The sequence below is a fragment of the Nannocystis sp. RBIL2 genome, from assembly GCF_026626745.1.
In the GTDB taxonomy this organism is placed as follows: Bacteria; Myxococcota_A; Polyangia; order Nannocystales; family Nannocystaceae; genus Nannocystis.
Window position 1 is genome coordinate 979,487 of sequence record NZ_JAPNJW010000002.1, and the last position, 230,686, is coordinate 1,210,172.

A 230,686-nucleotide genomic window follows, 5' to 3' on the forward strand; every position below is an offset into this window, starting at 1 on the left:
CGGCCCGGCGCACGCGGCTGCCGCCACAACGATCACGAGCCCGACGCCGAGCAGCGCCGGCGCGCCCGCGAGGGCGGCACCCAGCCCCGGAAGCTCGCCGAACCCGGAGCCCGGCGCCAGCTCGCGGCCCGTCCACAGGAACTGGCGCGCCCACGTCCCGACCAGCACGAACACCAGGCCCGCCACCGCGCCTGCCACCGCCGCGATCCGCCGCGCCCCGAGCCTCGCCGGCGGCGCGTCACCGCCCGCGTGGTCCGCAGGAGCGCCCGCGCGCGCGGGGCCACGCGCGACCGTCATCACCAGGCCGGCCGCGCCCACCGCCGCGATCGTGACCAGCGCCAGGCCGGTCGCCTCGTACAGCAGCATCACCCCGGCGAGCGCCAGCGCCAGCACCACCGGCGCCCACGTCGGCGCGCGCCACACCGCGGCCGCACCGGCCGCCAGCGCGACCGCGGCGAACGCGGCGAACAGCGCGACCGTCATCATCCCCGCTTGTAGCTCGGATCGATCTTCATGCACACGGCGCGGTCGCCGAGCACGAAGTTGGGGTCACGGCGGATCTGCGGGTCGATCTCCTCGACCGAGGCCGTCGTCGCGCCGAGCTTGCCGGCGAAGAAGTCGGTCGCGTCGGTGGTGACGAGGTAGACCTGCTGGACCCCGAGCATGCGCGCGCGCCGGAGGATCCCGTCGGCCAGCATCCAGCCGAGGCCCTCGCCGCGGCGCTCGCGGTCGATCGCCAGGTTGAACAGCAGCGCCTGCGGACCGACCATGCGCAGCGACACGCAGCCGACCACCGCGCCCTCGGGCTCGCGGATGATCAGCGTCTCGGTGGTGTCGCCGGGGATCGTCGGCGCCAGCCCGTACGAGGCGCACAGCGCGTGCACCGACGGCAGGTCCTCCGGGGTCGCGAACATCACCGCGTCGCCGAGCGCCTTGAGGATCTTGTCGCCGAGCCCGCCGAACGAGCCCGACGAGAGCAGCAAAATCGTGTCGCCCGGCGCGGCCTCGGCGAGCACCGACTGCGCGAGGTCGTCGACGTCGGCGTGGGCCAGCGCCTCGATGCCGTGGGCGCTTATCGCCTTGGCCAGCGCCTGCGGGTCGAGGCGCAGGTCCGGCGGGATCTTCTCCGGACGGAACAGCGGGCCGACGTGCACGCGCGAGGCCGCGGCGAAGCTCTCGGCGTAGCCCTCGGAGAACACCGCCCGCCGCGACGACGCCGAGCGCGGCTCGAAGCACACGAACAGGCGGCCGTTGGGGAAGCGGCGACGGATCGCGGTGGTGGTGAGGCGCACCGCCGTCGGGTGGTGGGCGAAGTCGGTGACGACGCGGATCCCGCTGGCGATGCCGAGCAGCTCCTGGCGCCGCTTGACACCGAGGAACCGGCGCACCGCGTCGTGCAGCGCCGGCACCGACGCGCCCTCCTGGCGAGCCACTGCCAGCGCCGCGAGCACGTTGCCGAGGTTGTAGGTGCCGACCAGAGTGGTCTGGAATTCGCCGAGGCTGGTGCCGCGCTCGAACACCTCGAACACCATCATGCCGCGGCCGCGCTTGGCCTCGACGCGGCAGGTGTAGTCGGCGGAGCGCGGGTCGTCGCCCTCTGAGCCGGTGGAGTCGAGCACGCGGTAGGTCGTGACCTTGCAGCGGGCCGCGCGCGACACCTCCATCGCCCCGGCATCGTCGGCGCAGACCACCAAGTCGCCCTCGGGCGGGATGAGCTCGACGAAGCGGACGAACGCCGCCTTGACCGCGTCGAGGTCGGCGAAGATGTCGGCGTGGTCGAACTCGACGCTCGTGACGATCGCGCGGAACGGGCGGTAGTGGAAGAACTTCGAGCCCTTGTCGAAGAAGGCGGTGTCGTACTCGTCGCCCTCGAGCACGATCGCGGGCCCGCGGCCGAACAGATAGCCGCGCCCGAGGTTGATCGGCACGCCGCCGACCAGCGCGCTCGGCTGCTGCCCGGCGACCTGCAGCATCCACGTCAGCAGCGACGACGTGGTCGTCTTGCCGTGCGTGCCGGCCACCACCAGCGCGCGGCGCTCGGGCAGCACCACCTTCTCGAGCAGCGACGGGAAGCTCTCGAGCGCGAGCCCGCGCGCCTGGGCGCCGACGACCTCGACGTGTTCGCGGCCGCACACGTTGCCGACGACCACGAAGTCCGGCTCCCAGTCGAGGTTCTCGGGCGCGAACCCTTCGAAAACGGGGATCTTGGCCGCCTCGAGCTGGGTCGACATCGGCGGGAACAACTGGGTGTCGGACCCGCGGACGTCGTGGCCGGCTTCCTGTAGAAGCCCTGCGAACGCGCCCATACCGGTGCCGCCGATGCCGATGAGGTGGACCTTCAAAGCGGCGGCAAGGATGGACCGCTCCCGCGCGGACGGTCAAGCCGGCCCACGGGTGCGACCGGACACACGCGCGGCGACTCGGTCTCTGGCGCGCCCCGCGAATTGATGCACAAGAAGAAGTGGCGTCGGTCGTCGGCGCAGTTGGTTCGCCGGGGTGAGGGCCATGGGAGATCTGACCGTTCGTCACGAGCGCCGTGCCTTCCCGCGCGTGCGTGTCCGCATCGACTCTCTGGTCCACACGCCCGAAGGCCAGGTGCGCGGGCAAACCCTGGACCTCTCCGCCGGCGGCGCCTTCGTCACCACGGCGCGCTCCGTCGCCGTCGGCACCTCGGTGCGCCTGACCATGCACCGCGGCGACGCCAAGAACCCGCTCGTGCTCGACGCCGAGGTCGTGCGCCTCGGCGGCACCCGCGAGGGCCGCTTCCCCGGCCTCGGCCTGCGCTTCGTCGGGCTCACCGAGCTCGAAGCCACCTTGCTGCAGGCGATGCTCAGCAGCGCCGCCTGAGCTATAGATCGCCGCGCATGCTCGACCTCAAGGCCAAGCTCGCCGCCGCCGGCCTCGTCACCCCGGAGCAACTCGCCGCCGCCGAGCGCAAGAAGGCCGGCAAGCCGGCCGGCAAACCCGCCGCCAAGCCCGCCCCCGCCGCGCCGGCCAAGCCCAAGTCGGGCCTCGACGTCGCCGCCCTGCGCAAGGCCGGCAAGAGCGAGATCTACGACACCTGCCGCCGCGTCGTGGAGCGCACGCGCCTCGACCCGGTCGGTGGCCTGCCGAGCGAGCGCGCCGAGGCGTTCCACTTCCCCACCGACAAGGGCTCCCTCGGCCGCCTCACCCTCGAGCCCGAGCTACACGCCGAGATCGCCGCGGGCCGGGCCGCCATCGTCGCGTACATGAGCCACCACGGCCTGGCCCACTGCGTCGTCCCGCGCGCCGTCGCCGAGGACCTGGCCGAGGTCGTGCCGCTGTGGCTCCGCGTCTGCAAGGACCACCCCGCCGCCGGCCAGCTCGCGCCGCCCCCTCCCCCCCGCGAGGACCGCGGCGCAAAACCGACGCAATCGGGCTAGCCAACCCCACCGGCCTGTGTTACACACCGCCTCCCCGGTCGCCCGGGGCACCACGTCAGCAATACGGCGATTATAGCTCAGCCGGTTAGAGCGCTCGGTTGTGGTCCGAGAGGTCATGGGTTCGAATCCCATTAATCGCCCTCCAAAAAGCAAGTTCAGCGCCCCACAGCCTCCGGCTCGTGGGGCGCCCTAGCTTTCGGGCCCGCGTTCGCCCGGCACCAGCCCGGAGCTCCCTGCGACCTCCGGCGCGCCGACCACCGCGCCGGCGCTGCCGCCTCGAGCGCGGCGCGGTCCGTCCGCTTCCCGGGTGCAGCTCCCGCCGAGCCCGGCGCGTCCGGCCGGGTCCGGCGTGCGTGCTCGCTCGCTCCCGCGGATCGTCGCCGCAGTCCGTGCGGGCCGTCCGGCGTGCTACCCTGCACGGGTTCCACGCACGGCAATTCGCCGCGCGTCTCGCCCCCATGACGCCGCACAGAGTCGCGTGACAGGTCGCACGCCAAAGACTCACGCCCTCGCTGCGGCTGCAGCCTTTGCCGGCATCCTTCAGCTCGTCGCCACGCTCGAGCTGTCGCTGTCCAGCGATGCCGCGGTCATGCGCGCCGCTCGCGAGGGCCCGACGATCTATCTGCTCGTCGCCGCCGCGCTGGCGATCGGCGCCGGCTTGGTGGTGTGGCAGCGTCACCGGCCGCTGCACGTATGCGTCGCCATGGGCCTGCCCGCGGTGGTGGTCGCGGCGCTGCTGGTGGGCCTGCGCGGCTCGCTCCTCGGCCTCGCCTACCACGGCGAGCTCCTGCTGCATCACTTCCTCGCCGTCCTGTGCGCCGCGGCCTGCGTCGCGGTGGCGATCGGCTGGGCCGCCGATCCGAAGCTCGGGCGCACGCGCCTGATCCCCGCGATCCCGGCGTTCGCCGGCGCGGCGCTGCTGCTGGCCGAGCACCTGTCACGCGCCCCCGACGCGCCCATCGGTCTCTTGGGACAGGTCGGAACGGCCAGCCTGCTGCTGTCCGCCCCGCTCGCGCTCGCGGCCCTGTGGTCGCAGCTCCAGCCGCTCGCGCTGCGCTGGGGCGCAGTCGCCCTGCTGATGCCGCTCGCGGTCCGCTGCGCGCTCGGGGGCAAGTCTGTCCTTTCGGGCATGCCCCTCGGGACAGAGGGCGCCGCGCCGATCCTCGTCAGCGTCGGCGTGGCTGCCCTGCTCGGCGTCGCGGTGATGCGCCCCCGGGCCGAGCGCGGCCTCCACGGCGCCGCGCTCGGCCTGTCGGCGGTCGCCTGCTTCACCCTGCACCGCGGCTACACCCTGCGCTTCGGCGAGCTCGAGGCCGCCGTCGGCCAGCTCGCGCGCTCACTGCTCGGCTTCGAGCTGCCCTACCCCGGCTATCTCCCGGGCTGGCGGATCGTCGGCGGCATGCTGGCGCTGTTCGTCGTGTTCGCGCTAACCACCACCTCGCTGCTGTCGCGCCGCGATCACGTGCGCGGCCTCTGCCTGGTGATCCTCCTGTGCGCCGGCCTCGGCCTGTCGACGCCCCAGCTCGTGCTGATGACCGGCGCCGGCCTGCTGCTCGCGCTCGACACCGTCGTCGGCGCGCCGGCCCCCGCCCCGCGGACGCAGGCCCCGACGCGCCCGCTCGAGGCGATCGTCACCGAGGCCGCGGCCCTGCTCGAGCTGCCGGCGCCGACCGTGCTCGAGCAGCAGCGCGGGGCCGTGATCGCCCTGCGCGGCGAGGTCGCGCGCGTCGCCGTCGACCTGCGCGCCCGCCAGGACCGCGGCGTCTGGCACGTCGTCCTGCAAGCGGGCGTGCTCGGCCGCGGCGCGCCCGACGTCGAGCTCGTCCCGGGCCGCCCGGGCGACGAGCCGCACCCGCTCGTCGCCGGCCACCGCGCCCGCGGCGACGCCCGCCGGCTCGAGCGCCTGCCCGAGTCGTTCCTCGTGGCCCTCGCGCCGTTCCCCGAGCACCGCACCCGCGTGTGGCCGGGCGGCTGCCAGGTCGAGCTCGGCGGTCACCTCGAGGCGCTCGACGCCGCCGCGCTCGCGGCTGTCCTCCGGGGCATGTCCGAAGCGACCTAGCACCGCGGACATGTCCATCCGGACATGCCCTCTCGGACCGCTCAGAACCGCAGCCGGACCTCGAACTGGGCCCCGATCGGCTGCTGGAACTGGGTCTGCACGCCGAAGTTGCCCTGGGCCGGCAGGACCGTGCGCTGGAAGAAGGCCGTCGGCGCGTTGGCGGTCTGGACCTTGGCGTGCTTGAGGTCGTCGAAGTCGCCGCCGGCGATCGCCCGGCTCTGCGAGAACGAGTAGGTCTCGTCGACCCGCAGCACCGCCTTCGAGTTGGTCAGGTTGACCAGGCGCGCGACCACCTCGAGCTCGAGCTCGCCCGGCAGCGGGTAGGCGTAGGAGATGCCGAGGTTGGCGAAGTAGTTGGGCTCGAGCCGGCCGCCGGCCCCGCGCGGCAGCACGTACACCAGCGACAGCCCCGAGTAGCGGTTGTTGTCGGCGTAGACGCTGATCGGCGAGCCCGACTGGTAGCGGAGGTTGAGCCCGAGAGTGAGCCGGCCGCCGCGGCGGAGGTCGAAGGTGTAGTAGCCGTCGAGCTTGAGCTGGTGGGGCCGGTTGTCCCACAGCGGCCCGTAGCTGTTGCGCACCAGCTCGGGGATGTCGTACGTCGTGCTCGCGCCGATGTTGATCGCGCCGGTGTTGCGGTCGACGAACCCGTCGTAGTTGCCGATCAGGCGGCTGTAGACGTAGCTGCCCTGGAACACCCAGTTCTTGGCGAAGCGCTTGGTGAGCTGGAACACCCACGCGTCGTAGTTGCGGATCGGGCGCGAGAACAGGCCGCCGATCGAGCTGAACGAAGACGCCAAAAAGTCGCAGCGGCTGAGCTCGCGGATCACGTTCTGCCGCTGCGGGTCGTCGGCGGCGGTGGCGTCGGCGGTGGCCTGCAGCGCGGCGCAGCGCTCCTCCTGGCGGGCGATGTCGGCTCGCGACACCGACTCGCCCGGGTTGGCCAGCAGGAAGTTGAGGCCGCCGTTGGGCGACACGTCCTCGATCGCCCGCCCGAGCCCGTCGTGCAGCCAGCGCACCCCGACCAGCAGGTCCTCGACCACCTCGTGCTCGTAGCCGGCGTTGAAGCGCTGCACGTACATGCCCTTGAGGTCAGGTACGACCGCGCCGAAGGTCAGGCCGCTGGTGTTCGTGTTGCCGTCGGTGCAGTACTCGGTCGGCGCGCCGTTATCGAGCCGGTCGTGCGTCACCCCGCCGATCGTCACCGGCGTCTCGCAGTCGGAGTTGCGGTACGAGCGGGTGACGTTGACCAGGCCGCCGAAGATCCGGTTGCCCAGGATCGCCGGGATCTGGGCGTAGAACCACCCGTAGCTGACGTACAGCCGGCTCTTGCCCTCGTCGGTCCAGTCGTACACCAGGCTCGCGCGCGGGGCGACGTTGTCGGCGATGAGCAGGCCGCGCCGGCCGAACACGTCGCGCAGCTCCTGCATCTCCCAGCGCACGCCGCCGGAGACGTAGAGGTTCGACAGGATCGACCACTTGTCCTGGACGAAGAACGCGTAGTTCTGGCTCGACAGCGACGAGGCGTAGGCCGGCACTCGCACTCCCGCGCCCACCGGCGTGGCGATCGCCCGCAGGTCGTCCTGCTCGTAGCGCACGCGGCCGAAGCCGAGCGTCTGCCGCTGATCCGGGTTGTCCGACTGGACCAGGATCACGCGGTTGTTGTTGACCCGGGTGGCGGTGCTGATGTCGTACTGGCCGCTCGCCGAGTCGAAGCAGTACTCGCCGCCGCCGACCTGGCCCTGGGGACAGTTGGCGTAGAAGTCCGGGTCGTTGCCGCCCGAGTAGGCCGAGCGCTGGCGGATCTGCGAGCCGTCGATCTCGATCCCGTACTTGAACTGGTGGGCCCCGGCGCGCTTGCCCGAGAAGAAGTGCGTCAGCGCGAACCCGCCGCCGATCCGGTCCTGCTGCGTGGCCGAGTGCGAGCCGATGCCGCCCGACAGCCATACCCGCGTCGGGCACGTCAGGCCCGGCAGGTTGGAGTCGTTGCACGCGTCGCCGACGCCCTGCACCAGCCGCACCGCGTCGTCGCGGTCGAGCAGGTCGTACAGGTTGCGGCCCTGGGTGTCGCGCTCCTGCGTCAGCGGGATCTGGCGCATCCGCTCGTGGTCGAGCTTCCACGCCTGCTGGCTGCGCAGGCGCGTGTAGTAGAGGTAGCCGTCGATCTCGAGCTTGTCGTTCAGCGCCCGCCCCTCGTACTCGAGCCCGACGCCGGTGCCGTTGCCGTAGTCGACGCCGAAGCTGTCGTTGACCACGCCCGAGGCGACCCGCGAGGCGCCACCGAGCGTCGCGTTCGGGTTGGTGCCGAACGCGTTGGGCTCGGACCCCGGCGGCTGACGGAAGCTGCGCCGGCGGAAGTTCGGCCCGCCACCGCCGGACAGCCGCAGGCGGTGGCGCGGGCTTATCTGCCAGTCGAGGCTGGCCGTCCAGCCGAGGTCGAAGCGGCCGGTGCGGAACTTCTGCTCGGCGAACTTGACGGTGTCGATGTAGTTGCCGTTGGCCGCGCAGTCGTTGACGCCGTTGGCGTAGGGGCAGGTCTCGTAGCCGCCCGAGAGATCCTTGTCGCGCCGGCGGTAGAACGACTGCACCAGCGAGTTGTTGCTGCCGCCCGGGGCCACGCCGACGGCGAAGAACAGCTTGTCGCGCACGATCGGGCCCGACAGCGTGACCACGCCCTGCATCTCGTAGTTGTAGATCTCGGCCACGCGCAGCGACTCGTCGGTGGCGTCGATGAAGCGCGGCTGGGCGATCCGCGGCGTGAAGCGGAACAGCGCCACCCCGCGCAACTTGTTGGTGCCGCCGATCCTGCGCGCGCGCACCAGGCCGCCGCTGGCCCCGCCGTTCTCCGCGTCGAACACCCCCTCGACCACCTCGACCTCGTCGACGAACTCCTGGACGATGCTCGCGCCCACGGTGCCGAACGCCGGGCTGGTCGAGTTCTGGCTGTCGACGACGTACTTGTTCTCGGCACTGGTGGCGCTGGCGATCCGGACCCCGCCGGCGTCCTTGCCCGCGAGCGGGGCGATGTCGACTACGGCGGTGTAGTCGCGGCTGGTGCCGCCGATCGGGACCTTGCGCATCCGCTCGACGTCGACCTTGGTGACGCTGGCGCCGTCGGTCCGGATCGGCGCCGCGTCGACCACGATCGTCTCGACCCACCGCTGATCGGGCGCGAGCTGAAAGTCGATCCGCACCTTCGCCCCCGGGATGAGCTCGACGATCCGGTTGAGGTCGTTCTCGCGGTACAGCACCTGCACGGTGTAGATGCCGGGCGGCAGGTCGCGGAAGGCATAGATGCCGTCGGCGTTGGTCTGCGTCTCGCGCGTCCCCTGCAGGCAGTTGCACTGCGCGATCACGAGGACGCCAGCGAGCGCCTCGCCGGTCTGCTTGTCCTTCACCGCCCCGTTCAGGCCCGCGTTCTCGAGCGCCCGCGCCGTCTGCGGCGCCGCGAAGGCCAGCACCGGCGCGCCGACGAGCACCGCCGTCGCCAGCGCGGCGCAGCGAGGTCGGTGACGGACGCGGCTCGGCATGGTCGTCTCGACAGTAGGCGAAGTCGCGGCCGCACGGTTCGCTCCCCGATCGGACCGCGCTGCAGCGAACAGGACGCCCTCCGCAGACGCCCCCACCCGGGCCCGTGGTTTCAGCCGCGCGACGTGAGGAAGCGAGCCGCCGCGGCGCCCCGCCGACCTGCCCCGAAGACCAGAGCGCTCGCGTGGCTTCTCGGCGCCGAGCGACCCCGGGGTCGAACGCTCTGCCCCGAAGACCAGAGCGCTCGCACAGCGAGCCGGTACGCGGCCCACCGCCCTGTCTCCGAAGCTCAGGGCGCTCGCGCAGTCTCGAAGCCGAGAGACCCCGGCGCCGAGCACCTGTCCTGAAGCCCGGCCTGAATCTACATGGCCCTAAAGCCAGGTCTCCGTCGCTTCGCCGGCTCGGCCTTCGAACGGACCGCGCAGGCGGTGGGCGATGATGCGGACCGGTGTGCGCCGACGACCTGTCTCCAAAACCAGGTCGCCGCCGCGCGCCGGCTCGTCCCTCGAACGGCCGCGCAGGCGGTGAGCGAAGATCGGCGTGCGCCGATGACCTGGCCCGAAAGCCAGGTCGTCGCCGCGTCCTCGGCTCAGCCCTCGAACGGGCCGCGCAGGCGGTGGGCGATGAAGCGGGCCAGGTGTTCGCCGGCGATCGGCTCGGCGTCGGCGGCCTCGGCGAGCAGCAGCGCCTCGGTGAGGTAGCCGGTGGTCAAGGCGATCTTGCGGGCGCCGGCCTGCATGGCAGCCTCGCCGCGGGACATGTTCGCCTTGACCTGGCCGATGAGGCTACGGACCCCGGCGCGCAGCGTCGCCAGATCGCCGGCGGCGACGTTGGCGTACGAGCGCTCGGCGCGGGCGGCCAGATCCTGGACCAGGGCCGTGAACGCCCCCTCGCGGGCCTCCGCGCGCAGCACGTCGAGCGACAGCACGTTGGTCGTGCCCTCCCAGATCGTCAGCACTTGCGCGTCACGGAGCAGCCGCGGCACGCCCGTGTCCTCGACGTAGCCGGCGCCGCCGAAGCACTCGAGCGCCTCGGACGCGATCGACACCGCCTGCTTCGCGGTCGTCAGCTTGGCGATCGGGATCAGCGCGCGCAGGCGCCGGCGCTCGGCCTCGGTGGCGGTGCCGGCCTCGCTGCGCCCGAGCAGCGCGGCGCCCTCGAGCACCAGCGCGAGCACTGCCGCCGCTTCGGCGTCCATGTCGTCGAGCGTGGTCTGGTGCAGCGGCAGGTCGATGAGCCGGGCCCCGAACGCCGAGCGGCGCGTCGCGTAGTCGCGGGCCAGGGCGCAGGCGCGACGGATCCCCGACGCCGACGCGATCGCGTTGTAGAGCCGCGTCACGTTGAGCATCCCGGAGATGTTGGCCACCCCGCGGCCGGGCTCGCCGATCAGCGTCGCCTCGACCCCGTCGAGCGTCAGCTCGGCCGTCGGCAGCGCCTTGGTGCCGAGCTTGTCCTTGAGCCGGTTGACCTGGATGCCCGTCCAGCCGCGGCCCGGCTCGCGCCCGATCTCGACGCAGAACAGCGACAGGCCGCGCGAGCCCGGCGTCGTGCCGCCGTCGTCGATGCGCGCCAGGGTCAGCGCCATCTCCGAAGTCGTCGCCGACGTGAACCACTTGACCCCGTGCAGCGTGTAGCGCCGCTCGTCGCCGACCACCCGCGACGGCCGCGCGATCGTCTCGCTGTTGCCGACGTCCGAGCCACCTGTCCTCTCGGTCATCCACTGGCCCGAGGTGATGAACTTGTCGGGGTCGCGCGCGGTCAGGCCTGCCACCAATCGATCGCGCAGGCCGCCTGGCGCCTGGTCGAGCAGCACCCGCGTCGCCGCGTCGGTCATTGCCAGCGGGCACGAGTACGTCGCGGATGTCCCCGAGAACAGGTACAAAAGGACAGCCTGCGCCACGCGCCGGTGCTCGCCGAGGCGGTCGTCGTAGCCGGTGGCGACGAGGCCGTGGCGGGCCGAGAACTTGCGCAGCTCCTCCCACGCGGGCGAGGTCCGGATCTCGTCGATCCGCCGGCCCCACGGGTCGTACGCCACGTGGACCGGCGGCTCGGCCTCGGCGCGGATCATCCAGTCCCACAGCTCGCCCGTGGTCGCGCGCCCGATCGCCTCGTACTGCGGCCGGATCTCCTGCAGCACCTCCGGCGGCAGGCGCTGGCGCAGCAGCGCGTGCAAGGGTTCGTCGCTGGCGAACAGATCGGGACGGCCTGGCGCTTCCTGGAAGAACATGCGCGATCCGTAGCACGATTCGCCGCCCGTTCGTCGCGGCCTCCATCAGCCGCCGCTCGGCACAGCTTCTACTCGCCGGCGCGGCTGCATGCGGCGACCCCCGACGCACCCGACGTCGCGTCTCCGCCGCCTCGCGCGCTTCGACACCGGCCCCAGGCGGCCGCTCGATCGGGCACGAGCTCAGCGGTCCGCGACGACCCGCCGCAGCGCCAGGCTGCTCACCACCACCGTCACGCTCGACAGCGCCATCGCTCCGGCTGCGAGCGCCGGATCGAGCGCGCGCAACCATCCCGGCAGGCTGCTCAGCGGGTACAGCGCGCCGGCCGCGATCGGGATCAGCACGAGGTTGTAGGCCGAGGCCCAGAACAGGTTGCGGCGGATCGTGCGGACCGTCGCCCTGCCGATGGCGAGCGCGTCGAGCAGCCCGCGCAGGTCGCTGCGCAGCAGCGTCACGTCGGCGGCGTCGACCGCGACGTCGGTCCCGCTGCCGATCGCCACGCCGACGTCCGCCTGCACCAGCGCCGGTGCGTCGTTGACCCCGTCTCCGACCATCGCCACCGAGCCCGCGCGCTGCAGCGCGGCCACGGTCGCCGCCTTGTCGGCCGGCAGCACCTCCGCGTACACGTCCGCCGCCTCGATCCCGACCATCGACGCGATCGCCAGCCCGGTCGCCCGGCGGTCGCCCGTCAGCAGCGCGACCCGCAGCCCCTGCCCGCGCAGCGCCGCCACCACCTCGCGCGCCTCGAGCCGCGGCGCGTCGGCCAGCGCGATCGATCCTAAAAATTGCCCGTCGCGCGCCACGTACACGCGCGTGCGGCCCGGCGGATCGCCTGCCCCATCGAGCATGTCCCGAGCGCCATGCGATCGCGTCGAATCGGCGACCGAACCTTCGGACATGTTCTCGAGGGCAGCAACACCATCGGCCGAGCCGCGCGCGCCTGGAGTCACACCTGCGCTTTCGGACATGTCCTGAGAGACGGCGTCGGCCGGGGCGTGGAGTCCTGCGCCAGACTCTGCATCGACTCTTTTGGACATGTCCTGAGAGACATTCGAGCGCTCTTCCGCGCCCTCGCCCGGTCGCTCCGTCCGCACACCCGTCACGCCTTGCGAAGCGAGCCAGGCTTGCGTCCCGATCCACACCTCCGCCCCGTCGACCAGCGCTCGCAGGCCTCGCCCGCCGATCGCTCGCACCCCGGTCGGCGTCGGCAGCTGCGCCCCGCGGGCCCGCGCGGCAGCCACGATCGCGCGGCCGAGCGGGTGCTCGCTGCCCTGCTCCGCCGCCGCCGCCAGGGCCAGCAGCTCGTCCTCGGACACGCCCGGCGCCGGCGTGATCGCCTGCAGCTCGGGGCGGCCGAGAGTCAGCGTCCCCGTCTTGTCGAACACCACCACGCGGACCGCCCGCATCGCCTCGAGCGCCGCGCTGTTCTTGAACAGCAGACCGCGGCGCGCCGCCGCTCCGGTGGCGACCACGATGGCAGTCGGCGTCGCCAGCCCGAGCGCGCACGGACACGCGATCACCAGCACCGCGACCGCCCGCATCAGCGCGTGCGCGGCCCCGTGCGACGACAGCAAGAGCCATGTCCCGAAGGTCAGGAGCGCCAGGCCGACCACCACCGGCACGAACACCCCCGCGATCCGATCGACCAGCGCCTGCACCGGCGCCTTGCTGGCCTGGGCCGCGCGCACCAGGCGGACGATCTGCGACAGCGCCGTGGCCGCGCCGACCCGCGTCGCGGTCACGCGCAGCAGCCCCGGCCCGTTGATCGTCCCGCCGGCCACCGCGTCGCCGACGCCCTTGGCCACCGGCAGGCTCTCGCCGGTCAGCACGCTCTCGTCGACCGCCGACTCGCCCACGATCACGCGACCGTCGACCGGGATGGCCTCGCCCGGGCGGACCACCACCACGTCGCGGACCTTGACCGCCTCGGCGGGCAGCTCGACCTCGACCTCGTCGCGGACGACCCGGGCCTTGCGCGGTCGCAGCTCGAGCAGCGAGCGCAGCGCCTCGCCGGCGCGGCCGCGGGCGCGCGCCTCGAGCAGCCGGCCGAGCGCGACCAGGGTGACGATCGCCGCGGCTGTCTCGAAGTACAGGTGATGCCCGACCGCCGGCGCGAGCACCACCGGCACGCTGGCGGCGAACGCCACCCCGGCCCCGAGCGCCACCAGCACGTCCATGTTGGCCCGGCCGGCCCCCAGCGCCCGCGCGGCCCCGCGGAAGTGCGGCCCGCCGGTGTACGCCAGCACCGGCAGCGTCAGCGTCAGCATCAGCCACGGCAGCCACGGCCGGTCGTCCAGCGCCCCGAAGTCGCGCGCCATGCTGACCGCCATGAGCGGGGCGGTACACGCCGCGCCGACCACGAAGCGGCGCCAGCTGGCCCGAAGTTCGGCCGCGCGCGCGGCTGTCTCGACGGACAGGTCGGTCGCGTCGGCGCCGACGATCACCCCGAAGCCCGCGCCCTCGACCGCCGCCACCAGCGCCCCGCGGGTCGCCGGGGCCGTCGCGGCGAGCGCGACGGAGGCGGTCTCGCTGGCGAAGTTGACCTGCGCCGCCGCGACCCCGGGCACCCGCGACAACGCGCGCTCGATCGTCTGCGCGCAGTTGGCACAGCGCATCCCGGTCAGCGCGAGGTCGACCGATTCGGCCGCGGAGGCGGAGGCGTTCACGCGGACCCGAGCATAGCCGAGCGCCGCGGCGCGAGCCGGTGACCTGACCTTTGGGTCATGTCAGCCGGCTCACCTCCGGCGGCTTGACTCACCAGCAGTAGCTGCCGTCGCCGTTGGGCAGGCCGACCAGCTCGCACGACATCCCGGTCGGGCAGTCGGCGTCGGTCACGCACTCGAGGAAGCACGCCTTCTGCATCGCGTCGATGGCGAGGCAGCGCGTGATCGCCGGGCTGTTGGGCTTCGGCGCGCACTGGGCCTCGGTCTGGCACAGGACCGTGCAGAAGCCGTCGAACGCGACCATGTCGGCGTCCTGCAGGCTGAGGCAGCCGCCGCCGTTGAGCCCGGGGCACATGTCGCTCGGGAAGCAGTTCGAGTAGAGGCCGGTGGCCGGCTGCGGATCTTTGGCCGGCGGCGGGTCGGTCGTCATCATCATCGTCGTGCTCGAGCTCGACGACGAGCTGGTGTCGTCGGTGGTCGAGCTCGACGTCGAGCCGGTGGTCGTGCTCGTGCTCGACGACGAGCTCGAGCTCGACGTCGTCTCGTCGGTCGTGTTCGGCTCCGAGGTCGTCTCCGGCGGGTCGGAGGTCGCCGGCGTGCTGGTCGCGGTCGGATTGTCGTTGGTCGTGTCGACCGGCGTGGTGCTCGTCCCGGGGTCGCCCGACGTGTCGTTGGTGGTGTCGCTGGTCCCCGGCGTGGTGCCGGGCGTGGTGCCGGGCGTGGTGTTCGGGTTCGTCGCGCTGGTCGGCTGGTTGGTCGCAAACCCGGAGAACCCGCTGGTCTGGTTGTCGTCGTCGCCGCAACCGGCGGGCGCAACGAGAAGCCCGCCGAACAGCACCACTCGCAAGCCACGAAGGATAAGCATCGCCGTCGTACCTCCGCGCGCGACGCCTGTCGCCCGCCACAGCAGCAATCCCAAACCGCGCCAGGAGCGTCAAGCACGATCGCCCCGGCGATCGCGGCCCAGTTTATGGTCCTGCTGGCCACACAGGCCGCGTCATGCCCCAGCCCGCATCCGCGAGCGCACCCGCCTCGACAGCGGCAGCAGGAGCCACGCCAGCGCCGCGCCCTCGGCGATGCTGCGGACCACCACGAACAGCACGCTGACCGTCGCGCTCCAGCGAGGCATGAGCGGCGGACCGGGCTCGCCGAGACCGAGGCCCGGCAAGAGCCACACCTCCGGCGCCCGACACAGCACCAGCGCCGCGGCCAGCAGCCCGAGCGCCGGCGCCAGCTGGGCCCGCGGCGCCTGCCCGGCGAGCCCGAGCCCCAGCGCCAGCACGGCCGCGGGGACGCACGCGAACCACAGCTGCTGGCCACGCGGCGCGAACACCGGGGGGTCCGAGAGCGACGGCCAGCCGTGCATCACCGCGATCCCCACGAGCGCCAGCAGCAGCGCCCACGGCACGCGCCGCCACCACGCGGACGACCTGTCCGATCGCACACCCCAGGCCAGGCCGAGCGCCGCCAGCAGACCCGCGACGGCGACACGCAGAGGTCCCGGCCGCGGCAGGGTCACGCCGGAGGCCGGGTCGGCGAGCGCGTCGGACCACGGACGCCCGCGTGCGTCGCTGGGGAGCTCGGCCCCCAACGCGTCCGCGAGAGCCCGCGCGAGGTCGACGAGGTGGATCGACGCGATCGTCGGCGACGGCGCGATCCCTGGTCCCGCGACGCAGCCGCGGACGATCCGGATCTCCGGCTCCTCGCCGCCGTGCCCGCCCGCGGGGCGATGCCCGTGATCCGCGAGGACGATCCACAGCGCGTCGGCCGGCCCCGCGGCGCGCAGGCGACCCAGCAATTCGTCGGCGCCGCGGACCGCCTCGGCGTAGGCACTCGAGGCCGCGCCCGCCGCGTGGCCGGCCTCGTCGACGCGCAGCACGTGCACATGCACGAGTCGCGACTGTGACGCGACCGCCGCGACCGCGTGCTCGGGGAACTCTGCGCGCCACGCCTCCGGGTCCTCGGGGTCGCGCGACGGATCGGGCCGCGTGGTCGCGAAGCCGAACGAGCGCACGATCTCGGGGTGAGACTCGGCGAGGGCCACGCTGTCCGCGACCTGGGCCGGGCTCGCGCCGGCCGGCGGCGCCTCGAGCTGCGTCGCGCGGTACTGCAGGCCCGACTGCTGCTGCGTCCGCCCGGTCCACAGCGCCGCCTGCACCGGCAGCGAGACCGTCGGGAAGCCGACGTCGATCCGCAGCTCCTGCCCGGCCGCGCACACTGCCGACAGCGCCGGCAGCGAGCGCGCCGCCGCGGCCCCGAGGCCGTCGAGCAGCACCACCCGCACGCGCGCCGTGGGGCCCAGGCCCGGGCCCGAGGATGTCCCGAGGAACATGTCCATCGGGACCTGTCCGTCGCGCCCGACGAGCGCGCGCACGAACGCCTTGCGGGCCGGGTTGGCGCCGAGGGCCAGGGTCGCCAGCACGGCCGCGCCGAGCAGCCAGCGCGCCGCGGGGTTGGTGCGGAGGGCAGTCACCCGCCGGGCACGCTAGACCGGCGTCTCGCGCGTGTCGAGGCCGGGCATGACGCCACGAGCAACGCGCCCCGGGCTCACCACTCATAGCGAGCTCGGGGCCGACGCCGCGAGGGCACGCGGAGTGATTTGGGGGCGGCGGTCAGCCGCGCCGCTCTCGCAGCGACTCGCTCACGGCGACAGGCGGGCCAGCAGCGCCACCACCGCCGTCTCGACCCGCAAGATCCGCGGCCCGAGGTCGATCGCCTGGGCCACCTGCGCCAGCGCGGCCGCCTCGGCCGGGATGAACCCGCCTTCGGGCCCCACGATCAGCGTCACCGGACCTATCGGCGTGCGCGGGCACGGCGTCGACGCGCCCGGGTGGGCCACCAGCGACGTGCGGCCCTCGCTCAGCGCAGGCAGGCGTTCGCGGACGAACCGGCCGAAGTGTTCCGGGTGGATCTCGACTGTCGGCACGATCGTGTCGCGGGCCTGCTCGAGCCCGAGGCGGAGGTCGTCCGCGATCGCCTCGGCGTGCAGGCCGTGGCTCGAGAAGTAGCTGCGTTCGACCCGCTCGGCCCGGAACAGCGCGAAGCGCTTGACCCCGAGCGCGGTCGCCTGCTGCAGCACCTTGCGCAGCGTCGGCGGCCGCGGGAGCGCCAGCGCCAGAGTGACGTCGAGGGCCGGCGGCGGCGGGTCCGACAGGCGCACCAGCAACTCGGCCGCGTGGCCGTCGAGGGCGACGATCGTGGCCCGACCGATCGCCCCGCCTTCGACCCCGACGCCGACCTCGTCGCCGGCGCGCGCGCGCAGGACCTCGCGCAGGTGCTGCAGTCGTCTGTCCGAAAGGACAGCCCGGTACGAGCCCGCCTCGGCCGGCGCGAGCTCGTCCGGGCGCAGCAGGATCAGGTTCACTGCCCGAGCTGCTGCTGGCGGGACAGGTACGCGAAGGTGCTGGCGATCTGGAACCCGAGCAGGCGGCCGATCCACGGCAGCGCCTCGGGCTCGGTGGCCAGGCGAATCTCCGCCGCCAGCACGCGGACCTTGGCGGCCTCGACGTCGTTGCCGCCGAGCCACAGCGTGACGGCGCTGTCCTCGAGCAGGTTGGCGACCTGGGCCTTGAGGTCGGCGCGCAGCGTCTCGTCGCCGCGGGCGCCGTCGAGCAGCGCGTCGTAGCGGGCGTCCTCGGGGCTCTGCTCGTTGAGGTCGGGGTGCTTCTCGTTGACGCGGCGCATCATCGGCTCGACGTCGATCACCGGCGGCCACACGTTCACCCGCGCGTTGGCGAGGGTCATGATGACGTTGTCCTTGTCGGGCGTGAAGTCGACCGGGGGCAGCACGCCATCGAGGAAGCTGGTCGGGCGGCTCGTCGGCGCCTCGCCGAGGTGGACCAGCATGTCGTCGAGCTGGCGCGGCACCGCGAAGCCGGACGACAGCGTCTGCTCGCGGGCCCAGCGGATGCGGGCGCGGGCCCAGTCGGCCGGCACGCGGCGGTCGCTGCCGCGGTCCCAGTCGCGGATCATCCGCGAGCGCTGGCCGTCGGTCTGCACGTACGTCGCGAAGTCGACGATCTGGTCGCGGCCGCTGATCGCCGCCACCCACAGGTAGCTGCGCTCTTCCTGCGGCGCGCTGATCATCACCCGCGACAGGCCGGGCGTGCTCTCGGTGTCGACGACCGCGACCGCCGCGAGGTCGCCGCGGAGGTCCTTGAGGTCGCCCGCCGACCAACCGCGCGGGGCCTCGGCCTCGGGGATGGTCACGCCCTTGCTGCGCAGCGTGTGGATCGCCTTGCGCGCGGCCTTGCGGACCTGTTTGTCGTCGTGGTCCTGCAGGGCGACGAGCGCCGCGGCGTCACGAGCGGCGACGAGTTTGGGGATCGACTCGAGGAGAGCGGGGCCGGATGCCATGCGCGGCGATTACTACATCCCGTGGTCGAGCGCAAAGGCCGGCTTGAGGTCCGCGCCGGTGCCCCAGCGGCTCCGCTTCCACCGCCCTTCGGCGGCCGTCTCCCACGCCAGGGCGGTGCGGGTCAGGCGAAGGGCGATCCCGCCGTCGCCCTCGAGGTCGCGGGTCTCCCCGGGATCGGCCGCCAGGTCGTACAGGCGCTGCGCGTCGCGGCCGCTGCCGACGATGAGCTTGTAGTCGCCGAGGACCGCCGCGCGGGCGCCGTCCCCGAGGTAGGCGACCACCAGCCGAGGCGGCGGCTGTGGGTCGTCGATCAGCGGCACCAGGCTGTCGCCCTGCCACTGCGGCGGGAACGGCAGCCCCAGCAGGTCGGCCAGCGTCGGCGCCAGGTCGAGCAGGTCGACCGGCGCAGTCACTCGCCCCGGCGCCAGCAGGGCCGGCGCGCGGATCACCAGCGGCACCCGCAGGCTCTCCTCGTGCAGCGAGAACCCGTGCAGCGCCCCGCCGTGCTCGAAGAACTCCTCGCCGTGCAGCCCGACCAGCACCAGCGCCGCCTCGTCGAGCCCGCCCTGCTCCTCCATCGCCGCCAGCAGGTCGGCCAGCGCCGCGTCGACCACCTGCAGCTCACCGCGGTACAGCCGGCGCACGTAGTCGCGCTGGGCCGGCTCGGCCACCACCCGGCCGGCGCGCACCCGCCCGAGCCACAGGTGCGTCAGGTGCGGCAGCGGCGCGTCGGGCGGCGGCGGCCCGCCGACGTGCTCGCGCGGCGGATCGTAGGGCGCCTGCGGATCGGTCATGTCGGCGTACACGAAGCGCGGCGCCGGCCGGCCCGCGATCGCCTCCAACGCCGCGCGCACCACCGATCGCGCGTCCTTCCCGGAGCCTGTCCCTTGGGTCATGTTACGGACGAAATCGAGGCCCTGGACCAGCCCGCGCTCGGCGTTGAAGTCGGCGTTGGCCGCGACCGCGACCCCGTAATAACCTGCCCGATCGAGCAGCTCCGGCAGCAGCACCTGGCCGTCGGCGACGAACGTCCCGCGCACCGTCGCGTGGCCGGGCGGCGGCACCGACGACAGCAGCGCCGCGTGGGTCGGCACCGCCCACGGCGACACCGCGTAGGCGCGCTCGAACACCAGCGACTCGGCCGCCAGCCGCTCGACCGCCGGGAACCGCGGCCCGCCGAGCAGCACCCCGAGCAGGTCGTCGGCGCGCGCGCCCTCGACCGCCAGCACGATCAGGTCGCGCGGCTTGCGTTCGCGGCGGTCGACCGGCCGCGAGCGGCCCGCGACCAGCTGCAGCACCCGCAGCGTCGCCCCCTCCCCGCCCGCCGGCGTGCGCACCTCGATCCGCAGCGGCTGCCCGCCGTAGCCCGAGAGATCGAGGTCGCGGCCGGCGGGGCCGAGCGCCCCGTCGAGCAGCAGCGCCGGCGGCCGGCCCTCGCGGTGCTCGGCGTCGGTGCTGACCAGCACCGCCACCTCACCGCGGCCCTCGACGCGCAGCCGCCCGCGCCGCGGCGCCAGGGCGTAGAACACCAGAGATGTCCCCTGGGACAGGTCGAGCGAGACCTCGTCGCCCTCGCCCGCGTGCACGCGATAGCCGCCCGCCTGCGCCGCCGGCCCGGCGACGATCGCCGCGCGCGGCCCGACCTCGACGCGCCCGATCGCCGCGCTCGCCTGCCCGCCACGACCGAGGCGCGAGAAGTGCAGCCGCAGCCGGTTCTCGCCCGCGCGCACCAGCGCCGCCGGCAGCGAGAACGTGCGCCGCTCCCACTGCTCGCCGATCGACAGGTGCGCCAGCGGCTGCTCGTTCCACAGCGCCGTGACCGCCTGCCCCGGCACCATCGCCCGCAGCGTCACCGCCATCGCCAGCCCCGGCTGCCCGTCGCTGTCCGGGTGCAGCCTCGGCGCCAGCTCACCGTCAAGCGGCAGCGTCAGCGTCCCGCCGGCGCCGAACACCAGCGCCCCGCGCTCCTCGCCGAACTCCTCGCCCAGCCGGATCGCCGCACCCGTCCCGAGGTCGAGGTTGGCCCGCGCCTGCACCCGCCCGAGCTCGACCACCAGCCGCCCGTCGACCAGCGTCAGCGCGCCCGGCCGCTGCGCGATCAGATCCTGCCACAGGTCGGCCGTGACGATCCGGGCCACCGGCGCCGGCGCGGCCGGCCGCGGCGCTGCAGCCGGCGCGGGCGCACCTTCGGGCTTGCTGCCCTCACAGCCAGGTCCGAAGAGACATGTCAACGAGAACATGCCCGCCAGAGCATGTCCCTTCCACCATGTCCTGAAGGACAGACCTGCAACGGCCCGCCCGGTGCCGCGCTTGCCAGCATCCCCCGTCGAGCAGATCAAGCCTGGCGCCCGCGACCCAGCGTGCCTCGCACGAGCCGCCTCGGCCGCACCTCCGGCCACGACAACCGCACCAGTCGGCCTCGCCTTCGCGTCCGCCCGCTCCTCGTCGGCCAGCTCCCGCGGCTGCGCGGCGGCCTCGCTCTCTCGCTCATCTGGCCCGAAGTCCATGGCCCGAAAGTCCTGCTCCAAACGCCATGCGCGAGCGCGGCGCGCTCACCCGTCCTGCCCCTTGATCTCGCGCGGCTGGCGGGCGGGATCGCGGACCAGCCCGAACACGATCGCCAGCAGATCGTCGTCGCTCACCACCATGGCCGCCGCCTCGCGGCCGGGGGCCGCCGCCAGGCCCACGAGCACCGCATCGAGCACCGCCCCGCGGCGCCCCGGCTCGAGCCCGCCGACGAGCTGCTGCAGCGCCTCCTTGCGGGTCGCCGCGTCGCCCGTGGTCGCCAGCGCCGCGGCCGCCCGCACCCGCGCCGGGCCGCTCAGCCCGCGCAGGGCAGCCAGCCTGGCCGCCTGCATCGCGTCGACGCCGCAGAACGCCTCGGCCTCGACCGGCAGCGCGGCCCCGCCCGTCGCCGAGGGGTTACTCGTCATGTCCTTCACGCCATGTCCCGGAGCACCTGCTCCTTTGACCATGCCCTTGTCGCCAGGTCCTCTGGAACCTGCCCGTTTGGACATGTCCTTTTCGACCGCCAGCCGAGGGTCGCCGAGCGGCGTCAGCGGGGCCAGCTCGGCCGCCAGCTGCGCCGGCGCCAGGGCGGGCGCAGTGACCCCGGGGACGTCGCCACCGAACGCCCGCTCGAGCCGGCGGAACCCGGCCGGGTGCGTGAGCACCACCGAGAGCTCGGGCCACAGCGCCGCGCGCACGAGCGCGGCCGCCTGCTCGTCGGTCCACGCGTACTCGGCCAGCGCCAGCGCCAGCGCCTCGCGGGCATGCCAGCGGCGGGCCGGCGGGACCTCGGCGAGGTAGCTCTCGACCCCGCGGATCAGCGCCTCACGGCCGGCCTCGGCCTGACGCGGCGCCCAGGCGTCGTTCGCGTCCCGCACCGCCCGCACCGTCAACCGCAGCCGCACCTCCTCGGCCTCCGCGCCCTCGACCCCGTGCAGCAGCAACTGGCGCAGCGCCAGCAGCTCGTAGTGGCGCGCGTCGATCCACCCGGCCATCCGCGCCGCTCGCCGCCACACCGCGCGCGGATCGGCCGAGGCCGCCGCCGCCGCCTGGGCCAGCTGATCGGCGTGGTCGCGGCGGCCCAGCACCAGCGCCAGCTCCGCCTGCAGCGCGAGCTGCCCGGCGGCGACCTCCTGCGGCACGTGGGCGAGGTTGTCGGCCAGCGCCTCGGCGGCCACCCGCGTGTCGGCGGCGTACATCAGCGGCACCGCCACCCGCCCGGCGCAGTCGAGCGTCAGATCGGCCTCGATCGCCCCGCGCAGCGCGTCCCCGAGCTCCGGCGCCCCGAGACCCTCGGCGCGGGCCCGCTGGAGCGTCGCCGCCAGCGGACCGCTCGCGCCCGGGGCCAGCGACTCGGCCAACAGCGGACACGCGGCCCCGCGCGGCCCCGCCGGCGCGCGCGCGTGGGCCGACTCGGTCGCGCGTCGCTCCTGCTCCGAAAGCCATGTCTCTCCGAACACCTGCACGACCGCCGCGCGGTCGTCGGCGTCGCCGCAGCGCTCGCCGCAGGCCGCCTGCTCGAGCACGATCGCCGAGCCGGCCGCGCGCACGAGGTCGTCGGTCGGCGCGCTGCGGACCACCGTGGCCAGGGCCAGCGCCGCCCACGGCCGCCCCGCCGCCAGCTCGTGCCGGGCCTCGGCCGCCGCCAGCTCGGCGATCGCCGACAGCCCGCGCGCCTGCCCCTCGGCCAGGCCCCACGCCGCGATCGCCAGCGCCTGGTCGCGCCGCCCCGCGGCCCCGCGCAGGCGCGCCAGCTGCAGCAGCCGCGGCAGCGTCGAGGCGTCGACCGCCGCGCGCGCCGACCACAGCGCCGGCGGCGGCACCAGCCGCTGCGCCGGCCCGCTCGCACCTGATCCAGAAGACATGTCCTTTCGGCCAGTCGCAGTGTCTGTCCCTCCGGACAGCTTCGCAGCGCCCGCGCCTGCCTGAGTCGGGCTGGCTGTGCCTCCGGACAGCTCCGCCGGACCGGCCGAGGCTCCGGCGGTCGTGCCTGTCCCCGCGGACAGCTTCGCATCCGCAGCGGACGCGCCCTTGCCCGACGAACCTGTCCCCATGGACACCTTCTTGCCGCCCGCCGAGCTCCGCTTCGCCTCCGCCTTCTCGCCTCCGCGCTCCCCCGCCGTCTCGCGCGCCAGCTCGTCGGCCACCGCTGCCGCCCGCTCCGGCGCCGCCCGACCGCCGAGGCTGCCCGTCAGCGCCATCTCGGCGCTCGGCAGATCTCCCAGCAGCACGAACACCCGCCAGCTCATCGCCGCCGCTCCGGGGTCGTCGTCTGCCGCGTCGAGCAAGCGGATCACCGTGCTCGCAGTCGATCGCGCCGCGTCGTCCCCCGGCAGCTCGTAGCCCGGCCCCAGCTGCGCCAGCCGCAGCCGCACGTAGTCGCGCGCAAGCTGCGACACCCGGGCGTCCGCCGCCGCGACCACGTCGGCGGCCGCCGACTCGCCGATCCACCCCCGCAGCTCGTCGAGATCGACCAGGTCGAGCCCGAGCTCGCCGCGCAGCTCCGCCGCCAGCAGCTCGGCCACGTCGACCGGCTCGAGCTGCACCGCCAGCTTGGCCGCCGCCTCGCGCAGCGCCGCCGGTCCGGCCGCACGCGCCTGGGCGAGCGCCTGCGTCAGCGCCTGCGTGCGCGCGTCGAGCGACGGCGGCCGGCAGCGCTCGCCCTCGCAGCCGACCAGGGTCCGCTGCGCCCGCGCCTGGATCTTCGCCGCCGCCACCACTTCTTCGTGCAGCGCGCGGTCGGTCCGCCACTGCACCTCGTCGGCGCTCGACTTGCCCTTGGGACAGATCATCGCCACCCGCCGGAGGTCGAGGTCGGCCGCCAGCGCCTCGCCCTCGGCCAGGAACCGCGCCGCCCGGCGGCGGAACAGCCCGCAGACGTCCTGCCGGCCCGCCAGCGGATCGGTCTCGAGGCTGGCCGCGCGGGCGTAGTGCGCCGCCGCCAGCCCGGTCAGGCCGTCGGTCGCCTCGAGGTCGGCGAGCGCCACCAGCGACGGCAGCTCCGCGTGCTTGCGGAAGTCGCGGAGGAGCACCGCTCGCGCCTCGTCCGCGCGCCCGAGCGCCACCAACGAGCGGGCCCACGCCCGCGCCGCCTTGCCACGCGGCAGGATCCGCGCCTGCCCGGCGCGAGCCACCACCTCGTCGTGGCGGCCCTGGTCGGACAGCCGCGGCAGGCGCGAGTGACACGCAACCGTACCTGTCCCGAAGAACATGGCCCAAGCGACCAGCGCTTTCTGCCATGTGCCAAAGGACCGGCGCGCCCGTGCCTCGATCGTCGCTCCTTCGTCCTGCCGCTCGGAGCCTTGCAGCTCGCGTCCGTCAGCCGTCACGCCTCGGGCCTGCGGACCGGACCGGCCCGGCCCGCCCTCGGTCGTCGTCGACCGCACCTGCGGATCGGACCGGCGCGACACGCCTCCCTCGAACGTCGACGCCCGGCCCTGCCGATCGGAGCCATGCCGCTCGCGTCCGCCGGTCCTCATTCCCTCGCCCTGCCGATCGGACCCGCCAGGCCCGCCTCCCTCGGTCGTCCTTGCGTGGCCCTGCCGATCGGACCGGCGAGGGCCTCCGCCGGCGGCGGTCGTCATTCCGCGGCCCCGCCGACGGGAGCCGGACAGGCCAGCGCCGCCGCGCCGCCCGCCTCCTCGATCAGCTTGGCCAGCAGCCGGCGATCGCCCGCGCCGAGCCGATCTTCCATCCCTTTGGCCGCGCACAGCGGCTCCTTCGCCGAGTCCGAATCGCCCAGCGTGATGTAGCCGCTCGCCAGTCGGAGCTGGCCGATCGGCCGCTCGGGGTGGGCCTCGACCTCCTTCTCGAGCAGCTCGATCCCCGTCTCCGAGTCGCCGTGCTTGAGCAGCCGCGACGGCGCCGCCACGTACAGCGACCCGAGCAGATGCGTCGCGGCCCCCTCGCGGAAGTCGGGCTCCTTCTCGCGGGCCTTGCGGGCGTACGCCTCGGCCTCGGTCACCAGCCCGCCCGCCTGCAGCCCGCGATTTTCTGCCAGGCGGCCGGCGATGGCGGCGCGGGCGAACGCGTAGGCGGGCGTGTCCTCTTCCCAGCTCGTGATCAGCGCGTAGGCGTCCTCGCGGTCGGACGGCTTGTCGGCCTGGGCGTCGATCTGGGCCTCGAGCGCCTCGTAGACGGCGATCGGGTCGTGGGCCTCGGCGGCCGCCGCGAACTTCGGGTTCTGCGTGTTGCCGTGCGGGCGGCAACCGGCGAGCGCGACGAGGATGACGGCGAGGAGCGAGCTGCGCATCGCCGGCAGGAATACCACGGCGCTCGCCACGCGGTCACTTGTCGTAGGCCGACATCACGCTGGCGTAGTCCGACGCGCTCGCGCTCTTGAAGGCCGACAGCCCGGCTTCGCGGCAGGTCGCCTTGCCGTCGCCGGCGCAGATCTTCCCGAGGCTGCTCTGGAACGCCTTGCGCTCCGCCGCGGGCGCCGACGGGAACGCGACGACCACCATCGGCGGCAGCTTGTCGGACGCCCAGATCGACTTCACCGCCGCGCCGCCCTCGATTTTGCTGAGCTCGGCCAGCTGCGCGTCGTCGACGAGGGCGCACTCGGCCTCGCCGCTCGTCACCTTCTTCAGCGTCTGCACCGGTCGCTTGGTCTCGACCAGAGTGAAGTCGCCAAGCGTGAACTTGCCGGCGCCGATCACCTTGTCGATGAACTTGCGGTCGTCGGCGTGGTCGCTCGCCAGGGTCTTGCCCTTGCAGCCGGCCAGGTCCGCCTGGGTCTTGCTGATGATGTGGTACTGCCGCCCGCCGGCCTGAGCGACCTCGGCCTGGCCGATGACGTCGAGCTTGTGCTTGGGACCGAGGGCCAGGAACGCGGCCAACGACATGATCCCGTAGTGCGGGTCGACCGAGTGGATCTGCGTCTCGGCGGCTTCGCGGCTCGTGAGATACTTGCCCGCGCTCGCGGTCCAGCCGTTCTGCTTCGCCACCACCGCGATGAGCTTGTCGATCAAGGGTTGGGCCTGCGCCGCGCTGCCGACTCCGTGCTCCTTGATCACCAGCACGTTGACGGTGCCATCACCCGCCTTGGCCGTTTGCGTCGCCGTCCCGACGGCGGCACAGCAAGCGGCGGCGAGGGCGATGGAAGCGAGTCTGCGTGTAACGGGCATGTTGTCTCCTGGCGCGCTTGGACGGGCCTGCCTATGAACTATGCACCGTCTCGCCGCCGCGGCGAAATCTAGCGCGGGCGGCCCGCCCGCCCGCGTTTACGAGCGAATCGCCGAGCTCGCCAGAGGCCTCTCGACCGTCCGCCAACTCACGCCTTGCGGCCTTGCGCATGACCCCGAGATCGGCCTGCCGGTGATCGGCGGCACAATCCGGTCACGCGCGCGAGCTCGGGCGCCGGCACGGCATGAACGCCAGCAGCAGCGCCAGCGCGACCGCAGCGCCCACCGCAGCCAGGCCCCACGTGCTCGGACTCGTCGCCTCGCTCGCCAGCCCGAGCGCCGCTCGGGCCTGCGCCAACACGCTGCCCCGCTCGCTGAGCCCGAACAGCGGCGCCAGCGTGGTGTAAGCGGCGATCGTCGCCAGCGCGTAGAACAGCCCGAGGATCCAGCTGCGGACCCGCGGATCGAGACCGGAGCCGGCGATCTCGACCGAGTGCGTGGCGTTCAGCACGTCCTTGGCGAACATCGGATCGTTGCGCTGGCGCACGCTGTCGAACAGCTCGAGCTCGCGGTCGACGAAGCGGCCGAGCTCGGCGCGGCACTCCGGATCGGACTCGACCAGCGCCCGGAGCTCCGGCGGCAGCCACGTCTGGCCGCGAGGGTCGCGCTTGAGCGTGCTCGACTGCACGTCGAGCTCCTCGAGGAAGCCGCGCAGCCGGACGATCGATGGCGATGCTTCAGGCATCCTCGGCCTCGACCTCGCCCGAACCCCAACCATCGAGGTGCTCGCGCAGCATCCGCTTGGCGCGGTGGAGGTGCGTCTTGACTGTCCCGAGAGGCAGCTCGAGGATCTCCGCGATCTCGGGGTACGACACGTCCTCGAGGTAGTACAGCATCACGACCGCCCGGTAGCGCTCGGGCAGCGCGCCGATCGCCGCGTCGAGGTCCTTGCGCATGTCACAGCGGTTCGCGGACGTCGAAGTCTCGGGGGCCATCGCGCCGGCCTCGAAGTTCTCGGGCAGCGCCGCCAACTCGCGCACGCGGGCGCGGTGGTTCAGATAGACGTTGTAGGCGATCCGGTACAGCCAGGTCGAAAACCGGGCCCGGCCCTCGAAGCCACACAGACCGCGATAGGCGCGGAGGAACACCTCCTGCGCGAGGTCGTCGGCGAGATTGCGGTCGCTCGTGAGGCGCAGGAGCAGGCCGCGGACCTTGCCCTGATGCCGCCGGAGCAGCTCGCCGAACGCCTTTTCACCGTCGGCCCGGCCGGCCGCCTGGACCAGCGCGTCGTCACCGAGATCGGCCAGATTCTGGGTCTTGCGGAGCCCGAACCCGAGCCAGGAGAGCGCTGCTGTGGACACCTTGCTCATGAGTTCCTCTTGCGCGACGCGGCGAACGAAGCGAGATAGCCGAGACCGATAAAGCCGGGGATGAGGCCCGTGGGGCCGAGGCCGGGCATGCTGACCGAAGCGCCGAGCAGACCCAGCCCGGCGAAGATGAGCACGATCCCGCGTCGCAGGTCGCCCTGGGCCGACGACGGGAACAGGTCGTGCGGGGGATCCATGCCCTTTTCGAGGTAGCGTCGCGCCAGCTCGAATCGGCCTTCCTCGCCGCGCTGGCGGATCCTCACCACCGCGATCACCGCGATCACGAGCAGCGCCAGGAACGCCACATCGACGACCACCGACGACGCGCACACGTCCGCGCCGCCGCTCGGTCCGGTCGGGCCGCCCCACCAGAACGAGCCGATGCGGGTAAAACAGCCGCGGGTCGCCATCGCGGCGCCCTCGACCAGGTCATCGATGTGCAGGCCGAACCCGCCGTAGTCCAGAGATGACAAGAAGGTGCGCAGCATCGACCCTCGTACGACCCGACCAGGGTCCCCGCGGTTTCACCCGGAGGCAAGCGACGATGCAGTCAGTTGCTGGCAATACCGCGCCCACAGGGCCTCGAAGGTGAGATGTTGTGGGGGCTCGGCCTCTGCATCTGCAGCCCTCACCCCGCGCAAAACCTGCGCGGCCGCCCGGTAGGCCGCCTCGACCGTCGCCGGCAGCTCGGCCGGATGCGCCGCGCGCGTGGCGTCGACCAGCGCCGCGAACTCGGCCCCCTCGCTCACCCCGTAGAAGACCCCCTGGATCTCGACCTGCTCCTTGAACCACGCGTCGACATCGCCGCCGGCCGGCGCGTAGGCGCAGGACAGCACCGAGCACGCCAGTTCCTCCCACAGCAGCGCCCGCTGCTCCCGAACCCGCAGGTCGAGCGGGATCAGCCCGTAGTCGAAGCCGTGGTCGTCGGCCAGGCGCCCGGCCTGGATGGCGTGGGCGAACTCGTGGACCAGGTTCGGCAGGCCGGCCGCGACCACCACGAACGGCCTGTCCCCCGGGTCGTCCGCGCGGCGAGCCCGGATCAGGTTGTCGTCGCCCGCCGCGATCACCACCTCCGCGCCCATCGCCGCCAGCGCGCGCGCCATGACCGGCAACAGCGGCGCCCCGGCATCCGGGTGACCTGGCTCGACGAACAGGTTCAAGCCCGCCTCAGAACGCCCACTGCAGCCCGAGCACCACCTCGCGCCGGCTGGCCCGCAGATCGGCGCGCAGCCGCTTCTGCTGCAGCTTGCCGACCGTCAGCATGGCGATCCCGCCGGCCAGCAGCAGCACCCCCGGGATGAGCAGCGCGGCCGTGGCGCGATTTCGCGCAGGCTCCAGACAACCGTTGCCGGCGCGGTCCTGGCGCGGATCGCAGGCCTCCTGCTCCGCCAGCGTGTTCACCTTCGCCTGCGACATCGCGATCCCGCCGCCCGTCAGCACCGCGCCGATGCCGAGGAACACCGCTCCGCTGCGCACCCAGCTGCGGGCCCGCTGCGCCTCCGGGCTGTCGACGAGCGGGTCGTAGGGCACCTCGTCCTCGTCCTCTTCATCCTCGGCCGGTCCCTCCGGCTGCACTGGCGGCGTCGTCGTCTCCGGTGTCGAAGCCGACGGCGCCGTCGCGCTCGCCGAGCTCGTGCCCTCGGTCGACACCGGCGCCCCGGTCGGCGCCACCGCGCCCGCAGGCGGCTGGGCGGGCGGCGGCTCCGGCACCGCGGGCGTCGTTTCGGCGCCCGGCGCCTCCGGACCCGAGGACGTCGCCCCGCCGGCGCCCGGCCCCTCGATCACCGCGTCGTCGCCCGTGTACTCGCGCGTGGTGGGCGGGCCGGCGAGGAGCGACCCACTGACCAGGACATGCAAGGCGACGCGCAGCACGGGCGGCGAGACTACCACGGCCCCAGGCGCGCGAAAGGCCGCGGCCGGCCCGAACGGCCTCGCCGCCGGGTTTCCCGCCCCGCCTTGAACAAACCGCGGCGGCGGGTCACAGTCCCCGCGTGCTCCTCACCACCGCGCTCGCCGCCGTGCTCCTCGCTGCACCGGCCACGCGCGCCCAGGACTGCCCGTCGCTCGCCCTGCACGTCGGCCCGGTCGACGCCCCCCTGGCGATCTCCGCCTTCCTCGATCCCTTCGCCTCCACTGCTTTCGGCGTGTGGCTCGACCTGCGGCGCTTCGTCGCCGATCACGAGGGGGCCGTCGGCGTGCGCGTCATCCCCGTCGCCACCAGCATGGTCGAGAGCCTGGGCGACACCCGGATCTTCCGCCTCCTGCTCGGGGCCGGCGCCCGCGGCCGCCAGGAGGCCGCCTTGCGAGTCCTCGATCGCGACGGCCGCGATCGCCTCGCAGTCCGCCTCGCCGATCCCGCCGCCCGCGCCGTCCTCGCCGGCGAACTCGGGCTGCGTCCCGAGGATCTCGCCGCGATCGTCGACGATCGCTGCCTCGACGTCGCCATGCGCGCCGGCAAGGCCGAGCTCCAGCGCCTGCATCAGGCCGCGGGCGGCTACCTCGGTCGCCCGCCGATCTTCCTCGTCGGTCAGGCCGCGGCCTTCGAGGACGGTCCCGGCCTCGAGCGCGTGCGCGGCGAGCTGGCCCGCGAGGCCCAGCGCCTGCGCGCCAATCGACCGCCGGTGCGACCGCTGGTGGCCGCGCGACGCGGTGTCAGCCAGCGGCTCATGCGCCCGCCGGTCCAGGCAGGCATGTTGATCGGTGGGGTCGGCCTCCCCCATCGCCTCGTCGTGTTCGCCGAGCACGACGAGCACCCCAATTTCTCGCTGCTCGCCCCTGTTCTCGAGTTTCGTCGGCAAAACCCCGGCGTCCTGGCCGTGCAGGTCATCGCTCGCGGCACCAACACCGGCGCCCGGCAGCTGCGGGTGCGCACCTGCGTGGCCGAGCGGCTGGGGCTGCAGCTCGAGTACCTGCGGATCCTCGCGCGCGAGGACGAAGGCGCCCGCAGGGAGCCGCGGAGCGCCGCGGCGGCCGAATTCATCGCCCGGCTCGACGAGGCGCCCGAAGCGCAGACCTGCGAGCTGGGCGAACCTGAGCTCGAGCGGGGGCCTGGAGGCATCACCGCGTTGCCGGAGGGCGTATGGCTCGACGGGGCCGCGGTCGGCCAGAGCGATCTCGACGCGCTCGCCGCCAGGCTCGCAGGAGCCGACGCCGCCCAGCGCCCGCTCGATGCCGTATTCTCGGCAGCGGCGCCGGAGCCCTGAGGTCCGGCCGCGATGAGGTCCATGGCGATGGAGATCAAGCACTGGGCAGCGACCGATGTCGGGCGAAAGCGGTCGCACAACGAGGACAATTTCCTCGTCGACAAGAACCTCAACCTCTTCATCGTCGCCGACGGCATGGGCGGCCACGCGTCCGGTGAAGTGGCGAGCGCGCTCGCGGTCCACACGATCCGCGACGTCGTCAGTCGAGAGCGCGACTTGCTGACGCGCATCGGTGACTTCGACGCGACCGCGCAGATGGAGCTCTGCACGCTGCTCGAGTACGCCGTTCACTCGGCCTCGGCGCAGATCTATTACAAGGCCCAGCAGGAGCCCGAGAAGCGCGGCATGGGCACCACAGTGGTCGCGCTGCTCATCATCGGTCAGCGCGGCTTCATCGCCTACGTCGGCGACAGCCGGATCTACCTCAGCCGCAACGGCGTGGTCTATCCGCTCACCGAGGATCACTCGCTGATGAACGAGCTGATCCGCAGCGGCAAGGTCCGCGCCGACGAGTTCGCGGTCAGCCCGTACGCCAACTTCAAGAACGCGATGACGCGGGCCGTCGGCGTCTACGAGCACGTCGAGGTCGACATCCTCGACTTCGAGATCCTGCCGGGCGACGCGTTCCTGCTGTGCTCCGACGGCCTCTACGACTACCTCGACGACGCCGAGATCGCCAGCAACCTCGCGCTCTCCAACATCGAGGACATCCCGGGCCGCTTCATCGACCTCGCCAACAGCCGCGGCGGCAAGGACAACGTCACCGCGCTGGCCGTGCAGGTCCGCGGCGACGCCACACGCGTCGCTCAGCTGCAGTTCACCGTCGAGACCCTGCGCCGCGTCCAGCTGTTCGAGGGCCTCACGTATCAGCAGCTGTGCAAGCTGATGAACATCTCGCGCGTCCAGGCCTGCCACAAGGGCGAGGTGCTCGTGCGCGAGGGCGAGGAGGCGGGCGACCTGTTCGTGGTGCTCGACGGCCGCGCCACCCTCTCGCGCGGCGGCAACCACCTCGTCACCGTCAACGCCGGCCTCCTGCTCGGCGAGACCGACCTCGTCGGCACCGACACCGCGCGCATCACCATCACCGTCGAGGCCAACGGCAAGCTGCTGAAGATCGGCCGCCGCGACCTGCAAGAGCTGATGCGCCGCGACCACGCGCTCGCCTCGAAGCTGCTGTGGAGCCTCGCCACCGAGCTCGGACGCCGCCTCGAGGACTCGCAGTCGCAGCTCGCCCACGCCATGGGCGACAACAGCGAGCGCACCATGGTCGTCGACGTCAGCGAGACCGAGCCCGACACCGACGCCGACGCCGACGTCGGCGTCGACGTCGACACCGACGAGACCGAGTCGTTCGTCGAGACCAACCCGCGCGGCCTCGTGATCCCCAAGCTCACCAAGGCCGAGCCCGAGCTCGTCGAAGAGATCGAAGAGATCGAAGACGTGATGGATGACGGCAACTGATCCACGAGAAGCGGCGCTCGTCGCCGCCGCCTTCGAGGCCCGTGGGCACGCTCGCTGCCCGCACAGCGGCTTCGCCGTCGGCTGCGCCCTGCGCGACGCCGGCGGCACGATCTGGACCGGCGCCAACGTCGAGAACGCCAGCTACACCCTCGGCCTGTGCGCCGAGCGGGTGGCGCTCTTCTACGCGCTGACCCACGGCGCCGCCGCGATCGAGGCCGTCGCAGTCGTCACCGGCGCCGACGTCCCTGCCCCGCCGTGCGGCGCGTGCCGCCAGATCTTGTTCGAGTTCGCCGCCGACGCCGACCTCGTGCTCGTCACCACGAACGGCGCCCAGCTGCGCTCCCGGGTCCGCGATCTATTGCCGCTGGCCTTCGACGCCAGCTTCCTCGCGCCGCGCGTGCCATGAGCTCCGAGCGCACGGACGACACGCTGTCTGCGAGCACAGCGCTGCCGACCCGCGTCGCCACGCCGCCGATCGGCGACGACGTCGTGACCATGCTTCCCTCGGAAGCGCCCGCGCCCGTGGTACCGCGGACGCTCGCGACCAGCCGCCTGCCGCAGATCGATCGCCACGCCTACGTGATCGCCGGCCAGTTCGCGCAGGGCGGGATCGGACGGATCTTGCGCGCGCACGACCCGAGCCTCGATCGCCCGGTCGCGCTCAAGGAGCTGCTGGTGCGCGGCCGCTCCGTCGACGAGGAGCGGTTCGTCCGCGAGGTCCTCCTCACCGCGCGCCTGCAGCACCCGGGCATCGTCCCGGTCTACGCGGCCGGTCGCTGGCCCACGGGCGAGCCGTTCTTCGCCATGAAGCTGGTCTCGGGCCGCTCGTTCGACAAGGTCATCGCCGAGGCCCGAACCCTCGCCGCGCGCCTGGCCCTGCTCCCACACGTGCTGGCGATCGCCGAGACCGTCGCCTACGCGCACAGCCAGCGCATCATCCACCGCGACCTCAAGCCGCACAACGTGCTCGTCGGCGCCTTCGGCGAGACCGTCGTCATCGACTGGGGGCTCGCCAAGGAGCTCGACGTGGCCGACCTCGCCGCCGGCGAACCGACCCCAGTCACTCCGGGCAAGGACCTCACCTTCGTCGGCGCAGTCATCGGTACGCCCGGCTACATGTCACCCGAGCAGGCCGAGGGCGCCGAGGTCGACACCGGCACCGACGTCTACGCCCTCGGCGCGATCCTCTATCACGTCCTCTCCGGGCAGCTGCCGCACGACGCCGGCAACGCCATGGAGATGATCTACAAGACCGTCTACGAAGCACCTGTCCCTTTGCGCAGCCGCGAGCCCGACGCGCCCGACGAGCTGGTGGCGATCGTCGACAAGGCGATGGCGCGCGACCGCGGGGCCCGCTACCCCAGCGCCAAGGAGTTCGCCGACGACCTGCGGCGGTTCCAGACCGGCCAGATCGTCGGCGCGCACCGCTACACCGCCTGGGAGCGCGTGCGTCGGTTCGTCCGCCGCCACCGCGCCCTGCTCGGCCTCGCCGCGGTCAGCGTCGCGCTGATCGTCGGCGTCACCGCCCTGAGCTTCCGCCAGGTCAAGGAGCAGCGCGACCTCGCCGAGAGCGCGCGCGACCTCGCCGAGGACGCCGAGCGGCGGGCCCAGGCCGCCCAGGTCGAGGCCGAGCGGCGCGCTGACAACCTGTCCTTCGAGCAAGCTCGCCTCGTCCTCGACAGCGACCCGATCGAGGCCTTGCGGCTGCTCGACAACCTCTCGCCCGCGGCCGACTGGCGGCGCACCCGGCAGATCGCCGCCGACCTCGAGGCGCGCGGCCTGCCGCGGGTCCTCCGCGGTCACCGGGCGGCCATCAGCCGCGCCGCGTTTTCGCCGACCGGCGACCTCCTGGCCACCACCAGCGACGACTGCACCCTGCGCGTCTGGGACATGTCCTCCGGGACATCTCACGTCTTCCGCGGCCACACCGGCGACGTCTGGCGCGCCGCCTTCTCGCCCGACGGCCGCCGCGTCGCCTCGACCAGCCGCGACCACACCGTGCGCGTGTGGGACCTCGCCGGCGGCGAGCCGCAGGTTCTGCTCGGCCACACCGACGGCGTGCGCAACGTCGTCTTCAGCCCCGACGGCCGCCGCCTCTACACCTCCGACGACGCGCTCGCCCTGCGCCGCTGGGACCTCGACACCGGCGCCAGCGAGGTCATCGACCGCTGCTTCGCCAACTCCGTCCCGTGGACCGCGAAGCACATCGGCTGCATCGACGTCGACACCAACCAGGCCTACCTGCACGACCTCACCACCGGCGCGCGCACGGTCGTGCGCGCCGGCCACGTCGTCATGCAGCAGGCCGGCGGCGTCTCCCTCGACGGGCGATGGTTCGCCAGCACCGTCGCCGACGGCAGCGTGTGGCTGTACGACACCCGGGCCGGCGCCGGACGGCGGCTCGTCTGGCCGCACGCGCCCACCGACGTGTGGCTCGGCTCGTTGCGAGAGATCCGCTTCTCGCCCGCCTCCGATCAGCTGATTGCCCCGGCCTCGACCACCTACCTGCGCCACTACGACCTCGTCCGCGATCGCGGCGACCTGCTGGCCCCGCACAGCGGTTACATCCGCCGCGGCAGCTTCTCGCCCGACGGCACCAAGGTCGCCTCGGTCGGCGGTGACGCGCGCGTCGGGATCTGGGACCTCGCCACCGCCACCCCCTATCTGCTGGCCGTGCCGGCGCACATGATCGACGCCCAGTTCTCGCCCGACGGACGCTGGATCGCCGCCGTCGGCAACGACCCGCGCGTGTTCGTGTGGCCGGCCTCGGCCTTCGCGCGCGAGCAGTACGTCGCGCCCGAGCCGATCTCGCGCAACGCAGTCGCCATGGCGCCGGCCGCCGGTCGCGTGCTGCTCGGCGGCGCCACGTCGATCCACGTCGTCGACACCGCGCGCATGCGATCGCTGGCCACGATCCCGATCGAGCGGCCGATCAAGCGGCTGGCGCTCGCCCACGACGGCCGCCACGGCCTCGCCCTCGACGAAGCCGGCGAGCTGTTCGCCATGTCGCTGCCCGACGGCGCAGTGGCGCTGCGCACCACCATCGGCCCGGGTTGCGACGGCCTGCGCACCGGCGTCGATCCATCACGGCCGCGCTTCGCCGTCGCGTGCGACGACGGTCGGGTCTTGCTCGTCGACCTCGCCGCGCGCGAGCCGGTCCGCGAGCTCGAGCGCGTGGAGGGTTCAGCGCCGACGCTGCTCTTCCCGGGCGAGCCTGCGGTCGTGATCGGCGGCCCGCAAGGTCAGCTGTTCCGCCACGAAGGCGACGCCGGCCTGCGCGAGCTCCTGCGCGTGCGTCACCGGGTCGCAGTGACCGTCGCCATCCCCGGCACGCGCGAGCTTGTGTTCGCGGCCGAGGATCACGTCGAGCACGTCGACCTCGACGGCCGGCGCCTCGGCGAGCTGCGCGGGCATCGCCTGCAGGTCGGCGAGATCGACGTGTCCGGCGACGGCCGTTGGATCGTCACGCTCAGCCGCGACAACATCCTCCGCGTGTTCGACAGCGTCAGCCACGAGCTGCGCATCGAGCTCGCCCCGCCCGACCTCGTCGAGCTCCAGGTCGCCGTCTCGCGCGACGGTAGCCGGATCGCAGTCGCAGTCACCGGCGGCGACGTCCTGCTGTGGGACATCGGCGACGAGCCCGACCCGCTGGCCCCGCGCCGCGACTTCCGCCGCCTCCGCGGACTCAAGCAGGTCTTCGCCCTCGCCATCGAGGACGACGGCCGCAGCGTCGTCGCCGTCGACCTCGACGGCCGCGTGCTCCGCTGGCGCGACGCCCTCCCCACCGACTCCGAGGGTCTCCGCGCCTTCATCTCCGCCCGCGCCGACAGCGACGATCCACCGCGCGCCGAGGTCGGCTGCGCACCGCCCGAGTGACGGTCGAAGTGATCATGGACATGTCGCTTCGAGCATGTCGTTTAAAACATTCTCTTACCGACATGTCCCCACGGACATGCCCCCAAGGGCATGTCTAAGAACCCACGATCACCCCGGGCAGACCGGCGAGGGCTCGTCGACGCAATCGACCCACCAGCCGTAGCCGAACGCGCAGCTCTCGCCCAGCCCCTCCGGTCCGGCGTCGATGCAGGTCTGGAAGAACACGGCCTCGGCCAGGGTGCAGCGCTGCACCGTCTCGCCGCCGGCGCTCGTGACTACCAGCACCGAGCGGTCTGGGTCACCGAGCGGGATCAGGCTGGTCGGATTGTCGCCCCCGAAGGTCAGGTCGACCCGCGACGGGGCGGCGTCGCGCAGCCGCGTCCACGCGCACAGCAGGCCGTCGTACACCTCTTCCTCCGAGTCCGTGAAGTCGGGGCCCAGCTCCTGCTCGCAAGGCGGGTCGAACACGCAGGTCTCCAGCAGCGAGGTCCCGCCCGTCGTGCCCGTCGGCACGTCCGCGGTATCGCCGGTGTCGGGCTCCCCTGTCGCGCTGGTGCCGGTCGCGCCGGTATCGGGCTCGCCCGTGGCTCCTGTCTCGCCCGTGGCTCCTGTCTCACCCGTCTCGCTGGTACTGGTCGCGTCGTCGGTCTCGCCGCCCTTGCCGCTCCCGCAGGCCGCCGACGCTGCCACCACTATCGATATCACTAGGCTTAAACGAATCATGTCGACAGGCTAGCAGCCTGTCGACATGACCGCACGCAGCTCACCCGCCGAGCCGCGTCAGCGTCGCCTGCAAGCGCTCGAGATCGTCGCGCAGCTCGACCAGCCGCGCCTCGCCCTTGGCGATCACGTCCGCCGGAGCCTTGCCGCGGAAGCCCGGGTTCTGCAGCTTTGCAGTCAGGCCGTCGGCCTCCTTGCGCGCCTTCTCCAGGTCCTTCGACAGGCGCGTGCGCTCGGCCGCGAAGTCGACCAGGCCGGCGAGCGACAGGATCACCTCCGCGCCGCGCACCACCTCGGTCGCCGCCTCCTTGGGCGCCACCTCGTGCGGCTCCATCAGACGCAGCTGCTGCAGCTTCGCCAGGTGGACCACCAGCGGGTGCAGCCGCGCGACGCGGGCCCGCACCTCCGGATCCTCGCTGCGCACCAGCACCTCGACGCGCTTCGCGGGCGGCAGCTTGAACTCGGCCTTGAGGCTGCGCGCCGCAGTGGTCAGCTCGACCAGCGCAGTCATGTCCTCGCGGGCGCGAAGCGTGCCCTCCTCGGCCAAGATCGCCCCCACGCGCTGCACCGGCCCGTCGAGCTCCAGCACCTTCTCGCCGTCGCGCGTGCGCGGTCGGGGGAACCCCGCCAGCATCAGGCTCGCCGGCGCGTCCTCAGGACGCGGCAGGCGCTGCCAGATCTCCTCGGTGATGAACGGGATGATCGGGTGCAGCACCCGCATCATCAGGTCGAACACCGTCGCCAGAGTGCCCTGCGTCGCGCGACGATCGGCCGGCGGCGCGCCCTCGCGGAGGTTGCTCTTGGCCAGCTCGAGGTACCAGTCGCACAGCTCGTACCACACGAACTGGTAGACGGTGTGGGCCGCGAGGTCGAGGCGGTACTGCGAGAACAGGTCGTCGACTGCGATCGCGGTCTCGAGCGCGCGCGCGAGGATCCAGCGGTCGGCGATCGCCAGCGGGCCGACGTCGGCCTTCTCGATCACCTGCGCGCGGTAGGCCGCGAGCTCCTCGGGGCCGAAGTCCTCGAGGTTCATCAGCGCGAAGCGGGCCGCGTTCCACAGCTTGTTGCAGAAGTTGCGGTAGCCCTCGACGCGCGCGCGGCTGAAGACGATGCCCTGGTCCTGCCCGGCCATCGTCGACAGGTAGAAGCGCAGGCTGTCGGCGCCGTACTTCTCGATGAGCTCCATCGGGTCGACGACGTTGCCGCGCATCTTCGACATCTTCCGCCCGTCCTCGCCCAGCACCATGCTGTGGAGGAACACGGTCCGGAACGGCACGTCGCCGCCGAAGTACATGCCGAACATCATCATGCGGGCGACCCAGAAGAACAGGATGTCCCAGCCCGTCTCCATCAGCCCGGTCGGGTAGAACCGCTGCATGTCGGCGGTCTGGTCGGGCCAGCCGAGGCAGGTCAGCGGCCACAGGCCCGACGAGAACCACGTGTCGAGCACGTCGTGGTCCTGCTCGATCGAGGTCGAGCCGCAGTGGGCGCACGCGGTCGGGTCCTCGCGGCCGACGGTGATCTTGCTGCACGCGGCGCAGTGCCACGCGGGGATCCGGTGGCCCCACCACAGCTGCCGCGAGATGCACCAGTCGTGGATGTTCTCCATCCAGCGGAAGTAGTCGCCCTCGCGGTGCTCCGGCAGGATCTTGGTGCGGCCGCTGCGGACCGCGTCGATCGTCGGCTGCGCCAGCGGCTTGGTGCGCACGAACCACTGGTCGGACGGCAGCGGCTCGCACACCACGCCGGTGCGCTGCGAGTAGCCGAGGTTCAGCTTGTGCGGCTCGACCTTGACCAGCACGCCGGCCTCGGCGAGCGCGGCCACCACCGCCTCGCGCGCCTCGGCCACGGACAGCCCGCGGAACCGCTCGGGCGCGTTCTCGTTGAGCTTGCCGCGCTTGTCGATGACGACCACGAGATCGAGGTCGTGGCGCTTGCCGACCTCGAAGTCGTTGAAGTCGTGGGCCGGCGTGACCTTGACGGCGCCTGTCCCGAAGTTCATGTCGACGAGGATCGGGTCGCCGACGATCGGCACCTTGCGCCCCGTCAGCGGCAAGATCACCCGCCGCCCGATGAGGTGGCGGTAGCGCGGGTCGTCGGGGTGGACCGCCACCGCGGTGTCGCCGAGCATCGTCTCGGGCCGGGTGGTAGCGACCACGAGGACGTCGTCCGAGCCCTCGACCGGATACGCGAGGTGCCACAGAGAGCCGTCGGACTCGCGATGCTCGACCTCGAGATCGCTGAGCGCGGTCTGGCTGGCCCAGTCCCAGTTGATCAGGCGGAAGGCGCGGTAGACGAGGCCGTCCTCGTAGAGGCGGACGAACGCCTCTCGCACCGCGCGCGACGACACCGGGTCGAGGGTGAAGCGGTAGCGCGACCAGTCGAGCGAGGCGCCGAGGGCCTCGTGCTGACGATCGATGATGCCGCCGTGCTCGCGGGTCCACTCCCACGCGCGGCGCATGAACTCGTCGCGCCCGACCTGCTCGCGGCTGGTGCCCTCCTTGACGAGCTGGCGCTCGACCATCACCTGCGTCGAGATCCCGGCGTGATCGGTGCCGGGCAGCCACAGCGCCGCCTCACCGCACATCCGGCGCCAGCGGACCAGCGTGTCCTCGATGGTGGCCGTGAGCGCGTGGCCCATGTGCAGCCGGCCGGTGACGTTCGGCGGCGGCAACACGACCGTGAAGGTCGGCTGCTCGCCCGGCGCCGGCTGGAAGTACCCGGCGTCGCGCCACCACGAGTAGAGCCGCGACTCGACGGCCTGCGGCTCGTAAACACTGTTGAGCTTCTCCATGCTCCCTCCGGCCCTCATCGGGGCGGCATCTTCTTCAGTCACACTCGTCGGCCCATTCGCGCCGAGACTCTGTCACGACTCGGCGACTGCGCACCTTCGCCGCGGCGTGGACCTGCACCGCGAACACGGCAAAGCCGCCACGCATCGATCTGGGAGCGATCCAGATCGCGCGAGGCGGCCATCGAACTTGAAATCCGGGGACCCCCCCGGGACGGCGCTCAGTGCCGGGCCTGCTGCCCGCGCGCGAGGATCTGCTCGGCCATGTCCGGGACGACCTCCCAGACTACCTGCTCGATCACGTCACGGCTGAGCGACAGGAGCGCCTGCACCGCTTTGGGGTCGAGACCAGTGCCGGCCCCGCCGGCCGCCTGAAGGCGCTTGAGCATGCCGGCGGTCGGCGCATCGGCGGGAGCGAACGGGATGGGGGTCGCGATCGGGATCTTGCTGGCCATATCCTCTCCTGAGGCGAAAGCTGCCGGGAAATTCTTGTTGCCGCTGCTGGCGGGAGTCGCCGCGGGCCGCGCAGCAGCCGCGGGGGTCGCCGCCGGCGTGGGCTTGGGCGCCGCGGCCGGAGGCGTCGAGGGAGCCTGGACCGGACGGGCGGCCGGCGTCGGGGCGGCGGCCACGGGCGACGGCGCGGCGGCCGGAGCCGGACGAACCGGAGCGGCGGCCTGCGGCGCGGGCGCGGCCTTCGGGACCGTCTTGCCGCTCGTGATCGACTTGCCCTGCGCGAGGGCGGTCACCTTCTCGAGCATCTCCTGGGTGTCGAAGGGCTTGGTCATCGCCCCGTTGGCGCCGCAGGCCTGGACCTGGGCCTCGTCGATGCCGACCTGGTTCGAAACCAGGAGGAGCACCGGGATGTGCGCCGTGTCGGGGTCGGCGCGCACCGCCTTGACCACTTCGTACCCCGAGGGCTCGCCGGCGGCGAGCGCGGCGTCGACGATAAGCACGTCCGCTGGCATCTGCTTGGCGCGGGCGACCGCCTCGGAGCCCTTGCTCACCGCGACCACATCATAGTCTTCGGCCGCGAAGGTGATCTTGATGGCGAGGCGCATGGTCTTGCTGTCGTCGATCGCGAGGATCTTGGTCGGCATCGAGGCTCCTTCGAGGGTCCAAGGGGTACCATGGAGCCTGTGAGCGGGTCAACGAATCCACGGTCGTCGGGCGCAAAGGGCCGCCAGGGCGCGGCCGCACCGCCTCCGCTGTCCAGCGAACAGACCTGGTGGGGCGCTCCCGTGCCAGCGATGACGGAGCCGGTCTCCGGGGCCAGTGAGCTCGCCCAGGCCCTCGCGGGCGAGGCCGTGCTCCGCCACGTGGCCGGCCGCCGCGTCCTCGATCTCGGTCACGGGGCGCCGGAGATCACCCAATGGGTCCGCCGCGCCGCCAGCACCGTCTCGGTCGCGCCGCTCGCCGAGCTCGACCAACACGGTGACACGCTGCAGATTCCGGCCGCCGACGCGACCTACGACGCCGTGTATTGCCTGCGGACGCTGCCGCACCTCGGCCGCGACGAGGAGAGCTCGCTGGCGCTGGTGCGCTCCCTGCTGCAAGAGGCCGTCCGCGTGACCGCGCCGGGCGGCCTCCTGTTGCTCGAGATCAACAACCCTCGCAGCCTCCGCGGCCTGGCCCACGGGATCCGCCACCCCATCACGATCGTCGCCGCCGGCGGCGTGCTCGTCGAGGGCGACCACCACGTCACCCGCTACGACTCGCTCGGCCGCCTGCTCAAGCTCGCCCCCCGCGAACTGGAGCTCGTGCGCGTGTACGGCATCCGGGTGCTCGTGCCGATCTCCCGGATCCTCTCGTTGCCGCTGCTCGGCAGAGTCCTGGCGGCCGGTGAGTGGTGGGCCCGCGACAGTTTTCTGCGCCAGTTCGGCGCGCACTTGCTCGCCGTCCTGCGCAAGCCCGACCCAAACGCGGGCCGGATCGCGCATCCTTGAGGTTACCGGACAGGAGCGCGCGAGATACCCCAATATATCTGTGCGAATCTGGATCCTTGCATCGGAGCCGAGTGTGATCGAATTTTGAATAGAGTTTACCTAGGAAGTGCAGCGGCCAGCCCAGGTGAGCCGCGTGTCACGCCGACAGACCCAGCAGCCCTCCCCCTCCGGCTGGCCTTCGGCCGACCCCTCGACGTGAACATGTCCCCCCACGCCCATCGCCCGCCTCCCCCACCACGCTCCGGTCGCGCGCGCCGGGGTCTGTCGTCTCTCGACTCGCTGCTCGTGGTCGCGATCGCGGCGATCCTCGCGACCCTGGCGGTGCGCGAGCATGCGGCGATCAAGCGACACGAGCGTCACACGGAGGCCGTGACGGTCATGGGCGAGCTGTTCAACGCGACCGCGGCCTACTACCACGAGCGCCGGCCGAGCTTCACCGACGACGGCGCCGAGGCCCCGCACCGCTGCCCGCACCCGCCGGGCGCACCCGGGGGCGGTGAAACAGGTTTCACTCCGAACCTCGACATCGTCTGCAGCGACGCCGCCGGCGGCGCCTGCACACCTGGCGCGACGGACATCCCTGGCGCCTACCCGCTGACGGCATGGACCGCACACCCGATGTGGATCGCCCTCGGGTTCGTGCAGACCACGCCGCACGCGCACCATTACAACCTGATCACGCACAACAACAACCCGGACGACCACGGCGTGTGCCGCTTCACAGTGGTCGTCCGCGGCGACGACGACGACGACCCCTGCAACGAGTTCCGCCGCGACGGCGTCGCCACCGCCGAGGGCGTGATCGCAGGCCCGCTCCAGGCCTGCCCCGAGGCGCTGTCCCGCTGACGTCTGCGCATGCCCCCGGGGACATGCCCCGAAGGCACTGGCCCCCAGGCCATGTCCGATAGACCAGAGTCCTTCAGGCCCACCCCCAGAGGTCTGCCGCGGACTGCGAAGCGCGGACGCTCGTCCGCGACGGGCCGAGCCGCGACCTGTCCGAAGCGCCAGGTCTCGCGCGTCCTCGCCCCGCCGCCGGCGGCGACACCCGGATTGAGCGCGCCCCCAGGTGCTCGCTTCGACCGCGACCGCCCTCGACCAAGGCTCCGCCGCACCCCGAGATCGAGGCGCGCCTCTACTTGCCCGGCTGCGCGACACGACAATGCGCGTACCCTCGCGGCATCGCTACGCGATGAAGTTCGTCCCCACGGCGAAGTTCGACTGCCGCCCCGAAAGACGGTTGATCGCCCGCACCGGCGCCGACCCGCGCCCCCCTGTCGATACGGCCCGCAGCACGACGGCCAAACCGTGCTTCTGCCTGACCTCGGCTGCCCTCGCCGCTTCGCCGCCTCGCTCGCGAGCGCCCGGGACTCGCTCGCGGCCGAAGTGAGCGACGAACCGACGAGCGACAGCGTCTCGCGCACCTCGAAGGCGTGGCAGCGATGGCTGAGCTGCGCTCCCGAAAGCACAGGACCCGAAGGCCATGGCCTTCGGGTCCTGTCCGTTGCAGCATGTCCGCGAGGACCTGCCCGTTCGGGCAGGCTCGCCGCTCAGGGTGTGCCCTTGATGACCTGCGCGCCGTCGGTGGCGGTGATCTTGCGGGTCTCGGTCTTGCCGTCGGGGTACTTCCACTTGATGGTGTGCGACCCGGGGGCGACCATGACGACGACCGGCGTCGGCTTGGCCTGCTTCTGGTTGTCGACCCACACGGTGGCCGGCGGGCGGCCGGGCGCGCTGCCGATCTTGAGCTCGGCGGTCTTGGCCTTCTGCTTCGGCTTGTCGGCCGGCGGCTTCGGCTTGTCGACCGGCGGCTTCGGCGTCGCAGTGTTGTTGTTCGGCGGCGGCGTGACCGTGCCGTTGTCGGGCGGCGGCGTCGGGCCCTTGGCCTTGACCAGGACGACCTCGGAGCTGTCCGACGCCTCGCCGCTGAAGCTCAGCGGCACCTCGCTCGGATCGAACCCCGGCGCCTCGACCAGGACCTTGTAGGACGCGCCGGGCTTGCGCGACAGCTTGAAGCTCTCGCCGCCCTTGCCGACCGGCAGCGGCGCCGCGCCGGTCTCGAGCAGCTTGACCGTCGCCTCCGGCGGCTTGGTGTTGATCGTCAGGGTGACGTCGCGGACCTGCAGCTTGACCGGCAAGGTGAGCTGCTGGCCGGCCGAGATCGGGACATCCTGCTCGAACGGCAAGAAGCCCGCGTCCTGCGCGACCACCAGCTTGTGCGTGCCAGGGCCGAGGTTGGAGATCAGGCGCGGCGTGTTGCCCGGGTACTCGACGCCGTTGACGGTGACGCGGGCGTCGGCCGGCTTCACGTCGAGCTGGATCGTGCCAACCGTCGCCGTCGGCTGCGGCGGCGCGGCGGTGTCGGCGGCCGCGACCGGATCGGTGGGCGCCGGCGTGGTGGCCGGGTCGCCGCCGGAGACGAACATGACGACGACCACGAGCAGCAGCAGCGCGCCGACGCCGGCCGCCGCGTAGAGGGCGATCGGCGGGGGACGCTTGCCGGTCTCGGTGTCCTCGACCTCGACCTCGGCCGTGACCGCGTGGGTCTGCGCCTGCGCAACCGGACGCGGGCCGGTGACCGACGGTGCCATCGGCGCCGGCGCGCGGGCCATGCTCGACGAGGCCGTCGGGCTGAGCGTCGCGCCCGGAGGCGGCGCCGGCATCGCTTGCGACGGCCCCTGGGCCACCGAGGCGGCCAGGATCACGGCCGCGGCGCTGGGCGGGATCTGGACCGTCGGCGAGCCCTCGTCGGCGTCGGACTCGATCTGGCCGGCCTGCGGCGGGGGCTCGGGCCGCATGGGCCCCTCGCCCTCCGGCCGCTTCACCTTCGGCGCCCCGACCGGGTCGTCGAACAACTTGGTCTCGAGCTCGTCGTCGTCCCAGTCGAGGTCGGAGGCCGGCGCGGGCGGAGCTTTGACGGCCGCGGGCGCCGCTGCGGCCGCGCGCGCCTGGGCGGCGCCGGCCTTCGCGGGCTGCGGCGGGGCCCCGCCGGGCACGATCGTCGACTTGAGCGGATCCTTCGGGCCGCCCATCCCCGGGGGCAACGTCGGCACGCTGCCGGTCGCCGGCGTGCCGGGCTTGAGCGTCGACGGCCGGCTCGACGGCGACATCAACATCGTCTTCGACCGCTTGCGCGCGGCGGCCAGTTGGTCCTCGCTCGGCTGCAGCGCGTCGCTCTCTCTGGACTCCGCGCGCGGCGGGGCGGCGGAGCGGCCCGCGGACGTCGGGATCGGGGCCGGCCTCGCGGCGGCCTGCGGCGGCACCGTCTTGTTGCCCGGGGGGCGCGGCGGCGGGGCCTTGCGCGGCGCGGCTCCGGGCGGCGCGGGCCGCTGCCCGGGCGCCGGCGGGGCCTTGCCGGAGCCCTTCTCGAGCTCGATCTCTCGCGCGTACTGCTTGCGCATCCACGTCGCAAGGTCCTTGCGGCTGTAGAACATGCCGTGCGCGAACATGAAGGCCTGGAGGTCGTCGTGGAGCTCCATGGCCGTCTGATAGCGGGTCTCGGGCTCGCCCGAGAGCGCCTTCATGATGATGTTCTCGAGGTCCTTCGGGATCTCCGGGTTCTTCGAGCTCGGCGACGGGACGTCGACGGTGCGCACCATCTCGAGGGTGGCGAAGTCGGTCTCGCCCTGGAACAGGCGGTTGCCGACCAGCACCTCGTGGAGCACCACGCCGAGCGAGAACACGTCGCTGCGGCGGTCGAGCGGCATGCCGCGGACCTGCTCCGGGGACATGTAGCCGAACTTGCCCTTGAGGATGCCGGCCTGCGTGCGCGAGACCCGGCCGGCCGCCTTGGCCACGCCGAAGTCGATGAGCTTCACCTCGCCCTCGTACGACACGAGGATGTTCGGCGGGCTCACGTCGCGGTGGACGATGTTGAGGTGCCGGCCGTGCTTGTCGCGCTTGTTGTGGGCGTAGTCGAGGCCCTCGCAGATTTTCATCACCACGAAGCAGGCCTGCGCGAGCGGCATCGGCTTGCCCTGCTGCTGGCAGCGCGTGAAGATGTTGCGGAGGTCCTTGCCGGCGACGTACTCGAGCGCGATGTAGAAGCTGTCGCCCTGCTGGCCGAGGTTGTAGATCTGCGCGATGTTCCCGTGCTGGAGCTGGCCGGCGATCTTGGCCTCGTCCTTGAACATCGTGATGAATTCGTCATCCTCGGCGATGTGCGGCAGGATCCGCTTCACGGCGACGATCCGCTCGAAGCCCTCGACGCCCTGCTCGACGGCCTTGTACACCTCCGCCATGCCGCCCACGCTGATGCGCTCCATCAGCTTGTAGGGGCCAAATTGGGTGATCTGATTCAACGCGAACTCCGGCCCGTGCACGCGAGGAAGCAGGGCCCCGCCATGTGACCCCGGGCGCGAGCGAAAGTCAATCGGCCGCCACGGGCGGCCCCCCGCGCGCCTTGGCGGCGGCAAACGTGGCGGTCCGGGCCAGCGCTGGAGAGCCACCTCCGGGGCGCAGCGCGAGGGCTCGCCGCGGCGAGCCCTCGCCACCTCACGGGCGACTCGCAGGTCGCGCGCCGTCCTCGCCGGGCGAAGGTGAGCCGCGCGCCCCTGACAGTGCACGCCGGACCTGTTACTTTCGCGGGTGACACCGATGCGGCCCATCGCCGACGACCCCACGACGGTCGCGGGCATCGCCCGCGCCGAAGGCCCGCAGTCCGTCAGCCCGGCCGCGGCCGAAGCGGAGGCTGTCGCGGCGACCGCGTCGGCGACGGGCGTGTCGCCTGGCGAGGCGCTCGCGGCGGCCGTCGCCGCCGGCACCATCGACCCGGCGGTCGCGGCGGAGCGACTCGTCGCGGCGACCGTCGCGGCCCAGCGCCCGGCCCGCATCTCCCCGGAGGTGTGGTCCGCAGTGGAACGTGAGGTCTCGGCGCTGCTCGCCGACGACCCGGCGCTGGCCGATCTCTTGGCGCCCATTTAGTGCCCGCCACAGGGGTTTTGCCGCCTCTGCGAGCGTCCGCGTGCGCGCCGGTGGTTTTACGAACGTGTCCTTCGGGACAGGCCTCGCGTCGACCTGTCCCCGAGGACACATTCGTCGCTACCGCGAGCCCCGCTCACGGCTCGAGCAGCGCGCGGACCTGCGGTGACACGAAGTGGGCCTCGGTGTCGAAGCCCTTCAGCGAGTTGGCGAGCACCTCGAGGCGCTCGGCCGGCTTGAGCCGCTTGTCCATGATGACCCGCCACTCGCCGCGGACCTTGCACAGGCCGCCGCTGCCCTGCGACAGGCCGGTCATCGCCTCGTAACAGACCCGCACCCCGAGGTTGCTCGCCAGCTGCTCGAGCTCGCCGAGCTGCTTTTGCACGTCGCCCGCCACCGGCCGTCACCTTAGCCCCGGACGCCGGCGCTTGAGAAGACCCCGGCGACGCCAGGAGCGGGCTACTTGGCGGGGAACGGCGCCAGCGGATAGTGCGTGCAGACCGCCGATTGCAGCGCGCCCGACACCGCGGCGCCGAAGCCCAGCGCGCCCGACGCGACCTCGTCGATGTCGAACACCGCCCCGCCGGTCGCCGCCGGGATCGCCTGTTGCCCGCGGTACGGCGCGAACAGCCCGGCGCGGACGTCGAGGCACTCGCACTGCCCGCCCACCTTGGCCGCGAAGCTGAACACCCGCACCTCGGCCGCGCGCAGAGCCGCCACGGTGTCGCGGTAGCCGTGCTGCACACGCTGGCCGCTCTGCATCGCGGGCGCCTCGCCGAAGTCGTCGTCGGTGGCGTGGACCACCGCGCGCAGCGTGGTCGCGCGGTCGCGCCAGGCGAACTGGGTCGCGGCCGCGTGCAGCGCGTCGAGCGTGTTCTCCGGCCAGTCGAGGTTGGCCTCGCCCGCCACGATCTCGCGGTTGCCGGCGGTGAACTGCTGCCACTTCGCCAGCTCCTGCTGCAGCGCGGCCAGGTCGGCGAACGCCTGGCCGCCGTTCGTGACCATCACGTCGTCGACGAACACGACCAGGCCGTAGCGGGCGTCGAGGTTGTGGGCCCGCACGGTCGCGTCGACCGCGGCGATCTCGCGGCCGATCTTGCCGAGCATGAAGTTCATCGTCGTCGAGACATCGACCGCGAACACCACGTCGATCTGCTGCTTGCGCACGACCGCCGGGTCGGCGCACGAGGCCTGGGCCACCGCGGCCGCCAGACCGTCGCGCTCGCCCCGGGTCGCGGTCGCCCCGCCGGACGCGTGCGAGTTCGGGCCGACTGTCAAAACTTCTCTCGGGGGCATGTTCGGAGGGACATGTCCTTCGGGACCTGGCGCTTCGGGCATGCTGCCGTGGAGCACCACGCCGCCGGCCACCCCGTTGACCACCCCGCCTTCGACGCCGCCGACCACCCCGCCTTCGACGCCGACCACCCCGCCGGGCACTCCGCCCTCGACGCCGCCTTCGATCACGTCGACGACACCGCCCGCGACCCCGTGGACCTCGCCGATGCCGACAGCCACCCCCTCGCCGAAGCCTCCGCCGCCCTCGCCGCGCAGCCCGAGCAGGCCGCCGTAGGCGCTGTCGTCCTCTGCCACCAAGGCGCTGAGGACGCTGGTCTCGTGGCTCAGCACGGCGACCATCTCCAACTCGGCCCCGTCGAAGGCGTCCGGCCTGCGCTTGCTACGGCGCGACTTCTTGCCCGGCCGCGGCGCCTCGACCGGCGCCTCCTCGGCGAGGTCCGGCGTGACCGGCTCCGCCGCGAGCATGCCCCCCTGCGCCAGCGGGATCGCCATCGGGCCGGAGGTCGCCAGGTCCAGGCCGGGCTCGACGGGGGCCGGAGCCGGCGGCGGTGGCGGTGGCGGCAGGTGCGCGGCGTACAGCTCGCGGGCCCGGATGACCTCGATGGGCTCGGCCGTGGGCGCGTAGATCACCCGCATCAGCGGTGAATCGTCCTCGGCCGTGGGCTCGCCGCGCAGCTTGAGCACGTTCTCGACCTTCTCGATCCGCCACAGCAGCGCCACCATGGCGACCAGGGCCGCGCCGGTGACGAGCTGCCGGGCCAGGTCGCGGGCGTGAAAGCGGGCCGACCACGGCAGGTGCTCGCGCGTGACCCGCTGGACCTCGAGGGTGATGTCCGGGTGGGCCACGACGCGAAGGGACGCCCGGTCGCCCGGCGACAGGGTCACCCTGCCCTCCGCGGGCTGCGTGCGCTCACCGACGTGGACTTCGCCGACGAGGCCGGCGGGGACGACGAGGGTCGCGCCGTCGGTCAGCAGCGCGTGCTCGCCGACCCCGGGGAGCACGAGATCGCAGTCCTTGCGCTCGCCCAGGGCGACGGGGTCCGCGTCGTCGGCCGCGATCTGGGCCACCGTACGTCCCTGGAAGAAGAGGCGGATCCCCCAACCACAGGGCTCCCCGGGCGCGGCGCTGGCCTTCGGCATGGCCCCCGAAACGTAGCCTTCCGGCGCGAGATTCACCAGCGCCGGGCCGGGGACGGGCGTCGGGGCCGGTCCGGGCTTGTGAGCTGACCCGCGCGTGCGCGCGGGTCGGCGCACCGGGGGGGGCCGTGGTAGAAAGCGCGGACTGTGTTTGAGACGATCTCGAAGGGTTTTCGCGCGGCACGGGAGCGCCTGACCGGCAAGGGCGAGCTGACGGACGACGTCGTGGCGGCGGCGCTCAAGGACGTCCGCCTGAGCCTCTTGGAGGCCGACGTCGAGTTCAACGTCGTCAAGCGCTTCCTGCAGTCGGTCAAAGAGAAGGCGCTCGGCGAGAAGGTCACCCTGGTGGCCAAGAAACAGGGCGAGACGATGCGGGTCAAGCCGGAGGACCACTTCGTCAAGATCTGCCACGACGAGCTCATCGCCCTGATGGGCCCCGTCGACACCTCGCTGAACCGGGCGCGCAAGGGCTGCACCGGCATCATGATGGTCGGCCTGCAGGGCTCGGGTAAGACCACGACCGCCGGCAAGCTCGCGCGCAAGCTGCAGAAGGCCGGCTACAAGGTCATGATGGTCGCGGCCGACGTCTACCGGCCCGCGGCTGTCCACCAGCTCAAGGTGCTCGGGCAGAAGATCGGCGTGCCGGTGTTCTCGATCGACGGCGCCAACCCGGTCGACATCTGCGCCGACGCCACCGACCACGCGGCGGCCGAGGGCCTCGACTTCGTCATCTACGACACCGCGGGCCGCCTGACGATCGACGAGCCGCTGATGAAGGAGCTCGACGACATCAAGTCGCGGGTCCAGCCGGCCAACATCTTCCTGGTCATCGACGCGATGATCGGCCAGGACGCGGTCACCACCGCCAAGACCTTCGACGAGCGGCTCGAGGTCACCGGCGTGATCCTCACCAAGCTCGACGGCGACGCCCGCGGCGGCGCGGCCCTGTCGGTCAAGGCGGTCACCGGCAAGCCGATCAAGTTCCTCGGCATCGGCGAGTCGCTCGACAAGCTCGACGAGTTCCGCCCCGAGGGCCTCGCCAGCCGGATCCTCGGCATGGGCGACATCGTCGGCCTGATGAACGACTTCACCGAGGTCGTCGACGAGGAGCAGGCGATGAAGGACGCCGAGAAGATGCTCTCGGGATCCTTCACGATGGATGACTTCCTCAGCCAGATCAAGACGATCCAGTCGATGGGCAGCATGAAGGACATCCTCGAGAAGATGCCGCTCGGGCAGATGTTCGGGGCCAACATCCCGCCCGAGGCGCTCGAGAAGGCCGCCGACGACAAGGAGCTCGTGCGCGTCGAGGCGATGATCCGCTCGATGACCAAGGAGGAGCGGAAGAACCCCGAGGTGTTCCTCGACGACGAGGGCAACAGCGGCCGCGGCAGCCGGCGGCAGAAGCGGTCGATCCACAAGGGCGCCAAGGAGAAGGACCCCAACGACCTGCGCCCCGAGGACTTCGTCGCCGCCCGCGTCACCCGCGTGGCTCGCGGCTCCGGCCGCACCGAGGACGACGTCCGCGGCCTCGTCAGCCGCTTCATGACCATGCGCGGCATGTTCGGCATGCTCGGCGACATGTTCGGCGGCATGATCCCCGGCATGCCCGCCAAGCCGCAGGGCATGATGGACAAGGTCCCGGGCATGAAGATGCTCAAGCAGATGAACGCGATGCGGAAGATGCTGTCCGACCCCAACGCGCTCGGCTCGCTGATGAACAGCATGGGCGGCGGCGGCGGCGGCCTGCCCGGCATGGGCGGCCTGCCCGGCATGGGCGGCTTCCCCGGCATGGGCGGCTTCCCCGGCCTCGGCGGGCCGCAGCAGAGCGGCGGCGGCAGCCCGGCCGCGCGCTCGCCGTCGAAGGTCGATTACAAGAACCTCGCCGACAAGCGCCGCGCCGAGAAGCTGGCCCGCCGCAAGAACCGCGACAAGAAGTGAGCTGCCCGAACGGGCAGCTCGTTTCGGACATGGCGCCAGGGACATGGCGCCATGTTCATGTCCGGAGTGACATGTCGCTCCGGTCCAGTACCAGCCAGGCGAGCTCGCCGAGTCGAGGCTGACGCTCGACGGCTCGGCAAGCACGACGGCGCTGGCCGCTCAGTTCGCGCCGCGCTCCTCGTCGTCGACACAGATCGGCCGTGGCGCCTCGCCGGGTCGAAACTGGATCCTCGGCCGCTCGGTGGGTACGCCCCGGCCGCTCAGTTCGCGCCGCGCCCTCTCGTCGTCAGCCGTGGCGCCTCGTCGGGCTCCAAGTCGAACCACCGACCGCTCGGCGGACACCGCCGGCGGCAGCTCAGTTCTCGCCGCGGACGCCCGGCTCCTCGTCGTCGGCGGAGATCGGCCGGGAGATCCGGTACGCCTCGCCGAGCCAGTTGCCGAGGTCGATCGTCTTGCAGCGCTGCGAGCAGAACGGCCGGTACGCGAAGTCGTCGGGTACCTCCTGCTCTTTATGACAGATCGGGCAGAGGATCTTCATCTCTGCCGACGCTAGCACGCTCGCAAGCCGACGCCACCAGCGCCGGACCTCGCGCACGCGAGCCGGCCCGCGCGCGCCTCGCCCCTCCTCGGCGTCGACCGCGAAGCCGCATCGCTCTCGGCACAGGGCGGCCGCACCGCCCTGCCCGCTTCGTCGCCCGCGAGGCCAGCCGTACTGCAACGGCCAGGACCTCGCGGGCGAGGCGGCCATCACCCGCACCGTCGCCCATACTGCCGCGGGCATGACCCTGGGATCGGTCTTGCTCGGCCTGTCGTTCGTCGGCTCGCCCATGATGTCGTCGCGGCCAGTCGAACGCGTCGCGCTGGCCTCGTGCACGCCACCGCCGGCGGTGTCCTCGACGAAGTCGACGCCACGCGCGAGCGACCGCACGCGGACGGCACGACCGCCTGCGGACCCCACGTCCGCGAGGAAGTCGCTCGAGAATCTCTCCGCCGCGCCGCTGCCTCCCCGCGCCCGTGTCCGCCGCAGCGCCGCACTCCTGGCGCTGTCTCTGCCGCTCCTCGCCACCGGTACGGCGCTGGTGGTGCTGCGCACGCGCAGCTTCGATCGCCAGGTCGGCAGCTGCGCGATCGGGCCGGCACAGCCGCTGTGCAGCGAGCCCGCGATCGTCGCGCACGCTCATTACGCGGCCGCGGGCGCGGGGCTCGTCGGCGCCGGCCTGGGCCTGGTCACCGCCGGCGTCACCGCGGCCGTGCCGGTGACGCGCCGGGTGTGGCTCGCGGAGGCGATCGTCGGCGGAGCCACGCTCACGCTCGGCGCAGTGTGGTTGGCCGCCGAGAGCGCCGCCTACCCGCGCGGCCTCGGCGACGACTACGTGGCCCGCGTCGGGCCGTGGTTCGATCGACGCGCCGTCGCGGCCTCGCTGCTCGGAGCCGGGCTCGGCCTGACGCTCGGCGCCGGCGTGGGCCTGCTGCCGCCGTCGCGTGCGGCGCGGCGCTCGGCCTGGAGGCCGACGTTGATCCCGCTCGGCCTCGGCGTGGTCGGCCGCTTCTGAAGGCATGACAGCGTCGGGCGACTCGACGCGCTCGTCGATCGACCCAAATACGAGAGGAGGCCGGAGCCTCCTCTTGCACTTCGGACAGGTCCCGAAGGACCTGCTCTCACGGACAGCTCAGCGAGCCGGGCGGTCGGCGCCGGCGTAGTCGGTTTCGCCGTCGGTGGCCGGGCGCGGGTCGCCGTTGAAGTCGGTCGCGGGGTCGCCGTCCTTCCACACGGCGAGGGTCGCGATCGGCGTGTCGAGCTTGGCCTTGTACACGCCGCCGACCTGTCCCTCGAACCACGTCATCGCGTCGGCCATGGTGGCGGCGAGGTTGGTGTCACCGTCGGTCTTGCCCTCGTCGATCGCGGAGTTCTCGAACGTCGCGGTGGCGCAGTCGATCGACGGCGCGACGAACGCGATGATCACCGAGTTGCGGACTGTGGTCGTGCCGGCGTCGGGCATGCACAGCAGCGAGCGGGCGCCGACCTCGGACAGGTTGTTGACGACCGTCGAGTAGACCAGGCTGAGCTCGTGGCCCTGGCCGGTGAGCAGGCCGCCGTAGTTCGACTCGGCGTTCGAGCCGTTGTTCGAGATGTAGCTGTTGACGATCGCCGTCGCGCCGGCGCCGAACGCCGACAGGCCGCCCGAGGTGTTCTTGTAGAACACGCTGCGGTTGAAGTGCGCGGTGCAGTCGGTGCCGACGTAGCCCTGGCGGTTGAGGCTGAAGGTCAGGTCGGTGCCCTGGAGCTGCGAGCCCGTGCAGGTCAGGCCGGTGTCGTCGGCGTTGCTGGCGAGGTTGAGCTTGCCGAGCAGGACCTTCGACGACGGGTTGATCTGCAGCGTCGGCCCGGCGTTCGAGCGGATCTTGGCGATGCCGCCGTCGCCGACGATCGCCAGGTTGCTCGCCTCGGGCACGACCAGCGACGGCTGGATGTAGTTGCCGGTCTTGACCTTGATGGTCCAGCCGAGCGACGGGTCGTTCATCGCCACGTGGTCGAGCGCGTGGGTGATCTGGCAGAACGGCGCGGCCATGGTGCCGTCGCCGATGTCGCACTGGGCGACCCCGTCGACGTAGACCACGTACTCGAGCGCGAAGCAGGCCCCCGTCTCGCCGTTGCACGCGCTGTCCGGGCAGTCGTCGTGCTCGACGCAGCCGACGCACTCGTTGGTGGCCGCGTCGCACACCGGCGTCGCGTCGGCGCAGAGGCCCTTGTTCTCCGGCGTGCACACCACGCAGGCGCCCGAGTCCGGGTTGCACACCGGCGTGTCGGCGTCGACCTCGGCGCAGGTCGCGTCCGGGTCCGGCGTGCCGCCGCAGCCGACGCAGGCCTGGTCGACGCAGAACGGCTTCGCGGGGTCGGAGCAGTCGCCGTCGCCGGCGCAGCCCATGTTGCCGGTGGTCGGCCCGGTGGTCGACGTGCTCGTGGTGGTCGTCGACGTGTCGGTGTCCGTCGTCGGCGTGACCGTGGTCGTCGACGTCGTCGTCACGTCCGGGGTGGTCGTGTTCGACGTTTCGCTCGTCTCGCTGTCGGTCTCGGTCCCGCTCTCGGTCTCCCCGGGGGTGTAGGTCGGCGGACAGCCGGCGACCAGCGGCGCGCAGGCCAAGATTGCGACGGTCCAGTACTGTCGGGTCATCGGTAACTCCTAGTGCACAAAGGGGATCGCGGCCAGGATGCACCGGGCCACGCGAGTTGTCCACAAAGCCATCCCCCGGACCGGAAAACTCGCCACCGGCCCGGCGACCGCGGCGATTTCGGCCGCGGTGGCACAATTCACGCTCACGGCGGGGGCTGATCCGCCCCGGGGAAGCTGGGTGCGTCGGTCGGCCGCGGGTCGCCCTCGAAGTCGACGTCAGGGTCTCCCCCTTCGAACATCGCCACGCCGTCGAGCTTGCTGCCCGGCGTCGGCCGGTAGACACCCGGGATCGCCATGTCGGCGGTCACGAGCATCGGCACCTCGGCCGTCGCCACCCCGAGGTTGTCGTCGTTGGGCTCGTCGGTCGCAGCCGAGTACGCCGAGTGCGACACGACCTCGACGCCCTCGCAGTTGAAGGTGCTGTAGCCGACGGCGTTGAAGGCGATCGAGTTGCGCAGGCTGACCGCCTCGACGCCCGCGTCGGGCTCGCACTCCACCGACAGCCCGCCGCCGGTGTACGCGTTGTTGCCGACCAGCGTGACGTAGACCAGCGTGGCCGCGGCGCCGCCGGCCAGCGCGACGCCGCCGCGCGGGTTGTCGGCGTTGGCCTTGTCGCCGTTCTCGGTGATGAAGCTGTTCTCGAGCTTCACCGAGCCGCCCGACGCGAACACGCCCTCGCCGAGGTTCTTGTACAACACGCTCGCGCGCACCCGGACGTCGCAGTCGACCGCCGAGACGCCGCTGACGTGGTGCTGGCGGATCCACGAGCGATCGATCCACAGCTCGCCCGCGTCGCAGGCGACGCCGCTGCCGAGCTCGTTGTCGCGGATCTCGAGGCCGTCGAGGTAGACGCGGGCCTGGCTGCCGAGCCCGAGCGTCGCGTCGGCGCTGCCGGTGATCTCGACGGCGCCGTCGCCCGCGCGGACGATGGCGACCACGCTCATGGCCGGCACCGCGAGCGGCTCGTCGTAGACGGCGGGGCGCACCAGGACGGCCTGGGGCTCGACCGCGATCCGCGTCAGCGCCTCGGAGATCGTGCACAGCGGCTCGGCCTCGCTGCCGCTCCCGGCGTCGTCGCAGTCGCCGGCGCCGTCGACCCACAGCGCGCTGCCGGCCGGGAAGCACGCGCCCGTGGCGATGTCGCAGGCGCCGCTCGTGCACTCGTCGTGCTGCGTGCACGCGTGGCAGGTCTGCGTCTCGGGGTCGCACACCGGGGTCGCGCCGGTGCAGCCGGACGCGTCGCTCTCGGTGCAGGCGACGCACAGGCCGCTGGTCTCGTCGCAGGCCGGCGTGGCCAGATCGATCGCCGCGCAGCTGGCGATCCCGGAGCACGGCACACAGGCGCCCAGCGTGCTGCAGTAGGGCTCTTCGGGCCCGCAGGCCGCGTTGGGCTGGCCGTTCGCCGGCTCGCACTCACCGACCGAAGTGTCGGTCCCGGCGGTGGGTTGGTCGGTGTCCGTGTTCGTCTCGGTGACGCCGGTGCTGGTGTCGTCGAGGGGCACGCAGATCTTCGAGGCGCACACGAGGTTGCCGTCGCAGGTGCCGCCCGGGGTGCACTGACAGCCGACGCTGCCGACCGAGCAGTCCATGTTCCCGGTGGTCGTGTCGGCGCCCTCCGTGGTCGTCGAAGTCGGGTTCGTGCATGCGACGCCGAGGAAGACGCCGAATCCGAGCCACGAGGCCCAATGCGCTGGCGAGAGCCGCATCATTCGCTCGAGTATTCCCGTTCGCCGGCCCGGTCGCAACCTGTCCCCGAAGACATCTCATGAACGCGCGCAGGCGCGCGCCCGCGCGCTGCGATCGAGCGCGAGCCGTCACGCGCGACGAGGACGGCGCAGGAGCGCCGCGCTCGTCACACGCGACGTCGACGACGTCGATCACGGCAAGCGATCGGCGCCGGCCCAGTCGGGCGCGAGGTCGACGTCGGGCCGCGGGTCGCCGTCGTAGTCGACCGCGGGATCGCCGGTGCGCCAGAGCCCCCGATCCGCGAACGGCGCTCCGGCCTTGACGTGGAAGTCACCGCTCGCGGCGTCCTTGAACCACGCCGACAGGGCCGAGACCTCGACCGTCACGTTGCGACCGGCGAGCAGGTTGCTGTCGACGATGCTGTCGCTGGCGGTAGCGCCGTCGCAGGTGACCGAGGTCCCCTGCGACTGGCCGAACAGCACGACGTTGCGCAGGGCGACGGACCCGGGGTCGTCGCAGTGGAGCGAGTCGGCGGTCCCGTCGCTGTTGTTGCCGATGATGGTCGCGTAGACGACGTCGAGCTCGCCGCTGACGACGTGGACGCCGGCGTACTGCGAGAAGTTGCCGCCGTTCGAGGTGACGAAGGTGTTCTCGATCCGGGTCGTCCCCTTCTCGACCTTGATCCCGCCGCCCGGGTTCGCGTAGAGGCGCGAGCGCCGGATCTGCAGGGTGCAGCCGATCGCGTCGATCGCCACCGACTCACGCGACGAGAACTCGACCGAGTCGGTCCACACCTCGGCGTTGAGGCACACCAGGCCGTTGCCGGCCGACATCGAGCTGCCGACGAAGCGCAGGTCCTTGAGGTAGACGCGGGCGTCGTCGTTGACGAGCAGCGCGTCGACGTCGACGTCGATCGCGGGCGCCCCGCCCTCGCCGACGATCGCCACGATGCGGTTGCTGCCGACGTCGATCTTGGTCTTGTACGCCGACGGCCCCGGCCGCACGCGCACGAGCGTCGGCGTGTCGGTGCCGATGGTGGCGATGGCGTCCTGGATCTCGCAGAACGGGTTCTCTTCGCTGCCGTCGCCGCCGCAGGTCGCCTGGCGGTCGACCCACAGTGAGTCCTCGAAGCAGGCGCCGGTGGCGATGTTGCAGGCGCCGCTGGGGCACTGCTCGTGGGCGACGCAGCTGGAGCAGGCGTTGGCATCGAGGTCGCACACCGGCGTGTTGCCGCCGCAGACGGAGGCGTCGGCCTCGGTACACTCGACGCACAGGCCCGAGGCGGCGTCGCACGCCGGCTTGGCGGCGTCGACGTCGGCGCAGCTGGTGAGGCCCGAACAGTCGGCGCACACGCCCTCGGCGAGGCAGTACGGCGCGGTCTCGGGGCACTGCTGCGAGACGCCCGGGCCGTCGTCGCACTGCGGGGTCTCGGTGGTCATCGAGGCGCCCGTGGGATCGGTCGTGCCGGTCTCGGTCTCGCTCGCCGTGGTCGGCGTCGTCGGGCCCGTCGTGAGCGTGACCTCGGAGGTCACGTTGCTGTCCTCGACGCAGTAACCCGACGCACACACGAGCCCGGGGTCGCAGCCGTTGGCCTCGCACACGCAGTTGAGCGAGCCGGGCTGACAGCCTTCGCTGTCGCTCTCGGACGACGTTTCGGTCTGCGGGCCGCCCGGCGTACAGGCCGCCGCGAGAAAGCCGAGGCCGAGGCCGAACCAGAGGCCCCGACAAGACAAGGAGATACGCATGGTCCCGGCAGTATCCCCAAGGGTCTCACGGGCCGCAATCCGAGCCGTTCGCGCGCCCACGCGCAAGCCCGTGCGCACCCGCGCGCGACCGCGCACGCGGGTTCACGGACCCATGACGTCGGCGCCGACGTAGTCGGGCTGCGTGTCCTTGGCCTTCCGCGCCTGGCCGTCGAAGTCGACCTGCGGATCGCCCTTCTCCCACGACGCGAACTCGAGATCCTTCGCCTGGCCGACCGGCGGCTCCGGATTGATCGGGCGCGCACCCGACAACGAGTTGGTCAGGAAGTACCCGAGAACGTCCTCACCGGCCTTCTTGCTGTTTCCGGTCTTGAACTCGTCGCTGTCGAGCAGCGTGGTCTGGATGCTCAGCTTCATGGAGCACTTGATCGACATCGCGTTGCCCATCGGCTTGCGGCCGATGACCGAGTTGCGGATCTGGCCGTCCACGGTCTCGCCGACGCAGTGGATCGAGTCGCCGCGGGCTAACACGTCGTTCGGGTCGATCTCGGCGTTGTTGCCGAGGATCCCGCTGAAGTTGATGTCGAGGGTGGCGTTCTCGGCGAAGATGCCGCCGCCGCCGTCGCTCTGCACGTGCTGGTTGTCGGAGATGTAGCTGTTGATCATGTGGAGCTCGCAGTGCTGCTCGGCGCAGTTGAGCTCCACGCCCTCGGTCCGGCTGTTGTACACGCTCGACCGCCGCAGATACACGTCGCACCCGATCGAGCGGATGCCGGAGCCGCGGGTGTCGCGGATGTAGCTGTCGTCGAGGAACACGCTCGAGTTCTGCAAGCAGCCGACGCCGACGGCGTTGTCGTCCTGGTTGCTGATGCTGTAGATGCTGAAGTTGTTGACGTAGGCGACGACGTTGGCGCCGACGGTGATGACCGGCCCGTTCGACTCCAGCCGCGTGTGCTGCTTCTGGCCCAGGTCCTGCTGCGGGAAGCTGCCCACGTGGACGAACGCGTAGCTGATCGGCTCCTGGACGTCGACCGACGGGATGTGGATGTCGCCGTGGAACGTGGCGGCGTCGGTCTCGAGGAATTTGAAGGTCCAGCCGCTGGTCGGCCCCTCCGACTGCGCGTGGTCGATCGCCAGGTTGGCGTTGCAGTACGGCGCATCTTCGTAGCCGCCCTGGCCCACCTTGTTGGTGCACTTCTTGTCGATCTCGAGGCCGTGGCGGATGTAGAGCACCTTGTCGGTCGGGAAGCACTCGCGCTTCAGGATGTCGCAGGCGGTGTCGGGGCAGTGGCTGTGCTCGAAGCAGCCCTCGCAGGTGTTGTTGGCGGGGTTGCACGCCGGCGTCGCCCCCGTGCAGAGCGACGGGTCGTCGAGCGTGCAGGCGACGCACTGGCCGTCGTCGGGGTTGCAGATCGGCTTGTCCGGATCGACGAGCGAGCAGCCGTCGGGCGGGAGCACGGTGCAGCCGCCGCACACCCCGGCGTCGGAGCAGAACGGCTGCTGGGCGTCGATGTCCATGCACTCGACGTTCGGCTGGCCGTCGGTCGGGTTGCACGGGGTCGCCGGCCCGGTCGTGGAGACGTCGCTGTCCGTCGTGACGGGCTCAGCCGTGGTGCTCTCCGTGGTCTCGTCGGGGCCGCTCTGGCTGGTCGTGGTGTCCTCGGCGGGCACGCACTTCTGCTCGGGGGAGCAGCTGAGGCCATCGTTGCAGGCGCCGCCCTGCGTGCACGCGCACCCGAGGTCACCGATGGGGCACTCGTCGCCGGTGCTGCCCATCGTCTGAGTCTGAGCGCCCGTCGTCGGGTCGGAGTCCGTGTCCGTTCCAGTGGCGGACGGCGTCGGCGGACAGGCGCCGAGGACGACGGTAGAGGCGAGGAACGTCACATAAGACCAGGCACGGGGTGAACGCATGGCAAGTTCGATTATCGCTCACCATCCGGGGCCCGACAACCGGAGACCCGAAGGGCGGCGACCGAACCACGTATCCACGGCACACCCCTGAACGAACAATCAGGCGGCTACGCGGGCTCCGGCCGCCGCTCTGGCCGGAAAACCCTGCGCGCCGCCGCACCCACATCTAGAGCGGCTGCCTGGCTCCGGCGAAGCTGGGCTCGTCGGTGGGGATCGCCGCGTCGCCGGTGAAGTCGGACAGCGGATCGCCTTCGGCCCAGGTCGCCATGTCCTCGAGCGGGTCCACGTCCATGCCGTTCTTCGGCGTGTAGACGTCCTGGATCGGCGCGTTGAACCACTGCCCCATCACGCTGGTGACCGCGGCCGTGTCGCCGACCTCTTCGATGCGCCCGTTCTCGAACGCGAGCCGCGGGTCCATGTCGTTGCAGTTGGTGATCTTGGCGACGCCCACCACCGCCGAGTTGCGGACCACGATGTCCTGACCGTTGCCCACGCAGTTGAAGGTCGACACCGAGTTGACCACCTGGTTGCGGGCGATGGTCGAGTACGTGATGTGGGCCTTGGCGTTCGTCAGGAAGTTGAACGCCGGGTGCTGGGCCGTGAGCGCGCCGCTGTCGACGATGAAGCTGTTCTCGATCCGCAGCTCGCTGTTGGCGAGCTGCATCGCCGCGCCGCAGCGGATGATCCGCGAGCGGTGGACGAACACCTTGCAGGCCGAGGCGTCGATGGCCCGCGCCGCGTTGATGCTGTTGCCGTCCCAGAACGAGTCGTGGGCCCACAGCGAACCGCCGGCGCACTTGACGATCGAGCCCTGACCGAAGCGCAGCTTGATCCCCGACAGGTACAGCCTGGCGTTGGCGTTGACCGAGACCGGCGTGCCGATGATGTCCTGGCCGTTGATCTCGGGCATGGTCGCGGTGTGCTTGATGATCGCCACCACCTTGTCCTGCGGCACGGCCAGGCCGCCGGGCGCGGTGCCGCTGGCCATCAGGCGGATGGTGATCTTGGCCGCACCCTCGAGCGGGACGTCGGTCAGCTTGCAGAACGGGCTGTCGGCGGTCAGGCCGGTCTTGGCCTGGCAGTCGGTCTTGCTGCCCTGGACGAAGAACACCGTGCCCTCGGTGTCGGGGAAGCAGCTGCCCTCGAAGATGTCGCAGGCCCCGGTGCCGCACTGCGCGTGCTCGGTGCACGGGACGCAGGTGTGGCTCTGCTCGTCGCACACGGGCGTGGCGCCGCTGCACTGCTGCGCCTCGTCCGGCGTGCACTCGACGCACTTGCCCGAGGCCTCGTCGCACGCCGGAGTGGCGGGGTCGACGTCGGTGCAGGTCTTGCCCTCCGGCAGCGAGGTGCACCAGCCGCACTGATTTTCGGCGACGCAGTACTGCTCGCCGCACATCGGGTCGTTGAGGTTCGTCGGATCGCACATCGTCTGGATGGTCGTCTCCGGCACCTCGGTGGTGCTGGTGTCGGTCGTCGTCTCGGTCGTCGTCTCGGTCGTCGACGTCGGCCCCATGGTCGTGACGCCGACCGTCGTGCCGTCGGTCATCGTCTCGGTCGTCTCGGTGCTCGTCGGCAACGTGGTGGGGTCGCCGGTCGGACCGACCGTGCCGGGCTCGGTGGTCGGCTCCGTGGTGCCGCCGCTCTCGCGACACTGCGGGTCGATCGAGTCGGCCTCGCTCTCGGGCACGCAGCCGTTGTTTTCGGCGACGCACACGTTGCACACGAAGCCCGCGGGACACGGGTTTTCGGCCCCGTTCTCATGGTAGCCGCAGTGGGCGGTGTTGGTGATGAAGCAGCCGCCCGCGAAGCCGATCAGCGCGCCGCCTCCGAGCAGCAACGTCAGCGTTCGCACCCCGAGTCCACGCAACCCAAGCTCCGACATAAGTACCTCTAACCTCGACCCCGAAGGGTATCAGAAGCGGCCGGACCACTGCAGCCCGACCACGCCCGCGCCGAAGCTGGGTACGAGCGCGGTCTGCGAGGCCCGGGACTTGCGGTGGCCGACGACGAACAACGCCACGCCGGCGAGCGCGGCCGCGCCGCCGATTCCGAGCGTCACGTAACCCGGAAGCGTAGTGCTGCGAAACTCGTAGCCGATGTTCGGATCGAGCTGGCGATCGGGCAGCACCGCGAGGCCGACGCCCACGCCGATGCCGACCACGCCGGCGGCCATGAGGCCGATGCCGGCCTTGCACAGCGGGTGCATCGGCGATGCGTCGGTGCCCGGACCTCCGACTGCCGCGGGACCGCCCGGCGTCGCGGCGGTGTCGCTGGTCGTCGGCGTCGCGGCGGCCTCGGCCTGCTTGTTGTCGGCGTCGACCTTGGCGTTGTACTCGTCGATGTAGACGCGCAGCTGCTGCAACGCGAGGCGAGCGTCGGTGCCGACCTTCTCGACCAGCTCCTTCTCGATGCAGTCGACACACTCGCCGCGCAAGCTGCCGCCCGAGATGGCCTGGTCGCTGCCGTGGCGCACGTCGATCGTGTAGCTCCACCCGATCGCGTCGCCTCCGAGCTCGCTGACCTTGATGGCGACCTTCGGCAGGCCGGCGTCCTTGCCCTCGGTGATGTTGAACGCCTTCATGGCGTCGACCACCCGGGCCTGGATCCGCGGGGTCATCAGCTGGCCTTCCTCGCCGGCGGCCGCGGTGTCGATGGCGACCAAGGCCGACGCGGCCAGCCGTTCGCGCTTGGCCGGCGGCGGCTTGGGCATTCCACGCGAGGCCGGCGGCAACAGGACGCGTTCGGCTTGCGCCGGCTGCGACGGCGCGCTACGGCAGACCCCAGGCGCAGGCGAGAGGACGAGCGAGAGGGCGACCAGGATCGAGGCGTACATGAGCGCGGGGGGACCCAAAGGGCCAGGAGCGGCGGGCTAAGGTGACACCACCTGCCCCACTCTGACAAGGGTGGCGCCAATTATGGCCCCACACCTCCCCGCGCGTCCACTTCTCAGAGGCTTCGGGCGGCGCGCGTTCGCGCCTTGATCCCGGCGCGATCACGCAGGCCCGAACCTGCGCGCTACCCGGCCTCGCGGCGCTCGCAGAACTTGACCCACCTGACCACGTCGGCGTCGGTCTGTCCGCGACCCGCGCGGGCGCACTCTTTCCACTTTTCGAGCTCTTTGTACGCGTAGGTCCTGAGCTTGGCCGACTCGGCCTTGCTCTTCCAACAACCCGGCTCCGCGTTCAAAAAGCGCAGCATCTCGGCCGGCTTGCCGCCGGCGCGCGCCGACTTGACCTTGTCCACGGTCTGCTTGCAGAACTCGCTGTTGGGGTCGCGGGCCGGCTTCGGGTCGTTGTTCTTCTTGCCGGGCTCCTTGTCGCCCTTCTCGTCCTTGGTTTCGCCGTCGGTGTCGCCGGCCTTGGGGTCGGTCTGCTTGGTCTCGGGCGGGTTCAGGAGCTTGGGGTCGACGACCACCGCGCCCCACTGCGGGTTGCTCTTCTTGGTCGGCGGGTCGTTCGTCGGCAGCGGCTTGTTCACCGGCTCGCCCGTCGTCTTGACCGCGACCTCGCCGCCCTCGTCGCCGGCGCTCTCTTCGTTGCTCGGCCCCCAGCGCAGCGCGATCCACAGCAGCGACGCGGCGAACACCACGATCGCGGCCATGCTGAGCTGGCGCTGGCGCTCGTAGGTCATGCCGCTCGGCGGCGGCGGCGTCGGCATCGGCACCGTGGCCGCGACCTTGTCTGGCTCTTTGGCCATGGCCACAGGGCCAGGTACGGACAGCAGCTTCTCGCGGCGCACCGGCGCGACCACCAGCGAGGCGCCGGGGTCGTCGGCGTCGAGGTCGTGCTCGTCGGGCGGCAGGAGGCGGATGACCTCCTCGAGGCGGGTCAGGAACTCGCGCGCCGACTGCGGGCGCATGCCCGGATCGATCTCGAGGCAGTCGTCGACCAGCTTGATCAGCTGCCGCGGCAGGTCGGGCCGCCGGTCGCCCAGCGACGGCGCTCGCTCGGTGGCCTTGCGCGCCATGATCTCGACCATGTTGTTCGACACGAACGGCGGCTCGCCGACGAGGCACTCGAACAGCATCACGCCGAGCGCGTAGATGTCGAAGAACTCGGTCGCGTCCTTGCCCTTGGCCTGCTCGGGCGCCATGTACTCGGGCGTGCCGAGGGCGTGGCCGGGGATGGTGAGCCGCGCCTCGCCCTCGACCCGCTCGGCGCCGGCGGAGATGCCGAAGTCGAGGACCTTGACGTACTCGCCCTCGCCCTCCGGCATGGGCACGAACATCACGTTGTCGGGCTTGAGGTCGCGGTGGATGATGCCGACGTCGTGGGCCGCCCGGATCGCGCGAGAGATGTCGCGGATGATGCGGACGGCGCGGCCGACCGGCAGCGAGCCGAGCTCTTGAATCTCGTCGTAGAGATTGCGCCCGGTGAGGTACTCCATCACCAGGTAGAGGCGGCCGTCGGGCAGCTGGCCGGCGTCGAACACCTCGATGATGTTGTGGTGACCGGCGGCGCTGGCGGCTCGCGCCTCGGCCCGGAACCGCTTGGCGACCAGCTCGTTGCGGCTCCACTGGTGCGTGAGGACCTTGATGGCGACGCGGCGGCCGACGGTCGTGTGCTCGCCGAGGTACACCGTGCCCATGCCGCCGCGGCCGATGCGGCTGACCACGCAGTAGCGGTCGGCGATGATCGTGCCGGGCTGGATGTACTCGATGTCGTTGACCGGGTCGTCGTCCTTGTTCTTCTCGCGCGGACGCCGGTTGGCGGCCGCAGCGGCGACGGCGGCGGGCGGCGGCTGGGCGCGATCGGGCGGCAGCGGGATGATCTTCTTGCCGCCCATGCTGACATCGGCGCCCTCGTCGAAGTTGTCGAGCGCCAGCTCGAACTCCTCTTCGTCGACGAGGGTGTCCTTGTTGTCGTCGCGGCTGCTCACGCCCTGCGTGGTGCCGGCCAGCTCCATCAGCAGGTACTCGCGGTTCTCGGCCTCACGGGCGGCGGCGTCGCCGAACAGCATGCCCATGAAGTCTGCCGCGGCCTCTTGCCCGGTAAAGCCGGGGTAGTTGCGCTGCAGCCAACCGCCCAGCGCCTCCATGAACTCGTGCGCCGACAGGTAGCGGTCCTCGCGGTCGCGGGCGAGGGCCTTCATGACCACCGCGTCGAGCTCGGGGTCGACGCGGCTCGAGTACGTCGAGGGCGGCGGCGCTGTGAAGTGCGACACGTCTTCGGTGTCGACGCCGTCCCCTCCGCGCAGCGGCCGCCCCGTCAACAGCTCCCACAGCACCGCGCCGCAGGCGTAGACGTCCGCGCGGCCGTCGAGGGTCTCGTGACGCGCCTGCTCGGGCGACATGTACCCGACCTTGCCGAACACCACCCCGGGCACGGTGAGGCTGCCCTTCAGCGTCGACGTCGCCAGGCCGAAGTCGGCCAAGAGCACGCTCCCGGTCCAGTCGATCAGGATGTTCGACGGCGAGACGTCGCGATGGACGAGCCCGAGGCCGGGGAACGTGTGCGCGTAGTGCAAACCACGCAGGATTTCGCGGATGATGTGGACCGCGATCGGGACAGGAAACGCCTTCCCGACCGCTGCGCAGCGGTCCCAGATGTCCGCGAGATCGCGCCCCTCGACCAGGCTCATGACGATGAAGAGCTGCTGCTCGAACTCGCCGGCCTCGCGGACCTCGACGATGTTCGGGTGGTGCAGCCGCAGCACCAGCTTGGCCTCGTCGAGGAAGCGCGTGCGGTAGTCGTGGTCGGGCAGACCGGGTCGCAAGAGCTTGACGGCGACGAGACGGGCCGACGCCCCGAGGCCGAGCGACGCGAGATAAACGGTCGCCATCCCGCCCTCGCCCAGCGCAGCAAGCAGGGTCACGTTGCCCAGCTGGCGGGGGGGGTTCAGTCGCTCAATCTCGCCCATGACCATGTGTGTGCCAAACGCTACCACGACTCGGCACTTTCCGAGTATCCTTTGCCGCATCCATGCCAGCCCCGTCCGGCCCGTCCCAGCCCGGGATTCTGTACTACGACCCGAATACGACCACGGCCAAGCTGGCGACGGCGGGCCTGCGGCTGGCCGGCTACCAGGTGTTCAACGCGCACACGCAGCAGGACGCGGTCGAACTGTGCAAGCGGCACGGTCCGGCCGGAGATCGGGCGATCATGGCCCTCCTGCTCGACGCCGCCGCCGACCCCGCCGCCTCCGCCGGCGTGCTGCGGGCGCTGGTCCAGATCCCCGGCGGTGCGCAGCTCCCGGGGATCCTGCTCGTCAGCCGCTCCAACCCCAACCCGATCCCCGGCGCCGAGGACTTGCCGGCCCTCCGCCGGCCGTTCAGCACCCCGGCGCTGATCAAGATCGTCGAGGAGGCGCTCGAGGGCCACGTCCCGGCGTCCAAGGCGCCGGCCCAGACCCCGCTCGACCCGGCCGTGACCCGGCTCAAGCACCTGCTGGGCGACCACTTTCCTGGCCAGGAGTTCAGTGACGCGGACGTCGATCACTTCGTCAAGGCGCTGCGCAGCGACGAAGAATTCGCGGTCCAGGCCGACAAGCCGGCGATCCGCGGCTCGCTCGGCGGGGTCCGCCTCGAGGCCGTGCTCGAGATGCTCGGCAACTCCGGCGTGCGCGGGGTGCTGAAGGTCGAGCAGGGCTCGTCGTGGGGCAAGCTGCACCTCGACGCCGGCCGGATCCGCCTGGCCGAGGTCAAGGGCACCGAGGAAGACCTCAAGCTCGGCCGCTTCGTCGTCGAGGGCGGTTTCATGCGCGACGAGCAGCTCGAGGCGTTCATCGTCGGCAAGGACCCGGAGCAGCGGCCGCTCGGCTCGCGCCTGGTCGAGGGCGGCTTCCTCAGCCCCGCCGAGCTGGCGCAGATCCTCGTCGACCAGGCCCGCGCGCTGATCTCCCACCTGCTGGCGTGGAAGCAAGGCACCTTCACGTTCACGCCGACCGTCGAGCTCGACCCGATGGCGACCGCCGCGGCGGCCCAGGGCCGCGCCGAGCTGACCATCGCCGACGCCCTGCTCGACGGCCTGCGCCTGCTCGACGAGCAGGCGCTCATGGGCCCGCACATCCCCGACGTCGACGACGTGTACCTGCGCATCGACGAGCAGGTGGCCAAGCTGAGCCGCGAGGCGCTGCCGCGCGACGAGCTCGCGGTGCTGGAGCTGGTGAACGGCCGCAACAGCGTCAAAGAGATCGCGCGCAAGACTCGCACGGGCACCTTCGCCGTCGCCCGCGTGCTGTACCGCCACGCCAAGGCCAACCTCGTGCGCAAGCGGGTCATGCCGGTGACGGTGTGAGGCCAGCATGAGCGAGCCGCGCCACGTCGTCGTCGCCGACCCCGACCCGCGCGAGCGGGCGCGCGTGCAGGAGCTGCTGCGCGTCCCCGCCGAGGAGCTGAAGCTGTCGCTCGAGGTCCACGCGGCCAGCGACGGTCAGGTGGCCCTGGCGCTGATCGAGCAGCGCAAGCCGGCGCTGGTGCTGAGCGAGGTGCTGCTCGAGGGCCTGAGCGGCCTGTCGATCCTCCGCCGCCTGCGGGCCACCTTGCCTCCAGGCCAGGTGCCGCCGTTCGTGTTCGTCACCACCATGGCCCGCGAGAGCGACCGCTACTGGGGCCTGCGCAACGGCGCCCACGGCTACGTGATGAAGCCGTACGAAGACGACCTGCTGCAGGCGCGCATCCGCGACGTCCTGCGCGAAGTCCAGCCCGAGAAGTTCGGCATCCTGTGATCCGCGTCGGCCGCGTCGGCCCGAGGCGCCGCGCTCCGCAGCTCGCGCAGGCGAAGCTGCGAGACCCGTCTGGAGCGAAGCGACATGTCCGAAGTGACATGCGCTCGCGGACCCGAGCCATGGAGCGAAGGGACGTGTCCGAAGTGACACGTGCTGTCGTCACGCTCGCGGGTCGGTAACCCGCGCTCGGACGTGTCCGAGCGACATGCGCTCCCGGACACTGCCGCGCTCGCGAGCGAAGCCTTATGTCCCATAAGAGACATGCTCTATCGGACAGGCTCGTGCACGCGGCGACACGCGCCGGAGCGAAACAACATGTCCCAAACGCCATGCGCGATCGGACATGTCGCATCGGACACCTTACGCAGCCACCGTCCAGCGCCGCGAGGCTCCCCTGCCCCGCTAGCAGCCCTGCGGCGGCGCGTCGATCGCCGGCGTCCCGTCGGTCGCCAGCACTGCGGACTGCGACACCGACGCGCCGCATTGCCAGCCGACCACCGCCGCCTTGCACTGCGAGCAGGTGACATTGTCGAGGCGGAGCTCGACCGGCGCCTCGACCCACACGCCCGGCTCGGCGCCGGTCTGCGACAGCAGCACGTGCTGCAGCGTGCTGGCCAGCGACTTGCCGTGCAGCTTGATGCCCTTCCACACCCCGGCGGTCGCGCGGAACTCGATCGGCGCGTCCGCGGTGCCCTGGGCCAGCAGGGCCGCCGGCGCGTCGACGCCGACGATGAGCGCCGCCTCCGGTCCGGCGAGCACGCGCAGACCTGACTCGAGGGTCAGCTCGGCGGCGACCAGGACCTCGCCCGTCAGCTCGAGCGGCGCGCCGTGAGCCGCCCACGTCGCCTTGGCGGCGACCGGACCGGGCGTGACGAGAATTCGACCGTCGCTGTCGAACGCGTTGCCCTCTCCGAGCGCGCCGACCAGGTTCGCCGGCAGCTCGACCGCCCGCCGCGTCGCCGCGAAGCGGTTGTCGGCGAACGCCCGCAGCGTCGCCGCGCCGCGCACCAGCACGCCGGCCTTGTTGCTGCGGAAGGTCGTCTCGCGCAGCGACAGCGCCCCGTCCTCGATCACCAGCGCCGCGTTGCCCTCGTCGCCGCCGCCGCCGAACTCGAAGGCGGTGTGCTCGAGCTCGGCCTCGCCGCGGGCCCAGATCTGCAGCCCGCCCCACCCGCCGGCCTGACGCCGATCGCCGGCAGTGAAAGTGATCGGCGCGTCGGCGCTGCCGCGAGCCACCAAGCCGCCGTCGCCGCTGCCGCCGATCGACAGCCGGCCCTCCGGCCCGAAGCACAGCTCTGTCCCCGGGGACAGGTTAAGCATCGCCCGCTCCGGACCTGCGCCGCCCACCCTGACCTCCTCGTTCAGCCGCAGCGGCACGCCCGGGTTGGGCCACGTCGTCGGCTGGGCCACGTCGCCGCCCAGCACCTGCACCACCGCCTCGCCGTCGTAACGGTTGCCGCCGGCGATCCCGACCAGCCCGGCCGGCGGAGTCACGATCGCCGCCTTCGAGCCGAGCTTGCGCAGCGTGTTGCCGGTGAACGCCGCCAGGCTGCCGGTGCCCTCGATGCGGATCGCCGGCCCACGGGCCTCGCGGATCGTCGAGCCCTCGAGCGCCACCTCGGCCGCGGCGACCAGCAGCGCGCGCTCCTCCGTGCCTGCGAACTCGATCACCGCGCCCTTGATCTGCGAGCGCGCCGCCTTGTCCCACAGCTCGACGCCGCGCCACGCGCCCGCCGCCTTGTCGCTCGCCGACGTCAGCGTCACCGGCTCCTCGGGCGTGCCGGCGACCAGCAGCTTGGCCGGCTCGGACGCGCCGACGATCAGCGCCGCGCCGTCCTTGAACTGCAGCGTCGCGCCCGCCTCGAGCGTGAGCGAGCCGTTGTCGACGCGGTAGTCCTCGACCACGGTGACCGGCCCGCAGTCCTTCGAGATCACCCGATCGATCTGCGCCTCCGCCCCGCCGAGCGTGCGCGGGCACTCGGTCACGCGCGTGGCTCCGGGGGTGATGCCGCCGGCCGCGCTGCGTGGCGCGGCCGCCTCCGCAGGCGCGGTCTCGGGCTTGGCGTCCTGGGCCGGCGAGGCCTCCGGCTTGGTGCAGGCGGTGACGGACAGCGCGAGCGCGGCGAGCGGGGCGAGCCTCATGGCCGGCGGTTTTAACCCGGCCGCGCGCGGCCCAGCAAGGTCGCCTGCACTCGCGCGTCCGCGGCCCGCGGCCCGGGCGCCCGGACGCGCGGCCACGTCCCCGGTTGTCCTTTCGGACATAGCGCATGGGACCTGTCCTTTCAGCCAGACGATGCTCGAGCTCGCGTGCGCCCGCGACGAAGGCTTCGCGGACCCCGCACTGGCTCACGTGCGCGCCCGCACACGGCCTCACACCCGCCCGCACGGCGACGCCCGCCGCCCCCGGCGCCACGCACACCAGGGTTGTGGTCTATCCTGATGGCGCACGCGCCTCCGGCGCAGACGGACGAAGCCGAGAATGGATACGCACGATCCGAGCCGCGCAGAGTCTGCTTCCCCCGCACGGGCGCCCGACGCGAGCGCCGAGACCCGCCCCGAAGGCGGCCGCCTGCGCGACTTCCCGCTGCCCGAGCTGCTGTGGCAGTTCCACACCGACGCCCGCAGCGGCTGCCTGCGCCTGCGCAAGGGCGCGCTCGAGAAGACCTTGTGGCTGGTCGCCGGCGTGCCGGTGTTCGCCCGCAGCAACGAGGCCGGCGACCGCCTCACCGACCGCCTGCTGGCCCGTGGATTGTTGACGCGCGCGCAGTACGACCAGGCCCAGGATCTGCTGGCGCGCTCGACCGGCAAGCGGATCGGCGAGGTCCTGCTCGAGAACGGCCTCATCCACGAGCGCGAGCTCAACGAGGCGCTCGGCGAGCAGATTCTGCGCATGATCGAGTCGATGTTCTCGTGGAACGAGGGCAGCTGGCAGTTCGAGCCCGGGTCCTCCGCCGACCGCATCACCCTCGACCGCTCGACCGCCGCGATCATCATGAGCGCAGCCCGCCACCGGATCCCGCTGCGCCGCCTGTGGGACGCGATCGGCGACCATCACCAGTTGCCGCGCCTCGCCTACGAGCACCGCACCGACGACGGGCGCGCCGAGCTGACCGCCACGCTCATGCTCGAGCCGAGCGAGTCGGCCTGGCTGGGGCGGCTCGACGGCTCGCGTCCCCTCGCCGAGCTGCTCGACGACTTCGACGTCGACGAGCACGAGCTGCTGGCCCTGCTCTACATCCTGCGCCTGCTCGGCCACCTGCAGCTCGAGCTCGGCGGCGTGCCGGCGCTGGCGTTCCAGCGGTAGACGCCGGCGCCCTGCCCCTGGCTCCTGGACATGTCGCATCGGGCATGTTCCCACGGGAATGCCCGATTGAACATGTTCGAACAGACATGTCCCTCCGGGCACCGCGGCGAACGGGACGCTGACGGCCCAGCCGCTCGCTGAGCCGCACCGGCGCGGCCCTCCCTCGCTACCCCTCGTCTTCGCGCCACTCGACCGCGCCGGTGAGCGCCGCGAACCGCTCGGCGTGCTCGTCGAGCCTGGCCTGCAGCCCGTCGGGCACGCGCCCCTTCAGCGCCGCCGCGACCGAGCGGAAGTACCACAGCTGCTTCGGCGCCGGCGCGTTGAAGCGCGTCAGCGTCGCCAGCCCGTGCAGCTCGAGATCGACGAGCAGCGTCGAGGTGTTGTGCAGCTTGTCGCAGGCGATCACCAGGGCGCTGCGCGGCGCGACCGTCCGCAGCCGCTCGAGGTACGCGCGCTTGCGGACCAGCCACGGCCGTTTGTTGCCCGGCGTGTCGTCGGCGTAGGTGTCGGTGCAGTCGGCGACGATGCCGCCGACCCCCGGGCCGAACGCGGCGAAGACCTCGTCGAGGTTCACCGGCGTGTCCTCGACGACGTCGTGCAGCAGCGCCGCCGCGGCTTGCTCGAGGTCGCCGCCCCATTCCAGGACGAGCCCGCTGACCTGCAAGAGATGGCTGACATACGGGATCGTCGTGCCCTTGCGCGTCTGGTCGCCGTGAGCGACCGCCGCGAACTCGAGGGCCCGCGCCAGCATGGGACGATCGGCTGCCATGGTCGTCACTTTAGCGCACACCTCCGCTATGCTGCCGCCCATGCTCCGCTCGCTCGCGCTCCTCGCCCTGGTCGCCGTCGCCTGCGACTCGTCCTCCTCCACCCCCGCGAAGCCCGCCCAGGCCGAGCCCGCCAAGGCCGCCCCGGCGGAGAACAAGCCGAGCCCGGTCGCCGCCGCCGACAGCCCCGTCATCGACCACACCGTCGAGACGCTCGAAGGCGGCCAGCAGAAGCTCGCCGATCTCCGCGGCAAGGCGGTCCTGGTCGTCAACACCGCCTCGGAGTGCGGCTTCACGCCGCAGTACGCCAAGCTGCAGGAACTGTACGGCCGCTACAAGGACCGCGGCCTGGTGATCCTCGGCTTCCCCTCGAATGACTTCGGCGGCCAGGAGCCGGGCGACGCGACCCAGATCAAAGACTTCGTCGCCAGCAAGTTCGCGGTCGACTTCCCGATGATGAACAAGGTCCACGCGAAGGGCCCCGAGATCGCGCCGATCTACAAGACCCTGACCGAAGAGACACCCGAGGGGATCCGCGGCGAGGTGAAGTGGAACTTCACCAAGTTCCTCATCGACCCGAAGGGCCACGTGGTGGCCCGCTTCGAGTCCCCGGTCGACCCGCTGGCGCCCGAAGTGACGACGGCGATCGAGAAGGTCCTGCCGGCGGCCGGCTGATCACCGCGGCGACGTGCCGCCGAGGCTGCTCTTTCGGGCAGGTCCATCTGCCCCTTCGGACATGTCGCCCCGCCCCTGCGGCGGGCGGCATAAACGCCGCGCTCAGTCGTCGTCGCCGTCGGGCGGCGGCGGATCGAGGCGGGTGTGCTCGCGCGGCACCAGGTAAGGCGGCAGCTCGGCGACCATGAACTCCTCGAGGTCGTCGAGGGCGGTCGAGCCGGTCGCGCGGTAGCGCAGGTGGACAAACGGGTTGCCGTCGACGTCGTAGTCGACCTCGGCCTCGGCCTCGGTGATCCGCCGGTGCTTGCGCATGGCGGCCTCGATGCTGCGCAAGCTGGCGCGGCGACCCTCGAGGTTGACGAGGCTGTCCGTTCGGCCAGGTACTTCGCCGAGCGAGCAGGCGGCGTTGAAGTGGCCGGCGTAGCCGGTGTGGATCCACGCGGTCTCGCCGGCGACCGGGCCGCCGGGCTCGCCGGCCGCCAGCAGCGGGCGCGTGCGGACCGGGTGAGGCGAGCGCGCCAGCACCTCGTGACCGCCGTCGCTGGCCTTGCCGGGGCGCAGCTCGACCCCCGGCGACGGCTCGAAGCGCTCGTTGCGGGCCATGATGCGGCTGCCGAGGATCCCGATCTCTTCGAGGCACAGCAGCTGCACGGGCGGCGCGCCGAACACCTGCTTGAGCAGCTTGCCGTGCGACGTCGCGATCGTGGCCTGCGGGATCACTGCCAGCAGCTCGCGCTCGGCCCCCGCGGCCTTGAGCGCGCGCGCGGTGCGTTGCAGCGAGTACAGCAGGTCGACCACGACCAGGCGATCGTAAGTGCCCTGCGGCGGCAGCACCGACTCGAGCGTCGGGTTGTCGGCCATCGCCAGGCGCGCCTCGGAGGCCAGCCAGCCGAGCACGACGGCGTCGAAGAAGCGCGGGCTGGTGAACGCCTGCGAGCACGCCAGGTGCGTGCCGGCGCCGAGCCCCAGCCGCGCCGCCGCGGTCTCGCCGATCCAGCGCAGGTGCGCGCCGCTGCGGAAGATGTCGTGGACCGCTCCGTTGGGGCTCACCGCCTCGAGGATGAACTCGGTGTCCCCCGGCACCGCCGCGCGCAGCTCGCCCGGCGAATCGAGCACGTCGACCTCGAGCAACGAGCCGCTGAGCTTGCGGCGCGAGTGCAGCGTGTAGCCCTCGGGGTACTCGAGCGGCGAGTTCTCCAGCCCGCGCGGGCGCCGGAGCACGGCGCGGATCGGGATCCGGCGCGCCGCCGCCAGCAGGCTGCGGTCGCCGTTGGCCGGATCGACCGGCATCGCGATCGCGCCGAGCTTGCTGACCGCGAGCAGCAGGATCACGAACTCGGCCACGTTGCCCATGCTGAGCGCGACCACGTCGCCGGCCCCGACCTTGAGGCCGGCCAGCTCGCGGGCCCGCTTGTCGGCGCGGATGATGAGCCCGCGGCGGCTGAGCGTCGTGTCCTGACTGTCGAGCGAGCGCTGACTGCCCGCTCGCGGCACGGCCTCTTCGAGCCAGCGGTAGAACTGTCCGGCGTCGGAGGCGGTCATGCGTGCCGCCTCCAGGCGCCACGCCGTCGCGGTGTGTACACCATGTTCGACCTAGAATCGGAACGAGTAACCCGAGTCGACGAGGACGAGCCACCTGGCTCTCGGGACATCGAGCTGAGAGAACGACGGCTCGCAGCCGGCGGCCGCCGTGCCCTGTCCGAAGCCGAGGATTGCGGTGGAGAGTCGCACGCCGATCTCGTGGTTTTTGCGCGCTCCAAGTAGCACGTGGAGACCGACCCGTCCACCCGCGCCCGCCCCGCCCCGTTGACTGACGAGCGCACTGCTGGAATGCGCCGCACAGACCGGCCGTTGTGCCTCCGCGCGGATCCGCAGAGTCTCGCGCGCGCCGACGAGGAAGCCGCCGCCGACGATCTCGACTCGCCTCGCGCGACCGACCGGATGCGCGTACTCGAGGTCGAACAGCACCGCTTGCATCTGCAGGGCGAGCTTGTCGTTCGCGGTCACGCCGGCGCCCGCGAGCAGCCCGGCGCCGCCGATGTAGACCCGACGGCGCGCGCCGACGAAGCCGCCGAGCCGCCCCATCGCGAAGCCCTGCACCGCGCCGTCGAGCCGCGCCGTGCCGACTTGCGGCTGCCCGTTAAGTCCGAAGGTCACACCCACGCGACCGCGGAACAACGGCGTTACCTCGGCCGGTCGTGACTGCGGCGACGTCGAGTCGCGCGCGTCCGCACCGGGCGGGGCCACCGGTGCCGGATCGGGGACAGGCACGGGCGGCGGCGCAGGGACAGGTGCGGGTGACGTCGCCGCATCTTCGCGTCCGACAGGTGTCCCGTCGGCGCGCGGGAATGGGATCGCTTTGAGCTGAAATTGCGGCGTCCCGCCGAGATCGCGGATCGTCGCCTCCACCTCGACGCGATCCTCCGCCTCGGGCAGCTCGCGGAGGTACGCCTTGTAGGCCTCGACCGCCGCGGCCGCGTGCAGCGACTCCGCCTCGACGTCGCCGCGCTCGCGGGCGGCGAGCATCAGCTGCTGCCGACACACGCCGATGTTGTAGTGGATCTTCGGCGACGGCCGCAGCGCCATCGCCCGCTCGAACTGCGCCAGCGCCTTGTCGTAGTCGCCGGCGGCGTACGCCTTGGCGCCGGCCTCGAAGGCCGCGCGCGCCTCGGTCGGCTGGGCGGCCGGGGCCGCGATCGCCGGCTGTCCCGAGAGGCAGATCGCCAGACCTAGCCCGAGAGACATGGCCCATCGGACATGGCCCGAGAGACACGTGCGAGGGGCGCGGAGGACGGCTACGTCGCTGGCTCGCACGGCGTCATCTTTCCGTGCGGCGGGGCCGGGCGCAAGCCCGTACGGCCTCGCGCGGCCGGACGTCGCTCGGCGCTCGCTAGTGGGAGGCCCCTTCGGCCTCGTCACCGGCGCGCACGGCCTCGCGCGCTCAGACGCCGCTCGGCGCCTTGCCGCTCGCCGCCTGCGGCCTTGCCACAGGACCGGGCACCGGCGGCAGCGCGTCCGGGTCGGGGCGCGCGGCCGGGGCCTTGCGCGCGGCCACGGCCTCGGGCGGCGCGGGCTTGCTCGGGCTGGCGGTCGGCGCCGACTTCTTGCCCTCGACCGGCAGCTCGACGCCCTTCTTCGTCAGCTTGGCGACGCGGTGGTCGGCGATCGAGTCGCGCCGCTGCATGTAGATCTGGACCAACCGGCGAGCCGCGTAGTGGGCCTTGATCTGCCACTTCGGCTCGTTGGCCAGGAGCACCGCGAACGCGATCTCCGGGCGCTCGGCTGGCGCGTAGCCGACGAACCAGTTGTAGTTGAGGCCCGGGGCGCGCTTGCCGGTGAGGCTGCCGGTCTTGCCGGCGACCTGCGTCTCGGCGATGTACGAGTTGCCCTGGCGGTCGACGAAGCTCGCGCGCGCGGTGCCCTCGGTGGTCGTGCGCACCATCATCGCGCCGACCGCCTCGGCGACGTCCTTCGACAGCACGCGCTCGGTCTTCGGCAGCGACGGCGTGCGGTCGGTGCCGTCGGGCCCGAGCACCTGGGAGATCACGTGCGGCGCCTGGTACACGCCGTCGCGGGCGAACACGCTGGCGAGCAGCGCCCCGTGCAGCGGGCTCATGTCGACGTGCCAGAACCCGGCCGCGACCTTGGCCCGCTCCTTCGCATCGGCCGGGATCAGCGCGGGCGAGCGCTCGACCGGGAATTCGAACGGGATGTCGCTGTCGAACTTGAACGAGCGCACGGTCGCCTGCAGCGAGTCCGCGCTGAGGTGCTTGAGCGCGAGCTTGGCGATCACCACGTTGTGGCTGTGGGCGACGGCGCCGCCGAGGTCGTCACAGCGCTCGTCGCGGCGCGGGTCGTCGAGCAGCAGGTCGTCGGTGATGCCGTGGAGGCCGCCGCTGAAGCACACCCGCGTCTTGGTGTTGACGTGCTTGTTGGCCAGCAGCGAGGCCGCGGTCACCAGCTTGAAGGTCGACGCGGCCGGCGCCCACGCCGTCGTCACGATCTCGAGCGGATCGACCTCGGGGTCCATGCTCGAGTGGCCGGCCAGCGCGAGCACCGCGTTGTCGCGCACGTCGAGCATGACCGCGGCCGCGTACGGCACCTCACGGTTGCGGAAGATCTGCAGCGCCGCGTCCTGCAGCACCGGGTCGAGCGTGTAGAGGATCCGGTGGCCGTCGCTCAGCTCCTGCACCAGGCGCGTGCGCGCCAGGTCGGTGGCGAGCGACGGGAAGTCGGGATCTGCGGACTTCGTCACCTTGGCCGGGGTCGGCGCGTCGGCGCCGAGCGGGGCCGGCGTCGCGGCCGCGAGGTCGAGTCGGTCCTGCCACGGCAGCGCGGCGACCGGCGCTTCCTCCGGCGCCGCCTGCGTCCCCGTCGCCGCGGTGCGCACCACGTCGTGCGTCTCCGGGACCTCCTGGCGCTGCACGTAGAATGCGATGGCGCCGAGAGTTCCGACGAAGAAGAGCGCGCCGAGTCCGCTGAGTCGGGTGTTGGGGGCCGACATGTCGGAGGGTCATAGCAGCGCCCCTGCGGGCTCGGCAAAATTTCGCGAGATCGCTGTCGCGTCGAAGCTCGCGCGCGAGCCGCGACGATGGCAAAAAAATATAACATCTCGGGCACTTACAAAGCGTGACCTGAGACGGGGGGTGTTGGCCCGCACGCGCCATAACGAGCCTACATCGCCGGACTGCGTCGCACCAGAATCACCCCTCGCGCTCCGCGTCGTTCCCCGGCTCTGGTAATTTGACCGGCGCAGAGGGGGCGCCCCTCGAGGACTGCCGCGGGCTTATGCGGGACGAGACGATCGTTACAGTCATCAACAAGAGCGACGAGGGTGGCGGCAAGGGCCCCAAGAAGGAGGCCTGTCTCGTCGTCATCTACGGCGCCGAGCTCGGCCGCAAGTACCACATCGACGGGCGCGAGATGACGATTGGTCGCGGCACCCTCAACGACATCTGCGTCAGCCAGGACAGCGTCTCGCGCACGCACGCGACCCTGCGGGTCGAAGATCACGGGGTCAAGCTCCGCGACAACGAGTCGACCAACGGCACCTACGTCAACGACCACAAGATCCACGAGGCCTGGCTCAAGGACGGCGACCTCATCAAGATCGGTCGCGCCATCTTCAAGTTCCTCAGCGGCGACAACGTCGAGAGCCTCTACCACGAGGAGATTTACCGCCTCTCCACGGTCGACGGCCTGACGCAGATCTTCAACAAGCGCTACTTCCTCGAGACGCTCGAGCGCGAGCTGTCGCGGGCCCGCAGGTACGACCGCCCGCTCGCGCTGGTGATGTTCGACATCGACTTCTTCAAGGCCTGCAACGACACCTTCGGCCACCGCGCCGGCGACTTCGTCCTGCGCGAGGTGGCCGACGTGGTGCGCGAGCGGGCCCGCAAGGTCGACGTGCTGGCGCGCTACGGCGGCGAGGAGTTCGCGATGATCCTCCCCGAGATCGACATCCGCGGCGCGACCCAGTTCTCCGAGAAGATCCGCACGATGATCGCGGAGTCGAAGTTCATGTTCGAGGGCCGCCACATCCCGGTCACGATCTCGATCGGCGTCGCCGAGCTGACGCAGGACATCGCCACCTACGACGACCTGATCAAGAAGGCCGACGCGCGCCTCTACAAGGCCAAGCAGACCGGCCGCAACCGCGTCGTCGCCGACTGACCCGCTTCGCCGCCGCGCGACCGAGAGCTCTCGGCGGCAGGCGGCGCGGGCCTCTTCCATTAAGAAGGTCCGGCCGCTCGCTCGCTCACGCAGTCGCTGCACATGCACCGACCGAGCGGGCGGGCGGCGCATCGACCTCGCGTCACGACTTGGCGACGAACGTCGCGGCCAGCATCCAGCCGCCGAGGATCACGAACAGCGCCCCGGCGACGCGCTCGATCAGCACCGGCTCGACGCGGGTGCGCAGCCACTCGCCGGCCAGCACCGCGACGAGGCTCGACAGCACCAGCGCGAGCGCCGACGCGGCGAACACCAGCCAGCGGCGGCCGCTCGACGCCGCCATGCTCATCGTGGTGAGCTGGGTCTTGTCGCCGAGTTCGGCGAGGAACACGAGGCCGAAGGTCGTAAAGAACGCGCGGAGGTCCATGGCAAGGCACCGGAGGCAGGTCCGCCACCATAGCGGGCCTGGGCCGCGGCGGGCGCGCTTACGCGCGGGGCCTTGCGCGCCGGCCTCCGGTCGGCCTAACTATCCCGCGTGAATTCGCCCGCGCCTGCCGCCTCCGGTCGGATCGCCGTGCTCGGGGCCCTGGTCATCGACCAGATCGCCGCCGGCGAGGTCGTCGAGCGGCCCGCCTCGGTCATCAAGGAGCTGGTCGACAACAGCCTCGACGCCGGCGCCACCCGCGTCGACGTCGAGCTCGAGGACGGCGGGATGGCTCGGATCTCCGTCCGCGACAACGGCCGCGGGATCCACCCTGACGACCTCTTGCTGGCCGTCACGCGCCACGCCACCAGCAAGCTGCGCCACGCCGCCGACATCGCCGACATCACCACCCTCGGCTTCCGCGGCGAGGCGCTGGCCAGCGTCGCCGCGGTCGCGCGCGTCGACCTGCGCAGCCGCCAGCCCGGCGCCGCCGTCGGCGTCCATTTGCACGGCATCCCTGGCGAGGCCCCCACCCTCACCCCGGCCGGAATGCCGGTCGGGACCCAGATCGACGTCCACGCCCTCTTCGCCAACCTGCCGGCGCGGCGCAAGTTCATGCGCGCCGAGGCGACCGAGGTCGGCCACTGCAGCGACACCCTGCTGCGCCTCGCCATCGTCCACCCGGGCGTGCACTTCACCCTGCGTCACGGCAAGCGCGAGCTGCTCAACTTGCCGCGCACCACTCCCGAGGGCCGCGTCGCCCAGGTGCTCGAGCGCCGCGTCGCCGGCCCGTTCTTCGCCTTCCGCGGCGAGGACGACGGCATCCGCGTCGAAGCCTTCCTGCCCCACCCGACCGCCGCCGCGCGCGGTCGCGGCAGCCCTTACCTCATCACTCGCCAGCGCGTCGTGCGGGAGCGCAGCCTCGCGCAGATCCTCACCCAGGCCTACGGCCTCGGCGGCGAGGCCCCCTCGGCCTGCCTGTTCGTCGAGCCGCCCGCCGGCGCGGTCGACGTCAACGTCCACCCGCAGAAGGCCGAGGTCCGCTTCAGCGAGCCGCAGCAGATCTACGCGGCGGTGCGCCGGGTCCTCGCCGCCGCCGTCGCCGCCGCCCCGTGGGCCGGCGATCTCGCCAGTCTCTCGGGACAGGTTGTGACGAACATGTCCGATGCGCCAGCTGCCGACGAGGCCCCGCGCGGCGCTCCGGCGGGGGTGCCTCCTGGCCGCGTCGGCGCGATCCCGATCGGCTTCGCGCCGGTCCGCGTCGGCGACGCGCCCCGCACCGGCCGCGACGACGAGGACTCGGCGGACGCGCGGCAAGCTCCCGCGAGCGCCCGGCGTCGCGCGGCCCGCGAGGACGAGGACGAGGACGCGGACGAGACCGAGACCGGCGACACAGAGGCGCAGCGCTCGGGCGCTCGGCGGTCCGCGGCGCTGCGCCGGCCTGACGGCGAGACCGAGGACCACGGTCCTCCGCGCCGCGCCGCCTCCGCCGACGATCTCTCTCCCGAAGATGATGAAGATGATGCGCCCGGTCCCGCCGTGCGCCGCGCCCAGCAGGCTGCCGCTGCCGCTGCCGCGGGCCGTCGGGCCGAGGCCGAGGCCTGGCTGAGCCGCGCCGAGGCCTCGATCGACGCCCCCCGTCGCCCGCTCGAGACCGACCTCCCCTCCGCGCCAGCGTCGCGCCCTGGGTCCGGGCCGCGCCCCGCGCGCTCCAAGTCTGGGCCGCTCCCCGCGGCGCCGCCGGGCGCCGCCGGCTGGGACCTCGATCTGGCGTCTACACCGGCTGCCTCTGGGGACATGTCCTCACGAGCAGGCGGAGCGGCCGCCTCTGCAGATGTCTCTTCGGACATGTCCTTCCGTGCGTCCGGGACGAGCGACCGCCGCGACGGGGCCGACAGTTCGCTCGCGGCTCCATCGGACATGTCGCTCGACGCAGCCGCCAGGCGTCGCGCTCACGACATGCCCTCCGGGTCCAGCTCGGTCGCGCTGGAGCGCCCCTCGGCTGCCCGCTCCGATGAACCTGTCCTTTCGGACACCTCTCAGCGCACTTCAGCCGCCCGTCCTGGCAAAACCGGCGTTTCGGGCCCCTCCTCGGGCAGCGCGGAACCTGACCTTTCGGACACCTCCACGCGCTCCTCGGCCTGGCCCGACGAACCTGGCGCTTCGGACATGTCCCTCCGCACACCAGCCGATTCGGCCGATCAGGACTCTGCGGACCCGCTCGGTCCTGCTCCCCGAGACGGCAGCACCGCTCCCGGTCGACCTGTCCCCGAGGACATGCCCGACGAGGCCTCGGCCGCCTGGCTGACCCGCGCCGGGGCCACGAGCGAGCACGACCCCGCCCGCGACCGGGCGGCCGCGTGGATCGAGCGGGCCGGCGGCGAGTTCCCGCCCGACCTGGGCGCCGGCACCGACCCGCTGCTGCGCTGGTCGGAGCGCCAGCCCGACCCGCCGCCCACGCCCCCGCCCGCGTCCGAGGAGCGGCGCCCGGGGGCTTACCGCCTGAGCACGCGCGCCCTCGACCACGGCTACGACCGCCACAAGCGCGCGGTCATGGAGGCCGCCGCCGCGCTCCGTCCCGACGGCGCCGCCCCGCGCTCCGCCGAGCCCGAGCGCGACGCCTCGTCGACCGCGCTGCCGCTGGCGCTCGACGTCCCTGGCCCAAGGGACATGCGCGAACAGACCGGTCCCGGCGGACAGACGGGGACGCCCGCGGCCGCGCCGCAGCGGCCCGACATCCCGGCCCTGCTCGCCTGCCTCCCGGGCCCGGTGGCCGTGTTCGCCGACCGCGACGCCCTGCTCGCAGTCGACCTCCGGCGCGTCCGCTCGCACCTGGTCTATCTCCGCCTGCAGCGCGACCTGGTCGGCCGACGCGCCGTGGCCGTGCAGGGCCTGCTGTCGCCCGCGGTGGTCCAGCGCCCGGCCGCCGACGTCGCGCTGATCCAGGCCGCCCGCACCGAGCTGCTCGGCCTCGGCGTCGACCTCGACGTGTTCGGCGACGACGCCGTGGTCGTGCGCGGCGTGCCGGCCCACCTGCGCCACTGTGTCGACGACGCCGACGCGGCCGACCTGGTGGCCCGGATCGTCCCGTGGCTGCGGATCCGCTCCGGCGACGGCGATCGGGCGGCGCGCGAACGCGGCCTGCTCGACGCGATCGCGGCCACCCACGGCGGCGATCCGGCGCCTCGCCTGGCCCGCCGCTGGCTTGCCGAGCTCGTCGATGCCGGCGCCGCGCTCGACTCGGTGCCGGGGATCCGCCGCTGGACCGCGACCGCGTTGCTCGGAGGCGAATGATGACCGCCGACGGCGCGACGGATCGCGCGGACGATCTGCCGCGCCTGCTCGCCGTCGTCGGCCCGACCGCGTCTGGAAAATCACGCCTCGCGGTCGCGCTGGCGGAGCGCCTGCACCTGCCGATCTTCTGCTGCGACTCGGTGCAGATCTATCGCCGCCTCGACATCGGCTCCGCGAAGGTCGACGCCGCCACGCGCGAACGCGTGCCGCATCACCTGCTCGACCTCGTCGAGCCCGACGCCGAGTTCAGCGCGGGGGACTACCAGGAAGCCGCGTGGCAATTGCTCGCGCGAAGCCCGGGCCTGTTCGCCGGCGGCACCGGCTTCTACCTGCGCGCAGTCACGTACACGTACAGCGGCGCCGATCCGCAGGCCGACGCCCCCGCGAGCGATCCGCGACGCGCGAGCTTCACTGCGCGGTGGGAAGCAAGCGAGCGCGAGCACGCGGGCGCCGTACACGCGGAACTGCAGCGCCGCGATCCCCAGGCCGCAGCCGCGATTCACCCGCGCAATGTCGTGCGCGCCCTGCGAGCGCTGTGGCTGTGCGAAGCGCACGAAAGGCCCGTGAGCCTCGTCCGCGCCGAAGATCCGCCGCGTGCGCGAGCTCGCCTCGCCACCGTGGTCCTCGAGCCCGAGTTCGCCGCACTGGACCGCGCGATCGATGACCGCTGCGACGCGATGATCCGCGCCGGCCTCGTCACCGAGGTGTCCAACCTCGTCGCTGCTGGGTATGATTCGCGCCATCGAAGCATGCGAAGCCTCGGCTACCGCCAGATCCTCGATCACCTCGCCGGCCAGAGCCTCGGCGACGCCGTCGCCGCCATCAAGCAGGAGACGCGGCGCTACGCCCGGCGCCAGCGCACCTACTTCCGCAATCAGCTGACGGCGGCGCGCACGATCGCGGTCTCGCAGCCGATCTGGCTCTTGAGCCAGGTCGAGCTCGATCGCCAGGCCGACACCATCGCCGCCGAGGCCGCGGCGTTCCTCGCGGGGGAGCTGACATGAGCGGCAAAGTGTTGGAGTTCGAGCGCCCGATCGTGGAGCTCGAGACGAAGATCCGCGAGCTCAAGGATCTGTCGGGCGCCGGCAGCGAGATGGCCGACGAGATCGCCAGGCTCGAGCAGAAGGCCGCGGAGCTGCAGCGCGAGCGGTTCGCCGCGCTCACCCCGTGGGAGCAGCTGCAGCTCGCCAAGCACCCCGACCGTCCCTACACCCTCGACTACATCGGCGAGGTCCTCACCGACTTCGTCGAGCTCAAGGGCGACCGCGCCTTCGGCGACGACCCGGCGATCGTCGGAGGCATCGCCCGCCTCGACGGCCGCTCGGTCGTGGTGCTCGGCCAACAGAAGGGCCGCAACACCAAGGAGAACCTGCACCGCAACTTCGGGATGGCGCGCCCGGAGGGCTACCGCAAGGCGCAGCGGCTGATGAAGATGGCCGACCAGTTCGGCCTGCCGCTGCTCTGCCTCATCGACACCGCCGGCGCCTACCCGGGCATCGGCGCCGAGGAGCGCGGCCAGGCCGAGGCCATCGCCACCTGCCTCGAGCTGATGGCCGGCCTGCGCGTGCCCTCGATCTCGGTCGTCATCGGCGAGGGCGGCTCGGGCGGCGCGCTGGCGATCGGCGTCACCGACCGGATCCTCATGCTCGAGCACGCGGTCTACTCGGTCATCTCGCCGCGCGGCTGCGCCTCGATCCTGTGGAAGGACGCCGAGGCCGAGCGCACCGCCGCCGAGCAGCTCAAGATGACCGCCCACGACCTCGTCGGCCTCGGGATCTGCGACGAGGTCGTGCCCGAGGCGCTCGGCGGCGCCCACCGCGGGCTCCCCGCCACCGCCGCCGCGCTCCACGACGCCCTCCGCCGCCACTACGGCGAACTCGCCGCGCTCTCGGTCCAGGACCGGCTCGAGCGGCGTTACGCCAAGTTCCGGCGCATGGGTCACGTGGAGATGCAGGCTTAAGGTCGGCGTGGCGCTCTATCAGAACCTCCTGGTCCTCGCGGGGCTGGTCCTCGCGATGGTCCTGCTCCGCACGATCCGGCGGCCCGGCGGGCCGCGGGTCTACGCGGCGGTGCTGGCGCTGCAGCTCGTCCTGACCTTCACCGCGATCGTCAACGAGGACAGGTACCTCGGGACAGTCGCGATCTGCCTGTGCGCCCTGACGGTGATCGCCCCCGCGGCGCTCGAGCGCGGGGCCCGGCAGATGTTCGCGCTCGGCCGCCCGCGCCTGGCCGTGCGCCTGTCTGGCCTTCGGGCCATGTTGATGCCGGGCGCCGGCCTCGGGCGTCAGCAGCAGATCCTCCGCGGCTTCGCCCTCCTCGACCGCGACGGTGCCGACGCCGCCCTCGCCTACTTCCGCGGCCTCGTCGCGGCCGCCGAGGACCCGGCCGAGCTGGCCGTGATCCACGAGCAGATCGTCGCCATGCTGCTGTTCGATCACCGCTGGAGCGAGGCGGTGACGCACTACGAGAGCCACTTCCACCCCAGCTACGCCGCGGTCCGGCCGACGCTCGCGCTCGGGATCTTGCGCGCCTTCGGCGAGCTCGGCCGTCACGACGCCGCGGCGTCGCTGCTGCGGTCGATCGAGGACGGCCCGCTCGGCAGCGAGGCCGGCGCCGCCGAGCTGTTGGCCCAGGCGCGCCTCACCTTCCTCGCCCACGCCGGCGCGTTCGGGGTGGTCGATGACGCGCTGGCGCGTGACCGCGGGCGCAGGCTCGGCCTGTCCCCGGGGACAGCCACGCTCTTCCTCGGCATCGCCGCTGCCCGCGCCGGCGACCCGGTCCGCGCCGACGCTCTGCTGCAGCAGGTCCCCGCGCTCGCGCGGCGCAGCGAGACCCGCCTCGCCGCCGCCGCCCGCACCGCCCGTGCCCACCTCGACGACCCCGCGCCGGTGTTCGGCCACGATCTCCACGAATTCGTCCAGGCCGTCGGCGAACGCTTCCGCGCCGCCATCCGCGAGCGCAGCGGCACCCGCCGGCTGCAGCCGCTGGTCATGACCACCGCGCTGATCGCCGTCTCTGCCGGGTGGTACGCGGTCACTCTCGCGGCCGGGTGGGCCGGCGTCGGCCTCCTGCGCGCCGGCGCCTTGACCGGCGAGCTGTGGCGCGCGGGCAGCTGGGGCCGCCTCTTCACCGCCCCGTTCGTCCACGCCGACCTCGTCGGCCTGCTGCTCGACTGCTACTCCATCTGGCTCGCAGGACATGTCCTCGAGCGCATCCACGGCTGGGCCCGCACCGGCTTGATCGCCATCCTCGGCAGCGCCGCCGGCATGTGGGCCGCCGCCGTCGCTGACCCCGACCCCGCGCAGGTGATCGGCGGCGGCAACGCCCTCGCGGTCTCGGTGCTGGTCGCCACCCTGTGGACGCTGCTGCCCGCGCGCACCCCGGGCCTGTTGTCGACGGTCCGCCGCAGCGTCGTCCTCACCCTGTTGTTCCTGCTCGGCGCCCACGTGTTCGCCTGCATCCCCGGGGTCTACGGCCTGCGCTCGACGCCCCTGTCTCTCGGGACAGCCGCTTTCGTCGCCTCGATCCTCACCCTGCTGCTGCCCCCGACCCTGCCCGGCTGGACCCGCCGCCCGCTCGCGGCCCTGTGCCTGGCCGCGATCGCAGTCGTCGGCCTCGGCGTCGTCCAGGTCACGCGTGAGGACCCGATCGCCTTCGCCGCCGCCCACCGCGACCTCCGCGTCAACGAGAACGGCGTCGCCCTCGCCTTGCCCGCCAGCTTCGAGCGCGTCGAGGCCGACGATCGCCGCCACCCGCTGCTGAAGGTGTTCCCCGGCTGGCTCGACACCCAGGCGCTGCGCGGCGGTTACCTCGTCCAGTTCGTCGTCGTCCCCGACGCCCCGGCCGAGGGCAGCGCCCTGTTCGTCCTCGCCCCGACGCTCGCGCGCGAGCTCGTCATCCGCCCGGAGGACGCGCCCGCCCCGGCCTTCGCCGACTTCGTCAACTACACCCTGCAGCGCAACGGCGAGACGATCGCGCGGGTCGTCGAGCGCCGCCTCGGCGACCACGCAGTGCTCCTGCTGGCTGCCCCCGCGGCCGCCCTCGACCCCGCCCTCGCGCTGTACTCGGCGATCCTCGGCGACGCCGCGCTCGCCGACTGAGCCGGACGATCGCGCGAGTCGTCGTCGGCGGCATCGTCCTCGCCGAGCGAGCGACGGGGTACGCTCGCCCCGTGCACATCGTCATCGATCGCCTGTGGGACGCCAGTGCGTCGGCCCCGTCCGAGCGGATCACCCTCGACCTCCGCGCTCGCGCGCGCGCGCTCGAGATCGCCGTCGACGCCCCGTTCCACGGCGATCCACCGCCGCCTTCCCCGCCCGGCTCGACCCCCGGCCTGTGGAATTTCGAGGTCGTCGAGCTGTTCCTCCACGCGCCCGACGAGCGCTACCTCGAGCTCGAGTTCGGCCCTCACGGCCACTCCCTCGCGCTCCAGCTCCACGGCGTCCGCAACGTCGTCGCCACCGTCGACGTAGCCTTCGACGTCGACCCGCCCGCGGACGGCCGCTGGCGCGGTCGCGCCGTCGTCTCCCCGGACCTTTTGCCTCCCGGCCTCGCCCGCTGGAACGCCCACGCGATCCACGGCCAGGGCGAGGCCCGCCGCTACCTCTCGGCCATCCCCGCCGCCGGCGCGCGCCCGGACTTCCACCGCCCGGACGTCACCGCCCCGCTCGACCCGGCCCTGCTGCGCGAGCTGTCTCTACGGACATGACGCAACGCGCATGCTCTTAAACATGCGCCATCGAGCATGTCCCTCAGTTCAGCCCGCGGCCTTGCGGATCGCCTCGCGGAACACCGCCTCCGGCTGGGCCCCCGAGATCGCAGCGCGGCCGTCGAAGATGAACAGCGGCACTCCGCGGACCCCGCTGCGGGCCGCGTGTTCGGCCTCCTGGCGGGTCTGCGCCAGCTCCTCGGCGTCGCTCGTCAGCCGCGCCACTTCTTCGGCCGAAAACCCGTGCGACCCCGCGATCTCCGCCAGCACCGCCGGATCGGCGATGTTCTTCCCCTCGAGGAAGTACGCCCCGAACAGGGCCCGCGACAGCGCTCGCTGGCTCCCTTTCGCCTCCGCGTGGCGCAGCAGCGTGTGCGCCCGCAGCGTCGGGTAGCCCATCCGCACCTTCGTGAAGTCGAGCGGGATGCCCGTCTCCCTGGCCGCGCGCTCGACGTTGGCGAACGCCGGCGTCGGATCGCCGCCGAACTTCTGCCGCAGGCGCTCGCGCAGGTCCGTCCCGCTGTCCGGCCCGTCGGGGTCGAGCAGGTACGGGTGCAGCGTCACGGTCGCCTCGGCCTTCGTCTCGGCCAGCGCGCGCTCGAGCCGTTCGATGCCGATGAAGCACCACGGGCAGGCGATGTCGGACACGACGTCGATGTGCATGGTTCGGGCTCCCTTCAGCTCGCCGGGCGGACCTTCGCCATGTAGCTGCCCTTGTCGGACAGCAGCTTCATGAACCGCTCCGGGAAGTCCTCGGCCACCGACGACGTCACCGACGCCCGGCTCGCCAGGCGTCGCGCCCACGCCTCCACCTTCGAGCCCGCGGCCCAGAACGCCCAGCCGGTGCGGGCCTCTAGCAGCGCGAAGCGGAACATCGCCGGCGCGCACGCCACCTCGACCAGCTTGAACTCGTCGCCGGCCAGGTCGCCCTTCTTCAGCGCCTCGTCGTAGCGGACCAGAGTCGCAGTCACGGTCTTCGCCGCCGCCTCGAAGTCCGCCTGCGTCGCCGCGGTCATCACGCGGTACTGGCCCATCAGCAGCTCGCTCGCGACGTCGACCCACGCCCGCTGACGCGCCCGCGCGAACGGCTCGGTCGGGATCACCGGCGGCGGGTGGGTCTCGTCGAGGAACTCCACGATCGCCGCCGACTCGAACAGCGGCGTGCCGTCGGCCACCAGCACCGGCACCTTGCCGCGCGGCGACAGGGCCAGAAACCACTCCGGCTTGGCGTCGAGGTCGACGTCGCGGCGGGTGTACTCGACCCCCTTCTCGCGCAGCATGATGCAGGCGCGGTGGACGAACGGGCACAGGGCGTGGCTGATCAGCTCGAGCTGCATCGGGGTCCTCCGGAGCGTTACGACATGTTTGAAAGGACATGCGCCTTCGCGCATGTCCCGAAAACCATCTTCAGGCCGGCGGCGGGCGCAGGCTGGCGAACCCGATCTTGCCGGCCCCGGCCTGCAGGCGGCGGATCAGCTCGGCTTGGCCCTCCGCGTGGTAGCTGCTGCGGACCAGCGGCCCGCTCTCCACGTGGACGATGCCGGCCGCCAGCGCGTGGCGCTTCAGCTCGGCGAACTCGTCGGGGTGGACGTAGCGGTGCACCGGCAGGTGCTTCTTGCTCGGCTGCAGGTACTGCCCGAGCGTCAAGATCGTCAGCCCCAGCTCGCCCAGTTGGTCGACGACCTCGCGGACCTCGGCGAGCTCCTCGCCGAGCCCGAGCATCAGCCCCGTCTTGACCAGCGCCCCGCGCTCGCGGGCCCGCCGGAGCACCGCGAACGAGCGGTCGTAGCGGGCCTGCACCCGGACCTCGCGGGACAGCCGCGGCACCGTCTCGAGGTTGTGGGCGAACACGTCGGGGCCGGCGTCGAGCACCGTGTCGACGTCGGCGAGGGCGCCCTTGAAATCGGGCACCAGCACCTCGATCGTCATGTCAGGCGCCGCCGCGTGGCACGCGTGCAGCGTCTCGGCCCAGATCCCGGCCCCGCCGTCGCGCAGGTCGTCGCGGTCGACCGACGTGATCACCGTGTGGTTCAGCTCGAGCGCCGCCAGCATCGTCGCCACGCGCGCCGGCTCGCCGTGATCGACCGGCAGCGGCCGCCCCGTCGCCACGTCGCAGAAGCGGCACGAGCGGGTGCAGATGTCGCCGAGGATCATGATCGTCAGCGCGCGGTGGTTCCAGCACTCGCCGATGTTGGGGCAGCTCGCGCTCTGACACACCGTGTGCAGCCCGAGCTCCTTGACCATGCTGCGCAGCGCCTGATAGCCGTCGCCCGCCGGCATCGGCACGCGCAGCCAGTCGGGGTGGCGCTTGCGCGGCGCGGGCGCGGGCTCGGCCTCGGTTTGGACGATCGGCAGGCGAACGGTCACGCGCAAGGCATAGCACGCGGCGACCTCTACAGCTCGAGCTCGCCGCGGACGTTCTCGTGCCCTTGCAGGCGCTCCAGCGCCGCAGTCAGCTCGGGGTCGGTCGCGGTGGGGAGGCGCACGTCGAGGGTCACCAGCAGGTCGCCGGCCTCGCCGTTCGGCGGCGCGATGCCCTTCCCCTTGAGCCGCAGCGTCTGCCCGTTCTGGCTCCCCGGCTTGAGCTTGAGCGTCACCGGCCCGGCGGGCGTCGGCACGTCGACCGGCCCGCCGCGCACCGCCTCGAGCGCGGTCACGGGCAGGCTCATCTGCAGGTTGTTGCCGTCGCGCTTGAGGCGCGGGTGCGGCGCGACCTTCACCGTCAAAAGGATGTCGCCCGGTGGGTCGCCCGGGCCGCCCTGACCGCGCAGGCGCAGCTTGCCGCCGTCGCCGATCCCCGGCGGCACCTTGACGTCGAGCGTGCGCGCCCCGCCCTCTTGCGACTCGATGCGCAGCGGGATCACGGCTCCGCGCAGCATCTGCGAGAAGTCGATCGTGATCTCGCCCTCGATGTCGTGGCCGCGCGTGCTGACCGGGCGCCGGCCCGCGCGCGCCGCCGGGTCGACGACGCGACCGCCGCCGAACAGCTGCGACAGCAGGTCGTCGAACGACACTCCGCGCGCGTCGCCGAAGTTCTGGAAGTTGAAGTGACCGTCGGCGTCGAACCCGCCGCCGCCGAACCCCGCCGGACCGGCCGTGCGCCTGCGCCCACCGCCGCCCCGCGTCGCCTGCTGGTACGCCCGCGCGCGCTCGGGATCGAAGCCCTGAGTCAGGCTCATGTCGCCGAACTCGTCGTAGTTCTTGCGCCGCTGAGCGTCGCCCAGCACCTCGTAGGCGCCGGACACCTCTTTGAACTTCTCCTCCGCCTTCTTGTCGCCCGGGTTCTTGTCCGGGTGGAGCTGTTGAGTCAGCTTGCGGAACGCCCGTTTGATCTCTTTCTCGTCGGCAGTGCGCGGCACGCCCAGGACTGAGTACAGGTCCTTCACGGCAGGCATTCTTGGGTCACGGGCGGCCCTCGGCAAGGGGGCGGTGCGCCCGGCGCGGCTGCAGTGGTGCCCGGCCGCCGTTTCGGCTAAAAGGGCGGTTCGTCATGGCCGAACATCCTTACGCCGAATTCCTCGGGCGCGTGGAGAAGCCCGGGCGCTACCTCGGCGGCGAGGAGCAGCAGATCCGCAAGTCGGGCGCCGGTCTCGCGTGTCGCTTCGTCCTCGCCTTCCCCGATCTCTACGAGATCGGCATGAGCCACCTGGGCACGCGGATCCTCTACGACCTCGTCAACCGTCACGCCGACCTCGTGTGCGAGCGCGCGTTCAGCCCGTGGACCGACATGGAGGCCGAGCTGCGTGCGCGGGGTCTCCCGCTCGTCAGCCTCGAGACCGCCACCCCGCTGCGTGAGTTCGACGTCGTCGGCTTCAGCCTGCAGTACGAGCTCAGCTACACCAACGTCCTCCTCAACCTCGACCTCGGCGAGATCCCCTTGCGCGCCGCCGATCGCGGCGACGCCGACCCGATCGTCCTCGCCGGCGGGCCCACGGCCACGCACCCCGAGCCGCTGGCCCCCTTCGTCGACCTCTTCCTCGTCGGCGAGGCCGAGGAGGTCCTGCCCGAGCTCTTGCGCACGATCGGCCGCATGCGCCGCGAGGGTCGGCCGCGGCGCGAGATCCTGGCCGCTGCTGCGCGCTCGCCCGGCATCTACGCCCCCACCTTCTACGCCGTCGAGCGCGACGCGCGGAGCGAGCTGCTCGTCGTCACCGGCCCCACCGAGGAGGGCCGCGCTCTCGGCGTGCCCGAGCGAGTCACGCGCGTCTACGTGCGCGATCTCGATCAGTTCCCGTTCCCCACGCGCTTCCCGATCCCCTACGCCGAGGCGATCTTCGACCGCGCCAGCGTCGAGATCACCCGCGGCTGCACCGAGGGCTGCCGCTTCTGCCAGGCCGGCATCATCTACCGCCCGGTCCGCGAGCGCGACCCCAAGCAGATCGTCAAGGCCGTGCTCGACGGCGTCGAAGCGGCTGGCTTCTCCGAGACCAGCCTGACCGCGCTGAGCACCGCCGACGTCTCGTGCATCGACCCGCTGATCAAGGAGCTGGTGCCCGAGCTCAAGCGCCGCAAGATCAAGCTCGGCATCGCCAGCCTGCGCGCCTACGGCCTCAACGAGGAGCTGCTCGACGAGATCAAGAGCGTCGGCATCAGCGGCCTGACCTTCGCGCCCGAGGCCGGGACCCAGCGGATGCGCGACGTCATCAACAAGAACGTCAGCGACGACGACATCCTGACCTCGGCGCGGCGGATCTTCGAGCGCGGCTACGACCGCATCAAGATGTACTTCATCATGGGCCTGCCGACCGAGACCGAGGAGGACGTGGTCGGCATCGCCGAGACCGGCCGCAAGGTCCGCGACGTCGCGCGCGAGCTCAAGCTCCAGCGCATGCCCACCGTCACCGTCAGCGTCTCCCAGCACGTGCCCAAGCCGCACACCCCGTTCCAGTGGGCGGCCATGGATGGCCTTTCGGACCTGTCCCAAAAGGTCAACCTGCTGCGCGACCTGGCCCGGCGCTACCGCCTCGAGCTCAAGACCCACTCGCAGACCGAGAGCTGGCTCGAGTGCCTGTTCGCCCGCGGCGACCGCGACATGGGGGAGGTCCTCGGCCACGCCTACGCCGCTGGGGCCCGCTTCGACGGCTGGCGCGAGCGCTTCTCGATGGCCCGCTGGACCGCCGCGATCGCGACTGTCGGCGTCGATCCGGCCCGCTACACCCGCACCATCCCGGTCGACGCGCGGCTGCCGTGGGACCACATCGACATCGGCCTCGAGCCCGGCTTCCTCGCCGAGGAGTACCGCAAGGCCCTGCGCGGTCGAGCCTCGCCGCCGTGCGGCAAGCCGTTCGGCGCCAAGGTCCACCCGATCAGCCGTGAGGCCGCCGAGGCCGACGCGCGCCGCCTCGTCTGCTACGACTGCGGGATCGCCTGCGACATGTCCGAGATGCGCAGCGAGCGGATGGTCGCCCTCGACGAGCTCGCCGGCATGAAGGTCGAGCGACACGAGCGCGAGCGCGACGACGAGGTCGTCCGCGAGCGCGAGCGGGCGATCGCCGCCGATTTGGTCCCGATCGAGCGCCTGCGCGGCCGCCTCAACCCGAGCAAGCTGGCCGACGACAGCGCCTTCAAGGCCGCGGCCGAGGCCCCGTTCACCCGCGTGCGGGTGTTCTTCGCCAAGTCGGGGCCGATGCGCTTCATGGGCCACCTCGACCTCACCCGCGTGCTCCCGCGCATGCTGCGGCGCGCCGGGGTCGAGACCGCCTTCTCGCGCGGCTTCAACCCGGTCCCGCGCATGTCCTTCGGGCCAGCCCTCGCTCTCGGCGTCGGCGCCCGCGAGGAGGTCGTCGACCTCGACGTCCTGCTGCCGCGCTCCGACGCCGACATGGCCGGCCTGTGGAGCGACGACGACCGCCTGCGCGAGGCCCTGCTGCTGCGCGAGCGGTTCGCCGCCGCCGCCCCGCCCGGCATCGACATCCTCGACGTCCGCGTCCTCGTCCAGGGCGAGCGCCGCCTCGGCGAGCTGGTCGCCGCCGCCGACTACGCCGTCGACCTCGGCCCCGAGCTCGCCGCCGAGGTCGCCGCCGGGCTGTCCGCGCGCCTCGCCGGCCCGCTGCAGGTCGAGCGCGCCGGCAAGGCCAAGTCGGGCCGCGGCCTCAAGCGCCCCGTGGGCGAGGCGACCGCCGTCGACGTCGGCGCCGCCCTGCTCCACGCCGACGTCGACGTCGCCGCCGGCCTGCTGCGCTTCCGCGTCCGCCTCAGCTCCGACGGCCCCGGCGCCCGCCCCCGCGAGGTCGTCCAGGCCCTCGTCGGCGCCGTCGTCCCCGACCACAAGCTGGTCCGCGAGCGCCTGCTCGCCCGCTCCGGCGACGAGCTCGTCAGCCTGCGCGCGCTCGGCCCGACCTTCGCCCCCAAGAAGCCGCGGCCCGAGGCCGAGCCTGTCGCTTCGGACATGCTCGTCTAGCCATGTCCCGGAGGGCATGTCCTCTTGGACATGCCCTTCCGGACATCCGCCGCGACCCCGACTACTGGTCGTTGATGTCCGACGCCGAGCTGCCCGACACCAGCAGCCCCGCCGCGGCCGCCGCGATCGCGGTCTGCACCTCCGGCGACAGCCCCGGGTCGATCCACACGAACTGCGGGTTGAAGATCTGCACCGCCGCGACCGCCACCCCGCCGGCGTCGCGGATCTCGTAGCCCACCGGCGCCGAGCTGGAGAACGCCGAGCCGGCCAGCTTGTGGACCATAGCGATCGACAGCGTCGTCGTCCCGTCGGTCATCGACCCCGACAGCGTGTTCGGCCCGTACAGCTTGCCCTGGCTCCTGAGCTCGAGCTGCCAGCCGCCGGCGCCCTGCGGCACCATCGTGCACACGAACCCCGCGTCGTTGCTGATCGGGAACAGCACGCCCTGCTGGGCCGTCCCGTACGCGCACGACCCGGCCCAGCTCGCCGGCGTCCCGCCCACCAGCGAGAAGTCGAAGGCCTGCTTCGACTCCTTGCGCTGATACGGCCCGACCGACGTGCTCTTGTTGGTCTGGAAGCCGCCCTTCGTCAGCGTCGCAGTGTAGGCGCCGAACGTCACCGGCTTGCGGAATGCCGCGAACGCGGTGCCGCTGACCGCCTGTTCGGGCGCCTTGGCGGTCAGCGCCGGGTCGAGCTGCATCCGCGCCGCCGAGCACCCGGCCGACAGCAACGAGAGGGCGAACAGCGGCGCGATGGAACGGAGCGAGAGAGCTGGCATGGCGTGTTCGGGCGAGGCCCGCTTGCGTAGCGACGCTCGCTGAAGCCGCCGATTCCTGCACCGACCTCGGCCGTGATCCCCGTCACGGTTTCCTCGCCATCCGCGATCCGCCGCGCCTCGCTCGACCCCGCACGCTCTGCACCGCGGCCGCCCGCCCCCGTCCATGGGCCGCGCGCAGCTTGACGCCTCCATCGCCGCGCGCCACCTCTTCCCCATGCGTCCCCAACCATTGATCGCAGTCGCCGACGTCGAAGCCAGCAGCCGCTGGTATCAGCGCCTCCTCGGCTGCGAGAGCGACCACGGCGGCCCCGAGTACGAGCGCCTGGTGCACGGCGGGGTCCTGATCCTGCAACTGCACCGCTGGGAGGTCGAACACCACCACGGCGCGATCGGCGACCCAACCGCGCGGCCGTACGGCAACGGCGTTCTGCTGTGGTTCGAGACCGACGCCTTCGACGCCGCAGTCGCCCGCGCCGCAGAGCTGCGCGCCGAGGTCGTCCTCGCGCCGCACGTCAACCCCAACGCCGGCCATCGGGAGATCTGGCTGCGCGACCTGGACGGCTACACCGTCGTCCTCGCCAGCCCGGCCGGCGACCTCGGCTGACCGCGCTCTCGTGGATGTCGCATCGGACATGTCTGATACGACATGTCCCCCAAGGACCTGCGCTCCTCCGCCTCGCGCACGCCCGCGCTCGCACCTCGCACTCGCCCCCAGCCTCTCCCCGATGGACGTCCTCCGCCTCCCTGCGATCCTCATCGTCATGGCCGAGCGGGAGTACCCACTGATGGCGCGCTGCGTGGAGCACGGCTGCATCCTCGTCTCTGCCGGTGAAGTCGGCGACGAGCGCTACGCCGAGCTGCTGCGCGAAGCTGAGGACATGCAGGACCGCGGCCTCGCCACCGCCCACTACCTCGCCCGCGGCTTCCGGATCGCCCTCACCGACGCCGGCCGCCGCCTGCGAGCCGGCCGACCGTAGCAGCCGTCACGGCCCTCGCTCACCGCAGCGCGGTCGACTGCTCGCCCCACACCACGGCCTCGCGGCCGTGACGCCTGCTCTGATCACCGCAGCGCGATCGACTTGCTCGCCCGCGCCCCGTTGCGCTCGTAGGTCACGTTGTAGCTGCGCGTGCTCTCGAGCCCCATGTACAGCCCCAGGGCCGCCATGTCGTCGTCGAGGCGCGCCCCGTTGACCGACACGATCAGGTCGCCCGCGCGAAACCCCAGCGCCGCCAAGGTGCTCCCCGGAGCCACGCGGGTCAGCTTGTAGCCGCCGCGCGCCGGTGAGATCGACGCCTGGCGCTCGAGCTTGCCCGGGTCGGCGACCGCCGCGTCGAACACGCTCTTGTCGAGCGTGCAGCTCGACGTCGACGCGCACTGCACCCCCGTCTTGCCGGCAGGCGTCGACGCGCCCGCCGAACCGCTCGCGCCCGTCGACCCAGTCGTGACCCCGGAGCCTCGGCCGTAGCCGCCGCTGCTCTGCTTCCCCCCGCTCGTCGGCCTCGGCCCGGCGGGCACCCCAGGCGAGGCCCCGCCGGCCCCGCCGCTCGGCACCACCGGCGTCCCGCCGGCCTCACCGTCGCGCGGCCCGGCCGGCAGTCCCCCGTCCTCGCCCGCCAACGACCTGTCCCCCGGAGCCTGTGCCAGGGGACCTGTCCCCGCGGGCATGTCCCCTGCGACCTGTCCCGGCGAACCTGTCCGCGAGCGCAGCAGCTCGGACCACGCCAGCCCGCCGGCGATCCGCAGGTCGATCGAGAAGCCGACCCCGTCGCGGCTCACGGTCACCTGCGCCCCGCGCCCTGACCGTCCCAGCAGACCGGCCGCACGGCCCGGGCTGTCGAGCCGGACCTCGCCGATCGCCTCGATCACGTCGCCCGCGCGCAGCCCTACCAGCTGATACACCGAGCCCGGCACCACCTCGCCGAGTCGGTAGCCGACCTGCGCCCCGCGCTCGAACGCCGGCTCGACCCGCACCCCGCCGGTCCCGCTCGCCAATTCTTCGACCGCCAGCGCGGCCACGAACGCGTCGATCTCGTAGCTCGCCTCGTTCTCGCTGCGCCGGCGCACCCCCGCCGCGATGGCGGCCCGCAGCGGCCCGGGCTCCGCGAGCGTGGCCGCGGCCACCGGCGCGGCCGCGGGCGCCGGCCGGCGATCCGTCAGCGCCTCGCATCCCGACAGCAACAGCACGAGCCACGGCGCAGCACGGAGCACGCCTGGACACTACCTGCCCGGGCCCCCACGCACCACGCCCCGCGTCGGGCGCCGCCCTGCTGTCGGCCCACGACGCCTCACGCGGGCCGCCTCGCCACGCCGGCAATTCCTCGCTCGCCTCCGGATTCGCCCCTCCGCCGTCCCGCGCCATCCCCGCACGCGCTCGATCGGGCTTTATCCGGCCCAGAGAATGCGTCTTCGACGCTCTGGACGAGATCGCGCATGGGTCCTAACCTGTCGGCGGAGGGTCCCGCGTGGTTCACCACAAATTGCGTCGTCTCCGCGTCTACGGCGGCTTCCTCGACAAGCTCGACATCCGCTTCGCCGACGGCCTGAACTGCATCATCGGCGGTCGCGGCAGCGGCAAGACCACCGTCCTCGAGTTCATCCGCCACGCCCTCGACCGCGCCCCGCGTTCGGGCACCTCCGCGGCCAAGGCGGCCGAGGATCGGCTCAAGACCTTGCTCGCCGCCAACCTCGGGACCAGCGGCTACGTCGAGCTCGAGTTCGAGAGCCAGGAGGGCCTCGTCTACCAGATCCGCCGCGGGGCCCACGACGCGCCGCAGGTCACCGACGCCGCCGGCAAGCCGGTCCGGCCCGAGGTGCTCGGCTCCTCGGTGCTCGTCGACGCCGCCATCTTCTCGCACAACCAGATCGAGGACATCGCCCAGAGCCCGGTCGCCCAGCGCGAGCTCATCGACCGCCTGTGCGGCCAGCAGAGCCACGCCATCGAGACCCAGCTGGCGCAGAACACCTCGCGCCTGCGCGAGAACGCGCAGCGGATCATCGCCCTCCACACCCGCCTGCAGGCCGCCCAGCGCGACCTCATCGACCTCTCGAGCTGGGAGAGCAAGCTCGCGGCCGCCAACGCGGCGCTCGGCGAGGGCGGCCTGGCCGACGGGCTGCAGGCCGCAGCCGAGCACAAGGCCCTGCGCGAGCAGGAGAAGGCCGCCCTCGACCGCGTCCGCGCCGCCCTGAGCAAGCTGCGCGGCCTCATCGGCGACACCGTCCTGCCGCAGGTCAAGGCGCTCGCGGCCGCCCTGCCGGAGAGCCTCCTCAAGAGTCCCAACGGACATGTCCTCGCGGACCTGTCCCGAGAGATAGGCCGCAAGATCATCGAGATCGACCTCTACGTCTCCTCGCCGCTCGACAAGCTGGCCCTGCTCGAGCGCTCGGTCGACGACGCCACCGCGGCCCTCGCGGCCGTCCACGCCCCGCAGGAGGCCCGCTACGCCGAGCTCGCGGCCGTGGCCGCCAAGAGCGGGGCCCGCCTGGCCGCCCGCGACGAGGCCGCCCGCGAGGTCATGCGCCTGTCGGCCGGCAAGGGCGCGCTGGGCGAGCTGCAGGCCGAGCTCGACCAGGCCCAGCGGGCCCGCGGCGAGCTGCGCGACGAGCTGCAGCGGCTGCGCGGCGATCGTCACGCCCGCCGCAGCGCCGCCGCCGGCAACGTCAGCGCCCACCTCGGCGGCAAGGTCCGCATCATCCTCGCCGCCGCCGCCGACGTCGTCGCCTACCGCGAATTCCTGGTCGCGGTCATGCGCCGCTCAGGCAAGCAGTACAACGCCCCGATCGAGCGGCTCGTCGCCCAGGTCACCCCTGTCCAGCTCGGTCAGTTCGTCGACCGCGACGATCACGCGGCCCTGGCCGCGACCGCCGAGATCAACCCCGAGTTCGCCGACTCCCTGCTCAAGGCCCTGCGCGAGGCCCCGGACAAGCGGTTCGAGCTCGACGTACTCGAGCTCGAGGACGTCCCGCGCATCGAGCTGCAGGTCCAGGGCGACTGGCGCAGCAGCGACAAGCTGTCGACCGGGCAGAAGAGCGCCGCGATCTTGCCGATCCTCCTCATGGACAGCGAGGCCCCGCTGCTCGTCGACCAGCCCGAGGACAACCTCGACAACAGCTTCATCACCGACGCCATCATCCCGCAGCTGGCGGCCAGCCGCGGCCGGCGTCAGCTCGTCTTCATCACCCACAACCCCAACCTCCCCGTCCTCGGCGAGGCCGCCCAGGTCATCGTCCTCGAGGCTGACGGCCGCAACGCCCGACAGGTCGCGCAGGGCCCCGTCGAGGCGGTGAAGCAGCACATCCTGCGCCTGATGGAGGGCGGCCGCGAGGCGTTCCGGCACCGCCAGCAGCGCTACGAAGTCGCCCCGTAGCCGCGCGTGCCGGCGGCCATTTTTCCAGCCGTGTCGCCGCGCATCGCCTCCATTCCCTCACGACGCCCCGGGCCGGACCGGGCTCACACATCGGCCGGCCCTCACCGACACATCCGGTGCCCGGACTCGCGCGCAACCACGTGCACGACTTGGTCGCTCGGGCGCCGGTGATATAGTCCGCCGCGGATGGTCGCATCGCCGCCGAAGCCCGCCGCGTGTCGCACGTGCGGTCAGAGCTTTCGCGACGACCTCCTGGTGTGCCCCGTCGACGGCGCCGCCTTGCCGCTCGAGGGTCGCCTGCTCGACGGCAAGTTCCGCCTCGACCGGCGCCTCGGCCACGGCGGCATGGCCTCCGTGTGGCAGGCGACCAACGTGTTCGTCGAGCGCACCGTCGCCATCAAGTTGATGCACGCCAGCTACGCCGAGGACGCCGACCTGCTGGCCCGCTTCCGCAACGAGGCCACCGCCGCCGGCCGGATCGGCAGCCCGCACATCTGCGACGTCCTCGACTTCGGCCGCAGCACCATCGGCCCCTACATCGTCATGGAGCTGCTGTCGGGCTGCTCCTTCAGCGACCTGATCGACGCCTACCAGCGGCTGCAGCCCGGCCTCGCGGTGTGGATCGTCCGCCAGGCCCTCGACGGCCTGCACGCGGCCCACCAGGCCGGCATCATCCACCGCGACCTCAAGCCCGAGAACATCTACCTGTGCCGCGCGATCCGTGACCAGTGGCTGGTCAAGCTCATGGACTTCGGGATCTCGAAGTTCAACGACTCGATCCGCACCGGCGCCGGCACCATGATGGGCTCGCCCAACTACATGGCGCCCGAGCAGATCCACGGCGCCGGGGCCGTCGACCGCCGCGCCGACGTGTGGTCGATCGGCGCGATCCTCTACGAGGCGCTCGCCGGCCAGCAGGCGTTCGCGCGCGACACCGTCGCCGACTCCCTGGCCGCCGTCCGCAGCTTCGACCCGCCGCCGGTCCACACCGTCGCGCCCGAGGTCCCGCCCGGCCTGTCCGAGATCGTCTCCCGCTGCCTGCGCAAGCAGCCCGAGCAGCGCTGGCCCTCGGCCGCCGCGCTCGCCGAGGCCCTGCTGCCGTTCGAGCGCCCCGGCCCGCGCACCCGCCTGTTGCCGACCACCCCGATCGGCGACGTCCGCCTCGACGACACCCTCCCGCGCACCGGCGCGGCCCCGCGGGCCCTGGCCGACGGCGAGCCCGCACCTGTCCCGAGCGCCAGGCCGCAGCCGGCCCTGCCCGCGCCCGCCAGGACCTCGGGCGCCTTCCCGCCTGTCCCCAAGGCCAGCTCCGCCGGCTCGTCCGGCGCCCACGCGATCGTCGCCAGGACCACCGGCCCCCAGTCACCTGTCCCCAAGGCCAGCCCCGCCGGTCCCTCGGGTCCGCATTCGCCTGTCCCCAAGAACATCTCCGGCGCCCACCCGCCCGTCGCCAAGAACACCTCGGGCGCCTTCCCGCCGATCCCCAAGAACACCTCCGGCGCCTACCCTCCGGTCCCGCGCAACATCTCCGGCGCCCACCCGCCCGTCGGCGAGAGCCCCTCCGCCGCCCGTGCGCCCAGGACGCCCTCCGGCGCCCACCCGCCCGTCGCCAAGATCACCGCCATCCCCGTCCCCGCCGCGGCCGCCTCGTCCCCCGGCCCTTCGACCCGCGGCAGGACCCGCGCCCAGCCCAGCGATCCGCACCCGGTGCTGATCGTCGTCGCCCTCGCGGCGATCGGCGGTCTGGCGGCCACGATCGCCTGGTTCGTCCTCTGACGCGTGAGCCCCCGCGACGCCGGGGATGCGCGCCGAGGACATGTCCGTGCGCACATGTTCTCCAGGACATGCCCCTTCGGGCATGCCCACAAGACCAGCTTCAGCCGCGGCTCAGCGCCCGACCGGCGGCCGGAAGTCGGCCAGCTCGGTCGCCGGGTCGCCGCCGTCGATCGCCACCAGCGCCGACGCGAACTCGAACACGGTGGTATGGCGGCGGCTCGCCTCGCGGGCGACCGCCTTGAGCGCCACCTCGGCTTGCGCCCGCGTCAGCTTGCCCTCGTCGGCGCGGTACGGGCCGGGGGTGCCCGCGCGTTCCACCGCCGGCGGCGCCCCGGTGGCGCGCGGGCGGTGGCCGGTCAGCAGGTGGATCATCAGCACCCCGAGCGAATAGATGTCCGAGCGGACGGTCGGCTGCTCGCCGCCCACCTGTTCGGGCGACATGTACACCGGGAACACCGTCGACGGTTCGAACACCTCGGCGAGCTCGGGCCGCCACTCTGGGAACGCGCGGCGGTACGCGCGGGCCAGGCCGAAGCCCATCACCAGCACCCGCGGGCGATCGTCCGTCTCGTCCTCCATCGGCTCCTCGCAGAAGCAGTTCTCCGGCTTCAGGTCGCCGTGGACGATCAGCTGCGCGTGGGCGTAGGCCAGCCCGCGGCACACATCGAGCAGCACCGACCGCGCCTCCGGCCATGCCATCGGCCCGTGGTCGGCGATCTTGGTGGCGAGGTCGACGCCCTCGCGCGGGCTCATCGCCTGGAGCACGGTCTGTTCGACGCGGAACGGCAGGTAGCACGAGCCGCCGGTGACGAACTTGTGCATCACGCGGTCGGCCTGGAGATCGGCGCGCAACGTCTGCACCGCCGCCTCGTCGCACGTGTACTGGCGGCTGAACACGCGCACGTTCGACGCGCGGAAGCCCCGGAAGAAGCCGCGATAGATCCGGCCGGTCTCGTTGGCGCAGATCAGGCGCGCGAGCTCGAAGTCGCCGTAGAGGCGCGGCAGCGGCTCCTCGGTCACACCTGCACCATACCGCACGGAGGGCCTGCCGCCCCACCTGCGCGGCTCGCGTAGGGCCCGCGCCAGAACGCGCGCAGACCGTGTTCTCCCGCCCCCGCGCCGTGTCATCGCACCCCGCCCCACGCGCGCGCGCGAGCTCTGCTATCTCCGACGCGCCATGGCCCCCACGACTCGACCGATCCGCAAGCTCCTCTGTGCCAACCGCGGCGAGATCGCGATCCGGGTGTTCCGCGCCGCAACCGAGCTGGGGATCCGCACCGTGGCGATCTTCAGCCACGAAGATCGCGTCCACCTCCACCGCTACAAGGCGGACGAGGCCTACCTGGTCGGCAGGGGCAAGACCCCCGTCGGGGCCTACCTCGACATCGACGCCATCGTCGCCCTCGCCGCCGCCCACGACGTCGACGCCATTCACCCCGGCTACGGCTTCTTGTCGGAGAAGAGCGCCCTCGCGCGCGCCTGTGCGGCCGCCGGCATCGCCTTCGTCGGGCCCTCCGCCGAGGCGCTCGACACCTTCGGCGACAAGACCGCCGCGCGCGCCCTCGCCATCGCCAGCGGCGTCCCCGTCGTCCCCGGCAGCGACGGTCCCGTCCCCGATCTCCCCGCCGCGCGCGCGTTCGCGGCCGCCCACGGCTTCCCGCTGATCGTCAAGGCCGCCATGGGCGGGGGCGGGCGCGGCATGCGGGTCGTCCGCAGCGACGACGAGCTCGACGAGGCGTTCACGCGCGCCGCCAGCGAGGCCAAGGCCGCCTTCGGCGACGGCACCGTCTTCCTCGAGAAGTACATCGGCGCCGCCCGCCACGTCGAGGTGCAGATCCTGGGCGATCGCACCGGCGAGGTCGTGCACCTGTTCGAGCGCGACTGCTCGGTCCAGCGCCGCCACCAGAAGGTCGTCGAGATGGCGCCGGCGCTCGGCCTCTCCGACGAGACGCGCGCCGGCCTGCACGGCGACGCGCTCCGGCTGGCGCGCGCGGTCGGCTACGAGAACGCCGGCACCGTCGAGTTCCTGGTCGATGAGACAGGTCGCCACTACTTCATCGAGGTCAACCCGCGGATCCAGGTCGAGCACACCGTCACCGAGGAGATCACCGGCGTCGATCTCGTGCAGGCGCAGATCCGGATCGCCGGCGGCGCCACCCTCCACGACCTCGGCCTCCATCAGGAGGCGATCGTCGCGCGCGGCCACGCCGTCCAGTGCCGGATCACCACCGAAGATCCCCGGGCCCAGTTCCGCCCCGACACCGGCCGCATCGAGGCCTACCGCTCGGCCAGCGGCATGGGCATCCGCCTCGACGGCGGCTCGGGCTACAGCGGCGCCGTCATCACGCCGCACTACGACTCGCTGCTCGTCAAGGTCACCGCGCGCGGCAACACCTTCGAGGTCGCGCGGCACAAGCTGCTGCGCGCCCTCGCCGAGTTCCGGATCCGCGGCGTCAAGACCAACATCCCCTTCCTTCAGAACGTCCTCACCCACCCCAAGTTCGTCGCCGGCGACATCACCACCGGCTTCGTCGACGGCACTTCCGAGCTGTTCGACCTGCCCACCCGACGCAACCGCGCCCAGCGGCTGCTCCGCTTCCTCGCCGAGGTCGCGGTCAACGGCCCCACCACCCCGTGGGCCACCACCAACCCGCCCGCGCGCATCGACCCCGAGATCCCCGACACCCGCGAAGGCGCCCGCCTGTCCGGCTGGCGCGACCTCCTGCGCGAGAAGGGCCCCAAGGCCTTCGCCGCGGCCGTGCGCGCCCACCCCGGCCTGCTCCTCACCGACACCACCTGGCGCGACGCCCATCAATCGCTGCTCGCCACCCGCGTCCGCACCATCGACCTCCTCGCCATCGCCCCGGCGACCGCCCGCGTGCTCGCCCCGGCCTTCAGCCTCGAGATGTGGGGCGGTGCCACCTTCGACGTCGCCCTCCGCTTCCTCCGCGAAGATCCGTGGGACCGCCTCGAGCGCCTGCGCGCGCTCGTCCCCAACATCCCGTTCCAGATGCTGCTGCGCGGCGCCAACGCCGTCGGCTACACCAACTACCCCGACAACGTCGTGCGCCGGTTCGTCCGCCTCTCGGCCGAGCGCGGCGTCGACGTGTTCCGGATCTTCGACTGCCTCAACTACACCGAGAACCTCAAGCTCGGCGTCGACGCCGTCGGCGAGGCCGGCGGCGTGATCGAGGCCGCGCTCTGCTACACCGGCGACGTCGCCGACCCCGGGCGCACCAAGTACTCGCTGCAGTACTACGTCGACCTCGCCGGCAAGCTGGTCGAGATGGGCACCCACGTGCTCGCCATCAAGGACATGGCCGGCCTCCTGCGCCCGCGCGCCGCCATGATGCTGGTCGAGGCCCTGCGCGCCGCCCACCCCGACGTCCCGATCCACGTCCACACCCACGACACCGCCGGAACCGGCGTCGCCTCCATGCTCGCCGCCTCGGCGGCCGGCGCCGACATCGTCGACGCGGCGATCACCGCCATGGCCGGCGTCACCTCGCAGCCGGCCCTCGGGGCCCTCGTCGCCGCGCTCCAAGGCAGCGAGCGCGACACCGGCCTCTCGATCGCCGACCTCCAGCCGCTCGGCAACTACTGGGAGCAGGCGCGCGGCCTCTACGCCCCGTTCGAGGCCGGCAACCTCAGCGGCAGCGCCGACGTGTACCTGCACGAGATGCCCGGCGGCCAGCTCACCAACCTGCAGTTCCAGGCCAACGCCCTCGGCCTCGCCTCGCGCTGGCCCGCGATCAAGCGGGCCTACGCGGCCGCCAACCGCCTGCTCGGCGACGTCATCAAGGTCACCCCGTCCTCCAAGGTCGTCGGCGACCTGGCCCAGTTCATGGTCCAGAACGACCTCGACGAGGCCGCAGTGCAGGCGCAGGCGGACACCCTGTCGTTCCCCAGCTCCGTCGTCGAGTTCTTCCAGGGCCACCTCGGCCAGCCCTACGGCGGCTTCCCCGAGCCGCTGCGCACCAAGGTCTTGCGCGGCCGTCCCAGCTTCGACGGCCGCCCCGGCGCCGCCCTGCCCGACCTCGACTTCGACGCCCTCACCGCCGAGCTACGCAAGCTCACCAGCATGCCGCTGCGCGACGTCGACGTCGTCTCGGCCGCGCTCTACCCGGGCGTGTTCCGCGACTACCTCGCGTTCCGCACCCAGTTCGCCGACGTCTCGCGCCTGCCGACGCGGGCCTTCTTCGCCCCGCTGCCGGTCGGCGAGGAGCTCAGCGTGGAGATCGAGCAAGGCAAGACGCTGATCGTGCGCATGAAGGCGGTCGGCGAGCTCGGCCCCGACGGCCAGCGCGACGTGTTCTTCGAGCTCAACGGCCAGCCGCGCTCGCTGCGGATCCCCGACAAGTCGGCCACCCAGACCGTCAAGCAGCGCGAGCGCGCCGCCCCCGACGACCCGGCCGCCGTCGCCGCGCCCATGCCCGGCGCGGTCACCGAGCTGCGCGCCGCCGTCGGCGACAAGGTGGCCGCCGGTGCCCCCCTGATCGTCCTCTCCGCCATGAAGATGGAGACCGTCGTCGCCGCCCCGCATCCCGGCGTCCTCCGCCGCTTCGCCGTCGCCGTCGGCGACAACCTCGACGCCGGCGACCTCCTGCTGATCCTCGCCCCGGCATGACCTTCAGGACATGCTCTCAGCAGCATGTCCTCTCACCCATGTCTCTCCGGACATGCCCCATCGTCCGGATGCGCCCGGCTGGTCTCAGCAGCCGGCCTTCCGGCTCACCTTTTTGAACACGTTCGGACCGTGGCGCCGCACGATCTCGGCGTCCATCACCTCGTTGTAGCCGCGCGCGTGCTCGGCGATCGCATCGTCGATGACGCAGCCTGCGACCTCGTGCAGCGTCACCTTGTACTGCTCCCGCAAGATCCGGGCGTACTCGTAGCGGCACGCCGCGGGGTAGCCGTACGTCTCGATCCCCAGCTCGTTCCTGGCGATGGCCGCCTGCGCGTGGCGCTTGCCTCGCTCGTACGCGTCGTCCGCCAGCGACTCGACCTGCTTCACCGGCCCGTCCTGCGCCACGTCGCCGGCGACCACCGGGGGTAGCGCGTCCGCGGTCGAGTCGTCCACATCGCCGGTCCCGCCGGTCTCCTGCACCGCGCTCGGCACCTGGCGTCCGCTCGACGGCTCTTGCAACGGCTCGTCCGGCACGCGAATCCGCGGCGGTGGTTCGTGCGCGGTACATGCGAGCGACATCAGGACGACGAGCAGCAGCGAGCTCCGCATGGTCCCAGTGTACGCCCCGCTCCGGCGGGCGATCCGACCGCGCTCCTCCCGCGCTCTGCACGCACGCCCCACCCGCCCACCGGCGACTCGTAGTCGCTCACCCCCGCCGCTGCGCCGCCATCGTCCTCGAACCCGCCGCTCGAGTCACGCTGTTCCATGTCTCTTCAGACATGACTTTTCGAGCATGTCCGAATCGCCATGTCATTCCTGCATCCTGGAGCCGGAGCGCGTCCCTGTCCATCTGCCGCGCGATGGCCCCGACCGCGAGCGAACGCGTGCGTCCACCGGGCCGCATCCGGCGCCCCCGCAACACCGCGCGGACCTGCGCCCCACTTCATCGCCCCCGCTTCGCCTCGCCCCGCGGTATCGTTCCCCGCGGTGGACACCACCGTCACCGCCTGGGGCCTGTGGGACTGCACGCGCTGCGGGCAGAAGGACATCAGCGGCCGGGACAAGCGCTGCCCCTCGTGCGGCGACCCGCGCGAGCAGCACGAGCTCGACGCCATGCGGCCGCCGGACGACGCCGCCTTCGACGGCGCCGCCATCTCCGACCCCGACGACCTCGCGCTCGCCCACGACGGCCCCGACTGGTCCTGCCGTTACTGCGGCTCCAACAACCGCGCCTCCTCGGCGACCTGCGACAGCTGCGGCGGCGGGCGCGAGGGCCAGCCGCCGCCGCCGAAGCCGACCCCGCCGCCTCCGTCCGGCTTCCTGCAGCGCCTGCTCGCCTCGTGGTCCTCGCATCGGCGCCGCTGGATCGTCGGCCTCTGTCTCGTCTTCTTCGCCGGCCTCGTCGCCTGGTGCACCGTCGATCACGAGTACCAGGGCAAGGTCGTCGGCCTCCACTGGACGCACACCACCACCTTGCAGCGCTGGCAGAACGTCAACCGCGGCGACTGGAAGGCCGCCGTCCGGGAGCGCGCCGAGGTCCCGCCGCGAGCCGGCCGCGGCGAGGTCGCCGGCGTCGCAGTCACCGGCTGCCGCGAGAAGCACCACCACGACGAGTCCTACGCCTGCGGCACCGAGAACTACCAGGCCAGCGAGTCCTACTCGTGCGGCTCCACCCAGTCGTGCAGCACCCGCAACAACGGCAACGGCTCGTTCAGCCGCACCTGCACCAGCGTGCCCAAGACCTGCACGCGCTCCGTCACCCGCACGCGAACCAAGTACTGCTCGCGCCCGATCTACGCCACCTGGTGCGACTACGTCACCCAGGCCTGGGTCGACGCGGACCGCACGGTCGTCCGCGGCGACGGCCACGACGGCCTGCGCTTCGCCGAGATCGCCACCAGCGGCGACCGCGAGCGCACCGTCCAGGACGGCAGCTACGCCGTCGTGTTCGCCTACGGCGACGAGGGCGAGATCTACACCCGCGACACCCCGAGGGCCGAGTACGACGGCTGGCAGGCCGGCGAGCCCGTCCTCGTCAGCGTCGACCACCTCCACGGCCCCACCGGCGTCCGCCGCCCGACCGACCCCGAGCCCTGAAGTCATGTCCTCGAGGGCATGTCCGTCAAGACATGCCTCCGAGACCATGCCCTTCTCACCATGTCTCCATGGACATGGCCCTCAGGACACACGAAATTTGGGACCGCTAGCGACGCGGTCAGCGGCCGACAGGCGAATGCCGCTACGGATCGCAGCCGATCCGCTCCCCGGCCAGCGCGACATCATCGAAATACAGCGTCATCATCTGACCGCCGTAGCTCTCCCACCCGAGCTTGAAGTCGACCAGCGACGGCTGCCAGTCGGGCTTGTTCAGCCACTGCTGGTCGACGTCCGGCGTCGGTTCGCCGTCGATCACCAGCCCCGGCACCTCCGTCCCGTCGACCCACGTCGTCAGCGCGGGCGCGGCCGAATCCACTAAAAACTCCACGCACGTCCAGGCGCCAGGTGTCGGCGCCACGCTGAGGGCGATCCCCGCCGGGCTCAACGCCGGCAGCGTCGCGTCGTCCGACTCGCGGTTCCACATCAGGATCGTCGACTGCCCGCCCATGCGCAGGTCCTTGCCCCCGCCGTCGGCGCTGTCGCGCAGCGTCACGAACGTCACGTGGCCTTGCCCGAGCGCGGCCTCGAAGCGGACCCACAGCCGCCCGTACACCTGCGGCCCGATCGCCGCGATCGCCTCCGTGTTGGCGACGAACACGTGATCGCAGTACCCGCCCCCGCCGTCGACGCGCAGCGACTGCCCGCCCGTGTGGGCCACCGCCCCGTCGATCGCCAGCGTCCCGGTCCCGCTGCAATTCGGCGACGTCACCGTCCACAGCGACGGATCCGGCACCCCGCCCGCGGCCACCGATTCGAAATCGTCGCACAGCGGCAGATCGGCGCACCCCTCGACCGGCGCCCCCGTGGTGCTCGCGTCCGTCGTCCCAGTCGTCTCGCTCGTCGTCGCCGCGGCAGTCGTCGCCTCCGACGTCGTCGTCGGCCCCGTCGACGTCGGCGTGCCCGTGCTCGTGCTCGTGCTCGTGCTCGTGTCCGGCTCGGGCGTCGTCGTGCCCGTCGTCGTCCCTGCGCTCATCCCCTCGCTCGCGCTGTCGGCCGGCTCCTGCCCGCAGGCAGTCAGCGCCGGCAGCAGCCATCCCATCGCTCGCGCCGCGCGTCCAAGCCCACGTGCCCGCTCTCGCGCCACCTGCAGTGTCCCGGGTGTCTCCGCCATCCGCCGCATGGTACCTGCCCGGCGCCCATCCACGGACTTCCGCGCACGCAGAGTCGGGCCGCCGGTGTATCGTCGCTCCGTGTCGCCCTCACGCCTCTTCTGCAGCCTCACCGGTCTCGCGCTCCTCCACGCCTGCGGCGACGCTATCAACGCCACCGACGGGCAGACCGGAGGAGCTGTCTCTTCGGACACCTCCACGACCACCGGCGCTGCCCCGAGCACCGGCGCGCCGACGACCACCACCACCTCCACCGGCACCGACGGCGAGACGACGACCACCACCAGCACCACCACGACCAGCGGTCCCATCACCGAGGGCGTCAAGCTCGACGTCGGCTTCGGCACCACCGGCGATCCGCCCCCCGTCGATCGCTGCAAGGTCCAGGGCGAGGACGCCGTCGGCGAGTGCGAGATGGAGGCCCCGCCGGACAGCTTCATGCCCGCCGTCCAGTGGGCCTTCGCCGGCCAGGACGGCGAGGTCCACGCCGTCGCCACCCCGCTCGTCGCCAACATGACCGACGACAACGGCGACGGCGTCATCGACCTGTGCGACGTCCCCGACGTCGTCGTCCCGCTCTACGGCAACGCCCAGTCCGACGGCCACATCTACATCCTCGACGGCCTCACCGGCGCCGTGAACCTCAAGATCCCCGACATCATCGACGGCTACGCCAACCCCGCGATCGGCGACATCGACGGCGACGGCCTGCCCGAGATCGTCACGATCCGCAGCGAGGTCGACAACATCATCAACGGCCACGCGATCGCCTTCGAGCACGACGGCACCTTCAAGTGGGAGAGCCCGGTCGTGTTCGACGCCTGGCAGGTCGCCGTCGCCCTCGCCGACCTCGACGCCGACGGCGACGTCGAGATCATGGCCGGCCGCGCCGTCCTCGATCACCTCGGCGACCAGATCTTCCTCGGCAACAGCAACGGCGCGATCGACATCCCGTTCGCCGCCGACCTCGACGGCGACGGCGACCTCGAGGTCCTGCAGGGCGGCGACGCCTTCCACCACGACGGCAGCGTCCACTACAACACGTCGGTCGCCATCGCCCACCCGCAGGTCGGCAACTTCGACGACGACCCCGAGCCGGAGGTCTTGCTGGCCGGCTTCAGCGGCCTGACGCTGCTCGAGCACGACGGCACCATCGTCTACCAGGACCAGAACCCCAGCGGCGACGCCTCGTGGTGGCGCCCGGCCGCGATCCACGACGTCGACGGCGACGGCGCGGCCGAGATCCTCGTCAGCTCCAACCAGCACTACAACATCTACCGCCCCGACCTCAGCCTGCTGTGGACCGCCTCCGTGCAGGACAACAGCGGCTACGCGGCCGGCACCGCCTTCGACTTCATCGGCGCCGGCTACGCCCAGGCGATGTACGCCGACGAGAACTTCCTGTTCGTCTACGGCGAGGGCGGCGCGGTCCTGCTGTCGAGCCCGCGGTCCTCGTGGACGCAGGCCGAGAACCCCGTCGTCGCCGACGTCGACGACGACGGCTCGGCCGAGATCGTCGTCGTCTCCAACGGCGGCCAGCAGCCCGCCGTCCAGGTCGTCCGCGACGTCGAGGACCGGTGGATCCAGGCCCGCAGGATCTGGAACCAGCACGCCTACCACGTCACCAACGTGCGCGAGGACGGCACCATCCCGCAGCACCAGATCCCGTCCTGGCAGGCCCTCAACACCTTCCGCACCAACGCCCAGATCGAAGGCGGCGCCGTCTGCATGCCCGACCCGCCGGGCTGACGCGTGGCTGTCACGAAAGCCATGTCCTCGAGGACATGCGCATCCGGGCATGTCCGATCGGGCATAGGATCCCGGCCCGCGCCGCGAACCCCCTACCAGCTCACGTGGTACGTGCAGGTCGGCGCGCCCTCGTCCTGGCAGCCGTCGGCGCCGTGCTCGATCAGCGGCTTCACCCCGTAGCGGGCGCAGCAGCCCTCGATGATGCCGATGTTGAACGGGCACAGGCCGCGCTGCGTGCGGACGATCGTCGCGCTGTAGTCGTCCTCGATCGTGCAGAAGATGTCGCCGACGTCGCCGCCGCGGGTGTTGAGCTTGAACGCCGCGCCGAGGCTCATCAGCACCTTCTGCACGCTGTCGATGCCCGGCGGGAACGGGGCCGCCTCGATCATCTTGCGGCCGACGTTGATGACCGCCGCCCGGCCGACCTTCTCGCCGATCCGGTAGTAGATCGCGCTCGCCCACTCGTAGTCGTACCAGCGCTCCGGATCGATCCGGCTCACCCCGGCGTCGTGCAGGATCTTCTGCACCACGCTGTTCGCCTCGCCGAACGCGAGTACGAACGAATTCAAGGCCGCCCCGTAGTACTCCGGCTTCGCCACGCTCATCGGCCGCCAGTATCGACCGACGGTCGGGGCGCTCCAATCAGGGCCCCCGCGCTCTCCATGAGACGAGGGCGGCGCGCGACGCGGCGCGTCCGCGGGCGCCGACCGTCACACCTCGGTGATGCGTCCGTTCACGGCCACGAAGCAGCGCACCTCGAGCGCCGCCGCCTGGGCCTTGCGCTCGGCCGACAGCGGGCCCTCCGAGATCAACCAGACATGTCCTTTCGGCCATGCTGTTTCGGACAGCCTGGCGCGCGCGGTCTTGACGAGCGCCGCCATCCGCGTCGGGTCGAGGTCGGCGTCGCGCCCGGCGCACAGCACCGCCAGCCCTGGCGACGTGCGGTGCAGGCGACGGCTCACGGCCAGCGCGCCGAGGCCGAGGCCGCCGAGCGTGTAGCCGGCCACCGAGCGGACCGCCGGCCCGCCCGCGGCGCTCTCGGCCCTGGCCGGGCGCGGCGCAGTCAGCAGCACCAGCGCCGCCGCCCCCAGACCGAGCGCGCCGGACAGCCCCAAACCACGGGCGGCGCGGCGCGGGATCCGGGCGCACAACTCGTCGACGGACAGCGCGACCTCCTGCGGCTCGTCGTCGAGCGGGACGCGGGCGCACAGCCACGGGATGCAGCGCTCGCGGGTAAAGACCCTCGACATGCCCTCGATCTACCCGATCTGGCCGCCGTCTTCATGGGGATCGTGCCGACGTCGCCGCGCCCGACGGACGCGCGGCCGTCGCCGTCCGCCGACCTCGCTCGACCACCGACGCGAATCACATGTCCTTGAAGACATGCTCGAACATACAGGCAACCTGACGTCCCCCGCGCGCCGGCCGGTCCAGCGCCAGCTCCGGCCCCTCGCCGGGATCACGGCCTTTCGTCCGCCCCGGGCCGTCCCACCGCTTCCGGCGCGCCGCCGTTCGTGCTAGCCGGAAGCGCGCATGTTCCCTCGCCTCCTTGCGCTCGCGTTCGCCAGCGCCGCGTGCGCTCCGTCCGTCTCCAAGCCCATGCCGCCGTCCGCGCCCGCCCCCTCCGCGCCCGCCCCCTCTGCTGCGCACCCCGACATCGTCCAGGCCGGCGACCCGGTGTTGCGCAGCCGCGCTGCCGAGCTTGCGGTCGAGCGGATCCCCACGCCGGAGATCCAGGAGCTCGTCGACCGCATGATCGCGACCATGCGAGCGGCCCCGGGCGTGGGTCTGGCGGCGCCGCAGCTCGGCGTCCCGCTGCGGATCCTCGTGCTCGAGGACCGGGCCGAACTCATGGCTCGCCTCACGCCGGCCGAGCTGCGCGAGCGCGAGCGCGTCGAGCTGCCGGTGCACGTGTTCATCAACCCGGTGCTGCGGCCGATCGGCGACGACAGGCGGACCTTCTTCGAGGGGTGCCTCAGCGTCCACGGCTACACCGCGCTGGTCGAGCGTCACGCCGAGGTCGAGGTCACCGGCCTCGACCGACGCGGCCAGCCGCAGACCCTGCGGGTGCGCGGCTGGCCCGCCCGGATCCTGCAACACGAAGTCGACCACCTCGACGGCACCCTCTACGTCGACCGCATGTTGACGCGCTCCTTCTCCACCGGTGAAACGGCCCGGGCGCGCCACGCCGGCCGGCCGATCGCCGACATCCTCGGCGAATTCTCCCGCTGAGCCGCCTGCACGCGCGAGTTCCGCGGGGCGCGTCGTGCCGATCCATGACAGACCTTCCGCGACGGGTGCTATGCAAGCACCGAGGAGCAATGACATGAGCACCACCGAGATCACCAGCGGCAACTTCCAGAGCATCGTCGAGGGCAACGACACGGTGGTGCTCGACTGCTGGGCCAGCTGGTGCGGCCCCTGCCGCGCCTTCGCCCCCGTCTACGAGGCCGCGTCCGAGCGCCACCAGGGCGTCCTGTGGGGCAAGCTCGACACCGAGGCCCAGCAAGAGCTGGCCGCCGCCTTCGACATCCGCTCGATCCCCACCGTCATGGTGTTCCGCCAGGGCATCCTCCTGTTCCGCCAGGCCGGGATGCTGCCCGCCAAGGCCCTCGACGAGCTCGTGGGCGAGGTCCAGGGCCTCGACATGGACGACGTCCGGCGCCAGATCGAGGAGCACGAGAAGGCCCACGCCGAGGGTCGTTGCGATCACGATCACGATCACGGCCACGGCCACGAGCACTGAGCGCGGCTCCCGTCTGTCCGATCGGACATCCGCCGCGAACGTCGTGTAGTTCGTCGATCGCGGTCGGACGCGCGCCCGCTCGGCGCCTCGACGCGCGCGGGCGCCTCATCTGGGCGCCCACGCGCGCCCAGTGGGCGCCCAGCTGCGAGTTTGCCTGCGAGGCCGGTGATTGAACCGCCGTCGCCGGCGCGTGTACCCTCCGCGCATGTCGCTGCTGCGCCCTGTCCTTTTGTTCACGTTCGCGATCCAAGCGGTCGCATGTACCGAGCCCGAGCCCGAGGCCACCCCCGCGGAGCTCTACCGGGCGGCCGTGGAGGACGCCGCGGTCCCCGAGGCCGACGAGATCGACGACGACCTCGTCGCCATCACCCTCGATAACCCGGACCTCGTGTTCGACGCCGAGGATCGCGTCCTCATGGTCACCTGGACCTCGTACAACGGCTACGACGGCAAGGAGGGCACGACCATGCCGCTCGGCGTCGAGGTGTGGGTCACCCCGATCCCCTCGCTCAAGGACTTCTGCACCGCCACCGGCCTGCAGGGCGCCGACCTGACCTCGCGCCTCGAGCGGCTCATGGGTCTCCCGCCGGACAACGGCAAGGATCGGCTCGTGACCCTGTGGGTGCCGCTGGACGGCATGTTCCGGCCGAGCCCCGACCCCGAGATCGACGACTCGGTGGCCCAGCTCGACTTCCGCGCCGACGTCGATCCCGAGCACAAGATGTGGATCGAGGACCTGCGGGCCGCCTCGTACGGCGACGACCCCGGCTACCCGTGGACGCAGCTCGGCTACACCTACGACTGGGACGCCGACGCCGGCACCGAGGTCGGCCTCAGCGAGTTCGTCATCCGCGCCGGCACCGAGGTCGTGGTCGACGGCGTCGCCCACCAGGACGACTACTGCAAGTAGCATTCACTGGCCTTCGGGACATGTCCGTTTCGACATGTCCCGAAGGACTCAGAACGCCAGCTGGATCTGCAGGCGGAACCGGTCGACGCCGTTGGCCATCGCCTCGCGCACGGTCGGCCCGAGCAGGCCGTCCCACACGCGGAAGTAGTCGAACGAGATCTTGAAGTTGTGCTCGGCGATGTACCAGTTGACGCCGCCGCCGAGCTCGTCGCGGTCGATCATCGAGCTCTTGTCGCCGAAGATGTTGCGGACGAAGCTGTAGCGGGTCACGAACTCGACGTCCGCCGGCGGGATCAGGTAGCCGAACTGGCCGAACCAGCCGACGCCGTCGCGCGCCAGCGCCACTGGCACCGGCATCCCCATCTCGTCGACCGCGCTCCCCGGGTTGCGGCGGCGGGCCTTGCGGTAGTGGAACGCCGACTCGAACGACAGCCCGCGCCACTTGAACATCAGGTCGGCGGTCGCGTGGTGGATGTCGGTCGTGCCGCCGTCGGCCGGGCGCGCCCCGTGCACGCCGCGCTCGCCGGGCGCGTCGTCGTGGTACGCGTAGGCGCCGCCGAGCGACAGGCCGGGCTTCTTCTGCCGCTCGAGGTCGCCCTCCGAGTCGTCCTCGAACTTGCCGAACGGCATCACGGTCACGCGGCCGACGTACAGCGCGCCGGTGTTCGTCAACTCGTAGGCGTTGCGGCCGTCGCCCATGAACACGCCGAGCGCGTACTTGAGGCGGCCGAGCCCGGCGATGTCGTCCGAGCGCAGCACCAGGCCGATGTCGCGGTCGAGGTTGAACTCCTCGTTCACGCTCGAGCGATCGACGAACTGCTGGTTGCCCGACGAGATCACGCGCTGGCGGCTGAACGGCACCTTCATCTGGCCGAGCCAGACCGTCGCGTCGCGCAGGTACGTGAACTCGACGCGGGCGTCGCGGACCGGGTTGTAGCGGATGCCTGGCGAGTTGTCGGGCAGCCCGCCCAGCATGTCGCGCGGCGAGAAGCCGAACTGGATGTAGTAGCGGTTGTGCTTGCCGAACACGTTGCCGGCGAACACCACGCGGGCGCGCCGGATCTGCAGCAGGTGATCGATCGGCTCGCCCGGCATGTTCGGGTGCTCGAGGTCGTAGCGGACCTGCAAGCGCGCCCGGATCGCCAGCACGTAGTTGCCGTCCTTCGTCGCCAGTTCGAAGCCGCGGCCCGGCTTGAACTTGAACTTCTGCACCTTCGCGTCCGCCTTGCGATCGAGCTTCGCCGGCGCGGCCCCCGTCTCCGGCTCGGAGTCGATCGCCGCCGGCCCCTCGCTCGTCTCCGCCACCTCCGAGCCCTCGTTCGCCGGCTCGGCGTCGACCGGCCCCGGCGCCTCGGCGACCGGCGCGACTCCGACCTTCGGGCGCTCCGGCGTCGGCACCGCGTCAGGCGCGTCGGCGAGCAGCCGGGAGGTCGGCGCCGCCTGCATCAGCGGCCAGGAGAGCGCGAGCGCGAGGTGGAGCGGCATACGGAGCGCATCACGGATGCGTGGCGGGATGGTGACGGAAGCGTCACGAAGTGCCTAGTCGCGCGAGCCCCGCCCATGTCTGGAAACCCCCGCAAACGCCTCCTGGCGCGGGCGCGTGGGATTGGTCGCATCGGCGCGGACGGCGGAGATCGCCGCAACCGCCCCGGCGCGGGCTCCGGGCCCGGTCTCCGCAATTCAAGGTCATGTCTCTCCGGACATGTTCGATCGGACCGGTCAGGGGCGCGCGCTCGCGGCCGCCGACGCGCGTGCTAGCGTCGCACGATGCTGCACGTCGGACTCGTCGGCCCCGGATCGATCGCCGATCGCCGCCTCGCGCCGGCGCTGGCGAAGGTCCGCGGGGCCGTGCTGTGGAGCGTGTGCTCGCGGGACCGCGAGCGCGCGCAGGCCTTCGCCGCGCGTCACGGCGCGCGCGGCCCGATCTTCACCGACCTCGCCGACATGCTCGCCGATCCGCGGCTCGACGCGGTCGTCCTCGCCACCCCCGACCGCCTCCACGCCGCCCAGGCGATCGCCGCCGCCCGCGCCGGCAAGCACGTGTTCGTCGAGAAGCCGATGGCCACCGACGTCGCCGACGCCGAGGCCGTCGTGCGCGCCTGTGAGGCCGCCGGGATCCGCCTCGCCGTCGGCTATCACCTGCGCTTCCACCCCGGCCTCCGGGCCCTGCGCGAGCGCGTCGTCGCCGGCGAGCTCGGCCGCGTCCTGCACATGCGCGCCACCTGGACCTTCGTCGAGCGCGACGCGAACAACTGGCGCGCCTCGCCCGAGGTCGGCCGCTGGTGGTCGCTCGCGGCCGTCGGCACCCACTGCCTCGACCTCGTGCGCTGGTACCTCCGCCCTGCTCACGGCGAGATCGAGCGCGCCCACGCGCTCACCACCAGCCCCGTCCACCGCGGCCCCCACGACGAGACCGCCGCGGTCGCCCTGCGCTTCGCCGGCGGCGCCACTGCCGACATCCTCACCTCCGTCGTCTTCCGCGCCCCTCGCTCGATCGAGGTGTTCGGCGACGCCGGCTCGGCCCGCGGCGAAGAGGTCCTCGGCCCGCACGGCGGCGGCCGGATCGTCGTGGGCGACCGCGAGCTGTCCTATGAGCCAGCCGACCCCTACCTCGGCGAGCTCCAGGACTTCGTCGACGCCGTCGCGCACGGCCGCGCACCCGAGGTCGACGCCGTCGAGGGCCTCGCCAACGTCCGCGGCCTGTGCGAGATGACGGAGGCGTGACAGAAGTCCACGAGCTCGGCTACCGCGGCAAGCACTACACCGTCCCCGGCCTCGCCGACGTCGGCGTGCAGATCGAACCTGACCCGAAGGCCATCCTCCCCGCGCTGCCGCAAGGCTCGCCGATCCTGCAGAAGATCGGCACGATCTGGGACCTCGAGAACTTCAAGGTCGCGCGCCGACCGGTCGAGCTCGGCCAGGTCCCCGAGGCCGAGCGGGCCGCCCTGGCGCAGCCCGGCATGCCGCGCACGCTCGACATGCCGATCAAGTTCCCCGGCTCCGACTTCCGCCTGCCCGCCGAGCTCGCGCAGCTGCGCTGGCTCGTCCAGCGCGTCGCCGACCTCGAGCTCGCGGTCAACCCGCGCCACTACGACGAGTTCTACTGCTACCTCACCGTCGATCAGGGCCCCGTCCGCGGCGGCGTGCTGCAGCGCGAGGCGCCCTGCCACGTCGACGGCTTCCAGGGCGCCCGCTGGCAGCCCAAGGTCCGCATCAACCACACGTACACCGTGACCGACTGCCTGCCGACGGCCTACTACGTCCAGCCGTTCGACTTCACCGGCCTCGACGAGGCGCGGCACAACTTCTTCTTCGAGATGAACAACCAGGTCGCCAAGACCCGCAGCGCGCACGCCTGGCACGCCGCGCCGTGGGAGCTGACGCTCATGGACGCGTACACCGTGCACCGCGGCGCCGCGGCCGAGGTCGACACCCACCGCACGTGGATCCGCCTGTCGTTCGAGGTGCGGATCTTCGACCGCCTCGGCAACGCCCACAACCCGATGTTCCGCTACGCCTGGGACATGGTCCCGCGCGACATCGAGGGCCTCGGCCTGGTCGCGTGGGACCCGGACAGCGACCCCTCGCTGCGCGTGTTCCCGTGGCAGGACGAGCGCGGCGAGCCGCACCCCGACCGTCACACCCGCACCCAGCCGCGGCTGAAGCCGTGAGCCGGGCGCGGGCAGCGACCTGTCCCCGCGGACACGTCACATGTCGGCCTTGAGCGCCAGCAGCTCGACCCAGCGACCGTACACCACGTCGAAGCAGTCCTCGAAGTTCGTCTGGACGGTATCGCGGGCGCTCTCGGCGTAGACGTACATGCTCGACGCCGGGAACGTCTCGAGGTTGCCGTCGTACACGGTGATTTGGTCCACGCCGTCGTTGACGTACACCGTGGACCGCTCGGTGGTGCCGCACAGATCGTTGGGGTTCGCCGGGCAGAAGCCCAGGTCGCCGTCGACGAAGTGCATCGGCGCCCAGAACGCCTCGAAGTCGGCGGCGAACACGTCGTAGCCGATCGCGTAGAGCAGCAGCAGGGCGCCGTCGTCGACCGCGTGGACCGCCACGTGAGTGCGCAGGTCGAGCCCGAACTCCTGGGACTCGGCCGCGCGGTAGCTGAGGCGCACGTCGGTCTCGCCGCCCAGCAGCCCCGTGTGCGCCGTCTCCGTCGTCAGCGTCAGCGTCACCGCGTGGATGGCCTCGGCGTCGTCGGTGCACTGCAGCTCGATCGCCCCGCCGACGACGCCCTGCACGCTGCAGCGGACGTCGAACTCGCTCGGGTACGCCTCGGGGTCGATCAGGGTCGGCGCGCTCACCTCGACGGCGACCTCGGTCCCCTCCTCGGGCCCGATGCACCCCGCCCACGGCGTGCCGGTCGTCGTGAACGACTCCGCTCCGTGGCTGGTCAGCGCCTCGGTCGAGGTCGTCTGCTGCGGCGGCTCGCCGGTGGTCGCATCGCCCGACGTGCTCGTCTCGGCGGCTGAGCCGCTGCTCGTGTCGGTCGACTCGGTGCCGGAGTAGGCGCCCAGGTCGGCCTTCTGGAGCGTGCAAGCAGCGCCCGCGGCGAGAAGGAGAGAAAAGGAGAGAAAAGGAGGAATACGAACGGTCTGGAAAGTCATGATTAAGTCCGGCCGTTACAGGCCGCTGTTCATGGTTTCCCGGCCGAATCCGAATCCGTGAGGGGCCCCGAAATTTCTCCGCCCGCGCGGTCCCGCGCGCGGCTCCCCGCTGGCGCGTGCTCCAGGACATGACCTCCCGGACATGTCCTGAAGAACACACGGTCAGCCCGGCGGGTTGGGCATGCACAGCCCGCCGCCCTCGATCTGGGCGTTGGTCCGATAGGTGTTGAAGATCTTCCAGTTGTCGACCGGGGTGGTCGGCAGCGTGCTGTCCTCGCGCACGTTGGTGACGTAGTAGGCGTGCTGGTTCCAGATCCGGCGCGCCTGGATCCACCGGTCCTCGGCGTCGCGCAGCACCTGCAGGGCCGGCTGCCCCGACAGCGAGACCACCAGGATCTCGGCCGAGCCGTCGTTGTCGACGTCGGCCACGATCGGGTACTCGCTCAGCGTGTAGCTGACGCGCGCCTGCGTCAGCACGACCTGACCGGTGACGCCGTCGTAGATGCGGAAATTCTGCTCGTCGGCGTACATCGCCTCGGCCACGCCGTCGCCGAGGAAGTCGAACGCGGTGCCGCCGGCCGCGCCCGAGCTGTCGACGACCTGCGACTGCCACAGCACCGTCGCCGGGTTGCCCTCGTAGACGGCGTAGAAGGCGCTCGACGACGACGCGTACTCCGGCTGACTGTCGCCGTCGAAGTCGTGCACCGTGCCCGGCCGCATCCACGTCAGGTAGCCCGCAGGCTGCACGCCGGTCGGCGTCGCCGGGCCCCACTTCACCGTGCCGTCGTGCTCGAGCATCCATAGCCCCTGGCCCGAGGTGATGAACACCTCCGGGAACGGGTCGTCGTCGAGGTTGGCGATCTGCGGGATCGCCTGCGCAGTCACCTGCGGGTACTTCTCCCAGTACACCGAGCCGTCGTGGCGATACGCCGAGTGGCCGGTCACGACCTCCATCTTGCCGTCGCCGTCGAGGTCGACGCCGACGCTCGCCTCGAGCTCGCCCGGCTGCGGGTTGGTCTGCGCCCACAGCAGCACGCCGTTGTGATCGTAGACCTCGTGGTTGAAGATGATCTCGGCGTCGCCGTCGGCGTCGAGGTCGTGGATCGCCACCGCCCCGGTCTCGCGGTAGAACTGGTCGTACTGGCCGCCGTCGATCGAGTTGGTCCACTTGAGCGTGCCGTCGTGCTCGAACGCCTTGAGGCGGTAGGTCCCGCCGCTGTTCCAGATCGCCACGATCTCCGGCAGGCCGTCGTTGTCGATGTCGGCGAACGCCGGCGTGGCGAAGCACGACAGGCTCTCGCTCGTCGGGATCGCGTAGTGCTGGGTCCCGGTCGCGCCGTCGAGCACGAACAGCTCGCAGATCTGTCCGTAACCGATCGTCGGCCCGGCGACGAACAGCACGTCCGGGACGTCGCACAGATCGATCTCGCCGTCGGCGTTGTCGTCGGTGAAGTTGCCGACCAGCGGCGTCACCATCGACTGCAGGTTGGCGCCGAACGACCACTGCAGCGCCGGCGCGAAGCTGTCGGGCGCCGCCTCCATCTCGCAGTCGCCGATCGCGTCCATGTCGTTCTGCACCTTGCACACGTTGCCGGGCGGCGGCCCGCCGGTCTCGCCGAGGTCGTTGGTGCCGAGGTCGAACTTGATCCCGCCGGTGTTTTCGGTGGTCGTCACCGCCTCCGTCGTCGAGCTGCCGGACTCGCTGCCGCCGGTGGTCGGCGCCTCCGTCCCGCTGCTCGTCGTCATGCTCTCGGTGGTGATGCCCGGCGTCGTCGCAGTCACCGTCGCGCCCGTCATCGTCATCGCCCCCGCGGTCGCGCTGTCGCGTCCGTCGTCGCCGCAGGCGGCCAGCAGCAAGGGAGCAGACACCAGAGAACGACGGAAAAGCGAGGTCATGCCGCAGGGTACCGGGCTTCACCAGCCGGATCCACGAGGCCGCCGCCGACGTGAGCAAGCGCGGGCGAACCCGGACTCGGCCCCTGCCCGCACCCGGGGATCTTCGGCGTCGATCCGGCGCATCCCCGTGCGCGTGCGGGCGCCGGCGCGCCTGCGCGCGCTCGCGTCCGCTGGACCGCACATGTCCTTTCGGCCAGCCTCCCCTCCGCACCTGCGCGCGACCTGACGGCGCTGTCACCTCGCGCGGCGCGCCCCGCCGCCCTCGCCGCGCGGCCGCGGCTTGACGCGCTGTTCCGCCTCGGATCATTGTGAGTGCGCATGCACGTCTGGCCCGCGGCGGCCGGCGCGATCACCCTGGTCGCCGCGGCCGTCCTCGTCTTCGAAGGCGGGGCGCTCACGCGGATGGTCGCGCCTGTCCCTTACGCCATGTCCCTCGAGACCGGCGAGGGCGAGCCGCGGCGCGACGCCTACGTCGAGGTCGTCGTCGTCCCGGACGAGCTGCCGCCGCCGACCGCCGAGGAGCGGCTGCTGGCGCGCCTCGAGGCGGTCAGCCGCGCCGTCGAGCAGGTGCGGGGCGGCGCCGGGGGGCCGCCGATCGCCCTCGACACTGCCGGGCTCGACAGCGCGATCCGCAAGATCGTCGCCCCGCTCGAGCGGCTCGCCTCGGTCAGCGTCCACGTCCGCGACCTCGCCAGCGACACCGTGCTGTTCGACTTCCAGGGCGACGTCCCGCTCAACCCGGCCAGCAACAACAAGCTGCTGACCACCGCCGCCGCGCTCGATCTGCTCGGGGCCGACTACCGGTTCGAGACCCGCGTCCTGCGGCACGGCGAGGACCTCGTGGTCGTCGGCGAGGGCGATCCGAGCTTCGACCACGTGGCTCTGGCCGCGCTCGCCGACGAGATCGCCGCGCGCACCGACCTCGCCTCGCTGACGCGGATCGTCGTCGACGACGCCGCCTTCTCGCCGCGCCGGCTGGCCCCCGGCTTCTCCGACACCGCGATCGGCCTGTCGTACCAGGCCCCGAGCGGCGCGCTCAGCCTCGACTTCAACACCGTCGAGATCACCGTCGCGCCCGCGGCCGAGGGCCCGGTCGTCAAGCTGTTCCCCGACAGCACCCACGTCGTTATCGACAACCGCGCCACCCTCGGCAGCGGCGCGCCGACCGTCCGCACCTACGCGCGCGGCGAGGGCGACGCGCTCGAGACCGTCGTCGAGGTCACCGGCAAGATCCGGCGCCGCGCCAAGCCGGTGCTCGTGCGGCGGCGGATCTCCGACCCCGGCCTCTACACCGGCGGCGCCCTCGCGGTCATGCTCGCCGCGCGCAGCCAGGACGCCCCGTTGCCGGTCGTCCACGGTCGCGCGCCGACCTACGGCCACGGCGCGGAGCCGGTCACTCGCCGCGACTCGGCCCCGCTCGCGGTCATCGCCGCCGACGCCCTCGCCTTCTCCAACAACTTCATGGCCGAGCAGCTGCTGCGCACGGTCGGCTGGCGCGTGACCCAGAGCCCCGGCGACTGGGACAACGGCTCGCAGGTCGTGCTCGGCTACTGGCGGGCGCTCGGCCTCGACCCCAACGCCCTGGTGTTCGAGAACGGGTCTGGCATGTCGGACCTCGGCCGCGTCACCACCAGCGCGCTCGTCGACCTCATCGCGGTCGCCGGCCGCGTACGCGCCGAGGAGGGCGGCCTCCTGTCCGCCCTGCCCGTCGCCGGCGAGCGCGGCACCCTGGTGTCGCGGCTGCGCAAGTCGGGCAAGCGCGTGCGCGCCAAGACCGGCACCCTCGACGGCGTCAGCGGCCTCACCGGGGTCATCACCGCCGAGGACGGCACCCCGCAGGTCGGCTTCTCGATCCTGATCAACGTCGACGACGGCCGCTTCGCAGTGGCCGCCAAGCGCAAGCGCGCCGAGGACAAGATCGTCATGACCGTCCTGCGCCACCTCGACGCCTGGGCCGCCGCCGGCGGGGCCGGCAAGCCGACCGCAGCGGCCGCGGACCCGACCCCCGCGAGCGACGCCCCCGCGAGCGACGTCCCGGCCGACCCGCCCGCCGGCTGAGCCCTGCCCGAACGGACATGTCCCCGAGGACCTGCCCGTTCGGACCTGTCCACGGGGACCTGCCCCGAAGCGCTCACGCGCTGCGGCTCACAGCGCGGTGCAGTCGGTCGGCTCGTGGATCACGCACGGCTCGGCCAGCGGCTCGCCGTCCAGGCGGGCGGTGACCCAATCCAGGATGTACGGCACCGCCTGCAGCACCGAGTCGCCGTGGCCGGCGCCGGCGCAGTCGATGTGCTCGAGCTGGTAGCCCTGATCGCACAGGCGCGGCAGGTCGGCCTTGACCACCGGCGTGTAGACCAGGTCGTCGACCTCGCCCTGCTGGATCAGCGTCGGCGTGATCTTCAGCAGCGGCACCTCGGACTCGCCGAGCGTGGCCTGGCGCAGGAAGCAGCCCCAGTCGCCGAGCGCCTCCCAGTCGCGGTCGACCACCGCGTCGATGAACGACTGCGTGTAGACCTGGTTCGTCCCCGTGATCTCCGGCGGCAGATCGAAGTTGCAGCCGCCTTCCATCATCATCGGCAGCACCGTGGCGACGTCGATCGGCGGGCCCGGGCTGAGCACCTCGCTGAGGTCGCCCTGACGGCCGGTCCAGTCCCAGCCGCCGACGACCGCGGCCGCGAGCGCGCCGGTGGTCGGCCCGAACACGGTCGCGCCGTGCTCCGTCAGCCCGACCGCGTCGGTCGGCGGGACCGCGGCGACGTTGGCGACGATGTTGAGCTCGGGCGCATAGTGAGGCGCGTAGCGGTCGGCCCACAGCGTGGCGAAGCCGCCCTCGGAGGCGCCGAACAGGACCACGTCGTCGCCCGGCCGGGCCGGCAGGTCCATGTTCGCGGCGGCCAGCTCGTACAGCGCGCGGATCGAGTCGAGCGTGGCGATCGCCGTCGGCTCCGGCACGATGTACGGGTGCAGGCGGTTCGACGCCGGACCCCAGCCGTTCATGCCGATGTAGTCGGGCGCGACCGACACGAAGCCCTTGGCCGCGAGGATCAGCGGCACCTGGAAGCCCATCGGATCCTTGGTCGGCGCGCACGCGTCGGTGAAGCCGCTGGTCCCGTGAGCCCACACCACCACCGGCCGCTCCTCAGGCGCGTCCAACAGCGGGAACGACACGAAGCCGGTGGTCTCGTGCTTCTCGCCGCGATCCTGGGTGACGTAGCGGATCTTGTAGACCCGCGCGCCGAAGTCGGCCTCGCCCAGCGCGGTGAAGCCGTTCTGCTCGAGCAGGTCGGTGATCGTCGGCGCGTCGAGCTCGATGACCTGCTCGAAGTCGATGATCTCGCCCATGCCGTCGGACGGGAGCCACTCGAACGGCGGCGCTCCGCAACCGCCGACCGGGAACTCGTCGCCGGTGGTGCCCGTCGAGGTGTCGCCGGTGGTCGAGTCCGTGGTCGACTCGGTCGTCGTCGGCGTCACGTCGGTGGTGGTCGCCGGCGTATCAGTCGTGCTCGTCGGGTCCGTCTCGGTCCCGGTGGCGCTGTCGGTGGAGTTGAGGTCGTCGCCACACCCGGCCGCCAGCGCGCAGGCGACGACGAGCGGCGTCACATTTCGGTAGACCATGGGTGACATCATCGCCCACTGCCGCGCGCGCCCGCCAGGGTAAAGTGCGGCTGGCATGAACCGACCTTCACGTCCCGGCCTTCCCACGTTCATGGCGCGGACACCTGGAGCCCTCGCGCTGCTCGCCGCGCTGCTCGGGCCCGCCTCGGGGTGCGACCGGACCACGACCGAACCCGCGCCGGCGCAGCCCGCCTCGCCCGCCCCGCCTGCGCCCGCCCCGGCCGAGCCGCCCGCGTCCGCGAGCACGGACCTGCCCGAAAAGACAGCTCCGGCGCCGGCCCCCGCAAGCCCGCCCGAGGCCGCCCGGCGCCCGCTCTATTACGACGGCGAGCTCACCCCCGCAGACCTCTCCGGCCGGACCCTGCGCGAGCTCACGCTGATGCGCAACACGATCTACGCGCGCGCGGGCCAGAGCTTCCGCAAGCCATGGCTCGACCAGCACTTCCGTCGCTTCGACTGGTACGCCCCGGCCCCCACGCCCGACCTCGGCAAGCTCACGCCCACCGACTACACCAACGCCCGCGCGATCGTCGATCACGAGCGGGCGATCCCCAGAGACCTGCTGGTGTCGCAGCAGAAGGCCCTCCTCGACAAGAAGGCCGCCGGTCCGCTCAGCCCGGAGGAAGACATCGAGCTCGAGCTGCTCGCGGTCCACCTCGGCGGCTGGACTGCCGACCCCGAGCTCAAGCCTGAAGACCTGTCGCCGCTCGCCGACCCGACCCAGCTCGACGGCCTGCTGAACGCCAACCAGCTGGCGACCCTGTCGCTGCGCGACCTACGGATGCTGCGCAACACGATCTACGCCCGCCGCGGCCGGCCGTTCCGCTCGGCCCTGCTGCAGGAGCACTTCGGCGTGATGGAGTGGTACACGCCCGACGAGGCGTACTCCGACGCGAAGCTGACGCCGATCGACCGCAAGAACATCCGCCTGGTCCAGAGCGTCGAGAAGGCCAGCGGCGGGCCCCTCACCGACTACGAGCACAAGGTCGAAGAGGGCTGGTTCTTCGCCGCCTGATGAGCAGGCAGCGCCCCGGGCGGGCGCAGGACCAGTTTGCGGATGAACCATCGAGCATGCCCTCCTGGGCATGTCCTGAAGAGCATGTCCATTTCGACATGCCCTGAAGACCTCGTAGCGTGAACAACAGGCGGACCTCGCTCACTGCGTGAGCGTCAGGCGGTCGACGTCGCGGCGGCCGGCCACCCCGAGCGCCTGCAGCAGGTCGAGCACCGGCCCCGGATCGGCGGCGAGGCGAGCCGGCTGCCCGCCGAGGCCGGCGTCGATCGGCACCAGGGCGGCCGACTCGAGGCCATCTCGGCCCAGTCGCACGCGCAGGAGCAGGGCCTCGCGCTCGTCGGTGCAGTCGCAGGCGAAGGTGGCGTTGCCGAGGCCCCAGGCGACGACCGTCCTGCCCCGCAGCTCGGCGCCGGCGAGAGAGTGCGAGCCGTGGGCGACGACCACCGCGGCACCTGCCTCGAAGGCCAGGTCGACTGCGCGCCGCAGCTGCGGCTCGGGCAAGTAGAGCGGCGGGCCGGTGGTGTGAAAGCCGACCGCCAGGACATCGCCGGCGCGGCGCGCCTCCGCCAGCGCCAGCGGCAGCTCCGGCGGCACCGCGTCCGCGAGGTCGAAGCCGGCCAGGGCCACGCGCAGGCCGTCGCGCTCGATCACCGCCACACCCGCCGCTCCGCTGAACGGCGCCAGACCGGCGGCGCGCAGGGCCGCGGCGGTGTTTGCCTGTCCCGCGGGGCCCGCGTCGTCGGCGTGATTGTTGGCGAGGCCGACGGCGACGACGCCGGCCCGCGCCAGCTCGTCCGGCGTACCTGTCCCATTGAACAGGCGCAGGGCCGCGGCCTCCCGCACGACCCCCTGGGCGCCCCGCGGATCGATCGGCCCCTCGAGGTTGACGACGCCGCTCGCGTTGCCCATGGCCGCGCCGAGCCCGGCGAGCGCCCCTGCCCCGCCCGGCCCGAGGTGGACGTCGCCGGCGAACCACAGCTCGACAGCGGCCGCCGCCTCGCCGCCTCGCCTGTCCGAAAGGCCAGCCTCTCTCCCGCACGCGAGCGCCGCGCCGAGCCCGATCGCCGCGATCCCCCGCACCCCGGCAGCATGCCGACGTCCGGCCCGCTGCGCCAGACGCGACCGGCGTCCTCGCTCGCGCGGCCTGCTTGCGCCGGCGGCGTCGAGCCGTCATCCTGCCGCGGCATGGCGATGATCTCGCGGAAGAAGCGTCCCTACCGCGTGCAGGAGGGCCTACGCAACTACCTCCGCCGTCACAGCCGGCTCGCCGAGCTGCCGGTGTCGTACGCCGATCTCACGCGCTACGACGACGCCACCCCGGTCTACGACAAGCGCGGCCGCGACACCTTGTGGCAGTCGGTGCTGTATCCGCCGTCGATGCGCAAGGAGATCCACCGCGACCTCGTGCGCACCTACGCGAACATGCGAGTCATGGGCAACGCGGCGCTGATGCAGCACCTCATCACCGACCGCGTCGACGTCTGCACCTACGGCAACACCCAGCCGTTCCGCGTCCGGATCCTCAACACCCTCAACGAGAACTTCGACTACTTCTACGTCAAGCACGCCGACGCCTCGCGGCTCTACGGCCTCGAGCTCGAGGACCTGCTGTCGCCGAGCCGGATCCAGTACCTCACCGACGGCGTCACCCTCATCGAGGAGCACATCGCCGGGATCCCCGGCGACCAGTTCATCCGCGAGCACCTCGGCGACTCGCGGATCGAGGCGGTCCGCCTCGCCAAGGAGTTCGTCAAGTTCAACGAGCGCTGCTTCGTCCGCCTCCTCGGCGACATGCACTCGAGCAACTTCGTCGTCAACGTCATCCCCGACCTCGACGAGGTGATGGTCCGGATCCGCGCGATCGACTTCGACCAGCAGAGCTACGAGGGCCGCTGCAACGTGTACATGCCCAAGTACTACTCGCAGAACAACGCGGTCATCTTCCTCGCCATGTCGTGCATGACCCACGAGTCGGTCAAGCAGTACCAGGAGGAGGAGCACGCGCTGCTGCGCCTGCGCGCCCGCGCGGAGCACGAGGCGCTCGGCGATCTCCTGCACACCATGAGCGACGACGACCTCGCGCCGGTCGACAACATCCAGCGGCTGCGGCAAGAGCTCGCGCATCACCACCGCGACGACCGCTTCCTGCGCTGCGAATCGATGGGCGAACTCGTGCGCGCCTCTCTCAGCCTGCTCGACTGGGAGTAGGCGTGCCATAGTGAAGGTGATGAGCATCGCCCGCGAGTACACCCGTTCCCTGCGGAAGCACCTGCGTTGCCGGGCGGTCTGGCCGCCGCTCCTCGACGTGCGTCCCGGCGATTACGGGGTGTTCCGCGGCGGCGTGTTCGTGCGCATCGGCCACCTCACCACCGACTTCGGCGTGCCCGTCGTCAGCGAGCCGGGCGGACGCCGCGCCGAGAAATTCCAGTACCACAGCGAGGGCTCGCTCGGCTTCGGCGGCGCCGCCGACCTCGCGGTCGGAGAAGCCAGCGCCGAGCTGCGGATCGGCCTCGCGCGCCGCGCATCCTTCTTCGTCTCGGTCGCCGAGCTCGACGTCGAGCGCCTCCAGAGCCCGCGGCAAATCGCCCTCGACCTGCGCGAGCGCGACGACTGGCCGTTCCTCCGCTACTTCGTCGTCGGCGAGCTGTTCAAGGGCCGCGACCTGCTGTTCTACGCCTCCGAGTCGGGCGAGGCCGGCGTCTCCTTGCGCGGCGAGCCTTCCGAGCTCCTGCGCTTCCAGCAGCTCGGCAAGCTGGGCGGCTCGATCCAGATCGCGTCGTCCGGCGACTGCCGCCTGCAGTACCGCGGCAGCCCCGACGTGACCGCCGCCATCGGCCTCAACCTGTTCCGGATCCGCCGAATCGGCGTCGACCCGCTCCGCTACCGCGCCGCAGTCGAGTCCAGCGCCGGCTCGACCCTGCTCGCCGCCCGCGAGGACGACGACGACGCCCTCGAGCACCTCGAGGACGGCGACGAAGTCGACGACGACGGCCTCGACGACGGCAACACCCGCCTGGCCTGAGCGGCTGTCCCCGGGGACATGCCCTTCGCCGCATGTCCTCCTGGGCATGCCCCGAAGGACATGTCCTGTCGCTCCCTCGCAGAAAAAACGAACGGGCCCCGAGGTGACCTCGGAGCCCGCGGTTCACGGCAGCGAGCGTCAGGCCCGCTCGAAGATCATCGCCGAGCCCATGCCACCGGCCGCGCAGGCGGAGATCAGGCCGAACTGGGCCGACTTCTGGGCCATCTGGTCGAGCAGCTGGATCACCAGGCGGCCGCCGGTGGCGCCGAACGGGTGGCCAAGAGAGATGCTGCCGCCCCACTGGTTGATGAAGGTCGGGTCGATCTCGCCGACCGCCGCCGGGCGACCGAGCTTCTCGGCGCAGTACTTGGCCGAGCCGAGGCCGTGGATGTTGGCCAGCACCTGGGCCGCGAACGCCTCGTGCATCTCGATCACGCCGAGGTCGGAGAGCGCCAGGCCGGTCTGATCGAGCACGCTGGCGACCGCGCTGACCGGGCCCATGAGCAGGTGCTCGAACGGATCGATGGCGGTGTAGTGGTAGCCGCGGAGGAGGCCGAGGATCGGCCAGCCCTCGGCGCGCGCGACCTCTTCCGAGGCCAGCAGCACCGCCGACGCGCCGTCGGTCAGCGGCGAGCTGTTGCCCGCGGTGACCGAGCCGAGGTCGCGGTCGAACACCGGCTTCAGCTTGGACAGCTTCTCGACGCTCGTGTCCGGGCGCGGGTGATCGTCGCTGGTGACGATGTTCACCTCTTTGCCGCGCGGGACCGCCACGGGGGCGATGCGCGACGAGATGAGCTTGTTCTTCCACGCCTCGCCGGCGCGCTGGTGGCTCTGCGCGGCGAACTTGTCCTGGTCCTCGCGCTTGATGCCGAACGCCTTGGCCATCTTCTCGGCCGACTGGCCCATCGTCTGGCCGGTCGACGTCTCGGCGATCGCGGGCGCCACCGGGGCGAGGTCGGCGAGCTTGACCCCGCGGAACGCCTTGAGGCGCTCCGTGGCGCTGCGGGCCTTGCTGGCGACGAACAGCGCGTCGCGGAAGCGGCGGCCGTACTGGATCGGCACGTCGCTCAGCACCTCGGCGCCGCCGGCGAGCACCACGTCGGCCTTGCCGAGCGCGATGGACTCGGCGGCGGTCGTGATCGCCTGGTTGCTCGAGATGCACGCCATGCTGATCGTGAAGCCGGGCACCCCGGTGGGGAACGCCCCGGCGAGCGCGATCTCGCGGGCGATGTTCGGCGCGCCGACCGGCGGCGAGACGATGCCGAACACGATCTGCTGCACGCGCTCGGGCCGGATCTGGGCCCGCATCAGCGTCTCGCGGGCTGCCGCCACGCCGAGCTGCACGGCCGAGCTGCGGATCAGCTGCCCGCCCGCCTTACAAAAGGGCGTACGCGCCCCGGCCACCACCGCGACTCTGCGGACCTGCGAACTCATGCGGCACCTCCCTCATCCTTGTTGAGGCTCGAGAAATTCTTGCCCGACCTGGCCAGCTCGAGCAGCAGCGCCGGCGGCGTGTACGTGTCGCCGTAGCGCTCGCGCAGCTGGGCCAGGCGGCTGACCACCGCGCCCGGGCCGAGCGCGTCGATGTGACGGAACGGGCCGCCGCGCATCGGCGGGTAGCCGAAGCCGAACACCGCCCCGATGTCGCCGTCGCGCGGCGTGGCGATGATGCCCTCCTCGAGGCAGCGGATCGCCTCGAGCGCCGCGATCAACGTCAAGCGCTCGCCCAGCTCCTCCGGGTCGCCCGGCTCGGACAGCGGCGTGCGGCCGGCGAAGAACTCGTAGACCTCGGGGTCGACGCGCTTGCGCGGCTTCTTGCCGAGGAACGAGCGCTCGCCCTCGCCGGGGTAGATGTAGAACCCGCGGCCGTTCTTGCGGCCGTAGCGCTTGCTGGCGAGGAACTGGTCGACTGTGTCGGGCACGGTGATGCGCTCAGGGAACGCCTCGGACAGCGTCTTCGACACCTTCGCGCCGACGTCGATGCCGACCTCGTCGAGCAGGGTGATCGGGCCGACGGGCCAGCCGATCTGCCGCGCCCCGCGATCGACCGCCTCGATCGTGTGGCCGTCCTGGACCATCTGCAGCGCGGCCATCAAGTAGAAGCCGAGCACGCGCGTGGTGTAGAAGCCGGGGCCGTCCTTGACGACGATCGACGTCTTGCCGATCTGCGCCGCGTAGCGCAGGCAGGTCGCCAGCGTCTCCGGCGAGGTCTCCGGCGTCACCACGATCTCGAGCAGCGGCATCTTCGACACCGGCGAGAAGAAGTGCAGGCCGATCAGGCGGTCCTTGTGCTGCAGCTTGGCCCCGACCTTGCCGATCGGCAGCGCCGAGGTGTTGCTGGCCAGGATCGTCTCCCGTGGCACGATCGACTCGAGCTGGGCGAACACGTCCTGCTTGAGGCCGAGGTTCTCGGGCACGGCCTCGATGATGAGGTCCATGGTGCCGAAGCCGGCCAGCTCGAGGCTGCCGCTGACCCGGCTCCTGGCCTTGAAGACGTGGCGCTCGCCGAGGCTCTTGGCCCGGCGGTCGAAGTACGACTTGCAGTGGGCCAGCGCCTTCCCCAGCGGCTCCGGGGCGATGTCGCGGATCCGCGTCTCGATGCCCTTCTCGGCCGAGACCACGGCGATGTCGGCGCCCATGAAGCCGCCACCGACCATGCCGAGCCGGTGGATCGGTGCGCCCTCGACGACGTCGCCCTCGGCGTCCTTGACCTCTTGCTTCTTCAGCGCGTTGCTGCGGCGGAACAGCGACACCAGGTTCTGCGCCACCGGGCCCACCGCCAGCTCGGCGAACGCCGGCGGCTCCTGGGCCAGCGCCTCGTCGAGCGGCAGCGTCAGCCCGCGCTCGATCAGGTCGATCGCCACCAGCGGCGCCGGGTACAGCCCCAGCGTCTTGCGCTGGACCGTCTTGCGCGCCTGGTTGAACAGCACGCGCCGACCGACCGGGTTGTGCTCGAGCAGGACGCGGGCCACGTCGCTCTTCGGGTGCAGGTGCGGCTCGAGCTTGTGCGCCGCCAGCAGCCCGGCGGCCCGGCGAGCGGCCGCCAGCAGCGACTCCTCGCTCACCACCTGGTCGACGAGGCCCATCTTCTTGGCCGCGCGCGGGCGGATGTTGCGGCCGGTGAGGATCACGTCGAGCGCCTCGCGCACGCCGATGAGGCGCGGCAGGCGGGTCACGCCGCCGCCGCCGGGGAACAGGCCGAGCATCGTCTCGGGCAGGCCGAGCACCGTCTTCGGCGAGTCGGTGGCGATCCGCCAGGTGCAGCACAGCGCGAGCTCGAGGCCGGCGCCGAGGCAAGCGCCGTGGATCGCGGCGACGATCGGCACCTTCGAGTTGGCGATCCGCTTGAGGACCTCGTGGCCCTTGCGGCTGAACGTCTCGACGTCCTTGCGGTCCTTCGCGGTGGCGAACACCTCGACGTCGGCGCCGGCGATGAAGTTGTCGGGCTTGCCCGAGATCAGCACGACGCCGGCCAGACCGGGCGTGCTCTCGAGCGCCGCGAACTGCTCCTCGATCGCGGCCAGCGCCGCCGGAGCGATCGTATTGACCTTCTCGCCCGGGCGGTCGATCGTGATGACCGCGAGGCGGGGCGACACCTCCGGTGGGTCGAGCGTGAGGGTGAACATGGCGGGCGGGACATTGACGCGAAGGCCCACCCGGCGCAAGCACAAACCGTCCTGCCGGGTCCGGACGGCTGCCGGCCGCCGGGGTCGGCCGGACCCGGGGCTCGTCCCCGCCCGACCGCCGCCGGCCGCCGCCTCCGGCCAGACCGCGGCCGCGGATGGACATGTCGTCTGGGACATGTTCGATCGAACATGCCCTGAAGTGCAGGCCCGAAGGTCTCAGGTCGCGGCCGGCAGCGCCGCGCCGGCGCGGATCAGTCGCCGCCGCAGCGCCATCGGCACGCGCGCCTCCCAGCCCTCGACGATGTGCGGGCGCAGGTCGGTGGCCCCGTGGGTGTCCCAGAACAGCACCGGCCCGGACACCGCCCCCGCCGCGAGGTCGCTCCGCAGCGCGGCCAGGCACTTGCCGGTGTAGGTCGTCTCGAGCGCGAGGCCGCCGCCCGCGGCCAGGGCCACCGCCTCCTCGCCGGCCATGGTCGGCACCGCGTAACCGGACCCGACCTGCGAGTGGTCGATCGACCAGGTCACGCCGGCGCGCGCGAGCAGCCCCTCCGGCCCGAGCGCGGCCAGCTCGGGCTGCAAGCCGGCCTTCACCAGCGCGGCGAACACCTGGTTCAGCGTGCGCCTCAGCAAATATGTCCCGAGGTACAGGCGCTCGAGCGCCGACACCACGCGGATGCGCACCGGCAGGCCCGCCAGCGCCAGCCCGAGCGCCAGCCCGCAGCACGAGCCGCACGTGCCCCCGGTGACGTAGAGCGCCTGCGGGGCCGGCAGTACGCCCTCCTTCACCTGCTGCGCGAGCTCGAGCCCGGCCTCGACGAAGCCGAGCGAACCGAGCCCGGTGGTCCCGCCGGGCGGCATGTACACCCCGGCCTGCTCCGGCCGGGACCACGTGCGGTACGCCAGCCACGCCAGCGGCAGCGCCGGCCGCGTCGGCACCGCCCACAGCTTGGCCCCCGTCGACAGCAGCAGCGCCAGATCTTCGAGCGTGTGCGCCGTCGGGACCTGGTCGAACACCCAGGCGTGCAGCTCGCGGCCCTGGGCCTGCAGGTGGAGCGCCAGCGCCACGAGGTGATGACTGCCGATCCCGCCGACCGAGACGATCGGACGTCGATCGTCGTACGGCGGGTTGGCCAGCAGCCACTCCAGCTTGCGCACCTTGCCGCCGCCATAGAGACGGCTGGTCTGATCGTCGCGCTTGACGTAGACCGCAGCCCCTGGAGCGTCGAGCCACGGCGCCCGCTCGACGGGCGTCGGCAACGTCGCCAGATCGAGGCGAGCCGGGGGGTTGCGCAAGAACGGCGACAGGTGGTGTTCGCGCTTCATGGGCCGAGAAACGAGCCAAGCCAGCTTGCCCGAGAGGCGTTACGCCTCGCAGCAAAGATAGGCGAGACCTTCCTCATGAGAGGACTCGGGCCTGAATCACCCCGATGCTGGGTCGCGGCCGCAGGGCCCGGTATGCTTCCCACTCTAATGAAACCTTGCCCGTTCTGTGGGGAGCAGATCCAGGAAGTCGCCGTCAAGTGCCGATACTGCGGTGAGTGGTTGGATCCGTCGCGGCGTCCCGAGGCCGCGGCCGCCGCGCCCGTAACGTCCGCGAGCGCCGCGTTCGCCAGCCTGGCCCCCTCGCGCGGCCTCGACGAGCGCCCCCTCGGCGACTTCGGCCAGCTCTCGCAGCCCGCGTCCACGCCTGGCCTTTCGCACATGTTCCAGGGGACAGCTCCCGCGGAGCCCGTCAGCGAGCCGCCGCCTGCCAGCCTGGCGGCCGACAGCGTGTTCTCGACGACCCTGCGCGGCGGCATCCCGCCGCTGTCCGTCGAGTCGCGCACGGGCTCGACCACCCAGCCCGAGCCCGAGCGCCGCACCGACTTCGGCGCTGCCTCGCTGTCGCGTCCCGGCGAGTTCGCGCCGCTCGGCAGCGATCTCGACCTCGACGTGTTGCCGGCGCTCTCGCCGGTGCAGGCCGCGCCGCTCCACTCGCTGCTGCCGCCGCCGCCGCAGCCGATCGCCTCCGCGCCGATCCCCGCCCCGCCGAGCGAACCGCCGCCGTCGTTTCAGGCCCGGCCCGCCGACGAGTTCATGCAGGCGTTCCTCGGCGCCGCCGAGCCCGTGAGCGACAGCGGCGGCGACGACGACCTGTTCGCCACGCCGGCCCCGCCCCCGCCTCCGCCGTGGCCGCTGATCGGGGCAGTCGCCGCGGTGGTGGTCGCGCTCGCCCTCTACGCGATGCGCGACTCGCTGTTCGGCGGAGAGACCGACGCCGGTCCGCTCGCGGAAGCCACCACGGAGGCGCTGCCGCCCGATGCCAAGGCCCCCGAGGTCAAGCCCGAGCCGCCGCCCGAGACGAAGCTCGTCGAGGCGCCCAAGCCCCCGCCCCCAGCTCCCGCGCCCACCGACGCCGCGTTCACCGAGCGGCTCGAGAAGGCCAAGGAAGCCTACAAGGACGGCAAGCTCAAGTCCGCCTCGGCCGCCCTCGGCGAGCTGTCGCAGCAAGCGCCCGACCACCCCGAGGTCCTGCTGCTGACGGCCCAGGTCCAGCTCGAGCAGAACAAGATGTCCGAGGCGCGGACCACCGCCGACAAGTGCGTCGCCGTCGATCCCAACCTCGCCGACTGCTGGCTCACCCTCGGGGTGCTGCGCCAGGCCGGCAGGGACGACGCCGGCGCGGTGGTCGCCTACGAGACGTACCTGAAGCTGGCCCCGACCGGCCGCTACGCCCGCGACGCCAACTCCCAGCTGGCCCGCCTGCGCCGCAGCTCCGGCTGAGGCTGGCCGAAGGGGCATGTCCCGAGCGACATGCTCGCCGGGGCATGTCGCTTCGGGCATGTCCGCCAGGTCATGCCCTCGCAGACAGCTCCGGGCCGGCGTCCCGCACCTGGGCGCCGCCCGCGACGCGTCGCCCGAGCGCGACTCGCCAGCTCGCAGGCGGCACACCGTGCCGACGCGACCCGCGAGCTCGCACGCGACTCCGGCCCTCAGTGCCGCTCGCAGGTGGCGAACAGCGCCTCGGTGTCGGCCCGCCGCAGGTCGCCCTCCGGCACCGCCGAGCGCCCGCTCGTCAGCAGCGCGCACACGCGGGCGCGCTCGCCCGCGCGGCTCGACAGCAGCGTCGCCAGCGACAGGGCGGCCTGGCCCCGCTCGAGCTCCGACCCGCGCGGGCTGACCCGCACCCGCTCGAACCATCGGATCGCCTCGTCGCGCTCGCCCAGCGCGGCCGACAGCTCGCCGGCCTGGAGCGCCGCGCGCGAGGCCTTGGCCGGGTCGCTCTCGAGCGAGGCCTCGTACAGGTCGGCGGCACGGCCGTAGAAGTCGCGCGCCTCGGCGGTCCGACCGGCGGCCGCGGCGATGTCGGCGAGGCCGACCAGCGCGTCGCCGACAGGTTCACGCCGCAGGCCGTCGCGCTCGGCGATCGTCAGCGCCCGCGTGAGGTACGGCTGGGCCTCTGCGTGCATGCCGACGCGCACATAGGCGACGCCGAGGCCGGCCAGCGGATCGAGCAAGAACTGGTGCTCCGCGCCGAGCGACGGCTCCATCAGCGCGATGGCCTCGCGGTAGCTCGGGATGGCCTCGGCGAACGCACCCCGGCGCGTCGCCACGTCGCCGAACCCGACCCGCGGGTGAGCGCCCAGCGGGTGGTCGGCGCCGAACACGGTGGCGAACAGCTCGAGCGCGCGCTCGAACTGCGCCCGCGCCTCGTCGAGCCGCCCGTGGTTGACGTACATGATCCCGAGGTTGTGGTGGACGATCGCCGCCAGCGGGTCGGCCTCGCCGCGCACGCGCAGCGCCTCGATCGCCCGCTCGTAGTGGGCCCGCGCCAGGTCGACGCTGCCCTCGCGATCGTCGTGCAGCGTGCCGATGTTGTTGTGCAGCAGCGCGACCAGCCGCGCGTCGCCGCGAGCGCGGGCCACCAGCGCCTCGGCGAACATCACCGACGCCAGCCCCTCGCTGCGCCGGCTCTCGTTGCTGCCGACGACGTACATGTGGATCACCGCCGCCTCGGCCGCGACCGCGTACTGATCGTTGGCGATGCCGAGCCGCACCGCCTCGGCCAGCGCCGCCTCGGCCTCCGCGCCCGGCGTGGCCGCCATCCGCAGCCGCCCGTCGCTGAGCGCCGCCTCGGCCGCCAGCGGCGCGTAGCCGAGCCGCGCCGCCTCCTTGCGCACCTCGGCCGCGATCTTCAGGCCCTCCTCGTAGCGCCCGGTCTGCTCGAGCACGTCGGCGCGGGCCAGCTGGGCCCGCAGCGCCTCGATCTCGCGCACCACCGTCGGATCGTCGGGCAGGATCACCGCCAGCAGCGCGTTGGCGTCGGCGCACGCGGCCAGCCCCGGCAGCGCCGCGGTCGCCTGCACCGCGTTCTCGACCACCGACAGATCGGGCGCCATGAACACCTGCGTCAGCGCCGACAGGTGGGCCAGCCGCTGATCGAGGCAGGCGTTGCGAAGGTCGGTCAGGCGCTCGGTCTGCAGCCCCGCCGCGTGCTCCTCGCACACCGCCCGTCGTTGGTCGCGCCAGCCGTCGGCGTAGTCGTCGAGCCGCGCGATCACGCGGTCGCCGACGTCGCGCGCGAACCCCAGCCCCGTGCCCTTGAAGGCCCGACGCACCTCGACGCGCTGCGGCTCGCCCCACACCGCGTCGAGCCGCTCGCCCGCCGCCTCGCAGCGCGGCGAGTCGGTCGCGCGCACCGTCGCGGTCGCGTAGCCGGCGATGCCGACGACCACGACGGCCACGCTGACCGCGAGCACGCGCAGCGGCACGGCCCACGGATCGTGCTCGAGCGCCGCCAGCATGTCGGCCATGCTCGGCCAGCGCGCCTCCGGCGACGGCGACAGCGCCCGCTCGAGGATCCGGAAGAACCGCCGCGGGACCTGCGAGTCGGACGGCGGCGGTGGCACCATCCCGATCTCGATCGCCTCGCGCAGCAGGATCGCCGTCGCTCCCGCGAACGGCCGCCGCCCGTACAGCGCCTCGTAGAGCGTCACCGCGAAGCTGAACTGATCCGCCCGCGGCCCCGCCGGCTCGCCGCGCCACTGCTCGGGCGGCATGTAGCGGGGCGTGCCGAGCACCGTGCTGTCGTCCTCACCGGCGTCGGCCTGCGCCAGCCCGAAGTCGACCACGCGCGCCAGGCCCGAGCCGTCGACCACCACGTTGTCGGGCTTGAAGTCGCGGTGCACCACCCCGGCGTCGTGCGCCGCCTGCAAGCCGCGACCGGCCTGGATCAGCACCGCCAGCCGCTGCCGCCACGGCCGCGGCTCGGCGCGCATCCAGCTCCGCAGCGTCGCGCCGCTGAGGAACTCCATCACCAGGTAGACCTGGCCGCGGTAGTTGCCCACCTCGTACACGCGCACCACGTGCGGGTGCTCGACCTTGGCCAGCGCCTGCGCCTCGCGCAGCAGCGCCGCCTCGCGACCGAGGCCCTCGCTGTCGGGCAACACCAGCTTGATCGCCACCTTGCGATCGAGGTCGTTGTCGTAGGCCGCGTACACCACGCCCATCCCGCCGACCCCGAGCTGCGACAGCACGCGATAGCGACCGATGCTCTGCGGGACCTCGACCGGCTCGGGCGAAGCGCGCGGCGAAGCGGGGGCCTTGTCCCCCGGGACCGTGTCTTCCACGTCGCCGGCGCTCACCTCCGGCGATCATACCCCGCCGCGTCGGACGCACGCTCAACGGCCGGCGCAAGACTCGTGCGCCAGCTTGCTCGCTTGTGCGCGCAGCGGTTCGGCCTCGTCGAGGCCTGCGGCGGCCCCCTGTGCCAATTCGCAGACCCGTGCGCTCCCCGCCCCGCCGCGCGCCGCCAGCACCCCGGCGAGCTGAGCCGCGGCGCGGGCGCGGAGCTGCCGCGAGGCCTCGCCCGGCTTCGCCAGCACGCGCTCGAACCACCGGCTCGCCGCCTCGCGCTCGTTCCGCTGGAGCGCCAGCTCGCCGGCCCGCAGCGCCGCGCGAGCCGCCTCCTCGTCATCGGCGCCGAGCTCCTCGTAGACCGTCCACGCCCGCTCGTACAGCTGCTGAGCCTGCTCTGTCGCGTTCGCCGAGGCGGAGACGTCCGCCAGCCCCGCCAGCGCCGCCGCGAAGAATTTATCGCGGATGTCCGCCCGCTCCGCGATCTGCACCGCGCGCGCGTAGAACTTCGCCGCCTCGTCGGCGCGCCCGGCCCGCGCATGCGCGTGCCCGAGGCCGACCAGCGGGTACATCAAGTAGCGGTGCTCCGGCCCGTGCGCCCCCTCGAGGAGGGCCAGCGCGCGCAGGTAGCTCGGCATCGCCTCGAGGTGACGCCCGCGCCCGAGGTCGACGTCGCCGAGGCCGATCAGCGGGTGCGCCACCAGCGGGTGACCGTCGCCGACGATCGCCACGAAGCGTTCGAGCGCGCGCAGGAACTGGTCGCGCGCCGGATCGAGGCGGCCGCGATCGAGGAACATCTGCCCGAGGTTGTGCTGCACGATCGCCTCGAGCGGATCGGGCTCGGCCAGGCCGCGCAGCCCGGCGATCGCCGCTTCGTAGCTGGCGCGCGCCGCATCGACGTCGCCGAGCAGGTCGTGCATCGCCCCCGCGTTGTTGTGAAGCAGCGGGCCCAGGAGCGCCGCGCCGTGGGCCCGCTCGACCAGCGCCTCCGCGAACGGCACCGAAGCGAGCCCCTCTTGCGGACGCGCCAGCTCGTTGCCGAGCACGAAGATCCGCATGATCGCCGCCTCGGCCGCCGTCGCGTGCAGGTCGTGGGCGATGCCCAGCTTGAGCGCCTGCCGCAGCGCCGCCTCGGCCTCGACCGCGCGCGCCGACGCCATCAACAGCCGGCCCTCGCTCAGCGCCGCCTGGGCCGCGAGCGGCGGGTAGCCGAGGCTCGCCGCCTCCGTGCGCAGCTGCTTCGCCAGCCCCAGCCCTTCCTCGTACTGCCCCGTGCGCTCGAGGATGTCGACGCGACCCAGCTCGCGCCCCACCACCTCCACGCGCTCGGCCACCGCAGGATCGTCAGGCGGCACCTTCGCCACCAGCTCGCTCGAGTCGGCGCACGCGCTCAGGCTCGGCAGCGACGCCGTCGCCTGCACCGCGTTCTGGACCACCGCCGCATCGGCACCGATGAACACGTCGACCAGCGTCGCCAGGTGGGCCTTGCGCCGCTCGAGGCAGGCTACCCGCAGATCGATCAGCCGATCGGTCTGCACGCCGGCCGCGTGATCCTGGCAGGCCGCCTGGCGCGCGCCGAGCCAGGCCTTTGCATAGGCATCGACGCGCCCCTCCACGCGTCGGGCGGTGTCGGTCGCGAACGCCAGGTGGGTCGCCTCGAACGCGCGGGTCATCGCCGTCACGCGCGACGGGTCCCACACGCCCGCGAGCTTGTCGGCGTCGAACTGACAGCGCTGCCCGCCCTCGACCTGCGACACCGCCACCGCGTAGCTCGCCAGCGACGCCGCGCCGATGAGGCCCGCCATCGCCGCCACGCGCACGCGCGCCTTCCACGGGTCGTGCTCGAGCGCCGCGATCATCGCCGCCAGGCTCGGCCAGCGGTCGGCCGGCTCGAGCGCCAGGCCGCGCGCGATCACCTTGAACAGGCGACGCGGCACCGGCGACTCGAGCGGCGGCGCCGGGATGATGCCGTCCTGGACCTGCAGGCGGATCGCCGCCCACGAATCGCCGATGAACGGGCGCACCCCGTAGAGCGCCTCGTACAGCGTGATGCTGAAGCTGAACTGATCCGACGTCGGCCCCGCGGGGCGCCCGAAGTGCTGCTCGGGCGACATATACGCCGGCGTCCCGAGCACGTTGCCCATCTGCGTCAGGCGGACCGACCAGTGCAGCAGGTTCGAGCGGTCGAGCGGCTCGGTCCCCGGCGCGGTCGCGTGCGACGGCTCGCCCATCGCAGTGATCGCCACCTCCTGATCGATCGCCGACCGCTCGGCCAGCTCGTCGGGGCTGCCCTCCGCCTGCACCAGCCCGAAGTCGAGGACGCGCGCGCGCCCGGCCGCGTCGACCAGCACGTTGTCGGGCTTGAAGTCGCGATGCACCAGCCCCGCCGCGTGCGCCGCTGCCAGGCCGCGACCGGCGTCGCACAGCGTGCGCAAGATCAGCTGCCACGGCCGCGGCGCGCTGCGGAGCCACTCCGAGAGCGTCTCGCCCTCGACGTACTCCATCGCCATGTAGATGCCGCCGTCGTGCTCGCCGACCTGATAGACCTGCACCACGTGCGGGTTCGACAGGCGGGCCATCGCCTGCGCCTCGCGGCTCATCCGCTCGCGCACCGCCGGGTTGTCGAGCAGCTGCTTGCGAACCAGCTTGAGCGCCACCTTGCGCTCGAGCTTGCGGTCGTAGCCGGCGAACACCACGCCCATGGCCCCTTCGCCGAGCTTGCGCTCCACGAGGAAGGGGCCAATGGACGCGGGATCTGGGCTCGCCTCGCTCATCCGGCCATTTACGGACCTACCACGATCTTGCCGCTCTGGATAAGACCGCCCGACGCGAAGTCACCGCCGCACGCGGGGATGCTGCAGCCGATCTGCTGCGCTCCGAGTCGCATGTTGGCGCCGTTCAGGCACACCGCGCCGTCGGGGCCCCACTCGGCCTCGACCACGAATTGACGCTCCGGATCGACGGTCTGCACGCCGACCTGATCGAGCACGTGGACCAGCGTTCCCGGCGCCGTGTGCGACACGCCGTCGCCGCAATAATCGGCGCGGACCAGGCGGGTACAAGCCTGATGGAGCTCGCGCAGATCGGGGTCCCACGGCTTGTAGCCCCACTCGACGCACTTCGCCAGCGCCGCGTCGCGGCAGGCGAACGTCAACCCGTCGCCAGTCGCGGTCAGGCGATCGCCGGTGGACGCGTCCCACACATCTGCCAGCAGGATCGCCTGCGTCGGTTCGCCCGCGTTGTCGACGCACAGCGGCTCCCACTCCTTCTCCTCGACCTTGAGCGCGAGGTCGTAGAGCAGCACGTCCGAGCCGGGCGACAGCGGCTCGACGTCGAGGACCTTGACCGTCTTCTTCCGCGACGACCCGTCCTCCAGCAGATCGAACTTGATCTTCGACGAGTCGAGCTGCGTCCCCGAGAACGTCTCCTTGGTCGTCGTCTTGACGTGCAGGTTGCTCCCTACCAGCCAGCTCGACTCGATGGTGTAGGTCTCCTTGCGCAGCTTGATCTTCTCGATCTCGATGTAATCGAGCGAACCGTCGGGCCCGTTCAGCCGCGTCCCGTTCAGCCGCGTCCCGTTCAGCCGCGTCCCGTTCAGCCGCGTCCCGTTCAGCCGCGTCCCGTTGAGTTGCGTCTCGCGCACGCTCACCGCCTCGTCGCTGCAGGCGCACTCGCCCGCCTGCGGCACGTCGCAGCCCGCGCTCAGCATGCTCGCCGCCACACCGGTCAGCCACGTCAATCGTTTCGACATCGCCCCCTCCAGAATCGGCATCACGGCACTATAGCAGCGTGCTCGGCGTTACGCCGCGAACGCGGCGTGCGAGGGCATGTGCGACGTTATCGTGATCCACCGTTCAAGCCGCGACAGCACCCGCGGTGAATTCCTCGCAGAACGAAGTAGGCAAATCTGGAGCCTGACATTGCGAGTCAGAGCGACCCTGAAGGGTCATTCGCTCACGCCTCGCCCGCGACCTCGGCTTCCATTCCTTCGAGTTCGGCCTGCGCGACCTCCCAACGAGCGGTGAGTTCCTCAAGCGCAGTCGCGTCGCGACGATAGCCGTCCAGCAATTCATTGCGGCGGTCGTTGTCGGCGTAGGTCGCCGGATCTGCGAGCAGAGCGCTGCGACGGCGCTGTTCGGCCTCCAGCGCCGCGATCTCCCCTTCCATCGCCGCGACGCGCTTGCGGAGGGGTCCCAGCACGCGGTTACGTTCGCTGCGGCGCTCGGCCTCGCGCCGGCGGGCGTCGCGACCCGGCTTCGCCGGTTCGGACCTGTCCGCAGGGACCTTGTCGTTGCGCCCTGGCGCTTCGGACCTGCTCTTTTGCACATGTTCCGCAGGACGGGTCGCACCCGCGGTCCGGCCCGGCGCCGCCGGCGGCTCGCCGTCGCGGCGGCGGCGGCTCGAGTCCATGTACTCGTCGAGCGTGCCCGGGTAGGTCTCGACCTTGCCGCCCTCGACGTCCCAGATCCGGGTCGCCAGCGCGCGCACGAAGCTGCGGTTGTGGCTGACGAACAGCAGCGTGCCGTCGTAGGTCTTGAGCGCCTCGGCCAGGCTCTCGCTCGAATCGAGGTCGAGGTGGTTGGTCGGCTCGTCCATCAGCAGCAGGTTGCCCGGCTTGAGCAGCAGCTTGGCCAGGGCCACGCGGGCCCGCTCGCCGCCCGACAGCACGCGGATCGGCTTCTCCACGTCGTCGCCGCTGAACAGGAACGCGCCGAGGATCGTGCGGACGCGCGTCTGCCCGGCGCTGGGGTCGACCGCCGCGACCTCCTCGAACACCGTGCGCTCGCTGCGGAGCGCGTCGGCGTGGTGCTGCGCGTAGTAGCCGACCTTGATCTTGTTGCCGAACGTGATGCTGCCGCCGTCGGCCTGCAACTCGCCGGCGATGGTGCGCAGCAGCGTGGTCTTGCCGGCCCCGTTGACGCCGATGATGCCGATCTTCTCGCCGCGGCGGACGCTGAGGTCGACCTTGTCGAGCACCACGCGCGCGCCGTAGGCCTTGCGCAGCCCGTCGACGCGCAGGCTCTCGTTGCCGGTGCGCTCGCACGGCGGGAAGTCGAACCCCATCACCTGGCGGCGCTCGAACAGGCGGACCTCGTCCATCTTCTCGAGCATCTTGATCCGGCTCTGCACCGCCGCCGCCTTGGTGGCCTGGGCCCGGAAGCGCTCGATGAACTGCTCGGTCTTCTCGCGCTCGCGGGCCAGGTTCTTGGCCTTGTTCTCGAGCACCACCTCTTCCTCGGCGCGCTGGCGCTTGTAGCCCTCGTAGTCGCCGCTGAACTGGCGGATCCCCTCCGGTTCGAAGCTGACCACGCGATCGATCTGCTCGTTGAGGAACTCGCGGTCGTGCGACACCAGCACGAACGCCCGCCGGTAGCGCTTGAGGTAGGCCGCGAACCACGCCACCGACGGCAGGTCGAGGTGGTTGGTCGGCTCGTCGAGCAGCAGCAGGTCAGGCTGCTGGAACAGCAGCGACGCCAGCACCGCCCGCATCTTCCACCCGCCGCTGAACTCGTCGAGGTCGCGCGCCGCGTCCTCCGGCTGGAAGCCGAGGCCGGCGAGGATACGCAGCGCCTCGTGCTCGGTGTACTGCGTGTCGAAGTCGGCGGTCCGCGTGTGCGCGTCGGCCAGCCGCTCGGCCGCGGTCATCATCGTATCCTCGTCGCCGCTCTGCTCCGCCGTCGCCATCTCGCGCTCGGCCTCGGCCAGCGCGCGCTCGAGCTCGGCGCGCCCGGGCACGCTGCCGACCACGAAGCTCGTCAGCGTCTGCCCGCCGCCGAGCTTCAGGTCCTGCGACAGGTAACCGACCCGCACCGCGCGCGCGAAGCGGATCGTGCCGCGATCGGTGCCCTGCTCGTTGGCCAGCATGCGCAGCAGCGTCGACTTGCCGGACCCGTTGGGGCCGATGAGACCGATCCGGTCCTCGCGCCCGATCCGCAGGTTCAGAGCCTCGACGATGGTCTTCTTGCCGAAGCCCAGCGACACGTTCTCGAACACGACGATGCTCACGGCCGCGGGTTATCGCCGAACTCCAGGGGCGTGCACACGGCCGCTGTGCGCGTACACTCACGACCGCGATGACGACCCTCGATCCCGACACCCTCGAGCGGCTCAGGCGCCAGGTCCCGCTGCGGCTCGACCGGCGCGGCCAGTTCTTCTTCGAGGACGACCCGGTCACCCACCCCGGCGTGCGCGCACTGTTCCTCCGCGGCCTCGATGTCACGCCCGCCGGCGAGCCCAGCCTGCGGGTCGGCGAGCAGTGGTGCTACCTCCAGGTCGAGGACTGCTTGCTGCGCGCCCTCCGGGTCACCCGCGCCGGCGACGGCGCGCCGCGGCTCCACCTCGACGACGGCCGCGACCTCCCGCTCGATCTTGACACCTTGTGGGAGGAGCCCGGCCAGGGCCTGCGCTGCACCGTCCCCGCCGAGCCCAGCGGCCGCCCCCTCAGCGTCCGCTTCACCAACACCGCCCTCGCCGACCTCGCCCCGTGGCTCGACGACGGCGACCCCGTCGCGCTGCGCCTGGGCGATCGACGCCTGCCGGTCCCGACGCGCCCGCCCGCGGCCTGACTCGAGCGCGCCGACCCGTCCGAGCGCCCGCGGGACACGCCGCCCGTGTCCTGCGCGCCCGCACGACCTGTCCCATCAGACAGGCTCCTGTCCTCGTCGTCTCGCGCTCGCGTCCTGCGCGCCCCCGCGACCTGTCCCGTCAGACAGGAGCGCCACCTCGCGCCTGCGTTCTGCGCGCCCCGTGGCCTGTCTCATCAGACAGGCTCCGCCCCTCGCGGCCTCCGACGCATCGCGTTCGCGTCCTGCGCGCCCCGCGACCTGTCGCATCCAACAGCCGGCGTCACGACGAGCGCCCCTGACCGTTCGGACCTGTCCGATCGAGCCTGCCCGAAAGGCCCTGCTCAATCGGACATGTTCGCGCCGCCGGGCGACTCCCCCGGTTCCTCATTGATCTTCTTGCTCGCTTCCTCGTAGGCCTCTGCCTCCTCCTGCGCCTTCTTCTGCGACGCCAGGATGAAGTCGGGCTCGCCGAGGAGCTTCTGTTTGGCCTTGAACTGGTAGGCGTAGAACATCTCGACGTTGTCGTAGATGGCCCCGCACATCTGGTCCCGCGCCTCGCCGACCAGCGGCTCCTTGGTGGCGGGGTCGACCAGGCGAGTGGCCAGCCACGCGTCGACCGCCGCGCAGTAGTCGGCGTCGCCGCCGGCGCACACTCCCTGGCTCAGGCGCTCACACGGGCTGGCGCAGCCGCCGAGGCCGACCGCGAGCAGGAGCGACATGGCCCCGAGGACAGGGCGCGACAAGGAGCGAACGACAGAAGAAGCGAAGGACATGGCGCGGATGGCGAGGACGCTAGTTTACCGATCCGGGCCGGTCAAGCGCAACGCTGGCGGGCCGGGCGCGCGCGACGGTCAGTAGCGCGGCACCCCGGAGTCGACCTCGCGCGACCAGGCGTCGATCCCGCCGCGGAGGTTGTAGACCTCGCGGAAGCCCTGGCTGACGAAGAACTCGGCGGCCGCCTGCGAGCGCACCCCGTGGTGGCAGTGGAACGCCAGCGGCGTCCCGCGATCGAGCTCCAGGATCTCCGCGCGCACCGCCTCGTCGACCAGGCGCGCCCCGGCGATCGCCGCGATGGCCTGCTCCTGCGGCGTGCGCACGTCGAACAGCCGCACCGCGCCCTGCGCGAGCTTGCCCTGTAGCTCGCGCGCGGTGATGGGGCGCACCTGCGCCGGCGCGTTGGGGTTCTCGATGGCGAAGCCGGCCTCGCCGTCGCGCTCGACGAAGTCGATGCGCAGGCCCTCGGCCCGGGCGGCGCTCATGCGATCGAACAGCAACGTGATGCCCTCGACGGTGACCTCGAGGTCGCCGGGCTCGCGGCCCTCGACCGCCAGGTCGTGTTCGAAGCGCGGGCTGATGCGCATGCGGATGGCCTCGCCCGGGCCCGCCTCCGCCGTGACCTCGCGGAACACCCCGGCCGCGCGCGCGCTCACCTGCACCTGCGGCGGCTTCACCTCCGCCGCCCCGAGCAGCGTCGCCAGCTCGCCCGACGCGTGCATCTCGCGGACGATGTCGGCGCCGCCGACGAACTCCCCGCGCACGTAGAGCTGCGGGATCGTCGGCCAGGCCGAGAACTCCTTGATGCCCTCGCGCAGCTCCGCGTCGGCCAGCACATCGACGCTGGTCCAGCCCGGCACCAGCGAGTCCAGCACCTCGACCACGCCGGCCGAGAAGCCGCACGCCGGTCGGAACCGCGTGCCCTTCATGAACAGCACCACCGAATCGGCGGTGATGAGCCCCTGGATCCTGTCTCGCAGCGCCTCTGTCAGCGGCATCCCGGCAGTGTACTACTGCCCGCCGAACTCGCCTCTCGCCGGCGCGCGTGCGGCTTCTCAGGCGCCTCGTCCCCGGCCCGGGCTTGCACCTGCTATCGTGACGGACGCATGTCGCGTCGTGCGTCGCTCCTCGCCCTGGTGGTCGCCCCCTGCATCAGCACCGCCTGCAACAGCGACGACCTGCTCGGCGGGCTCGACCAGCCCGCCACCACCAGCACCAGCACCGGCACCACGACCACCACCGGTGAGCCGCCGACCACCGGCGAGCTCACGACCACGACGACCACCACCGGCGGCGACACCACCACCGGCGGCAGCAGCACCACCCTCGCGCCGGAGCCGCCGCCGACTTGCGGCGAGCTGCTCGACTGCGTCCTCCCGTGCGCCCTCAGCCTCGACCTCGAGTGCGCCCAGATGTGCGCCGACGGCCTCTCGCCCGAAGAGGCCGGCAAGGCCTTCGAGCTGGCCCTCTGCGTCGGCATGTCCTGCTTCGAGAGCGAGGCTTGCACCGCCGACACCTTGATGGACCCGGTGTGCCTGGCGTGCATCGGCTTCCTCCTCATGGACGACAGCCCCGCCGGCTGCGAGGCCGAGGCCGAGGCCTGCGCCGCGCCGACCGGTGAATGAGAATTCTTGCGCGGCCGCGCCGAAGCGGCGCCACGACGGGTCACGACGCCCGAACGCGCGAGTCCGGGCCCGCTTGTCGGCGGGCGTGCGCGCGGCGTATAGATGGCCCGTGTCGACCTCCGAGGCGATCACCAACGGCGTGCGCGTGCGCGTCGCATCGCAGTACCTCCCCGAACACTCGCACGCCAGCCAGAGCGAGCGGCAGTGGTTCTTCGCCTATACCGTGAAGATCTCCAACGAGGGCATCGACACGGTGCAGCTCGTCAGCCGTCACTGGGTCATCACCGACGCCAACGGCCGCACCGAGGAGGTCCGCGGCGCCGGCGTCGTCGGGGCCCAGCCGGTCCTCGCGCCCGGCGAGTCGTTCGAGTACACCTCGGGCTGCCCGCTCAAGACCGCCTACGGCACCATGCGCGGCACCTACCAGATGGTCAGCGACGACGGCCAGCAGTTCGACGCCGAGATCGCTCCGTTCGCCCTCAACATCCCCTACGCGGTGAACTGAGATGACACGCGCGACGCTGCTCCTCACCTCGCTCGCCCTCTTCGCTTGCAGCACCGGCGACGAGCCGGGCGACAGCAGCAGCAACAGCGGCGTCACCACGGCCACCGTGGGCACCGATCCGTCGACCACCGACGACTCGACCACGACGACCGGCACCTCGACCGGTCCGACGCCGACCACCAGCGACGGCACCACGACCGGCGACCCGACGTCGACCTCGACGACGACCACCACCGGCAGCACCACCGACGAGCCGACCGGCACGACCGGCCCGATCTGCGATCCCGGCCAGGCCAACTGCGTGTGCGACGGGGACGCCTGCGCCGACGGCCTCGAGTGCGTCGACGGCATCTGCGTGCCCGCGGTGGCCTGCGACGGCGACCTCGGCGAGCCCGACGACACCGAGGCGAACGCCCAGGACCTGGGCGAGATCACCGACGACGACGACATCACAGTCATGGCCGACGGCGTGCTCAGCGGCGCCGGCGACGTCGACTGGTACACCTACCACGGCCTCGACACCTTCGGCCACGTCGCCGAGCCGACCGTCAAGGTCACCTCGTCCGCGAGCGTGCGCGTGTGTCAGTTCATCGAGTGCGACCAGGGCGGCGCCGTCGGCACCGAAATCACCTGCCCCGAGGGTACGCAGACCGCCCTGTCCGGCGCCCTGCGCCCCGGCTGCTGCGGCGGCGCGACCTTCACGGTGTCCGACTTCAACTGCTCCGGCAGCTCCGACGACATCCAGGTCTACGTCCGCCTCGACAAGCCGACCCAGGACGAGTGCGTCGAGTACGGCCTCGTCTCGCACAACTGAGCTGCATCCGGCCGGCGCCGTGCCTGGCCTCCCGGACAGCCTGTCCCGAAGGCCAGCCTACTGCGGCGCCCCGTCCGGCACCTGGGGCGACACGGTGATCGGCCGCCCGCGCAGCACCGCGACGAACGCGATCAGCAGCGCGACTGTCCCGTAGGACAGCCCGAGCACCACCCCCGCGTCGACGATCCCGCGCCACGGTTGGTCCAGGCCGCGGACCAGAGTGACGAGCGCAGTCACCCCGATCACCAGGCCCCACGACAGGATGAGCCGCTTGCGGTTGGCGTAGAACAGCCCCATGCAGAACAGCGGCGCCAGGGCCACGTGCAGCGGCCGCGGGTAGCGGGCCAGGTAGAACGCCCGCGCCACCGCGCGCGGCACGAACGCCTTCTGGAAGCCCTTGTAGCCCTCGGCGTACAGGTTGAACAGCGACCAGCCGACGTACAGCCCCCACTGCAGCGGCGTCATCCCGGTCGTCAGCGGCTCGATCGCCAGCGGCGTCAGGCGGACGAGCGCGCTCGCCAGCAACGCGACCACCCCGAGCATGCCCCACCCCGCGGTCAGCACGGCGGCGGGCGTACGGGGCGGGAACAGGCGGACCATCGCGCTCGTCATGGGCGCGCGAATGTACCCCGGCGCCACCGCCCTGACGACCCGTGCGACCGGAGCGCGCGCCGCCGCGGCCGCGGTTTCCTCGCGCGCGCTTTCACACGAGCCGCGCCTGCCGCGGTGGCGAACGCGATCGGGCGAGGCCTCGCAGCCTCACGCCCGCGGACGCTCGGCCTGTCCCTCGGGACAGCCAACGTCAGCACCCCGTCGACTTCACCTGTCTCATGAGACAGCCATCTATCGACCCCGAGTCTGCGAATTTCACCTGTCTCTCGGGTCAGTCCTCGAAACCGCGACGCCGACACCTCTGCCTCATCTGTCCCTCAAGACACCTCGCTCCGCCCGCCCCACCCGACCTTCGCGGTCGCAGGCGCACCCGCGGACCGTCTCACATCAGCCGCTTGCGCATCGCCACGCAGCGCTGCGGCGATCTCGAGCCGCTGTCGCGGCTGTCGCGGCGCCAGCCGAGCCGCTCGTAGAAGCCGACGGCGTTGAGCGTGGCCGACAAGCGCAGCTCCGCGGCGCCGAACGCTCGGGCGACTCGCTCGACGCGCTGCATCAGCCGCAGGCCGAGCCCGCCGCCGGTCGCCCCCGGGCTGACGTACATCGCTCGCACCTCGCGGGTCGCCAGGCGGACGGCCGCGAACGCCACCACTTGCCCGGCGCGCTCGGCCACGTAGACCGTCGATGAGCGCAGCATGCGGTCGTACAGCCCCGGGCTCGGCGCGAGCCACTGCTCGATCGCCTGCGGCGAGTAGTGGCCGGCGCACAGCGCTCGCACCGAGGCAGCATGGACCGTGGCGATCGCGGCGAGGTCAGCAGGCCGCGCCAGCCGGATCGACGGCGCCCGCACCGCATGAGTGTACACTTGGACCAGGAGTAATTCGCACCATGCATCACCACGGCATCCTGGCGCTCGGCGTCGCTGGCCTGCTCTTCGCCGCATGCGGCCCCGGGACAGCGAGCAAGGCCGAGCCCGCCCCTGCTCCGAGCAAAGTCGCCGCGCCCCCGCCGGCCGAGGCCAAACCGGCTCCGCCGCCCGCGCCCGCGCCCGTCGGCCCTGGCCAGCTCGACACCGATCTCGTGCGCGCCGCCGGCACGGCCCAGGGTGTCGAGAAGATCAAGGTCGAGCTCGAGAAGGACGGCTCGGTGCGCTACCTGTCCGTCTATCACCAGGACGCCGCCGCGGTGCCCGAGGCCGTGCGCAAGCAGCTCGACGCGACCTACCCCGGCGCCAAGGTGCTGCGCTACGAGACCGAACACGTGGTCCCGCATGGCCGCCTGCACGAGGTCGAGGTCGAGACCGCCGACAAGCAACAGTGCGAGCTCAGCGCGAGGGCCGACGGCGGCGTCGTCTACACCGAGTGCCACATCGACGCCAAGGCCCTCCCCGAGCCCGTGCGCGCCGCGTTCGACAAGGCCCACCCCGGCGTTGCGATCAAGGAGGTCGAGAAGAAGACCCTCACCGGCGCCGGCGACGAGTACGAGATCGAGTTCGAGACCGGCGGTCGCCTGCACGAGCTCTACTTCAAGCCCGACGGCACCGTGATCCGCCACGAGCTGGTGGTCCCTGCCGTCATCGAGGTCCCGGCCTAGCCTTTCGGACATGCCCCAATAGACAGCTCTCGCACGCCCGGCCGACCGCGCGCCCCCCGCACTGAAACCGGGAGCTGTCCTTTGGACCAGCTCGACCGAGATCTTCGTCCGTCAGTCCCGGCCGCTAGATGACGGCGACCCAAGCGAGCGCGCCGCCGCAGGGTCTCCCCCGGGGCGGCGCACTGGCTCAATTTTCGACGCAGGACTCAGTCGTCGCCGTAGTCGTCGTCGCGCCGCCGGCCGCCGCGACCGCCACGGCCACCGCCGCCGCCGCCGCCACGACCACCGCCGCCGCCGCCGCCGCGACCACCGCCGCCGCCGCCGCCGCCGCCATAGCCGCCGCCGCCGCCGCCACGACCACCGCCGCCGCCGCCGAAGTCACGGCCGCCACCGCCGCCACCGCCACCGCGGGGACCACCGCCACCGCCCTGGAAGCCGCCCGACGGGGCACGCTCGACGAAGGGCCGCGAGGGCCGATCGCTGCGGGCGCGCTCGACCGCGGCATCGCAGCGGATGGTCCGCCCGTCAAGCACCGCGCCGTTCATCGCCTCGAGAGCGGCACGACCGGCCGTCTCATCGGCGAACGTCACGAACCCGAAACCACGGCTGCGCATGGTCTCCTTGTCCTTGACGACGATCGCCTCGTCGACCTTACCGAAGGGTTCAAAGGCCGCGCGCAGGCTCTCGTCGCCCGTCGCCCACGCCAGTCCACCGACGAAAATTTTCACTTCTGTCTCTCTCCTATTCTCTCTTCACTGCACGCCACGTCGGCCGTGGCTCGCGGCGCCCTGAGCGGGACCGCGTCGTTGCGTCGACACTCCACAAGCGACACGCCGGACGCACACGTGCGACGCGACCGGAGGGAGGCCGGCTGCGACCCGGCGGGCTCCGTGAGTGCCGATTGAGGTCATGACCAGGGGCAGGATCCGCCCTCGGCCCGGGCCCTGTCAACCTCCGCGAACCCCTCCGGCGGCGATTTCACCTCACGCGGCCGGGGCCTGGAATTCACCTCACCCCCTGGAAGTCGGCGGGCCGGCGGCCATGCCGCGCCGACCTCCACGGCCCGGTGGATCGCCTCGCAGGCCGGCGCACGCCGAGGTGGGCGTGTCCTCCCCCACAATTGCCGCGCCGGCGGCCCGGGCGGAGGTAGAGTCCCGCCCCGTGCCGATCGCAAGCCTGCGCCAGGTCGAAAAGAGCTACGGCGTCCGCCGCGTCCTCGCCGGCGTCAACCTCACCTTGATGACCGGCGAGCGCGTCGGGCTGGTCGGCAACAACGGCTCGGGAAAAACCACTCTGGCGCGGATCCTCGCCGGACTGGACGCCCCCGACGCCGGTGAAGTGGTCCTCCGCCGCGACGCCGCGATCGCCTACCTCGAGCAGGAGCCGCGCCTCCCACCCGGCCTCACCGCCCTCGAAGCCGTCCTCAGCGGCCTCGGCCAGTGGTCTGCCGCCCGCGCCCGCTACGACGCGGCCACCGGGAGCCTCGAGGGGGCCTCCGGGGCGGCGATCGACGCCCTGGTGGCCGAGCAGGCGGCCGCCGCCGCGGAGATCGAGCGCTGCGGAGGTTGGTCGCGGGCGGCGGAGGCCGAGTCGTACCTCGCGCGCCTCGGCGTCCGCGATCCCGCCGCGCCGACCGAGCGCCTCAGCGGCGGCGAGCGGCGCCGCGTCGCCCTCGCGGCCCTGCTGGCGCGCCGGCCCGACCTCGCGGTGCTCGACGAGCCGACCAACCACCTCGACGTCGCCGCGATCGAGTGGCTCGAGCGCCACCTCGCCGAGGACTACAGCGGCGCCGTCCTCCTCATCACCCACGATCGCTACATCCTCGACCGCGTGTGCACGCGGACCTTCGAGGTCGACCGCGGCGAGGTCTACGCCTACGACGGGGGCTTCGGCGCCTACCTCGAGGCCAAGGCCGAGCGCATGGCCCACGCCCAGCGCACCGAGGCCAACCGCCAGAACTTCCTCCGCCGCGAGCTCGAGTGGTTGCGGCGCCAGCCCAAGGCGCGGACCACCAAGCAGACCGCGCGCGTCAACCGGGCCGAGGCCGAGCTGGCCAAGTCGGGCCCGCAGCGCGACCGTCGGGTCGAGCTGTCCCTCGAGGCAGCTCGCAGCGGCAAGACGATCCTCGAGCTGCGCGGCGTCACCCTCGAGCTCGGCCGCGTGCTCGTCCGCGACTTCACCCTCGCGCTCAACCAGGGCGAGCGGATCGGCGTCGTCGGCCCCAACGGCAGCGGCAAGACCACCTTGCTGCGCTCGATCGTCGGCCAGCTTCCTCCGACCGCCGGCGAGGTCGTCCGCGGCAAGCACACCGCGATCGCCTACCTCGACCAGAACCGCTCCGGCCTCGACGACGATCGCAGCGTCTACGACAACATCGCCGAGCGGCGCCGCGGCCTCGAGCTCGGCGGCGGTCACCCGCTCGACATCGCCCGCTACCTCGAGCGCTTCCTCTTCGACCCGTCCGCCTACGCCCAGAAGGTCGGCTCGCTGTCGGGCGGCGAGCGGGCTCGCGTCGCCCTCGCGGTGCTGTTGTCGGGCGCCTCCAACCTCGTCCTCCTCGACGAGCCGACCAACGACCTCGACGTCGCCACCCTCGGCGCGGTCGAGGAGATGCTGCTCGACTTCGCCGGCGCCGCGATCATCGTCACGCACGATCGCTGGTTCCTCGATCGTGTCGCCACCTCGATCCTCGCCTTCGAGGGCGACGGCAAGGTCGTGCGCCACCACGGCAACTACAGCGACTACCTCGAGCGCCTGGCCGAGACCGAAGCGGCCGCCGAACCACAGCCCGTCGCACGAACCACGCCTGCGGCCGCCAAGGCCTCTGCGCCCGCCGCGAAGCGCGGCCTCAACTACTCCGAGAAGCGCGAGCTCGAGGGGCTCCTCGGCAAGATCGAGGCCGCCGAGGGCGAGGTCCAGGAGCTCGAGGCCAAGCTCGGCGATCCCACCGTCTACAGCGCCGGCAAGGACCAGGTCGCGGAGCTGGTGCGCAAGCTCGACACGGCCCGTCAGCGCGCCGCCGCCCTCGTCACGCGCTGGGAGGAGCTCGAGCAGCGGAGCGCGGACGCCGGGGCCTGACGTCGCGGCGCGGCCGGCGTCCCGCGCGTCCGCGGACTTTATCCGCTTGGGTGTCCGCGCAACTGCTTCTATCCTGCCCTCGTGCCCCGCCTCGCTCTGGTCGCGCCGTTCGCCCTCGTCCTCGCCTCAGGCCCCCTCCTCGTCGACACCGCGCAGGCCGGCCCGGTCCAGTTCGTCGAGCAGCGCAAGAACTTCATGGTGTTCGACGACGACGGCACCGTCGAGCACGCCAACTGGTTCTCGCGCACCGGCTTCTATAACGGCTACAACCCGCTCGAAGAGGGCTTCCTCGCCGCGCACCCGGACGACGCCCAGTTCATCGTCGTCTACTCGACCTTCAACCTCGTCGACGGCGTCGGCGCCTTCTATCAGGCGCTCGCCAACGACGTCGCCGGCATCGGCTACTCGCACGCCGCCGACTTCGACCCGGTGATCCCGGCCGAGTTCTTCGACGACACCCCGAACAGCCAGTTCATCGGCATGCTGCACATGAACAACTGGCGGAAGTTCATCAAGACCGGCACCGAAGAGATCGACGACTGGTGGATCTCGCTGGTGTTCGGCCAGGAGCTGGGCCACGCGTGGCTGGCCTTCCCGCACGTCGCCGGCGGCGGCAACACCGAGCTGCTGCTCGGCCGCTCGCAGGCCCACTGGAACTTCTACATGCACACCAACGGCTCGCCGGTCGAGGGCCACCGCTGGACCGACAACGGCGACGGCACCTTCACCGCGGACAAGCTCGACCAGTTCGAGTTCAGCGACCTCGACCTCTATCTCATGGGCCTCATGGACCCCTCCGAGGTGAAGCCGTGGTTCGTCATCGAGGACCCGCACGACTGCGTCGACTCCGCGCTGCCCAACCAGGCCTGCCCCGAACCCAACTCGTTCCTCTTCAAGGCCGAGAGCTTCACCGTCAGCGGCACGCGGCGCGACGTCACCGTCGAAGAGGTGATCCAGGCCGAGGGCGAGCGCGTCCCCGCCTACCCCGACGCTCCCAACGAGTTCGGCATCTCCTTCGTCCTCCTCAAGCGCCCGGACGAGGTCCTGTGCGAGGAGGAGTACGCAGTCATCGACGAGATCGTCGACCGCTCGATCAATATGTGGGTCGGCCAGACCCGCGGCCGCGCCAACATCATCAACCGCACCTTCAGCGCCGACCCGATCCGCCCCGGCGTGTTCTGCGAGGCCGGCACCACCACCGGCAGCGACGACACTGGCGCCGATCCGACCGGCAGCGACGACACGGGCCCGACCGAGCCGACCACCACCGCCACCACTGCTCCGACCACCTCGAGCAGCAGCAGCAGCGGCGGCCGCGACGAGGACAGCGACGGCGACACCAGCGGCAGCAACACCGACAGCGGCTGCGGCTGCCGCTCCCACGAGCCCGCCCCAGCCCTCGCCCTGCTGCTCGCCCTCGCTGCCATGCGTCGCCGCCGCGAACGCACCTGACCGAAGCGACCGCGGGCGAAGGACGTGAAGAGGCGCCTGTTCGGCGGCCAACCCTGGCCGTCGAACAGGCGCCGAGCAACGTGTCCCGAAGGACATCCTCCACCGAGACCGACAGTGTCGGCCCCCTCACGGCCGCAGCCGTGCATGGGATCGGCTGACCGACCGAGGCCGGCGTCCTACCGCGAGGTCCAGTCGGCAACACGTGAAGTCCAGCGCTCCGATCTTCGCTGGCCCCCGTCGATTGACCCCGAGCCTCACATGACCCGAAGGCCATGTCCCAAACTTTTTTTTTCACCCGCAGCGCCGCAGTGGCGCCTCACATGACCTGAAGGTCAGATCGCCATCAGCACCGGCACCGGGTGCATGTGGAACGCGCCCGGCACCGGGCACGCCCCCACCCGCGCCGCGCGGCGGGCCGTGAAGTGCATGATGGTGGCGCGCAGCTCGTCGCTGTTCGGCTTGAGCAGCGTCGCCACGTACTGGTAGCCGATATCCTCGAAGTCGTCCTCCGGCTCTGCGTGGCACAGATAGCCGCGGCGATCGAGCCAGAGAGTGCGATGGCCGTGGTACTGCGCGAGTTCATCGACGAGACGGGCGACCTGCGGTTCGAGCGACACCATGGGTGCAGCCTTTACACACCTCGATCGCCGCCGCAAAAAATCGGCGCTCCGCGATCACAGACTGGCGATCGCGCGCGCCATGATGCGTGCCGCCTCGAGCATGTGCGGTCCCGGTCGACCCGAGTAGCGCTCGTCGAGCTTCACCACGCGGCCGGCGCGGGCCGCTCGCAGCGCCGCGAGTCCGGGCCGGTGGATCAAGTTGTCCGGGTCGAGCTTGTCGACCGCCACCCCGCACCACGACACGAAGCAGATGTCCGGGTCGGCCGCGACCAGCTCGGCCGGCGTGATCTCGAGGCTCGCGCCGGGCCGGTCGGCGAACACGTTGACCCCCCCGGCCAGGTCGATGAGGTTGTTGCTGAAGCACGCGGCCCCGGGGGTGAACATCGGCCGCGGCCACCACTCGAGGTAGACCCTCGCCGGCCGCGGCGGCCGACGCTCGCGCAGCGCGGCCGCCTCGGCCTCCATCGCCGCCACCACTTCTTCGGCGCGGCCCGGCACCGCGAGGTCCGCCCCGGCCAGGCGCACCTCGGCGATCACGTCGGCGATCGATCGCGGCGCCAGCACCCGCTGCGGCACCCCCCGCGCGCGCAGCCCGGTGACGATCCGCTCCATCCCCGGCACCGAGAGCGAGCTGAACACAAGGTCAGGTCGCAGCTCGGCCACGCGATCCAGATCCGGCCCGAGGTCCGGCCCGAGGCGCTCGCACCTGGCCGTCTCCGGCGGCGAGTCCGACGAGTCCTCGCACGCGACCACGCGGTCGAAGCAGCCCAGGCTGGCCACCAGCTCGGCGTTCGACGGCGCCAGAGTGATGACCTTTCGGACAGCTTGCGAAGCGCTCGAACCGAGGTCGGACAACGTGAATCGTTCCGAGCAGATGGCATGTCCGTCCTCGTCGATCGCACGAAGCTCGCGAGAGCCGCGCGCGGCGAGCCAGGCGCGGGCCGCGTGGAGCAAGTCGGGGTCCTCCTCGACCGCGGTCCGGGGCAGCACTTGCCGACCCAGCGAGAACACCGCGACCTGTGCGTGACCTCCGCCGCGCGGCCGGAGCTCGAACGCCTGCACCGCCTCCTCGGCCGCGTGTGGCGGCGGCACCGAGGGCGAGCGGACGGCCACGAAACGGCGGGTCTCCCACTGATGCTCGGGCTTTCGCACGGTCGGGAGACTGGCTGCTGGATCCAGAAACGGCAAGGGGACCTGCCGCAACCGGCAAGATTTCTGCCGATTTTGCGGCGCCCGATCCGACTTCGGTTAGAGTGCCGGCACACAGGAGGACCTCTATGGAGATCTCGATCAAGGACGCCGCCGATTTGCTGGGCAAGAGCGAGCGCACCGTGCGGCACATGGCCCAGACCGGGCGCCTGCCTGCCCGCCGCGTCGGCTCGCGCTGGCTCATCGACCGCGACGACCTCATGTCCGGCAAGTACAGCGGCCACGACGGCGACGACGCCGCGGCCGAGGCTGCCGAGACCGCCGAGGCCGAGGCGCCGGCGACCGACGTCCAGGAGGACAACTTCGACGACGCCGAGGATGCTTCGACCTCGGCCGAGCGCCCCCGCCTGCGGTTCGACCGCGCCCTGCCGCCGGGCACCCCCTCGGTGCGCGCGCTCGACAGCTTCCACATCGCGGCCGACCTGCTGGCCGAGCTCGGCGAGCTCCGCCGCGACCTCCGCGACGCCTCCCACCTCCGCGACGCCGAGCAGAACCTGCGCGGCTTCATCCAGGCGCTGGCCGACGGCATCCACGCCGACCTCGGCGATCAGCCGGAGCGGTTCCGGGCCGCCCGCACCCAGGTGTGCGCCGCGCTGACCGACCTCATCCACTTCAACGTCACCCACGACAAGCCGGACCTGACCCCGCTCGTCGACCGCATCGAACACGAGCTGCTGAGCTCGTTGCAGGTCCTCATCGGCACCGCCGACGAGCGCTCGAGCTGGCGCTACCGCGTCCGCGGCCTCGCCGAGCGGACGGCCGCGCGCGTGTTCTCGCGCCTGCGCGGGATCGCCGGCGAGGGCCGCGTCGGCGCCCGCCTGGCCGCCCTCGAGGAGCGCTTCTTCGGCGCCTCCGCCCCCGTCGCGGTCAACTGAACGTCGTCCTGGACGAGCGCGGTCGGGCAGGTCCTTCGGGACATGTCCGGCCGCACATGTTTTTAAAGTCAGGCATCGCGGGCGGCGCGCGCGCGATACGACCTTTTGACTTGTTCGTCCGCTCGACCCGGATCAGAACTCGGGCGGAGGAACCATCATGCGAATCCCGCCTCCGCGCCTCATCTTCTGGATCGTGGCGGTCTCGTGGATCGGCGGCTGTACCCCGGGCCCCGGACCCACCGACCCGGACGGACCGATCATCCGCACCCCCGAGCCGAAGCCCGTCTCGCAGCTGCCGGCGCGACAGCTCGCCGCCCTCGGCGACGCCGCCCTGCTCCCTGCGCCGCAGTGTCACGCCTGCGGCGACAGCAGCTGTGCCCGCAGCACCCCCGACGACGTCTGCTTGGTCCAGTGCAGCACCTCGGGTGTGCGCCGCTGGGACCTCGGTCAGCTCGCCGACCAGGAGTGCGACCCCGCCGCGCACAATTTTTGCGAGGCCAACGGCCTCGGCCGCGTCCTCGACTTCTGTTGGGGCGGCTACTCCTGAGCCTGCGCTCGCTCGCGGCCGCCCGTCGGGTGACTCACTTGCGACCTGTTCGTGAGGACAGGTCGTCGGGCCTGCCGATCACTCGGCGGACTTGGCCCTCGACGAGCTGGCCGAACCACCTGCCCCTGAGGACAGGGGGTCCGCTCGCGGCGGCCGACGACGCGCTCACCGGCCGCGAGCGGCACCGGCCCTCGTGAGCCGATGCCGCGCCGCGACCTCAGCTGATCTTCTCGCCGGGCAGGCTGCGCGGGTCGAGCTCGAGCACCGTGATCGCATCGTCCTTCGCCCCCGACGCGAGCACCATGCCCTCGCTGACGCCGAACCGCATCTTGCGGGGCTTGAGGTTGGCGAACACCACCACGTGCTTGCCGACCAGCTGCTCGGGCGCGTACGAAGCGGCGATCCCGCTGAAGATGTTGCGCTGTCCGAGCGGCCCGAGGTCGATCGTCAGCTGCAGCAGCTTGTCGGAGCCCTTCACCCGCGCCGCGGTCAGCACCTTGCCGACGCGAAGGTCGACCGCCGAGAACGCCTCGATGCTGGCCTCGGCCGCCAACGGCTCGACCGTATAGGCCGGCACTTCCGGGGCGGCCGGAGCCGGCTCGCCGATCGTCTCCTTGCTGGCCTCGACGATCGCCTCGATCTTCTTGGGGTCGATGCGCTCGGCCAGCGTCACGTACGCCCCGACCACCAGGCCCTCCGGCAGCGGCTCGATCGCGTTGACGAAATCGAGCGGGGCCGCAAGGCGCAGGCCCTCCTCGATCGTCGCCGCCCACTTCGGCAGCACCGGCTTCAAGATCGCCGCGATCACCTTGCTCGCCCACATGCCCGCGGTGCAGACCGCCCGCGCTCGCTCGGGGTCCTTGCCGATCACCTTCCACGGCTCCTGCGCCGTGATGTAAGCGTCGAATTCGCCGCCGATCTCGATCGCCAGGCGCAGCGCCTTGGCCGACTCGAAGTTGGCGTACAGCCCCGGCACCTGCGCCAGCGACTCACGCGCCTTCGCCATCAGCGGCTCGGCGTCGGCGGGGATGGGGCCGAGCTTGCCCTCCAGCCGACCGACGAGGAACTTCTGACAGCGGCTGGCAAGGTTGGCCGCCTTGTTGACCAGGTCGGTGTTCACCCGGCTGACGAAGTCGGCCAGGTCGAGGTCGATGTCGTCCTGATCCGGCCCGAGCTTGGCCGCGAAGTAGTAGCGGAGGTAGTCGGCCGGCAGGTGGTCGAGGTACGTGCGCGCGAGGATGAAGGTCCCGCGCGTCTTCGACATCTTCTCGCCGTTGACGGTCAGCCAGCCGTGTACGTTGATCCGCGTCGGCGTGGTGTAGCCGGCCGCGTGCAGCATCGCCGGCCAGAACAGCGTGTGGAAGTAGACGATGTCCTTGCCGATGACGTGGACGATCTCGGTGTCCTGGCTCTGATCGGCGCGCCAGTACGACGCGAACGAGGCGCGATCGGGGTGCTCGTCGCACCACTTCTGGGTCGCGCCGATGTAGCCGACCGGGGCGTCGAACCACACGTAGAAGAACTTCTTGCCCTCGTAGCCGGGGATCGAGAAGCCGAAGTAAGGCGCGTCGCGGGAGATGTCCCAGTCGCGCAGGCCGTCGTCGACCCACCGCATCACGTAGTTGCGAACCGCCGACTGCAGCTTGGTCGAGTTCAGCCACTCGCGCAGGAAGCCCTCGAAGCGGCCGAGCGACACGAACACGTGCTCCGACTCGCGCAGCTCCGGCGTGGTCCCGCAGATCGCACAGTGCGGATCCTTGAGCTCGGTCGGGTTGTACGTGTGACCGCACTTCTCGCAGACGTCGCCGTACTGGTCGACCGAGCTGCAGTACGGGCACGTCCCCTTGACGAACCGGTCCGGCAGGAACATCTGGTCTTTGGGACAGTAGAGCTGCGGGACATCGCGCGTCTGGGTCGTCCCGGCCGCCCGCATCTTCTCGTAGATGAACTCGGCGTGCTTGCGGGTCTCGTCCGAGTGCGTGGTGTAGAAGATGTCGGACTCGATGCCGAAGTCGCGGTAGACCTGCGCGTGCTCGGCGTGCATGCGCGCGACCAGGTCGGCCGGTTCGACGCCCTCACGCCGGGCGCGCAGCTCGATCGGCGTGCCGTGGGTGTCGACCGCCCACATGAAGATCACGTCCTCGCCGGCCAACCGGCGCGCCCGCACGTGGACGTCGGTCTGGATGTACTCGAGCAGGTGCCCGAGGTGGGGCGAACCGTTGGCGTACGGGAGGGCGGCGGTGACGAGGACGCGGCGCGGCATCGCGGGCGCCTATAGCACGCTTCGCCCGCTGCCGGCGAGGAAGGCCGCCGGAGCGGCCCGAAACGGCCTCAGGCGTCGACCGGCTCCGGCCCCCGCGCCTCGCGGGCGGCGGTGATCTGCGCCTCCAGGCCCTCGAGCTGCTCGAGCAGCCCCTTCGCGGTGGTGCAGCGGCGCTCCATCTGCGCCACGAGGTCGCCGACCTGGTTCGACAGCACCTGGATCAGCTCCGGAAACAGATCGACGGCGGCGTGCCTGAGCACGCGCGGCGCCTGCAGCAGCGGCATCACGTTGCCCGGCGTCTCCGAGGCCAGCGCGATCTTCGACTCGAGGATCTTCACCGTCTTGATGACGAGGTGGTACTCGCCCTGGACGCGCAGGTAGCCGAGGAAGCACAGCTCGATGACTCGCTTGCCGTCGCGACCGGTCGACATCGACTCCTGCAGCGGCCGCGGGTGGACGTAGTCCATGCCGATCATCAGGCGGCCCAGGGCCTTGTCGATCGCAGAGATCAGCGCGTTGAGCTGATCGGACCCCTCGTTGAGCCGCTGCGCGGCTTGCCCGAGCTGGTTTAGCCTCTCGTTCATCACGGATCCTCGTGTCTGCCCGTCAGGGCGAAGTTGCCGGCTCCCGCCGGAGTGGCTCTCGCCACCACCGCGACGGTACCGCTGCGGCGGTCGCGGCGACAAGCCAGCGGCCGTGGCGACAAAAGGCGCGGGCCTGCGCCCGGTCCGGTTCCGCGCCGACGAGCCTGCGCCGCGGCCGCGGGAAGGCATGTGCGAGTGGTTCGCACGCGCTGGCAACCGGGCGAGCGCCGGGCGAGCTGCGGCGCCCTGCGCACCGACGGCCGCGCGAGCGGCACGCGATCAGAAGTCGATGTTGTCCTCGACGCGCAGGTCGACCGTGTTCTGCCAGCGCGGCAGCGAACCGCCGTACATCAGGGCGTACGCGGCCTGCACCTCGAGCACGCGGCGGGTGTAGTTGGCCGTCTCGCGGAACGGGATCTCGGCGATGAAGACGTCGAGCTCGAGCGGGGCCGAGGTCGAGCCCTTGGCGGCCAGCCAGCGGGCGACGTTGAACGGGCCGCCGTTGTAGCTCGCGTAGGCCAGCGCGGCCTGGCCGTGGAACTTGTGCAGCAGCTCGGCGAAGTAATAGGCCGACAGGCGCACGTTGTGCTCCTCGTCGAACAGCGCGTCGACGTCGAACGACTCGCCGAGGCGCGCCGCCAGCTGCTGCCCGGTCCACGGCATGATCTGGATCGCCCCGCGCGCGCCCGACGACGACACCACGTGCCGGCGGAACCGCGACTCGGTGTACATCAGGGCCCACAGGTGCGTCGGGTCGAAGGCGCGGGCAGTGGCCTCGCGCTCGACCGCCTCGCGGAACGCCCGCGGGTGCCAGCGCGCCTTGTACGAGCCGGCCGTGGCCGGCATCAGGCGGCTGCGGCGATACGGCTCGTCGAGCGCCCACGTCAGCGCGAACAGCCCCTCGCGCAGCGTCTCGCCGGCCCCGCGCTCGCGCACCAGCTTGCGCGCGTCCTTCGGCAGGCCGAGGCGCGGCTGCTTCCACGTCGACTTCCAGCTCAGCCCCACCACCAGGTCTTCGTGGCGCGGGACCCAGCCGCCGCGATCGAGCCCGTAGAGGCCCTCGTAGGCGTCGACTGCGACCCGCAGCTCGCGGCGCGCCTCGTCGAGCAGACCGGCGGCGTGGAGCGCCGCGCCGCGGGCCAGCGCCGGGAAGGCCCAGCCGAACTCGCCGGCCAGCGCCTCGAAGGTCGCGCGCGTGGCCGCGAAGTCGGGCGGCGCGTTCGACTCCGCGGGCACCGGGGCGAGCGCCGGCAGCGGTCCCGGATCGGCGCCGATGTCGAGCAGCCGCTGGCGCGCCTGCAGGCCGTAGTAGCCGAGCGGATCCTCGGCCACGAGCTGTCGCAGCAGCCGCTCGGCCTCGCCGCGATCGGGGGTCTGCTCTTCGCCTGCGTCGCCTGTCGCCTTCGCGCCGGTGCCGGCGGCCAGCAGCGCGCGGGCGCGGAAGTAGCGGGCAGCGCGGGCCTGGTCGGCCGGCAGGCGGCGCTCCGCGCTGGCGAACGCGGTCGCAGCGGCGTCGAAGTCGCCGAGGCGGAAGTCGAGCCAGGCGTCGAGCCACAGCCCCTCCCCGCGCTGGCGCTCCTTCGCCTGCGTGCGCCCGAGCAGTTCGCGCGCCTTCTCGTAGCGGCCGCCGCGGACCGCCTGGCGGATCGCCTCCCACAGCGCCGCGCGCCCGGCCCCGCCCTTGCGGCCGGCCTGCTCGGTCCAGATCGCCAGCGCCTCGTCGTAGCGCCCGGCCTTGTCGAGGCAGCGCAGCAGGTCGCCGCGGAGGTCGGCCGAGGCTGACTTTTTGGACAGGACCGAAAGGTCATCCGCGCACGCGCCGTAGTCATGGGCGCGCGAGGCGGTCGACGCCCGCGAGCGCAACGCGACCTCTCGGACATGTCCCGGAGTTTTGGAATCTTCGACCAGGTCGGTCAGCACCCGGCGCGACAGCGTCATGTCGCGCGAGCGGCGGGCCGCGGCCGCGCGGTCGAGCTGCTCGGCCGCGCTGTAGCGGACCGGGCGCCCGAGCTCCGCCAGCGCCGCCTCGGCGCCGACGGCCGCCTCCGTGCCGGCGCGCCAGATGGCCACGGTGCGCAGCGCCTTGACCGCGTCGGCGGTCTTGCCCTCGCGCGCGATCGCCTGCGCCCGCAGCAGCTCGAGGCCGGCGGCGTCGGGGTGCTCGGGGTAGTCGCGCAGCACCTCGGTCAGCGCCTTGACTGCGCGGCGCGCCGCCGCCTGGCCCTCGATCGCCGCCATCGTCCGCGCCCGCGCCACTCGCATCGGCGCCGCGTTGCGCACCGGCTCGTGGTCGATCGCCCGCTCCCACGCCGCCACCGCCTGCTTGCGCAGCGCGTCGGCCTCGGCGCCCGGGGCCGACGCCGCCGCCTCGACCAGCGCCTGGGCGTACTCGTGAAGCACCACCTCGTGCGGCCACGACTTGGCCGGCCGCCGCTCCGCCGCCAGCTCGGCCAACGCCTGGACCGCTTCGGCCGGGCGACCCAGCTCGCGAGCGGCGCGGGCCTTCGTCAGGCGCTGCACCGAGGCTTGCAGCGACCCGGCTGCCGCGGGCTCGTGAGCCAGGCGCGCGAGCGCGGCCTCGGGTTCGCCGCGCGCCAGCAAGGCCGCCGCGGAGACCTCCGCAGGCGCCTGGGGCGGCAGGGCGGCTGCCGGTGGGGTCGGCGTCCCTGCGGTCGGGGGTCGGGCGCTGAGGGGGATCTGATTGACGCCCCGATGCACGCGCTCGGCTTCGGGGGTGAGCGCCGCGGGGCGACAGGCGAGCAGCGCCGTGGTCGCCATGCACAGCGTCAGGGCAGACATCCGCTTCGGGTGGCTCGCCGGCGCCATGGTCCCCTCAAACTAGCACAGCCCCCGGGACGCGCCGAGAAACCGGTCCCCCGCCCCGGCCGCGAGGCGCCTGTCCCCAGAGACCGGTCCGGCCCAGGAGAGGCGCGAGGACGAAGCGTACAGCCGCAGTCGCGGCGGCCTTTCGCGCCGGAGCGCCGCGATCGATCGCCCGGAGGACCGAGGATGACGAGGGCGTCACCCGCGACCTCCTGCTCGCGCCGCAGTACCCGCGGCCGATCGACCCGGCGAGAGGGAGCCGATCCCAGGATCGCGGCCCCCTTCCGCGCCGCCGCGATCACGGCCGAGCGCCCGTGCGACACGAGGTCCCCGCGGTCGCGGCGGTCTCTCCGTTCGCGCCGCCGGACACGCCCTTGCGAGGCGAGGTCGATCCCGCCGTCGCGGCGGCCTCCCCGTTCGCGCCTTTACACGCGGCCGAGCGGTCCTGTGAAACGAGGACGCCCCCTGCACTCACGACGGTCTCCCTCCGCGCCGCGAGAACGCGGCCGAGCGCTCCCGCGAGACGCTCGCGGCGGCCTCCCCGTTCGCGCCCGTACACGCAGTCGAGCGCTCCTGCGACACGAGGCCGATCTTCTCGGGATCGCGGCGGCCTCCCCGTTCGCCCCGCCGTGAATCGCTCGCGCGACGGCCGGCGCGCGAAGGATGGAACGCGAGCGTCGGCGCGATCGCGGCCCGCCTCGGGCCGATCACCAGCGCGCCGCTGTGGCCGCGGACCTGGGGCCATGCGGCACGCGGCGCGCGGGCAAGTGACAGTGGAAGCGCGCGACATGACCCTACAGACATGTCCGAAGGGCTCCCACGAAATCGCATCAGGTCGGCCCGCCCGCGATTCACCGTAGTGGACGTGGTTGCGGTCGAATTCGCAGAAGTGATCGGGGCTCGGGCGAAAATGTGGGCCGTCCGCGTGCGGACCCGAAAATGCACCGAGCGATAATGTTGCGACTGCTGTGCTCGCTTTTTCGGTTTGACAAGCACCGTCGGCACGGACAAGAATGGAAGCGTCGGTCGGTCCTCCTCTCTGCACCCCGGTGCACGGCTGCCGGCCGCGATTCAAGCCCGAGCATCTCGGTCTTGATAAGCCGGCAGTCTTCGGTCCTTCGCGGCTGAAGCGTGTACCGTGGTGAGAGGAGGCCCGATCGAATTCGAGGTGTGTTGTTGAGGCGTGAGCGGGCACGGATGAGGACCGTGCCCGCTTTTTTTCATGCTCGCGGTGGTTGTGCCTACATCGTGACCCGCGGTCCTGACCGGCTGTCACGTGGAGACTGCAGCCTGCCCCGATCGCGGCGACCTGCACGGGCCCAGGCCGCCGCGGGCGGGCCCGCTCACGGGGCCTTGAGCGTCACCGTGTAGTCGCCCGCGCCGCTGGCCGACACGACCTGCCAGGTGTAGTAGCCCGCGGTGCCCTGATAGTTGATGGACTCGTTGTTGGTCGGGCCCTCCGACTTGGCGACCTTGGCCCAGGCGGAGCCGTTCCACTTGTAGAGGTAGAGATCGAAGTCGGCCCCGGCCGGACCCGCGAGACAGCCGGTGTGCGCCCCGCTCTTGCTCGTGGAGTAGTACGAGCCGCTCGGCTGGAACTGCTCCTTGCCGCTGCCGCTCAGGTTGCCCTTGAAGGGCGTGCCCGAACAGGTCTGCCCGCCGCCGTCGCCGCCCCCGCCGTCGCCATTGGGGCCACCCGGCACGCCCACCGCCGTCCACGCGGCATGGACCGCCGCGACCGCCTCGGCGTCGTAAAGCTCGGAGGCCGCCTGAGCCGTCGCGTCGCGAGCGTCCTGGAACGTCGCGTTGGAGTTGAGGTAGTTCGTCAGCGCGCGGTAGAAGATCTGCGCCGCCTTGTCGATGCCGAGCGCCGGCACCACCGTCGTCGTCTTGTTGCGCGGGTGCTTGCCCCCCTGCGACAGCAGGTAGAACGCCAGGTTGGCGATGCCCGAATTGATGTGGACGCCGCCGTTGTCCTGCTGACCGGTGTAGCGCTCCGGGTAGTAATCGTACGACTGCCCGTCCTGGGTCGGATTGGCCATGTAGCGCATCGCGTCATTGGCCACACCCGGGGTCCAGCAGGTCTCGGCGAGCAGCCAGGTCTTGGCCGACACGCCGTTCTTGAAGGCGTCGGCGGCCGCCGCCATGATGTCCGACATCGCCTCGTTGAGCGCGCCCGACTGGTTCTGGTAGACGAGGCTGGCCTCGTACTGCGTGACCGCGTGGGTCAGCTCGTGGGCCACCACGTCGAGGTCCTGCGCGAACGGGCTGGCGTAGTAGCCGTCGCCGTCGCCGTAGACCATCTGCTGGCCGTTCCAGAACGCGTTGACGTAGTTCTTCGAGTAATGCACGGTCGAGTGGATGGTCGCGCCGGCGGCGTCGAAGCTGTCGCGGCCGAACTTGCTCACGTAGAAGTCGTAGACGACGCCCGAGAGGTCGTTGGCGGCCTGGACCACCTTGTCGTCGCTCGCGCCGCCCTCGCTGACGACCAGCTTGCCCGGCAGCTTGGTGCCGTTGTTGGCGTCGTAGACCTTGCGGTTCTTGGCGTGGTGGATCTGCGGGTGGCGGGCCACCATCTCGCCGCTCACGGCGTCCGCGAACACGATGTCGCGCTGCGGCCCCTCCTCGTCCTCGTACTCGACCACCGCCTGCCAGGCCAGCCGCGGGCCGGCCTCGGTCACCACGTAGACGAGCTCGGGCACGTCGACGCTGGCCCACTCGGCGGCGAGGCGGTCGGCCACGGCCTCGATCGCCTCGTCGGGATCGAGCGTCGGCGCCAGCGGCAGCGCCTCGGCCGGGACGACGCGGCCGGTGACCGCCTGGACCTGCCCGCTGGCCGCGTCGGCGTGGACCGTCAGCTCGCCGCCGACCACCGGCAGGTCGTGGAGGTACTGCCGGAAGCGCACGTGGACCTTGCCGAGCGAGTCGGTGTGGTGGCGGACCGCCTCGAGGTCGGTCTCGTCGCCGAGGCGGAACACCGGCGCCATGTCGGCCAGCCAGCCGCGGGCGCTCTCCCGCACGTTGCCGCCGCCGGTCAGCGTCCCGAGGTCGCCGGCGATGAAGCGCGGCACGCCGGCCTCGTCGGCCTGCACCCGGTCGACCCGCGGCAGGCGACCGAGCGCCTGGCTCTGCGACCACACGAACGTCGCCGTCCCGCCCGCCGAGGTCGCGGCCTGGACCATCTCGCCGTCGAGCTCGAACGCGAAGTCGGCGGCCGCTCCGGCGGTCTGCACGCCCCAGCGCGCGCCGTGGCGGAGCAGCAGGTCCTGCACGAGCGCGGGCCGCTCGTCGCCGCTGCGCACGGATACGCGGGTGAAATCGATCGGCCCGTCGGTCAACGCGAAGCGCACTGCCCCTTCGGACAGGTCGATCTCGAGGACCTCGCCTGGGCCGAGCGCCGCCACGTCGTCGGCGGTGACGGTGCGAGACTCGGTTTCGACGGCGATTCCCCCCTCTTGGCAGGCGGACAGCAGACAGGCGGAGACGGCAGAGACGATGATGCGACGAGCGGACATGAGACCCCCTTGAGCCATCGGACAGGGTCTAAAGACCCTGGCCGAACGGCCATGGTGAAAAGGACATTGCCGGAGAGGCAGCCTCAGGTCAGCTCACCTGAGACCGCACCACCATAATCGTCGCCTGCTGCGCAGCGCAACCATTCACGCACCCCCGGATCACGCCTTTGTTCGGTGAGACCGCGAGCACAAAGAGGCCGCACGGACGCACTTCACGCGGAGGGGGACGAAAGCCAAAATACAAATTTTTCGCGGTCTGGACAGGTTTTGGAGCTAACTACGACGATCACACGATCGGCGTTCGCGGCGCCGACAAGAAAATTGTAGATCAAATTACGTATTCTTCCTCTATTGATTAGAGCGCACCTCACCGCAATGCATGATCAACAAACCATGCTCACAGGTCTGAGGTCAGAGGAGATCTCCTCTACTCGCCGGCGGCGGTGTTATCGCCGACGTCTCCAGGCTTCGGCGCGCGGCGCGACCACAGCCAGTAGACAGGCACACCGGACAGCACGATGGCGCAGTCGACGACGAATTCCCGCGGCTGCGACAGCGCGTAGTTGCCGAGCAGGAACACGGAGGCGGCCAGGAACAGCAGCGGCACCCACGGGTAGCCGAACGTCCGGTACGGCCGCGGCAGGTCGGGGCGCGTGCGCCGCAGGACGAACACTGCGGCCACGCTGAGGGCGTAGAACGGCCAGATCCCGATCACGAATTGCCCCGCCAGCTCGGCGAAGCTGCGCACCGAGACGAACACGATCCCCAGCGCGGCGCCGAGGACGATGCTGGCCGAGGGGGTGCCGTGGCGCGGGTGGACCTCGGCCAGGCGGCGGAAGAACAGCCGGTCCTCCGCCATGGCGTAGAACACCCGCGGCCCGGTCATCATCGAGCCGTTGAGAGTGCCGAAGGTGCTGACCATGACGGCCGCGGCCACGAGAGTGGTGCCGAGCGAGCCGATCAGGGCGGCGGCGACATCGGCGGCGACCAGCGGGGCGCCAGCCATCTGCTCCAGCGGGATGACCCGCAGGTACACGAGGTTGGCCGCGAGGTAGAGCGCGACGACCGCAGCGGTCCCGAGGATGAACACCCGCGGGAGCGCGCGCTGCGGATCGCGGACCTCGCCGCTCACGAAGCCGACGTCGCACCAGCCGTCGTAGGCCCAGAGGATGGCGACCATCGCCAGGACGAACGCCCCGTCGGCCGCCGGCGCAGCGGTCGCAGGCACCGGCGCCGTCGCCTCCGGGGCCAGCAGGAGGCCGAGCGCGACCAGGCCGAGCAGCGCCGCGACCTTCAGCGCGGTGCTGACGTTCTGCACGAGCGCCCCGAACTCGACGCCGCGGCGGTTGACCGCGGCGACCGTGGCGATCATCGCCACCGCCACCACCTGGGCCCGCGACAGCGGTCCGAGCACCGGCGGCGCTCCGTCGACGCCGAACGTGCGCAGCAGGTACTCGGCCGAGGTCACCGCGATCGCGCCGTACGCAGCCGGGCGCAGGATGAGCAGCTCGGCCCAGCCGAACAGGAAGGCCGGCAGCTTGCCGAACGCCTCGCGCAGGTAGACGTAGATGCCGCCGCTACGCGGATAGAGGATGGCCAGCTCGGCGACGGTCAGTGCGCCGGCGAGGGCGACCACGCCGCCGGCGACCCACGCGAGGACGAACAGGGTCAGGTCGTCGATGTGGCCGGCGATCTCCGCCGGGGTCCGGAAGATGCCGCTGCCGATCGTCGACCCGACCAGCACCGCGACGGTGCTGGCGAGGCCGAGCTTGCGAGGCAGCCGCTCGCCCCAGGGGTCAGGGGCCTGCATGGGCGACTGATAGCGCAGTTCGCAGCGGCGCAGAAGTTCCTCGCGGGGGCCTCTGCGGGCGTGCAGGCGCGTTCGCGGATTAGCTGGCTCTCGGGTCATGTCGCGGGACGAGCCGGGCTCGCGGCGAGCATCTGCCGCCCTGGCTCTTGGCCTCGCTGTGATGAAGCGCCGGAGTCGGGTGGCATGGCCTGGGGTCGAGCGCGTTCGCGCGGCGCGTGAAAGTGTCTATTCGGACATGTCTCCGGCACCGTGACGCTGGGCCACCTCACGCGCGCCGACCGCCGATTAGAGAACGAGGCTATCTATATTAGGAGGCAGCACCTGTTCGCCTCGGTTCGAACTCCGTCGCCCCGGACCTCGATACCCGCGCGTTCAGCACCGCCTCGATGGCCGCGCGTCCACCACTCGTGTTCGCCCGCGGGTGATGGCTCGCGCGACGACCGCCGAGTGAGACAGCTCGGAGAAAGGCGCGACTGCTCCCTCTCGCCAGCCGCCAACGACGACGGCGACATCGGCCACATCGACGATGACGAACAGGCCGCCGGCATCTCGCACGGCGCGTCACGACGCCCGCTCCGTCGCCCTGCCCTCGCCCATCGCACGCCACTCGTGTTCGTCGGCACCCAGCGAGAAAGCGCCGAAGGCCCGGCGTGCGCCGGGCCTCCTGGACTTCGAGACAGGCTGTCCTTCGGGACAGCCTCGCCGATCAACCCGGCTCGAGGACGAACGGGTACGAGACGATGACCGAGCCGCCGCCCTCCGGCTTGGGGAAGGTCCAGCGCTTGACCGCCTGGGCGATGCAGGAGCCGACCGCCGGGTCCTTCATCGTGCTCTCCTGGACCACCGCGGTGGGCACCTTGCCGGTGCCGCCGATGGTGAACTGGACGGCGACGCGGCCCTTGGCGTTGGGGTCGCGGGCGAGGGCCTGGTTGTAGCAGTAGCGGACCTCGTTGATGTGCGCGCGGACGATGCGGCGGATGATGTCCTTGTCGAGCGCGCCCTGGACCTCGGCCTTGGCCTGACGGACCGTCGGGACGCGGGTGCCGCGGCCGCCGAAGCCGGCGCCAGCGCCACGGCCGTAGCCGGAGCCCGTGCCGCCGCCGCCGCCCTTGCCGATGAGGCCCGTGTTGCCGAGGCCGATCGTGCCCTCGCCGGTGCCACCGCCGCCGCGGCCGGTGCCGACCAGGCCGAGGCCGCCGACGCCGTACGCCTCGCCGACCTCCGTGCCGGTGAGGCCGCCCCACACGTCCGCGTCGTCGTTGCCGACCGCGAACGCGCCGCCGTACGGCGAGGCGAGGAAGTGGCCGCTCTCGGCGCTCATCACCCCGAGGATGCCGGCCTGGCGCGCGGCCATGTCGGGGTCGAAGTTACGGGCCATCTGCGGGATGGCGTCCTTGGGGCCCTTCATGGCGTAGAGGCCCGACTTGCTCTTCGAGGTGGGCTTGCCCATCTTGCCCTCCTCGCCCTTGTGGCGCTGACCGGTGCCGCCGGCCTCGTCGTCGGAGTTCTCCATGTCCTCCGGCGGCGGCTCCTCCTCCTCCGGCGGCTTGTCGGGCTGGTTGAGGTAACCGACGAAGCGGTTCTCTTCCATCATCTCGTCGAGGCTGAGGTTGCCGGCCTCGTTGGGGATCAGGTGCGTGAGCACCAGCAAGCTGCCGATGACCACGAACGACGCGCCGTTGTAGATCCAGAACGGCTTGTCGGTCTCGCTGCCGCCCTTGATCACCGCGCCCGGCGCGACCGAGTTCACGTAGAAGGTGACGTCCTGGTACTTGACCCGCGCCGTCGCTCCGGGCGGCAGCGGGAAGCTGAACGACGAGCCCTGCGAGCCCGCGCGGCCGGTCGCTACCAGCTGCTGCAGCGTGATCGTCTGGCCGTCGAAGGTGACCTCGCCGCTCATGTTCTGCGTGAAGTTGAGCGCGAACTCGTGGTCGCTGCCGCGGACCAGCGGGAAGCCGTTGGGCTCGGGCAGGCCGGCGGGCGGCACGTGGAACGACGCGCCGTGGCCCTCGCCGATCGTGAAGTTCTTGTTGACGTAGTCGCCGGTGCGGATGAGGCCCATGCTGAACGGCACGAGGCCCGCGATCGCCAGCAGCATGCCGATCGCCGCCAGGCCGTTTCCGGGCGGGGTCGGGCGCGGCGTGCCCTGCTCGATCGAGTCCTGGACCTTCTTGCCGTAGCCGGCCCAGTCCTGGTTCACGTCGCTGAAGAACACGCCCACGCCGGCGACCAGCATCACGCCGCCGATGGCGAGGAAAATGGGCGCCTGCGACTTGCGGTTCTTCAGCTGGCCGACGTGCTGCACGTCGAGCACCGTCGAGCCGTACATCGCCACGACCTCGGCCACCCGCGAGCCGCTCTGAACCTCGACCTCGCTGAGGTCGATCTGGATCGGGGCCCGCGTCGCCATCGGCGCCGCAGCGAGCGGAGCCGCCGCGACCGCGGCCGCCGCCACGGCCACCGGCGCGGCCACCTGCGCCGGCGCCGGCGCAGCCGCGACCTGCTGCTTGGCGAAGCCGACCTCGAGGCGGTACGGCCCGAAGTTCAAGGCGTCACCGTCGTGCAGCACCGCGTTCTTGTCGATCCGCTGGCCGTTGAGCACGGTGCCCGCCGCGCTCCCGAGATCGATCACCCGCACCTCTTCGCCGGACACCTCGATCACGGCGTGCATGCGGGCCACGGCCTCGTCATCCAGACAGATGTGGCTACTCTTCAGTTTTCCGATCTTGATAACGTCTTGCGTCAGCGTCTGCGTATCGACGAGCTGATCGCCGTAAAACACTTTGATGGCGAGCGTCTTGGTCGTTGTCATCGTCCTTGCCCCGGTCGTGTGGCGCCTCGGACACGGCCTTTTGGGGCTTGTTCCCGAGGCCCGCGAGCTTTTTTCGCGCCCGCGCGGGGCGTCTGCGCCGGCGCACGTCCGCGCGCGGACTCGGGCTTCGGGCGCGCCCCTGCGTCCGGCCACGCGTCCGCGGCTCGCGGCCGGCCGCGGCGGCTTCGTGATACCGTGACCCGAGGCGCCGTCCGTGCCCGGATCCGGGCGAGGCGCGCCTGCTGCCCCTCTCACGCCCTCGCCCCGGCATGACCTCCGACCTCGCGCCCCCCTCACCTCCCGGCCCGAGCCCGATCCTCACCCTCCGGATCAGCGTCCGCGGGCTATATGACAGCTGGACGCACTGCCAGCGGCTGGCCGATTACATCGCGCGCTTCGTCGCCTCCGATCGCTTCGATCCCGAGCAGCTGACCACGCGCCTCTCGACCTATCTCAACGAGGTGCTCGAGTACGTGTTCCGCGCCCGGCCGAGCGAGGGCGAGATCGTGGTCGAGGTCGGGCGCACGGACGAGCACGTGATCGCCGAGCTGACGATACCGACCGACGAGGCGCTCGCGCAGCGGCTGCGCGACGACCTCGGGCGGGTCGCGCCGGCGGACGCGCGCGCGCGCTACGAGGCCGAGTTCGAGTCGATGATCCTGCGTCCGCCGGCCGAGGTCGGGCTGCTCGAATTGGTCGCGCTCCACGGCGTCGAGCTCACGCTGCGCGAGGGCGACGGCGCCGGCGTCATCGTCCTTACTGTCCCGCACGAGTGAGCCGAGCTGGGTATGGAGAACGAGCAACCGTTTTCGATCCGCTTCAGCGAGAACGACCAGGAGGTCGCGCTCGAGGGGACGCTGCGGCCCGCCGGCCCCGAGGCGTTCGCGCCGGTGCGGGCGCGCCTCGACCACGCCGCCGACGCCGTGCGCGGCGTCCTCTACCTCAACTTCAAGCGCCTGCGTTACCTCAACCACACCGGCTTCCTCGAGCTCGCGCGCTTCATCGCCGCCTGCGCCGAGCGCCACCCGAGCCTCAAGCTCAAGCTCGTCGTCTCGAGCGTCGTCCCGTGGGCGCCGCTGCGCTTCGGCTTCCTCGGCGCGCAGTTCGGCAACACCATCGTCGAGCAGTACGACAAGGCGTTTTACCCCGGCCAGGGCGTCATCGAGAACGACCAGCTCGTGCCGGTCCTGCGCACCCAGACCAACATCGTGTGGTCGCACGAGCGCGAGCTGCTGCGCCGCCACGGCCTCGGCAAGCGCATGCGGATCGCCGACATCTGCTGCGGGATCGGCGACTTCGCGGTGCTCGTCTACAAGGAGTTCGAGCCCGCGTACATCGTCGGCGTCGACCACTCGCGGCCCTTCCTTCAATACGCGCAGCAGATGGCCCGCGAGTTCGGCATCACCGACATCGAGTATCAGTTCGGCGACGCGACCCACCTGTTCTTGCCGTCGAACAGCTTCGACTTCGTCACCTCGCGCCTGGCGCTGCAGATCTTCAACGATCCGTCGAGCATCTTGCGCGAGCTGGTGCGGATCTGTAAACCCGGCGGTCGGGTCTACCTGACCAACGAGATGACGGTGCACAACTACGGCTACCCGCGCCACGAGTCGGTCGCGTGGACCTACCAGCACGCCGTGAAGATCGCCCAGAGCCTCGGCATGGACATGAACTTCGGGCCCAAGATGTTCTCGCTGCTGACCGACATGGGCTTCGAGGACGTGCGCATGGAGCAGATCCCGATCACCAACAACAACACCGCGATCGACGACTTCGCGCGGGTGATCGAGAGCTGGGAGGAGTACGTCACCGGCGAGCTGTCGACCGCCACGCAGCAGCCGCCGGAGGTGGTCGAGCGCCTGCGCATGGGCTTCCGCGATCACGTCTACGCGATCCGCAGCCGCCGCGGCTTCGCCACCTGGCCGATCTACGTCGCCTCCGGCCGCAAACCGGAGCGCTGACGGCCCTCGCCGCTCGACCGCATGGCCACCACGGGCTCAAGGTTCCGCACCAAGTTCGTCCTCGTCGCCGGGGTCGGGCTGGTGATCGGGCTGACGCTCGCGGCGCTGGCCTCGCTGAAGGGCATCCGCGTGCTCGGCGGCGACGCGTCGGAGGAGATCCGCAAGGGCCTCGAGCGGGCCAGCCGCGAGTACCTCACCAACCACATCGAGGACACCGCGCAGCGCGTCGAATTCCTGCGCGGGCGGGCGCGGGCCGAGCTCGGCGTGCTCGCGGCAGTCACCCAGACGCTCATCGATCGGCAGGCCGACCTTGCGCCGCTGACCGCCGCCGCCGCTGCTGCCGGGCCGCTGCGCGACGCCCTCGTCTATGACCCGCGCGGCGACTGGTCGCAGACCGAGGCCGGTGAGCCGTCGGCGGTGGCAGTGTGGGGCTACCTGCACGCGCCGGCCGACCCGAAGCAACCTGGCCTTCGGGACATCAAGCCCGAGGTCCGCGCCGCAGTCGAGCAGACCGCCCTGCTCGACCTGCTGCTGCCCGCGCTGCTGCAGTACGGGGCCGAGAAGCAGGCCATGTACTTCATCGGCCCCGAGGGCGCCGAGTACCTGCGGATCGCCCCTTACGCCGACGCTGCGGGCCACGCCGACCAGCTCTATCCCGGCCACAACAAGAGCCCGTTCTGGAGCTTCTACTTCCCCGGCATCGTCGACGGCTGGCGGCGCTGGCTCCCCGATCCCGCGCGCATGCGCGACCCGGCGGCGCAGGTCACCGGCACCGCGCCGTACACCGACGCGGGCGGCAGCGGGGCCATCATGACCATGTTCCAGCCGCTGTGGGACGCCTCGCGCGCGCGCTTCGCCGGGGCCGTCGGCGTCGACGTCACCCTCGGTCAATTGATCCGCTACGTCCAGGACCTCGAGCTCGCCGGCTCGGGCTTCGCCTTCCTCGCCCAGGAGAACGGCAACGTGTTCGCCGTCAACGCCGACGGCCAGGAGATCCTCGGCCTGCAGCAGGCCAGCGGCTCGTCGGGTGCCGGCGTCGACATCTTCCAACAGTTCCTGCACCAGTCGCGCGACCCGGCGATCCAGGCGCTCGCGCTGCCCAGCGGCGATACCGTCGACTACCGCGACCCGGTAGCGATCGGCGGCAAGGACTACGTCGTCGTGCTCAAGCGGCTCGATCCGTTCAACGTCTGGTCGGGTTCGACCGACATCGTGCCGGAGCGCTGGACCCTCGGCTTCGTCGTGCCTGCCGCCGAGATCTACGCCTCGCTGCACAAGGCGCAGGACACCATCGCCGCCAGCAGCCGCGGGATCCTCGTCAGCCAGATCGTCATCACTCTGGTCGCGCTCGCGGTCGTGATGTTCGGGATCCTCCTGGTCTCGCGACGCATGACCGGCGCGCTGGTCGACCTCGCCGCGGGCGCCGGCAAGATCGCGCAGAAGGACTACGACGTGCGGGTCGACGTGCGCAGCGACGACGAGTTCGGCGCGCTCGGCCGCGCCTTCAACCAGATGGCCGCCGAGATCCGCGCGTATACGCACGATCTCGAGCGGCTGGTCGAGCAGCGCACCGCCGAGCTGCAGCGGGCCTCCCGCGAGATCATGGCGCTCAACGAGCGGCTCAAGCAGGAGAACCTGCGCCTCGGCGCCGAGCTCGACGTCGCCCGCCGGCTGCAGCTCATGGTGCTGCCGCAAGAGCGCGAGCTGGCCGAGCTCGAGGGCCTGGACGTCGCCGGCTACATGCGGCCCGCGGACGAGGTCGGCGGCGACTACTACGACGTCCTGCGCGCCGGCGACGGCGTCAAGATCGGCATCGGCGACGTCACTGGCCACGGCCTCGAGAGCGGCGTGCTGATGCTGATGATCCAGACGGCCGTGCGCACCCTGCAGGCCGCCGAGGAGCGCGACGCGGAGCGCTTCCTCAACATCGTCAACAAGGTCCTCTATCAGAACATCCAGCGCGTCGGCCTCGACCGCACCGCGACGCTGGTGCTCCTCGACTACGCGCAGGGCGTGCTCCGCCTCACCGGACAGCACGAGGAGGCGGTGGTGGTCCGGCGGGGCGGCTCGATCGAGCGCATCGACACGGTCGACCTCGGCATGCCGGTGGGGCTCGAGGTCGACATCGCCGCGTTCATCGCCCGCACCGAGCTGCGCCTGTCGCCGGGCGATGTCGTCGTCCTGTACACTGACGGCATAACCGAGGCGGAGGACATCCACGGCGAGCTGTACGGCATCGACCGCCTGTGCGAGGTGGTGCGCCGGGTCCACGAGCGGCCGGCGGCGGAGATCAAGCAGGCGATCGTCGACGACGTCATGCGCTTCATCGGCGCGCAGAAGGTCTTCGACGACATCACGACGGTGGTGATCAAGCGGCGCTGAGGCGCTCTAGGCGGACGGAGAGTATGGACGGCATCATCGGCGAGTACAAAGAGCCCACCGACGCTGGACCGCGCGTCATGCTGACGTTTTACCCCGGGGCGTTCCCGGTCAAGTGGAACCAGTGCAGCGTGGCGGCCGACTTCTTCGCCGAGTACTTCGCCGACGTCGGCGAGGGCGGGCTCACCGAGGAGGCCGAGCGGCGCGACTTCGTCGGCAGCGTCGGCTACGTGCTCAACGAGCTGATCGAGAACGCGGTCAAGTTCTGCGCCGGCGGCACCGTCGTCATCGACGCGGGCGTCGAGGCGGGCGAGTTCGTGGTCGTCGTCAGCAACCAGGTCTGCGGCGACGCGGTCGACGGCCTGCGTATCAAGTTCGCCGAGCTGCTCGACGGCGATCCCGCCGAGCTCCTGATGCAGCGGGTCGAGGAGAACGCCGCCAACCCCGAACTCACGACCTCGGGCCTGGGCTTTCTCACCATGCTGTCGGACTACAAGGCCCGGCTCGGCTGGCGCTTCGACCCCGCCCCTGGCAATCCTGACAACGCGCTCCTCAAGACCGCCGCCCGGCTACAGGTGAAATCGTCATGACGGACACAACTACGCGACCCTCCGGGTCGGACACCGACATCAAAGGCCCCGGCTATCGCGTGTGGTTCGACGCGCCCGCGCGCACGGTCCACTTCGAGGGCGTGCTCCGCCTCAGCACCAGCGAGTACAAGCCGATCGAGGACCTGCTCGACCGCGTCCTGCTGGCCAACCCCGCGCTCGCCCTGCGCATGACCGAGCTGCAGTTCCTCAACAGCTCGGGCATCAACATGCTCTACAAGTTCGCCATCGCCGCGCGCAAGAAGGGCGAGACCGAGATCAAGGTCCACGGCTCGTCGACCATCCCGTGGCAGGGCAAGTCGCTGCCCAACCTCAAGAAGTTCCTGCCGACGATCGTCATCGCCCTCGACTGAGCCGGCCGCCCGCATGCTCACGGATGACCCGCGCTGGCGGCGAGCCCTCGCCGACCCCGACGCCGCGGCCGAGCTCCTGGCCGACCCGGCCGCGCGCGCCGAGTTCATGGCCGCCGTCGCCACCCTGCAGGCCGAGCACGACGACCTCGTGCTGCTGCACGACTCGACGCTCGAGCACGCCAACGAGATCGAGGAGCAGCTGGCAGTCAAGATCGAGCAAGTCGAGGCGCTGGTGGTCGAGCTCGAGCTGCGCAACACCTTCATCCGCCAGGTGTTCGGCCGCCACGTCACCGACGAGGTCGTCAATACGTTGCTCGCCTCGCCGGAGGGCCGCCAGCTCGGCGGCGAGCGGCGCACCCTGACGATCCTGATCTCCGACCTGCGCGGCTTCTCGACCCTCTGCGAGGGCCTGGGCCCCGAGCAGGTGGTGGCGATCCTCAACATCTACCTCGGCGCCATGGCCGACGTGATCGGCGAGTACCGCGGCTCGATCAACGAGTTCATCGGCGACGCCATCCTCGCGGTGTTCGGCGCCCCGGTGCCGCAGGAGGACCACCCCGAGCGCGCGGTCGCCTGTGCGATCGCCATGCAGCGGGCGATGGGCCGCGTCAACGCCGCGCTGGCCGAGCACGGCCTGCCCGCGCTCGAGATGGGCATCGGCGTCCACACCGGCGAGGTCGTGGTCGGCAACATCGGCTCGAACCGCCGCGCCAAGTACGGCGTGGTCGGCCGCCACGTCAACCTGACGTCGCGCATCGAGAGCTACACCGTCGGCGGCCAGGTCCTGATCTCCGAGTCGGCCGCGCGGGCCCTCGGCGACCGCCTCCGCACCCGCGGCTGCTTCGAGGTCCGGCCCAAGGGCGTGCGCGAGCCGATCACGATCCACGACGTCACCGGCGTCGACGGCCCGTTCGCCATCCACATGATCGAAGAGGCCGCCGCGTGGCGGGTCCTGGCCGAGCCGCAGCCGCTCGTGTTCACCGCGCTCGAGGGCAAGGACACCGGCGGCCAGGAGTTCCCGGCGCTGCTCGTGGCCCACGACGAGCGCCACAACGCCGAGCTGCGGGTCGCCGCCCCGCTGCCGCTGCGCGCCGACCTCAAGCTCGTGCTCGCCGCCCTGCCCGGCGTCGACGCCTACGCCAAGGTCGTCGCCGCCGGCCCGGGCCGCGCGGTGGTCCGCTTCACCGCCCTGCCCCGCGCGCTGCAAGAGCTGCTCGACTCCCTGCCCGCGCGCGAGTGAAGCGCCGACGGGAAGTCCCCGAGGACATGTCGCCTCGGACATGTCCCGGAAGACCTTTCCCGCAGAGCATGCCCCTTCGGACATGCCCTTTCGACCATCAGTCGCGGCGGGCCAGCAGCGTCGCGTGCATGTCGCTGCCGTCGAGGCTCTCGTCGAGCGGCTCGTCGATGTCGATGATCACGCTCTCGCCGCCCGAGCTCGTCGGCGGCGGGATCGGCGGGACCGAGCGCGGCGCCACCGAGCCCGGCGGGGCCTCGACGGGGGCGCTCCGCGACCCGCGACCCTCGACGCCGGCGAAGCGGGCCGCCAGGGTGCGCACGAACGCGCCCATCCACGGCTTCATCGACGTCAGCTCCTCCTCGATCAGGTCGCTGGTGATCTTGGTGAGCGTCGCGTCCTCGACCACCAGCACGCTGGCGGTCCGGCGCGAGGCGGCGAAGATCGAAGTCTCGCCGAACACGTCGCCCGGCCCGAGCCAGCGCAGCGACACGTGGTGCCCCGCCTCAAGCTTGTAGACCTCGAGCCTGCCGGCCAGCACGATGTAGGCCGCGTCGCCGATCTCACCCTCGCGGATCACGTGGTCGCCGGCGGCGAAGCGGACCGTCTGGAAGCTGCCGCTGCCGCGCAGCAGGCGGACGATGTCGGCCTGCAGCGCCGCCACGCTCGGGTAGCGATCCTCGGGATCGCGGCGCAGCGCCCGGGTCACGATGCGCACCAGCTCGCGCGGGAACGGCACCGCGACGTGGCTGTCGGGCGGGGCGAACTTCGCCTCGCGCGCGAGGATCAGCGCGTCCATCGCCGTGCGCGCCTGGTACGGCGGCCGCCCGACCATCATCTCGTAGAGCAGCGCCCCCATCGAGAACACGTCGGCGCGCTCGTCGAGCGGATGGCTGTTGGCCTGCTCCGGCGACATGTACGACGGCGTGCCGAACACCAGCCCGTCGGTCTCCGACGGCGGCAGCGGCGGCAGGGCGTCACGGACCCACCGCGCCTCGTCCTCGGCGGAGCGCAGCGGCAGGATCTGGGCCCCGCCCCAGTCCATCAGATAGACCTGGCCGTAGGCGCCGACCATCACGTTGGCCGACTTGATGTCGCAGTGGATCACCCCGCGGCTGTGGGCGAACGACAGCGCGTCGCACACCTTGACGAAGATCTCGAGGCGGTGGAACAGCCGCTCGTGGTCGGTCGCCGGCTCGCCGCCGATCAGCGCCTTCAAGCTCTGGCCCTCGACCAACTTCATCGTGAAGTAGAGCTGGCCCTGCTCGTCGCGCCCGAGCTCGTGGATCGGCACGATGTTGGGGTGGTCGAGCTGACCGGTCACCTGGGCCTCGCGCAAGAACCCGTGCACGAGGATCAGGTGGTCGTAGGTCTTGGCGTGCATGGTCTTGGCGGCCATCCGCCGCTGCAGCACCTCGTCGAACGCGAGCCGCACCGAGCCCATCCCGCCGCGCGCCAGCTCGTCGCCGAACGACAGCCGCGGCACCTGGTCCGGCAGCGCCGCGCGGATGAGGGCCTCGAGCCGCTCCTCATAGGAGAGCGGGGAGTCGCGGTCGAACAGCCGCTCGAGCGCGGCGCTGGGGGGCGAGCCTCCGGGGCGGCGACCTGGCATGCGGGGCCACGATACAATGGCGCCTCGGCGGTGGTACACCGGGACGGCCGGCATGGACCTGCGCACTGCCCTCGTCACGCTCCGCCTGCGCCACCCGTTCGGCCTGTCGCGCGGCACCGTGAGCGAACTGCCGAGCTTGCTCGTGCGCCTTGACCCGGGCGACCCGGACGGCGCCGCAGCGGACGGCCCCGATCGCCGCGGCCTCGGCGAGGCCTCGCCCGTGCGCTACCTCGGTCAGTCGGCGATCGCCGCCGCGCCTCTGGCCACAGCGATCGCGGCCGAGCTGTCCCCCGAGATCCTCGCCGACCCGCGCGCGATCGCGGCCGCCGGCCCGCGCATGCGCGAGCTCGCCCCCGATCACTCCGCGGCCCGCTGCGCCGTCGACACCGCCCTGTGGGACGCGGCCGCGCGCGCCCGCGGCCGCTCGCTGGCCGAGCTGCTGGCCGACCCCGACGTGCTCGATCGGGCAGGTCTCGATCGCCATGTCCTTTCGGCCACCTCGGGGGCGACCGTCACCTCTTACACGATCGCGCTCGACGAGCTCCCGGCGATGGCGGCCCGCGCGGCCGCGGCCGCGCACCTCCCGGTGCTCAAGATCAAGCTCGGCAAGGGCCGCGAATTCGACCGCAAGGCCGTGCGTGCGATCGCCGCCGCCGCCCCGAACGCCCGCCTGCGGGTCGACGCCAACGGCGGCTGGACCCCGGACGACGTGCGCGACCTGCTCCCGCTGCTGATCGACCTCGGGGTCGAGCAGCTCGAGCAGCCGCTGCCTGCGGGTCGGCCCGACCTCCTCGCGGCGCTCGCGCGCGACTGCCCCCTGCCGATCTACGCCGACGAGGACGTGCAGGGCCCGGACGACGTGGCGGCGCTGCGGGGCCGGGTCGCGGGCATCAACGTCAAGCTGATGAAGTGCGGCGGGATCTCGCCGGCCCTGGCGACGATCGCCGCAGCCCGGGAAAACGGCCTGCGGGTGCTCGTCGGCTGCATGATCGAGACCCGCGTCGGGCTCGCCGCCGGCGCCGCCCTGGCCCGCCTCGCCGACGAGGCCGACCTCGACGCCCACATGCTCACGCGGGCCGACCCGATGCCGCCGGGGAGTCAAGAGCGGCTCGCGCCCGACCTGCCGCGGCTTTGCGGCCCCGGCCTCGGCGTCCCGCCCGGGGCGTTGCCCGCGGACGGCGACCCGGGGCCCGGGCGCGTGGCATAATCCACGCTCCACCTTGAATCCCGACGAGCCCCAGGCCCGCGCCTCGCTGCCGGTGACGCCACCTGTCCCTGAGGACATCCTTCCGCGTCCGCTCGGCCGCTACGAGCTGGTGCGTCGGGTCGGCTCCGGCAGCATGGGCGTCGTCTACGCCGCGCTCGATCGCGACAGCGGCCGCACCATCGCGGTCAAGACCCTGCACCAGCTCGACCCGGGCGCGCTGTTCCGCCTCAAGAACGAGTTCCGCAGCGCCGCCGGCCTGTCGCACCCCAACCTCGTCAGCCTCCACCAGCTCGTCTCGCACGACGACGAGTGGTTCATCACCATGGAGTTCGTCGACGGCGTCAGCTTCGTCGACCATGTCCGTCAGGGCATGTCCGAAAAGCCAGGCGCTGCGCCGCCGCCGGAGCGCCTGCGCCCGGCCCTGCTGCAGCTAGCCGCCGGCGTCAGCGCCCTGCACGCCGCCGGCAAGCTGCACCGCGACCTCAAGTCGTCGAACGTGCTGGTGACCGCCGATGGCCGCGTCGTCATCCTCGACTTCGGCCTCGCCGCCGACGACGTCGCCGAGGGCGGCGAGGACGGCCTGCTCGGCACGCCGGCGACGATGGCGCCGGAGCAGGCCGCCGGCAACCCGGCCTCGCCCGCGAGCGACTGGTACGCGATCGGCGTCATGCTCTACGAGGCGCTCACCGGCCGCCTGCCGTTCACCGGCCCGCCGCTCGCGATCCTCCACGCCAAGCAGCACGAAGATCCGGCCCCGCCGCAGGCGCTCGTGCCCGACGTCGATCCGGAGCTGGCGACCCTGTGCGTGGGCCTGCTGCAGCGCGACCCGGCCGCGCGGCTCGGCGGCGCCGACATCCGCGAGGCCCTCGGCGAGGCCCCGCTCGGCCCCACCGAGTCGGGCGCGCGCTTCGTCGGCCGCGACGACCTGCTGTCGGCGATGCGCGACGCCTTCCAGCTCGCGCTCGCCGGCTCGCCGGTGTGCGTGTACGTCCGCGGCCGCTCCGGCATCGGCAAGACCGCGCTCATCGATCGCTTCATCGCCGAGCTGCGCCGCAACGACCGCGCCTTCGTCCTCCAGGGCCGCTGCTACGAGCGCGAGAGCGTGCCGTACAAGGCCTTCGACAGCGTCCTCGACGCGCTCGCGCAGCACCTCCGCCACCTCCCGCAGGAGGAGGCCGCGGCCCTGCTGCCGCGCGAGATCCACGAGCTCACGCGGCTGTTCCCCGTCCTCGCGCGCGCCCCCGTGGTCGCCGATCTGCCGCAGCGCAACTTCGTCGCCCCCGACCCGCAAGAGGCACGGCGTCGGGCCTTCCGCGGGCTCAAGGAGCTGCTGGCGCGGATCGCCGATCGCCGCCCCCTGGTGCTGCGGATCGCCGATCTCCAGTGGGGCGACGAGGACAGCGCGCGCCTGCTCGCCGAGCTGCTGTCGCCGCCCGATCCGCCGGCGATGCTCTTCATCGGCTCGTACCGCATCGACGAGGACGACGCGCCGATGCTCCGCGAGCTGCGGCGGCTCGGCGCGCGGCCCGAGCTCAAGGCTCTGGTGCGCGACCTGCTGGTCGAGCCGCTCTCGCCCGATCAGGCCGAGGAGCTCGCGCTGGCCCGGCTCGGCCGTGACAGCGACAGCGCCCGCGCCGAGGCGCGCCGGATCGCCGCCGAGTCGGGCGGCAACCCGCTGTTCGTCGAGGAGCTCGCGCGCCACATCGCCGGTCACCGCGGCGCCGCGCCGGCCGAGGTCTCGCTCGACGCGGTCGTGCGCACTCGCCTCGCCGGCCTGCGCGCCGCGGGTCGCAGCCTGCTCGAGATCGTCGCCATCGCCGGGCGGCCGATCCCGCCGAGCCTCGCGTTCACGGCCTCGGGCGTCACCGATCGCTCGGTCCTCGGCGAGCTGCAGGCGCAGCACCTGCTGCGCACTCTGGCCTCGCGCAGCGGCGACACCGTCGAGTGCTATCACGACCGGATCCGCGACACCGTGCTGGCGCAGCTCGACGGCGAGCGCCAGGCGCAGCTGCACCGCACCCTCGCCGACGCGCTCGCGCAGTCGGCCGACGACCCCGAGCTGCTGGCGCACCACCTCCACGCCGCCGGCGCCTTGAAGGAGGCGCACGCCGCCGCCGTCGCCGCCGCCGAGCGGGCCGCCGCCGCGCTCGCGTTCTACCGCGCCGCCCAGCTGTACGGCCGCGCCCTCGCGTGGGCGCCCGACCTCCCGGACGACGAGCGCCGCGCCCTCCTCCGCCGTCGCGCCGACGCGCTCGCGCTGGCCGGTCGCAGCGCCGAGGCGGCCCCGGTCTACGCCAGCGCCGCCGAGGGCGCCTCGCCGGCCGAATCACTCGAGCTGCGCCGCCGCGCCGGCGAGCAGTTCCTCGTCAGCGGCAACATCGACCAGGGCGTGCGGATGCTGCGCCCCGCGCTGGTCGAGGTCGACCTCGGCTACCCGGCCACGCCGGGCCGCGCCAACATGTCGATCATCACCCGCTCCACGCAGCTCAGCTTGCGCGGGCTCGGCTTCGCCGCGGTGCGCGAGGAGCAGGTCCCGCCGGCCGATCTGCTGCGCCTCGACGTGTGCCTGTCGGCGGCCGTCGGCCTCGCCTTCGTCGATCCGATCCGCGGCTACAGCTTCTACCAGCGCGGCCTCCTCCTGGCCCTTCAGACAGGTGAGCCGCAGCGCATCGCCCGCGCGCTCGCCGGCGTCGGCGCCATGATCATGAGCCGCGGCACCGCCAACGCCGTCAGCCGCGGCACCACCCTGCTCAAGGAGGCGCGCCGCCTCGCCGAACAGATCTCGGAGCCGCGCCTCATCGGCCTGTGCGAGATCGTCGACGCCATCGCCGCCGTCTCGCTCGGCCGCTGGCGCCGCGCGCTCGAGCACTGCGAGCAGGGCGCCCAGATCCTGCTCGACCGCTGCGTCGGCGTCGGCTGGGAGCTCGACCTCGCCCGCATGAGCACGATGCGCGGCCTGTTCATGCTCGGCGAGCTGGCCGAGCTCGGCCACCGCGCCCACGCCTGGCTGCGCGAGTCGGAGGACGCCGGCGATCTGTGCGGCGAGGTCTGGTCGGCCCTCTACAGCGCCTACGCTCTGCTCGGCGCCGACGACATCACCAGCGCCCGCGACCGCGTGCGCGGGGCGATGCGCCGCTGGTCGAAGGAGGGCTTCCACTTCCAGCACATGCTCGCGCTGCTCCTCGAGACCTCGTGCGACCTGTACCAAGGGCAAGGTGGCTCGGCCTGGCAGCGTCTGGCCGAGAACTGGGTCGCCGTCGAGAACTCGTACATCTTCGGCTGGCAGGGCCAGCGGATCCTCTTCCTCCACGCGCGGGGCCTCGCCGCCGTCGCGGCCGCGCGCGAGCAGCCGCACAACGCCGGCGTCCTGCTCGCCGCCGCCGAACGCGACGCCGCGCAGCTCGAGGAGGACCGCGCGCTGCGCCACGACTCCGTCGCCATGGCCGCGCTGATCCGGGCCGGCATCGCCGCACAGAACGGCGACATCCAGCAGGCGCTCGTCCGCCTCGAGGCCGCCGCCGCCAGCTTCGACACCGCCGACATGCCGGTCCACGCCGCCTGCGCCCGTCGCCGCCGCGGCGAGCTGCTGGGTCCCAGCGGCGCCACGTTGATCGCCCAGGCCGACCAGTACCTCGCCTCGCGGGCCATCCTCCGCCCCGCGCAGTGGAGCGCGATGTACAACGGCAGCGCGCCCACCTGACGCGCGGCCGCATCGACCGCGCGACTCGTCTGCCTCCGCCGCATCGCGCCTCCGCGGGCTCTCCTCACCGCGGCGCTCGCCGACGATGAACCCCGCAGCTCGGCTCGCTCGCACCGGCCCGTCCGCCGGCCGCGACCGACCAGCGTGAGCTCCGCAGCCCGACCGGCGTGAGCTCCGCAGCCCGACCGGCGTGAGCCCCGCACCGCCGCGCATCGGCCCGCGCGAGGCCCTGGCCGACGCGTGTGACCTCGCGCCCGCGGCGCCCGCCTTGCCGCGCGCGACAGTGCGCCACTATCCTGCGCGCGCTCGCCATGGATCTCACGCTCGGCACTCCTCTGTCTCCCTCGTCCACACGGCTGCTCCTGCTCGGCTCGGGCGAACTCGGCCGCGAGGTTGCGATCGAAGCCATGCGCCTCGGCGTCGAGGTCATCGCGTGCGACCGCTACGCCAACGCTCCGGCGATGCAGGTCGCGCACCGCAGCCACGTGTTCGACATGCAGGACCGCGACGCGGTGCGGGCCGTCGTCGCCCGCGAGAAGCCCCACTACATCGTCCCCGAGATCGAGGCCATCGCCACCGACGCGCTGGTCGAGCTCGAGAGCGAGGGCTGGGCAGTCATCCCGACCGCGCGGGCCACCCGGCTCACCATGGACCGCGAGGGCATCCGCCGCCTCGCCGCCGAGCAGCTCGGCCTGCCGACCAGCCCGTACGCCTTCGCCGACACGCGCGAGGAGGTCGAGGCCGCGGTCCAGCGCCTCGGCCTGCCGTGCGTGATCAAGCCCGTCATGTCGAGCTCGGGCAAGGGTCAGAGCACCGTGCGCACCGCCGCCGACGTCGCCGTCGCGTGGGAGTACGCGCTGTCGGGCGCCCGCGGCCGCTCGGCCCGCGTCATCGTCGAGGGCTTCGTCCCGTTCGACTACGAGATCACGCTGCTCACGATCCGCACGCGCCACGAGGGCACCCTGTTCTGCCCGCCGATCGGCCACCGGCAGGAGCGCGGCGACTACATGGAGTCGTGGCAGCCGCACGCGATGGCGCCGCAGGCCCTCGCCCGCGCGCAGGAGATCGCCGCCGCAGTCACCGAGGCGCTCGGCGGCGCCGGCCTGTTCGGCGTCGAGCTGTTCGTCGTCGGCGACGACGTCATCTTCAGCGAGGTCAGCCCGCGCCCGCACGACACCGGCATGGTCACCATGATCACGCAGGATCAGAGCGAGTTCGAGCTGCACGTGCGCGCGATCCTCGGCCTCCCGATCGGCCAGGTCATCCTCCGCGCGCCCGGGGCCTCCGCCGTGGTCCTGGCCGATCGGCCAGGCACCAACCCGCGCTTTACCGGCGTCGGCAAGGCGCTCGCCGACCCGCGCACCAAGATCCGCCTGTTCAGCAAGCCCGACACCCGCAAGTACCGGCGCATGGGCGTCGTCCTGGCCTACGGCGACGACGTCGCCGAGTGCCGCGCCCGCGCCGAAGCAGCCGCCGCCGAGATCCGCGTGGTCGTCGACGCCGGCTGAGCATTGCGACTTCGGGACATGTCACTCGCTACATGTCTCATGCGGCATGTCTTTATCGACATGTCGCATGGTCCATCCGCGTTCTCTCTGAGGATCGCCGTTGGCGGCCGCACTCTCGGCGACGCCAGACGAGCGACTGCTTGCGATCGGACATGTCGTCACGACATGTCCCAGAAGCCATGAGAGCGAGTCCGCCGTGGCTCGCCCCAGCGGCCGCGCTCGGAGGAAGAGCGGCTCACTGGTCGAACAGCTCGAGCAGCGTGCGCAGCCCCGGCGAGCCGGGTGCCTGTGGCTTCTCGGCCAGCGCGCGGCGGATCTCGAGGTGCGCCGCCGGCAGGATCGACTGCAGCTGCTCGAGCGCCTTCGAATCGTCGCTCTGGGCCGCTGCCACCTTCGCCCGCACCCGCTCGCTCCCGGGCCTCGCGAGCCGCTGGCCGACGTCCCACGCAGTCACCACCGCGCCTGCTCCGAGGGACATGTCCCCGAGTTCATCGTGGCGCAGCTTCGCCGGTCGCCCGCTCGCCAGCACGTCCAGCCGGCCCAGAGTAAACCGCTGCCCCGCCTGCAGCTCCGACGCCCGGCCCGCGCGCAGCAGCGTCACGCCCGCGTCGACCACGGTCAGAGACAGCGTCGCCTCGACCGTCCACGTCCCCGCGTCGATCTGCGGATAGTGCCCCTTCGCCGCCGCCAGCAGCCCCTTCGGCACCTTCAAGCCCGAGTAGCCGACCGGCGGGGCTGCCTTGCTGCGCCACGCAGTGAACTCGATCGGCCCCGTCTCGAACTGGCCCTTCAGCAGCGCCTCGCAGGCCCGCAGGTGCCGCTCGATCCGCCCGAAAAGCTCCGCCCGCTCCGATGCGCTCACCGGCAGCGGCGCCGCCCGGCGCCACACGTAGCCCGCCAGCCCCGCGTGGTAGAGCGGCAGCGCCTCCATGCTGCTCAGCAGCGCCTGCAGCTCCGCGATCGTCTCGCTGCCGCCTGCCTTGCGCGCCTCCACGTGCGCCCGCCAGCGGCTGCGAAACGCCTCGCCCTCGGCGCCGCCGGCCGCGTCGGCCAGCGCCTCGAGGGCGGACGCGACCTGCAGCCACCGCGGGTCCTGGGCCGGCGTCGCCTCCGGCACCGGCACCAGCGCCAGCGCGAACCGCTTGCCCGGCCCGACGGCGAACCCGTCGTCCGCGACGAGCCGCGCCCACCTGCCCAGCGCCGCCTCGTCGGCCAGCGGGAATGCGTCGGGCCCGAGCGTCGGCGTCGTCCCCGAGCTCTCCGGAGCATTTGCCCCTTGGGACATGTCCTCTTCGACCTGCTGCGATGGACCTGCCCCAACCGACATGTCCTGAGAGCCCGGCACAGCCCCCTGCCCGTCCGGCTCCTCGCGCCCGCGCAGCCGGTCGGCGCAGCCCTGCACGAACACGATCAGCAGCGCGAGCAGCCGGATCGCCGGCGCCGCCGTGCTCGACAGCAGCGCCACGTGACCCCGACGCCAGCGGAGCACCACCGCCGCGGCCAGCGCGAGCGCCACCGCGAACGAGCCCAGGTCGAGCCACCAGCGCCTCACACCGCCTCCTTGCGGCAGGCGCCGAACGCCTGCTCGCGGCACGGGTTGCCGTTGCGGGCCTGCAGCCAGCACTCGTGGCCGTCCGAGCACTCGCGGTGGCCGGCGCTGCGGAAGCGCGTGAAGCCGCGGGTCCAGATGTCACGCAGCGGCCGGTCGCGCACGTTGCCCTCCGACTCGCGCAGGTCGGTGGTGGTGCACGGAAGCACCTCGCCGGTCGCCCCGACGACGCAGGAGATCCGGCCGGCCCCGCACAGGAACGGCTGGTCGCGGTAGAAGCGATCGTCGGCGCCGGCGCTGCCCCACTCGTTGCACAGCTCGACGTGGAACAGCCCGCGCTTGCGGCGGGCGAACGCGGCCACGCGGCGCAGCTGCTCCGGCGTCGGACACAGCGCGGTGTGCTCGGCGCCGCGGCCCTCCGGAGCGAAGAGATGGAGGCCCCACGAATCGGCCCCCGAGGCTGCGACGATCGGGAACAGGTCGGCCAGGCGGTCGGCGTTCTCGCGCGTCACGGTCGTCCCCGCCACCACCTCCGGACAGCCGCACTCCTTGAGCGTGCGGATAGCAGCCAGCGCCGCCGCGTGGCTGCCCTGGCGCCCGCGGAACAGGTCGTGCTGCCGCTGCTCGCCGTCGAGGCTGATCGCCGCCAGAGTCGGCGGGTGGCGTTCGAACAGCGACCTGAACTTGGGGACATGTCCCCCGTGCGTGTGCATCGCCCACTCGAGCCCCTGCGCCCGCGCGTGCGCTACGATCTCGGCGATGTCGCGGCGCAGCAACAGCTCCCCGCCCGCGATCACGAAGGTCGGCCGGCCGAGCGCCACCAGCTCGTCGACCACCAGACGGATCGCCTCCTGCGTCGTCAGCTCGCCCTCGGCCCGCTTGCCCGCGCCGGAGTAGCAGTGCGGACAGCGGAGGTCGCACATCGCAGTGGCGATCCACTGCACCGCGAGCGGCCGGCGGACCAGTCGGAGCGCGTGCAGCAGCCGCGTCTCGGTCTCCCAGACCTCGGGCGCGGCGCGAGCATACAGACGGTGGAGCAGGCCCATGCCCGCGAGGATAGCCTCACACCGCCGCGCGCGCGCGGGCGTGGGCGATCGCGCGGAAGCTCGGATCGTCGCGGCGGAACGCCAGCGTGGCCAGGAGCGCCAGCGCCCACAGCACCGCGATGTGGAGGAACATCGTCTCGCCGCCGTAGTGCTTGAACAAAAAGCCCGACACCAGCGGCCCCGCGAGCGTGCCGAGCCCGTACGAGCCGTTCAGCAGCGCGTTGCTGCGGCTGAAGTCGCGCGGGTCGACGATGAGGCTCTGCAGCGCCAGGCTCATCGGCCAGATCGGCGCCAGCGAGGCGCCCGCGAGCAGCACCGCGACCGCGACCAGCCAGAGCGTCGGCAGGTAGACCAGCGACGCCGTCAACACCACCCCGAGCCCCACCAGCGAGCGCACCGTCTTGAGGTGGCCGTAGCGATCGCCGAGACGGCCGACGAACACCACGCTGGCGGCCATGCCGATCGAGAAGAACGCCACCAAGAAGACGGTATCTTCTTCCTTGACCCCGCGAGAGTTGATCAAGAACAGAGGAAGGAACAGCACCATCGACGCCTGGAAGTAGCCGTAACAGAACGTCGGGATGCAGGCCGTCTTGATCCGCCAGTACAGCTTCAGGATCGGCGGATGACGTTCGATGGCGGCCTCGGGTCTCGGGGCTTCGTCCGCGTGCTCGTGTCCATGACCACTACCGGTGATCGGCTGGATGTCGCGGTCCAGGAACACGTAGGCGATCAGCGCCGCCAGCGAGGCGAACAGCCCCGCTGCCACGAACACCATCGGCATCGGATAGATCAGCATCACGATCCACCCGATCACCGCACCGAGGGCGTAGCCGGTCGACATCGAGATCGTGTAGAGGCTGGTGATGAGCCCGCGATGCGCGGTCGTCGTGCGCATCAGCAACACGGTCTCGAGGCTCACCCACACGCCGACCGAAAAAGCGCCGTCGAACCCGCGCGCCGCTCCCAGCCCGAGCAGTGTGGCGAGGAACGGGAAGATCGCGGTGGCCGTCGCGTATCCGAGGAGCCCGAGCGACAAGATCATCCGCGGCGCGAAGCGCTGGATCGCCTTGCCCATCGGCACCGAGAAGAGGGCGATACCCGCGGCGAAGAACATCGCCAACACGCCGATCGTCTGCGTATCGATGCCGCGGACCTTGTTCAGGTAGACGGCCACGACCGCGGTCACCATCCCGTAGGCCGTCCCGGTCATCGCGCACACCACGTACGCCGCGCGGATGTTCGAGTCGCGCAGCTCGGTGTGCCAGAGCTGTTGCAGCTCGTTGCGGACCTTGGACCACTGCCCTGCGGGCGTGGGGGGCGAGACCGTCGTCGTCATCGTGGGGGGACGCGATGATCGGGCCCGGCCCCGCGAAAAACCAGTCCCCTCCCGCGTGCGCTTGCGTGATTCTGCGCGGCTTCGCGCTCACTCCTTGTCGCGGACCGTGTCGCCGCTGCAGGACTTGGTCACGTCGAGCGGCAGCATCGCAGGGTCTTCGAGGCGCACTGCGGCGAAGGTCGAGCCCTTCAGGGTGGACATGAGGGGGCTCATCAAATCGCCCTCGATTTCGCCGCAGAAGAAATCCTCGTCGATGATGGTGGCGATCATCCTGAGCGTCGCCTCGATGTCGCCGCCGGTCACCGGGTTGGCCATGCCGGTCACCTTCACCACGCCGGCGTCGATGTCGAACTTGCCGTCGACGATCGGGATGTCTTCGTAACACAGCGGGTCGCCGATCGGCTCGCGCGGCACGTTGACCTTGCCCGCCGTGAGGCTGAGCGGCTGCAGGCAGGCGGCGAGGAAGGTGTTGCCCATCTCGTCGGTGGTCAGCGTATTGGTGGCGATGAACTGCAGCGGCAGGTCGCGGGCGATGACCGTCGACACTGCCAGCAGGAAGTCGCCGCTGATGTCCGCCTGGGCGGGCATCACGTCCGGGGGCGGCGGCGGCATGAAGTCGCGGTCGTCCTTGGTGTTGTCGAGGAATTCGTTGAACTTGGCCTCGGAGTCGGGGCACCCCGCCATGAGCGGCACCAGCAGCGACAGACCGAGCACCGAGCCGGGGACCCGAGGGCCGAACACGCGGCGGACAGAAAACGATCGGGACATCCTGCGCATCACTCTGCCGTGCATTTTGTCCGCCGTAAAGCAGTGACCTCGGTGTAAAGTGGCGCCGGTTTGTCGCCGTACGAGGTCACCTTCATGTCGCTCGCTCGTCATGCGTCTCGCTCGCGCACCCTCTTCGCCTGTGGCCTGTTGACCGCCGCGCTCGTCGGCGCGAACGAGGCCCGGGCATCCGGCCTCAGCACCGCTCGATTCGGCGGCGAGCATGGCCACGTGACCACCGACAACCCGACTGCGATCTACTACAACCCCGCGGGTATCGCGCTGAAGCCCGGTACGCGGATCTTCGTCGACGGCAGCTTCGCGGCGCGCTGGGTCAGCTACGACCGACCGGAGTCGGCCATCAGCAGCGAGACCGGCACGCCCGAGGGGGCCACCGACGCCAACGCCGGCGTCGCCAAGCTGTCCAACTTCATCGCCGGCCCGTTCGCCGGCGCCAGCTCGGACTTCGGCACCAAGTTCTTCTCGGCCGGCGCCGCGGTGTACTTCCCGTTCGGCGGCCAGTCGACGTGGAAGCCCAACGAGAAGTACCGCGGCAGCCAGGACTACCCGGGCGCGGTCGACGGCGTGCAGCGCTGGCACACCATCGACGGCAAGTTGCGCTCGATGTACATCACCGGCGCGGTCGCCTTCAACATCGCCAAGATCGGCCTGTCGATCGGTCTGTCCGGCAGCGCCATCCGCAGCGAGGTCGACACCATCCGGGCCCGCAACGCCGACGGCACCGACGACCTCGTGCAGTCCAACGGCCACCTCCAGGAGGGCCGCAGCTGGCTCAAGGCATCGGGCTGGCAGGGCAGCTTCGGCATCGGCGCGATCTGGAACTGGCGCGACAAGCTGTGGATCGGCGCCTCGTACACCAGCCGGCCCAACATCACCGGCAACATGACGCTGAAGGGCGAACTCAGCAACGCCCTCGCGGACGCCCCCGTGTCCCCCGCGACGCCGATCGAGCTGCAGCAGCGCCTGCCCGACATCGTCCGCTTCGGCTTCCGCGTCCGCCCGGTCCCCAAGCTCGAGCTGCGCCTGTTCGGCGACTTCACCAACTGGAAGGTGATGGACAAGCAGTGCGTCCTCGACGCCAGCAAGGCCGACCGCCAGTGCGACTTCGCCAACGCCGACACCGCGCTCACCAACCCTGAAGGGTACGGCGGCGACACTCCGAACGACAACGTCAAGGCCGTCACCCAGAACCTCCCGCGCTTCTGGAAGCCGGCCGGCGGCGTCCGCTTCGGCGCGAGCTACTGGGTGATCGAGGCCGTCGAGCTGTACGCCGGCCTCGGCTTCGACTCGACCGCCGTCCCGGTCCAGACCATCGAGCCCGCCCTGCTCGACTCCAACAAGATGACCTTCTCCCTCGGCGGCCGGTTCCGCCTGCACCAGCGCCTCCACCTCGGCTTGACCTTCACCGACATCGCCTACTTCAAGGTCGACACCAAGGGCCGGAACGTCCTCAACAAGTTCCAGGCGCCGACGAAGGCCGCCAGCGCCGACGGCATCTACAAGCAGAACATCTTCCTGACCAACCTGTACCTCGACGTGAACTTCTGAGCTGACGCAGGAGACATGTCCCTGGGACCAGCATGATCATCTGGCTCTCGGGACATGCCCCTCGAGCCAGGTGCACATCGGCCGGCCCTCGGGACATGTGAGCACTCGTCCGAGGCGTCGCCGGCGAGCTCAGTGCTGCGCCTGCATTTCGCCCCCGCTGCGGAACAGCTTGCGGTACGTCATCGGCGACGTGCCCATCACCTGCGCGAAGCGGTTGCGCAGCGTCGACGCGGCCGCGAAGCCGACGTCGCCGGCGATCTCCTCGAGCGACAAGGAGGTCGCCTCGAGCAGCTGCTGGGCCCGGGCGATCCGGGCGGTGAGCACCCACTTCAGCGGGGTCGTCCCGGTCTGCTCGCGGAACCGCCGGCTCAGCGTCCGCGTGCTCATCCGGGCCCTGCGCGCCAGCGTCGGCAGCGTCAGGTCGTCGCGCAGGTGACGGTTCATCCAGTCGAGCAGCGGCGCCAGGCTGCTGGTCGAGGTCGGCGGCTCGTGGACGATGTACTGCGCCTGGCCGCCGCTGCGCTCGAGCGGGACGACGGCGAGCCGCGAGGCGTGAGCGGCCACCGCGGCCCCGTGATCGCTGCGCAGCATGTGCAGGCACAGGTCCATCCCGGCGGCCCCGCCGGCCGAGGTCAAGATCCGCCCGTTGTCGACGAACAACACGTTCGGATCGACGGTGAGCGTCGGGTAACGCCGGGCGAGTAAGCCGGCGGCGATCCAGTGCGTCGTCACCCGCAGGCCGTCGAGCAGCCCGGCCTCCGCCAGCACGAACGCGCCGCTGCAGATCGATGCGACCCGCGCCCGTCGCCGCGCCGCTGCCCGCAGCGCTTCGAGCACCGCCGGCGAGAACGGCCGCGTCGGCTCCATCACGCCGGGCACGATCACGGTGTGCGCCCGCGCCAGATCGGCCAGCCCCCAGCGCAGCGCCAGCTGAAACGCCCCGGCGTCGACGCTCCGGGTCTCGCCGCACACGCGCACCTCGTACGGCCGCGCGCCCCCGGGCACCTCGGCGCGCCCGAACACCTCGCACGGCATCGTCAGGTCGAACGCGACCACCCCCGGCAAGGCCAGCACCGCGACCACGTGCGGACGCAAGGTCATGCTCCACGCTCGCACTCCCGGCTGCGGCCGGGCAAGTGGCGAAAACGCCAAGAAGTGCTCACTTCTCGCCACCCGCGTCCGGCGTCACCGATCGCCGTGGCGGATGTCCCGGTCAGCACATGTCCTCAAGGACATCTCATCTCACTGAAGTAAAGATCCTGGCGCTCGGCTCACCGAGCGCAGACCTCGCTCGCTCACGTCCGCATGCTGGCTGCCGCGTCCTCCTCTCGAGACAGCACCAGCACCGACGCCCGCGGCGAGGATCGCCCGGACGCGAGACGAAGGTCACCGACGGCGCGCCGCGATCGACCGCCGAGTCGTACGACGGCCTGCCAGCGGACCGAGCCGGCGCCCTGCCCTCGCGCGCCCGCGCCTGGCGCTCTCGCGTTTCGCCGCGCGCGGGCTTAGCCTTGGCGCATGACCCCACTCGACGAACTCGCGGCGCTGCTGCGTCCGGCAGGCGGCGGGCTCTTCCTCGTCTCGACCGGGCGCGCGGAGCAGCTGGCGATGCAGCGCCGGATCTACGGCGCCGACGACGAGGCCGGCGTCGACGCGGCGTTTCGCCGCAACCTCGCCGCGATCGTCGACGCGCGCGTCGTCATCCTCGGCTGTCCCTCCGACGTCGGCGCCGGCTTCCTGCGCGGCGCCAACGTCGGCCCGCAGGCGATCCGCACCGGCCTCCTCGCCAGCGACACCGACTGGCCGGGGCGAGCCGCCGCTGCCGGCGTGCTCGACATCGGCGACGTGTTCGTCATCCCGCAGTTGCTCCACGACGACATGCTGAGCGCCGGCCAGCTCGCCGCCAGCCGGCGCGCGCTCTACGGCCACCTGCCCGAAGAGACAGCCGCGACTTTGCCGGTCTCGCCGCTGTCGATCGCCGAGCGCGCGCTCGACCTCGTCTACCAGCTCAACCCCGCCATCGTTCCGGTCGTCCTCGGCGGCGACCACTCCAACGCCTGGCCCGTGGCCGCCAACCTCGCCCGGCACCGCCGCGATCGCTGGGCGATCGTCCAGCCCGACGCCCACACCGACCTCCTCGCCGAGCGGCTCGGCATCAAGATCTGCTTCGCCACCTGGTCCTACCACGCCAACGAGCTGCTCGGCCGCGACGGCCGGCTCGTGCAGGTCGGCGTGCGCGCGTCGCGACACGACCGCGGCCACTGGGAGCAGGGCCTCGGCGTGCGCCAGTTCTGGGCCGAGGAGGTCAAGGCCGACCCCGCCGGCACGATCGCCGCCATCGTCGCCCACCTCAAGGGCCTCGGCGTCACCTCGGTCTACTTCTCCAACGACATCGACGGCACCGACTCGCACTGGGCCGACGCCGCCGGCACGCCCGAGCCCGACGGCCTCGAGCCCGACTTCGTGGTCGAGCTGATCCGCGCTCTCGGCCGCGAGGTCGGCCTGTGCGCCGCCGACGTCGTCGAGGTCGCCCCGCCGCTCGCCCGCGACGGCGGCAAGCAGACCGTCGCGCTCGCGGTCCGCTACCTGCGCGAGAGCCTGGCCGCGATCGCCGGCCCCAGCCTCGCGCCCTGAGCTGCCGGCTGTCCGCGAGGACAGCCGCACCTGTTCGAGAGGACAGCCTGCGCGGCGCTACGCCGCGCCTGCCCTTTCGGACAGCCTCAGCCCGCGCGGCCCTGCTGCAGCTCGGCGATCCGCTTCTTCGCCACGTTGTTGCTGAAGTCCGAGCAGCAGTCCATGCGGATGTAGGTCGACCACTCGTCGATCGCCTTCTGCGTCTCGCCCTTCGCCTCGTAGACCTGGGCCGCGCCGGCGTGGGCCGTCTTGTCGCCCTGGTACTTGATCATCGCCTTGGCGTAGGTCGTGAGCGCCTCGTCGAGCTTGCCCTGCTCGCGTAGCACGTCGCCGAGCTCGCTGTACACGAACTTGACCGCCTCGTCGTTCTTGATGACCTCGCGGAACACCGCCTCGGCCTGCTCGAACTGCTTCGCGCGGCGCAGCGCCTGGCCCTGGTGGAGCCCGTAGTTGCCGTTGTCGGGGTCGAGCTGCGCCGCCTTGCCCCACGACGCGGCCGCGTCGGCGTCTTTTTCGCTCTTCTCGAGCGCCGCGGCGCGGGTCGCGTGGTAGTCGGCCACGTCGCCCTTGGCGGCGATCGCCTTGTCGATCAGCTCGATCGCCTTGGCCGGGTCCTTGTCGCCGTACAGCCGCACCTTCGCCAGCAGCGCCTGCGCCTCCGGATTGCTGGGCTCGACCTCGAGCACGCGCTTCAGCATGTTCTCGGCCTCTTGCCACTTCTCGTCGTTGACGCGCGCGGCCGCGTTGGCGAGGTCCTTCTTCATCTGGGCCGCCTGCTCGGCCGGATCGACCGCGGGCGTGGAGTTGCACGCCGGTGCGAGGGCCGAGGCGGCAGTCAGGACGACGGTCAGGGCGCAGGCGGCAAAACGGGGCACAGAGGGACCTCCAGCGACTTCGGTATCACGCGGCGGCCCGCCGGCACAAGGGCGGCCGCTCGCCTGCCGGCCCGGGCCGCGCGCGTCCTTCGATCGCTCGCTCGCGGACCCCTCGCGCCGGTGGCCGTTTTGGCGCGCGGATGATACGCTGGCCGCCTTCCGAGGCCGATGTCCGGACGCGACTCCCACTCCGAAGACCCGCGCGGGCCCCGGCCGCTGCACCCGCACGTCGAGCTCGCCGAGCCGCCCGACGACCCCGGCTTGGAGCTTGGCGCCGACATCGCCGATCCCGGCCTCTCGGGGTTGTTGCGCCGCGGGGTCAAGGCCGCGATCGCGCGCTGGGCCGTGCTCCGACGACCCGCCGCCGAGTGGCCGCGCCCGCAGGACGAGGCCCGCCACGCCTGGGACGGCCGGCCGCACTTCGCCGAGGAGTTCGTGTTCGTCGGCGTGCAGCCCGAGCTCGCCGTGCTCGCGCGCCTCGAGTGGTTGCCGGACCGCGACGCGCACCGCGTCTGGCTCACCCTCTTCACGCCCACAGCGATCTACTGCCTCCCCGGCGGCCAGGCCCTGCTGCGCGGCGACGGCGAGCGCGGCTGGTCCGTGGGCGGCCTCGGCTTCGACTGCGTCGAGCCGCTGCGCACCTGGACCCTGCGCTACCGCGGCACCTTGCACGTCCACGACCCGCGCGGCCGGCCGGTGCGCCCCGCCGGCGACGCCCCCGCCGAGTCGATCGAGGCCCGCATCGACCTCACCTTCCTCGCCGGCCTCTTGCCGTTCGTCCCCGGCACCGACGACGACCCCGACCTGCTCGCGCGTCAGCTCGGCGCTGCCGCGTGGGACACCCGCTTGCTCCGCGCAGTGCGCCGCCACCCGCTCCGCGGCTACGTCCAGGCCGGCGATCTTCACGGCACGATCACCCTCGGTAGCGACCTGCGGGCTTTCGGCGGCGCTGCCCTGCGCGTCCACAATTGGGGCGTGCGTGACTGGGGCGCCAGCGACGCCGCCATGCAGTGCTTCGCCACTCTCGGCCCGCTGCGGACGTGGGTGCACACCGCCCGCTTCCCGTGGGTGAGCCTGTCCGGCGGCTTCGTCCAGCGGCCCGGCGGCGTCGTCCCTATCCGCGACCTCGGGGTCACGCAGGAGCGCCGCCCCGGCCGCGCGCCCGCTCGCACCGGCCTCGCCGTCGAGGCCCCCGGCGGCCCGCTCGCCCTCGAGGCCGAGACCGTCGCCGAGCTCCCGCTCGACATGGACGGCCGCGGCCACCTCGACATCGCCCTCGTGCGCGTCCACGCCCGCGGCGAACGCCCGCCCGCCCGCGCCGAGGGCCCCCGCCTCGTCAGCGGCCCCGCGCGCCCGCACGAGGAGCCGCACGGCTGGGGCCTCTGCTTCACCCAACGCCGCCTGCTCCCGCGCCCCACGCCGCGCACCGGCTGATCTGTCCGTTCGGGCATGTCCTCTGGACCACGCCTCGGCACGGCCTCTTTTTTCACCCGGCGCAGCCTGCTCCGCGCACCGGATGGCATGTCCATTCAGGCATGTCCGATGAACCATGCCTCATCAAGCATGTCTTATCGAACATGCCCAAGAGAGCATGTTCTCAAGCGCATGCCATCGCCCCCTGCATCGCTCCGGCGCGCGCGTCGCCTCGCGCGCCTCCTCGGTCGCGTCGCCGCGTCACGCCCCCACGGAACACCACGGCCGTCGTGCCCGCACGCCTCACGCGGCCAACCTGCTAATCGCTGCGCTCAGCCGGCCTGCTCGTCGAGCTCGTCGGCGAACGCCTCGGCCGTCTCTGCGTCGGCCGGCGCCTCCATGTCGGGCGCGTCGGTGCGGACGAAGTCCAGCGGACCGAGCCCGCCGTAGCGGATCTCGCCGGTCAGCGCGGAGCTCTCGCGGTTAATCAGCACGTAGCCGCCGCCGCGACCGCCACGGCCGTCCTGCCAGTGAAACGTCACCAGGTTGCTCGGCTGCATCGCCCCGCCTTCGGGCGGCGTGGCCCGGATCTGGCGCAGGTTGGCGACGTAGCGGATGAGCCCGTCCTCGCTGGTGAAGCGGCCGTAGTAGCGATCGCTCGCCAGCCGCTGGATCGTCAGCGTGCCGAAGATGCCCGCGCTCTCGCCGACCCACTCGCCGGTGAAGTCGCTGACCCCCTCCGGATAGACCTCGCCGGAGGGCGGCGTCACGTCGACCACGTCCGTGGCCAGCGCGCCGTTCGGCTTGCAGCCGCCGGCGAGCGCGAGCAGGAGCGCGGCGCGAAGGAGGCGAGCCATACGAGGGATGGTGGATACCTCTCGGCCCGATCCGACGCGGTTCGCTGCTTCCGCAGCGGTGGCAAAAGTCACACGTTCTGGCCGCGCAGGGGCGCCGGAAACGCACGAGCGTCGCGCCGACGACCTGACTACAATCCCGCCCGGCGATGGGCGCACGATTCACCACGATGTCCGCGCGGGCCTTCGGCCTCGTCGTCGGCATCGCCGTCGCCGGCGCCTCGCTGCCCGTCCACGCGCAGGGCCCGAGCGCCCCCGCCACGGCCCCCGCGCCTGCGCCTACGCCCGAGTCCAAGCCCGCGCCTGCGCAGGACGCGAGCAAGCAAGATCCCCCCGCCCCCGACGGCAAGGAGCCTGTCCCGCAGACCCAGCCGGTCACCGCCCCGCCCCCGGCCGGGCAGGCCGAGCTGGTGGCTCCGCCGAACAACGTGTCCCAAAGCGCAGGTCTCGGCAGCACCGTGGCCACCACCGACCCCGAGGCCAAGCGGGCCAAGGCCGAGCTCGAGGGCACCGCCCTGCGCGACAAGCCGGCCGACGGCGTGCCCGAGCGTCTGCCGCCGCTGCAGCGGGCCGGCTGGTGGTGTGTGTTCGGCGGCTTCGCCCTCGCCTCGACCGGCGGCGTGTTCGCCGGCCTGGCCGAGACCGAGGAGGACAAGGCCGCGCGGCTCATCGCCCAGCTCGATCCGGAGACCGGCGCCTCCCTGCAGTACGCCGACGTCAAGGGCGAGTACGACGACATCCTCGCCCGCGGCCGCCGCGACGCAGTGCTCGCCCGCAGCTTCCTCGCCGCCGGCGGCGTCGTGCTCGCCGCCGCCATCGGCCTGTTCATCGCCGACCGCGTCAAGCGCCGGCCCACCCGCGTGCAGGCCGGCCTCGGCGGGCTCCAGGTGCGCTTCTAGATGGCCGAAGGAACAGGACCCATGCGCCATGTCGCGAAAGCCATGTTGTGCGGCCTGCTGTTCGGGTCCGCCGCGCTGTCGGCCTGCTTCAACGCGCCCAGCGATCCGGTGCAGTTCTCCTGCGAGCCCGACGACGCGGCCGAGTGTCCGGCCGGCTACGAGTGCCGGATCGACGGCTGCTGCCACCGCGAGGACACGCCCGACGACGACTCCGTGGGTGCGTGCAAGCTCGGCGCCACCGGCGCGAACTCCGGCGATCCGCCGCCCCCGCCCGCGCAGACGACCACCGGGACCAGCACCGACAGCGACGGCACGGCCAGCGCGACCGACGCCACGGGCGTGACCACCACGACCGGCGCAACTTCCACCGGCGGCGACGACACCGGCGACACCACCTCCTGAAGCCACGGGCGGCGCCTCCGCCCCACCGCACGCGCCGGGCCTGCCTCACGGCGCCTCGCCCTCACGGCGCACGCACCAGCCTCCCGGCCCCCTGGGCCATGAACTTTGCTTCACGGCCCACAGGGCCACTTGCACCCGGGCGCCTCTGGCCCGATCTCATGGAGCCCCCTCGCGGGGCTCTTGCTACGCGGCCCACCGGGCCGCTAACCGCGGGCTCGCGGGCCCGCAGCGACACGGGGACGATCGTGGGACTCAAGGACCTCTTCAGCAGCGCGGGTCGCAGCAAGAGCAAGCTCGACAAGCACATCAAGACCGTCCAGAACCAGTACGCGCAGTCGGCCGACCGCTACTACGCGATGGAGCAGCTGCTGGAGATGGCCGAGATCCCGGCGATCGTCGGCCTGATGAAGCGGTTCACGATGAACGCCAGCAAGTCGATCGAGGACGAGGAGGAGAAGGGCTGGCTGTACAAGCGCCTGCTCGGCCTCCCGCTCGACACCGTGCTGCCGGCGGCCAAGGAGTTCTGCCTCCAGAGCGACAACATCGCCTGGGTCTTGCGCGTGGTCGAGGAGCTGGCGAGCAAGCAGCAGGAGTGGGACATCCTGGACGCGCTGCTGGCCCACCACCCGCCGGGCTACGAGCGCGACCCGAGCGCCAAGCTGCAGCTGCTCACGCACCTGCAGGAGATCGACGACGCGCGCGTGCCCGACATCCTCGCCGGCTACCTCGAAGACCCGGACGAGGGCGTGCGCTTCTTCGCGGTCGAGGCGCTGCTCGACATCGGCGAGCCGCGCTCGCTCGGCCCGCTGATCGCTCGCCTCGGCGACCCGGCCGAGGACTCGCTGCGCCTGCGCACCCGGATCCTCACCGGCCTCGCGCGCCTCGGCTGGGACGTCAGCGCCCACCGCGACGTCATCAACAAGGCCATCGGCAACGACCACACCTTCGACGGCACCCACATCAAGGAGCGCTGATAAAGCCATGCCGCGCCGCAACGACTTGCGTCGGATCGTCGTCCTCGGCTCGGGCCCGATCGTCATCGGTCAGGCCTGCGAGTTCGACTATTCGGGCACCCAGGCCACCAAGGCCCTGCGTGAAGAGGGCTACGAGGTCGTCCTCATCAACTCGAACCCGGCGACGATCATGACCGACCCCGATCTCGCCGATCGGACCTACGTCGAGCCGCTGACGCCGGAGTTCCTCGAGCGCGTGCTCAAGGCCGAGCGGCCGCAGGCGGTGCTGCCGACGGTCGGCGGGCAGACCGCGCTGAACCTCGCCATCGAGGCCGGCAAGCGCGGGATCCTGGCCAAGTACGGCGTCGAGCTGATCGGCGCCGACCTCGACGCCATCGAGCGCGCCGAGGACCGCGACAAGTTCAAGGCGTCGATGAAGAAGATCGGCCTCGACGTCCCGCGCAGCTTCTACTGCCACTCGGTGGCCGAGGCATGGGCGGCGCTCGAGCAGATCGGCTTCCCCACCATCATCCGCGCCAGCTTCACCCTCGGCGGCAGCGGGGCGGCCATCTCCTACAACCGCGACGAGTTCGAGGCCCACGTCCAGCACGCCCTGGCCGAGAGCATGCGCGGCGAGATCCTGATCGAGGAGTCGGTGCTCGGCTGGAAGGAGTACGAGCTCGAGGTCATGCGCGACGCGAAGGACAACTTCGTCGTCATCTGCTCGATCGAGAACCTCGACCCGATGGGCGTCCACACCGGCGACAGCATCACCATCGCCCCGGCGCAGACGCTGACCGACAAGGAGTACCAGCGCATGCGCGACGCGGCGCGCGCGGTGGTCACCGAGATCGGCGTGTCGACCGGCGGCTGCAACATCCAGTTCGCCGTCGACCCCAGGACCGGGCGTCAGATCGTCATCGAGATGAACCCTCGCGTGTCGCGCTCGTCGGCGCTGGCGTCGAAGGCCACCGGCTTCCCGATCGCCAAGTTCGCCGCCAAGCTGGCCGTCGGCTACACGCTCGACGAGCTGCAGAACGACATCACCCGCGCCACCCCGGCCAGCTTCGAGCCGAGCATCGACTACGTCGTCACCAAGATCCCGCGCTTCGCCTTCGAGAAGTTCGCCGGCACCGACGAGACCCTGACGATCCAGATGAAGTCGGTCGGCGAGGTCATGGCGATCGGCCGCACCTTCCGCGAGTCGCTCGGCAAGGCCATGTGCGGCCTCGAGACCGGCACCCACGGCTTCGACCTGCCGCTCGACGGCGACGGCCCGGCCGCCGCCGAGGCCCCGCTCGGGCGGCCGCACCCGCAGCGCCTGTGGCACGTCGGCAACGCCCTGCGCGCCGGCGTCTCCCTCGATCGCGTGCACGAGCTGACCCGCATCGACCCGTGGTTCCTCGCCCAGATCCAGGCCGTCCTCGGCGTCGAGGCCGAGGTCCAGAGCGCCCCGCCCGGCCCGCTCGGCGCCGCCCTGCTGGCCCGGGCCAAGCGCTCCGGCCTGTCCGACCGCCGCCTGGCCCAGGTCCGCGGCGTCCCCGAGGGCGAGCTCCGGGCCGAGCGCGAGGCCGCCGGCCTGCGCCCGGTCTACAAGCGCATCGACACCTGCGCCGCCGAGTTCGCCGCCGGCACCCCGTACCTCTACTCGACCTACGAGGAGGAGGACGAGGCCGAGGTCACCGCGCGCAAGAAGGTCGTCATCCTCGGCGGCGGGCCCAACCGGATCGGCCAGGGCATCGAGTTCGACTACTGCTGCGTCCACGCCAGCTTCGCCCTGCGCGAGGCCGGCTACGAGACGATCATGGTCAACTGCAACCCCGAGACCGTCTCGACCGACTACGACACCAGCGACCGCCTGTACTTCGAGCCATTGACCGCGGAACATGTCCTCGAGGTCCTGGCCCATGAGTCAGCCCGCGGCGAGATCGTCGGCGTGCTGGTGCAGTTCGGCGGCCAGACCCCGCTGCGCCTCGCCGCCGAGATCGAGCGGGCCGGCTACAAGCTGCTCGGCACCTCGGCCGAGGCGATCGACCTCGCCGAGGACCGCGGCCGCTTCGGCGAGCTGCTGCAGCGCCTCGGCGTCCGCTGCCCGCGCTGGGGCGTCGCCCGCTCGCCCGACGAGGCGCGCGGGATCGCCGAGCGGATCGGCTTCCCCGTGCTCGTGCGCCCGAGCTACGTCCTCGGCGGCCGGGCCATGCGCGTCGTCTACGACCGCGCCGAGCTCGACGAGTACATGCGCACCGCGGTGCTGGCCTCGCCCGACCACCCGGTGCTGGTCGACGAGTTCCTTCACAACGCCGCCGAGTTCGACGTCGACGCCGTCGCCGACGGCAAGGACGTCGTCATCGCCGGGGTGATGGAGCACATCGAGGAGGCCGGGGTCCACTCCGGCGACTCCGGCTGCTCGCTGCCGCCGGTGCTGGCTCCGCCGGGGGTGCTGGCGGAGATCCGGCGCACCACCGTCGCGCTCGCGCGCGAGCTCGGCGTGGTCGGCCTGATGAACGTCCAGTTCGCCCGCCAGGGCGACGACGTGTACGTGCTCGAGGTCAACCCCCGCGCCAGCCGCACCGTCCCGTTCGTCGCCAAGGCCACCGGCGTCCCGTTCGCCAAGATCGCGGCGCGCGTGGCCGCCGGTGAGCCGCTGGCGCCGATGGGCCTGCAGGAGCGCATGCCGGCCCAGGTCAGCGTCAAGGTCTCGGTGTTCCCCTTCCACAAGTTCCCGGGCGTCGACACCATCCTCGGCCCGGAGATGCGCAGCACCGGCGAGGTCATGGGCGTCGCGGCCGACTTCGGAGCCGCGTTTTACAAGGGCCTGCTGGCGGCCGGCGTGGTCCTCCCGCAGTCGGGCCGGGTCTTCGTCAGCGTCCGCGACGACGACAAGGACCTCGTCATGCCGGTCGTCCGCCACCTGATCGACCTCGGCTTCGGCATCGTCGCCACCCGCGGCACCGCCGTCGCCATCCGGGCCGCCGGCCTCGATTGCGAGCTCATCAACAAGGTCAAGGAAGGCCGCCCGCACATCGTCGACGCGCTGGTCAACGGCACCATCGCCATGGTCATCAACACGACCGTCGGCTTGCAGTCCATCCGCGACAGCTTCAGCATCCGCCGCACCTCGCTGATGCAGAAGATCCCGCACTTTACGACGATCTCCGCGGCGATGGCCGCGGCGCGCGCGATCCAGGCGGTGCGCAGCGGCGAAAAAACGCTCGTCGCCCGCACCCTGCAAGACTATCATCGAGAGACCGCGCCCCAGTCCGCGACGCAGGACACGCCATGACCGAGCAGAAGATCCCGATGACCCCCGCCGGGTACGCCAAGCTGCGCGCTGAGCTCAAGCAGATCAAGGAAGTCGATCGGCCCGAGAACGTCCGAGACATCGAGACCGCGCTCGGCCACGGCGACCTGCGCGAGAACGCCGAGTACCACGCCGCCAAGGAGCGCCAGGCCCAGCTCGACGGCCGCATGCGCTACCTCGAGTCGCGGATCGGCATGGCCCAGGTCATCGACCCCGAGACCGTCAAGGAGAACAAGGTCACCTTCGGCGCCACGGTGACGATGCTCGACCTCGAGAACGACCAGAAGGTCGTCTACCAGATCGTCGGCGAGGACGAGTCCGACGCCACCCACGGCAAGATCTCGCTCGGCGCCCCGATCGCCCGGGCGATGCTCGGCAAGCGCGTCGGCGACGAGGTCCTGGTCAAGCTGCCCAAGGGCGACCGCGAGTACGAGGTCGTCCGCGTCGAATACAAGGCCATCTCGTGACGCTGCCCCGTCCGCGCCAGACCTTCGCCTCCGGCGTCGCCCTGGCCATGCTGTTCGCGCTCGCGGGCTGTCGGCCCAAGGCCGGCGACCCGTGCCGCTGCGCGAGCGACTGCGGCATCGGCCTCGAGTGTTACGCCGAGGGCGAGAAGATCCTGTCGGGCGACGCCTGCTTCAAGCCGGGCGTCATCGGCCAGTGCGTCGTCTCCGAGAGCGTCGACACCGACTCCGCCGGCCCCGGCCTGCCCGACATGCCGATCCGCGACGACCTCCCGTCCAAGCGCGACATCGCCGGCCCGGGCAGCAACAGCCTCAGCGAGAGCGCGAGCGGCCCGACCGACGGCTCGGCCACCGCCTCGTCGATGACCGGCACGACCACCGACGGCACCGCCACCGACAGCACGGCGACCGACGGCACCGCCACCGACACCACGACCACCTCGTCGACCACGGACACGACCACCACGTCGACGACCGACACGACCACGACCTCGAGCACCACGGACTCGTCCACCACGAGCACCTCGACCGACTCGACGACGACGACCACGGGCTCGACCACCGACTCGACCAGCTCGACCAGCTCCGGGAGCTCGTCGGGATGACGGAGGCCGAGGCCCACTGGCTGTGGCGCCTCGACGCGGACGCCTGGATGCGGTCCGCCCTGAGCGAGCTCGAGGCTGGCGCCGACCACGTCGCCGTCCGCCGCACCGCCCTCACCCACGCCCGCCGGGCCGCCGGGATGGCCCTCAACGCCGTCCTGGTCGCCTGGGCGCGCGCCCAGGGCACCCCGGACGCCCTCGCCGCGGCCGAGTCACGCTGGGGCCGCAGCTATGTCGACCACCTGCGCCTGCTCGGCGACAGCGGCCCCGAGAACCAGGTCCCGCTCGAAGCCCGGGCCGCCGAGGCCGCGCGCGCGCTCATGGCGATCCCCGTCGCCATCACCGCCGGTTCCGCCGGCACCGAGGTCCTCGTCCAGCTCCACCGCGGCCCCAACCAGGCGGCGCAGCAGGGCCTCGACCACGCCCGCGCCCTCGTCCACGCCTGCACGACCGCCATCGCCGACCTGCGAACCGCCGCCCTGTAGCGACCGCTCGCAAGCCCAGAGCCTGGGCCACGCGCCGTCGCTCGGAGCGCTCGTCTGGCCGACGCGCGAACGCTCGCCGACGCTCGCTCGACCGCGCGAGGCAACGCCCTCATCGACGCCCGCTCGACGCGCGAGCGCAAGCCCTCTCCGACACTCGCTGGACGCGCGGGCGCATCAACCTCGTCGACGCTCGCTCGACCGCGCGAGCGCAGGCCCTCGTCGACGCTCGTTGGACGCGCGGGCGCATCGTCCGCTTCGGCGCTCGCTCGACCGCGCGAGCACAACGCCTTCATCGCCACTCACTCCGGCGCGAGCACACCTTCCTCGTCGACGCACGCTGAGCGCGCGAGCGCGAGCGCTCATCGCCACTCGGGCGCGAGCGCGAGCTCTCATCGCCACTCACTCAAGCTCGAGAGCTCTCCACTCGAGCTCGAGCACTCGCCTTTCATCGCCGCTCACGCGAGCGCGAGCGCATCGTCTCGTCCGCACACCCACGAGCGCATCGTCCTCATAGCGACTCACTCGAACACCGCGCATCGTCATCGACGACGCTCGCTCGAGCGCACTGTCGGTTTTCACCAGCATGGGACCCCGGCCTTCTCACGACCTTTCCGCCTTGGTCCATCCTGCGTGACGAGGGGGATCATGCTCGCGTGCGCGAGCGGGATCCAGTTTTCGGCGGACGGGTGAGCGAGGGTTTCTGGCGGCTTCGGTACGACTCGCCTTCGATGACGAGGTCGTAGGCGTTGCTGGTGAAGCGATCGATCGCTGCCTGGGCGCGGACGGGGTCGGCGAAGACTGCGAGCCATTCGTCAGGGCCACGGTTCGAGGTGACGATGATCGAGCCGTGGCGGTGACGCTCGGTGAAGATTTCGTAGGCGTCGCGGCTCTCGGTCGCGTCCATCGCGTCGAGGCCGAAGTCGTCGAGGATCAGCACGTCGACGGCGAGGATCTTGCGCAGCTCGGCGTCGTAGGAGCCGTCGAGTCGAGCGTGGCGGAGGTTCTTGAGCAATCGATCACAGCGGTAGGCGAGGACACTGTATTGACGGCGGCAGGCGGCGTTGCCCAGGGCGTGCGCGAGGAAAGTCTTGCCGACACCGACGGGGCCGACGAGCGCGACGTGAGCGCGAGCCTCGACGAAACGCAGCGAGCAGAGCTCGGCCCACAGCTCTTGATCGAAGTGGACCCGAGTGGTGCTGTCCCATCCCTCGAGCTGGTGCTCGGGATCGAGACGCGCTTTCTGGCCGCGGAGCTGGGCGGAGATGCTGTCCCGGCGGCTGACCTCGTCGGTGAGCAGCGTCAGCAGGAAGTCCTGGTGAGGGACCTTCTGCTGGCGTGCGAGGGCGAGCCGCTCGGGCAGCGTCGATAGCAGGGGGCTGAGTTTGAGTCGCTTGAGGATGGCCTTAAGGTCATGTGAGATGGTATCGGTCATGACGGTTCTCCATGCTTGGTGTTGGCCGAGAGCGCGTAGATCTGCGCGGGTCGGAGGAATCTCGCCGGCGGTGTCGGCCGGTCGAGGGGGATGGGTTGGGGCTTCACGTCGCGCTCGACCATGGCGCGAAGGCGCTTCAGACTCAGCATGTCGGCCGCGAGTGCGATGCCGCAGCAGCGATCGACGACGGCGACGCCGTGGCGCTCGGCGAGGCCACGCACGCCGTGGACGGTGCGCATGCTGGTCCAAGGCAGCGGGCCGGACAGCAGTCGCCGTACGTACGCGCCGATGTTGGGGCCGAGCTCGTCGGCCTGCTTCTGCAAGAATTCGATATCACGCATCGCGTAGGCTCGTTTCTCCTTCGGGAAGTCCTCAGGGTTGATGCTGCGGCCGCCGGGCGGCAGCCGCCGACAGATCCGGATCAGCGTGCTCCGATCGTAGAAGCGGACGCTGCTGCGATCGACTCGAGCCTGCAGCGTGCGACCGATCAGCCGCGTGGGCATCGAGTACAGTGCGCGCTCGACCTGGACGAAGTGATCGCGCGCGACCTTCGGCGTGCACCACCGCGGCACGTCGTAGGGCTGCTCCGGCGCCGGCAGCAGCACCGGCGCCTCGACATTGAGAAAGTGCTCGCGCGGCATCCGACCGGTGGTGCTGTGGCGGTGCGCGCCGTATTCGTCCCGGCACCATCGCTCGGCACGCTCCCGTGCGGCCGCGAGGTCGCGGATCCGTTCACCGCCGAAGCAGTCGTCACGGACGTCGCGGACCGCTCGCTCGACTCGCGCCTTGTCCTGCGGCCTGCGCACCCGCGCGACGTCGATCACGAAGCCGCGTGCCTGCGCGTACTCGAGGAAGGCCTCGCACAGCCGCGGCTCGATCGGGTCGGCGCGCTGGACGATCGCCTTGAGGTTGTCGGGGATCAGCGTCCGGAAGACGCCGCCGTAGAACGCCCAGGCGGCCTCGCACGCTGCGATCACCTCCTCGACGGTCTCGCGCTCGATCGGATAGACGAAGCGGTAGCGCGACACGTTCGGCGAGAAGACGAGGACCTTGATCTTGCGCCGCACGCCGCTGCCGTCGGCTCGTACATCCCGACACTGCCGGGATCGCTCTGCAGCTCGTCGCCGGGCTTGCCATCGACGAGCGGCACCGTCGCCGCCTTCTTGCCGAAGCCGAGTTGCTGCGTGGCAAAGCGGTGCAGCGTCGCGTACGGCACGACGACTCCCTGCCGCTGCAGTAGCTTGCGGATCTTGGTCAGCCGCACGTCGTGCTGGAGATGCCCCTCGATGAAGGTCCGCTCGCGCTCGCATGCCCGCCACGCCTCGCCATGCTCGTGCGGCACCGGCTTCTTCAGCTCGGCGATCACGGCGTCCAGCCGCGCATCCGTCAGCTGCTCGCGGCCACCGCCGGCGACGACGCCGTGCGCCTCACCGACCTCGAGGTAGCGCCGCACGGTCTTCGGATCGAGACGCAACTGCGCGGCGATCCGCTTCTTGGCGACGCCGAGAAGCCTCAGCCTTAGAACTTCCTTGATCTCGATCATCGTGACCTCTCGGTACGCCATGGGCTCCTCGCGCCCGGCTTCCTCGCCGGACTCGGGAGCGGGGTACCCGCTCGGTCACGCAGGGGGGAAAGGTGGTGAGAAACTCAGCCCCCGGCAGGGGGGAAAGATGCTGAGAAACTCGGTCCCCAGAGGGGGGAAAGGTGGTGAGAAATTCGCCCCCGAAGGGGGGATTGCTGCTGAGAACTGACACGCACCGAGTTCTCGATCGATGCTCGCCCGCTCGGCCCGCCTCGAGCGCCTCGGGCTCTCGTTCGAGGCTCGATCGATCGCGTGAACGCCTCGCCTCCTACTCCTCGCGCCAGCGTCACGTATCACCCGATTTGCGGGCCTCGTGTACGACCTGTCGCGCCGCGCCCGAAGCCGGCGCGCGAGCCGACCCCGATGCATGACGAGCGCCGCGATGGGCTCCGAGCGCCGCGCTCGCTTCGGACAAAAGTCCGACGAGCTCGTGCGTCGCGCTCGCATCGGACACAAGTCCGGCGAACCCATGCGCTGCGATCGCAATACACCTCGCGGACATCAGTCCGCCGCGCGGCCAGCCACGCACCACCCGACCCGCACTCCTTGCAGCGACGTCATCCGGACATCAGTCCGCGAACCGACCGCGACATCGGTCCGCGATCGGACCCCATGCCCTCGCGCCGGCACGCATCGGGCCGCGCGCGCGGGCACCTGCTACTGTGAGCGCATGTTCGACGCGCAGCTCCGCGGCCCCGGCGTCACTGCCGCCCGGCTCGTCTCTGTCCTCGCGTTCCTGTCCCTCGGGGCATGTCAGCGCGTCCCCTACGACGACGACGACACCGCCAGCAACCAGGGCGGCGACGAGGGCGACACGGACACCGACGGCGGGGGCGACACGCAGCCGACCACGGGAGCGCCCGAGCCGCCGCCGGACCTCGTCCCGGTCTACGACTGTGAACCGTCCGGAACTCCCGCATGTCCCGAAGGACAGAAGTGCACCGCGGTCAGCGAGGGCGGCCTGCAGAACCACTTCAAGTGCGTACCCGACGACAGCGCGATCCTGCCGCTCGAGCCGTGCGTGCCTGCGCCCGAGAGCGGACAGGACGGGTGCGGCGCCGGCACCGTGTGTCTCTCGCCGACGCAGGACGATCCGACCTCCGGCCTGTGTTTCCCGATCTGCCGCAACGACATCGACTGCGACCCGGGCCTGTGCGTCACCAGTCCGTTCAGCGGCACGACCTACTGCGCGGACAGCTGTGACCCTCTCGTGGCCATCTGTCCGCCGAGCCTCGGCTGCCGCCAGGGCTCCGATCGATTCGTCTGCGAGATGCTGCTCGACATCGACATGGGCACCGAGGGCACCAATTGCTCGGAGTTCAACGGCCGCGGCTGCGCCCCCACGTACGTGTGCATGCCGGGGGCGCTGGTGCCGAATTGCGGCTCGAGCAGCTGCTGCACCTCGACCTGCGCCACGAACGAGGGCGACGCGCAGTGCGCGTCGCCCTCCCTGTGTGAACCGCTGTTTCCGAGCCCCGCGCCCGGGTTCGAGAGCATCGGGGCGTGTTTCGTGCCGGCTTAGCCCGTTCAGGGCTTGAGACAGGCGATCATCGAGACGATGAACTCGTCGACGAAGCTCTGCTCGTCCTTGCGCGGGAACGCCGGATGCGCCTCGCTGATGCGCCCCGACAGCAGCATCGTGCAGAGCCCGTGGAGCGACATCCAGATACGGAACGAGGCGAGCGACAGGTCGACGTCGCCGCGCCAGCAGCCGCGCTCCGCGCCCTCCTCCAGCCAGCCCTGGAACGTCTTGAGCGGGCGCAGCAGCAGGTCCACCTCCTCGGTGTTGTGCTGCGACCAATCGATCTGCTCGTTACCCATCATCACCGAGTACAGCCACTTGTGCGACTTGGCGAATTGCACATAGTTGCGGCCGGCGTTGACGAGGCGCTCGGCCGGGTCCTCGGTCGATGCTGCGGGCTCCAATACCTCGCTCTGCAGCAGTTCGGCCCCGTAGATCCGGATCTCGCGGAGGATCTTCGATTTACTCTCGAAGTGCTGATAGAGCGCCGTGGCGCTGACTCCGAGGCGGGCCGCGATGCCGCGCATCGTCAGTCCTTCTTCACCCCGCTCGCTCCCGATCTCGAGGCTGGTTTGGATGATTCCCTGTCGTAGGCCTGCTCGCTGAACACGTGACATTCCTCATGACTAGCAGGTTTTTTTGCCTGACGGAACCTTGGATTTCGCCGGAGGCGCAACTTGGAACAAGGTTCGTAACCCCCAAAAATGACGTTCAGCTAGAAAAATGCCAGCCTCGGGGGATGGCTGATTTCCGCTGTTTTGTCGCCAGGTTATTCGATATTACACGACATGTCAGGCGAACCCTGATGACCCGGTCCCGGCCGCGTCCTCAGTGAGATCTCGCCACCCCCTTCAGAGAGCGCCCGAGGGCGCCGGAAAGAGTTCCCCGCGTGGCCACTTTCGACCCCGAGCTCCGACTCGTCCTCTCGCTCGCCCGCGAGGCCGGCGCCATCGCCCTGGCCTATCAGACAGGTGGTGCCGACGTCATGCAGGCCCAGGACAAGCCTGACGACGCTGGCCCGGTCACTCGTGCGGACACCGAGATCAACGCGCGCCTGGTCGCTGCGCTTCGCGCGGCCTTCCCTGGCGACGCGGTCGTCGCCGAGGAGTCCGCCGACGACGCCGCCGCAGCCGCCGACGTCTCGCGCTGCTGGTACGTCGACCCGATCGACGGCACCGCCGAGTACGCCCGCGGCGAGAGCTGCTGGGCGATCCAGATCGGCCTCTGCATCGGCGGCGAACCCGTCCTCGGCGTGGTCTACGAGGCCGGCGCGGCGCGCCTCTCGTGGGGCATCTGCACGCCCGATCGGCGCGAGGCGTTCGTCCTCGACGACAGCGGCGCGGCCACCCCGCTGCGTGCCAGCGGTCGCTCGCTCGCCGAGCTACGCCTCGTCAGCAGCCTGAGTCACGCCTCCCCGAAGACCCTCGAGGTCATGCAGGTGCTCGGCATCCCGCCGGAGCGCAACCTCCGACTCGGCTCAGTCGGCGTGAAGGTGGGCACCATCGCCCGCGGCGAGGCCGACCTTTACGTCCACCCGCGCAGCGGCACCAAGCTGTGGGACACCTGCGCGCCGTGGGCCCTGCTACGCGCCGTCGGCGGCGTCATCACCGACCTGTGGGGCCATCCACTGATCTACGACCCGCGTCGGCTCGGCCACGACAATGGTTTGGTCGCCTCGCACGGCGCGCACCACGACGACATCCTCGCGGCCATCCGTCCGCTCGTCGACGCCTGGTACCGCTCGCCACTCGCATGACCTTGCGGACAGGTGTCCTGGCACATGTTCTAGCGGACATGTGTCCTCGAGCCTGTCCTTGCGGGCATGCCCGCAGGCGCCGACCTCAGCGCGACTTTGCGATCACCACGATCGCCGCGATCACCGCGGCCACCAGCAGGACCGTCAGCACGATCTTGACCACGCTCCACGGCCGCTCGCCCGCGACCTCGCCGGTGCGGGCGTTGACGATGAAGCGGAACACCTTCTCCTTGTAGCGGAAGCTCGAGATCCACAGCGGCAGGAGCACGTGCTTGCACTTCACGTCCGCGTGGCGGACCTGCATCGACAGGATCTGCTGCACGTCGCCGCCGATGTCGCTGCGGATGGCCGAACGGATGTCCGGCTGCATGCGCTCGTCGGCGACCTGGAACCCGTCCTCGAGCCCGATCCGGTAGCGCTCGGCGATGAAGCCGCTGAGGTAGCCGGCCTCGAAGCCGCGCAGGTTGTGGAGGTCCCACGGCTCGAGCTTCTCGATCAGCGGCCGCGGCAGCGACTGCGACCCGCACACCAGCACGTCGTCGAAGCCGACGTGGACCGTCCCGCTCGCCGGGCGCCAGCGCGTCTTCTGCACCTGCCGCGTCTGCCGGTTGCCCTGCGCGTCGGTGTACGACTCGGTCACGTAGTAGTGATCGCCGCGCAGCCCCTTGTAGCGCGTCGTCGTCTGCGAGTCGTAGGTCCAGTACGGCAGGTAGACCCCGTCGATCCCGTGGACCTGCGCCAGCCGCTTCAGGTCGTTCGGCGCGAACCACAGCTTGCGGACCCACTGCTGGAACGCCTCGCGGGCCTTCGGCCCGTCGATGCCGAACGGCAGCAGCGACTCCGGCGGCACGATCTCGCCGAGCTCCTTCACGTCCATCACCACCGGCGCGCCACAGAACGCGCAACGACCGGCCTGTCCGGCCAGCATCGCCTGCGCGCCGCAGCCCTCGCACTGGACGCTGTGGCTGCCCAGAGTCGACGCCGGCGCGCGGGCGATCCGCTGCAACATGGTCTCGAAGTCATGTTCGAGGATCGATCGCTCGCCCTGGATCGCCTGCGTGTGACCGCAATGGTTGCAGCGCAGCTGGTCCGAGCCGGGCGAGTACTCGAGGGCCGAGCCGCACTGCTCGCAGGGGAACGTCAGCTTGCCCTCACCGAGGGCCACGTTGGTTTCGGGGTCGCGCTCGGCCATCCGGCGCGAGTGTACCCGAGCGCCCGGGTCGCTTGCGACGGACCGCACCGCACCGCTCGGCGGTGCGCTATCGTGCCTCCATGACCCGCCTCCGGCAGGCCCTTGCCTCGCTCGCGCTGCTCGTGCCTGCGGCCTCCGCCCGCGCCGCCGAGACCGTCCAGGAGCTCAAGGGACAGGTCCCGATGGACAGCCTCGACCACTTCTTCGTCGCCTTCGACGTCCCGGCCGGCACGCGCGAGATCGAGATCGCCCACGACGACCTCTCGGACGACAACATCCTCGACTGGGGCCTCGTCGACCCGCAGGGTGTGTTCCGCGGCTGGGGCGGCGGCAACGACGAGAACGCAGTCGTCGGCGAGGCCGCCGCCTCGCGCTCCTACGTCCCCGGCCCGATCGCCGCCGGCACGTGGAGCGTCGTCGTCGGCAAGGCCAAGCTCGCCGCGCCGCCCGGCGAGTACCTGATCACCATCACCCTGCGCGACGCCCCGACCTTGCCGGCCCAGCCCGAGCGCGCGCCCTATCAGCCGGTCACGCTCGGCGGCGGCCCGCGCTGGTACGCCGGCGACTTCCACGTCCACTCGCGCGAGAGCGGCGACGCCTCGCCGACCCTCGACGCCATCGCCGAGTTCGCGCGCGGCCGCGGCCTCGACTTCGTGGTCGTCACCGACCACAACACCACCTCGCACCTCGACTTCTTCGCCGACGCCCAGGCCCGTCACCCTGACCTCCTGTTCGTCCCCGGCTGCGAGTTCACCACCTACGCCGGCCACATGAACGCCATCGGCGCGACCGCCTGGGTCGACCACAAGCTCGGCCAGCCCGGCGTCAGCATCACCGCCGCGGCCGACGCCTACGACCTGCAGGGCGCCGTGCTCAGCGCCAATCACCCCGCCCTCGCGCTCGGCGATCTGTGCATCGGCTGCGCCTGGCAGCTCGACCTCGACCCTGCCCGCCTCGGCGCCGTCGAGATCGCGACCGGCGGCCTCGACAAGGCCGGCATGTTCTTCACCGACGACGCCATGCGCTTCTGGGACGACCTGTGCGACCAGGGCCATCGCCCGGCCCCGATCGGCGGCAGCGACGATCACAAGGCCGGCCTCGACCTCGGCGGCTTCGACAGCCCGATCGGCGACCCCACCACCCTCGTGTACGCCGACTCCCTCGGCGTCGACGCGATCCTCGCCGGACTCCGCGCCGGCCGCACCGTCGTCAAGCTGCAGGGCCCGGCCGATCCGATGCTCGAGCTGTCCTCCGGGACACACGTCCCCGGGGACAGCCTCGAAGCGAGCCAGGCCGTCGTCAGCGTGCGGGTCGCCGGCGCCCCTGCGGGCGCGAGCGTCCGTCTGGTCCGCGACCGCAAGCCCCTGGAGGCGGTGCCCGTCGCCGGCGACCCTTTCACCCACGAATTCCTCGTCGAGCCGCCCGCCGCCGGCTACACGCGCGTCCGCGCCGAGGTCCTCGTCGACGGCAAGCCGCGCACCGTCACCAACCACCTGTGGATCGCCGCGCCGCCGGCCGAAGCCCCAACCACCGGCCCCGAGACCACCGGCGACCCGACCACCGGCCCCGAGCCCACCACGAACACCGGCAGCTCCGAGCCCGGCACCGCCAGCGACTCGGCCGGCGCGAGCCCGCCCGAGACCGGCTGCGGCTGCCGCAACGACGGCCCGCTCTCACCTGTCCTCGCGGCCAGCCTGCTCGCGCTCCGCCGCCGCCGCCGCTGACGCTCCACAGACCAAACGAGCATCTCAAGACATGTCCTTCAGGGCATGTCCTTTCAATCACACTTAGCACCCGCCCGTCACACCGCCCGCAGCACGTAGAACGAGTACCCGTAGTCCTCGGCGTGCGCGCGGAACATCGCCACCTCCGCCTCCGTCTCGCGGATGGCCGCTCGCATCGCAGCGTCCGCCGTCTCACGGACCTCGTCCACCCGGCGCAGGCGCGGCCCGTAGTAGTTGTCCCACCACGCTCGCGCCGGCAGCCGATGCACGCTCAGCACCGCGAACCCTGCCTCACGCGCCCGCGCGGCGTTCGTCGCCTCGGTCCCCATCGTCGGATAACCGGCCGCCCAGTACTCGCGCGCCGCCGCGGCCGGCGTCTCGGTCCACCAGCTCGCCTCCGAGATCACCGCGACCCCGCCCTGCGCCACCAGCGGTCGCCAGCGCTGCACCGCGCCCGCGAACGTCAGGTGGTACGCAGCCCCCTCCGACCACAGCAAGTCGATCGATCCCGCCGGCCAGTCGAGCGCTGCGAAGTCGGCCTCCACCGCGCGCACGAGCGACGCGAGCCCGCGCTCGTGCGCCCGCGCCTCGAGCTGGTCGAGGAACGCCCGCAGGCCATCGACCGCGATCACCGGCACCCCGAACGTCTCCGCCAGGAGCAGCGCCCCGGCCCCCGCGCCGCAGCCGAGGTCGGCGATCCGCGGCGCCTCCGGCAGCGCCGGCAAGCCCGCCAGGATCTCCCGGCTGAACTGCGGGTCTCCCGGCCCCATGCGCTCGAGCCCGCGGTGCAGCTCGATGAGCGCGGCCATCATCTCGTCTGGTGTCGGCTCGTCGGCCATGCCGCCACGATACCACCCTTCACCGCCGTCGTCCCGCCAGCGACCGGCCGTCTCATCGCCTGTCTCTTCCATCATGTCCCTTCGGACATGCCCATCCTCCCGCCGCTCCGCCCCGCGGTGTATGCTCGCGCGCATGTCCACGGACCGCCGGATCTCGACCCAGACACACGGCCACGTGCGGATGATCGGCCTCGACCGCGCCGCCAAGCGCAACGCCTTCGACCTCGCCATGCTGCGGCAGCTGGCGGAGGCCTTCACCGAATTCGAGGACGATCCGCAGCTGCGCTGCGCCGTCGTGTTCGCCCACGGCGATCACTTCACCGCCGGCCTCGACCTCGCCGAGGTCGGCCCCGCCGTCGCGCGCGGCGAGCCGCTGTTCCCCGAGGGCGCAGTCGATCCGCTCGGCCTCCACGGCCGCGTCCGCAGCAAGCCGGTCGTGCTGGCCGTCCAGGGCTTCTGCCTGACCCTCGGCATCGAGTTGATGCTGGCCGCCGACATCCGGATCGCCGCCAGCGACGCGCGCTTCGGCCAGATCGAGATCCGGCGCGGGATCTTCCCGTTCGGCGGGGCGACCTTGCGGCTGCCGCAGGTCGCCGGGTGGGGCAACGCGATGCGCTGGCTCCTCACCGGCGACATGTTCGACGCCGCCGAGGCGCTGCGGATCGGCCTCGCGCAGGAAGTGGTCGAGCCCGGCAAGCAGGTCGAGCGGGCCGCCGAGATCGCGGCCACGATCGCCGCCCAGGCCCCGCTCGGCGTGCGGGCCACCCTCGCCACCGCCCGCACCACCGTGGAGCGCGGCCCCGAGGCCGCCCTCGCCGGCATGATGGCCGAGGTCCGCGCGATCATGGGCTCGGACGACGCGCGTGAGGGCATGCAGTCGTTCGTCGAGCGCCGGGCGGCGAAGTTCACCGGCGCCTGACCTTTGGGCCAGGCCCCGCGGTGAGTCCGCGCAGGACGCCCGTCCGCCGCCGCGCCGGTTCGTGGCGACCCGCGAGGACGGGGTTATACTCGCGCGGCACGGCGCGGCGACCGCGCCACGAAGGAGACAGCGATGAAGATCGACCTGGAGAAGTTCCTCGCGGCCACCATGCTGCTCGCCACTGCCACCACCCCGGCCTGCGGCAGCAAGGACGCCAAGAAAGTCGAGACCAAGGCCGACACCAAGACCGCGGCCCCGCCGCCCGCTCAACCCCAGCCGACGCCGGCGCCGGTCGCCGCTCCGCCCGCCGCGCCCGAGGCTGCCCCGCCGGCGACCCCGCCCGCGCCCGACGCCGCCGACAAGCCCTCCGGCGCCGCCAAGCCCGACCCGGGCCCCGAGGAAGAGAAGCCGTCCTGGTGACCTTTCGGGCATGTCCTCTGCGACATGCCCCATCGAACCTGACCTTTTTGCCATGCCCCGAGAGCCATCCGCGCTCTCGGGGTATTGCTATCTGTCCCGCAGGCCATGTCCCGCGGGACAGCGGCTTAGATCCGCGTCTCGCTGCTCGCCAGGCGCTTCTTGCCGAGCATCCCCGCGGCGTCGAACCACTCGTAGATGTCGCGCACGCTGTCCGCGAACGGCCGGACCGTGTAGCCGAGCGCGCGCTCGGCCTTGCCGTGGTCGAAGCGCGCGCGCGTGGCCAGCACCGACAGCGACTCGTGGGTGTAGAGCGGCTCCTGCCGCATCACCGCGCCGGCGACCCCGAACAGCGGCACCCCGACGCGCGCGAACCAGATCGGCGCCACCAGCCGCGGCGGCTTCACGCCGGTGATCGCCTCGGCGATAGCTCCGATGTCGCGCACGTGCACCGTGTGCCCCGTCAGCAGGTAGTTCTCGCCGTTCTCGCCGCGGGCCTGCGCGGCCAGCATCCCGGCCACCACGTCGCGCACGTCGACGAAGTCGAACGCCCCGTCGATCAGGCTCGGCAGCGACCGCCGGTACAGCTGCAGGAACATCCGGCCCATGCGCGACGGTCCGAAGTCGTACGGCCCGATCACGCCCGAGGGATGCACGATCACAGCGTCGAGGCCGCGACCCATCACCTCGCGGAGCGCCCGCTCGCCGGCCGCCTTCGAGCGGTCGTAGGCGAAGTGGCTCGGCTCGTCGGGCACCCGCGGCCAGCGCTCGTCGACCTCCACGCCGCTCGTGCCCTCGCGGTAGAGGTCGAACGCGTGGACCGAGCTGCAGTGGACCAGCCGGCGCACGCCCGCGGCCAGCGCCGCCTCGGCGATCGAGCGCACGCCGTCGACGTTGACCGCGCGCACCAGCCCCCGCGGGTCGCCCGAGATCGAGATCTGGGCCGCGAGGTGATACACGACGTCGACTCCCGCGGTCGCGCGGCGCGCCGCGTCCGGATCGCGCACGTCGCCGGTGACGCGTTCGACGTCGAGCCCCGCGAGCGCGCGCTGGGAATTGCGGACGAGCACGCGGACGCGCTCGCCGCGAGACAGCAACGTACGGACTAGATTCGCGCCGATGTGACCCGCGGCGCCGGTGACGAGGACGGTCATGCGATCGGCGGGATGATACAGGCGCGCGGCATTGCGCCTCAAGCCCGACACGACAGCGCAGCACCGTCGGGATAACCTGGACCCGCAGATGTCGCGCGCCGGCGGTGATCCCACCCCGCGGTCCTCCGGGCCGGACCCCGATCTCACGCTTGTCGGCGACCCTCCTCCGCGGCCGGATTTCGCCACCGACGAGACTCTGGCCGGAGATCTGTCGCCCCGCCCGCGGCCCCCCGCGAGCCCGCCGATCCCGCCGCTGGCCCTCGACCGCTCCTCGCTGTCGCAGCGCGAGCGCGCGCTTCAGCTCACCCGCTACGTCCTCATGCGTCGCCTCGGCGCCGGCGGCATGGGTGTCGTCTACCTCGCCTACGACCCCAGCCTCGATCGCAAGGTAGCGATCAAGCTGCTGCGCGTGGCCCCCGGCGACGGCCCGGCCCAGGCCGCGCACGCCCGCCTGCTGCGCGAGGCCCAGGCGCTGGCCCGGCTGTCGCACGGCAACGTCGTCGCGGTCCACGACGTCGGCAGCTACGACGCCGACGCCCTCACCACCATGCGGATCGGCCCACACCGCACGGAACCTGTCCCGAAGGACAGGATACCGCAGGCCGCCGGCGTGTTCCTGGTGATGGAGTACGTCCCCGGCATCACCCTCGCCCAGTGGCTCGACGACCGCGTCCGCGGCGTGCGCGAGGTCCTCGACGTGTTCCTCGCCGCCGGCCGCGGCCTGGTCGCCGCCCACGCCGTCGGCATCATCCACCGCGACTTCAAGCCCGGCAACGTCCTGGTCGGAGAGACAGGTCGGATCTGCGTGTTCGACTTCGGCCTGGCGCGGCCCGCCGGCGAGGTCGAGCCGACGAGCCCCGCTGCTGCGCCCGACCCCGGCGCCCCGATCGATCCGCTGTCCTCGTCGCTGGTGTCCGGCCCGCTCACCCGCGTCGGCACCCTCGTCGGCACGCCGGCCTACATGGCCCCGGAGCAGCGGGGCGGCGCCGCGATCGACGAGCGCGCCGATCAGTTCAGCTTCTGCGTCGCGCTCTACGAGGGCCTGTACGGCAACCGCCCGTTCAGCGGCGACAACCTGTTCGCGCTCGAGGCGGCCAAGGCCCGCGGCCGCGTCGATCCGCCGCGGCGCCCCGCCAAGGTCCCGCCGGCGATCCACCGCGCCATCCTCCGCGGCCTCTCGGCTGAACCCGGGGACAGGTGGCCGTCGATGCAGGCGCTGCTCGACGCGCTCGAGCGGACGCTGCGGCGCGATCGCAGGCGCTGGGCCCTCGCCGGCGGCGGCGCGCTGCTCGTCGGCGGCGCCGTCGCCTTCGCTCTCGCCGGTGAAGCGCCCGCGCTGTGCACCGGGGCCGCCGAGGCGCTCGCGCCGACGTGGAACCCCGAGCGCCGCGCCGCCCTCGACGCCGCCTTCGCGGCCACCGGCCTGCCCTACGCCCCCGACGCGGCCGCGCGCGCCGGCGCGCGCGTCGACGCCTGGGCCGAGGCGTGGATCGCCGGCCACACCGACGCGTGCGCGGCGGCCAACATCCGCGGCGAACAATCACATGACCTTTTGGACAGGCGCATGCACTGCCTCGAGGATCGCCGCCACGAGCTCGACGCCCTGCTCGGCGTGCTCGCCGGGGCCGACGCCGACGCAGTCGCGCACGCCCACGACGCCGTCGAGGCCTTGCCGCCCCCGGCCCGCTGCGCCGACCTCGACGCCCTGCGCGCCGACGTCGCCCCGCCCGCGCCCGCGCTCGTCGAAGCGGTGCAGGGCCTGCGCGACCAGCTCTCGCTCGCCAGCGCCGAGGCTGCGACGGGCCACCCGGGCGCCGGTCTCAACCTGCTCGAGGCCGCCGAGCAGCGCTCGCGCGACCTCGGCTATCGACCGCTGCGCGCCGAGGTGCTGGCGCAGCTCGCCGACCAGCTGTTCGTCGCCAGCAAGTACGACGACTGCGTCCGCGTCTACGGCGAGGCCTACTGGGAGGCGCTCGCCGCCGGTCACGATCGCCTGGCCTTCGAGACAGCCAGCGGCTTCGCCGGCCGCCTGGCGCAGACCCTCGGCCACCCCGACGACGCCCAGCCGTGGCTGCGCCACGCCGAGGCCCTGCACGAGCGCCTCGGTCGCCCGCCCCGCCTCGGCGGTGACCTCGAGTTCCGCCGCGGCCAGATCGCCGAGGCCCGCCGCGAGTACGGCACCGCCATCGACCACTACCGCCGCTCGCTCGCCGACCTGCCCGAGCGCTCGGTCCCCTCCGTCACCACCCGCCAGAACCTCGCCAACGTCCACCTCAGCCTCGGTCAGCTCGAGCCGGCGCAGATCATCTTCGAGGACCTGCTGGCCCTGCGCCGCGACATCTACGGCGAGGGTCACCCGAACAACGCCTTCTCGCTGGCCGACCTCGGCAACGTCGCCACCCTGCGCGGCGACTTCGACACCGCCGAGAAGCACCAGCGCGCCGCCCTGACGATCCTCCGCGCCGCCCTGCCGCCGCGCCACGAGCGGCTCGCGTACCCGCTGTCGGCGCTGGCCGACATCGCCGCCCAGCGCGGCGACTTCGGCGAGGCCCTCGACGCCTACGAGGAGGCGCGGGCGATCTGGGAGCACAACTTCGGCCCGCTGAGCACCCGCGTGGCCGCCATGCTCGAGCGCCTCGCTTCGGTCCAGCAGGTGCGCGGCGAGCTCGGTCTGGCCGAGCAGCACGCCACCCGCGCGCTCGCCATCTGGAGCGCCGCGCAGAGCCCCGACCCCCAGGGCATCGTGCTGGCCCACCTCGCCCTGGCGCAGATCGAGCTCGCCCGCGACAACTACGCCGCCGCCCGCGACCACACCGACAAGGCCTTGCCCCTGTCCGTCTCGGTGCTCGGCGAAGACAACCTCTATACCGCCGTCAGCCGGGCGATCCGGGGGGTCGCGCTCGCGGGCCTCGGCGATCTGTCGGCGGCCGAGCGCGAGGCCGACGCCGCAGTCGCGGCGATCGAGCGCAACTACGGCGGCGACTCGCTGTGGATGTCCGAGGTCCTGACCCCTCGCGCCAAGGTGCGGCAGTCGCAAGGTCGCCTCGACGACGCGCGCCGCGACCTCGAGCGCAGCATTTCCTTGCTCGATCCGCGCAACGCCCCCATCCAGCGCGCCCAGGCCGAATTCCAGCTCGCACAGGTCCTCTGGGACTCTCGCGGAGATCGCGCACAGGCACGTGCCCTCGCTGTTTCGGCGCAGACCCTATTCCGGAAGGCAGGGGCGAAGCACTACCGGGCCGAGGTCGACGCCTGGCTCGAGCGTCACCCGGCCTGATCTTCGCATGTCCTTTCCGCCATGTCGCAATCGACATCCGGCGGAAGCCCTAGGGGTTCGAGCGGGGCACCGGAGGCGTGACCGCGGCGACGCCTCGCCCCAGGAAGGTCGCGCCGCGGACCTACCTTGTGCGCCGGATCGCGGGCCGTCCGCTCGTCGGTCTTGCGACCACGTCACAGAAATTTCGTCGGTCGGCGCTGGCGCATCGGCGAACGTCGTGGGAAAGATCAGCGTATGTTGTCCTGCTCTGGCCTGGTCTCGCGCGCGTGCCTCACGGTCACGTGGCTCGCCCTCGCCGGCTGTTACAGCGGCCCCTCGGGCGCCATCCCTGACGACCAGACGCCCCCGACGCGCCCGCCCGTCAGCCAGGGCCCGCTGGGCGGCCCTCAGCTCTCGCCTCTCGAGCTCGACGCGCTCTCGCCCGACCCTGCGCCGGGCGGCGTCGCCTTCGACCTCCACGTCACCGGCGCCGGCTTCACGCGCTCCAGCGTCGTCGTCGTCGCCGGCCAGGAGCTGCCGACCACCTTCGTCTCGGGCGGCGAGTTGCACGCTCACAGCGGCCCGCGCAAGCGCGGCGATTACGAGGTGCTGGTCCGCCGCGACGACGAGGAGTCGCGCCCGCTGACCCTCGCCGTCGAACGCTCGGCCCCGCGGATCCTCGTCCCCGCCGAGGTCGGGGTCGACGAGGACACCGAGGTCGGCCTCGTCGTCGACGTCGTCGACGTCGCCGATCCCGCGGCCCTGCGCGTCCACGTGCTCGGCCTGCCGCCGGGCGCCACCTGGGACGAGCCGACCCGCACCTTCCGCTTCACCCCCGACTTCACCCAGGGCGGCGATCGCTGGACCGTCACGGTGCTCGCCCACGACCACGAGTCGCGCGTCGAGGCCACCTTCGACGTCGTCGTCCGCGACACCATCCAGCCGCCGTGGCCCGAGGTCGTCGACACCGAGTTCCTCGACGCCAGCGGATATGTCCGTTACATCCTGTCCCAAAAGACAGATGAGTACCTCGACAGCCCGGGCTACGCCGGCCGCGAGTTCGTCGCCAAGGTCATGGTCCCGCTCGAGGTCCCGCTCGAGGGCGTGCCGGTGCGGATCGGCCTGCACGGCTTCGCCACCGCCAACCCCGGCGGCACCGGCTCGGCCAACGAGATCCGGATCTCCCCGCACGACCCCGACAACACCTACTGGTGGGGCTACGCCGATTCGCTGCCCGACGTCGATCCCGCGGCCGGCGGCGCCGCGCCCGACTACACCATGCGCCGCGTGCTCCACCTCGTCGAGTACGTCCTGCGCCACCACCCCGAGGCCGACCCGCAGCGCGTCTACGTCTACGGCAGCTCGATGGGCGGCGCCGGGGCGATGCTGCTCGGCCTCCTGCGCGGGCGTCACTTCGCCTACATCGACGCGCGCCTCGGCCAGGCGATCGCGCGCAATCACCGGCCGTCGCGGATCACCCAGCTGTCCGGCTGGTGGGGCGCGCCGGAGCTCGACCTCGACGGCGGCGGCGGCCTGTCGGCCTGGGATCACATGGATCTGACGCGCGCCCTCGCCGAGTCAGTCGAGGCCCGCGACCAGTTCCTGTTCCTCAAGCACGGCAAGGACGACCCGACCATCCACTTCGGCGCCACCGTCCTGCCGAGCCCGCGCACCGGCGAGAGCTTCTATCAGGCGCTGCAGAGCCGCGGCGTCGGTCACTTCGCCATCTGGGACGAGGGCGGCCACGGCGTCGCCGATCCTGTCCTCGGGGACAGCTGGTGGGCCGGCTCGTGGGCGCCGATCAGCGGCGACGAAGCCACGCTGCGCCGCGACCGGGCGTTCCCCGCCTTCTCGTACTCCTCGCTCGACGACGACCCCGGCGTCGGCGTCGGCAACGGCAAGCAGGACTGGAGCGCCAACGCGGGCTTCGCCGGCGAGGTCGCCATCGCCGGCGACACCGGCTGGGACGGCGCCATCGCCGGCGCGCTCGGCCGGTTCCTCCGCTGGGACGGCGCCTCGGTGGTCGACACCGTCGATCGCCTGCAATTCGCCCTGCGCGTCCACGCAGGCGACGGCGCCGACCCGCCGGCCCCCGGCTACCCGAGCGAGGGCGACCGCGTGATGGCAGAGCTGCCCGCGTTCGTCGACGTGACCCCGCGCCGCGCCCAGGCCTTCCGCTGTCACCCCGGCGAGCGCGTCGCCTGGTCCTTCGGCCAGGTCCACGGCGAGGTGGTCGCCGGCCCCGACGGCAGCGTCACGATCCCCGCCCTGCCGCTGACCGACACCTGGACAAATCTGGTCCTGCGCCGCACGCTCACGGTGATCGCCGCCTCGCACTGACCTGGCCATCCGGCCATGTCCTCTCCGACATTTTTAAGAGGACATGCTCCACCGAGCATGTCCTTTTAAACCTGTCCTCGTGGGCACCGGGCCGCGAGGGCGACAGCTCGTGGACCCGCCCAGCGAGCGCGCTCGTCGGACTTCCGCGATGCGACTTCAGGTCGCCATCGCCGGCAGCTCCACCGAGACCCTCGCCTCGGACCGCGCGATCGCCTGCGTCGCTTCGGGGCTCACTGGCTCGCGCGGCTCCGAGCAACCCGGCGCTCCCGGCCACCCGTCCCGCCGGCACCTCGACGAAGGCCGCCGGCCGCGGTTAGATGCCTCCCGTGCGCGACCCGCGGGTGCTCACGGCTGGCCTGGCGGCCGCTCTCGCCTGCGGGGAGCCGGCGCCCGCTGCTGCGCCCGAGGAGGACGCGCCCGCACCGACCTCGCGCCCCGCCCCGCGCCCACTCGTCCACCTCGATCCGCTCGGCCCCCGCGACCTCGACCCCGCGCGCGGGTCCTCGCCTCGCCTCACCGTCCACCTCGAGCCGGTCGACGCCCGCGACCTCGACCTCCTGGCGCGCTGGCCCTCGCTCGCGCACTACCCCCGTGTCCCGCAGGTGCTCGCCGCCGGCCTGCGCGCGCGCGACCCCGCCGCGATCTTCCGCGGCATGGAGCTCGCCTTCGAGCCCGATCGCTGGGCCGAGATCGACGCCTGGGAGCGCCTCGGCCACATCCGCCTCGGCGATCCCGCCGGCTTCTGCCGCACCGACGCCGGCAGCCCCGTGCGGCTGTCCCCTGGGACATACGACCTCGGCTGCCTCGGCGGCTTCCTCGAGGGCGTCCGCCTGCTGTGGTTGCCGCGACTCGAGCTCGCGGACCTCGTGCCCTGCGATCCGCCCGCCGGCTTCGAGTCGTGCCAGGACGGCGCCCACGCCGGCCGCGCCGCCCTCCTGCAGATAGCGGCGCGCCTGCCCGCCGATGACCTCCCCCACGGCCTCGAGCTGCTCGAGCTGCGCCTCGCCGAGCTCGGCCCCGACGCCTTGATCGCCGCCCTCGTCCCCGACGCGCTCAACCTCTGCAGCGTCTCGCACCGGGCCCGCGCCCGCGGCGGCGAGCGCATGTACCATCACATGATGATCGTCGACCCCGCCCGCGATCGCCTCGGCCGCGTGCGCGTGTTCGACACCACCGGCGCCGCCGGCGTCGCCTGGCGGTCGATGCGACCCGAGCGCCTGCACGGCTACGCGCGCCGCCTCCTGGCCCTCCACGACACCTTCCGCTACGACCCCGAGTCCGCCCGGCTCACCTGCCTCCCCGTGCGCCCGCCGGACGGCGAAATCACAGGTCCTTGAGGACAGGTCCCATGCGCCAGGTGCGAAAGTACATCCTCCGCCTCCTCGCCGTCCTGTGCGTCTGGGGCCTCGTCCATCTGCTCGTCATCGCCGTCGACGGCTGCACTGACGAGGGCCGCCCCGCCGACGTCGCGGTCGTCCTCGGCAACCACGTCAGCCCCGCCGGCGAGCCCGCGCGCCGCCTCCAGCTGCGGCTCGATCGCGCCGCCGCCCTGTACGCCGCAGGCCTCGTCCCGCGCCTCATCGTCAGCGGCGGCCAGGATCCCGGCAGCCCGCACGAGGCCGACGTCATGCGCGACTACCTGGTCGCCCGCGGCGTCCCGGCCGAGCGGATCGCCGTCGACCGCGGCGGCATCAACACCCACGCCACCGCCCGCTTCGTCGCCGCCGACCTGCGCGCCCGCGGCGAGCGCTCCGCCATCGCCGTCAGCCAGTACTACCACGTCACCCGCACCAAGCTGGCGCTGCGCCGCTTCGGCGTCGAGGCCACCGGCGCGCACGCCGACCTCGAGCTCGAGCTGCGCGAGCCGTGGTCGTTGCTGCGCGAGGTCATCGGCTTCTACGCCTACCTGTTCAAGGACTACCGCCTCGAATAAACGGAGAGGACATGTCCGTATGAACATGCCCTCTCGAACAGCCCGAGGGTGACTCAGAACTCGTCGAGGCCCTGGCCGAGCTCGACCCCGAGCGCCTCCTGGGCGGCGGTCGGGCACGGCGACGCGAAGCGCGACTCGTAGCGGGCCGTGAACTCGGCGTTGGCGACCATCGCCTGGTCGTCGGCCTGCAGCTCGGGCAGCAGGCCGCGGACCGCGAACACCTCGATCTCGCCGACGCTGCGGGTCACCGTCGTCTGCAGGAACTCGAGCGAGAAGAACGGCTCGATGAGCTGACGGACCGCCCCGGACACGCACACCGAGTCGGGCTGTCCGACGCGCTCGACGTGGCTGGCGACGCTGACGGTGTCGCCCCACAGGTCGTAGACCGGCTTCTTCGAGCCGAGCACGCCGGAGATGCAGGGCCCCGAGTGGAGGCCGATGCGGAAGCTCCAGTCCCACTCGTCGACGATCGGCGTCAGCCCCGACGCCACCACCTGGGCGCAGCGCAGCGCGGCGAACGTCGCGTCGACGGCGTGCGACAGGCGGCGGTGGGGGATGCCCGAGACCGCCACGTACGTGTCGCCGGCGGTGCGCAGCTTCTCGACGCCGAACGCCGTCGTGATCTGGTCGAAGGCCGAGAAGAAGAAGTCGAGCTGCTTGAGGCAGGTGACCGGGTCGACGCGGGCGGCCAGGCGCGAGAACTGGACCGCGTCGATGAACATCACCGTCGACTCGCGGTACGCCTTGGGCTGGAGCCGCTCGCCGAGCGGCGCCGCCGACTCACGCGGCAACACCGCCAGCGCCAGGCTCTTGTCGAGCAGGGTCGCGGTCGCCAGCTGCGACGCCAGCGCCCGCGGCGAGCGGATCGCGACGCCCACCGCCAGCACCCCGTCGGATGGCTCCAAGGACAGGTCCCATGCGACAGGTCCTTCGGGCCAGGGGTTCTCGGGCACCGCCTTGCCGCTGCTCTCGGCCAGGCTGCGCAGGAACGCCGGCGACGCGGCGCCGAACAGCGCGCCGAGGCTGGGCGCGCCGGGGCGGGCGGCCAGCCAGCGGGCCGCCGCCGGCGACACCGGGGTCACCTTGCCGTCGGCATCGACGCGCAGCGCGATCGACTCCACCAGCTCGAGGATGGCCACCATGTCAGAACTCTCGCACGTCCTCGAAGGTCGTCCGGGCGGCGATGGTTTCCTCGTCGAGGTTGAGCAGGATCGGCAGCGTCTCCTGCTGCCAGTCGTCCTCCTGCAGGCGGCGGACCAGCACCGGCCCGGGCAGCAGCAGGTACACCAGCTCGACGATGTCCATGATCACGTAGAAGCCGTTGGAGTTGCAGAACTCGAGCTCGGTGAAGTCGAGCACGCTGCGCTGGATCTCGCGCTTCGGCAAGATCTCGCGCAGGTCCTGCAGCAGGGCCGACAGATAGCGATAGGGGTTGTCGATGCGGACCACGCCCGAGAACGTGAGGGAGAAGTTCCCCTCGTCCTCGCGGGCGACGCAGTGGAACACACTGACGCCGCCGTCCATGATCTCGCCGTAGGTGAGGACGTTCATTGCGCACCTCGCAAAGGAAACACCGCCTGCATCGTCAAGTTCTCGCCCGAGTACGTCGCGGACAAGCGGAAGCGGTTCTCGGACACCAGGCGGATGAGGCCGAGCCCGCCGCGCAGCCGCTGCATGCGGCGGGCGCGGAGCGTGTCGGCGAACAGGCGCTTGGGATCCGTCGCGGTCGTCAGCCGCTCGACGCGGTCCTTGACGTCCTGGTACTGCTCGAAGGTCGCCTTGTTGGTGACCTGGACCTGCAGCGCGTCGCCGTCGATGCGCAGGTCGACGCGCATCTGGCTGCCCGGATCGCTGACGTTGTCGATCACGTTCTGGACCAGCTCGGTGATGACCACGTTGGCCTTCTTGCACAGCGCCTGCGGGTAGAACACCGTCAGCATCGCCAGCAGCGACTCGCCGACGGTCGTCGCCAGGTTGCCACGCGCGTCGCCCATCGGCGCGACCGTCAGCGTCAGGCCGACGCTGGTCGTGATCGGTTCATCGTCGAACTCGTGCTCGCTCACGCCGCCCGCCTCCGCAGCACGATGAGGGTGATGTCGTCGGCGTCGACGCGACGGAACTGCCCGTAGTCGTCGAGGCACCGCTGAAGGATCTGATTGGCCGGCAGCTCCGAGTTGGTGCGCACGAGCTCGTGCAGCCGGCGGGTGCTGTAGTCGGCGCCCGCGCTGTCCTGCGCCTCGACCATGCCGTCCGTGTACAGCGCCAGCACGTCACCTGTCTCGAAGGGCAGCTCGTACTCGCTGTACGCGCGGCGGCGCAGGCCGATGAACGGGTCGCCCTTGTTGAACGTGTGGACCTCTCCGCCGCGGACCAGCACCCCGTAGCCGCCGCCGCACACGTAGCGGAACGTGCGCTCGCCGAACGCGACGAAGTTGACGGTGGCGTAGCGGCGGACCTCGCGGAGGAACCCGACGGTCGCGTTGTTGAGGTACTCGACGATGTCGCGCGGGCGCGACACCTGCTCCATCGTCTGGACCAGCTGGGCCTTGAGGTAGGCCATGATCAGCGCCGCCGACACCCCGTGGCCGGAGATGTCGAACACGCCGATCGCGTGGCTGCCGTCGCGCAGGCGGTAGAAGTCGTAGTAGTCGCCGCCGACCTCGGTCATCTGCTTGTGGTAGACCGAGAACTCGAAGCGCGCGAGCATCTCCGGGTGGTCCTTCGGCAGCAGCGCGTGCTGGACCTGCTGGGCGATCTCGAGGTCCTGGCGGATGGTCTGGTAGGCGCGGGCCAGCTCGCGCTCCTGCTCGTCGAGCCGCTCGTACGCGGTGCGCAGGTTGTCGTTGGTCGCCTGCCAGTAGGCGGTGTCGCGCTCGACCCGCTTGAGCAGGCCCTTGTACATCCAGAACAGCCTGCGCATGTCCTCGCGCGACAGCTCGGACAGGCGGTCGGGGTCTCGCCCCTCGAGGATCTCGTCGAGCGTCATCTCAGTGGAACTCCACCACGAGCCGGTTGGGGTCGCCGTCGTTCGTCACGTCGACGTAGTAGAGGTCGCCGGGCGCCATCACCCCGCCGATCAGCACGCCGCGCTCGATCGTCTTGTCGAACGGCGTGGACGAGCGGATCACGGCGTGGCCGCGGTCCGAGTCGAACTCGGCGAGGTCGAACGAGCCGACCACCTCGCGCGGGCCACGGATGACGCTGGCGATGCCGTGGCTGCCGGTCTGAAAGTGCAGGAAGTCGGCGCCGCGGTGGATGAGCGCCTTGCCGGGCCCGCCGTGGTACCACAGCCGCATCATCTCGATGCCGAGCTTGAGCCGGATCGGCTCCACGTTGGCGTACGACTCGCCGACCATCCGCTCGATCTCCATCCACTTCGACAGCGGGAACCACCGCCCCATGTCGATGTCGGCCAGCAGCGCGGTGGCTCGTCGACCGGCGACGATGTTGAGGTTGACGCACGCCTGGGCGAAGCCGCCCATGAGCGCCCCGTGGACCACCGGCTCGCTCGGCTCGCTCTCGCCGCTCATCCCGCCTCCCCCGAGAACGCGAACACCGCGATGATCGGCACCCCGCGGTAGGACAGCCGCACGAGCCCGGAGCTGACCGAGGAGCGGCAGTACTCGGGCAGATCGACGTCGAGGTCGATCGCCGGGTACGGCACGAAGCCCGACTTCTTCAGCCGGAGCAGCCACGACTCGAGCGTCTCGTGACGCTCGGTGCGGAAGGCGTCGCTGGTGCCGAGGATGTCGCGGACCTCGCGGCCGAAGAAGCCCTCCTTGATGGCGAACTTCTCGTCCGGGGACGCGTCGCTGCGGTCGACCAGATCGAACACCGTCGCGAAGTGCTGCCAACAGTGATGCATGCGCCGGGTCAGGTGCTCGGTGTCGTGGTCCGAGCTCGGCTCCACCAGCGTGAACACCCGCGGCCTCAGGGCCCGCAGCCGCCGCAGCAGGCGGGTGCGCGCGTCGCTGTCGGGGCCCGTGGTGTGGTGCAGCGTGTAGGCCGCGTTGATCGACAAGCTCCCCTCGGCGAGCGCCTCGAAGTGCGCGTAGTCGGCATCCTCGCAGACCTCGATCAGCTTGACCAGCGGATAGATCTCGATGTCGAACGGCAGCTCGGCGCGGACCTCGTCGATCGCGGCCACGCCCTCGTTCAGGGCGGTGCGGTTCGGCTCCAGCGCGATCACGCGGAGGCGCTCGATCTTGCCGGGATCGCGCGCGAGCGCCCGCAGCAGCGCGACGATCTGCAGGCCCTTGCCGATCCCGATCTCGAGCAGCGCCGGCGTGCTCGACTGCCGCATCGCGTGAACGAGGTACTGGTTGGCCAGCGCGTAGCCCTGCGGCACCGCCGGGATCGCCCGCTGCAGCAGCGTGAACAGGTCGATCTGCGGCCGCTTCTCGGCTTGCAGGTACAAGTTCCGCCCCGACAGCAGGTTGCGGTCGATCCGTCGCAACAGCGACTCGGCGACGATGTGGGACAACAGCGCGTCGCTCGGGACATCGACGTCGAGGGCGTCGAGGAGCTGGCTCGCTATCACCGTCTTGGCGACCTGCTCGCGATGCCGGCGAATGTCCTGGCACGCGGCCAAAATCAGCTTGTAGCGGTCCTCGTAGAGCATGCGCCGCAGACTGAAGGTCACACAGGGGATCCGCCTTGGCAAGCTGATGCGCACCCGATCGTGGCCGAGAAGATTATCTCGGCCCTCGCGCGGAAACGCGCCGCGTAGCCTGGCGCAGGCCCCGTCGGCCTCTGTCTCAAAGACCACCCAGCGGCGCTACCGGACCGCGGGCCACTGCGCAGGTCGCGTGCGGCAGAGGACCGCGACGGCGTGCGACGGACTGCATCTTGAGACATGGTCCGAAAACCATGACGCGGCGCGGCGAACCGGGCCAAAGTGGCACGAAAGCAGGCCTCACGCGGCGGCGGCGCCGCCAGCCATCTGCACCTCTGCAGCGGCGCTCGCCAGCGATCGCAGCTCGAGCCCGACCTCGAAGCTCAGCGCGGTCGCGCCGACGCGGCCGCGTTGGCTCTCGCGGTGAACTTCTACGGCGAGCGTCACGTGCGTCGCATTCGGTACTCTGCCGCTGCGGAAGCGCACCGTCGCGATCGCAGTCAGCGGCTCCCCCACCAGCACCTCACCGAAGCGCCGCACGCGGCTGATGCTGCGCAGCGTGAGCGCGACGTCGCGGAACGGCTCGCTGTGGGCCAGGGCCGACAGCGCCCGACCGAATGCGACCGGCAGCGGACAAACTCGACCCCACGGCTCCGGCGCGCCGCCGCCGGACACGCTCCCGGTCGACAGCATCTCCTCTCCGCAACCCACTACCTGTCCCAAGAAGCTGGACTCCACATGCGCAGTCAGATCGGCCGGCTTCACCGTGAAGGTAGAAGTCGTCAAGACCGTTCCGACGCTGAGAGATCCGAGATCGTGTGCGAGCATGACGCGGCCTCCTTGGAATTAGCGTGCCGCCCACTGCCGCGATTTGCACGCCAGATCACGCCCAGCGACGATGTGTGCGTCTTCCTCCGCCGTGGATCGCGAGCATCGCCGCAGATCCGGCGAATTTCTCGGCGTCGGCGCCGATCGTGCGCATGACCGCCTGCTTGCATCGCACGGCGAAATGATCTTCACACGCCTCTTGCGCTGCGAATTCGACGCGATCTCCAGCGCGATCTCTTGCGCGTGCAACAACGACGGCGGTTCGCACGACCTCTCCGTGTGCTCCTCGACTTCCTCGCACCGCCGGTGTGCATCGCCTGTCGTCACCTCCTCCGGGCCCCGCCCACCGGGGGCATGCCGCCCCTGTGCAGTCGCTGCGCTCCCGAGCTCGCGCTGCTCGACCCGGCCGCGCGGCGCGTCGGCGACGTGGAGGCCTGCTTCCTTTATGACGGCCCGCTCGCCGCGGCCGTCCGGCGGCTCAAATTCGTCGGCGAGCTCGAGCTCGCCGGGCCGCTGGGCCGGCTCCTCGCCCACGCGTCGGTGTGGCGCGAGGGCTGGGATCTCGTCGCGCCGGTGCCCCTGCACTGGCGCCGCGCCCTCGCCCGCGGCTTCAACCAGGCCGCCTTGCTGGCTCGCTGGGCCGCCCGCGAGCACCCGACCGGCGCCCGCCTCGACCCGCGGCTCCTGCAGCGCACGCGCGCCACGCCGCCGCAGAGCGAGCTCGACGGTCCGGCGCGCCGCGACAACCTGGCGGGCGCGATCGTCGTGCGGGCCGGGCGGTCGCTCGTCGGCCGGCGCGTCCTCGTGGTCGACGACGTGACCACCACCGGCGCCACCCTGACCGCCTGCCTCGCCGCCATACGGGCCGCAGGGGCCGCCCGCGCCGCCGGGCTTGCCCTCCTGCGGTCCGCTTTGTAGCTTTCCACCCCCGCCGTGAAGAAGACCGACAAGACCGCGACGAAGGACGGCCACATCTTCGTCCAGAACCGCCGAGCCACCTTCGAGTACGAGGTCCTCGAGCGCTACGAGGCCGGCCTCGCGCTCATGGGCAGCGAGGTCAAGTCGATCCGCGACGGCCGCGCCAGCCTGGGCGAGTCGTACTGCCAGTTCCAGGGCGACCAGCTCTTCCTCTATCAATCGCACATCGGCGAGTACACGCAGGCGCACGACCGCAACCACCTGCCGCTGCGCCCGCGCAAGCTGCTGCTGCACCGCAAGGAGCTCGACCACCTGACCGAGGCGGTCGACCAGGCCGGGCTCACGCTGATCCCGCTCGCGCTGCTGGCCCGCAACGGCCGGATCAAGCTCGAGATGGCGCTGTGCCGCGGCAAGAAGACCTACGACAAGCGGGCCTCGATCAAGGAGCGCGAGCAGAAGCGCGAGATCGACAGGGCCATGCGGGAGCGGTGACGTGAGCGGCCGGCGCTCGGACGGACCTGTCCCATCGGACACCCTCGCGGCCCTCGACCGCGCCCGCGACCAGGCCGGCCCGCACCTCTGGTTGGTCCCCACTCCGCCCGCCACCGGCGACGCCGACGACGCCCTGCGCGAGCTCGACGACCTGCTCGCCCGCGGCGAGTTCGACGAGCCCGCCGTCGCCCGCCTGGTGGCCCTGGCGCCGCGCGCCCCGGGCCGCCTGCGGGCCGTCGTGGCCGCCCTCGCGGCCGCAGGCAGCCCCGCCGCGGTGGCCGGCCTGCTCACCCTGCCGCAGGTCCCCGGCGCGCTCGAGGCGGCCGCCCGGGCCCTCGCCCGCGGCCTCACCCGCGCCCTGCCCGGCTCCGCCGCGGCGCCGGTGTTCTTCGCCCTCGACTTCCGCGGCTCGCGAGCGCGGCCGTTCCCGGACCTGCTGCGGCGCGCCCAGCT

At 71.9% G+C, this 230,686-nt stretch carries 177 protein-coding genes and 1 tRNA gene (2 of these 178 cut by a window edge); 81 read left to right on the top strand and 97 right to left on the bottom strand.

Going from position 1 to position 230,686, the window contains the following annotated elements:
* Positions 1–486: the 5' portion of a hypothetical protein gene (locus OV090_RS29100; RefSeq protein WP_267707891.1), read on the bottom strand. It extends 18 nt beyond the left edge of the window; the window shows 486 of its 504 coding nt (coding positions 1–486); the start codon lies at positions 484–486; the stop codon falls past the left edge of the window.
* Positions 483–2,342, bottom strand: a complete 1,860-nt coding sequence (locus OV090_RS29105) for a GNAT family N-acetyltransferase (protein WP_267707892.1) — start codon at positions 2,340–2,342, stop codon at positions 483–485. The genes OV090_RS29100 and OV090_RS29105 overlap by 4 nt, the downstream gene beginning before the upstream one ends.
* 163 nt (positions 2,343–2,505) lie before the next feature.
* Here OV090_RS29105 and OV090_RS29110 point away from each other — a divergent pair, with 163 nt between their 5' ends.
* From OV090_RS29110 to OV090_RS29125, 4 genes are all read left to right on the top strand, one after another.
* Positions 2,506–2,847 (top strand): PilZ domain-containing protein, encoded by a 342-nt coding sequence (locus tag OV090_RS29110; RefSeq protein WP_267707893.1) that lies wholly within the window; start codon positions 2,506–2,508, stop codon positions 2,845–2,847.
* Positions 2,848–2,864: 17 nt separating this feature from the next.
* Positions 2,865–3,404 carry a hypothetical protein gene (locus OV090_RS29115; protein WP_267707894.1) on the top strand — a complete coding sequence of 180 codons (540 nt, stop codon included), beginning with the start codon at positions 2,865–2,867 and terminating at the stop codon, positions 3,402–3,404.
* Positions 3,405–3,469: 65 nt separating this feature from the next.
* Positions 3,470–3,545, top strand: a tRNA-His gene (locus tag OV090_RS29120).
* A 448-nt stretch (positions 3,546–3,993) separates the two neighbouring features.
* Complete coding sequence (locus tag OV090_RS29125) at positions 3,994–5,463, top strand: hypothetical protein (RefSeq protein ID WP_267707895.1); 1,470 nt, start codon at positions 3,994–3,996, stop codon at positions 5,461–5,463.
* Positions 5,464–5,504: 41 nt separating this feature from the next.
* On the opposite strand, the gene OV090_RS29130 is transcribed toward OV090_RS29125, so the two are convergent.
* From OV090_RS29130 to OV090_RS29205, 16 genes are all read right to left on the bottom strand, one after another.
* Positions 5,505–8,990, bottom strand: coding sequence for a TonB-dependent receptor (locus tag OV090_RS29130; protein WP_267707896.1), 3,486 nt, complete (start codon positions 8,988–8,990; stop codon positions 5,505–5,507).
* Positions 8,991–9,577: 587 nt separating this feature from the next.
* The gene (locus tag OV090_RS29135; protein ID WP_267707897.1) at positions 9,578–11,215 is read right to left on the bottom strand and encodes an acyl-CoA dehydrogenase family protein; all 1,638 of its coding nucleotides are present in this window, start codon (positions 11,213–11,215) and stop codon (positions 9,578–9,580) included.
* A gap of 180 nt (positions 11,216–11,395) precedes the next feature.
* A complete protein-coding gene (locus OV090_RS29140; protein ID WP_267707898.1) occupies positions 11,396–13,879 on the bottom strand; it encodes a heavy metal translocating P-type ATPase in 2,484 nt (827 codons plus the stop codon).
* Positions 13,880–13,967: 88 nt separating this feature from the next.
* Positions 13,968–14,741: a hypothetical protein gene (locus OV090_RS29145; protein WP_267707899.1), complete on the bottom strand. Its 774-nt coding sequence runs from the start codon at positions 14,739–14,741 to the stop codon at positions 13,968–13,970.
* Between the two features lie 132 nt (positions 14,742–14,873).
* Positions 14,874–16,349: an alkaline phosphatase family protein gene (locus OV090_RS29150; RefSeq protein WP_267707900.1), complete on the bottom strand. Its 1,476-nt coding sequence runs from the start codon at positions 16,347–16,349 to the stop codon at positions 14,874–14,876.
* Positions 16,350–16,517: 168 nt separating this feature from the next.
* The gene (locus tag OV090_RS29155) at positions 16,518–17,231 is read right to left on the bottom strand and encodes an RsmE family RNA methyltransferase (protein WP_346660431.1); all 714 of its coding nucleotides are present in this window, start codon (positions 17,229–17,231) and stop codon (positions 16,518–16,520) included.
* 5 nt (positions 17,232–17,236) lie between these two features.
* Positions 17,237–18,232 carry a hypothetical protein gene (locus OV090_RS29160; protein ID WP_267707902.1) on the bottom strand — a complete coding sequence of 332 codons (996 nt, stop codon included), beginning with the start codon at positions 18,230–18,232 and terminating at the stop codon, positions 17,237–17,239.
* A gap of 12 nt (positions 18,233–18,244) precedes the next feature.
* Entirely contained in the window at positions 18,245–20,473 is a 2,229-nt protein-coding gene (locus OV090_RS29165) for a sulfatase-like hydrolase/transferase (protein ID WP_267707903.1), read from the bottom strand.
* Positions 20,474–20,785: 312 nt separating this feature from the next.
* The gene (locus OV090_RS29170) at positions 20,786–23,953 is read right to left on the bottom strand and encodes a hypothetical protein (RefSeq protein ID WP_267707904.1); all 3,168 of its coding nucleotides are present in this window, start codon (positions 23,951–23,953) and stop codon (positions 20,786–20,788) included.
* Positions 23,954–24,321: 368 nt separating this feature from the next.
* Positions 24,322–24,993, bottom strand: coding sequence for a hypothetical protein (locus tag OV090_RS29175; RefSeq protein ID WP_267707905.1), 672 nt, complete (start codon positions 24,991–24,993; stop codon positions 24,322–24,324).
* A 34-nt stretch (positions 24,994–25,027) separates the two neighbouring features.
* On the bottom strand, positions 25,028–25,867 hold the full coding sequence (locus OV090_RS29180; RefSeq protein ID WP_267707906.1) for a PhnD/SsuA/transferrin family substrate-binding protein: 840 nt from the start codon (positions 25,865–25,867) through the stop codon (positions 25,028–25,030).
* A 211-nt stretch (positions 25,868–26,078) separates the two neighbouring features.
* Positions 26,079–26,609 carry a hypothetical protein gene (locus tag OV090_RS29185; RefSeq protein ID WP_267707907.1) on the bottom strand — a complete coding sequence of 177 codons (531 nt, stop codon included), beginning with the start codon at positions 26,607–26,609 and terminating at the stop codon, positions 26,079–26,081.
* Entirely contained in the window at positions 26,602–27,234 is a 633-nt protein-coding gene (locus tag OV090_RS29190) for a sigma-70 family RNA polymerase sigma factor (RefSeq protein WP_267707908.1), read from the bottom strand. Before OV090_RS29190 ends, OV090_RS29185 begins: the two co-directional genes overlap by 8 nt.
* Positions 27,231–27,719, bottom strand: a complete 489-nt coding sequence (locus OV090_RS29195) for a DUF6249 domain-containing protein (RefSeq protein ID WP_267707909.1) — start codon at positions 27,717–27,719, stop codon at positions 27,231–27,233. Before OV090_RS29195 ends, OV090_RS29190 begins: the two co-directional genes overlap by 4 nt.
* Before the next feature lie 36 nt (positions 27,720–27,755).
* A complete protein-coding gene (locus OV090_RS29200; RefSeq protein WP_267707910.1) occupies positions 27,756–28,391 on the bottom strand; it encodes a hypothetical protein in 636 nt (211 codons plus the stop codon).
* Between the two features lie 7 nt (positions 28,392–28,398).
* Complete coding sequence (locus OV090_RS29205; RefSeq protein ID WP_267707911.1) at positions 28,399–29,103, bottom strand: hypothetical protein; 705 nt, start codon at positions 29,101–29,103, stop codon at positions 28,399–28,401.
* 119 nt (positions 29,104–29,222) lie between these two features.
* On the opposite strand from OV090_RS29205, the gene OV090_RS29210 reads away from it, so the two are divergent.
* The 4 genes from OV090_RS29210 to OV090_RS29225 all read left to right on the top strand — a co-directional run bounded on the left by OV090_RS29210 (position 29,223) and on the right by OV090_RS29225 (position 35,771).
* Positions 29,223–30,434 (top strand): hypothetical protein, encoded by a 1,212-nt coding sequence (locus OV090_RS29210; protein WP_267707912.1) that lies wholly within the window; start codon positions 29,223–29,225, stop codon positions 30,432–30,434.
* A 27-nt stretch (positions 30,435–30,461) separates the two neighbouring features.
* Positions 30,462–31,895: a protein phosphatase 2C domain-containing protein gene (locus OV090_RS29215; RefSeq protein ID WP_267707913.1), complete on the top strand. Its 1,434-nt coding sequence runs from the start codon at positions 30,462–30,464 to the stop codon at positions 31,893–31,895.
* The gene (cdd, locus tag OV090_RS29220) at positions 31,882–32,301 is read left to right on the top strand and encodes a cytidine deaminase (RefSeq protein WP_267707914.1); all 420 of its coding nucleotides are present in this window, start codon (positions 31,882–31,884) and stop codon (positions 32,299–32,301) included. Before OV090_RS29215 ends, cdd begins: the two co-directional genes overlap by 14 nt.
* A 116-nt stretch (positions 32,302–32,417) precedes the next feature.
* On the top strand, positions 32,418–35,771 hold the full coding sequence (locus tag OV090_RS29225; RefSeq protein WP_267707915.1) for a protein kinase: 3,354 nt from the start codon (positions 32,418–32,420) through the stop codon (positions 35,769–35,771).
* Between the two features lie 108 nt (positions 35,772–35,879).
* Here the strand turns inward: OV090_RS29225 and OV090_RS29230 are convergent, their stop codons facing one another.
* The 3 genes from OV090_RS29230 to OV090_RS29240 form a co-directional block, all read right to left on the bottom strand.
* Positions 35,880–36,461, bottom strand: a complete 582-nt coding sequence (locus tag OV090_RS29230; RefSeq protein ID WP_267707916.1) for a hypothetical protein — start codon at positions 36,459–36,461, stop codon at positions 35,880–35,882.
* 73 nt (positions 36,462–36,534) lie between these two features.
* Positions 36,535–39,285 (bottom strand): valine--tRNA ligase, encoded by a 2,751-nt coding sequence (locus tag OV090_RS29235; RefSeq protein ID WP_267707917.1) that lies wholly within the window; start codon positions 39,283–39,285, stop codon positions 36,535–36,537.
* 218 nt (positions 39,286–39,503) lie between these two features.
* On the bottom strand, positions 39,504–40,379 hold the full coding sequence (locus OV090_RS29240) for a response regulator (protein ID WP_267707918.1): 876 nt from the start codon (positions 40,377–40,379) through the stop codon (positions 39,504–39,506).
* Between the two features lie 150 nt (positions 40,380–40,529).
* Between OV090_RS29240 and OV090_RS29245 the strand changes: the two genes are divergently transcribed.
* A complete protein-coding gene (locus tag OV090_RS29245) occupies positions 40,530–41,225 on the top strand; it encodes a class I SAM-dependent methyltransferase (RefSeq protein WP_267707919.1) in 696 nt (231 codons plus the stop codon).
* Positions 41,226–41,510: 285 nt separating this feature from the next.
* Positions 41,511–42,071 (top strand): hypothetical protein, encoded by a 561-nt coding sequence (locus OV090_RS29250; protein WP_267707920.1) that lies wholly within the window; start codon positions 41,511–41,513, stop codon positions 42,069–42,071.
* Positions 42,072–42,772: 701 nt separating this feature from the next.
* Here OV090_RS29250 and OV090_RS29255 read toward each other — a convergent pair.
* Complete coding sequence (locus OV090_RS29255; protein WP_267707921.1) at positions 42,773–45,523, bottom strand: serine/threonine protein kinase; 2,751 nt, start codon at positions 45,521–45,523, stop codon at positions 42,773–42,775.
* A 295-nt stretch (positions 45,524–45,818) separates the two neighbouring features.
* Here OV090_RS29255 and OV090_RS29260 point away from each other — a divergent pair, with 295 nt between their 5' ends.
* Entirely contained in the window at positions 45,819–46,145 is a 327-nt protein-coding gene (locus OV090_RS29260; RefSeq protein ID WP_267707922.1) for a hypothetical protein, read from the top strand.
* Positions 46,146–46,278: 133 nt separating this feature from the next.
* Here the strand turns inward: OV090_RS29260 and OV090_RS29265 are convergent, their stop codons facing one another.
* Both OV090_RS29265 and OV090_RS29270 read right to left on the bottom strand, forming a co-directional pair.
* Complete coding sequence (locus tag OV090_RS29265; protein ID WP_096334066.1) at positions 46,279–46,539, bottom strand: hypothetical protein; 261 nt, start codon at positions 46,537–46,539, stop codon at positions 46,279–46,281.
* 62 nt (positions 46,540–46,601) lie between these two features.
* Complete coding sequence (locus OV090_RS29270; RefSeq protein ID WP_267707923.1) at positions 46,602–48,578, bottom strand: vWA domain-containing protein; 1,977 nt, start codon at positions 48,576–48,578, stop codon at positions 46,602–46,604.
* Positions 48,579–48,722: 144 nt separating this feature from the next.
* Here OV090_RS29270 and OV090_RS51020 point away from each other — a divergent pair, with 144 nt between their 5' ends.
* The gene (locus OV090_RS51020; protein ID WP_267707924.1) at positions 48,723–50,516 is read left to right on the top strand and encodes a signal recognition particle protein; all 1,794 of its coding nucleotides are present in this window, start codon (positions 48,723–48,725) and stop codon (positions 50,514–50,516) included.
* A 355-nt stretch (positions 50,517–50,871) separates the two neighbouring features.
* Here OV090_RS51020 and yacG read toward each other — a convergent pair whose 3' ends face one another.
* Positions 50,872–51,054: a DNA gyrase inhibitor YacG gene (yacG, locus tag OV090_RS29280; RefSeq protein ID WP_267707925.1), complete on the bottom strand. Its 183-nt coding sequence runs from the start codon at positions 51,052–51,054 to the stop codon at positions 50,872–50,874.
* Between the two features lie 241 nt (positions 51,055–51,295).
* Between yacG and OV090_RS29285 the strand changes: the two genes are divergently transcribed.
* Complete coding sequence (locus OV090_RS29285) at positions 51,296–52,069, top strand: hypothetical protein (protein ID WP_267707926.1); 774 nt, start codon at positions 51,296–51,298, stop codon at positions 52,067–52,069.
* Between the two features lie 117 nt (positions 52,070–52,186).
* Here the strand turns inward: OV090_RS29285 and OV090_RS29290 are convergent, their stop codons facing one another.
* The 7 genes from OV090_RS29290 to OV090_RS29320 all read right to left on the bottom strand — a co-directional run bounded on the left by OV090_RS29290 (position 52,187) and on the right by OV090_RS29320 (position 64,803).
* Entirely contained in the window at positions 52,187–53,689 is a 1,503-nt protein-coding gene (locus OV090_RS29290; protein WP_267707927.1) for a right-handed parallel beta-helix repeat-containing protein, read from the bottom strand.
* A 143-nt stretch (positions 53,690–53,832) separates the two neighbouring features.
* Complete coding sequence (locus OV090_RS29295; protein WP_267707928.1) at positions 53,833–55,395, bottom strand: hypothetical protein; 1,563 nt, start codon at positions 55,393–55,395, stop codon at positions 53,833–53,835.
* 171 nt (positions 55,396–55,566) lie between these two features.
* Positions 55,567–57,120 carry a hypothetical protein gene (locus tag OV090_RS29300; protein WP_267707929.1) on the bottom strand — a complete coding sequence of 518 codons (1,554 nt, stop codon included), beginning with the start codon at positions 57,118–57,120 and terminating at the stop codon, positions 55,567–55,569.
* 102 nt (positions 57,121–57,222) lie between these two features.
* The gene (locus OV090_RS29305; RefSeq protein WP_267707930.1) at positions 57,223–58,989 is read right to left on the bottom strand and encodes a right-handed parallel beta-helix repeat-containing protein; all 1,767 of its coding nucleotides are present in this window, start codon (positions 58,987–58,989) and stop codon (positions 57,223–57,225) included.
* A 166-nt stretch (positions 58,990–59,155) separates the two neighbouring features.
* The gene (locus tag OV090_RS29310; RefSeq protein WP_267707931.1) at positions 59,156–60,841 is read right to left on the bottom strand and encodes a hypothetical protein; all 1,686 of its coding nucleotides are present in this window, start codon (positions 60,839–60,841) and stop codon (positions 59,156–59,158) included.
* 60 nt (positions 60,842–60,901) lie between these two features.
* Complete coding sequence (locus OV090_RS29315; protein WP_267707932.1) at positions 60,902–61,822, bottom strand: hypothetical protein; 921 nt, start codon at positions 61,820–61,822, stop codon at positions 60,902–60,904.
* 182 nt (positions 61,823–62,004) lie between these two features.
* Positions 62,005–64,803 (bottom strand): serine/threonine-protein kinase, encoded by a 2,799-nt coding sequence (locus OV090_RS29320; RefSeq protein WP_267707933.1) that lies wholly within the window; start codon positions 64,801–64,803, stop codon positions 62,005–62,007.
* Between the two features lie 107 nt (positions 64,804–64,910).
* Between OV090_RS29320 and OV090_RS29325 the strand changes: the two genes are divergently transcribed.
* A complete protein-coding gene (locus OV090_RS29325; RefSeq protein ID WP_267707934.1) occupies positions 64,911–66,224 on the top strand; it encodes a DUF4388 domain-containing protein in 1,314 nt (437 codons plus the stop codon).
* Between the two features lie 7 nt (positions 66,225–66,231).
* The gene (locus OV090_RS29330) at positions 66,232–66,654 is read left to right on the top strand and encodes a response regulator (protein WP_267707935.1); all 423 of its coding nucleotides are present in this window, start codon (positions 66,232–66,234) and stop codon (positions 66,652–66,654) included.
* Positions 66,655–67,056: 402 nt separating this feature from the next.
* Here the strand turns inward: OV090_RS29330 and OV090_RS29335 are convergent, their stop codons facing one another.
* Complete coding sequence (locus OV090_RS29335) at positions 67,057–68,796, bottom strand: hypothetical protein (protein ID WP_267707936.1); 1,740 nt, start codon at positions 68,794–68,796, stop codon at positions 67,057–67,059.
* Positions 68,797–69,133: 337 nt separating this feature from the next.
* On the opposite strand from OV090_RS29335, the gene OV090_RS29340 reads away from it, so the two are divergent.
* Positions 69,134–69,958, top strand: coding sequence for a DUF4388 domain-containing protein (locus tag OV090_RS29340; RefSeq protein ID WP_267707937.1), 825 nt, complete (start codon positions 69,134–69,136; stop codon positions 69,956–69,958).
* 166 nt (positions 69,959–70,124) lie between these two features.
* On the opposite strand, the gene OV090_RS29345 is transcribed toward OV090_RS29340, so the two are convergent.
* Positions 70,125–70,727 carry an HD domain-containing protein gene (locus OV090_RS29345; protein WP_267707938.1) on the bottom strand — a complete coding sequence of 201 codons (603 nt, stop codon included), beginning with the start codon at positions 70,725–70,727 and terminating at the stop codon, positions 70,125–70,127.
* Positions 70,728–70,767: 40 nt separating this feature from the next.
* Between OV090_RS29345 and OV090_RS29350 the strand changes: the two genes are divergently transcribed.
* Positions 70,768–71,400: a glutathione peroxidase gene (locus OV090_RS29350; RefSeq protein WP_267707939.1), complete on the top strand. Its 633-nt coding sequence runs from the start codon at positions 70,768–70,770 to the stop codon at positions 71,398–71,400.
* A 102-nt stretch (positions 71,401–71,502) separates the two neighbouring features.
* On the opposite strand, the gene OV090_RS29355 is transcribed toward OV090_RS29350, so the two are convergent.
* From OV090_RS29355 to OV090_RS29365, 3 genes are all read right to left on the bottom strand, one after another.
* Positions 71,503–72,942 (bottom strand): AMP-binding protein, encoded by a 1,440-nt coding sequence (locus tag OV090_RS29355; protein WP_267707940.1) that lies wholly within the window; start codon positions 72,940–72,942, stop codon positions 71,503–71,505.
* Between the two features lie 51 nt (positions 72,943–72,993).
* Positions 72,994–74,145, bottom strand: a complete 1,152-nt coding sequence (locus tag OV090_RS29360) for a hypothetical protein (protein WP_267707941.1) — start codon at positions 74,143–74,145, stop codon at positions 72,994–72,996.
* A 196-nt stretch (positions 74,146–74,341) separates the two neighbouring features.
* Positions 74,342–75,904 carry a penicillin-binding transpeptidase domain-containing protein gene (locus OV090_RS29365; protein ID WP_267707942.1) on the bottom strand — a complete coding sequence of 521 codons (1,563 nt, stop codon included), beginning with the start codon at positions 75,902–75,904 and terminating at the stop codon, positions 74,342–74,344.
* Between the two features lie 284 nt (positions 75,905–76,188).
* Between OV090_RS29365 and OV090_RS29370 the strand changes: the two genes are divergently transcribed.
* On the top strand, positions 76,189–77,073 hold the full coding sequence (locus OV090_RS29370) for a GGDEF domain-containing protein (protein WP_267707943.1): 885 nt from the start codon (positions 76,189–76,191) through the stop codon (positions 77,071–77,073).
* Between the two features lie 142 nt (positions 77,074–77,215).
* Here the strand turns inward: OV090_RS29370 and OV090_RS29375 are convergent, their stop codons facing one another.
* Positions 77,216–77,500, bottom strand: a complete 285-nt coding sequence (locus OV090_RS29375) for a TMEM165/GDT1 family protein (protein ID WP_267707944.1) — start codon at positions 77,498–77,500, stop codon at positions 77,216–77,218.
* Between the two features lie 108 nt (positions 77,501–77,608).
* Between OV090_RS29375 and mutL the strand changes: the two genes are divergently transcribed.
* The 5 genes from mutL (at position 77,609) to OV090_RS29400 (ending at position 85,499) form a co-directional block, all read left to right on the top strand.
* Complete coding sequence (mutL, locus tag OV090_RS51025) at positions 77,609–80,791, top strand: DNA mismatch repair endonuclease MutL (RefSeq protein ID WP_267707945.1); 3,183 nt, start codon at positions 77,609–77,611, stop codon at positions 80,789–80,791.
* Positions 80,791–81,795 (top strand): tRNA (adenosine(37)-N6)-dimethylallyltransferase MiaA, encoded by a 1,005-nt coding sequence (gene miaA, locus OV090_RS29385; protein ID WP_267707946.1) that lies wholly within the window; start codon positions 80,791–80,793, stop codon positions 81,793–81,795. The genes mutL and miaA overlap by 1 nt, the downstream gene beginning before the upstream one ends.
* The gene (locus tag OV090_RS29390; RefSeq protein WP_267707947.1) at positions 81,792–82,751 is read left to right on the top strand and encodes an acetyl-CoA carboxylase carboxyltransferase subunit alpha; all 960 of its coding nucleotides are present in this window, start codon (positions 81,792–81,794) and stop codon (positions 82,749–82,751) included. Before miaA ends, OV090_RS29390 begins: the two co-directional genes overlap by 4 nt.
* A gap of 7 nt (positions 82,752–82,758) precedes the next feature.
* On the top strand, positions 82,759–84,891 hold the full coding sequence (locus tag OV090_RS51030; RefSeq protein ID WP_267707948.1) for a rhomboid family intramembrane serine protease: 2,133 nt from the start codon (positions 82,759–82,761) through the stop codon (positions 84,889–84,891).
* A gap of 71 nt (positions 84,892–84,962) precedes the next feature.
* Entirely contained in the window at positions 84,963–85,499 is a 537-nt protein-coding gene (locus tag OV090_RS29400; RefSeq protein WP_267707949.1) for a hypothetical protein, read from the top strand.
* A gap of 48 nt (positions 85,500–85,547) precedes the next feature.
* Here the strand turns inward: OV090_RS29400 and OV090_RS29405 are convergent, their stop codons facing one another.
* The 4 genes from OV090_RS29405 to OV090_RS29420 form a co-directional block, all read right to left on the bottom strand.
* Positions 85,548–86,162, bottom strand: a complete 615-nt coding sequence (locus OV090_RS29405; protein WP_267707950.1) for a DsbA family oxidoreductase — start codon at positions 86,160–86,162, stop codon at positions 85,548–85,550.
* 14 nt (positions 86,163–86,176) lie between these two features.
* Positions 86,177–86,836 (bottom strand): glutathione S-transferase family protein, encoded by a 660-nt coding sequence (locus OV090_RS29410; RefSeq protein ID WP_267707951.1) that lies wholly within the window; start codon positions 86,834–86,836, stop codon positions 86,177–86,179.
* Between the two features lie 70 nt (positions 86,837–86,906).
* Positions 86,907–87,866, bottom strand: a complete 960-nt coding sequence (lipA, locus tag OV090_RS29415; RefSeq protein ID WP_267707952.1) for a lipoyl synthase — start codon at positions 87,864–87,866, stop codon at positions 86,907–86,909.
* Between the two features lie 26 nt (positions 87,867–87,892).
* Positions 87,893–88,885: a DnaJ C-terminal domain-containing protein gene (locus OV090_RS29420; protein WP_267707953.1), complete on the bottom strand. Its 993-nt coding sequence runs from the start codon at positions 88,883–88,885 to the stop codon at positions 87,893–87,895.
* A gap of 104 nt (positions 88,886–88,989) precedes the next feature.
* On the opposite strand from OV090_RS29420, the gene OV090_RS29425 reads away from it, so the two are divergent.
* Positions 88,990–91,899 (top strand): TIGR03960 family B12-binding radical SAM protein, encoded by a 2,910-nt coding sequence (locus tag OV090_RS29425; protein ID WP_267707954.1) that lies wholly within the window; start codon positions 88,990–88,992, stop codon positions 91,897–91,899.
* Positions 91,900–91,960: 61 nt separating this feature from the next.
* Here OV090_RS29425 and OV090_RS29430 read toward each other — a convergent pair whose 3' ends face one another.
* Positions 91,961–92,677, bottom strand: a complete 717-nt coding sequence (locus tag OV090_RS29430) for a hypothetical protein (RefSeq protein ID WP_267707955.1) — start codon at positions 92,675–92,677, stop codon at positions 91,961–91,963.
* A 214-nt stretch (positions 92,678–92,891) separates the two neighbouring features.
* Here OV090_RS29430 and OV090_RS29435 point away from each other — a divergent pair, with 214 nt between their 5' ends.
* Both OV090_RS29435 and OV090_RS29440 read left to right on the top strand, forming a co-directional pair.
* The gene (locus OV090_RS29435) at positions 92,892–93,281 is read left to right on the top strand and encodes a VOC family protein (protein ID WP_267707956.1); all 390 of its coding nucleotides are present in this window, start codon (positions 92,892–92,894) and stop codon (positions 93,279–93,281) included.
* Between the two features lie 121 nt (positions 93,282–93,402).
* On the top strand, positions 93,403–93,654 hold the full coding sequence (locus OV090_RS29440; protein WP_267707957.1) for a hypothetical protein: 252 nt from the start codon (positions 93,403–93,405) through the stop codon (positions 93,652–93,654).
* An 83-nt stretch (positions 93,655–93,737) separates the two neighbouring features.
* Here the strand turns inward: OV090_RS29440 and OV090_RS29445 are convergent, their stop codons facing one another.
* Positions 93,738–94,886: a hypothetical protein gene (locus tag OV090_RS29445; RefSeq protein WP_267707958.1), complete on the bottom strand. Its 1,149-nt coding sequence runs from the start codon at positions 94,884–94,886 to the stop codon at positions 93,738–93,740.
* Between the two features lie 254 nt (positions 94,887–95,140).
* Between OV090_RS29445 and OV090_RS29450 the strand changes: the two genes are divergently transcribed.
* Both OV090_RS29450 and OV090_RS29455 read left to right on the top strand, forming a co-directional pair.
* Positions 95,141–97,042, top strand: a complete 1,902-nt coding sequence (locus tag OV090_RS29450; protein WP_267707959.1) for an AAA family ATPase — start codon at positions 95,141–95,143, stop codon at positions 97,040–97,042.
* Positions 97,043–97,228: 186 nt separating this feature from the next.
* Positions 97,229–98,818 carry a serine/threonine protein kinase gene (locus tag OV090_RS29455; protein ID WP_267707960.1) on the top strand — a complete coding sequence of 530 codons (1,590 nt, stop codon included), beginning with the start codon at positions 97,229–97,231 and terminating at the stop codon, positions 98,816–98,818.
* Between the two features lie 111 nt (positions 98,819–98,929).
* Here OV090_RS29455 and OV090_RS29460 read toward each other — a convergent pair whose 3' ends face one another.
* A complete protein-coding gene (locus OV090_RS29460; RefSeq protein WP_267707961.1) occupies positions 98,930–99,838 on the bottom strand; it encodes a protein kinase in 909 nt (302 codons plus the stop codon).
* A 157-nt stretch (positions 99,839–99,995) separates the two neighbouring features.
* On the opposite strand from OV090_RS29460, the gene pyc reads away from it, so the two are divergent.
* Positions 99,996–103,445 carry a pyruvate carboxylase gene (gene pyc, locus OV090_RS29465; protein ID WP_267707962.1) on the top strand — a complete coding sequence of 1,150 codons (3,450 nt, stop codon included), beginning with the start codon at positions 99,996–99,998 and terminating at the stop codon, positions 103,443–103,445.
* An 84-nt stretch (positions 103,446–103,529) separates the two neighbouring features.
* On the opposite strand, the gene OV090_RS29470 is transcribed toward pyc, so the two are convergent.
* Positions 103,530–104,054 carry a hypothetical protein gene (locus OV090_RS29470; protein ID WP_267707963.1) on the bottom strand — a complete coding sequence of 175 codons (525 nt, stop codon included), beginning with the start codon at positions 104,052–104,054 and terminating at the stop codon, positions 103,530–103,532.
* A 378-nt stretch (positions 104,055–104,432) separates the two neighbouring features.
* On the opposite strand from OV090_RS29470, the gene OV090_RS29475 reads away from it, so the two are divergent.
* A complete protein-coding gene (locus tag OV090_RS29475) occupies positions 104,433–105,542 on the top strand; it encodes a hypothetical protein (protein ID WP_267707964.1) in 1,110 nt (369 codons plus the stop codon).
* Between the two features lie 142 nt (positions 105,543–105,684).
* Here the strand turns inward: OV090_RS29475 and OV090_RS29480 are convergent, their stop codons facing one another.
* Positions 105,685–106,641 carry a hypothetical protein gene (locus tag OV090_RS29480; RefSeq protein WP_267707965.1) on the bottom strand — a complete coding sequence of 319 codons (957 nt, stop codon included), beginning with the start codon at positions 106,639–106,641 and terminating at the stop codon, positions 105,685–105,687.
* A gap of 151 nt (positions 106,642–106,792) precedes the next feature.
* On the opposite strand from OV090_RS29480, the gene OV090_RS29485 reads away from it, so the two are divergent.
* On the top strand, positions 106,793–108,460 hold the full coding sequence (locus OV090_RS29485) for a VCBS repeat-containing protein (RefSeq protein ID WP_267707966.1): 1,668 nt from the start codon (positions 106,793–106,795) through the stop codon (positions 108,458–108,460).
* Positions 108,461–108,552: 92 nt separating this feature from the next.
* Here OV090_RS29485 and OV090_RS29490 read toward each other — a convergent pair whose 3' ends face one another.
* The gene (locus OV090_RS29490; protein ID WP_267707967.1) at positions 108,553–109,065 is read right to left on the bottom strand and encodes a hypothetical protein; all 513 of its coding nucleotides are present in this window, start codon (positions 109,063–109,065) and stop codon (positions 108,553–108,555) included.
* A 105-nt stretch (positions 109,066–109,170) separates the two neighbouring features.
* On the bottom strand, positions 109,171–109,710 hold the full coding sequence (locus OV090_RS29495; protein WP_267707968.1) for a hypothetical protein: 540 nt from the start codon (positions 109,708–109,710) through the stop codon (positions 109,171–109,173).
* Positions 109,711–109,993: 283 nt separating this feature from the next.
* Between OV090_RS29495 and def the strand changes: the two genes are divergently transcribed.
* The 3 genes from def (at position 109,994) to OV090_RS29510 (ending at position 112,116) form a co-directional block, all read left to right on the top strand.
* Positions 109,994–110,692: a peptide deformylase gene (def, locus tag OV090_RS29500; RefSeq protein ID WP_267707969.1), complete on the top strand. Its 699-nt coding sequence runs from the start codon at positions 109,994–109,996 to the stop codon at positions 110,690–110,692.
* A 94-nt stretch (positions 110,693–110,786) separates the two neighbouring features.
* Entirely contained in the window at positions 110,787–111,206 is a 420-nt protein-coding gene (locus tag OV090_RS29505) for a thioredoxin domain-containing protein (RefSeq protein ID WP_267707970.1), read from the top strand.
* 205 nt (positions 111,207–111,411) lie between these two features.
* A complete protein-coding gene (locus OV090_RS29510) occupies positions 111,412–112,116 on the top strand; it encodes a hypothetical protein (RefSeq protein WP_267707971.1) in 705 nt (234 codons plus the stop codon).
* A gap of 48 nt (positions 112,117–112,164) precedes the next feature.
* Here OV090_RS29510 and OV090_RS29515 read toward each other — a convergent pair whose 3' ends face one another.
* Positions 112,165–113,601 carry a porin gene (locus tag OV090_RS29515; RefSeq protein WP_267707972.1) on the bottom strand — a complete coding sequence of 479 codons (1,437 nt, stop codon included), beginning with the start codon at positions 113,599–113,601 and terminating at the stop codon, positions 112,165–112,167.
* 282 nt (positions 113,602–113,883) lie between these two features.
* On the opposite strand from OV090_RS29515, the gene OV090_RS29520 reads away from it, so the two are divergent.
* Both OV090_RS29520 and OV090_RS29525 read left to right on the top strand, forming a co-directional pair.
* On the top strand, positions 113,884–114,840 hold the full coding sequence (locus tag OV090_RS29520) for a Gfo/Idh/MocA family oxidoreductase (protein WP_267707973.1): 957 nt from the start codon (positions 113,884–113,886) through the stop codon (positions 114,838–114,840).
* Entirely contained in the window at positions 114,837–115,787 is a 951-nt protein-coding gene (locus OV090_RS29525) for a hypothetical protein (protein WP_267707974.1), read from the top strand. Before OV090_RS29520 ends, OV090_RS29525 begins: the two co-directional genes overlap by 4 nt.
* A 36-nt stretch (positions 115,788–115,823) precedes the next feature.
* Here the strand turns inward: OV090_RS29525 and OV090_RS29530 are convergent, their stop codons facing one another.
* Together OV090_RS29530 and OV090_RS29535 are read right to left on the bottom strand one after the other, a co-directional pair.
* Positions 115,824–116,735 (bottom strand): hypothetical protein, encoded by a 912-nt coding sequence (locus OV090_RS29530; protein WP_267707975.1) that lies wholly within the window; start codon positions 116,733–116,735, stop codon positions 115,824–115,826.
* 162 nt (positions 116,736–116,897) lie between these two features.
* Positions 116,898–118,631, bottom strand: a complete 1,734-nt coding sequence (locus tag OV090_RS29535; RefSeq protein ID WP_267707976.1) for an FG-GAP-like repeat-containing protein — start codon at positions 118,629–118,631, stop codon at positions 116,898–116,900.
* A 318-nt stretch (positions 118,632–118,949) separates the two neighbouring features.
* Here OV090_RS29535 and dacB point away from each other — a divergent pair, with 318 nt between their 5' ends.
* Positions 118,950–120,689: a D-alanyl-D-alanine carboxypeptidase/D-alanyl-D-alanine-endopeptidase gene (gene dacB / locus OV090_RS29540; RefSeq protein ID WP_267707977.1), complete on the top strand. Its 1,740-nt coding sequence runs from the start codon at positions 118,950–118,952 to the stop codon at positions 120,687–120,689.
* Between the two features lie 87 nt (positions 120,690–120,776).
* On the opposite strand, the gene OV090_RS29545 is transcribed toward dacB, so the two are convergent.
* A complete protein-coding gene (locus OV090_RS29545; RefSeq protein ID WP_267707978.1) occupies positions 120,777–122,246 on the bottom strand; it encodes a lipase family protein in 1,470 nt (489 codons plus the stop codon).
* 55 nt (positions 122,247–122,301) lie between these two features.
* Here OV090_RS29545 and OV090_RS29550 point away from each other — a divergent pair, with 55 nt between their 5' ends.
* Positions 122,302–123,261, top strand: a complete 960-nt coding sequence (locus OV090_RS29550) for a YARHG domain-containing protein (RefSeq protein WP_267707979.1) — start codon at positions 122,302–122,304, stop codon at positions 123,259–123,261.
* Positions 123,262–123,402: 141 nt separating this feature from the next.
* Here the strand turns inward: OV090_RS29550 and OV090_RS29555 are convergent, their stop codons facing one another.
* Complete coding sequence (locus OV090_RS29555) at positions 123,403–124,341, bottom strand: CapA family protein (RefSeq protein WP_267707980.1); 939 nt, start codon at positions 124,339–124,341, stop codon at positions 123,403–123,405.
* Between the two features lie 105 nt (positions 124,342–124,446).
* On the opposite strand from OV090_RS29555, the gene OV090_RS29560 reads away from it, so the two are divergent.
* Positions 124,447–125,469, top strand: coding sequence for a hypothetical protein (locus OV090_RS29560; RefSeq protein ID WP_267707981.1), 1,023 nt, complete (start codon positions 124,447–124,449; stop codon positions 125,467–125,469).
* A 19-nt stretch (positions 125,470–125,488) separates the two neighbouring features.
* Positions 125,489–126,283: a hypothetical protein gene (locus OV090_RS29565; protein ID WP_267707982.1), complete on the top strand. Its 795-nt coding sequence runs from the start codon at positions 125,489–125,491 to the stop codon at positions 126,281–126,283.
* A gap of 138 nt (positions 126,284–126,421) precedes the next feature.
* Here OV090_RS29565 and OV090_RS29570 read toward each other — a convergent pair whose 3' ends face one another.
* The 3 genes from OV090_RS29570 to OV090_RS29580 all read right to left on the bottom strand — a co-directional run bounded on the left by OV090_RS29570 (position 126,422) and on the right by OV090_RS29580 (position 131,232).
* A complete protein-coding gene (locus tag OV090_RS29570; protein WP_267707983.1) occupies positions 126,422–127,717 on the bottom strand; it encodes an acetyl-CoA C-acyltransferase in 1,296 nt (431 codons plus the stop codon).
* The gene (locus tag OV090_RS29575) at positions 127,714–129,909 is read right to left on the bottom strand and encodes a 3-hydroxyacyl-CoA dehydrogenase NAD-binding domain-containing protein (RefSeq protein ID WP_267707984.1); all 2,196 of its coding nucleotides are present in this window, start codon (positions 129,907–129,909) and stop codon (positions 127,714–127,716) included. Before OV090_RS29575 ends, OV090_RS29570 begins: the two co-directional genes overlap by 4 nt.
* Positions 129,910–130,125: 216 nt before the next feature.
* Positions 130,126–131,232 carry a pyridoxal-phosphate dependent enzyme gene (locus OV090_RS29580; RefSeq protein ID WP_267707985.1) on the bottom strand — a complete coding sequence of 369 codons (1,107 nt, stop codon included), beginning with the start codon at positions 131,230–131,232 and terminating at the stop codon, positions 130,126–130,128.
* 147 nt (positions 131,233–131,379) lie between these two features.
* Between OV090_RS29580 and OV090_RS29585 the strand changes: the two genes are divergently transcribed.
* A complete protein-coding gene (locus OV090_RS29585) occupies positions 131,380–132,672 on the top strand; it encodes a tetratricopeptide repeat protein (protein ID WP_267707986.1) in 1,293 nt (430 codons plus the stop codon).
* A 209-nt stretch (positions 132,673–132,881) separates the two neighbouring features.
* Here the strand turns inward: OV090_RS29585 and OV090_RS29590 are convergent, their stop codons facing one another.
* The 4 genes from OV090_RS29590 to OV090_RS29605 form a co-directional block, all read right to left on the bottom strand.
* Positions 132,882–135,533 carry a tetratricopeptide repeat protein gene (locus OV090_RS29590; protein WP_267707987.1) on the bottom strand — a complete coding sequence of 884 codons (2,652 nt, stop codon included), beginning with the start codon at positions 135,531–135,533 and terminating at the stop codon, positions 132,882–132,884.
* 36 nt (positions 135,534–135,569) lie between these two features.
* The gene (locus OV090_RS29595; protein WP_267707988.1) at positions 135,570–138,299 is read right to left on the bottom strand and encodes a serine/threonine-protein kinase; all 2,730 of its coding nucleotides are present in this window, start codon (positions 138,297–138,299) and stop codon (positions 135,570–135,572) included.
* A gap of 8 nt (positions 138,300–138,307) precedes the next feature.
* Positions 138,308–139,297: an ADYC domain-containing protein gene (locus tag OV090_RS29600; RefSeq protein WP_267707989.1), complete on the bottom strand. Its 990-nt coding sequence runs from the start codon at positions 139,295–139,297 to the stop codon at positions 138,308–138,310.
* Positions 139,298–139,479: 182 nt separating this feature from the next.
* A complete protein-coding gene (locus OV090_RS29605) occupies positions 139,480–141,531 on the bottom strand; it encodes an ABC-F family ATP-binding cassette domain-containing protein (RefSeq protein WP_267707990.1) in 2,052 nt (683 codons plus the stop codon).
* Between the two features lie 68 nt (positions 141,532–141,599).
* Here OV090_RS29605 and OV090_RS29610 point away from each other — a divergent pair, with 68 nt between their 5' ends.
* Positions 141,600–142,091 carry a hypothetical protein gene (locus OV090_RS29610; protein ID WP_267707991.1) on the top strand — a complete coding sequence of 164 codons (492 nt, stop codon included), beginning with the start codon at positions 141,600–141,602 and terminating at the stop codon, positions 142,089–142,091.
* A gap of 341 nt (positions 142,092–142,432) precedes the next feature.
* Here the strand turns inward: OV090_RS29610 and OV090_RS29615 are convergent, their stop codons facing one another.
* Together OV090_RS29615 and grxD are read right to left on the bottom strand one after the other, a co-directional pair.
* Positions 142,433–142,810: a hypothetical protein gene (locus OV090_RS29615; protein WP_267707992.1), complete on the bottom strand. Its 378-nt coding sequence runs from the start codon at positions 142,808–142,810 to the stop codon at positions 142,433–142,435.
* A 132-nt stretch (positions 142,811–142,942) separates the two neighbouring features.
* A complete protein-coding gene (gene grxD / locus OV090_RS29620; RefSeq protein ID WP_267707993.1) occupies positions 142,943–143,863 on the bottom strand; it encodes a Grx4 family monothiol glutaredoxin in 921 nt (306 codons plus the stop codon).
* A gap of 108 nt (positions 143,864–143,971) precedes the next feature.
* Here grxD and OV090_RS29625 point away from each other — a divergent pair, with 108 nt between their 5' ends.
* The 3 genes from OV090_RS29625 to OV090_RS29635 all read left to right on the top strand — a co-directional run bounded on the left by OV090_RS29625 (position 143,972) and on the right by OV090_RS29635 (position 145,809).
* On the top strand, positions 143,972–144,490 hold the full coding sequence (locus OV090_RS29625; RefSeq protein WP_267707994.1) for a hypothetical protein: 519 nt from the start codon (positions 143,972–143,974) through the stop codon (positions 144,488–144,490).
* Between the two features lie 109 nt (positions 144,491–144,599).
* Positions 144,600–144,995 (top strand): Co2+/Mg2+ efflux protein ApaG, encoded by a 396-nt coding sequence (gene apaG, locus OV090_RS29630; protein WP_267707995.1) that lies wholly within the window; start codon positions 144,600–144,602, stop codon positions 144,993–144,995.
* 1 nt (position 144,996) lies between these two features.
* Positions 144,997–145,809: a hypothetical protein gene (locus OV090_RS29635; RefSeq protein ID WP_267707996.1), complete on the top strand. Its 813-nt coding sequence runs from the start codon at positions 144,997–144,999 to the stop codon at positions 145,807–145,809.
* A 57-nt stretch (positions 145,810–145,866) separates the two neighbouring features.
* Here the strand turns inward: OV090_RS29635 and OV090_RS29640 are convergent, their stop codons facing one another.
* Both OV090_RS29640 and OV090_RS29645 read right to left on the bottom strand, forming a co-directional pair.
* The gene (locus OV090_RS29640; RefSeq protein ID WP_267707997.1) at positions 145,867–146,421 is read right to left on the bottom strand and encodes a hypothetical protein; all 555 of its coding nucleotides are present in this window, start codon (positions 146,419–146,421) and stop codon (positions 145,867–145,869) included.
* 382 nt (positions 146,422–146,803) lie between these two features.
* A complete protein-coding gene (locus OV090_RS29645; protein WP_267707998.1) occupies positions 146,804–147,283 on the bottom strand; it encodes a GNAT family N-acetyltransferase in 480 nt (159 codons plus the stop codon).
* A gap of 23 nt (positions 147,284–147,306) precedes the next feature.
* Here OV090_RS29645 and OV090_RS29650 point away from each other — a divergent pair, with 23 nt between their 5' ends.
* Positions 147,307–148,011, top strand: a complete 705-nt coding sequence (locus tag OV090_RS29650; protein WP_267707999.1) for a PepSY-like domain-containing protein — start codon at positions 147,307–147,309, stop codon at positions 148,009–148,011.
* A gap of 206 nt (positions 148,012–148,217) precedes the next feature.
* On the opposite strand, the gene OV090_RS29655 is transcribed toward OV090_RS29650, so the two are convergent.
* The gene (locus OV090_RS29655; protein ID WP_267708000.1) at positions 148,218–148,739 is read right to left on the bottom strand and encodes an RNA-binding protein; all 522 of its coding nucleotides are present in this window, start codon (positions 148,737–148,739) and stop codon (positions 148,218–148,220) included.
* 433 nt (positions 148,740–149,172) lie between these two features.
* Here OV090_RS29655 and OV090_RS29660 point away from each other — a divergent pair, with 433 nt between their 5' ends.
* Both OV090_RS29660 and OV090_RS51035 read left to right on the top strand, forming a co-directional pair.
* Positions 149,173–151,089, top strand: coding sequence for an ABC-F family ATP-binding cassette domain-containing protein (locus OV090_RS29660; RefSeq protein WP_267708001.1), 1,917 nt, complete (start codon positions 149,173–149,175; stop codon positions 151,087–151,089).
* Between the two features lie 81 nt (positions 151,090–151,170).
* Positions 151,171–152,541, top strand: a complete 1,371-nt coding sequence (locus OV090_RS51035; protein WP_267708002.1) for an MYXO-CTERM sorting domain-containing protein — start codon at positions 151,171–151,173, stop codon at positions 152,539–152,541.
* Between the two features lie 332 nt (positions 152,542–152,873).
* Here the strand turns inward: OV090_RS51035 and OV090_RS29670 are convergent, their stop codons facing one another.
* The gene (locus OV090_RS29670; RefSeq protein WP_267708003.1) at positions 152,874–153,161 is read right to left on the bottom strand and encodes a hypothetical protein; all 288 of its coding nucleotides are present in this window, start codon (positions 153,159–153,161) and stop codon (positions 152,874–152,876) included.
* Positions 153,162–153,215: 54 nt separating this feature from the next.
* On the bottom strand, positions 153,216–154,313 hold the full coding sequence (locus tag OV090_RS29675) for a helical backbone metal receptor (RefSeq protein WP_267708004.1): 1,098 nt from the start codon (positions 154,311–154,313) through the stop codon (positions 153,216–153,218).
* 125 nt (positions 154,314–154,438) lie between these two features.
* On the opposite strand from OV090_RS29675, the gene OV090_RS29680 reads away from it, so the two are divergent.
* Positions 154,439–155,245: a helix-turn-helix domain-containing protein gene (locus tag OV090_RS29680; RefSeq protein WP_267708005.1), complete on the top strand. Its 807-nt coding sequence runs from the start codon at positions 154,439–154,441 to the stop codon at positions 155,243–155,245.
* 157 nt (positions 155,246–155,402) lie between these two features.
* Positions 155,403–155,792, top strand: a complete 390-nt coding sequence (locus OV090_RS29685; RefSeq protein ID WP_267708006.1) for a hypothetical protein — start codon at positions 155,403–155,405, stop codon at positions 155,790–155,792.
* A 217-nt stretch (positions 155,793–156,009) separates the two neighbouring features.
* On the opposite strand, the gene metG is transcribed toward OV090_RS29685, so the two are convergent.
* From metG to OV090_RS29715, 6 genes are all read right to left on the bottom strand, one after another.
* On the bottom strand, positions 156,010–158,055 hold the full coding sequence (gene metG, locus OV090_RS29690) for a methionine--tRNA ligase (RefSeq protein WP_267708007.1): 2,046 nt from the start codon (positions 158,053–158,055) through the stop codon (positions 156,010–156,012).
* A gap of 68 nt (positions 158,056–158,123) precedes the next feature.
* A complete protein-coding gene (locus OV090_RS29695; protein ID WP_267708008.1) occupies positions 158,124–158,639 on the bottom strand; it encodes a hypothetical protein in 516 nt (171 codons plus the stop codon).
* A 279-nt stretch (positions 158,640–158,918) separates the two neighbouring features.
* Positions 158,919–161,465 carry a lytic transglycosylase domain-containing protein gene (locus OV090_RS29700; protein WP_267708009.1) on the bottom strand — a complete coding sequence of 849 codons (2,547 nt, stop codon included), beginning with the start codon at positions 161,463–161,465 and terminating at the stop codon, positions 158,919–158,921.
* A gap of 1,340 nt (positions 161,466–162,805) precedes the next feature.
* Positions 162,806–164,977: a M4 family metallopeptidase gene (locus OV090_RS29705; protein WP_267708010.1), complete on the bottom strand. Its 2,172-nt coding sequence runs from the start codon at positions 164,975–164,977 to the stop codon at positions 162,806–162,808.
* Between the two features lie 427 nt (positions 164,978–165,404).
* Complete coding sequence (locus OV090_RS29710) at positions 165,405–166,787, bottom strand: amino acid permease (protein WP_267708011.1); 1,383 nt, start codon at positions 166,785–166,787, stop codon at positions 165,405–165,407.
* 706 nt (positions 166,788–167,493) lie between these two features.
* A complete protein-coding gene (locus OV090_RS29715; RefSeq protein WP_267708012.1) occupies positions 167,494–169,599 on the bottom strand; it encodes an AgmX/PglI C-terminal domain-containing protein in 2,106 nt (701 codons plus the stop codon).
* 269 nt (positions 169,600–169,868) lie between these two features.
* Between OV090_RS29715 and OV090_RS29720 the strand changes: the two genes are divergently transcribed.
* The 6 genes from OV090_RS29720 to OV090_RS29745 are packed head-to-tail and all read left to right on the top strand — an operon-like array spanning position 169,869 to position 176,140.
* Entirely contained in the window at positions 169,869–170,375 is a 507-nt protein-coding gene (locus OV090_RS29720; protein ID WP_267708013.1) for a hypothetical protein, read from the top strand.
* Between the two features lie 12 nt (positions 170,376–170,387).
* Positions 170,388–171,560: a methyltransferase domain-containing protein gene (locus tag OV090_RS29725; protein WP_267708014.1), complete on the top strand. Its 1,173-nt coding sequence runs from the start codon at positions 170,388–170,390 to the stop codon at positions 171,558–171,560.
* 21 nt (positions 171,561–171,581) lie between these two features.
* Entirely contained in the window at positions 171,582–173,942 is a 2,361-nt protein-coding gene (locus OV090_RS29730) for a SpoIIE family protein phosphatase (protein ID WP_267708015.1), read from the top strand.
* Positions 173,943–173,965: 23 nt separating this feature from the next.
* On the top strand, positions 173,966–174,529 hold the full coding sequence (locus OV090_RS29735) for a hypothetical protein (RefSeq protein ID WP_267708016.1): 564 nt from the start codon (positions 173,966–173,968) through the stop codon (positions 174,527–174,529).
* Positions 174,526–174,900 carry a hypothetical protein gene (locus OV090_RS29740; protein ID WP_267708017.1) on the top strand — a complete coding sequence of 125 codons (375 nt, stop codon included), beginning with the start codon at positions 174,526–174,528 and terminating at the stop codon, positions 174,898–174,900. Before OV090_RS29735 ends, OV090_RS29740 begins: the two co-directional genes overlap by 4 nt.
* 13 nt (positions 174,901–174,913) lie before the next feature.
* Entirely contained in the window at positions 174,914–176,140 is a 1,227-nt protein-coding gene (locus OV090_RS29745; protein WP_267708018.1) for an adenylate/guanylate cyclase domain-containing protein, read from the top strand.
* A gap of 97 nt (positions 176,141–176,237) precedes the next feature.
* Here the strand turns inward: OV090_RS29745 and OV090_RS29750 are convergent, their stop codons facing one another.
* Entirely contained in the window at positions 176,238–177,749 is a 1,512-nt protein-coding gene (locus OV090_RS29750; protein WP_267708019.1) for a serine/threonine-protein kinase, read from the bottom strand.
* A gap of 52 nt (positions 177,750–177,801) precedes the next feature.
* Here OV090_RS29750 and OV090_RS29755 point away from each other — a divergent pair, with 52 nt between their 5' ends.
* The 3 genes from OV090_RS29755 to purT all read left to right on the top strand — a co-directional run bounded on the left by OV090_RS29755 (position 177,802) and on the right by purT (position 184,164).
* Positions 177,802–178,956: an enolase C-terminal domain-like protein gene (locus OV090_RS29755; protein ID WP_267708020.1), complete on the top strand. Its 1,155-nt coding sequence runs from the start codon at positions 177,802–177,804 to the stop codon at positions 178,954–178,956.
* A gap of 13 nt (positions 178,957–178,969) precedes the next feature.
* Positions 178,970–182,656, top strand: coding sequence for a serine/threonine-protein kinase (locus OV090_RS29760; protein WP_267708021.1), 3,687 nt, complete (start codon positions 178,970–178,972; stop codon positions 182,654–182,656).
* A 311-nt stretch (positions 182,657–182,967) separates the two neighbouring features.
* On the top strand, positions 182,968–184,164 hold the full coding sequence (gene purT, locus OV090_RS29765) for a formate-dependent phosphoribosylglycinamide formyltransferase (protein ID WP_267708022.1): 1,197 nt from the start codon (positions 182,968–182,970) through the stop codon (positions 184,162–184,164).
* A gap of 235 nt (positions 184,165–184,399) precedes the next feature.
* Here purT and OV090_RS29770 read toward each other — a convergent pair whose 3' ends face one another.
* From OV090_RS29770 to OV090_RS29785, 4 genes are all read right to left on the bottom strand, one after another.
* Positions 184,400–185,716 (bottom strand): hypothetical protein, encoded by a 1,317-nt coding sequence (locus OV090_RS29770; RefSeq protein WP_267708023.1) that lies wholly within the window; start codon positions 185,714–185,716, stop codon positions 184,400–184,402.
* A complete protein-coding gene (locus OV090_RS29775; RefSeq protein ID WP_267708024.1) occupies positions 185,713–186,759 on the bottom strand; it encodes a radical SAM protein in 1,047 nt (348 codons plus the stop codon). The genes OV090_RS29770 and OV090_RS29775 overlap by 4 nt, the downstream gene beginning before the upstream one ends.
* Before the next feature lie 16 nt (positions 186,760–186,775).
* A complete protein-coding gene (locus OV090_RS29780) occupies positions 186,776–188,098 on the bottom strand; it encodes an MFS transporter (RefSeq protein ID WP_267708025.1) in 1,323 nt (440 codons plus the stop codon).
* An 87-nt stretch (positions 188,099–188,185) separates the two neighbouring features.
* Positions 188,186–188,839, bottom strand: a complete 654-nt coding sequence (locus OV090_RS29785; RefSeq protein WP_267708026.1) for a hypothetical protein — start codon at positions 188,837–188,839, stop codon at positions 188,186–188,188.
* A gap of 120 nt (positions 188,840–188,959) precedes the next feature.
* Here OV090_RS29785 and OV090_RS29790 point away from each other — a divergent pair, with 120 nt between their 5' ends.
* Positions 188,960–190,432, top strand: a complete 1,473-nt coding sequence (locus tag OV090_RS29790) for an outer membrane protein transport protein (RefSeq protein WP_267708027.1) — start codon at positions 188,960–188,962, stop codon at positions 190,430–190,432.
* 129 nt (positions 190,433–190,561) lie between these two features.
* On the opposite strand, the gene OV090_RS29795 is transcribed toward OV090_RS29790, so the two are convergent.
* Positions 190,562–191,533, bottom strand: coding sequence for a helix-turn-helix domain-containing protein (locus OV090_RS29795; protein ID WP_267708028.1), 972 nt, complete (start codon positions 191,531–191,533; stop codon positions 190,562–190,564).
* A gap of 417 nt (positions 191,534–191,950) precedes the next feature.
* Here OV090_RS29795 and OV090_RS29800 point away from each other — a divergent pair, with 417 nt between their 5' ends.
* Positions 191,951–193,066, top strand: coding sequence for an arginase family protein (locus OV090_RS29800; RefSeq protein WP_267708029.1), 1,116 nt, complete (start codon positions 191,951–191,953; stop codon positions 193,064–193,066).
* 86 nt (positions 193,067–193,152) lie between these two features.
* On the opposite strand, the gene OV090_RS29805 is transcribed toward OV090_RS29800, so the two are convergent.
* On the bottom strand, positions 193,153–193,941 hold the full coding sequence (locus OV090_RS29805) for a tetratricopeptide repeat protein (protein ID WP_267708030.1): 789 nt from the start codon (positions 193,939–193,941) through the stop codon (positions 193,153–193,155).
* Between the two features lie 168 nt (positions 193,942–194,109).
* Between OV090_RS29805 and OV090_RS29810 the strand changes: the two genes are divergently transcribed.
* Positions 194,110–195,375, top strand: coding sequence for a hypothetical protein (locus tag OV090_RS29810; RefSeq protein ID WP_267708031.1), 1,266 nt, complete (start codon positions 194,110–194,112; stop codon positions 195,373–195,375).
* Between the two features lie 311 nt (positions 195,376–195,686).
* On the opposite strand, the gene OV090_RS29815 is transcribed toward OV090_RS29810, so the two are convergent.
* Positions 195,687–196,211 (bottom strand): hypothetical protein, encoded by a 525-nt coding sequence (locus tag OV090_RS29815; RefSeq protein WP_267708032.1) that lies wholly within the window; start codon positions 196,209–196,211, stop codon positions 195,687–195,689.
* A gap of 146 nt (positions 196,212–196,357) precedes the next feature.
* Here OV090_RS29815 and OV090_RS29820 point away from each other — a divergent pair, with 146 nt between their 5' ends.
* The 7 genes from OV090_RS29820 (at position 196,358) to OV090_RS29850 (ending at position 203,314) form a co-directional block, all read left to right on the top strand.
* Positions 196,358–197,107, top strand: coding sequence for a hypothetical protein (locus OV090_RS29820; RefSeq protein WP_267708033.1), 750 nt, complete (start codon positions 196,358–196,360; stop codon positions 197,105–197,107).
* Positions 197,108–197,128: 21 nt separating this feature from the next.
* On the top strand, positions 197,129–197,509 hold the full coding sequence (locus tag OV090_RS29825) for a hypothetical protein (RefSeq protein WP_267708034.1): 381 nt from the start codon (positions 197,129–197,131) through the stop codon (positions 197,507–197,509).
* Between the two features lie 245 nt (positions 197,510–197,754).
* Complete coding sequence (locus tag OV090_RS29830; RefSeq protein WP_267708035.1) at positions 197,755–198,483, top strand: HEAT repeat domain-containing protein; 729 nt, start codon at positions 197,755–197,757, stop codon at positions 198,481–198,483.
* 7 nt (positions 198,484–198,490) lie between these two features.
* Entirely contained in the window at positions 198,491–201,745 is a 3,255-nt protein-coding gene (carB, locus tag OV090_RS29835) for a carbamoyl-phosphate synthase large subunit (protein WP_267708036.1), read from the top strand.
* The gene (gene greA, locus OV090_RS29840) at positions 201,742–202,230 is read left to right on the top strand and encodes a transcription elongation factor GreA (protein ID WP_267708037.1); all 489 of its coding nucleotides are present in this window, start codon (positions 201,742–201,744) and stop codon (positions 202,228–202,230) included. Before carB ends, greA begins: the two co-directional genes overlap by 4 nt.
* Positions 202,227–202,832 (top strand): hypothetical protein, encoded by a 606-nt coding sequence (locus OV090_RS29845; RefSeq protein ID WP_267708038.1) that lies wholly within the window; start codon positions 202,227–202,229, stop codon positions 202,830–202,832. The genes greA and OV090_RS29845 overlap by 4 nt, the downstream gene beginning before the upstream one ends.
* Positions 202,829–203,314, top strand: coding sequence for a hypothetical protein (locus OV090_RS29850; protein WP_267708039.1), 486 nt, complete (start codon positions 202,829–202,831; stop codon positions 203,312–203,314). Before OV090_RS29845 ends, OV090_RS29850 begins: the two co-directional genes overlap by 4 nt.
* Before the next feature lie 643 nt (positions 203,315–203,957).
* Here the strand turns inward: OV090_RS29850 and istB are convergent.
* Genes istB through OV090_RS29865 form a run of 3 tightly spaced genes read right to left on the bottom strand, consistent with a single transcriptional unit; the run spans position 203,958 to position 206,289 of the window.
* Entirely contained in the window at positions 203,958–204,746 is a 789-nt protein-coding gene (istB, locus tag OV090_RS29855; RefSeq protein ID WP_267702520.1) for an IS21-like element helper ATPase IstB, read from the bottom strand.
* Positions 204,743–205,813 (bottom strand): integrase core domain-containing protein, encoded by a 1,071-nt coding sequence (locus OV090_RS29860; RefSeq protein ID WP_267702519.1) that lies wholly within the window; start codon positions 205,811–205,813, stop codon positions 204,743–204,745. Before OV090_RS29860 ends, istB begins: the two co-directional genes overlap by 4 nt.
* Positions 205,720–206,289 (bottom strand): hypothetical protein, encoded by a 570-nt coding sequence (locus tag OV090_RS29865; RefSeq protein ID WP_267702518.1) that lies wholly within the window; start codon positions 206,287–206,289, stop codon positions 205,720–205,722. The genes OV090_RS29860 and OV090_RS29865 overlap by 94 nt, the downstream gene beginning before the upstream one ends.
* Positions 206,290–206,998: 709 nt before the next feature.
* Between OV090_RS29865 and OV090_RS29870 the strand changes: the two genes are divergently transcribed.
* Entirely contained in the window at positions 206,999–207,850 is an 852-nt protein-coding gene (locus OV090_RS29870) for a hypothetical protein (protein WP_267708040.1), read from the top strand.
* Between the two features lie 5 nt (positions 207,851–207,855).
* On the opposite strand, the gene OV090_RS29875 is transcribed toward OV090_RS29870, so the two are convergent.
* Entirely contained in the window at positions 207,856–208,467 is a 612-nt protein-coding gene (locus OV090_RS29875; RefSeq protein WP_267708041.1) for a TetR/AcrR family transcriptional regulator, read from the bottom strand.
* A 272-nt stretch (positions 208,468–208,739) separates the two neighbouring features.
* Here OV090_RS29875 and OV090_RS29880 point away from each other — a divergent pair, with 272 nt between their 5' ends.
* A complete protein-coding gene (locus tag OV090_RS29880; RefSeq protein ID WP_267708042.1) occupies positions 208,740–209,606 on the top strand; it encodes an inositol monophosphatase family protein in 867 nt (288 codons plus the stop codon).
* 85 nt (positions 209,607–209,691) lie between these two features.
* On the opposite strand, the gene OV090_RS29885 is transcribed toward OV090_RS29880, so the two are convergent.
* Entirely contained in the window at positions 209,692–210,798 is a 1,107-nt protein-coding gene (locus tag OV090_RS29885) for a hypothetical protein (RefSeq protein WP_267708043.1), read from the bottom strand.
* Between the two features lie 80 nt (positions 210,799–210,878).
* On the opposite strand from OV090_RS29885, the gene OV090_RS29890 reads away from it, so the two are divergent.
* The gene (locus OV090_RS29890; protein WP_267708044.1) at positions 210,879–212,522 is read left to right on the top strand and encodes a CehA/McbA family metallohydrolase; all 1,644 of its coding nucleotides are present in this window, start codon (positions 210,879–210,881) and stop codon (positions 212,520–212,522) included.
* A 77-nt stretch (positions 212,523–212,599) separates the two neighbouring features.
* Here OV090_RS29890 and OV090_RS29895 read toward each other — a convergent pair whose 3' ends face one another.
* On the bottom strand, positions 212,600–213,361 hold the full coding sequence (locus tag OV090_RS29895; RefSeq protein ID WP_267708045.1) for a class I SAM-dependent methyltransferase: 762 nt from the start codon (positions 213,359–213,361) through the stop codon (positions 212,600–212,602).
* Positions 213,362–213,494: 133 nt separating this feature from the next.
* On the opposite strand from OV090_RS29895, the gene OV090_RS29900 reads away from it, so the two are divergent.
* Positions 213,495–214,280 carry a crotonase/enoyl-CoA hydratase family protein gene (locus OV090_RS29900; protein WP_267708046.1) on the top strand — a complete coding sequence of 262 codons (786 nt, stop codon included), beginning with the start codon at positions 213,495–213,497 and terminating at the stop codon, positions 214,278–214,280.
* Between the two features lie 132 nt (positions 214,281–214,412).
* Positions 214,413–214,700, top strand: coding sequence for a hypothetical protein (locus tag OV090_RS29905; protein WP_267708048.1), 288 nt, complete (start codon positions 214,413–214,415; stop codon positions 214,698–214,700).
* Between the two features lie 125 nt (positions 214,701–214,825).
* Here the strand turns inward: OV090_RS29905 and OV090_RS29910 are convergent, their stop codons facing one another.
* A complete protein-coding gene (locus OV090_RS29910; RefSeq protein ID WP_267708050.1) occupies positions 214,826–215,851 on the bottom strand; it encodes an NAD-dependent epimerase/dehydratase family protein in 1,026 nt (341 codons plus the stop codon).
* 88 nt (positions 215,852–215,939) lie between these two features.
* Here OV090_RS29910 and OV090_RS29915 point away from each other — a divergent pair, with 88 nt between their 5' ends.
* From OV090_RS29915 to OV090_RS29930, 4 genes are all read left to right on the top strand, one after another.
* The gene (locus OV090_RS29915) at positions 215,940–219,128 is read left to right on the top strand and encodes a serine/threonine-protein kinase (RefSeq protein ID WP_267708051.1); all 3,189 of its coding nucleotides are present in this window, start codon (positions 215,940–215,942) and stop codon (positions 219,126–219,128) included.
* Between the two features lie 234 nt (positions 219,129–219,362).
* Entirely contained in the window at positions 219,363–221,447 is a 2,085-nt protein-coding gene (locus OV090_RS29920) for a hypothetical protein (RefSeq protein WP_267708052.1), read from the top strand.
* Positions 221,448–221,773: 326 nt separating this feature from the next.
* Entirely contained in the window at positions 221,774–222,784 is a 1,011-nt protein-coding gene (locus OV090_RS29925; RefSeq protein WP_267708053.1) for a hypothetical protein, read from the top strand.
* Between the two features lie 11 nt (positions 222,785–222,795).
* Entirely contained in the window at positions 222,796–223,380 is a 585-nt protein-coding gene (locus tag OV090_RS29930; RefSeq protein ID WP_267708054.1) for a YdcF family protein, read from the top strand.
* A gap of 53 nt (positions 223,381–223,433) precedes the next feature.
* Here OV090_RS29930 and OV090_RS29935 read toward each other — a convergent pair whose 3' ends face one another.
* The 8 genes from OV090_RS29935 to OV090_RS29970 form a co-directional block, all read right to left on the bottom strand.
* Positions 223,434–224,522 carry an adenylate/guanylate cyclase domain-containing protein gene (locus OV090_RS29935; protein WP_267708055.1) on the bottom strand — a complete coding sequence of 363 codons (1,089 nt, stop codon included), beginning with the start codon at positions 224,520–224,522 and terminating at the stop codon, positions 223,434–223,436.
* Between the two features lies 1 nt (position 224,523).
* A complete protein-coding gene (locus tag OV090_RS29940; RefSeq protein ID WP_267708056.1) occupies positions 224,524–224,931 on the bottom strand; it encodes a hypothetical protein in 408 nt (135 codons plus the stop codon).
* Entirely contained in the window at positions 224,928–225,443 is a 516-nt protein-coding gene (locus tag OV090_RS29945) for an ATP-binding protein (protein ID WP_267708057.1), read from the bottom strand. The genes OV090_RS29940 and OV090_RS29945 overlap by 4 nt, the downstream gene beginning before the upstream one ends.
* A complete protein-coding gene (locus OV090_RS29950) occupies positions 225,440–226,366 on the bottom strand; it encodes a SpoIIE family protein phosphatase (RefSeq protein ID WP_267708058.1) in 927 nt (308 codons plus the stop codon). Before OV090_RS29950 ends, OV090_RS29945 begins: the two co-directional genes overlap by 4 nt.
* 1 nt (position 226,367) lies before the next feature.
* A complete protein-coding gene (locus tag OV090_RS29955; RefSeq protein WP_267708059.1) occupies positions 226,368–226,910 on the bottom strand; it encodes a hypothetical protein in 543 nt (180 codons plus the stop codon).
* Positions 226,907–228,022, bottom strand: a complete 1,116-nt coding sequence (locus OV090_RS29960; RefSeq protein ID WP_267708060.1) for a GRAS family protein — start codon at positions 228,020–228,022, stop codon at positions 226,907–226,909. Before OV090_RS29960 ends, OV090_RS29955 begins: the two co-directional genes overlap by 4 nt.
* Before the next feature lie 273 nt (positions 228,023–228,295).
* On the bottom strand, positions 228,296–228,760 hold the full coding sequence (locus OV090_RS29965) for a hypothetical protein (protein WP_267708061.1): 465 nt from the start codon (positions 228,758–228,760) through the stop codon (positions 228,296–228,298).
* 118 nt (positions 228,761–228,878) lie between these two features.
* Positions 228,879–229,091, bottom strand: coding sequence for a hypothetical protein (locus OV090_RS29970; protein WP_267708062.1), 213 nt, complete (start codon positions 229,089–229,091; stop codon positions 228,879–228,881).
* 11 nt (positions 229,092–229,102) lie between these two features.
* On the opposite strand from OV090_RS29970, the gene OV090_RS29975 reads away from it, so the two are divergent.
* The 3 genes in view from OV090_RS29975 to OV090_RS29985 are tightly spaced (at most 15 nt apart) and all read left to right on the top strand, a layout consistent with a single transcriptional unit that may run on beyond the window.
* Positions 229,103–229,741 carry a phosphoribosyltransferase family protein gene (locus OV090_RS29975; RefSeq protein ID WP_267708063.1) on the top strand — a complete coding sequence of 213 codons (639 nt, stop codon included), beginning with the start codon at positions 229,103–229,105 and terminating at the stop codon, positions 229,739–229,741.
* A gap of 15 nt (positions 229,742–229,756) precedes the next feature.
* Positions 229,757–230,233 (top strand): SsrA-binding protein SmpB, encoded by a 477-nt coding sequence (smpB, locus tag OV090_RS29980; protein WP_267708064.1) that lies wholly within the window; start codon positions 229,757–229,759, stop codon positions 230,231–230,233.
* Between the two features lies 1 nt (position 230,234).
* Positions 230,235–230,686 carry the 5' portion of a hypothetical protein gene (locus OV090_RS29985; protein WP_267708065.1) on the top strand. Its footprint extends 292 nt past the window's final position, so 452 of the gene's 744 nt are visible here — the first part of the coding sequence; it begins with the start codon at positions 230,235–230,237; the stop codon falls past the right edge of the window.

Excerpts from the sequence above, each read along its gene's own strand:
- OV090_RS29110 (WP_267707893.1), top strand. The coding sequence starts at position 2,506 with ATGGGAGATCTGACCGTTCGTCACGAGCGCCGTGCCTTCCCGCGCGTG.
- OV090_RS29115 (WP_267707894.1), top strand. The coding sequence starts at position 2,865 with ATGCTCGACCTCAAGGCCAAGCTCGCCGCCGCCGGCCTCGTCACCCCG.
- OV090_RS29125 (WP_267707895.1), top strand. The coding sequence starts at position 3,994 with ATGCGCGCCGCTCGCGAGGGCCCGACGATCTATCTGCTCGTCGCCGCC.
- OV090_RS29130 (WP_267707896.1), bottom strand. The coding sequence starts at position 8,990 with ATGCCGAGCCGCGTCCGTCACCGACCTCGCTGCGCCGCGCTGGCGACG.
- OV090_RS29135 (WP_267707897.1), bottom strand. The coding sequence starts at position 11,215 with ATGTTCTTCCAGGAAGCGCCAGGCCGTCCCGATCTGTTCGCCAGCGAC.
- OV090_RS29145 (WP_267707899.1), bottom strand. The coding sequence starts at position 14,741 with ATGCTTATCCTTCGTGGCTTGCGAGTGGTGCTGTTCGGCGGGCTTCTC.
- OV090_RS29160 (WP_267707902.1), bottom strand. The coding sequence starts at position 18,232 with ATGGCATCCGGCCCCGCTCTCCTCGAGTCGATCCCCAAACTCGTCGCC.
- OV090_RS29165 (WP_267707903.1), bottom strand. The coding sequence starts at position 20,473 with ATGTTCTCGTTGACATGTCTCTTCGGACCTGGCTGTGAGGGCAGCAAG.
- OV090_RS29170 (WP_267707904.1), bottom strand. The coding sequence starts at position 23,953 with ATGTTCTTCGGGACAGGTACGGTTGCGTGTCACTCGCGCCTGCCGCGG.
- OV090_RS29175 (WP_267707905.1), bottom strand. The coding sequence starts at position 24,993 with ATGCGCAGCTCGCTCCTCGCCGTCATCCTCGTCGCGCTCGCCGGTTGC.
- OV090_RS29180 (WP_267707906.1), bottom strand. The coding sequence starts at position 25,867 with ATGCCCGTTACACGCAGACTCGCTTCCATCGCCCTCGCCGCCGCTTGC.
- OV090_RS29185 (WP_267707907.1), bottom strand. The coding sequence starts at position 26,609 with ATGCCTGAAGCATCGCCATCGATCGTCCGGCTGCGCGGCTTCCTCGAG.
- OV090_RS29190 (WP_267707908.1), bottom strand. The coding sequence starts at position 27,234 with ATGAGCAAGGTGTCCACAGCAGCGCTCTCCTGGCTCGGGTTCGGGCTC.
- OV090_RS29195 (WP_267707909.1), bottom strand. The coding sequence starts at position 27,719 with ATGCTGCGCACCTTCTTGTCATCTCTGGACTACGGCGGGTTCGGCCTG.
- OV090_RS29215 (WP_267707913.1), top strand. The coding sequence starts at position 30,462 with ATGGAGATCAAGCACTGGGCAGCGACCGATGTCGGGCGAAAGCGGTCG.
- cdd (WP_267707914.1), top strand. The coding sequence starts at position 31,882 with ATGACGGCAACTGATCCACGAGAAGCGGCGCTCGTCGCCGCCGCCTTC.
- OV090_RS29235 (WP_267707917.1), bottom strand. The coding sequence starts at position 39,285 with ATGGAGAAGCTCAACAGTGTTTACGAGCCGCAGGCCGTCGAGTCGCGG.
- OV090_RS29240 (WP_267707918.1), bottom strand. The coding sequence starts at position 40,379 with ATGCCGACCAAGATCCTCGCGATCGACGACAGCAAGACCATGCGCCTC.
- OV090_RS29245 (WP_267707919.1), top strand. The coding sequence starts at position 40,530 with ATGACGGAGCCGGTCTCCGGGGCCAGTGAGCTCGCCCAGGCCCTCGCG.
- OV090_RS29260 (WP_267707922.1), top strand. The coding sequence starts at position 45,819 with ATGCGGCCCATCGCCGACGACCCCACGACGGTCGCGGGCATCGCCCGC.
- OV090_RS29270 (WP_267707923.1), bottom strand. The coding sequence starts at position 48,578 with ATGCCGAAGGCCAGCGCCGCGCCCGGGGAGCCCTGTGGTTGGGGGATC.
- yacG (WP_267707925.1), bottom strand. The coding sequence starts at position 51,054 with ATGAAGATCCTCTGCCCGATCTGTCATAAAGAGCAGGAGGTACCCGAC.
- OV090_RS29285 (WP_267707926.1), top strand. The coding sequence starts at position 51,296 with ATGACCCTGGGATCGGTCTTGCTCGGCCTGTCGTTCGTCGGCTCGCCC.
- OV090_RS29290 (WP_267707927.1), bottom strand. The coding sequence starts at position 53,689 with ATGACCCGACAGTACTGGACCGTCGCAATCTTGGCCTGCGCGCCGCTG.
- OV090_RS29295 (WP_267707928.1), bottom strand. The coding sequence starts at position 55,395 with ATGCGGCTCTCGCCAGCGCATTGGGCCTCGTGGCTCGGATTCGGCGTC.
- OV090_RS29300 (WP_267707929.1), bottom strand. The coding sequence starts at position 57,120 with ATGCGTATCTCCTTGTCTTGTCGGGGCCTCTGGTTCGGCCTCGGCCTC.
- OV090_RS29305 (WP_267707930.1), bottom strand. The coding sequence starts at position 58,989 with ATGCGTTCACCCCGTGCCTGGTCTTATGTGACGTTCCTCGCCTCTACC.
- OV090_RS29315 (WP_267707932.1), bottom strand. The coding sequence starts at position 61,822 with ATGTACGCCTCGATCCTGGTCGCCCTCTCGCTCGTCCTCTCGCCTGCG.
- OV090_RS29325 (WP_267707934.1), top strand. The coding sequence starts at position 64,911 with ATGCCAGCCCCGTCCGGCCCGTCCCAGCCCGGGATTCTGTACTACGAC.
- OV090_RS29330 (WP_267707935.1), top strand. The coding sequence starts at position 66,232 with ATGAGCGAGCCGCGCCACGTCGTCGTCGCCGACCCCGACCCGCGCGAG.
- OV090_RS29335 (WP_267707936.1), bottom strand. The coding sequence starts at position 68,796 with ATGAGGCTCGCCCCGCTCGCCGCGCTCGCGCTGTCCGTCACCGCCTGC.
- OV090_RS29340 (WP_267707937.1), top strand. The coding sequence starts at position 69,134 with ATGGATACGCACGATCCGAGCCGCGCAGAGTCTGCTTCCCCCGCACGG.
- OV090_RS29345 (WP_267707938.1), bottom strand. The coding sequence starts at position 70,727 with ATGGCAGCCGATCGTCCCATGCTGGCGCGGGCCCTCGAGTTCGCGGCG.
- OV090_RS29350 (WP_267707939.1), top strand. The coding sequence starts at position 70,768 with ATGCTCCGCTCGCTCGCGCTCCTCGCCCTGGTCGCCGTCGCCTGCGAC.
- OV090_RS29355 (WP_267707940.1), bottom strand. The coding sequence starts at position 72,942 with ATGACCGCCTCCGACGCCGGACAGTTCTACCGCTGGCTCGAAGAGGCC.
- OV090_RS29360 (WP_267707941.1), bottom strand. The coding sequence starts at position 74,145 with ATGTCTCTCGGGCTAGGTCTGGCGATCTGCCTCTCGGGACAGCCGGCG.
- OV090_RS29365 (WP_267707942.1), bottom strand. The coding sequence starts at position 75,904 with ATGTCGGCCCCCAACACCCGACTCAGCGGACTCGGCGCGCTCTTCTTC.
- OV090_RS29370 (WP_267707943.1), top strand. The coding sequence starts at position 76,189 with ATGCGGGACGAGACGATCGTTACAGTCATCAACAAGAGCGACGAGGGT.
- OV090_RS29375 (WP_267707944.1), bottom strand. The coding sequence starts at position 77,500 with ATGGACCTCCGCGCGTTCTTTACGACCTTCGGCCTCGTGTTCCTCGCC.
- miaA (WP_267707946.1), top strand. The coding sequence starts at position 80,791 with ATGACCGCCGACGGCGCGACGGATCGCGCGGACGATCTGCCGCGCCTG.
- OV090_RS29390 (WP_267707947.1), top strand. The coding sequence starts at position 81,792 with ATGAGCGGCAAAGTGTTGGAGTTCGAGCGCCCGATCGTGGAGCTCGAG.
- OV090_RS29405 (WP_267707950.1), bottom strand. The coding sequence starts at position 86,162 with ATGCACATCGACGTCGTGTCCGACATCGCCTGCCCGTGGTGCTTCATC.
- OV090_RS29410 (WP_267707951.1), bottom strand. The coding sequence starts at position 86,836 with ATGCAGCTCGAGCTGATCAGCCACGCCCTGTGCCCGTTCGTCCACCGC.
- OV090_RS29425 (WP_267707954.1), top strand. The coding sequence starts at position 88,990 with ATGGCCGAACATCCTTACGCCGAATTCCTCGGGCGCGTGGAGAAGCCC.
- OV090_RS29430 (WP_267707955.1), bottom strand. The coding sequence starts at position 92,677 with ATGCCAGCTCTCTCGCTCCGTTCCATCGCGCCGCTGTTCGCCCTCTCG.
- OV090_RS29435 (WP_267707956.1), top strand. The coding sequence starts at position 92,892 with ATGCGTCCCCAACCATTGATCGCAGTCGCCGACGTCGAAGCCAGCAGC.
- OV090_RS29440 (WP_267707957.1), top strand. The coding sequence starts at position 93,403 with ATGGACGTCCTCCGCCTCCCTGCGATCCTCATCGTCATGGCCGAGCGG.
- OV090_RS29455 (WP_267707960.1), top strand. The coding sequence starts at position 97,229 with ATGGTCGCATCGCCGCCGAAGCCCGCCGCGTGTCGCACGTGCGGTCAG.
- pyc (WP_267707962.1), top strand. The coding sequence starts at position 99,996 with ATGGCCCCCACGACTCGACCGATCCGCAAGCTCCTCTGTGCCAACCGC.
- OV090_RS29470 (WP_267707963.1), bottom strand. The coding sequence starts at position 104,054 with ATGCGGAGCTCGCTGCTGCTCGTCGTCCTGATGTCGCTCGCATGTACC.
- OV090_RS29480 (WP_267707965.1), bottom strand. The coding sequence starts at position 106,641 with ATGGGATGGCTGCTGCCGGCGCTGACTGCCTGCGGGCAGGAGCCGGCC.
- OV090_RS29490 (WP_267707967.1), bottom strand. The coding sequence starts at position 109,065 with ATGAGCGTGGCGAAGCCGGAGTACTACGGGGCGGCCTTGAATTCGTTC.
- OV090_RS29495 (WP_267707968.1), bottom strand. The coding sequence starts at position 109,710 with ATGTCGAGGGTCTTTACCCGCGAGCGCTGCATCCCGTGGCTGTGCGCC.
- def (WP_267707969.1), top strand. The coding sequence starts at position 109,994 with ATGTTCCCTCGCCTCCTTGCGCTCGCGTTCGCCAGCGCCGCGTGCGCT.
- OV090_RS29505 (WP_267707970.1), top strand. The coding sequence starts at position 110,787 with ATGAGCACCACCGAGATCACCAGCGGCAACTTCCAGAGCATCGTCGAG.
- OV090_RS29510 (WP_267707971.1), top strand. The coding sequence starts at position 111,412 with ATGTCGCTGCTGCGCCCTGTCCTTTTGTTCACGTTCGCGATCCAAGCG.
- OV090_RS29515 (WP_267707972.1), bottom strand. The coding sequence starts at position 113,601 with ATGCCGCTCCACCTCGCGCTCGCGCTCTCCTGGCCGCTGATGCAGGCG.
- OV090_RS29520 (WP_267707973.1), top strand. The coding sequence starts at position 113,884 with ATGCTGCACGTCGGACTCGTCGGCCCCGGATCGATCGCCGATCGCCGC.
- OV090_RS29530 (WP_267707975.1), bottom strand. The coding sequence starts at position 116,735 with ATGACTTTCCAGACCGTTCGTATTCCTCCTTTTCTCTCCTTTTCTCTC.
- OV090_RS29535 (WP_267707976.1), bottom strand. The coding sequence starts at position 118,631 with ATGACCTCGCTTTTCCGTCGTTCTCTGGTGTCTGCTCCCTTGCTGCTG.
- dacB (WP_267707977.1), top strand. The coding sequence starts at position 118,950 with ATGCACGTCTGGCCCGCGGCGGCCGGCGCGATCACCCTGGTCGCCGCG.
- OV090_RS29545 (WP_267707978.1), bottom strand. The coding sequence starts at position 122,246 with ATGGTCTACCGAAATGTGACGCCGCTCGTCGTCGCCTGCGCGCTGGCG.
- OV090_RS29550 (WP_267707979.1), top strand. The coding sequence starts at position 122,302 with ATGAACCGACCTTCACGTCCCGGCCTTCCCACGTTCATGGCGCGGACA.
- OV090_RS29560 (WP_267707981.1), top strand. The coding sequence starts at position 124,447 with ATGGCGATGATCTCGCGGAAGAAGCGTCCCTACCGCGTGCAGGAGGGC.
- OV090_RS29565 (WP_267707982.1), top strand. The coding sequence starts at position 125,489 with ATGAGCATCGCCCGCGAGTACACCCGTTCCCTGCGGAAGCACCTGCGT.
- OV090_RS29570 (WP_267707983.1), bottom strand. The coding sequence starts at position 127,717 with ATGAGTTCGCAGGTCCGCAGAGTCGCGGTGGTGGCCGGGGCGCGTACG.
- OV090_RS29575 (WP_267707984.1), bottom strand. The coding sequence starts at position 129,909 with ATGTTCACCCTCACGCTCGACCCACCGGAGGTGTCGCCCCGCCTCGCG.
- OV090_RS29580 (WP_267707985.1), bottom strand. The coding sequence starts at position 131,232 with ATGAAGCGCGAACACCACCTGTCGCCGTTCTTGCGCAACCCCCCGGCT.
- OV090_RS29585 (WP_267707986.1), top strand. The coding sequence starts at position 131,380 with ATGAAACCTTGCCCGTTCTGTGGGGAGCAGATCCAGGAAGTCGCCGTC.
- OV090_RS29595 (WP_267707988.1), bottom strand. The coding sequence starts at position 138,299 with ATGAGCGAGGCGAGCCCAGATCCCGCGTCCATTGGCCCCTTCCTCGTG.
- OV090_RS29600 (WP_267707989.1), bottom strand. The coding sequence starts at position 139,297 with ATGCCGATTCTGGAGGGGGCGATGTCGAAACGATTGACGTGGCTGACC.
- OV090_RS29610 (WP_267707991.1), top strand. The coding sequence starts at position 141,600 with ATGACGACCCTCGATCCCGACACCCTCGAGCGGCTCAGGCGCCAGGTC.
- OV090_RS29615 (WP_267707992.1), bottom strand. The coding sequence starts at position 142,810 with ATGTCGCTCCTGCTCGCGGTCGGCCTCGGCGGCTGCGCCAGCCCGTGT.
- grxD (WP_267707993.1), bottom strand. The coding sequence starts at position 143,863 with ATGCCGCTGACAGAGGCGCTGCGAGACAGGATCCAGGGGCTCATCACC.
- OV090_RS29625 (WP_267707994.1), top strand. The coding sequence starts at position 143,972 with ATGTCGCGTCGTGCGTCGCTCCTCGCCCTGGTGGTCGCCCCCTGCATC.
- OV090_RS29635 (WP_267707996.1), top strand. The coding sequence starts at position 144,997 with ATGACACGCGCGACGCTGCTCCTCACCTCGCTCGCCCTCTTCGCTTGC.
- OV090_RS29640 (WP_267707997.1), bottom strand. The coding sequence starts at position 146,421 with ATGACGAGCGCGATGGTCCGCCTGTTCCCGCCCCGTACGCCCGCCGCC.
- OV090_RS29650 (WP_267707999.1), top strand. The coding sequence starts at position 147,307 with ATGCATCACCACGGCATCCTGGCGCTCGGCGTCGCTGGCCTGCTCTTC.
- OV090_RS29670 (WP_267708003.1), bottom strand. The coding sequence starts at position 153,161 with ATGGTGTCGCTCGAACCGCAGGTCGCCCGTCTCGTCGATGAACTCGCG.
- OV090_RS29680 (WP_267708005.1), top strand. The coding sequence starts at position 154,439 with ATGGAGATCTCGATCAAGGACGCCGCCGATTTGCTGGGCAAGAGCGAG.
- OV090_RS29685 (WP_267708006.1), top strand. The coding sequence starts at position 155,403 with ATGCGAATCCCGCCTCCGCGCCTCATCTTCTGGATCGTGGCGGTCTCG.
- metG (WP_267708007.1), bottom strand. The coding sequence starts at position 158,055 with ATGCCGCGCCGCGTCCTCGTCACCGCCGCCCTCCCGTACGCCAACGGT.
- OV090_RS29695 (WP_267708008.1), bottom strand. The coding sequence starts at position 158,639 with ATGAACGAGAGGCTAAACCAGCTCGGGCAAGCCGCGCAGCGGCTCAAC.
- OV090_RS29700 (WP_267708009.1), bottom strand. The coding sequence starts at position 161,465 with ATGGCGCCGGCGAGCCACCCGAAGCGGATGTCTGCCCTGACGCTGTGC.
- OV090_RS29705 (WP_267708010.1), bottom strand. The coding sequence starts at position 164,977 with ATGTCCGCTCGTCGCATCATCGTCTCTGCCGTCTCCGCCTGTCTGCTG.
- OV090_RS29710 (WP_267708011.1), bottom strand. The coding sequence starts at position 166,787 with ATGCAGGCCCCTGACCCCTGGGGCGAGCGGCTGCCTCGCAAGCTCGGC.
- OV090_RS29715 (WP_267708012.1), bottom strand. The coding sequence starts at position 169,599 with ATGACAACGACCAAGACGCTCGCCATCAAAGTGTTTTACGGCGATCAG.
- OV090_RS29720 (WP_267708013.1), top strand. The coding sequence starts at position 169,869 with ATGACCTCCGACCTCGCGCCCCCCTCACCTCCCGGCCCGAGCCCGATC.
- OV090_RS29725 (WP_267708014.1), top strand. The coding sequence starts at position 170,388 with ATGGAGAACGAGCAACCGTTTTCGATCCGCTTCAGCGAGAACGACCAG.
- OV090_RS29730 (WP_267708015.1), top strand. The coding sequence starts at position 171,582 with ATGGCCACCACGGGCTCAAGGTTCCGCACCAAGTTCGTCCTCGTCGCC.
- OV090_RS29735 (WP_267708016.1), top strand. The coding sequence starts at position 173,966 with ATGGACGGCATCATCGGCGAGTACAAAGAGCCCACCGACGCTGGACCG.
- OV090_RS29740 (WP_267708017.1), top strand. The coding sequence starts at position 174,526 with ATGACGGACACAACTACGCGACCCTCCGGGTCGGACACCGACATCAAA.
- OV090_RS29745 (WP_267708018.1), top strand. The coding sequence starts at position 174,914 with ATGCTCACGGATGACCCGCGCTGGCGGCGAGCCCTCGCCGACCCCGAC.
- OV090_RS29750 (WP_267708019.1), bottom strand. The coding sequence starts at position 177,749 with ATGCCAGGTCGCCGCCCCGGAGGCTCGCCCCCCAGCGCCGCGCTCGAG.
- OV090_RS29755 (WP_267708020.1), top strand. The coding sequence starts at position 177,802 with ATGGACCTGCGCACTGCCCTCGTCACGCTCCGCCTGCGCCACCCGTTC.
- purT (WP_267708022.1), top strand. The coding sequence starts at position 182,968 with ATGGATCTCACGCTCGGCACTCCTCTGTCTCCCTCGTCCACACGGCTG.
- OV090_RS29775 (WP_267708024.1), bottom strand. The coding sequence starts at position 186,759 with ATGGGCCTGCTCCACCGTCTGTATGCTCGCGCCGCGCCCGAGGTCTGG.
- OV090_RS29780 (WP_267708025.1), bottom strand. The coding sequence starts at position 188,098 with ATGACGACGACGGTCTCGCCCCCCACGCCCGCAGGGCAGTGGTCCAAG.
- OV090_RS29790 (WP_267708027.1), top strand. The coding sequence starts at position 188,960 with ATGTCGCTCGCTCGTCATGCGTCTCGCTCGCGCACCCTCTTCGCCTGT.
- OV090_RS29795 (WP_267708028.1), bottom strand. The coding sequence starts at position 191,533 with ATGACCTTGCGTCCGCACGTGGTCGCGGTGCTGGCCTTGCCGGGGGTG.
- OV090_RS29800 (WP_267708029.1), top strand. The coding sequence starts at position 191,951 with ATGACCCCACTCGACGAACTCGCGGCGCTGCTGCGTCCGGCAGGCGGC.
- OV090_RS29810 (WP_267708031.1), top strand. The coding sequence starts at position 194,110 with ATGTCCGGACGCGACTCCCACTCCGAAGACCCGCGCGGGCCCCGGCCG.
- OV090_RS29815 (WP_267708032.1), bottom strand. The coding sequence starts at position 196,211 with ATGGCTCGCCTCCTTCGCGCCGCGCTCCTGCTCGCGCTCGCCGGCGGC.
- OV090_RS29820 (WP_267708033.1), top strand. The coding sequence starts at position 196,358 with ATGGGCGCACGATTCACCACGATGTCCGCGCGGGCCTTCGGCCTCGTC.
- OV090_RS29825 (WP_267708034.1), top strand. The coding sequence starts at position 197,129 with ATGCGCCATGTCGCGAAAGCCATGTTGTGCGGCCTGCTGTTCGGGTCC.
- carB (WP_267708036.1), top strand. The coding sequence starts at position 198,491 with ATGCCGCGCCGCAACGACTTGCGTCGGATCGTCGTCCTCGGCTCGGGC.
- greA (WP_267708037.1), top strand. The coding sequence starts at position 201,742 with ATGACCGAGCAGAAGATCCCGATGACCCCCGCCGGGTACGCCAAGCTG.
- OV090_RS29850 (WP_267708039.1), top strand. The coding sequence starts at position 202,829 with ATGACGGAGGCCGAGGCCCACTGGCTGTGGCGCCTCGACGCGGACGCC.
- istB (WP_267702520.1), bottom strand. The coding sequence starts at position 204,746 with ATGACCGATACCATCTCACATGACCTTAAGGCCATCCTCAAGCGACTC.
- OV090_RS29865 (WP_267702518.1), bottom strand. The coding sequence starts at position 206,289 with ATGATCGAGATCAAGGAAGTTCTAAGGCTGAGGCTTCTCGGCGTCGCC.
- OV090_RS29870 (WP_267708040.1), top strand. The coding sequence starts at position 206,999 with ATGTTCGACGCGCAGCTCCGCGGCCCCGGCGTCACTGCCGCCCGGCTC.
- OV090_RS29875 (WP_267708041.1), bottom strand. The coding sequence starts at position 208,467 with ATGTCACGTGTTCAGCGAGCAGGCCTACGACAGGGAATCATCCAAACC.
- OV090_RS29885 (WP_267708043.1), bottom strand. The coding sequence starts at position 210,798 with ATGGCCGAGCGCGACCCCGAAACCAACGTGGCCCTCGGTGAGGGCAAG.
- OV090_RS29890 (WP_267708044.1), top strand. The coding sequence starts at position 210,879 with ATGACCCGCCTCCGGCAGGCCCTTGCCTCGCTCGCGCTGCTCGTGCCT.
- OV090_RS29895 (WP_267708045.1), bottom strand. The coding sequence starts at position 213,361 with ATGGCCGACGAGCCGACACCAGACGAGATGATGGCCGCGCTCATCGAG.
- OV090_RS29900 (WP_267708046.1), top strand. The coding sequence starts at position 213,495 with ATGTCCACGGACCGCCGGATCTCGACCCAGACACACGGCCACGTGCGG.
- OV090_RS29905 (WP_267708048.1), top strand. The coding sequence starts at position 214,413 with ATGAAGATCGACCTGGAGAAGTTCCTCGCGGCCACCATGCTGCTCGCC.
- OV090_RS29910 (WP_267708050.1), bottom strand. The coding sequence starts at position 215,851 with ATGACCGTCCTCGTCACCGGCGCCGCGGGTCACATCGGCGCGAATCTA.
- OV090_RS29915 (WP_267708051.1), top strand. The coding sequence starts at position 215,940 with ATGTCGCGCGCCGGCGGTGATCCCACCCCGCGGTCCTCCGGGCCGGAC.
- OV090_RS29920 (WP_267708052.1), top strand. The coding sequence starts at position 219,363 with ATGTTGTCCTGCTCTGGCCTGGTCTCGCGCGCGTGCCTCACGGTCACG.
- OV090_RS29930 (WP_267708054.1), top strand. The coding sequence starts at position 222,796 with ATGCGCCAGGTGCGAAAGTACATCCTCCGCCTCCTCGCCGTCCTGTGC.
- OV090_RS29935 (WP_267708055.1), bottom strand. The coding sequence starts at position 224,522 with ATGGTGGCCATCCTCGAGCTGGTGGAGTCGATCGCGCTGCGCGTCGAT.
- OV090_RS29940 (WP_267708056.1), bottom strand. The coding sequence starts at position 224,931 with ATGAACGTCCTCACCTACGGCGAGATCATGGACGGCGGCGTCAGTGTG.
- OV090_RS29950 (WP_267708058.1), bottom strand. The coding sequence starts at position 226,366 with ATGACGCTCGACGAGATCCTCGAGGGGCGAGACCCCGACCGCCTGTCC.
- OV090_RS29955 (WP_267708059.1), bottom strand. The coding sequence starts at position 226,910 with ATGAGCGGCGAGAGCGAGCCGAGCGAGCCGGTGGTCCACGGGGCGCTC.